The sequence below is a fragment of the Vibrio sp. Hal054 genome, from assembly GCF_037162405.1.
Lineage (GTDB): Bacteria > Pseudomonadota > Gammaproteobacteria > Enterobacterales > Vibrionaceae > Vibrio > Vibrio diazotrophicus.
The window spans coordinates 980,415-1,211,100 of record NZ_JARLUT010000002.1; the positions used below are offsets into that span (position 1 = coordinate 980,415).

At 44.2% G+C, this 230,686-nt stretch carries 187 protein-coding genes and 8 pseudogenes (2 of these 195 only partly in view); 93 read left to right on the top strand and 102 right to left on the bottom strand.

From position 1 onward, the window contains the following. Positions 1-1,139 carry the 5' portion of an MFS transporter gene (locus P4S58_RS20515; RefSeq protein WP_337165478.1) on the bottom strand. Its footprint begins 64 nt before the window's first position, so the window shows 1,139 of its 1,203 coding nt (coding positions 1-1,139); it begins with the start codon at positions 1,137-1,139; the stop codon falls past the left edge of the window. A gap of 116 nt (positions 1,140-1,255) precedes the next feature. Between P4S58_RS20515 and soxR the strand changes: the two genes are divergently transcribed. After that, the gene (soxR, locus tag P4S58_RS20520) at positions 1,256-1,720 is read left to right on the top strand and encodes a redox-sensitive transcriptional activator SoxR (protein ID WP_337165479.1); all 465 of its coding nucleotides are present in this window, start codon (positions 1,256-1,258) and stop codon (positions 1,718-1,720) included. A gap of 7 nt (positions 1,721-1,727) precedes the next feature. Here the strand turns inward: soxR and P4S58_RS20525 are convergent, their stop codons facing one another. The 4 genes from P4S58_RS20525 to cspE all read right to left on the bottom strand — a co-directional run bounded on the left by P4S58_RS20525 (position 1,728) and on the right by cspE (position 5,203). Continuing rightward, a complete protein-coding gene (locus P4S58_RS20525) occupies positions 1,728-2,633 on the bottom strand; it encodes a hypothetical protein (protein ID WP_337165480.1) in 906 nt (301 codons plus the stop codon). Positions 2,634-2,738: 105 nt separating this feature from the next. After that, positions 2,739-4,163 (bottom strand): MATE family efflux transporter, encoded by a 1,425-nt coding sequence (locus P4S58_RS20530; protein ID WP_337165481.1) that lies wholly within the window; start codon positions 4,161-4,163, stop codon positions 2,739-2,741. A gap of 278 nt (positions 4,164-4,441) precedes the next feature. After that, on the bottom strand, positions 4,442-4,591 hold the full coding sequence (locus P4S58_RS20535) for a hypothetical protein (protein WP_171136973.1): 150 nt from the start codon (positions 4,589-4,591) through the stop codon (positions 4,442-4,444). 399 nt (positions 4,592-4,990) lie between these two features. Further along, complete coding sequence (cspE, locus tag P4S58_RS20540; RefSeq protein ID WP_042479407.1) at positions 4,991-5,203, bottom strand: transcription antiterminator/RNA stability regulator CspE; 213 nt, start codon at positions 5,201-5,203, stop codon at positions 4,991-4,993. 426 nt (positions 5,204-5,629) lie between these two features. Between cspE and P4S58_RS20545 the strand changes: the two genes are divergently transcribed. Beyond that, positions 5,630-6,787 carry an iron-containing alcohol dehydrogenase gene (locus tag P4S58_RS20545; RefSeq protein ID WP_337165482.1) on the top strand — a complete coding sequence of 386 codons (1,158 nt, stop codon included), beginning with the start codon at positions 5,630-5,632 and terminating at the stop codon, positions 6,785-6,787. 121 nt (positions 6,788-6,908) lie between these two features. On the opposite strand, the gene murP is transcribed toward P4S58_RS20545, so the two are convergent. Next, positions 6,909-8,354, bottom strand: coding sequence for a PTS N-acetylmuramic acid transporter subunit IIBC (gene murP, locus P4S58_RS20550; RefSeq protein ID WP_337165483.1), 1,446 nt, complete (start codon positions 8,352-8,354; stop codon positions 6,909-6,911). Positions 8,355-8,381: 27 nt separating this feature from the next. Continuing rightward, entirely contained in the window at positions 8,382-9,284 is a 903-nt protein-coding gene (gene murQ, locus P4S58_RS20555) for an N-acetylmuramic acid 6-phosphate etherase (RefSeq protein ID WP_337165485.1), read from the bottom strand. A gap of 238 nt (positions 9,285-9,522) precedes the next feature. On the opposite strand from murQ, the gene P4S58_RS20560 reads away from it, so the two are divergent. Continuing rightward, positions 9,523-10,386 (top strand): MurR/RpiR family transcriptional regulator, encoded by an 864-nt coding sequence (locus P4S58_RS20560; protein WP_102962341.1) that lies wholly within the window; start codon positions 9,523-9,525, stop codon positions 10,384-10,386. 3 nt (positions 10,387-10,389) lie between these two features. Here the strand turns inward: P4S58_RS20560 and cyaB are convergent, their stop codons facing one another. Together cyaB and P4S58_RS20570 are read right to left on the bottom strand one after the other, a co-directional pair. Then, positions 10,390-10,953 (bottom strand): class IV adenylate cyclase, encoded by a 564-nt coding sequence (cyaB, locus tag P4S58_RS20565; protein ID WP_337165488.1) that lies wholly within the window; start codon positions 10,951-10,953, stop codon positions 10,390-10,392. Between the two features lie 72 nt (positions 10,954-11,025). Next, the gene (locus P4S58_RS20570) at positions 11,026-11,937 is read right to left on the bottom strand and encodes a LysR family transcriptional regulator (RefSeq protein ID WP_337165490.1); all 912 of its coding nucleotides are present in this window, start codon (positions 11,935-11,937) and stop codon (positions 11,026-11,028) included. Between the two features lie 98 nt (positions 11,938-12,035). Here P4S58_RS20570 and P4S58_RS20575 point away from each other — a divergent pair, with 98 nt between their 5' ends. Further along, positions 12,036-12,944 (top strand): DMT family transporter, encoded by a 909-nt coding sequence (locus P4S58_RS20575; protein ID WP_042479424.1) that lies wholly within the window; start codon positions 12,036-12,038, stop codon positions 12,942-12,944. 21 nt (positions 12,945-12,965) lie between these two features. On the opposite strand, the gene P4S58_RS20580 is transcribed toward P4S58_RS20575, so the two are convergent. The 11 genes from P4S58_RS20580 to P4S58_RS20630 form a co-directional block, all read right to left on the bottom strand. Then, a complete protein-coding gene (locus P4S58_RS20580; protein WP_337165495.1) occupies positions 12,966-13,472 on the bottom strand; it encodes a GNAT family N-acetyltransferase in 507 nt (168 codons plus the stop codon). 74 nt (positions 13,473-13,546) lie between these two features. Beyond that, positions 13,547-14,644 carry a molybdenum ABC transporter ATP-binding protein gene (modC, locus tag P4S58_RS20585; RefSeq protein WP_337165497.1) on the bottom strand — a complete coding sequence of 366 codons (1,098 nt, stop codon included), beginning with the start codon at positions 14,642-14,644 and terminating at the stop codon, positions 13,547-13,549. Further along, positions 14,645-15,322 (bottom strand): molybdate ABC transporter permease subunit, encoded by a 678-nt coding sequence (gene modB / locus P4S58_RS20590; RefSeq protein ID WP_337165498.1) that lies wholly within the window; start codon positions 15,320-15,322, stop codon positions 14,645-14,647. A gap of 36 nt (positions 15,323-15,358) precedes the next feature. Next, positions 15,359-16,123: a molybdate ABC transporter substrate-binding protein gene (modA, locus tag P4S58_RS20595; protein WP_337165499.1), complete on the bottom strand. Its 765-nt coding sequence runs from the start codon at positions 16,121-16,123 to the stop codon at positions 15,359-15,361. Between the two features lie 34 nt (positions 16,124-16,157). Next, on the bottom strand, positions 16,158-17,003 hold the full coding sequence (locus P4S58_RS20600; protein WP_337165500.1) for a peptidylprolyl isomerase: 846 nt from the start codon (positions 17,001-17,003) through the stop codon (positions 16,158-16,160). Between the two features lie 14 nt (positions 17,004-17,017). After that, positions 17,018-17,479, bottom strand: a complete 462-nt coding sequence (locus P4S58_RS20605; RefSeq protein WP_337165501.1) for a nitrogen fixation protein NifZ — start codon at positions 17,477-17,479, stop codon at positions 17,018-17,020. 11 nt (positions 17,480-17,490) lie between these two features. Further along, a complete protein-coding gene (locus P4S58_RS20610; RefSeq protein WP_337165502.1) occupies positions 17,491-17,784 on the bottom strand; it encodes a nitrogenase-stabilizing/protective protein NifW in 294 nt (97 codons plus the stop codon). 10 nt (positions 17,785-17,794) lie between these two features. Further along, positions 17,795-18,946 carry a homocitrate synthase gene (nifV, locus tag P4S58_RS20615; RefSeq protein ID WP_337165503.1) on the bottom strand — a complete coding sequence of 384 codons (1,152 nt, stop codon included), beginning with the start codon at positions 18,944-18,946 and terminating at the stop codon, positions 17,795-17,797. Between the two features lie 82 nt (positions 18,947-19,028). Then, positions 19,029-20,264: a cysteine desulfurase NifS gene (nifS, locus tag P4S58_RS20620; protein ID WP_337165504.1), complete on the bottom strand. Its 1,236-nt coding sequence runs from the start codon at positions 20,262-20,264 to the stop codon at positions 19,029-19,031. Next, entirely contained in the window at positions 20,257-21,192 is a 936-nt protein-coding gene (gene nifU, locus P4S58_RS20625) for a Fe-S cluster assembly protein NifU (protein ID WP_337165508.1), read from the bottom strand. The genes nifS and nifU overlap by 8 nt, the downstream gene beginning before the upstream one ends. Positions 21,193-21,625: 433 nt before the next feature. Beyond that, a complete protein-coding gene (locus P4S58_RS20630) occupies positions 21,626-22,534 on the bottom strand; it encodes an aldo/keto reductase (protein WP_337165510.1) in 909 nt (302 codons plus the stop codon). 94 nt (positions 22,535-22,628) lie between these two features. Here P4S58_RS20630 and P4S58_RS20635 point away from each other — a divergent pair, with 94 nt between their 5' ends. Continuing rightward, positions 22,629-23,042 carry a DNA-binding protein gene (locus tag P4S58_RS20635; RefSeq protein WP_102965107.1) on the top strand — a complete coding sequence of 138 codons (414 nt, stop codon included), beginning with the start codon at positions 22,629-22,631 and terminating at the stop codon, positions 23,040-23,042. Here P4S58_RS20635 and P4S58_RS20640 read toward each other — a convergent pair. Next, the gene (locus tag P4S58_RS20640) at positions 23,026-23,559 is read right to left on the bottom strand and encodes a hypothetical protein (RefSeq protein ID WP_337165513.1); all 534 of its coding nucleotides are present in this window, start codon (positions 23,557-23,559) and stop codon (positions 23,026-23,028) included. The genes P4S58_RS20635 and P4S58_RS20640 overlap by 17 nt on opposite strands. 204 nt (positions 23,560-23,763) lie before the next feature. Here P4S58_RS20640 and P4S58_RS20645 point away from each other — a divergent pair. Continuing rightward, positions 23,764-25,831, top strand: a pseudogene (locus P4S58_RS20645) (alpha-amylase). 70 nt (positions 25,832-25,901) lie between these two features. Here the strand turns inward: P4S58_RS20645 and P4S58_RS20650 are convergent. The 5 genes and pseudogenes from P4S58_RS20650 to P4S58_RS20670 all read right to left on the bottom strand — a co-directional run bounded on the left by P4S58_RS20650 (position 25,902) and on the right by P4S58_RS20670 (position 30,974). Continuing rightward, positions 25,902-27,326, bottom strand: coding sequence for an ABC transporter ATP-binding protein (locus P4S58_RS20650; RefSeq protein ID WP_337165515.1), 1,425 nt, complete (start codon positions 27,324-27,326; stop codon positions 25,902-25,904). Next, a complete protein-coding gene (locus P4S58_RS20655; protein ID WP_337165517.1) occupies positions 27,323-28,129 on the bottom strand; it encodes an ABC transporter permease in 807 nt (268 codons plus the stop codon). The genes P4S58_RS20650 and P4S58_RS20655 overlap by 4 nt, the downstream gene beginning before the upstream one ends. A 1-nt stretch (position 28,130) precedes the next feature. Further along, a pseudogene (locus P4S58_RS20660) lies at positions 28,131-28,987 on the bottom strand (ABC transporter permease). 83 nt (positions 28,988-29,070) lie between these two features. Beyond that, positions 29,071-30,594, bottom strand: coding sequence for an ABC transporter substrate-binding protein (locus tag P4S58_RS20665; RefSeq protein WP_337165520.1), 1,524 nt, complete (start codon positions 30,592-30,594; stop codon positions 29,071-29,073). A gap of 113 nt (positions 30,595-30,707) precedes the next feature. Beyond that, positions 30,708-30,974, bottom strand: a complete 267-nt coding sequence (locus tag P4S58_RS20670) for a hypothetical protein (RefSeq protein WP_337165853.1) — start codon at positions 30,972-30,974, stop codon at positions 30,708-30,710. Between the two features lie 275 nt (positions 30,975-31,249). On the opposite strand from P4S58_RS20670, the gene P4S58_RS20675 reads away from it, so the two are divergent. Beyond that, positions 31,250-31,672 carry an Hsp20/alpha crystallin family protein gene (locus tag P4S58_RS20675; protein ID WP_042479459.1) on the top strand — a complete coding sequence of 141 codons (423 nt, stop codon included), beginning with the start codon at positions 31,250-31,252 and terminating at the stop codon, positions 31,670-31,672. 77 nt (positions 31,673-31,749) lie between these two features. On the opposite strand, the gene P4S58_RS20680 is transcribed toward P4S58_RS20675, so the two are convergent. Continuing rightward, positions 31,750-32,646 (bottom strand): LysR family transcriptional regulator, encoded by an 897-nt coding sequence (locus tag P4S58_RS20680; protein ID WP_337165523.1) that lies wholly within the window; start codon positions 32,644-32,646, stop codon positions 31,750-31,752. Between the two features lie 198 nt (positions 32,647-32,844). Here P4S58_RS20680 and P4S58_RS20685 point away from each other — a divergent pair, with 198 nt between their 5' ends. Next, positions 32,845-34,482, top strand: a complete 1,638-nt coding sequence (locus tag P4S58_RS20685; RefSeq protein WP_337165525.1) for a glycoside hydrolase family 13 protein — start codon at positions 32,845-32,847, stop codon at positions 34,480-34,482. Between the two features lie 75 nt (positions 34,483-34,557). Here the strand turns inward: P4S58_RS20685 and P4S58_RS20690 are convergent, their stop codons facing one another. Together P4S58_RS20690 and P4S58_RS20695 are read right to left on the bottom strand one after the other, a co-directional pair. Further along, on the bottom strand, positions 34,558-35,400 hold the full coding sequence (locus P4S58_RS20690; RefSeq protein ID WP_269349239.1) for a MalM family protein: 843 nt from the start codon (positions 35,398-35,400) through the stop codon (positions 34,558-34,560). A 64-nt stretch (positions 35,401-35,464) separates the two neighbouring features. Beyond that, a complete protein-coding gene (locus tag P4S58_RS20695; protein ID WP_337165528.1) occupies positions 35,465-36,799 on the bottom strand; it encodes a carbohydrate porin in 1,335 nt (444 codons plus the stop codon). A gap of 443 nt (positions 36,800-37,242) precedes the next feature. Between P4S58_RS20695 and glgX the strand changes: the two genes are divergently transcribed. Further along, positions 37,243-39,219 (top strand): glycogen debranching protein GlgX, encoded by a 1,977-nt coding sequence (gene glgX / locus P4S58_RS20700; RefSeq protein WP_102953252.1) that lies wholly within the window; start codon positions 37,243-37,245, stop codon positions 39,217-39,219. Positions 39,220-39,337: 118 nt separating this feature from the next. Here glgX and P4S58_RS20705 read toward each other — a convergent pair whose 3' ends face one another. The 3 genes from P4S58_RS20705 to P4S58_RS20715 all read right to left on the bottom strand — a co-directional run bounded on the left by P4S58_RS20705 (position 39,338) and on the right by P4S58_RS20715 (position 41,477). Next, entirely contained in the window at positions 39,338-40,138 is an 801-nt protein-coding gene (locus tag P4S58_RS20705; protein ID WP_337165530.1) for a hypothetical protein, read from the bottom strand. Positions 40,139-40,403: 265 nt separating this feature from the next. Then, positions 40,404-40,862 (bottom strand): GNAT family N-acetyltransferase, encoded by a 459-nt coding sequence (locus tag P4S58_RS20710; protein ID WP_337165532.1) that lies wholly within the window; start codon positions 40,860-40,862, stop codon positions 40,404-40,406. Positions 40,863-40,895: 33 nt separating this feature from the next. Further along, on the bottom strand, positions 40,896-41,477 hold the full coding sequence (locus tag P4S58_RS20715) for a histidine phosphatase family protein (RefSeq protein WP_102939834.1): 582 nt from the start codon (positions 41,475-41,477) through the stop codon (positions 40,896-40,898). Between the two features lie 193 nt (positions 41,478-41,670). Between P4S58_RS20715 and P4S58_RS20720 the strand changes: the two genes are divergently transcribed. After that, complete coding sequence (locus P4S58_RS20720) at positions 41,671-42,789, top strand: HD-GYP domain-containing protein (protein ID WP_337165534.1); 1,119 nt, start codon at positions 41,671-41,673, stop codon at positions 42,787-42,789. A 22-nt stretch (positions 42,790-42,811) separates the two neighbouring features. On the opposite strand, the gene ctlX is transcribed toward P4S58_RS20720, so the two are convergent. Beyond that, entirely contained in the window at positions 42,812-43,789 is a 978-nt protein-coding gene (gene ctlX, locus P4S58_RS20725; protein ID WP_337165535.1) for a citrulline utilization hydrolase CtlX, read from the bottom strand. Positions 43,790-44,210: 421 nt separating this feature from the next. Between ctlX and P4S58_RS20730 the strand changes: the two genes are divergently transcribed. Together P4S58_RS20730 and P4S58_RS20735 are read left to right on the top strand one after the other, a co-directional pair. Further along, entirely contained in the window at positions 44,211-46,064 is a 1,854-nt protein-coding gene (locus tag P4S58_RS20730; protein ID WP_269349243.1) for an ABC transporter ATP-binding protein, read from the top strand. A gap of 165 nt (positions 46,065-46,229) precedes the next feature. Then, the gene (locus P4S58_RS20735; RefSeq protein WP_337165537.1) at positions 46,230-46,934 is read left to right on the top strand and encodes a DUF445 domain-containing protein; all 705 of its coding nucleotides are present in this window, start codon (positions 46,230-46,232) and stop codon (positions 46,932-46,934) included. A gap of 118 nt (positions 46,935-47,052) precedes the next feature. Here the strand turns inward: P4S58_RS20735 and P4S58_RS20740 are convergent, their stop codons facing one another. Further along, on the bottom strand, positions 47,053-48,927 hold the full coding sequence (locus P4S58_RS20740) for a PhoX family protein (RefSeq protein WP_337165539.1): 1,875 nt from the start codon (positions 48,925-48,927) through the stop codon (positions 47,053-47,055). Between the two features lie 535 nt (positions 48,928-49,462). Between P4S58_RS20740 and fdhF the strand changes: the two genes are divergently transcribed. Beyond that, positions 49,463-53,599: a formate dehydrogenase subunit alpha gene (gene fdhF, locus P4S58_RS20745; protein WP_337165541.1), complete on the top strand. Its 4,137-nt coding sequence runs from the start codon at positions 49,463-49,465 to the stop codon at positions 53,597-53,599. Between the two features lie 122 nt (positions 53,600-53,721). Here the strand turns inward: fdhF and P4S58_RS20750 are convergent, their stop codons facing one another. Then, positions 53,722-54,558, bottom strand: a complete 837-nt coding sequence (locus tag P4S58_RS20750) for an arginase (RefSeq protein WP_171137039.1) — start codon at positions 54,556-54,558, stop codon at positions 53,722-53,724. Positions 54,559-54,563: 5 nt separating this feature from the next. Next, positions 54,564-55,298 carry an IclR family transcriptional regulator gene (locus P4S58_RS20755; protein WP_042479490.1) on the bottom strand — a complete coding sequence of 245 codons (735 nt, stop codon included), beginning with the start codon at positions 55,296-55,298 and terminating at the stop codon, positions 54,564-54,566. 307 nt (positions 55,299-55,605) lie between these two features. Between P4S58_RS20755 and P4S58_RS20760 the strand changes: the two genes are divergently transcribed. Continuing rightward, positions 55,606-56,232, top strand: a complete 627-nt coding sequence (locus P4S58_RS20760) for a DUF2057 family protein (protein ID WP_337165543.1) — start codon at positions 55,606-55,608, stop codon at positions 56,230-56,232. Here the strand turns inward: P4S58_RS20760 and P4S58_RS20765 are convergent. The 6 genes from P4S58_RS20765 to nifE all read right to left on the bottom strand — a co-directional run bounded on the left by P4S58_RS20765 (position 56,219) and on the right by nifE (position 62,873). After that, positions 56,219-57,496: an HD-GYP domain-containing protein gene (locus P4S58_RS20765; RefSeq protein ID WP_102962602.1), complete on the bottom strand. Its 1,278-nt coding sequence runs from the start codon at positions 57,494-57,496 to the stop codon at positions 56,219-56,221. The genes P4S58_RS20760 and P4S58_RS20765 overlap by 14 nt on opposite strands. A 92-nt stretch (positions 57,497-57,588) precedes the next feature. Further along, on the bottom strand, positions 57,589-58,887 hold the full coding sequence (locus P4S58_RS20770; protein WP_102965088.1) for an HD-GYP domain-containing protein: 1,299 nt from the start codon (positions 58,885-58,887) through the stop codon (positions 57,589-57,591). Between the two features lie 277 nt (positions 58,888-59,164). Continuing rightward, positions 59,165-59,455, bottom strand: a complete 291-nt coding sequence (gene fdxB / locus P4S58_RS20775) for a ferredoxin III, nif-specific (RefSeq protein ID WP_102939844.1) — start codon at positions 59,453-59,455, stop codon at positions 59,165-59,167. Between the two features lie 94 nt (positions 59,456-59,549). Beyond that, a complete protein-coding gene (locus P4S58_RS20780; RefSeq protein WP_102962308.1) occupies positions 59,550-60,032 on the bottom strand; it encodes a NifB/NifX family molybdenum-iron cluster-binding protein in 483 nt (160 codons plus the stop codon). Next, positions 60,029-61,435: a nitrogenase iron-molybdenum cofactor biosynthesis protein NifN gene (gene nifN / locus P4S58_RS20785; RefSeq protein ID WP_337165546.1), complete on the bottom strand. Its 1,407-nt coding sequence runs from the start codon at positions 61,433-61,435 to the stop codon at positions 60,029-60,031. Before nifN ends, P4S58_RS20780 begins: the two co-directional genes overlap by 4 nt. A 10-nt stretch (positions 61,436-61,445) precedes the next feature. Next, positions 61,446-62,873, bottom strand: a complete 1,428-nt coding sequence (gene nifE / locus P4S58_RS20790) for a nitrogenase iron-molybdenum cofactor biosynthesis protein NifE (protein WP_337165547.1) — start codon at positions 62,871-62,873, stop codon at positions 61,446-61,448. Between the two features lie 246 nt (positions 62,874-63,119). On the opposite strand from nifE, the gene P4S58_RS20795 reads away from it, so the two are divergent. Next, entirely contained in the window at positions 63,120-63,359 is a 240-nt protein-coding gene (locus P4S58_RS20795) for a hypothetical protein (protein WP_042479501.1), read from the top strand. A gap of 130 nt (positions 63,360-63,489) precedes the next feature. On the opposite strand, the gene P4S58_RS20800 is transcribed toward P4S58_RS20795, so the two are convergent. The 13 genes from P4S58_RS20800 to P4S58_RS20860 form a co-directional block, all read right to left on the bottom strand. Next, positions 63,490-63,804, bottom strand: a complete 315-nt coding sequence (locus P4S58_RS20800; protein WP_337165549.1) for a hypothetical protein — start codon at positions 63,802-63,804, stop codon at positions 63,490-63,492. Then, positions 63,797-64,507 carry a NifB/NifX family molybdenum-iron cluster-binding protein gene (locus P4S58_RS20805; RefSeq protein ID WP_337165550.1) on the bottom strand — a complete coding sequence of 237 codons (711 nt, stop codon included), beginning with the start codon at positions 64,505-64,507 and terminating at the stop codon, positions 63,797-63,799. The genes P4S58_RS20800 and P4S58_RS20805 overlap by 8 nt, the downstream gene beginning before the upstream one ends. 14 nt (positions 64,508-64,521) lie before the next feature. Continuing rightward, complete coding sequence (nifT, locus tag P4S58_RS20810; protein ID WP_337165552.1) at positions 64,522-64,743, bottom strand: putative nitrogen fixation protein NifT; 222 nt, start codon at positions 64,741-64,743, stop codon at positions 64,522-64,524. A gap of 62 nt (positions 64,744-64,805) precedes the next feature. Then, the gene (gene nifK / locus P4S58_RS20815) at positions 64,806-66,377 is read right to left on the bottom strand and encodes a nitrogenase molybdenum-iron protein subunit beta (protein ID WP_337165553.1); all 1,572 of its coding nucleotides are present in this window, start codon (positions 66,375-66,377) and stop codon (positions 64,806-64,808) included. A 76-nt stretch (positions 66,378-66,453) separates the two neighbouring features. Continuing rightward, the gene (gene nifD / locus P4S58_RS20820; protein WP_337165555.1) at positions 66,454-67,920 is read right to left on the bottom strand and encodes a nitrogenase molybdenum-iron protein alpha chain; all 1,467 of its coding nucleotides are present in this window, start codon (positions 67,918-67,920) and stop codon (positions 66,454-66,456) included. Between the two features lie 49 nt (positions 67,921-67,969). Then, the gene (nifH, locus tag P4S58_RS20825; protein ID WP_102962302.1) at positions 67,970-68,848 is read right to left on the bottom strand and encodes a nitrogenase iron protein; all 879 of its coding nucleotides are present in this window, start codon (positions 68,846-68,848) and stop codon (positions 67,970-67,972) included. Positions 68,849-69,115: 267 nt separating this feature from the next. After that, positions 69,116-70,558, bottom strand: a complete 1,443-nt coding sequence (locus P4S58_RS20830) for a coniferyl aldehyde dehydrogenase (protein WP_337165557.1) — start codon at positions 70,556-70,558, stop codon at positions 69,116-69,118. A gap of 21 nt (positions 70,559-70,579) precedes the next feature. Next, positions 70,580-71,056 carry an Lrp/AsnC family transcriptional regulator gene (locus P4S58_RS20835; protein WP_042479512.1) on the bottom strand — a complete coding sequence of 159 codons (477 nt, stop codon included), beginning with the start codon at positions 71,054-71,056 and terminating at the stop codon, positions 70,580-70,582. 173 nt (positions 71,057-71,229) lie between these two features. Then, positions 71,230-71,463, bottom strand: a complete 234-nt coding sequence (locus tag P4S58_RS20840; protein ID WP_042479514.1) for a hypothetical protein — start codon at positions 71,461-71,463, stop codon at positions 71,230-71,232. A 207-nt stretch (positions 71,464-71,670) separates the two neighbouring features. Then, positions 71,671-73,161, bottom strand: coding sequence for a sodium/proline symporter PutP (gene putP / locus P4S58_RS20845; RefSeq protein ID WP_102953270.1), 1,491 nt, complete (start codon positions 73,159-73,161; stop codon positions 71,671-71,673). 104 nt (positions 73,162-73,265) lie between these two features. Continuing rightward, entirely contained in the window at positions 73,266-73,964 is a 699-nt protein-coding gene (locus P4S58_RS20850) for a 1-pyrroline-5-carboxylate dehydrogenase (protein WP_337165559.1), read from the bottom strand. Positions 73,965-73,988: 24 nt separating this feature from the next. Continuing rightward, entirely contained in the window at positions 73,989-77,108 is a 3,120-nt protein-coding gene (putA, locus tag P4S58_RS20855; RefSeq protein WP_337165560.1) for a bifunctional proline dehydrogenase/L-glutamate gamma-semialdehyde dehydrogenase PutA, read from the bottom strand. A 340-nt stretch (positions 77,109-77,448) separates the two neighbouring features. Next, on the bottom strand, positions 77,449-78,258 hold the full coding sequence (locus P4S58_RS20860; protein ID WP_167828586.1) for an AraC family transcriptional regulator: 810 nt from the start codon (positions 78,256-78,258) through the stop codon (positions 77,449-77,451). A gap of 451 nt (positions 78,259-78,709) precedes the next feature. On the opposite strand from P4S58_RS20860, the gene P4S58_RS20865 reads away from it, so the two are divergent. Next, complete coding sequence (locus P4S58_RS20865; RefSeq protein ID WP_102953272.1) at positions 78,710-79,816, top strand: PEGA domain-containing protein; 1,107 nt, start codon at positions 78,710-78,712, stop codon at positions 79,814-79,816. 166 nt (positions 79,817-79,982) lie between these two features. Next, entirely contained in the window at positions 79,983-81,806 is a 1,824-nt protein-coding gene (locus P4S58_RS20870; protein ID WP_042479519.1) for an SUMF1/EgtB/PvdO family nonheme iron enzyme, read from the top strand. A gap of 89 nt (positions 81,807-81,895) precedes the next feature. Here P4S58_RS20870 and pdxH read toward each other — a convergent pair. Beyond that, a pseudogene (gene pdxH / locus P4S58_RS20875) lies at positions 81,896-82,531 on the bottom strand (pyridoxamine 5'-phosphate oxidase). A gap of 286 nt (positions 82,532-82,817) precedes the next feature. Between pdxH and P4S58_RS20880 the strand changes: the two are divergent. The 4 genes from P4S58_RS20880 to P4S58_RS20895 are packed head-to-tail and all read left to right on the top strand — an operon-like array spanning position 82,818 to position 88,976. Beyond that, positions 82,818-84,209 carry an HlyD family type I secretion periplasmic adaptor subunit gene (locus tag P4S58_RS20880; protein ID WP_042479522.1) on the top strand — a complete coding sequence of 464 codons (1,392 nt, stop codon included), beginning with the start codon at positions 82,818-82,820 and terminating at the stop codon, positions 84,207-84,209. A gap of 56 nt (positions 84,210-84,265) precedes the next feature. Then, the gene (locus P4S58_RS20885) at positions 84,266-84,928 is read left to right on the top strand and encodes a transglutaminase-like cysteine peptidase (RefSeq protein WP_337165562.1); all 663 of its coding nucleotides are present in this window, start codon (positions 84,266-84,268) and stop codon (positions 84,926-84,928) included. Between the two features lie 5 nt (positions 84,929-84,933). Continuing rightward, on the top strand, positions 84,934-86,844 hold the full coding sequence (locus tag P4S58_RS20890; RefSeq protein ID WP_337165564.1) for a bifunctional diguanylate cyclase/phosphodiesterase: 1,911 nt from the start codon (positions 84,934-84,936) through the stop codon (positions 86,842-86,844). 17 nt (positions 86,845-86,861) lie between these two features. After that, positions 86,862-88,976, top strand: a complete 2,115-nt coding sequence (locus P4S58_RS20895) for a type I secretion system permease/ATPase (RefSeq protein WP_337165566.1) — start codon at positions 86,862-86,864, stop codon at positions 88,974-88,976. A 77-nt stretch (positions 88,977-89,053) separates the two neighbouring features. Here P4S58_RS20895 and P4S58_RS20900 read toward each other — a convergent pair whose 3' ends face one another. Then, positions 89,054-90,727 carry a DUF342 domain-containing protein gene (locus tag P4S58_RS20900; RefSeq protein ID WP_042479528.1) on the bottom strand — a complete coding sequence of 558 codons (1,674 nt, stop codon included), beginning with the start codon at positions 90,725-90,727 and terminating at the stop codon, positions 89,054-89,056. Positions 90,728-91,082: 355 nt separating this feature from the next. Between P4S58_RS20900 and P4S58_RS20905 the strand changes: the two genes are divergently transcribed. Further along, the gene (locus P4S58_RS20905) at positions 91,083-92,753 is read left to right on the top strand and encodes an EAL domain-containing protein (protein ID WP_337165567.1); all 1,671 of its coding nucleotides are present in this window, start codon (positions 91,083-91,085) and stop codon (positions 92,751-92,753) included. Between the two features lie 51 nt (positions 92,754-92,804). Here the strand turns inward: P4S58_RS20905 and P4S58_RS20910 are convergent, their stop codons facing one another. Next, positions 92,805-94,835: a tRNA(Met) cytidine acetyltransferase TmcA gene (locus P4S58_RS20910; protein WP_337165569.1), complete on the bottom strand. Its 2,031-nt coding sequence runs from the start codon at positions 94,833-94,835 to the stop codon at positions 92,805-92,807. Between the two features lie 220 nt (positions 94,836-95,055). On the opposite strand from P4S58_RS20910, the gene P4S58_RS20915 reads away from it, so the two are divergent. Further along, the gene (locus tag P4S58_RS20915; RefSeq protein ID WP_102962293.1) at positions 95,056-96,087 is read left to right on the top strand and encodes an ABC transporter substrate-binding protein; all 1,032 of its coding nucleotides are present in this window, start codon (positions 95,056-95,058) and stop codon (positions 96,085-96,087) included. A gap of 55 nt (positions 96,088-96,142) precedes the next feature. Here P4S58_RS20915 and P4S58_RS20920 read toward each other — a convergent pair whose 3' ends face one another. Together P4S58_RS20920 and P4S58_RS20925 are read right to left on the bottom strand one after the other, a co-directional pair. Next, the gene (locus P4S58_RS20920; RefSeq protein ID WP_042479536.1) at positions 96,143-97,114 is read right to left on the bottom strand and encodes a ParB/RepB/Spo0J family partition protein; all 972 of its coding nucleotides are present in this window, start codon (positions 97,112-97,114) and stop codon (positions 96,143-96,145) included. 7 nt (positions 97,115-97,121) lie between these two features. After that, a complete protein-coding gene (locus P4S58_RS20925) occupies positions 97,122-98,339 on the bottom strand; it encodes an AAA family ATPase (protein ID WP_042479538.1) in 1,218 nt (405 codons plus the stop codon). 1,255 nt (positions 98,340-99,594) lie between these two features. Between P4S58_RS20925 and P4S58_RS20930 the strand changes: the two genes are divergently transcribed. From P4S58_RS20930 to P4S58_RS20950, 5 genes are all read left to right on the top strand, one after another. Further along, positions 99,595-101,571 carry a replication initiator protein RctB domain-containing protein gene (locus P4S58_RS20930; protein ID WP_042479542.1) on the top strand — a complete coding sequence of 659 codons (1,977 nt, stop codon included), beginning with the start codon at positions 99,595-99,597 and terminating at the stop codon, positions 101,569-101,571. A gap of 623 nt (positions 101,572-102,194) precedes the next feature. Further along, complete coding sequence (locus P4S58_RS20935) at positions 102,195-102,392, top strand: PA3496 family putative envelope integrity protein (RefSeq protein ID WP_042479543.1); 198 nt, start codon at positions 102,195-102,197, stop codon at positions 102,390-102,392. Between the two features lie 204 nt (positions 102,393-102,596). Then, positions 102,597-102,806 carry a DUF3283 family protein gene (locus tag P4S58_RS20940; RefSeq protein ID WP_042479545.1) on the top strand — a complete coding sequence of 70 codons (210 nt, stop codon included), beginning with the start codon at positions 102,597-102,599 and terminating at the stop codon, positions 102,804-102,806. 72 nt (positions 102,807-102,878) lie between these two features. After that, positions 102,879-103,598 carry a YebC/PmpR family DNA-binding transcriptional regulator gene (locus tag P4S58_RS20945; protein WP_042479547.1) on the top strand — a complete coding sequence of 240 codons (720 nt, stop codon included), beginning with the start codon at positions 102,879-102,881 and terminating at the stop codon, positions 103,596-103,598. A gap of 167 nt (positions 103,599-103,765) precedes the next feature. Further along, positions 103,766-104,641, top strand: a complete 876-nt coding sequence (locus P4S58_RS20950; RefSeq protein WP_337165573.1) for an NAD(P)-dependent oxidoreductase — start codon at positions 103,766-103,768, stop codon at positions 104,639-104,641. Positions 104,642-104,764: 123 nt separating this feature from the next. Here the strand turns inward: P4S58_RS20950 and P4S58_RS20955 are convergent, their stop codons facing one another. Beyond that, positions 104,765-106,651 carry a methyl-accepting chemotaxis protein gene (locus P4S58_RS20955; RefSeq protein ID WP_042479552.1) on the bottom strand — a complete coding sequence of 629 codons (1,887 nt, stop codon included), beginning with the start codon at positions 106,649-106,651 and terminating at the stop codon, positions 104,765-104,767. Positions 106,652-106,799: 148 nt separating this feature from the next. Then, positions 106,800-108,461: a methyl-accepting chemotaxis protein gene (locus P4S58_RS20960; RefSeq protein WP_337165575.1), complete on the bottom strand. Its 1,662-nt coding sequence runs from the start codon at positions 108,459-108,461 to the stop codon at positions 106,800-106,802. 656 nt (positions 108,462-109,117) lie between these two features. On the opposite strand from P4S58_RS20960, the gene cyoA reads away from it, so the two are divergent. Genes cyoA through cyoE form a run of 5 tightly spaced genes read left to right on the top strand, consistent with a single transcriptional unit; the run spans position 109,118 to position 113,845 of the window. Next, the gene (gene cyoA / locus P4S58_RS20965; protein WP_042479557.1) at positions 109,118-110,032 is read left to right on the top strand and encodes a ubiquinol oxidase subunit II; all 915 of its coding nucleotides are present in this window, start codon (positions 109,118-109,120) and stop codon (positions 110,030-110,032) included. Positions 110,033-110,038: 6 nt separating this feature from the next. Next, positions 110,039-112,075 (top strand): cytochrome o ubiquinol oxidase subunit I, encoded by a 2,037-nt coding sequence (gene cyoB / locus P4S58_RS20970; RefSeq protein ID WP_337165577.1) that lies wholly within the window; start codon positions 110,039-110,041, stop codon positions 112,073-112,075. After that, on the top strand, positions 112,065-112,658 hold the full coding sequence (cyoC, locus tag P4S58_RS20975; protein WP_042479560.1) for a cytochrome o ubiquinol oxidase subunit III: 594 nt from the start codon (positions 112,065-112,067) through the stop codon (positions 112,656-112,658). The genes cyoB and cyoC overlap by 11 nt, the downstream gene beginning before the upstream one ends. Beyond that, the gene (gene cyoD, locus P4S58_RS20980) at positions 112,658-112,972 is read left to right on the top strand and encodes a cytochrome o ubiquinol oxidase subunit IV (RefSeq protein WP_042479562.1); all 315 of its coding nucleotides are present in this window, start codon (positions 112,658-112,660) and stop codon (positions 112,970-112,972) included. The genes cyoC and cyoD overlap by 1 nt, the downstream gene beginning before the upstream one ends. 6 nt (positions 112,973-112,978) lie before the next feature. Continuing rightward, positions 112,979-113,845 carry a heme o synthase gene (cyoE, locus tag P4S58_RS20985; RefSeq protein ID WP_237292274.1) on the top strand — a complete coding sequence of 289 codons (867 nt, stop codon included), beginning with the start codon at positions 112,979-112,981 and terminating at the stop codon, positions 113,843-113,845. 122 nt (positions 113,846-113,967) lie between these two features. Here cyoE and P4S58_RS20990 read toward each other — a convergent pair whose 3' ends face one another. Both P4S58_RS20990 and P4S58_RS20995 read right to left on the bottom strand, forming a co-directional pair. Further along, positions 113,968-114,426: a LysR substrate-binding domain-containing protein gene (locus tag P4S58_RS20990; RefSeq protein WP_337165579.1), complete on the bottom strand. Its 459-nt coding sequence runs from the start codon at positions 114,424-114,426 to the stop codon at positions 113,968-113,970. Next, a complete protein-coding gene (locus P4S58_RS20995; protein WP_337165581.1) occupies positions 114,420-114,917 on the bottom strand; it encodes a LysR family transcriptional regulator in 498 nt (165 codons plus the stop codon). Before P4S58_RS20995 ends, P4S58_RS20990 begins: the two co-directional genes overlap by 7 nt. Positions 114,918-115,069: 152 nt before the next feature. Between P4S58_RS20995 and P4S58_RS21000 the strand changes: the two are divergent. After that, positions 115,070-115,998, top strand: a pseudogene (locus P4S58_RS21000) (sodium-dependent bicarbonate transport family permease). Between the two features lie 232 nt (positions 115,999-116,230). Beyond that, positions 116,231-116,587 (top strand): YibL family ribosome-associated protein, encoded by a 357-nt coding sequence (locus P4S58_RS21005; RefSeq protein ID WP_042479576.1) that lies wholly within the window; start codon positions 116,231-116,233, stop codon positions 116,585-116,587. Positions 116,588-116,645: 58 nt separating this feature from the next. Here P4S58_RS21005 and malT read toward each other — a convergent pair whose 3' ends face one another. Further along, entirely contained in the window at positions 116,646-119,354 is a 2,709-nt protein-coding gene (gene malT, locus P4S58_RS21010) for an HTH-type transcriptional regulator MalT (RefSeq protein WP_337165584.1), read from the bottom strand. A 531-nt stretch (positions 119,355-119,885) separates the two neighbouring features. On the opposite strand from malT, the gene P4S58_RS21015 reads away from it, so the two are divergent. The 3 genes from P4S58_RS21015 (at position 119,886) to glgB (ending at position 127,030) form a co-directional block, all read left to right on the top strand. Beyond that, complete coding sequence (locus P4S58_RS21015; protein WP_337165585.1) at positions 119,886-122,339, top strand: glycogen/starch/alpha-glucan phosphorylase; 2,454 nt, start codon at positions 119,886-119,888, stop codon at positions 122,337-122,339. A 158-nt stretch (positions 122,340-122,497) separates the two neighbouring features. Beyond that, complete coding sequence (malQ, locus tag P4S58_RS21020; protein ID WP_102953299.1) at positions 122,498-124,678, top strand: 4-alpha-glucanotransferase; 2,181 nt, start codon at positions 122,498-122,500, stop codon at positions 124,676-124,678. Positions 124,679-124,843: 165 nt separating this feature from the next. Continuing rightward, positions 124,844-127,030 (top strand): 1,4-alpha-glucan branching protein GlgB, encoded by a 2,187-nt coding sequence (gene glgB, locus P4S58_RS21025; protein WP_337165586.1) that lies wholly within the window; start codon positions 124,844-124,846, stop codon positions 127,028-127,030. Positions 127,031-127,094: 64 nt separating this feature from the next. Here glgB and P4S58_RS21030 read toward each other — a convergent pair whose 3' ends face one another. The 5 genes from P4S58_RS21030 to zntR form a co-directional block, all read right to left on the bottom strand. After that, on the bottom strand, positions 127,095-127,736 hold the full coding sequence (locus tag P4S58_RS21030) for an START domain-containing protein (protein ID WP_443089027.1): 642 nt from the start codon (positions 127,734-127,736) through the stop codon (positions 127,095-127,097). Positions 127,737-127,743: 7 nt separating this feature from the next. After that, on the bottom strand, positions 127,744-128,769 hold the full coding sequence (locus tag P4S58_RS21035) for an acyltransferase (protein WP_337165587.1): 1,026 nt from the start codon (positions 128,767-128,769) through the stop codon (positions 127,744-127,746). Positions 128,770-128,898: 129 nt separating this feature from the next. After that, positions 128,899-129,831 (bottom strand): AEC family transporter, encoded by a 933-nt coding sequence (locus P4S58_RS21040; protein ID WP_237292292.1) that lies wholly within the window; start codon positions 129,829-129,831, stop codon positions 128,899-128,901. Between the two features lie 166 nt (positions 129,832-129,997). Further along, entirely contained in the window at positions 129,998-131,095 is a 1,098-nt protein-coding gene (locus P4S58_RS21045) for an SO_0444 family Cu/Zn efflux transporter (RefSeq protein ID WP_237292279.1), read from the bottom strand. A gap of 1 nt (position 131,096) precedes the next feature. Continuing rightward, complete coding sequence (zntR, locus tag P4S58_RS21050) at positions 131,097-131,516, bottom strand: Zn(2+)-responsive transcriptional regulator (RefSeq protein WP_102985661.1); 420 nt, start codon at positions 131,514-131,516, stop codon at positions 131,097-131,099. Between the two features lie 182 nt (positions 131,517-131,698). Between zntR and P4S58_RS21055 the strand changes: the two genes are divergently transcribed. The 20 genes and pseudogenes from P4S58_RS21055 (at position 131,699) to tssM (ending at position 155,673) form a co-directional block, all read left to right on the top strand. Beyond that, positions 131,699-132,289, top strand: coding sequence for a TetR/AcrR family transcriptional regulator (locus P4S58_RS21055; protein ID WP_042479591.1), 591 nt, complete (start codon positions 131,699-131,701; stop codon positions 132,287-132,289). 58 nt (positions 132,290-132,347) lie between these two features. Beyond that, complete coding sequence (locus P4S58_RS21060) at positions 132,348-133,205, top strand: alpha/beta fold hydrolase (protein WP_337165590.1); 858 nt, start codon at positions 132,348-132,350, stop codon at positions 133,203-133,205. A 215-nt stretch (positions 133,206-133,420) separates the two neighbouring features. Then, the gene (locus tag P4S58_RS21065; protein ID WP_102965056.1) at positions 133,421-134,806 is read left to right on the top strand and encodes an SLC13 family permease; all 1,386 of its coding nucleotides are present in this window, start codon (positions 133,421-133,423) and stop codon (positions 134,804-134,806) included. 302 nt (positions 134,807-135,108) lie between these two features. Next, positions 135,109-135,393 (top strand): type VI secretion system PAAR protein, encoded by a 285-nt coding sequence (locus P4S58_RS21070; protein WP_042479597.1) that lies wholly within the window; start codon positions 135,109-135,111, stop codon positions 135,391-135,393. Positions 135,394-135,412: 19 nt separating this feature from the next. Then, entirely contained in the window at positions 135,413-136,387 is a 975-nt protein-coding gene (locus tag P4S58_RS21075; protein WP_337165592.1) for a sel1 repeat family protein, read from the top strand. A 190-nt stretch (positions 136,388-136,577) separates the two neighbouring features. Further along, positions 136,578-137,084: a type VI secretion system contractile sheath small subunit gene (gene tssB, locus P4S58_RS21080; RefSeq protein ID WP_042479601.1), complete on the top strand. Its 507-nt coding sequence runs from the start codon at positions 136,578-136,580 to the stop codon at positions 137,082-137,084. Positions 137,085-137,132: 48 nt separating this feature from the next. Then, a complete protein-coding gene (gene tssC, locus P4S58_RS21085) occupies positions 137,133-138,608 on the top strand; it encodes a type VI secretion system contractile sheath large subunit (protein ID WP_042479602.1) in 1,476 nt (491 codons plus the stop codon). A gap of 2 nt (positions 138,609-138,610) precedes the next feature. Next, the gene (gene tssE / locus P4S58_RS21090; RefSeq protein WP_042479604.1) at positions 138,611-139,048 is read left to right on the top strand and encodes a type VI secretion system baseplate subunit TssE; all 438 of its coding nucleotides are present in this window, start codon (positions 138,611-138,613) and stop codon (positions 139,046-139,048) included. A gap of 5 nt (positions 139,049-139,053) precedes the next feature. Continuing rightward, the gene (gene tssF, locus P4S58_RS21095; RefSeq protein WP_337165598.1) at positions 139,054-140,826 is read left to right on the top strand and encodes a type VI secretion system baseplate subunit TssF; all 1,773 of its coding nucleotides are present in this window, start codon (positions 139,054-139,056) and stop codon (positions 140,824-140,826) included. Further along, positions 140,790-141,805, top strand: a pseudogene (gene tssG / locus P4S58_RS21100) (type VI secretion system baseplate subunit TssG). Before tssF ends, tssG begins: the two are co-directional and overlap by 37 nt. Continuing rightward, complete coding sequence (locus tag P4S58_RS21105) at positions 141,802-142,476, top strand: FHA domain-containing protein (protein WP_337165600.1); 675 nt, start codon at positions 141,802-141,804, stop codon at positions 142,474-142,476. The pseudogene tssG and the gene P4S58_RS21105 overlap by 4 nt, the downstream one beginning before the upstream one ends. Positions 142,477-142,571: 95 nt before the next feature. Beyond that, positions 142,572-143,258, top strand: a complete 687-nt coding sequence (tagH, locus tag P4S58_RS21110; protein WP_337165602.1) for a type VI secretion system-associated FHA domain protein TagH — start codon at positions 142,572-142,574, stop codon at positions 143,256-143,258. A gap of 5 nt (positions 143,259-143,263) precedes the next feature. Beyond that, the gene (gene tssJ, locus P4S58_RS21115; protein WP_042479905.1) at positions 143,264-143,737 is read left to right on the top strand and encodes a type VI secretion system lipoprotein TssJ; all 474 of its coding nucleotides are present in this window, start codon (positions 143,264-143,266) and stop codon (positions 143,735-143,737) included. A 6-nt stretch (positions 143,738-143,743) separates the two neighbouring features. Continuing rightward, positions 143,744-145,078 carry a type VI secretion system baseplate subunit TssK gene (tssK, locus tag P4S58_RS21120; protein WP_337165604.1) on the top strand — a complete coding sequence of 445 codons (1,335 nt, stop codon included), beginning with the start codon at positions 143,744-143,746 and terminating at the stop codon, positions 145,076-145,078. Positions 145,079-145,080: 2 nt separating this feature from the next. Beyond that, positions 145,081-145,854 carry a type IVB secretion system protein IcmH/DotU gene (gene icmH, locus P4S58_RS21125; protein WP_337165606.1) on the top strand — a complete coding sequence of 258 codons (774 nt, stop codon included), beginning with the start codon at positions 145,081-145,083 and terminating at the stop codon, positions 145,852-145,854. 25 nt (positions 145,855-145,879) lie between these two features. Further along, on the top strand, positions 145,880-148,489 hold the full coding sequence (tssH, locus tag P4S58_RS21130; RefSeq protein WP_337165607.1) for a type VI secretion system ATPase TssH: 2,610 nt from the start codon (positions 145,880-145,882) through the stop codon (positions 148,487-148,489). 2 nt (positions 148,490-148,491) lie between these two features. Beyond that, positions 148,492-150,066: a sigma-54 interaction domain-containing protein gene (locus P4S58_RS21135; protein ID WP_102965050.1), complete on the top strand. Its 1,575-nt coding sequence runs from the start codon at positions 148,492-148,494 to the stop codon at positions 150,064-150,066. Beyond that, entirely contained in the window at positions 150,063-150,722 is a 660-nt protein-coding gene (vasI, locus tag P4S58_RS21140; RefSeq protein WP_337165608.1) for a type VI secretion system-associated protein VasI, read from the top strand. The genes P4S58_RS21135 and vasI overlap by 4 nt, the downstream gene beginning before the upstream one ends. A gap of 4 nt (positions 150,723-150,726) precedes the next feature. Beyond that, positions 150,727-152,112, top strand: coding sequence for a type VI secretion system protein TssA (tssA, locus tag P4S58_RS21145; RefSeq protein WP_337165858.1), 1,386 nt, complete (start codon positions 150,727-150,729; stop codon positions 152,110-152,112). Positions 152,113-152,128: 16 nt separating this feature from the next. Continuing rightward, positions 152,129-155,673: pseudogene (gene tssM, locus P4S58_RS21150) on the top strand (type VI secretion system membrane subunit TssM). Between the two features lie 64 nt (positions 155,674-155,737). Here the strand turns inward: tssM and P4S58_RS21155 are convergent. The 6 genes and pseudogenes from P4S58_RS21155 to deoD form a co-directional block, all read right to left on the bottom strand. After that, positions 155,738-156,868: an HlyD family secretion protein gene (locus P4S58_RS21155; RefSeq protein ID WP_042479616.1), complete on the bottom strand. Its 1,131-nt coding sequence runs from the start codon at positions 156,866-156,868 to the stop codon at positions 155,738-155,740. Then, positions 156,868-157,248, bottom strand: coding sequence for a DUF3302 domain-containing protein (locus tag P4S58_RS21160; protein WP_042479618.1), 381 nt, complete (start codon positions 157,246-157,248; stop codon positions 156,868-156,870). Before P4S58_RS21160 ends, P4S58_RS21155 begins: the two co-directional genes overlap by 1 nt. A gap of 348 nt (positions 157,249-157,596) precedes the next feature. Further along, positions 157,597-159,174, bottom strand: a complete 1,578-nt coding sequence (locus tag P4S58_RS21165) for a GGDEF domain-containing protein (RefSeq protein WP_102965047.1) — start codon at positions 159,172-159,174, stop codon at positions 157,597-157,599. A gap of 3 nt (positions 159,175-159,177) precedes the next feature. Next, a complete protein-coding gene (locus P4S58_RS21170) occupies positions 159,178-160,641 on the bottom strand; it encodes a hypothetical protein (protein WP_337165859.1) in 1,464 nt (487 codons plus the stop codon). Positions 160,642-160,819: 178 nt separating this feature from the next. After that, positions 160,820-162,287 (bottom strand): annotated as a pseudogene (locus P4S58_RS21175) (transposase). Between the two features lie 68 nt (positions 162,288-162,355). Then, positions 162,356-163,066 (bottom strand): purine-nucleoside phosphorylase, encoded by a 711-nt coding sequence (gene deoD, locus P4S58_RS21180; RefSeq protein WP_042479622.1) that lies wholly within the window; start codon positions 163,064-163,066, stop codon positions 162,356-162,358. A gap of 329 nt (positions 163,067-163,395) precedes the next feature. Here deoD and P4S58_RS21185 point away from each other — a divergent pair, with 329 nt between their 5' ends. From P4S58_RS21185 to P4S58_RS21200, 4 genes are read left to right on the top strand one after another with little or no spacing between them, the layout of a single operon-like run. Continuing rightward, positions 163,396-164,349, top strand: coding sequence for a YbgA family protein (locus tag P4S58_RS21185; RefSeq protein WP_337165611.1), 954 nt, complete (start codon positions 163,396-163,398; stop codon positions 164,347-164,349). Beyond that, positions 164,339-165,142: a MerR family transcriptional regulator gene (locus tag P4S58_RS21190; protein WP_337165613.1), complete on the top strand. Its 804-nt coding sequence runs from the start codon at positions 164,339-164,341 to the stop codon at positions 165,140-165,142. The genes P4S58_RS21185 and P4S58_RS21190 overlap by 11 nt, the downstream gene beginning before the upstream one ends. After that, positions 165,142-166,569 (top strand): deoxyribodipyrimidine photo-lyase, encoded by a 1,428-nt coding sequence (gene phrB, locus P4S58_RS21195; RefSeq protein ID WP_337165614.1) that lies wholly within the window; start codon positions 165,142-165,144, stop codon positions 166,567-166,569. Before P4S58_RS21190 ends, phrB begins: the two co-directional genes overlap by 1 nt. Then, the gene (locus P4S58_RS21200) at positions 166,559-167,473 is read left to right on the top strand and encodes a L,D-transpeptidase family protein (RefSeq protein ID WP_102962258.1); all 915 of its coding nucleotides are present in this window, start codon (positions 166,559-166,561) and stop codon (positions 167,471-167,473) included. Before phrB ends, P4S58_RS21200 begins: the two co-directional genes overlap by 11 nt. Positions 167,474-167,553: 80 nt before the next feature. Here P4S58_RS21200 and pyrC read toward each other — a convergent pair whose 3' ends face one another. Continuing rightward, on the bottom strand, positions 167,554-168,582 hold the full coding sequence (gene pyrC, locus P4S58_RS21205; RefSeq protein WP_337165616.1) for a dihydroorotase: 1,029 nt from the start codon (positions 168,580-168,582) through the stop codon (positions 167,554-167,556). 279 nt (positions 168,583-168,861) lie between these two features. On the opposite strand from pyrC, the gene P4S58_RS21210 reads away from it, so the two are divergent. After that, a complete protein-coding gene (locus tag P4S58_RS21210; protein WP_337165618.1) occupies positions 168,862-170,682 on the top strand; it encodes a hybrid-cluster NAD(P)-dependent oxidoreductase in 1,821 nt (606 codons plus the stop codon). 66 nt (positions 170,683-170,748) lie between these two features. Here P4S58_RS21210 and P4S58_RS21215 read toward each other — a convergent pair whose 3' ends face one another. Then, entirely contained in the window at positions 170,749-171,357 is a 609-nt protein-coding gene (locus P4S58_RS21215; RefSeq protein ID WP_337165619.1) for an AraC family transcriptional regulator, read from the bottom strand. A 245-nt stretch (positions 171,358-171,602) separates the two neighbouring features. On the opposite strand from P4S58_RS21215, the gene P4S58_RS21220 reads away from it, so the two are divergent. Continuing rightward, positions 171,603-172,706 carry a 1-acyl-sn-glycerol-3-phosphate acyltransferase gene (locus tag P4S58_RS21220; RefSeq protein ID WP_337165620.1) on the top strand — a complete coding sequence of 368 codons (1,104 nt, stop codon included), beginning with the start codon at positions 171,603-171,605 and terminating at the stop codon, positions 172,704-172,706. An 83-nt stretch (positions 172,707-172,789) separates the two neighbouring features. Here P4S58_RS21220 and P4S58_RS21225 read toward each other — a convergent pair whose 3' ends face one another. Next, on the bottom strand, positions 172,790-173,404 hold the full coding sequence (locus P4S58_RS21225; RefSeq protein ID WP_102953316.1) for a hypothetical protein: 615 nt from the start codon (positions 173,402-173,404) through the stop codon (positions 172,790-172,792). Positions 173,405-173,530: 126 nt separating this feature from the next. Next, positions 173,531-173,833 carry a YfcZ/YiiS family protein gene (locus P4S58_RS21230; RefSeq protein ID WP_042479635.1) on the bottom strand — a complete coding sequence of 101 codons (303 nt, stop codon included), beginning with the start codon at positions 173,831-173,833 and terminating at the stop codon, positions 173,531-173,533. Between the two features lie 405 nt (positions 173,834-174,238). On the opposite strand from P4S58_RS21230, the gene P4S58_RS21235 reads away from it, so the two are divergent. Beyond that, positions 174,239-174,700, top strand: coding sequence for a TetR family transcriptional regulator (locus tag P4S58_RS21235; RefSeq protein WP_042479636.1), 462 nt, complete (start codon positions 174,239-174,241; stop codon positions 174,698-174,700). A gap of 302 nt (positions 174,701-175,002) precedes the next feature. Further along, a complete protein-coding gene (locus P4S58_RS21240; RefSeq protein WP_337165622.1) occupies positions 175,003-177,126 on the top strand; it encodes a methyl-accepting chemotaxis protein in 2,124 nt (707 codons plus the stop codon). Positions 177,127-177,165: 39 nt separating this feature from the next. On the opposite strand, the gene yjeH is transcribed toward P4S58_RS21240, so the two are convergent. Continuing rightward, positions 177,166-178,419: an L-methionine/branched-chain amino acid transporter gene (gene yjeH / locus P4S58_RS21245; protein WP_102962252.1), complete on the bottom strand. Its 1,254-nt coding sequence runs from the start codon at positions 178,417-178,419 to the stop codon at positions 177,166-177,168. Between the two features lie 285 nt (positions 178,420-178,704). Between yjeH and P4S58_RS21250 the strand changes: the two genes are divergently transcribed. The 3 genes from P4S58_RS21250 (at position 178,705) to P4S58_RS21260 (ending at position 180,768) form a co-directional block, all read left to right on the top strand. Beyond that, positions 178,705-179,148, top strand: coding sequence for an Lrp/AsnC family transcriptional regulator (locus P4S58_RS21250; RefSeq protein WP_042479640.1), 444 nt, complete (start codon positions 178,705-178,707; stop codon positions 179,146-179,148). A gap of 2 nt (positions 179,149-179,150) precedes the next feature. Then, on the top strand, positions 179,151-180,080 hold the full coding sequence (locus tag P4S58_RS21255; RefSeq protein ID WP_180980101.1) for a LysR family transcriptional regulator: 930 nt from the start codon (positions 179,151-179,153) through the stop codon (positions 180,078-180,080). A 73-nt stretch (positions 180,081-180,153) separates the two neighbouring features. Further along, positions 180,154-180,768, top strand: a complete 615-nt coding sequence (locus tag P4S58_RS21260; protein ID WP_042479644.1) for a LysE family translocator — start codon at positions 180,154-180,156, stop codon at positions 180,766-180,768. 65 nt (positions 180,769-180,833) lie between these two features. Here the strand turns inward: P4S58_RS21260 and P4S58_RS21265 are convergent, their stop codons facing one another. From P4S58_RS21265 to P4S58_RS21285, 5 genes are all read right to left on the bottom strand, one after another. After that, positions 180,834-181,058, bottom strand: a complete 225-nt coding sequence (locus P4S58_RS21265) for a hypothetical protein (RefSeq protein WP_042479645.1) — start codon at positions 181,056-181,058, stop codon at positions 180,834-180,836. Between the two features lie 154 nt (positions 181,059-181,212). After that, positions 181,213-184,323 (bottom strand): DUF748 domain-containing protein, encoded by a 3,111-nt coding sequence (locus tag P4S58_RS21270; RefSeq protein WP_337165628.1) that lies wholly within the window; start codon positions 184,321-184,323, stop codon positions 181,213-181,215. A 243-nt stretch (positions 184,324-184,566) separates the two neighbouring features. Then, on the bottom strand, positions 184,567-186,003 hold the full coding sequence (locus P4S58_RS21275) for a glyceraldehyde-3-phosphate dehydrogenase (protein WP_102939799.1): 1,437 nt from the start codon (positions 186,001-186,003) through the stop codon (positions 184,567-184,569). Positions 186,004-186,387: 384 nt separating this feature from the next. Continuing rightward, positions 186,388-188,211 carry a putative bifunctional diguanylate cyclase/phosphodiesterase gene (locus P4S58_RS21280; RefSeq protein WP_337165630.1) on the bottom strand — a complete coding sequence of 608 codons (1,824 nt, stop codon included), beginning with the start codon at positions 188,209-188,211 and terminating at the stop codon, positions 186,388-186,390. 201 nt (positions 188,212-188,412) lie between these two features. Next, positions 188,413-188,883, bottom strand: coding sequence for a dCMP deaminase family protein (locus P4S58_RS21285; RefSeq protein WP_042479650.1), 471 nt, complete (start codon positions 188,881-188,883; stop codon positions 188,413-188,415). A 945-nt stretch (positions 188,884-189,828) separates the two neighbouring features. On the opposite strand from P4S58_RS21285, the gene P4S58_RS21290 reads away from it, so the two are divergent. From P4S58_RS21290 to yddG, 5 genes are all read left to right on the top strand, one after another. Further along, positions 189,829-190,407: an exopolysaccharide biosynthesis protein gene (locus tag P4S58_RS21290; RefSeq protein WP_237292285.1), complete on the top strand. Its 579-nt coding sequence runs from the start codon at positions 189,829-189,831 to the stop codon at positions 190,405-190,407. A gap of 36 nt (positions 190,408-190,443) precedes the next feature. After that, positions 190,444-190,848 (top strand): OsmC family protein, encoded by a 405-nt coding sequence (locus tag P4S58_RS21295; RefSeq protein ID WP_042479654.1) that lies wholly within the window; start codon positions 190,444-190,446, stop codon positions 190,846-190,848. Between the two features lie 138 nt (positions 190,849-190,986). After that, the gene (locus P4S58_RS21300; protein WP_042479656.1) at positions 190,987-191,580 is read left to right on the top strand and encodes a DUF1294 domain-containing protein; all 594 of its coding nucleotides are present in this window, start codon (positions 190,987-190,989) and stop codon (positions 191,578-191,580) included. A 111-nt stretch (positions 191,581-191,691) separates the two neighbouring features. Beyond that, the gene (locus tag P4S58_RS21305; protein WP_102965031.1) at positions 191,692-192,246 is read left to right on the top strand and encodes a sugar O-acetyltransferase; all 555 of its coding nucleotides are present in this window, start codon (positions 191,692-191,694) and stop codon (positions 192,244-192,246) included. A 122-nt stretch (positions 192,247-192,368) separates the two neighbouring features. Further along, positions 192,369-193,310 (top strand): aromatic amino acid DMT transporter YddG, encoded by a 942-nt coding sequence (gene yddG / locus P4S58_RS21310; RefSeq protein WP_337165633.1) that lies wholly within the window; start codon positions 192,369-192,371, stop codon positions 193,308-193,310. A 71-nt stretch (positions 193,311-193,381) separates the two neighbouring features. On the opposite strand, the gene P4S58_RS21315 is transcribed toward yddG, so the two are convergent. Continuing rightward, positions 193,382-194,275, bottom strand: a complete 894-nt coding sequence (locus P4S58_RS21315; protein WP_102985678.1) for a cation diffusion facilitator family transporter — start codon at positions 194,273-194,275, stop codon at positions 193,382-193,384. A 183-nt stretch (positions 194,276-194,458) separates the two neighbouring features. Continuing rightward, positions 194,459-195,337: a LysR family transcriptional regulator gene (locus P4S58_RS21320; protein ID WP_042479662.1), complete on the bottom strand. Its 879-nt coding sequence runs from the start codon at positions 195,335-195,337 to the stop codon at positions 194,459-194,461. Positions 195,338-195,594: 257 nt separating this feature from the next. Here P4S58_RS21320 and P4S58_RS21325 point away from each other — a divergent pair, with 257 nt between their 5' ends. Both P4S58_RS21325 and P4S58_RS21330 read left to right on the top strand, forming a co-directional pair. Next, complete coding sequence (locus P4S58_RS21325) at positions 195,595-196,176, top strand: class I SAM-dependent DNA methyltransferase (protein ID WP_337165634.1); 582 nt, start codon at positions 195,595-195,597, stop codon at positions 196,174-196,176. Between the two features lie 320 nt (positions 196,177-196,496). Beyond that, positions 196,497-197,699, top strand: a complete 1,203-nt coding sequence (locus P4S58_RS21330; RefSeq protein WP_102962244.1) for a tetratricopeptide repeat protein — start codon at positions 196,497-196,499, stop codon at positions 197,697-197,699. A 96-nt stretch (positions 197,700-197,795) separates the two neighbouring features. Here P4S58_RS21330 and nagB read toward each other — a convergent pair whose 3' ends face one another. Further along, positions 197,796-198,596, bottom strand: coding sequence for a glucosamine-6-phosphate deaminase (gene nagB / locus P4S58_RS21335; protein WP_102953330.1), 801 nt, complete (start codon positions 198,594-198,596; stop codon positions 197,796-197,798). 387 nt (positions 198,597-198,983) lie between these two features. Here nagB and P4S58_RS21340 point away from each other — a divergent pair, with 387 nt between their 5' ends. Continuing rightward, positions 198,984-199,235, top strand: coding sequence for a DUF3081 domain-containing protein (locus P4S58_RS21340; protein WP_042479668.1), 252 nt, complete (start codon positions 198,984-198,986; stop codon positions 199,233-199,235). 194 nt (positions 199,236-199,429) lie between these two features. Here P4S58_RS21340 and maoP read toward each other — a convergent pair whose 3' ends face one another. Continuing rightward, the gene (maoP, locus tag P4S58_RS21345; RefSeq protein ID WP_042479670.1) at positions 199,430-199,798 is read right to left on the bottom strand and encodes a DUF413 domain-containing protein; all 369 of its coding nucleotides are present in this window, start codon (positions 199,796-199,798) and stop codon (positions 199,430-199,432) included. A gap of 150 nt (positions 199,799-199,948) precedes the next feature. Here maoP and P4S58_RS21350 point away from each other — a divergent pair, with 150 nt between their 5' ends. Then, on the top strand, positions 199,949-200,836 hold the full coding sequence (locus P4S58_RS21350) for a LysR family transcriptional regulator (RefSeq protein WP_042479672.1): 888 nt from the start codon (positions 199,949-199,951) through the stop codon (positions 200,834-200,836). Between the two features lie 92 nt (positions 200,837-200,928). On the opposite strand, the gene P4S58_RS21355 is transcribed toward P4S58_RS21350, so the two are convergent. After that, positions 200,929-201,369 (bottom strand): DoxX family protein, encoded by a 441-nt coding sequence (locus P4S58_RS21355; RefSeq protein ID WP_042479673.1) that lies wholly within the window; start codon positions 201,367-201,369, stop codon positions 200,929-200,931. Between the two features lie 252 nt (positions 201,370-201,621). On the opposite strand from P4S58_RS21355, the pseudogene P4S58_RS21360 reads away from it, so the two are divergent. Next, a pseudogene (locus tag P4S58_RS21360) lies at positions 201,622-202,988 on the top strand (DNA-3-methyladenine glycosylase 2 family protein). 1 nt (position 202,989) lies between these two features. Next, positions 202,990-203,463, top strand: coding sequence for a methylated-DNA--[protein]-cysteine S-methyltransferase (locus tag P4S58_RS21365; RefSeq protein WP_337165638.1), 474 nt, complete (start codon positions 202,990-202,992; stop codon positions 203,461-203,463). 40 nt (positions 203,464-203,503) lie between these two features. On the opposite strand, the gene nhaD is transcribed toward P4S58_RS21365, so the two are convergent. Together nhaD and P4S58_RS21375 are read right to left on the bottom strand one after the other, a co-directional pair. Continuing rightward, positions 203,504-204,955: a sodium:proton antiporter NhaD gene (gene nhaD, locus P4S58_RS21370; protein WP_443089032.1), complete on the bottom strand. Its 1,452-nt coding sequence runs from the start codon at positions 204,953-204,955 to the stop codon at positions 203,504-203,506. Positions 204,956-205,192: 237 nt separating this feature from the next. Then, entirely contained in the window at positions 205,193-206,599 is a 1,407-nt protein-coding gene (locus P4S58_RS21375; RefSeq protein WP_042479679.1) for an anion permease, read from the bottom strand. 257 nt (positions 206,600-206,856) lie between these two features. Between P4S58_RS21375 and P4S58_RS21380 the strand changes: the two genes are divergently transcribed. Both P4S58_RS21380 and P4S58_RS21385 read left to right on the top strand, forming a co-directional pair. Continuing rightward, positions 206,857-208,449: a sensor histidine kinase gene (locus tag P4S58_RS21380; protein WP_337165639.1), complete on the top strand. Its 1,593-nt coding sequence runs from the start codon at positions 206,857-206,859 to the stop codon at positions 208,447-208,449. Continuing rightward, the gene (locus P4S58_RS21385) at positions 208,443-209,120 is read left to right on the top strand and encodes a response regulator (RefSeq protein WP_042479680.1); all 678 of its coding nucleotides are present in this window, start codon (positions 208,443-208,445) and stop codon (positions 209,118-209,120) included. Before P4S58_RS21380 ends, P4S58_RS21385 begins: the two co-directional genes overlap by 7 nt. Positions 209,121-209,209: 89 nt before the next feature. Here the strand turns inward: P4S58_RS21385 and P4S58_RS21390 are convergent, their stop codons facing one another. The 5 genes from P4S58_RS21390 to slyA form a co-directional block, all read right to left on the bottom strand. Next, positions 209,210-210,505, bottom strand: coding sequence for a dicarboxylate/amino acid:cation symporter (locus P4S58_RS21390; protein ID WP_102962240.1), 1,296 nt, complete (start codon positions 210,503-210,505; stop codon positions 209,210-209,212). Positions 210,506-210,895: 390 nt separating this feature from the next. Next, positions 210,896-212,209, bottom strand: coding sequence for an alpha/beta fold hydrolase (locus P4S58_RS21395; RefSeq protein ID WP_269349327.1), 1,314 nt, complete (start codon positions 212,207-212,209; stop codon positions 210,896-210,898). Between the two features lie 196 nt (positions 212,210-212,405). Beyond that, the gene (locus tag P4S58_RS21400) at positions 212,406-213,449 is read right to left on the bottom strand and encodes a DUF2955 domain-containing protein (protein WP_112404142.1); all 1,044 of its coding nucleotides are present in this window, start codon (positions 213,447-213,449) and stop codon (positions 212,406-212,408) included. Between the two features lie 12 nt (positions 213,450-213,461). Beyond that, positions 213,462-214,520, bottom strand: coding sequence for an HlyD family secretion protein (locus P4S58_RS21405; protein ID WP_337165643.1), 1,059 nt, complete (start codon positions 214,518-214,520; stop codon positions 213,462-213,464). Between the two features lie 17 nt (positions 214,521-214,537). Continuing rightward, a complete protein-coding gene (slyA, locus tag P4S58_RS21410; protein WP_042479689.1) occupies positions 214,538-215,011 on the bottom strand; it encodes a transcriptional regulator SlyA in 474 nt (157 codons plus the stop codon). 238 nt (positions 215,012-215,249) lie between these two features. Here slyA and P4S58_RS21415 point away from each other — a divergent pair, with 238 nt between their 5' ends. Continuing rightward, positions 215,250-216,458 carry a cation:proton antiporter gene (locus P4S58_RS21415; protein WP_337165646.1) on the top strand — a complete coding sequence of 403 codons (1,209 nt, stop codon included), beginning with the start codon at positions 215,250-215,252 and terminating at the stop codon, positions 216,456-216,458. 92 nt (positions 216,459-216,550) lie between these two features. On the opposite strand, the gene P4S58_RS21420 is transcribed toward P4S58_RS21415, so the two are convergent. Together P4S58_RS21420 and hisC are read right to left on the bottom strand one after the other, a co-directional pair. Next, entirely contained in the window at positions 216,551-217,324 is a 774-nt protein-coding gene (locus P4S58_RS21420) for an ABC transporter substrate-binding protein (protein WP_269349333.1), read from the bottom strand. A 24-nt stretch (positions 217,325-217,348) separates the two neighbouring features. Next, entirely contained in the window at positions 217,349-218,422 is a 1,074-nt protein-coding gene (gene hisC / locus P4S58_RS21425) for a histidinol-phosphate transaminase (protein WP_269349335.1), read from the bottom strand. A 183-nt stretch (positions 218,423-218,605) separates the two neighbouring features. Between hisC and P4S58_RS21430 the strand changes: the two genes are divergently transcribed. Both P4S58_RS21430 and P4S58_RS21435 read left to right on the top strand, forming a co-directional pair. Continuing rightward, positions 218,606-219,517 (top strand): LysR substrate-binding domain-containing protein, encoded by a 912-nt coding sequence (locus P4S58_RS21430; RefSeq protein ID WP_102965648.1) that lies wholly within the window; start codon positions 218,606-218,608, stop codon positions 219,515-219,517. A 55-nt stretch (positions 219,518-219,572) separates the two neighbouring features. Beyond that, on the top strand, positions 219,573-219,854 hold the full coding sequence (locus P4S58_RS21435) for a DUF134 domain-containing protein (RefSeq protein ID WP_042479696.1): 282 nt from the start codon (positions 219,573-219,575) through the stop codon (positions 219,852-219,854). A 29-nt stretch (positions 219,855-219,883) separates the two neighbouring features. On the opposite strand, the gene P4S58_RS21440 is transcribed toward P4S58_RS21435, so the two are convergent. Beyond that, entirely contained in the window at positions 219,884-220,783 is a 900-nt protein-coding gene (locus P4S58_RS21440; protein ID WP_102965649.1) for a LysR family transcriptional regulator, read from the bottom strand. 189 nt (positions 220,784-220,972) lie between these two features. Here P4S58_RS21440 and P4S58_RS21445 point away from each other — a divergent pair, with 189 nt between their 5' ends. Further along, the gene (locus P4S58_RS21445) at positions 220,973-221,776 is read left to right on the top strand and encodes a DODA-type extradiol aromatic ring-opening family dioxygenase (protein WP_269349340.1); all 804 of its coding nucleotides are present in this window, start codon (positions 220,973-220,975) and stop codon (positions 221,774-221,776) included. 163 nt (positions 221,777-221,939) lie between these two features. Next, positions 221,940-223,565, top strand: coding sequence for a methyl-accepting chemotaxis protein (locus tag P4S58_RS21450; RefSeq protein ID WP_337165651.1), 1,626 nt, complete (start codon positions 221,940-221,942; stop codon positions 223,563-223,565). Between the two features lie 53 nt (positions 223,566-223,618). Here P4S58_RS21450 and P4S58_RS21455 read toward each other — a convergent pair whose 3' ends face one another. Then, on the bottom strand, positions 223,619-224,257 hold the full coding sequence (locus P4S58_RS21455; protein WP_102953346.1) for a lipase family alpha/beta hydrolase: 639 nt from the start codon (positions 224,255-224,257) through the stop codon (positions 223,619-223,621). Positions 224,258-224,487: 230 nt separating this feature from the next. Between P4S58_RS21455 and P4S58_RS21460 the strand changes: the two genes are divergently transcribed. The 6 genes from P4S58_RS21460 to P4S58_RS21485 form a co-directional block, all read left to right on the top strand. Further along, entirely contained in the window at positions 224,488-226,587 is a 2,100-nt protein-coding gene (locus P4S58_RS21460; protein WP_337165653.1) for a TonB-dependent siderophore receptor, read from the top strand. A gap of 56 nt (positions 226,588-226,643) precedes the next feature. Continuing rightward, complete coding sequence (locus tag P4S58_RS21465; protein ID WP_337165655.1) at positions 226,644-227,543, top strand: Fe(3+) dicitrate ABC transporter substrate-binding protein; 900 nt, start codon at positions 226,644-226,646, stop codon at positions 227,541-227,543. Positions 227,544-227,563: 20 nt separating this feature from the next. Next, entirely contained in the window at positions 227,564-228,535 is a 972-nt protein-coding gene (locus P4S58_RS21470) for an iron chelate uptake ABC transporter family permease subunit (RefSeq protein WP_337165657.1), read from the top strand. Beyond that, entirely contained in the window at positions 228,532-229,494 is a 963-nt protein-coding gene (gene fecD / locus P4S58_RS21475) for a Fe(3+) dicitrate ABC transporter permease subunit FecD (RefSeq protein ID WP_337165658.1), read from the top strand. The genes P4S58_RS21470 and fecD overlap by 4 nt, the downstream gene beginning before the upstream one ends. Before the next feature lie 3 nt (positions 229,495-229,497). Further along, a complete protein-coding gene (gene fecE / locus P4S58_RS21480) occupies positions 229,498-230,265 on the top strand; it encodes a Fe(3+) dicitrate ABC transporter ATP-binding protein FecE (protein ID WP_337165659.1) in 768 nt (255 codons plus the stop codon). A gap of 196 nt (positions 230,266-230,461) precedes the next feature. Then, positions 230,462-230,686, top strand: partial view of an AarF/UbiB family protein gene (locus P4S58_RS21485; protein WP_337165862.1) — the beginning only. It continues 861 nt past the right edge of the window; the window shows 225 of its 1,086 coding nt (coding positions 1-225); its start codon is at positions 230,462-230,464; the stop codon falls past the right edge of the window.

Here is a 230,686-nt window from a genome sequence, read left to right on the forward strand (position 1 = left end):
ATCATGACGGCAGCCGCGATAAAAAATCCTAGTTGAGTCACACCAAAGTGGCTCAAAAACGCAATCGCTACGTAGCTGATGCTTTGTGCTAGGGTCGCAAACATTTGCAAGCCACCATCCGCTCGGCCACGTTGGTGAATACTGATACTGTGGTGCATCCAGTTTGTCCGAGCAATACGATTTAACGCGTTAAACGTGCCAAAGAAAAAGGTGAATATCAGTAATACTAGCGGTGTCGGTGACATGCTCATTCCAACAAGCATGAGCGCAGCCAGCCCCATTGCACCAATCATGATTCCTTGATGAGAACCCAGCCCTAACAGTCTGCCAACCATCAAACCCGTGATTAACGATCCCATACCAAACGCGATGTTATACCCAGCAAACCAGTCGCCAGAGATACCCGTTTCAGCAAACCAGATCGGCACAAGCTTAGTCAGGAAGGTCAGAATGGGGTAACTCAACGCAGAGAGCATTAAAAAGGCGTAAAAATGGGGTCTTTGAGTAAAAATGTCTCGGCTCTCTTTCATTTGTCCAACAAACGACTCAGAACTAGACTGTCGCAATTGTCGGCGATAAGGCGTCAATATGTAGCTAATACTCGCGATAGCAGATGCTGTTGCCGCGAATGCTGAAAACTCCAGCATTCCCCACATTTCGAGTAACACAACGCCCAATGCACCAGAGCCTAACGTCGTACCCTGCATAATCACTTCCTGTTTGCCGGAAATGACCGCATATTCATGCTGATGGAAGTTCTCCTGAGTAAACGCATTATTGGTTGCCCACGCTAGATTACTGGACGCCCAAAACACCAATTGCGCAGCCGCCAGTAGCCAATGTGACTCATATCCAGCCCCATAAAACACCGCAACAAACGCAGCCGTCCCTGCTTGGACAAACTGTACGAATACCAGTAGCTGCTTTCTCGAATGTCGGTCAATCAAGGTGGAAAAAATCGGTGTTAGGAAAAACGAAATTGCCGTACATGCTAACGCCACTATCGCGACGAATGCCCCCATGTTGGGAGTTGACAGCATTGCCCAAGGTAACGCCATCATAAACAGCCCTGACGACACGCCATCAAAGAAGCGCCCTGTTAGATAAGCGTTGGCACGCGTTTTTTCTGTTGCTTCCATATTTCTATTCCATCTGCTATTAATTTGCAGTCAGGTTAATACCTCAAGTTAACTTTAGGTAAAGCGTTATTTGCCTATAATTTAGATAAATTGCGAGAGCAAATGGAGAGTTAGATATGGAGATGACTGTCGGTGAAGTGGCTAAACGATCTGGGGTGAGTGTCTCCACTCTGCACTTCTACGAACAAAAAGGGCTGATCTTCAGTTGGCGTAATCAGGGCAACCAACGCCGATATCATAGAAATGTTCTGCGAAGAATCGCCGTGATTAAAGCGGCGCAGATGGTCGGACTGACGTTAGAAGAGATCTCTGCCTCATTGGCAGATTTACCGAAGCATCAGGCACCCAGCCGTCAACAGTGGGAGCAAATGGCTTCGAGTTGGAGTGCGATGCTCGAACACCGTATTCAACAGTTACAAGCGTTGAAAAATGATCTTGGTGGTTGCATTGGTTGCGGTTGTTTATCGATGGACTCATGTGCCATTTACAACCCGCAGGACATTCGAGCAGAAACCTTTGAGGACAAAACTCGCCTGACCAATCCTGAAGAGTGGTCTGGTGAAGTAGAGACACCAAACTGATAGCGATTTATTCATCAAGGGGTGGATGATTGTTCATCCATTCTTCAATGGTTAAATAGGTCTTGCCGCCACTTTGGACAAATGGACTGGATTTATCGACATTGACCAACGCATCGTCGGCGACGTTTGCCATCGTGAACCATTTGGGTTCTGTTGTGAGATAGACAAATCGGCTGCTGCCCGCTCCAGGAAGATAATTTGCATCCGCAAAATCCCCTTTCGAAACAGAGCTGGTCGACGTTGGATAATAATCGACACCAATACTCATCAACAGTTCGGCATCCGCATCTGCACTATCAAGCCAAGCTTGCGTACGTACAAATACACCAAGCACATTATTTCCATCGAAAGCGACTTTACTGCTTCCACCATGCAAGATATCCGGATGCTGAAACTCGTAGTAGCCAGAACTGTCATTAGGTAACGCACTGCCCAGCCAAGTCACAATATCGGAGTCGTAATACGAAGCCCAACTGGTTGGTGTGACTGCTAATTTTTCCCCAAAAGCATGGTTTACATCGCTGCCTCTGAGCAGCCAAACTTCGAAATCGCTGTAATAGACCTTTACGTTGTTATCGATGTTGTTTACTGATTCAAATACAGTGAACCAGCCCGTGAGTGCATTCCATGAGTCGGATGTTTTCAGGCTGCCATCAAGTACGGAATCCGCCCACCATGCGGGTGCAGCATCTCCTCTAGGTAGCCCTTGAGTAATATGCCCCGTTTTCGACCAACTGGCATCAGGAGAAGCGTTTAACAAGGTAGCTTGGTTTGCTTTAGTCATGCTATCCACAACATCCGTTGCAAAGGCGGAAGTTGTCTCGGAAGTATTCGTATCTGGAGAGTCCGACTCTTCGCCACCACAGGCTGAAAGCAACAGCGATAAAGCCAGAGCTGGGATAATTTTTTGCATGAGAAAGCAGTAACTTATAGGTGAGAAAATACACCGCTAGATTACCACTAACAAAACAGTAAACTCTAATGTACGTAGGCTGATTAAGCCAATGCTGACAAACGATTAAGCTCTTCTTTCGCCTACTTCGATCAGAGCTTCTTCCGAAGTTGCCAACGTTTCAATATCGTCTTGTTCAATAATACGGGTTTTCTTCCAGCTTCCACGCGCATACCAAGCCACAGCGACCAGTGCGACAAGTATGTTGGTAACAGCAAAAGACCACCAAATGCCCTTTTCAGCTAAGTAGGTATGTTTAGAAAGAATATAGGCCAGAGGGAACTGGAACACCCACTGAGTGAGTAACGACAGGATCATACTGTTGGTCATATTTCCCGAAGCACGAAACGCCGACATGATCGAAAGCTGAACACCAATGAAGCCCCAAGATAAACACATTACTTTGAGGAACTCGGCACCTTGTTCAACCACTAGCGGATTGTCGGGGATGAAAAATCTCACCACGTTTGGTGCTAATAAATACGCAAACACACCGATAACCGTCAACATGACAAAACTCCAAACCGAGCCAATAACGGTAATTTTCGCAGCACGATCAACTCGGTTAGCACCCAAGTTTTGTCCAACAAGAGTAGATACAGCCATCGCTAACCCCATCGCAGGGATCGTGATCAACTGGAGGATATTCGAACCCACCCCATACGAGGCTATCGTTACAGTTCCGAAACTCGCTACTAAAAATGACATAGTAATCAGTCCCAGCGCACGTGCTGAAAGCTCAACCGAACCCGGAGCACCTAAAAAGAAAGCGCGTTTGATGTAGGTCCAGTCAGGCGATAAATCTCGCCATGTTAAATGAATGCCGTGTTTGCCTTTGGAAAGAATATAAAAACCAGTGAGAGCAGCAAGAGCTTGAGTGACAAGCGTTGCCAGCGCCGCGCCGGATACACCTAAACCATCGAAGCTGCCGATACCAAAAATAAACAATGGATCTAACACGAAGTTAAGCAGCACTGTACCAAGCACGATATAAAGCGGTACTTTGACTTGCCCAATGCCTCGCATCAACGCTTGAAACATGTTGTAGACAAAGACAAAAATCACGCTAACAAAAGAGATGCGCATAAAGCTGAGAGCATTGGTGTATACGGCTTCTTCAACACCCAATAACTTCAAGAAGTAAGGTGAAAGCAAATAGCCAAGAAAGCCCAAAACAACGGAGGTAATAAACACCATCAACATGGTTTGCCCCGCAACATGGTTTACCTTGTCGTACTGCCTTGCTCCCATGTATTGAGCGGTCAGAGTCGCGCCAGCCATTGCAAGCCCGGCACCTAAAGCAATCACAAGGAAAGTTACTGGCATACTCACTGAAACGGCAGCCACTTCGTTAGCGCCCAAACGGCCAACCCAGAAAGCATCCGTCAGTTGATAGGCTGACTGCAAAAGCTGTCCGAAAACAATCGGAATGGCGAGTGACAAAAGCGCTTTATTGATAGGACCTTCAATCAACTGTTGTGTTTTTGCCATGCTCACCTCTCTTTTTCGATTCATGTCACGTTTATCATAGCTCGACATTGAGGCAAGAAGGACAAATTAAGGAAAAGAATAAAGAGTTTTTAGTAATACTTGGAATTGAAAACTAAGGGGATTTGACACTAGATAGGGCAAAAATTGAAATCTGGAGAGTGAATATCAATTTTTTATACATGACGATGGCATCCGAACTAAAAACATATAAATGTTTTAGCAATAGAATTCCATCCTACTTACGCGGCAGTTTTAAGAAGCAGTAATAATGTGCAAATTTAAAGATTGAACAATTTTTCTTGTTCTCTTTCTAACAAAATATCTTCAATTTTTCTTCTTGTTTCATTTAACGATGGTTTTTTATCAACAATGGATTCTTCTTGAATTTTTTTCTTAGCTTTTGTCTTAGTTTGTTTGCTTTTATTCATGCTTCTTCTTGCTCATCAATAATTAGTGAACTAAAAAAGTTCCTAATTGGTGCCCTTGGCTAGAAAATATTTCACCTTCATTTGTTGTTTCACAAAATGAAAAGTGAAGATCATCTTCGAATGTTTGGAGCTTAATTAAAGTGTGTCTCTTTAACACATCGCTATTGAGCTGATGGATCTTGGCAGACCACTGTACATTTTCTTGGTGCAAGTGAAAATCTATTTTAAACAAACGGATATGCATCCTTAGCGGATTTTTTATCGCGCTTGCTATAGTACCAGTAAAGCTGGCGACTTGTTCTTCTAGTCATAAAATACTTCAGATAGTGGAATTAAATAAGGGGAAGGGATCTTTGGGAAAGAAATAGGAGGTGATGGCGACACCTCCTACTTTAAAACTTATAGTGGTGATACGTTAGCAGCTTGAGGGCCTTTGTTGCCTTTCTCAATTACGAAGCTAACTTTTTGACCTTCGTTTAACGTTTTAAAGCCTTCAGCAGCGATAGCGTTAAAGTGAACAAATACATCAGCGCCGCCGTTATCAGGAGTGATAAAGCCAAAGCCTTTAGTTTCGTTGAACCACTTTACAGAACCAGTTGTTTGGTTAGACATATATATACCTCGATAAAATTAATTAAAAGTCGTAAACAAAAACTACTTTATGGAATATGAAGAAAAGTTATCGCAGGAATATGACGAGAAAATCGCAAGAGAACTGAGAAGAGACTTGTACTTAATGTTTCATTAATAGCTCATGCTTAAGAGCTGCAGCTACTATACACCTTGTGTGCTAAATAGACAGCGTTATTTTCATATATTTCAAATATATTTATTTCATCAAACATATATTCTCCTTCATTATTACTCTTCAGCCCATGCTGCTACTCAGTTCTTTCCTATATCGACGCCATAAAAATTAAGCATAAATTACTGACAAAAACACCCAATAAACTGGCTCAATGAGTATAATCAGGTACTCAGAGATTTTGTCGAACAGGCAATTCGCTTCAATTTTCACGTTCAATGAGTTCAAACAAGATGAATAATTTTACTTACTTCAACCCCACTAAAGTCCACTTTGGTAAAGGTCAGATTGCGACTCTAAAGCAAGAAATCGCACCGAACAGCCGAATCCTCATGACCTACGGTGGCGGCAGCATTAAGAAAAACGGTGTCTACGACCAAGTCATCAATGCACTTAAAGATTGCACCGTATTTGAATTCAGCGGTATTGAGCCAAACCCACATTATGAAACGCTGACTAAAGCGATTGAACTGGCTAAACAAGAGAAGGTAGACCTTATCCTTGCTGTGGGTGGTGGTTCAGTGATTGACGGTAGCAAGCTTATTGCTGCGGGAGCCTGTTATGAAGGTGATTACTGGGACATCATTACAACCGGTGGTAACTGCGTGAAGAAAGCACTGCCATTAGGATGCGTATTGACGCTTCCGGCCACGGGCTCAGAGATGAACCGTAACAGTGTGGTAACGCGCGCAGCAACTCAGGACAAGCTCTCTTTCGGCTCTGATTTGGTTCGCCCTGCGTTCTCTATTCTCGACCCAGAAACTACCTATTCTCTCCCAGCTCGCCAGATAGCAAATGGTGCGGTAGACAGTTTTGTTCACATCATGGAACAGTACATGACCTACCCTGTAAACGCGAAAGTCTCTGACCGTTTTGCTGAAAGCTTGCTGCTGAATATTCTAGAAGATGGGCCGACTGCACTAGAAAAGCCAAACGACTATGAAGTGCGTGCGAACCTAATGTGGACGGCGACAATGGCTCTGAACGGCACGTTGAAAAATGGCGTTCCGTCAGACTGGGCTACTCACGCTATTGGCCATGAACTCACTGCACTATTCGGTTTAGATCACGCGCAAACACTGGCAATTGTAATGCCCTCACTGTGGCGTTACAAAAAGGAGCAAAAGAAAGGCAAACTGCTTCAGTACGCAAACCGAGTTCTAAATATCATTTCCGGTAATGAAGACGAGCAAATCGAACTTGCGATTCAAAAGACGGAAGAGTTCTTCGTGCTAATGGGCAACCCAACCACGCTTTCTGCTTACGGGTTGGATGAATCAGCCATTCCATCGGTGAAGCAAAAACTTATCGAACACGGCATGTTAGCGCTTGGTGAACACGGCGACATCACTCCCGATGACGTGGTAGAAATCCTCAAGCTCGCTCTGTAATACCTTCAACCTTCTTCGGGTTTAATAGAAAGAAGCGGCATAAGCCGCTTTTTTTCTGCATAAAAAAGCGCCTTTGATTTCTCAAAGGCGCCGCTATTTCATTCCTATAGGGGTGAATGAATCAGCTTAAATCGATGTCTTTGCTACCGAAGAAGTAAGTGCTCAGGAAGCCGACAATGTAAGAGATTACCAAACCAGTGACGAACACCATCATGCCGGTGAAAATGCCGTGGTGAGAGGTCATCAGAGGAATCGCGACAATGCCCGATGGTCCAAACACCGTATTCAAGCCCACTGGTAATCCTAGGTAAGAGACCAAACCAATAAAGAAGCCGCCAGCTGCACCACCAATACACGCTGTCACGAATGGTTTCACGCGAGGCAGTGTCACACCGTAAATCAACGGTTCGCCGATACCCAAGATACCCGGGATAATCGCACCTTTAATCTGAGTACGCAGTACCGCTTCTTTCTTCGCTTTCACATAAAGAGCCAGTGCTGCACCAACCTGACCGCCACCTGCCATTGCTAGAATCGGGAACAGAGAGTTAAAACCCTGAGCTTCCATAAGCGCGAAGTAGACAGGCACAAAGCCTTGGTGAATACCAAACACAACTGATATCAGAAACAGACCCGCCAAGATTGCAGCGCCAAGTGGGTTGTCATTCAGGTTCAAGAATAACCAAGACATGCCTTTAAATAGCTCACCACCAATTGGCATGATCACTACATAAGTCACTACACCCATGATAAGCAGAGTCACCACTGAAGTTAGGATCATATCCAAATCATCAGGCATATAACGACGAACTCTGCGTTCAACCTGAGCACCAACAATTGCAGCCAACAGAACACCGATGATGTTGCCGCGCGGGTCGATGGTGTAACCGAAGAACTCACTCATTCCCGAATAAATGCCAGAAGTCGCTTCTGGGTTGTAGCCCAACACAAACAATGAAGCGAGAATCGCTCCGTTGACGCCTGAACCACCAAAAGCTTGCTGAGCGTTGTAACCAATCAGAATACTTAGGAAAGCAAACAGACCTTTACCAAACACCTTCATGTAGGCAATCAAGTCGACCATAAACTGGCTAGGCTCTTGCCCAATAACAAAGATTTGCTCTAGCAAAGTCGCGAAGCCAAGCAGCAGACCAGCTGCGATAAAACCAGGGATCAGTGGAGTAAAAATAGTCGCAAATTTGCTTAGAAAACGTTGCACTGAACCGGTTTGTTTACTTTTAACTTGTTTCTTCTGCTCTGCGGCAATCGAAGATAAGTCTTGATGTGCTGGCGCTTCACCGCCAGCGGTTAAACTGTCAATCAGCTGATTCATCAAATCCGCCGCTTGTTGTGCTTTCCCAGGACCAAGGATGATTTGGAACTGCTCGTCACTTTCTACTACGCCAAGCACGCCCGGAATTTGTTTAATCGCAGCTTGCTCAGCAACCGCATTGTTTGCCAGAGTCAAACGAAGACGAGTCATACAGTTGCCGCATTTGCTGACATTACTGCTACCACCCACCGCAGAGAGAATCTGCGATATCATTGTTTCGGTAATCTTTGCCATAAAAGAGTCCTTAATTAGCAGAGAAGATTATTTATCGTTAAGTGCAGCGCGAATAAAACCCTTGTGCTGCTGAAGTTTGGCGGCTGCCTTTTCGGCATCCAGCCCTGCAAGAATCATTAGAATGGCGGTTTTACAGTGACGACCACATTCGTTGAGTGCTTGTTCCGCTTCTTCACTCGATGCGCCTGTCGCTTCCACCACAATGTTGGTTTGGCGTTGAATGAGTTTGGCGTTAGTTGCTTCAACATCCACCATCAGGTTGCCAAACACTTTGCCGCTGCGAATCATCGCGCCTGTTGTCAGCATGTTCAGCACTAGCTTTTGCGCTGTACCCGCTTTCATGCGTGACGAGCCTGTCACCACTTCCGCACCAACAATAGGAAGAATCGCAATTTGCGCCGCGTCTGCCATTACGCACACAGGATTACACGCCACAGATACCGTGGTTGCCCCAACTTGCGTCGCGTACTCTAAACCACCCAATACATAAGGCGTACGGCCACTTGCGGCGATTCCTACCACCACATCTTTGTTGGTTAAGTTCAGATTTTTTAAATCACTTTGTGCCAAATCTCGGTTGTCTTCTGCATTTTCTACTGCTTTTAGAATCGCTTGATGACCACCAGCAATCAGACCGACAACCATATCCGGAGATGTACCATAAGTCGGAGGACATTCGCTCGCATCCAAAATGCCTAAGCGCCCTGAAGTACCCGCGCCCATGTAGATCAGCCTGCCGCCTTGGGCAAATGCTGCTGTAATCGCATCTACAGCTTGAGCAATCTGCGGAAGTACCGCTTCTACTGCCAGCGCAACTTTTTGGTCTTCTTGGTTGATCACTTTCAGCATTTCTGTGGTTGAAAGGGTATCAATCTCAGCGCTTGCTGGATTACGGCTTTCAGTAGTCAATCGACTTAAATCAATTTTCATTCGGTATTACTCACTAGGTTTATCTGAGGGCGATTCTATGGAATAAAATATTCCTTTAAGGTGACAAAAATCACAGTTAAGGTTATTCTTTAACCTGTAAAATTGTGGAATAATTGCTGTCAAAACAATGGTCAACCGTTTTTGAAATAGAAAATATTTACATAAAAACATAAAGATATAATCAAGCGGCATTATTTCTGGTTTGGAATAATTTATTCGAAATAATTGAGTTTATGTTATGTCCGTAAGCAATAAAATCATCGCGAAACGCAGTCAACTTTCTCAAAGTGGTCGTCTGGTGGCTGACTGGATTGTTGAAAATGCCGCAAAAGCTGCATATATGACGAGCCAAGAAGTGGCTCATGAAGCACAGGTGAGCCAATCAACGATCGTTAAGTTCACTCAGCGCTTAGGTTTCAAAGGATACAGTGAGTTTAAACTTGCACTATCTGAAGACATTGGTCGTAAGCAGGCAATTGCTTCGACACCGCTTCACAGCGGGATATTTGCCGATGACCCTCTTGCGGTCATTGCACAAAAGCTGATCAAAGCCAAAACCGATGCCATGATTCAGACCACCAATGCACTCTCTTTTGATGCCTGTAATCAAGCGGCGCAATGGCTGAGTGATGCTCGTACCGTGCAAATTGTCGGTATCGGTGGCTCTGCACTGACGGCGAAAGATCTCGGCTATAAACTCTTGAAGTTGGGCATCACAGCCTTAACCGAACAAGACAGCCATGTGCAGATTGCAGTTGCTCGAACCCTGACTGAAAAAGATGTGCAGATAGCCATCTCCTTTTCTGGAGAGCGCAAAGAAATTCTGGTTGCAGCAGAAGCGGCCATGGAACAAGGCGCAAAAGTAATAGCGCTTAGTTCACCCAACATCGGCTCACCGAACAAAAGCCGCTTACGTCAGATAGCAGATATCACCTTTGATACCATTGCTGATGAAGTGGAAAACCGCAGCTCGGCTATTGCATCTAGAAGTGCGCAGAACGTGATTACCGATCTTCTATTCATCTATCTGGTTCAGCTTCGAGATGAAAGTGCCAGACAGATGATCAGTGATATCTCTTCTGATATTCGTCAGATTCTCTGATCACTATGTCGAAGGGTTTGCAGACTTAGCCACAAACATTTGTTTGTAAGACTTAAACTCTAGGTCACTTTCAGCAAGCCCAAACTGACTCGCTAAGTTCAGCAGCTCAACGCGGTAAGTTTCGAGCTTACTTTCATCATCCGTCATGATGGCAAATTCTGCGAAGTCACCAATACCGTCCAGTGAATCCACAGTAATATGAAAATTGCCCACAAAGTAAATGCTGCGCGTTTTCATCGCCTGCAAGCTGACGCGATATCCCAGATTTTGCAGCATGCTCTTCGCGTTGTCGGCATCGGTAATATTGGTCGCTTCACATCGGTCTGCTTCAGGGCCTTTGACTATCCATAACTTGATACCTGAAGGCTCCATAGTACGGATGCATAAGCTTTTGTTCTGCGCATGGAGCGCATTGTCAGGCGTATCGAAATACCAGTCTCGCTCAGCGTCGTCTTCTAGCATAGTTTCATGAGGAAGTCCCTTGAGAACATCGAGAAACAGTGCTTTCGACGAGATTCTGAACTTCAGTTCAACTTCGTATTTACCTTTAAAGTGTTCACTACTCATTAGAAATACATCTCCGAATAAAAAACCATACTAGCACTTGAGACTCAACGATAAAGCACAAAACTATCTTTTTTAACTACTTAGCCGACTCTGCAGAAAATCTACCAACACTTTTAACTGGTTTGGAATGAATCGGGACTGCGGGTATTGAGCCACAATTTGTCCCTGATAACGACTGAGTATTTCCCACTCAGGGAACAGTTCTACGACCGCCCCAGACTGAACTAGTTTAGCGATTGAGAACTCAGGAAATATCGAAATCCCCATTCCCCGAAGTACTGCATCTTTGCGAATATGGGTGTGGTTCACCGCCAGTCGCCCATCGACCGATACACTGCGAATCGTCTGATCTTTGCGGAACTCCCACTTTCGGTCAAATGTAGACTCTCCCAAACGAATGCATTGATGGTTTGCCAACTCTTCAGGCTCAGTTGGGTAACCATGCTCATTTAAATATTCATTACTTGTACATAAAACCAATCGGTTTGTACCTAGCACTTTAGCGACCAAGCCTTCTACAGGCTTTTCTGTAATGTGGATGATCATATCCACTTCATGCCCTACCGGATCAATAAAATGGTCTTCGACAACAAAGTGCACCGTTACCTTCGGGTATTGCTGGAGAAAATCCAGAATGATGGGTGACAGAACTTGGCTGGAAAAGGCTCTTGGAGCGGCAATTCGAATCTCTCCAGATACTTCATCCTGTGACGAATAAGCAGCATCCGTCGCCAAGCGCGCAGATTTGAGCATATCAACACACAAACTGTATATCTGCTCTCCTGAAATACTTAACCGCATATTGCGAGTCGTGCGCTCAAGCAGCTTTTTGTTGAGAGAATTCTCCAATTTGGCAATCGAACGACTCACCGAAGAAGGCGCAACCCCCAGCCTATCTGCCGCTTTTGAAAAACTGCCCTCTTCAATCACCACCACAAATATCGCCATTTCCGGCAACAAGGTAATGAGCTTATTCGTGTCCATAACGCAAAAATCCTTTGCATATCGTCATATTGTTCCGAATAACGTACTAGTGGATAGTGATTGAGTCAATTTCGAACTGTTTTAGAAGGAAGGAAACCATGTCTAGCTTAGCCATTAAAACGAGAAGATCGTTTGTTACCATGCCAGAGCTTTTGCTACTGATGGTTGCGATTGTTTGGGGCACCAGTTACGGATTAACCAAAACAGCCATTGCCTATACCAGCATCTCAATGTTTATTGCTATCCGATTCGGGCTGACGGGTTTTCTGCTGCTTCCATTAGCTTTAAAAGATTTTAAGCAAGGCAAAAACAGGGACTGGAAAGTGGCAATACCAACAGGTGCTATCTTGGCGCTGATTTTCTTTTTCGAAGTGTACGGCGTTTCGCAGACGTCCGCGTCGAATGCTGCCTTTCTTATCAGTTTAAATGTGATATTTACCGCCTTAGTCGATAGCCTGCTCAGCAAAAACAAACCGAGCCAAAGCCTGATGTTGCTGTCGGTGATCAGTACTGTTGGTGTGCTGCTTCTGACATACCATCAAGATTTGGGTATTTCACTCAATAGTGGCGATCTCTGCATTCTCACTGCCGCCGCTTTGAGAGCCTTAATGGTGACCATGACCAAGAAGCTCACTGACAAAAAGCAGATAACTAACACCACATTAACCTGCATACAAGCTTTCGCAGTGGCGGTAAGTGCTTATTTAGTTGGAAGCTTGATAGCGCAAGAGCCGTTATATCAATTCCCTACGGACAGAGAATTCTGGCTTGTGACTGCGTTTTTGGTTCTGTTTTGTACTTTGTTTGCGTTCTACGCACAAAACTATGCGGTGAGGAAGATTTCACCGACCAAAACCTCACTACTGATGGGCAGTGAACCACTGTTCGGCGCGCTGTTCTCGATGATGTGGCTAAACGAAACACTGTCAAACATTCAGTGGATAGGCGCAGCTATTTTGCTGTTCTCGGTATTGGCAGCATCCGTCAACAAACCCAATAAGGTTTAAAACGTAAAGCTGTTTATCTCGCTATATACGTTGGGACATTCTAATCAGATCCCAGTTTTTCCCTTTAAAAAAGCGCAAGCCACTGATCGTTTCATAAGGCTTAAAGCCAAGCTTCTCATAGCAAGAGATAGCAGACTGATTGTGAGCGAAAACCGCTAAAGAGAGTGATTGCGGCCCCTCTGCCATTTTGGCTTTGGCAATAGCCAACTCAAGCATTGTGGTCGCATAACCTTTCCCTCGGCATGTCGGGTGAATAAAAACTCGACATAGCCTTTGTTCGCAATCCGACACTTTAAATAACTCAATAAACCCCACCATCTCGTCATTCACTACAAATAAAAACGGTGATGGCGCTTGTTTTCCATAGTGCGTATCAAGTTGCTCAACCGTTAGCGGGTATTCGAACTGAGGTCCTCCCCAAAGGTAATTCAGCTCGTCTGAATCAATCCATTCCATCAGTAACGGATAGTGCTGGGACTCAAATTCAATCAGTTGGGCGTTTAGGTCGCATTGCTGTTCTGTTTCCATTTTGCATTCTTACTCAATGTTCCATATGAACCCTACACTATTGGAGTTCTAACAAAATGCAAGTTGAACTGACATCAAGACAGCGCGACCGATTTCACCAACGCCCATACTTTTAAGCCTTGGGTGAGGTTAAGTTCGTACAGCGATTTAAGGGTAATTTTGGACAGCAGACGCTGTTGATTTTCCAGCTCTAACACCACCAGCGCTTGCCCATCTTCAGCAAGAGTGGCCTGAACATCGATAATGGTTGCACGAAAGCGGTTTAGCACAGTGGAGAACTTAGGCTCTTCAAGAGAAAGCCCTACGTCGGATGCCAGAATGCGGCAGCGATAACTAACACCCTGCTCTGCAATGTATCCAACCGCCCATATGGTTAAGCCGTCACAACCCAGTTCAGTCATCCGATTTTCATGCATCGCAACCACTTTGGTATCAAACACACTGCCAATTTCGTCGCCAAACAAGGCATCGAATTTAGGGTCTGACATGATGCTGTAGGCACTGCCACTCGCCAGTATCGAACCCTTATCAAACAACACAATGTGATCAGCGAGTCGTGCCAGTTCTTGCATCGAATGAGTTACATAAAGAATGGGTAAATCCAACTCGCTGTGTAGACGTTCAAGATAAGGTAGAAACTCCTGCTTTCGCGCTTGATCCAGAGCGGATAGTGGTTCATCCATCAACAGTAACTTGGGGCTTGTCAAAAGAGCTCGCCCTATCGCAACGCGCTGCTTTTCCCCACCAGAAAGCTGAGCCGGATAGCGATTTAGCAGCGGAGTGATACCCAGAAGTTGTGTCACTTCATCAAAACTGACGTGCCGCTTATTGGCCGAAATACGTTTTGCACCAAACTGCAAGTTCGCTTCCACCGTTAGATGGGGAAACAGGCCCGGCTCTTGAAACACATAGCCTAAATCGCGCTTATAAGTAGGCACAAATTGTTGGCTATCACTGCACTGCCACACATCTCCCGCAACAGATACTTTGCCCTGCTCCAGTTTTTCTAACCCGGCAATGGCTCTGAGGCAGGTGGTCTTGCCGCATCCTGAATGACCAAAGAAAACGGTAATACCCTGCGCTGGTAGAGTCAGGTTGGCGTCTAGGCTGAAATCCGCATAACGAATATTTAACTCTGCAGTAATGTGCGACCTAGAGACGGGCATAGACATCTACCCTAGCCTTTGTTGATGTTTTTGGTTTAACCAATGAATCAGCAACAAAGCGACAAATGAAAATGCCACTAGCCCGCCAGACAAGATATGCGCATTAAGATATTCCAACGCTTCGACATTGTTATAGATTTCAACCGACATAACCCGAGTCTGCCCCGGAATATTCCCGCCTATCATTAACACCACGCCAAACTCGCCGAGGGTATGACAGAACCCCATGATGGCAGCGGAAAAAACTCCCGGCCACGCAAGGGGCAAGGTGACGTTGAAGAAGGTATCGAGAGGTGACGCGCGAAGTGTCGCGGCCACTTCCATAGGTCTGCGACCGATCGCCATAAACGAGTTTCTAAGCGGCTGAATAACAAAAGGAAACGAATGTAAGGTACAGGCGATAGCAATGCCTGTGAACGTAAAGGGCAATTGAGCCACACCAAGTTGATTTAATGTTCTTCCAACCCAACCAACAGGTCCCAGCAACAAAAGTAGATAAAAACCTAGAACCGTTGGTGGCAAAACTAATGGCAACATCAACACGGCTTCCACCACACCTTTCACGCGCGAAGTCGAATGGCAGAGCCACCAAGCGATCGGGACTCCAATCAGCAGCAGTGTCACCATAACCACAAAGGCTAGTTTGAGTGTGGTTGTTATCACCACCGTATCGACGACTAACATAGCGCTTTGCCTCTGCCTTCAGTGCCGCTCAATCCACTACTGCAAGTAACCAAAACTGGAGACAATTTTCTGCGCACGCTCACTTGAGTAGTATTCCAGAAAAGCATTGATTGCTGCTTTATCAACACCGGATTTAAGTGTCACCGCTGCCTGTTCAATGGGCTCGTAATCCGATACTGGAACCTCCCAGAATGAACCGCCAATGTGCTGACCGTTTTTAAACACTTGAGATTTAGCCACCATCCCTAATTGCGCGTTGCCTGTAGAAAGGAACTGAAAGGTAGGATTCAAGCCTTTGCCCATCACGATTTTCGGCGTCATGCTCTCCCATAAACCCATTTTGGTTAGCGCTTGTTGAGCCGCCAAGCCATAAGGTGCAAGCTTAGGGTCGGCGATCGCGAAGTGGTTATAATCACCCAACAACATATGCTCTTTCACGTCATAGTTAGCTTGTTTCGACCAGAGCACCAATACGCCTCTCGCATAAACAAACGGCTCGAAACCTAATCCTTGATTGACTAACTTTTCTGGGCGGACAGTGTCGGCTGCAAGAAACAGATCAAACGGCGCGCCATTGACGATTTGGGCATACAACTGTCCCGTAGAACCTGTACTGACACTCAGTTGAAAACCAGACACTTTGGCAAAGTCATCCACCAGCATTTGAATTGGAGCATAAAAATTATTGGCAACCGCTAAAGTGCCATCTTCTGCATCAACAGATAGCGAACCCAACATCAGGCTGACAAAACAGAGTGAACGCACAATAAAACCGACAGTAACGCGATGAAATCCTTTCATTTATTTATCCTTATCTAACATCAACAACGCAGGTTCAACGACACAATGACGCAGAGTGCAATAGCTGGCTAATCCACTGCTTTTGCAAAAATGCGCGCGCACGTTGCTCATGCTTTCTTTGCAAAAACGGATAAGCTTCTTCAAATGTTGCAGTGCGCGCACCCTTGTATTGATGTACTCGCACTAAGTGAAAACCCAGATCAGTTTCAATCACTTCGCTCACTTCACCGTGTTTGAGCTCAAACAGACAGGCTGCGATTTGCGGGTAGAGTTTGGTTTCTTCGCACCACCCTAAATAGCCGTTAGACATGGCACTGGGACATTCAGAATATTTCATAGCCAAAGTGCCGAACGCTGTGAAATCACACTGCTTTTTCACATCGTGAATACGACGCCAAGCTTCATCGCGATGGTTTTCTGAAAACTCGTCGTTAACCGTGATGAGAATTTGGCTCATTTCCCACACATTGCTACGGGAAAACTCATTCTGATGGGTGTTGAAGTATTCCAGCGCCGTGGCTTGATCAAGCTCTGGGATATCTTGTGAGACTAGATCCATCACTTTTTCGCATTTCAGTTCTTCACTTAAAACCTGCTTGAGCTGACCTTCCGTCAAATGCTGCCCCTGCATTGCGGCTTTGAATTCGTTGTAGGATTGATACCCTTCTGCCAACTTGTCAAAAGCGGTTTGGATATCTTGTGCCGATACAGTAACGAAATTTGCTTCACTGCTACCCAAGATGGCTTTTTGTACCCGAAACAGACGTTCAACCTGTTCATCCACTTTGACTCTTTGCATGCTTGAAAGCCATTCAGGGTTGAGTTTGTACATCTCGGTGGCGATTTTGGCGGTTAAATAATTGCGTTGATAAGCTTCCATGCTTTCCTCCCTAATTAAGCGACAGGCTCCAGTCGGGTTGAATCGAGTTTGACTAAGTGCGCACCAAATTTAACTTCGAAACTCACAGTGCCATCGTCTAAGTCTCGATAGACTCGGTGAACCTCAATCACATCGCCCTTATTGGCTAATGGTTCACCAAACATACGCAAGCTACAGGTCAGTTTGGCTTTGTCTAATGAGCGAAAAAGACATGGAACCCAAGCCAATTCAGCATCGATCACTTCGCTATCTCGTACTCCGATCACCCGATTTTGCGTTGGAATAAATAGCTGATAGATCACCTGAGTTTGCAAAAAATATCCGTAACTTCGAACAATGCCGACGCTTCCAGCTTCAACTAACAAGTCCCCTTTAGCAAAGTCCTGAAAGCTGCCGTCATTACGGATATTACGCACAATTCTAACTTCGCTTCCTGGCGCAAAACGCACGGTGTCGAAGCCGTAATCCATATCCATTTCGTTCACTCCTATTCACCAGATTCACTACAATCGGAGGCACAACTCGCGCAACCACTGGCCGAGATAATAGGCTCTTGCCCCAGGCTTATTTGCTTATATGCTAAGCGAAGCGACTTTTGATAAGTGGCGTAATCAGCGTTTGGTTTGCAAGCCAATAGCTTCTGAAACAAGCGCAGCAGTGGTATATGTTTTTTCTCCACCAGCTCAGGGTCGTAATCCACAACGAAGTAGTCGAGAAAATCTTCTGCGGTTTCCAACAACGCCAGTTGCTCGGTGAAATCACTCTCTAACTCTAAATACATACCTGTAGCCCTACGCGATTTGCTGGTGATGAATGGCAAACTCAAGCAGATCGTCAGTGGTCGGAACGCTTTTACGCCGCTCAGACCAAACACGAAGCTGCTGCTTTATCTGCTCGCACTGCGACTCAGTGAGCATTATCCCCATATCGCGATAAATACGCATAATGGCATTCACTCCGGAATGTTTGCCCAATACCAGTTGATGTTCGCGCCCAATCAACGAAGGCGAGAAACCTTGATAGTTATTGATGTCTTTCAGCAAGCCATCGACATGAATTCCCGACTCATGGGTGAACACCACATCGCCTGTGATCGCTTTTTGCGCTGTTTGAGGTCGCCCAGAAGCCAGATGTACGTAATTGCAAATGGTCGGTAGCTGGCGCAAATCAATGTTGCTCGGTGTCTGCTGCAACACGGTAAGCGCAACGGAGATCTCCTCCAATGCAGCGTTTCCCGCACGTTCGCCTAATCCATTTACCGTAGTATTCACTGACGCAGCACCAGCACGAATGGCGGCTAAGGAGTTCGCCGTCGCTAACCCGAGATCGTTGTGCGCATGCATTTCGATCTCAAGCTCCGTATGGGCATGTAACTGACTGATAACGTGGTAAGTCGAAAATGGGTCGAGGATGCCGTTAGTATCCGCAAAGCGGATTCTTCCTGCTCCGCATTTTTCCGCCACTTCTGCAACCCGATAAAGCATATCGACGTCTGCACGCGAAGCATCCTCCATTCCCACGCAAACCTTCAAACCTGTATTTAACGCTTGGCTAATCACTCTTTCACAGCGTTCAAACAACGCTTTAGGCGTCAGATTGAGTTTGCTGCGGATCTGCTGACTTGAGACTGGAATAGAGAGATCCACCCAATTTAATCCAAGACCGGAAGAACAATGAACATCGTGCTCTAGCATCCGACACCAGCCCATAGTTCGCGCAGTACTAAGGGAGTGACACACTGAACTGATGACGTATTGCTCTTCCGCTCCCATTGCGGGAATGCCCACTTCCAATTCAGGCACACCCGCCATTTCAAGCAGCATCGCAATATGCATTTTCTCTTCTATGGTGAACGCTACACCTGGTCCCTGCTCACCATCCCGAAGCGTGGTGTCATTAATAATGACTGACCTATGAATGGGTTCTGCTATCCCTGTAACCATACTCGCACCATCCTTTTACTTACTCATATTTGCTCACCAATAGCCTTTAGGGATTCCTTCCACAATCAGAGCAAACTTTTTGCTAGGCATACGTTGGAACGAACTCTTCAACATTTCCCGCATTGGCGGCGTTATCCCAATAAGGAGACATTTGGCGTAAGCGATGCACAATCGGTGGCAGTTGCTCAAGCACATAATCGATATCGTCATCTTTGGTAAAACGAGACAGCGAAAAGCGCAAAGTGCCATGTGCTGCAGTGAATGGAATCTTCATCGCTTTCATCACGTGTGAAGGTTCTAATGAACCGGATGTACAAGCAGAGCCAGACGACGCCGCGATACCCACTTGGTTCATCATTAACAAAAGGGCTTCACCTTCGATAAACTCGACCGCAATATTGGTGGTATTGGCGACACGTTGTTTAGGATTACCGGTGACAAACGTATTCGGAATGCGCGCAAGCAAACCCTGCTCTAAGCGATCACGCAGCAGTTTGATGCGATGGAGCTCGGTATCAATAGCTTGATAAGCCAGCTCTGCCGCTTTACCCATCGCTATTGCAGAGGCTGCATTTTCAGTTCCTGCTCTGCGACCACGCTCCTGATGACCGCCGCGCAGTAATGGACGAAAACGCGTGCCACGACGCAAGTACAAAGCGCCAATCCCTTTTGGAGCATGGAACTTGTGACCAGAAATCGACAGCATATCAATTTCGGTTTCATGCACGTTGATCATGCGTTTACCTGCCACCTGTACCGCGTCAACATGCATTTGTGAGCCGACACTTTTCGCCATCATTGCCATCGATTCCACAGGAAACAGAGTGCCTGTTTCATTGTTTGCCCACATCATCGAAACAATCGCGACGTTTTCACTTAATGCTTGGGCATACGCTTCCAAATCGATATTGCCTTTACCGTCTACGCCGATCCAATGCACCTTGTAGCCTTTGCGTTCAAGGTTTTGACAAAGTTGTAAAGTGGCGGGATGTTCAACCACAGATGTCACGATTTCTCTGCGTTCGGGGTTGGCTTCCAATGCAGACAAGATAGCCGTTGTGGTCGCTTCAGTAGCACAAGAGGTAAATATCACTTCGCTTGAGTACTGCGCACCAAGAAGTTGCTGAACCTGTTCTCTTGCAATTTCCAGAGCCTGCCCCACGCGAGCGCCTAAGCGATGAATAGACGAAGGGTTGCCATAAAATTCATCAAGATAAGGAATCATGACGTCCAAGACTCGTGGGTCAATGCGAGTGGTTGCATTGTTATCTAGGTAAATAAAGTTATCTAGATAGGTCATTGGTTGGATATTAGACATTGTAAGTACCCTCTTTCTTTGCGGTCATTTGTGGATCTTCTTGTACCGGAAAAACAGTATATGACTCGCCCAGCGCTCGGTTGATCTTGTGTTCAACATTAGCCAGAGTGAGACCTGACAAACCACATCCGGTACACGCACCGGTGAGTGAAACAAACACAACATAATCTTCCACATCGACTAAGCTGATATCCCCGCCATCGGCTTGTACTGCTGGGCGAACTTCTTCGATAATTTTCTCAATCAGCGCAATGATCTCAGGACTTACTGACACATCAACTCCAGAGTCTTTGCTTGCTTCAACCGGTTTTATGGCAGGTTTCACGCTAGAATTTTTAGATAAGGCGGGGGCTTTTGCTCTTTCTGCCAAACACTCTTCCAACACCCATTCGATCTTTTCGTGGCAAGAGGTACAAGCGCCGCCCGCTTTGGTGTAATTGACGACTTCCTCTAGAGTGGTGAGATTATTGGAGGCAACCACGCGTTTAATCATAAGGTCATCAATCGCGAAACACTTACAAATCAGCTCACCTTCTTCATGATCATCTTCCAATGTTTCTCCGCGATAGTTCGCGACTGCTGCACGCAATGCTTCCATCCCCATAACCGAACAGTGCATTTTTTCTGGCGGTAAACCATCAAGAAAGGAGGCGATGTCTTTGTTAGTGATAGCTAACGCTTCATCAATGGATTTACCAATGATCATCTCAGTTAATGCAGAAGAAGAGGCGATTGCGCTGCCGCAACCAAAAGTTTGAAAACCAGCATCCTGGATAATGTCTGTTTCTGGGTCGACTTTGAGAGTCAAACTTAGAGCGTCACCACAACTCAGCGAACCCACATCACCTCGTGCATTTGCCTCTGAAACCAATTTGGCATTTCTTGGGTTAAAGAAGTGCTCTTTAACTTTCTCTGAATAATCCCACATAACTGCTCCTTCGTTTTTTGCTGACACCCGCTTCCATTGCGTTGGTTGGTGCTTCACTGAAACCGTATTGTTACAGCATCAACTTTTTCATAACGTCTTCATTGGCTAATCCAGTGCAATTACTAATCCAGACCAACGTCCTCGCTAACAGGTTGATTTACTATATGAATTTGAAGAAGGTCACAAAACGACCAGAGATAAAACGACAATTTGTCGCTTCGTTTGTCGGCTTTCGAACAAACAACACCGACAAAAAGCGACAAATGACGAATCAGACAGATGAGTGAGCTAGCTGACTAATTTAAGAGGGATGAATCCAGCAAGAGTGAAGAGACAGGAGCAGTATGACCCAGAGGAGAGTTATAAAAAAAACTCCCTGCCACATTCATGACAGGGAGCTGTTTCGACTCGAAAATACTGATTTAAGTACTTTCTATGGCACACCGTGGCCTTTAGAAGCCACCCAAACTCGGTACCATTGCTCACGAGTCAGTTCTAAGTCCAGTGCAGCCACTGCCGACTGAACGCGTTCAATCTTACCTGAGCCAACAATTGCAAGTGGCTTAGAAGGAAGGCGACGAACCCAAGCGTAAATCACTTGGTCGATGCTCTCAGCACCAATCTCTTCACGCAGTTCTTCTAACACGTTATGTACACGAACAGCTTGCTCTGACTGACCTTTAAAGATTTCACCACCACCTAGACATGACCATGCCATAGGGCGGGTACGCAGCATTTGTAGCTGATCTAATGTACCGTCATCGGCAACATTAAAGTTAAGCGGGTTAATCTCTACCTGATTGGTAACCAGTGGTTTACCCAAACGAGATTGAAGTAGTGAAAACTGAGATGGTGTGAAGTTTGAAACGCCGAAGTGTTTCACCTTACCGACTTTATGAAGCTCAGCAAACGCTTCGGCCACTTCATCCGCGTCAAGCAAAACATCTAAACGGTGGATCAACAAAACATCAATCTCGTTGACACCTAAACGCTCAAGTGAGTTATTCACCGATTGGTAGATGTGTGCAGAACTGGTGTCATAGTGATTAATTTTGCGTTCTGGGTGCTTGTCGCTGCGCAGTTTGATATCACACTTAGTAATGATCTGCATTTGCTCACGAAGAGATGGTTCTAACGCCAAAGCTTCACCAAACAAGGCTTCACATTCGTAGTTACCATAAACATCTGCGTGATCAACAGTCGTGATACCTAACTCTAGGTGCTGTTTGATAAACGTCAGGCGCTCTTGAGGAGTCATTCCCCAATCTGCCATTCGCCAATACCCTTGAACCAGTTCTGAAAAGTCTGGTCCTTGCGGGGCGATTGTCACTTTTGCAACCATAATATTACTCCTTAATCCGACGGGCTCATCCTAAGCTTGTTTATTCCTCGCCTCAACAGATAAACTATAGAAGTTCGAACTGGAGTACGAAGTTGTGACTTTTTCTACACGTTTACAAGAATTGATTGGCGAAGAAAGCATCAGCGGGTTTGCGCGACGCGTTGATCTGTCTGAAGGCCTGATAAGAAAATATCTAAAAGGTAGTGAACCTAGCTTAGCAAAGGCAAATCAGATAGCGATTCGTGCCAACTGTTCGCTGGAATGGTTAGCAACCGGCTGTGGGTATCTGTATCGCAAAGCAGAAGTGGTGGATATGGAAGCTTACTGCCTCGCACATAAATTCGTTACTGGTGAAAGCTTGAGCCACGATAAGCAAAACCAACAGCGACAGATAATTGCGGGTTATCAGTATTTGCGGGCACATAAGAAAGCCGACGGGTATTTAGACGAAACCTCAATGGCGAACTTTCTTCAGCGCCAACCCTCAGCAATTACTCCGAACGAATAAACTGAACTTCAGCGCTTTTTCCGTCCGTGACAAGCTTTGCCATAATGTTGTCTTTCTGCCAGTGAAGGATTTTAGGAAAAGAGTGGGCATTGCGGTTAATGAACAAAACTAAGGCCTTATCAACTTCTCGGGTCGACTCAGTCTTCAATTGGTCACGGATTGAAAACTGTTGCTCTCCAAGTTGGATGCTTTGCAGTTGAAAACCATCTTTACGCAGGTTCAGTTGCAGCAGACTCCAATCGTTGGTCGAATAAGCACCATGCAGAGTCAGCGTTTTAATACCCCCATCTTGGTCGCCCGTGACTTCCGGCCACACTCTCAAGGTATAGTAGTTAAACTCATCGCCACACCAAGAGGTGATAAAGATATTTTCACTGCACTCTAACCATGTGTCCGTTTGGCGAAGTTCTCGCTGAGTGGGCCAAGGCTGCTCACCGCTGATAAATGGCTGCAAAAAGCTTGGGTGCGCAGCCAATGCTACCCCACTCCAAAACATGATGACGAACCATTTCCACATACGATTACCTCTCTTTCCTGCCCTTAGTGTTAGCCTTTTCATCGCTTTCTACAAGTGCCGATGAACTACGCCCCCAAATTCTCTTTTGTGAACCACTTCAAGATCTTAAGGCGTAGGCGGAGGAAGGATGTGCTTAGTCTTTAATCGATTTATCCTAAAGTCTGTTTACCTAGAGGGACTATAAGATCCCATATGGACGTGACGATGAAACTAAAAACTGTAACCCTTGCCTTATGTGCCATTATTCCATGTGCCTTCGCGGCACCAAACCTGACTATAGCCACGACAACCAACAGTCGTGACTACCCATTAGACAGCCAAAACCCGTTAGTAATTCCATTGACCAAAGATGACTACACACTAACAGTTACGGGTTTGGAGGGAAGCTGTCAGGCAGGTGAAATATCAAGCATCAAATTTAATACTCCTGTATCTCTGAATTGTGCAGGAGCGACCACACTGCCACTTAAAATCCGCTTCACCGGCGATTACGCGTTTAGCTATGACGACAAAGCACAAACGCTGACGTTTGTTCGTCAGGCGAAAAAAACAGCGAACAGTGATTTCAAACGACCGATTCCGGATGTTACCTGTGAGAAATACTCTGGCGGCGAAGTCACTGTCAAAGTCGGTGATACTTTCACAAACGGAACGCAATTAAGAGATGCTTTCAGTGGCAAGGTGGTGACAGTAAAACAAGGTGCCGTGTCATTAACCCCACAAGCGAACAGCGGCGGCTTAATCTTACTTGAGCCTGTTGAAGCCAAGCCTCAGCCATTCAACTACCGTAATGCCAACATCTATTTCGTCATGGTCGACCGTTTTAACAACGGCGATACCAGTAACGACAACAGTTATGGGCGAAGAAAAAGACGGTAAAGATGAAGTCGGCACCTTTCATGGCGGTGATCTCAAAGGCGTAATTGAAAAGCTAGACTACATCAAAAGCCTAGGTACAGATGCTATTTGGCTCTCTCCGATTGTGGAACAAATCCACGGATTTGTCGGTGGTGGAGAAAGTGGTTCATTCCCATTCTATGGCTACCACGGCTACTGGACTCGTGATTTCACTAAAATCGATGAAAACTTTGGTGTCGATGAAGATTTAAAAGCACTGGTTGAAGAAGCCCATAAACGGGGCATAAAAATTCTGCTAGATGCGGTTATTAACCACTCCGGTTACGCGACACTGGCTGATTTACAAGTCGATAAAATCAACGTTGTAAACGGTTCACAGCTGCCAGCAAAATGGGCGGATTGGGCACCATCAAGTTCTGCTGGAGAGAACTGGCACAGTTTCCACCAGTTCATTGATTACAACAGCAATAACTGGAAAGACTGGTGGGGAGGCGACTGGGTTCGCACCGGACTACCGGGTTATCCGAAACCGGGCTCTGGTGATATCACCATGACGTTGGCTGGCCTACCCGATTTCCGTACTGAATCGACTGAATTCGTTAAACCACCTAAGTGGCTGCTGGAAAACGCCGGAACAAGAGTGAAGGCACAAGATAACTTCACCGTATCTGATTATCTGATTGAATGGCAAAGCGACTGGGTAAAACGCTTTGGAATTGATGGCTACCGTGTAGATACGGTGAAACACGTTGAAGGTGAAGTGTGGAAACGTCTGAAACAAGCCGCCAGCGATAATTTGAATCAGTGGCGCAAAGAACATAATAAGCAAGGCGAACCCTTTTGGATGATGGGCGAAGTGTGGGGACATGGCGCTTATCGCAGCCCGTATTTTGATGACGGCTTCGATGCACTGATCAACTTTGATGTGCAAAAGAAAATGGACAAAGGTGCAACCTGCTTTAGCCAGATGGAAAGTGTTTATCAGGCAAACGCGAAAACGCTGCAACAAGAAGCGGATTTCAACGCTGTGAGTTATATGTCTTCACACGATACCGAGCTATTTTTCAGCCGTTTCAAGTCGTTTGAAATGCAACGTAACGCAGCCAACGCCCTGTTGCTAAACCCGGGAGCTGTTCAGGTTTATTACGGAGATGAAGTCGCAAGAGACTTAGGCCCTTATGCGGATGATTTCCATCAAGGAACCCGCTCAGATATGGTTTGGAAGTTGGATGCCGAGCGAGAAGCGTTGCTGGAACACTGGCAAACCGTCGGGCAATTTAGGCAGCGTCACCCAGCCATTGGTGCGGGCAAACACCAAGTCATAACACAAGCGTCGTCAAAACAAGATAGCCCTTACGTATTTTCTCGCACCCTAGGAGAAGACAAAGTTATCGTTGCGTTTGTCGGTAAGTAATTACTCACAATCAAGATAATAAAGGACAAGGGCACATCTGCTCTTGTCCTTTTTTTGGAAGAGATGAAAGCTAAGCAATACACTCCTGCAAACTTACCGCTTGAGGGGCATAATCGCTAATGTTGATGACTTTATCTGCAATCGCATTAATCAAATCAGGGTCATGGCTGACGATTAGCAAGCTGCAATTTTGCTCACGTGCTAGCTGTACCAATTGCATCGTCACTTCTTTGGCAATAATAGGATCTAAACGCGACGTCGGTTCGTCAGCAAACAAGAATACAGGCTCCATCAGCAAAGCACGTAAAATCGAGAAGCGCTGAAGCTCGCCACCGGATACCTGACTACTGTTACAAGTAAGCACCTGCTCACGCAAAGCGAGTTTTTTCATTAATGGTGCAACGCGACTGGCATCCAACTTGTGCAGTGCAATCAAGTCATCCAACATTTTTCCTAGAGTGAGATGCTGAGAAAGCGAAGTAAATGGATCTTGATATAACTTAAGCCACTTAGCTTTACCCTGAGTTTTTTGACGAACAATCTCACCCGAAGACACTTTAAGATGCCCTAAAATCGCATCACCCAAACTGCTTTTACCACAGCCACTGTCGCCAACAATGCCGACAATCTCACCTTGTTGAACGTCAAATGTCAGCGAATCAAACAACTTTTGTTTGCCGCGTTGTATTGCCACATTTTCTACACTCAAGATTCGCTCCTGAGCAATATCTTTACTTCGGCTTTGTGCCCAATTTTTCGGTGTCGAATGAATCAGCTTTTTAGTGTATTCCTGCTGCGGATGAGCAAGCACTTGCTGTGTTTGCCCTTGCTCGACTACCTTTCCATAATGAAGAACCAGTATTTGTCCGCCTAGACGCTGCGCAACTTCAACATCATGCGTTACCACAATCAGACCATCGTTTTTGGACTTATCACGCAGCATGTCGACAACATCATCACGTCGACTGACATCCAAACCTTTGGTTGGCTCGTCTACAAGAATGATGGAAGCGTTGGCGGCAGTTGACACACAAATCGCCATACGTTGAGCCATACCTCCTGAGAGTTGCCCTACACGCTTTTGATAAGCCTGCGCTAAACCATAACGCTCCAGCTCTTGCTGTGCCATGAGACGTGCTTGTGGCGCGGAATGCCCTAAGACAAATCTCGACACTTCTGCCACTTGCTCACCCGATTTCATCAAAGGATCAAGCGTCGACATTGGCTCTTGTGACAGCATTGCCATTTGTTTACCCCAGAGAGTACGGCGCTGCATCATATTCATCACCTCTCCGTGAACAGCAATCTCACCCGTGCACGATAATGCAGAATCAATACTCGCCATGATCCACTTAAGCAACAAGCTTTTACCTGACCCTGTTTGACCAAGGATCACCAGCGGTTCACCTTTATTCACCGCTAACGACACATTTTCCAACAGAATGCGCTCACCCATTGAGATATGCAGATTCGAAACTCTCAGCAATTCACTCATCGTGTCTCTCCTGCAATCAAATGGAATGCCAATACAATTAACGCCAGCATTGTTAGAGGTTGAAGAAGTAACCACGGCGCATCACCGTAATATGGAAAAAGCTCAACAATCATTTGTCCGAGTTCACTGGTTGGCGGCTGAATGCCCACATAAACAAAGCCAAGAGAAGCCATATAAAGCACGGCGTTAGCGGCACCGAATGCTGCCATAGTCAACACAGGTGAACGTAGTGTCGGCCATAAATGGTGGCGAAAAATATAAACACGACCAAAGCCCAACAAGAGAGCGTTTTGAATTTCAGGACTGTTGGCAAGAGACTGAGTCAGCGAGCGACTTACACGGAAATACTCTACCCACTGTACCAGCGCAATCGCGATATAAATGGCGGTAAAAGAGCCGGGTACCAACGCTACAAACAACAGCACGAAAACCAAACCCGGCATAGCAAGAAGTATGTTGACGATAATATTGAGCCCATTGTCGAGCCAACGGCCGTACCAACCTGCAATCACACCCAATATGCAGCCAATGGTACTCGCACTTAACACGCAGATGATTGCCAGACTCAAGGAAAGACGCAGAGCTTCACTTAAACGGGCAAACATATTGCGACCATAGTGATCGGAACCTAACCAGTATTCGGCACCCGGCGGCATCAAAACCGCAGACAAGTTTTGCTCTGCCGGATCGACGTTCATAGCCCAGCCAATCATCGACATCGAGATCAACACACACAGCAGCAACACACCGAAAAGGCGCGATCTGTTGCTATAGAGTTTTTTGTTATCGAAGGCTGCTAGCATGTTATTGCTCCTCCTTAATTCGCGGGTCTATCCAGAAGCACAGAAGGTCAACAACCGTATTCAACATTACAAACATCACACCTAAACAGAGCGCCGTGCCCTGAATAACAGGAATATCGCGGGCAAAAATCGCATGAGCCAAACCATGCCCGACTCCCGGCCATGAGAACAGAGATTCAATCATTACTATCCCTTCAATCACGGTAATAAACTGGATACCGATAAACGCAACAACAGGCAGCAAAATATTGCGAACTCCGTGACGCTGAAAGGTTCGTAAAGGTGATAGCCCTTTCATCATTGAAAACTGATAAAAAGGCGCACGTAAAACCTGACGAGTTGAGCTGGCGACAATCCGGTTTGAGGTTGCAGCCAACGCTATCGCTAGAGTAAGGGTAGGCAGAATCAAATGCTGAGGTGTGTCAAAACCAGCAACGGGTAACCATTGCCAATAAAGCGCAAACATCAGAATGAAAATTAAACCAATTACAAACACAGGAAGCGCACGAACTGCGATTGAAAAAACAACAGCGACAGGCTCAAACCATTTCTGCCATTTCACACTCGCGAGACCGAGCGGGAATGCAATCAAGACGGACAAAGCAAGCCCAGCTACGGCAAGCATTAAGGAATGCCCTAACTGATGACTGACAATATCACTGACTGGCTGACCACTGACCAAAGAGTTGCCCAAGTTAAACTGCGCAAGATCGATTAACCAAGAGAAAAAGACGAGATCCCCGATTGGTTCAAATTCAACTCTTGGCGAATATATTCGGCCGCTTCCGCGCTAACGTTATCCTGACCGTAGCGACTAGAGGCAATACGGAAAGCCATATCCCCCGGAAGTGAACGCATCAGAACAAACGTCAATGCGCCAACTCCAAATACCACAGCCAAAAGCTGCAAAATGCGGTTATAAATTAACTGCCACACGAGAATCAAAACTCCAAGTCGCTAAGATAAAAATTGCGGCCAAATGGATCAAAGTGGAAACCTTTGAGACGTTTGTTCACTGAGACTTCTTCTGTGTAAGCGGAAACAGGGATCACTGGCAGTTCAGTAGCAAGAATGGTTGCCGCTCTCTGCGCTTTTTCGCGATACTTGTCTGCATCTAGCGTGTAGTTAAGTTGTTTAATCAACTGATTAAACTCTGGGTTGGACCAATTCATTGCGCCCCAATCCCCACCTTCCGCTGAGAAGTCATTACTTAATACCACCAGAGGGTCTGCAATCACGCCATAGTTACGCGCAATCAATGCCACTTCTAAAGAACCATCCTGATGACCAGCTGGAATCGAACTTGAACTTGTAATACTTACATTCAGTTTTACACCCAGCTTTTTCCACTGTGCTTGAAGCGCTGTGGCTACATTCGTCAGCTCTGGACGGTCAGCGTAGGTAATCAATGACAACTCAAACACTTTACCGTCTCGCTCCAACAAACCTTGGCTGTTTTCAGTCCAACCGAGTTCTTTAAGCATCGCTTTAGCTTTCTGAATATCAGACTCTGGGTTTGCAAAAGACTCTAAATACCAGTCACTCATTGAGCGAGGCAACAGTTGCGCGGTTCCCGAATCTGGAGTGCCTAGCACAGCGCTAGCAATGCCTTTGCGATCAATAGCAAGGCTCAACGCCTGACGCGCTTTAACGGAGTTTAGGTACGGATGAGCATTGTTCAGTTTTAAAACAAGAGTACGCGGTAAAGAGTAAGACTGAACATCGGTTTGCGGATTCATTTTTAAACGCATAATGCTGGCTGGCGGAAGCTGAAGAGCAATGTCAGCCTGACCACTTATGGCTTGTAATACGCGACTTTCACCGCGATGACCAGTCAGATAAGTGGCGTATTCAATACTCGCTTTCTTGCCCCAATAACCATCAAATTTCTTAACAGTAATTTTGTGCGGCGGCGTAACCTCAAAAAGCGTGTATGGGCCTGAGCCAATCAAGTTCACCACTTTGCCATCTTCAGCATAAGAGGCTCGGCTTAAAATCACATTGGAATAGTTGGCAAGCACCGCAGGTAAACTTTTGTATGCTTCAGAAAGTTCGATAACAACCTTGTTTTCACCTTGCGCTACAATGTTTTTCACTGGCACTTTGCCTAGCGAACCATATTTGCTCAGCGCAATGTTTAAACTGTTCACCACTGTATCCGCGTTCATCAGTGAATCATCGTGGAAGCGAACACCGTCACGCAGTGTGATTGTCCATTCAGTTAGCTCATTGTTTGGCGTCGCTTCTAACGCCAGACCTGGGAGCAAATTCCCCGAATTGTCCACATCAAAAAGCGTCTCAATGACCTGCATCCTAGTAAAAATATACCCACTTGATGATGGGTCAACGTTAGCAAATTCAAACGCAGCACTGATGGTAACTGTGTTTGATTTAGAAGGAGGTGTGTCCGCATTTGCTTTAAAAACAAACATTAATGCCAACAGTGCTGTTGTAAAAATTCTCATAGTTATAACTCTACTGACTAAAAGTGTTTTGTTATAACATAACATTAATTTGAGTTTCAATTTTAATGAGAATAATTTTCAAAACCAAATAAGAGAACGAACTACAAAACTCGTTAATCCGCAATTTCTAGCTCTCTCTCCAACTTCTTAGATAGCTTGTTAAACAAGGTTTCCCTGCGTAGGTCGAGTATTTCCTGAATCAGTTTCTCTTTGGCTGATAAACCAAAATGCTTGGCGTAGTTTTTAATTTTCTGAATCTCTTCCGGCTCTAAACGGTAAACTTCATTCTTTAAGTAAGCTTCCGCTTCTTTCTTGATGAAGCCCTGCTGCTGCAGTAATTCAATAATCAACACATCAAAATCGTGAGTTACTCTTGCCATCATTTCCTGCTTAATTAACCACTTAGTTCTCTGGAATTTACCCATGAGCACTATTTTTAAGACCGGCATAACCTACGCAGCGAACATTAAAAATGGGTTACAGAAAAAAGGCTATTTGATGACAAAATTCCGATATGCCATCCCGGTTTGAATTCGCATTTCTTACGCTTGAATTGGGCTTGATTTTGATCAATCAAACTTCAATTTTCCCTTCACTTGACAGCACAAGAACTACAATTAGTGAGGTAGCAAAAGATAGAAAATGGGAGGTTATGATGAGCTTAATTCCTCGTGATTCATGGTCTGATTTCTATCGCGTATTTGATCATGCATTCCCATCAATTCGCACTCGATTTGATGCGGAGGCTTTTTCACCTCGCGTTGATGTGATTGAAAAAGAAACCGCATTTGAAATCATTGCCGATTTGCCGGGAGTTGCTAAAGATGATGTGATCATCACCTATAAAAATGGTGCGCTAACAATTGAAGCCTCCACCAGCAAAACCGAAGAAAATACAGATCAGAACAAAGTCATCCACAAAGAACGCTATGAAGGAAAAATGGTTCGCAGCTTTTCTTTAAGCGAAAACGTAAATCCAAAAGACATTTACGCAGAATTTGAGGATGGCGTGTTGGTTGTGGTTGTTCCTAAGCTAGAAACGCAACAAGTGGAAGACCACCGCATCACTATCAGTTAGTTGATTCATGCCAATTGATAGCTCATTCGATGTGTACAACCAAAATCCAAAAGGGGCGAGATGCCCCTTTTTCTGTCTCAGACTCTTTGCCGAATCCTTTCTATCATCGATAACACCTTTTCGTCGTCACAGCCTATTTTGTGGTAGATACCAACGTTACCAAGCTTGTTTTCATCAATGAAAAGGGTCTTAAACCCTTTCTGCATCATCCATGCTGACAACTCACTGCTGTAGGGCATAATGGCATCACTGCTGCGCAATATATCCAGGCTGGCTGAAAATGAATCCACGTTATAAGTGGAGCGTCCAACATCCGACGATATGCCCATCTGCGATTTCATATGATCCGCAAGTACTACGCTGTGCCGTGCATGATCCGGCGTGACACGAATCAGAGGATAGCTCGCATCTACCTCTGATATAGACCGCACATTACGCTTTAGCAGTGGATGATCACCACGTACATAAACGGCTTCGAGATCTTGCAGCAAAGGGACAAACTGCACCCGACACCTTTCATGCAAATGTCGAATTTCATGTCCGACAAACAGGTCGATTTCCCCTTGCACTAAGTGGTGCATGAGCGACAAGTTATTACCAAACTCAAGTTCAATAGAGGATTTTGGCACTTGCTCTAGGTGTTGGCTCACTGCATCTCGAACAAACAGTTCCCACCATGTATCACCCGTGCCCAGCTTCAACTTACCGGCTTCTCGCTGATGCATGTCATGCAGTCGATGCAATAACTGATTATGCTGTTCCTGCTGCTGCTGAACATGCTCTTTAAGCATTTTGCCGTATTCCGTCAGCTCCATACCTTTTGAACGGCGGTGAAACAAAGAAACACCAATATCACTTTCTAATTTTTGCATGGCAGATGTCAGTGAAGGCTGACTAATATGCAGTTGTTCCGCAGCCTGCTTGATACTGCCTAAATGAGCAACCATCAGGAAATAACGATAGTTTTTATGCATAGCCAACCACCAATAATTATTGATATCACACTTTGAAAAATGGATTTTTCACTGTTGAAGACCATTAAAACCGCAAACCAGTATCAACTCAACATGATATAGCTAAATTCTATATCATAGTAAATCTAATCAATTGTTCTTTTCCCCTCTGTCTCACTATATTGCTTAGAGTCTTGTTGGAATTTGGGAGAAAGTACTATGCAAAAACAGTGGTGGCATGATGCCGTTGTCTATCAAATTTATCCTCGCAGCTTTTGCGACTCTAACCACGATGGTATTGGCGACCTGCCGGGCATCATCAGCAAACTCGATTATCTTAAAAATCTGGGTGTGAACGTGCTCTGGCTGTCGCCCGTTTATCAGTCACCTATGGATGATAACGGCTATGACATTTCAGACTATCAGGCTATCGCTGCTGAGTTCGGTACCATGGAAGATATGAAATGCCTACTTGATGAAGCAAACAAACGAAATATAAAAGTGGTGATGGATTTAGTCGTCAATCACACCTCAGATGAACATCCTTGGTTTATTTCAGCGAAATCATCCAAAAGCAGCCCATATCGTGACTTCTATATATGGCGCGATGCCAATGCTGACGGTTCACCACCCAACGATTTGGGCTCCATTTTTGGTGGTGGCGCGTGGGAGTGGGATGCAACTACAGAGCAGTATTACTTCCACCTGTTCTCTAAACGCCAGCCAGACCTGAACTGGGAGAATCCGAACGTTCAGCAAGCGGTTCACGACATGATGAACTGGTGGATAGAACAAGGTATTGGTGGTTTCCGCCTTGATGTTATTGACCTTATCGGCAAAGAGATCGACAAAAAAATCACGGGCAATGGCCCACGTTTGCACTCCCTATTACAGCAAATGAATCGAGCCACTTTTGGCGATAAAGATCTTCTCACCGTAGGTGAAACTTGGGGTGCGACACCGGAAATTGCAAAACTCTACAGCGCCCCAGAACGCAATGAGTTGTCGATGGTGTTTCAGTTTGAACACATCACGCTCACTTGGAAAGATGGCGACAAATGGCAGCCGATTCCGTTAAAACTCAGCGAGTTCAAACAGGTTTTAACCAAGTGGCAAGTCGAGCTAGAAAACCAAGGCTGGAACTCATTGTTTTGGAATAACCATGATTTACCGCGCGCAGTGTCCAAATATGGCGACGACGGTGAATATCGTGTCGAGTCAGCCAAGATGCTGGCAACAACACTGCATTTCTTAAAAGGAACGCCTTACATTTATCAGGGTGAAGAGCTGGGTATGACCAATGTAGAGTTCCATTCACTGGATGAGTACCAAGATATTGAGACGCTGAACTTCTACAAAGTACGTACCGAAGCGGGTGTATCCCATGAAGAGATGACGGCGGCGCTGCATGAAAACAGCCGCGACAATGCCCGCACTCCGATGCAGTGGAATGATCAAGAATATGCAGGGTTCAGCACGGTTAAGCCTTGGCTCAAAGTGAATCCAAACTATGTGGACATCAACGTTGAACAAGCGCTCGCAGACCGTGATTCCATTTTCTATCACTACCAAACGTTAATTCAGCTGCGAAAAACCATGCCAGTGATTGTGTACGGTCACTTCACGCCTGTATGTGAATCTCATGAAGCCGTGTTTGCCTATTTACGTGAAGATGAAGACGATAGAATTCTGGTGGTAAATAACTTCAGTAAAGAGCCTCAAACCCTCTCACTATCTGAAGTTGCAGGGCTAGATAGCGTTGAACACCTGATTAGTAACTACCCGCCAAGAAATAACCTCGACGGTGAACTGACACTGCTTCCGTTTGAATCGTTTGCCGTAAAACTGCAGCGATAGAACAAAACTGTAGTGATAAAACAGACAAAGGAGCATTACTGCTCCTTTGTCTTCAAATCGAATCCATATATTGGATTATTTGGCGTTCACCGCTTTCACAAACACTTCTTGAGCATCTTCAATACCCAGAGCTTTGGCTTCATCAAGTAGGCTTAGAGCTTTATTAATGTCATTGTCTGCCACTGCCTTTTGAATTGCGTTTAGGTAGAACGTTTTTGTCTCTGGCTGAGCTTCAATCACAACAGCTTTCGCTTTTACTGGTTCTGCAACTGCCGTTTTCGGGTTCGCTTTAAAAGGACGAAGTTTCAGTGTTTCCACCTCTAGCCCGAGTGTTCCACCAAGTTGATAAGTGTAGGTTGGGTCTACAACCATTGGCATAGCTTCGCCGAATTCTTTAGCTCTAACCTTTGCTGGGTGATCAACGGTAATTCGTTGCCCTAAAGTCTCAGCAGACGTGTAAACAATCATGTATGGCGTTTTCGCCGCGTCCACTCTGAAGCGAGTAACGTATTGAGTACGACTAAAAGCATCCGCCGCTTTAGTCTGGAATTCTTCTAATGAATATTGAGCTACGGGTTGAAATGCTTCGTTCAGCAATATGACTTCTGGAGCAAATACGGAGTCATTCACAAACTGACTAGACAATGTCAGCAAGATGTCTTGTGAACGGTCGCTAAAGCGAAAAGCCGCAAAATGACTGTTTCCAGATGGAAAACTGCCCACAGGAGAAGCCAAATCGATATCAAATTTAATATTCTCGTTGTCACCAAGCTGTGCAAAAGGGAACTGCGCATAGCTTGAACAGCAAATTTCAGTGTTCGTCGGGGGATCGATGTGCAATTGAGTCTGGGACTGAGTCGCACAACCAGTAAGTAGAGCACCTAAGGAAACAGCAAGTAAGGTTTTTGTTCTTGTCATTATTTTATCTCTCTATTGATTGCGCAAAAAGGCAGCCTAGGCTGCCTTCGCTAATGGTATCGGGTTAGAACCAGATTTCAGTGTGAACACCGATAACAGTTTCACTCTTACCATCTTTGATACCGATTTGTGAAGCACTCGCTTCATCATCAGCAGAAATGTAGCTTACGTAAGGTTTAATTTGTGGACGACCAAAGTAGTCTGCATTCACTGTAAACGCAGCAGCAACTTCTAGGTTTAGAATATCGCTTTCTACTGCATCGCCAGAACGACCCCAGTAACCGTCAGCACCTTCTTCATGTGCGTAAGAACCTGTCATTTCTAGACGTAGGTTGTCGTTCACTTTGTAAGAAGGGCGAACAGCAACAATATAACGTTTTAGGTCTTTCGCAGTAAATAGTTCATCTAACGCAGCGAAGTACGTCATTTCAGAACCCATTTGCCAGTTTTCAGAGATGTTAAGCACACCGTAAGAAGTGAAGAAAATTGATTCTTGGTTTTCGTCACCGCCAGACCAGCCACCGAAGTTCACACCACGGTTTTGAGCAACACCTTTACCGTATGCGATAGCTGTTTGAGTCCAACCATCTAGGCCATAGTAGCTAGAGTTCAAGGTAATTGCAGCGCCGAAGCCATCTTCTGCGTTGCTGTCCTTGTTCGCTTGCTCCATGTATTTGAAATCAAAGTCTAAGCTACCGATACCAGCGTCTACACCGTAGTAGTAGAAGTCATAAGAAGTCAGCGTTGTACGCTCTGCATCATGAGTAGCATTGCCCGCGTCTGGGTCTGCTACAACGATTGCGAAACCTGCAGTGTTACCCGCTAGTTTAGATTGAACACCAGCACCAACACCTGAAGACTGTTTCCAGAACTCACCAGAAAGCAGGCCTGCAGCACGGTTTAGGAAGCGTTGACCGCCCCAGATAGAAGTATCTTGACCTAGGAAGTCAAAACCACCGATTTCAACGAACGTCTCTTTAACTTCAAATTGTGCTTCGTCATTTTGTTTTTGACTACCAGAAGAGCTGTAAGCATAAGAGTTGCCGTTGCCGTACTCAGTACGTACGTTGAAGTTAGACCAAACGCCATTTTGGTGTTCAGTGTGCTTCTTAATTGAGAATTCTACTTGGTTGGTACTTTTACCGTGAGTACCTGCAGTTTTGTAGTCTGGCTTACCAAACTCAGTATCTACCGTTTCACCATTAACCATACGGAAGTTCATAGAAGCGTAACCGTGAACTTCCCAACCATCTGTAATAACTTCTGTTGGTTTTTTAACCTCTACGTTCATTGCACCTTCACCAGAAGTTACATCTAGTGCTACTTCGTTTTCAGCTAAAGCTTGGCCAGCGAAAAGAGCTGTTGCCACTGCGGCAGCAATTACACTTACTTTTTTCATTTTTAACTCCAAATAGGATTTTATTTTTAGTTCCTTAGTTCTCTTTCTACTTGGAGCCGAAAAGGCAGAAATCCGGCCAAAATAAAAAGAGGTAAGACGGGACAAGTCCCCAGTTGTTTCAACGCTATTTAGGTTAATCAAGTCGTATAGGGATGACTTCCTCCACCCTAAATTAATTTGAGGGGGATGATTAGGGAGGAGTTTTTTTCATGTATGGTGTTTTTAAAACGTTGATCACGCAATTTAGGGGGAGTAGTGATCGAAACCTTTCAGGTTATTGGAATACAAAATGCATTAGATCACTATTTGGCGATAAATTATTCATAAAACTGTAATGAAATTACAGAATATATTTTATTAAAGGGCGCTTGACCTAAGAGTCCCAAAGCTTTTTACTTAATTCAGTGGGTAACTTAACTCTAACTATAAGAACGTAACTTACGATGACTACTACAGCTTCTCGTCCGTATCCTTTAGGTGCAACACTTGATCCAAATGGATGCAACTTTTCTATCTATGCGCCTGCCAACGATGATTTGGTGCTTGCCTTGTTCAATTCTGATGGCAGTTACGAAACACACCCTTTGGAAGGAGAGTATGCTGGAATAAAGCACACCTACATGGCAGGCATCAAAGCAGGCCAACGGTATGGTTTTATCTCTCATGAAGACGACAACAGTTTATTGTACGTGTCAGACCCTTATGCCAAAGCGTTAGATGCTCCGCTTACTTATACTCCTCCATTTTCTGAAGAAGACAGCTTTGAGCTCGCGAAATGTATCGTCATAAGCGATGACTTCGATTGGCAAGATTCACACAAGCCTGCTATTTCCCGTGATGAAATGGTGCTGTTTGAAACGCACGTCAAAGGGCTAACTCAACGTCACCCAAATGTGGATGATACCGTTCGCGGAACCTATTTAGGCTTGATCAGCGAGCCAATGTTGCAGTTTTATCGCGATCAACATATCAACACCTTGCAACTGCTTCCAATTGCAGCTTGTATGCATGAACCTCATTTGTTGGATATGGGTAAAGTGAACTATTGGGGGTACAACCCTTTTGTGTTCATGGCACCCGATCCACGCTACGCCGTTAAAGATGCAGTAACCGAGTTAAAAACCGTCATAAGAGAATTGCATAAGCAAGGCATCCAAGTGATTTTAGATGTGGTGTACAACCATACCGCAGAAGGTGGGCAAGACGGTCCAGTATTCAATCTCAAAGCGCTCGATCCAAACTATTACCTGAGACACGGTTCTCATTACGCCAATTTCACTGGATGCGGTAATACCGTTGACCTCTCTTATCAGCCCTCGTTAAACCTTGTGATGGATACCCTTCGTTACTGGGTAAACGAGTACAAAGTCGATGGCTTCCGTTTTGATTTAGCGGCAACGCTAGGTCGTCGAGGTGATGATTTCAGCAGCGATGCCGCTTTCTTCAAAGCTGTGGCTCAAGACCCAATACTGAGAGAAGTGAAGTTGATTGCTGAACCTTGGGATATTGGTCCTAACGGCTACCAAGTCGGTAATTTCCCTTTTGGCTGGAACGAAACCAACGACAAACTGCGCGACATTACCCGCAGCTTTTGGCGTGGAGATCAGGGCTATCTAAAAGAATTTGCAACTCGTCTTATGGGCTCACGAGATCTCTACAGCGCAGCTAACTGGCCATATAAGCTAACCGTCAACTACATTACTTACCACGATGGTTACACCCTTCAGGATCTGGTGTCATACAAGCACAAACACAATGAAGCCAACGGTGAACAAAACCGCGATGGCCACGGTGATAACCGTTCTGATAACTATGGTGAAGAAGGTGAAACAGATAACCTCGTGATTCAGGCAACCCGTGAGCGCCAAAAGCGTAACTTCATGGCAAGCCTGCTGTTTGCGTTTGGTATACCGCATATTCTCACCGCAGATGTGTTATCCCATACCCAGAAGGGTAACAACAATGCTTATTGTCAGGATAACGAAATCAGTTGGATAAACTGGGAGAACACCGAACGCAAAGGCATCTTCAAAGAGTGGCTCGCTCAAATGGTTGCCGCTCGTCAAACCTATATGGTTCCGTTTATTCGTGCCTTCAGTGGTGACGAACGCAACTTCAATCGTATCTTCTGGCGACGAGTAGACGGTGGGCTGATGGAGCATGATGACTGGAACAGAGTCAGTGCGGTAGCCCTACACATGGGCATCGGTGAAGATGAACAAGAGATGCTGTATTTGATCAATCAAACCAATGCTCCGGCAAGATTTAAACTGCCTCATGATCGCGGTCAGGACTGGAAAATTATCTGTGACACTAACCTGTGCCATATCCAGCCAGGTCACGCTGAAGGAGAAATACTGCAACTTCCATCTTCAATGGCGATTCTTCATTTCCAACCGAAGAAGAAATGCAAATCCTAGGTCGTTCAAACCAATCGATGTGAACGATCACAAAGTAATGATCAAATGCTCGTGAACAATAGATATCGCAGTAAACAAAACGGGAGAGCCAATAGCTCTCCCGTTTTTATCTTGCTTATCATTCAGCGGAATAACCACCGTTAATGGCTTTAGCAAAGGTTTTTTCAATGATTGCTTCATAAACGTCAACCAAGGTAGCGGAAATCTCCGAACTCAGATCAAACAACTTAGCCTGATACTCTTCTGTATGTTTATGCTCGGTCAAATATTGTTCCAGCTGTGTCATACACTCATTCAAGTCTGGATGGTAATCCGAATACACGTCACTCACTTTCACCAGTCTTGAATAGAGAACATTCGCTTGTTTAGCGAGTAGTGCCGGTTTTAAGTTCATGTTCATTGCCATGATGCTTAATCGATACTGAGTCAACGCTTCAATACCAGACATCACCGCTTGCCACTGATCATTGTATTCTCCTGCTAACTCCAGCTTGTCGGCTTTATCAAGAGAGATAAGGATCTGGCTATCGATCTGAAAAATCAGTTGGCGAATCACTTTACCGTGCACCACCAAATTGTTCGAAATCGAGCGATTCTTGTAGCTACTGGTTAATTGGGACAGCTTGTTTTTCAGTGCGATTCTTTCGATAGAATTACCAACGTAACGGTCACTCGCTAGCTTGGTATTTGCTTTCGTCATCTCCTCATCCAGAGCCGCAATTTTCTCTACAACCTCTTGTTGATGATTAAAAAGAAATTGGTGAGTGAGCGATCGATGCTGTCTGACCATATCAATCATATCCAGCAACTTGGTAACTGAAGCCTGATGCTTTAGCAAACTACGACGTGAACCTTTTGAAACTAATGTAGAAACTTCACCGACCAAACCAAGAATAAAGTTATTGCCAATCATTTCCATGTCACTGATCTCCTGCATACCTGTCTATAGCAAGGAATTGCATAAGCAGTGCCAACTGTTAACTTGTTGATATCAATAGATTTACACTTATGTGAACTTAACAGTCTTGCACAAAAATGTGACCAAACGCACTTTTTTGGTGATTTTGTGATCAGAGTGGAATTATTTTATTACGTAGAAATAGTCAACTTTGAGAATTAGCTTAGGCTGCTTTGAGCCTTGCCCAAAACAACTTCTGTGTCATCTTTCTGTCCTAATTTATTGGCTACCTTAGCTCAACAGTCATGAACTTACTGTTCGGATCCGGTTTGTAGTCCGCAAATGGTTCGCAATAATTAAAGCCAAACTTCTCATATAAGTTTCGTGCAGCAAGGAAGTACTCTTCCGAGCCAGTTTCTAAACTCACACGTTGATACCCACGTTCCGTTGATACGTTTAAAGCATGTTGCAGTAGCTGAGTCGCTACCCCTGATTTTCTGGCGTGGCGTGAGGTACGCATCGACTTCAACTCAGCGTGTGATTCGTCCAGCTGCTTTATCGCCACACACCCCATTAACTGCCCATCCCGCCAGCCGCTAAAGAAAGTGATCTCGGAAGATTTGAGCGCGTTAACATCGAGAGCATGCACACTCTCAGGTGGAGAAGTGGCGTACATATCTGCTAAATGCTCTTCCAAGAGTCCTATAACTGCTCCGCCTTCTAGGCTATCGATAATGATGTCCATATCTTAATTGTCCGTCTTATATGTGAATGAATACTATTCCTTGAAGTTTTTGGTTATATCGAATATTTCCACCAACTTAAAGGTTTTGTTTTCATACTCATATTTGATTACGCAGCAGTTCGGGATAGGTCCTTTCAGTACATCATCTAAGTCGTGCCATAGGGACAAAAAGTGTTTACATGCACCTGAATGCGACACCGCCAGAACCGTGTTATTACCTTCTTGCTCCATGATTTCAATGCAAGTTTTCAGCACGCGATCTTTTAATTGCTGGCGAGACTCACCACCAAACTGCAAATAGTGTGTTTCACGAGCTTCGTAACTTGGATGCAGATCTTCACTCTCACCTTCATAAGTGCCGAAGTTCATCTCTTTCAACCCTTTAAGACGAGTTAAAGGCATTCTGTTGCGGGTCACGATTTCAGCGGTATCGCTGGCGCGTTCAGTAGAAGAGCTGTAGAGGCGATCGAGTTCAATATTGTCAAAAAACTTGGCGGCAAGTTCTGCCTGACGAATCCCCTTTTCAGTTAGTGGTGAATCACACCAACCTTGGATTTTTCTTCTCACATTAAACAGCGTCTCACCGTGACGCATCATATAAAAGGTTTTAGTCATTGAGAGCCATTTGTTTCAATCTTAAAAAGCAATACGCCATTATAAACAGATATGAAACCAATGTAGATCTTTTAGAAACAGACAACAGTTTGTGCTCGGACTCACGAAACAAGGCCAATAATTGAGATTTAGGAACGCTTCAGATAATGCCACTTATAATTAGTTTATCTAATAAATAAGGTTGGGCGTTGAAATGGCTAGCATATTACACAACCCATTAAACAATATAGAAAACTCGCTGACGGACAGGCTTAAAGATCTACATGACCGGATACTAGAACGCTCACCAGGAGTGTGCCGTATTGCCTGCGCACTTTATGATCAGCAGACCGACCTTCTGAAAACCTTTATTAACAGTACTAATTCAGGGCACGCCATTAGTCGTTATGAATTTCCGCTGAGTAAAAGCTATCAATTGCAAAAACTGAGAGAGAGTGGTTCGTGCCGAGTTATCGACAAAATTGAAGAAGAGATTGGCACAGGAACCGCCCACTCTGATTGGCTTCTCGAACAGAAATATCGCTCCTCCTTTACCATACCAATGATGACAGACAACCATTTCATTGGTTTTATTTTTATCGACAGTGAAGTAGAAGGTTACTTTGACGAGCAGGTTCAAAGAGATCTGGTACTACTGACCAAACTGATTACCCTAACTATCGTCAGTGAGATATCAACGGTTCAGGCTTTGTTAGCCACAGCTCAGGCTGCGAGAGACTTCGCTCACCTGCGGGATTTCGAAACTGGCATGCATCTGAACCGAATGGCACTGCTGTCACGCATGATAGCGAAATCGATCGCCGATCAATTTCAGTTCACCGATGAGTTTATCGAGCATCTCTATTTGTTTAGTCCATTGCACGATATCGGAAAGATAGGAATTCCCGACAAAATACTGCTCAAACCCGGCAAGCTCACTGAAGAAGAGTTTGAAATTATGAAAGGCCATGTCGATAAAGGGATCAAAATCATCTCTAAAGTATTGGATGACTATCAGCTCTCCCACCTCAGCGATTCACAGTTAATGCTCAACATTGTGGCAGGCCACCATGAATACCTTAATGGCACAGGTTATCCGAAAGGTTTGGTGGGCGATGAAATTCCGATAGAAGCGCGAATTGTCACCGTGGCAGACATATTTGATGCACTTACCAGTAAACGCCCTTACAAGGAACCTATGTCAATTGAAGAGTCCATTAAAGAACTGCAAAAAATGGTAGAGATTGGCAAACTTGATCCTGTTTGTGTTAACGCACTGACTGAAAACATCGATCAAGCTGCCGATATCGTTACCCGATTTAGAGACGATTAGTTTCTTCTCTATAAACCTGGACTTAGAGAGTATGGCTGCGGGCTGGAAGAAATACTTCGCCCAACATACAACGAACACTACCTCCACCGATGCTTTCAATGGTTTCAACATTGAAAGGCAGTAGCTTACCGTGGCTGGAAAGCTGAGTTCGTTGCGCCGGAGAAAATGACTCATAAGCAGACCGAGACATCGCAATAATCTTGTCACCATTGACCGTTTCGAGTTGCAAAATGTTGCCGCAAAACCGGTTCATCTGCTCCAGTGAAATGGAAATCACCTGTTTGTCTTTCGCCAGCGACTTCAGCACAAAGCGGCGCTCGTATTCAGGGATCACTTCATCACATATTACGCAGAAGCTTTCGCCAATCGCCATCATCACATTGGTGTGATAAATCGGCTGTCCTGAAGGCAAAGCGGTTTGAAACGAAACCACACGCTCGTAGCCAATGCGTTGAGCATAATCTTCAAGAACTTCACGATCACAACGCTGGGAAAGTGCAGCATAAATGGTACGGTTGATATGATCGATCACCATAACACCAGTGCTTTCCAGATACGCATGTTGCTTTTGGTATTCCACCAGCGAATCTTGGCGAGCGATGGTGCGACCAGCAAAAGAAAGTTGCTGAATCAACTCATCTGAACGAACCTCATACTGGCGATTAGTACAAGCCATTGGAAAGGTATAGAAAGCACCGTCAGTGGTGGTACTGAACCAGTTATTTGGGAACACCGCATCCGGTGTCGCCACATCGCCCAACGGATAATCAAATACAACGACCTGAACACCTTCTTGGCGTAACTTGGTGACCATTTGATTGAATTCAGCCATTGCATGTTGAGTGATTTGTTCATCAGACAAGGCAGATTGATTCTGAAATTCGTTGTCTTGAGCCGTCTCCGCATTGAACTTAAACTCTTTTGGCGGGACCATAACAACACAGTTGGCATTCTGCACAACACCTGAGTGACGTTGGGATAAATTTTGCGCTTGTAGCATGGGTTGAAACACATCCGTTTGTTCAGCAATGTTTTGAATTGTAAACAGTTTGTTATAATAACTTTCACTGAATTTTGGCTAACAAATGCAAGCAAACCTTCTCATTTACTGCCGTTTCAATTTATATCAGTAAATATTACTGACTATTTTTTAGCTGAGCGGCATATATGCATTTTTTATGCAACAAGTGTAGATAGTATTCAATTTAATGAATGATTACCTAATGAGCAGCAGCGTTTTATACTGGCGGATATTTGTACTCTGAATAACCTCGGTTTAGAGATATACTGCTGAACATAAAGCATTCAATTGCATATTTTCGTTGTCGCACAGTAAGCAACGAGAAAATTATCCCGCTTTCGCATCACAACGACTTCTGCCTATCTGTGATGTGGTGAATGAATAACAATAAGGATCTTCAATGTATAAGAAATTTGAAAGCTTCACCGAAGCGTTTCCTCAAAAGGAGCCAGACAGGCCACCCAATACACTCTTAGCATTCTGCCTGCACTACACAAAAGGCTTTGAAAAACCGCTGATTTTATTGGCGTTAATGAGTACCACCATCGCCATAATTGAAGTCTCACTGTTTGGCTTTATGGGTCAGTTAGTCGATTGGTTATCAGGTAGCAACCCAGAAACATTTTTGGCGGACAACAAAGATACTCTGATGGGGTTATCCGTACTTATTTTGGTTGTGATGCCTATTTTGATCGGCTTCTATTCGTTGGTGATACATCAGACCATGCTGGGCAACTATCCGATGTCGATACGTTGGCTGGCACACCGTTACCTGCTGAAACAGAGCTTATCTTTTTATCAGGACGAGTTTTCTGGCCGTATAGCGACCAAAGTGATGCAAACCTCACTGGCGATCCGAGAAACCGTGATGAAAACGTTGGATGTGTTTGTTTACGTCACCGTTTATTTTACCGCGATGGTTGTCATGCTGGCTCAGGCAGACTGGCGTTTAATGCTGCCGATGCTGATTTGGCTGGCCGCGTATGTCGCTATTCAGCTCTATTTTGTGCCGCAACTTAAAACGGTCTCTTCTGAACAAGCCGATGCTCGCTCGCAAATGACTGGGCGCATTGTCGATAGCTACACCAACATCGCCACTGTGAAGCTGTTTTCGCATAGCAAACGCGAAACCGAATACGCAGAAGAAGGCATGGGCAGTTTTCTTGATACCGTGTATCGACAAATGCGTTTAGTCACTGGCTTTAACGTTTGTGTAGAGCTTGCCAACTACATTCTGGTGTTCGTGATTTCCGCTATGTCTATCTACCTATGGATGCAAAGTGCAATATCAGTGGGCTCAATTGCGATTGCGATTGCACTGGCTCTGCGTATTAACGGTATGTCGAAATGGATCATGTGGGAAGTTGGCGGCCTGTTTGAAAACATGGGTACTGTAGTTGATGGCATGCAGATGCTGTCTAAACCAATTGATATCCAAGATGACAAAGACGCCAAAGATCTGGTGGTTACTCAAGGTGCAATTGAATTTAACGATGTCAGCTTCCACTACGGCGAGAACAAAGGTGTGATTGATCACCTTAATCTGCATATCAAAGCAGGCGAAAAAGTCGGCTTGGTGGGACGTTCTGGCGCGGGTAAATCAACCTTAGTGAATCTGCTTCTGCGCTTCCATGATGTGGAGAGCGGCGAGATTAAAATTGATGGTCAGAATATTTCTAAAGTCACTCAAGATTCTCTGCGTAGCGCTATTGGTATGGTCACGCAAGATACCTCATTGCTGCACCGTTCAATTCGCGACAACATCTTGTACAGCAGACCAGATGCAACCGAAGAAGATCTGCTCAAAGCGACCAAACAAGCGCATGCTCATGAGTTTATTACTGACCTGACCGACCCACATGGCAACGTCGGCTACGATGCTCAAGTTGGCGAGCGCGGTGTGAAACTGTCGGGTGGTCAACGCCAGCGTATCGCTATTTCACGAGTATTACTTAAAGATGCGCCACTGCTGGTATTGGATGAAGCGACCTCTGCACTGGATTCAGAAGTGGAAGCCGCCATTCAGGAAAGTTTGCTTGAGCTGATGCACGGTAAAACGGTAATTGCGATTGCCCACCGTCTATCAACGATTGCCGCTATGGACAGGCTTATTGTTTTAGATGACGGAAAGATCATTGAGCAAGGTACGCACCATGAACTTATCGAGCAAGACGGCATCTACGCTCATCTTTGGGCTCATCAGACTGGCGGTTTTATCGGTTGTGATGAACTTGAAGAAGAGAACGTTGCTTGAAGCCGCAGCCTCACTAAGCAAAACAAAATAGCGAATAACAACTAAAGTTAAAGAGCCAACCACACAGGAGCCATCCTATAAAGGTTGGCTCTTCTCTTTTCACTGTGGTGAATTTCTCTTAAAATTCCGCCAACTTCTGTTTCAACATAATGAATTTCATCAATCATGAATAAAAGTCTTATCACCAACCTTATCTCTCTCGTGCTATTGGCTTTGGGTTACACCACTCAGAATCAATTTGCTCTGTACGCAGGTCTGTTCGCTTTTTCGGGCGCAATTACCAACTGGCTAGCCATCCATATGTTGTTTGAGAAAGTACCCGGTTTATATGGTTCAGGTGTTATTCCAGCGCGATTTGAAGCATTTAAAAATGCAATTAAGACCTTGATGATGGAGCAGTTTTTTACCGACACCAATATTGACCGCTTCCTGAATCAAGAGCTCAGTGGCAAACAACCACTCGACTTAACACCGATTATCGCCAAAGTCGACTTCAACCCAAGCTTTGACAAGTTAGTGGATGTGATCGCGAACTCTCAATTTGGCGGTATGCTGGCAATGTTTGGAGGCACTGAAGCACTTCAGCCAATGAAGCAACCATTTGTTGAGAAGATGCAAGAATCAATGGTGGAAATTAGTCAGAGTGAATCGGTAAAAAATGCCCTTAAAGAACAGCTAGAATCACCGGCAATGTTAGATGAAATCAAAACCAATATTGAAGGAATTATTGACCAACGCTTGAGCGAGTTAACGCCTCAGTTGGTTAAAGAGATGGTGCAGAAAATGATTAAAGAACACCTAGGCTGGCTGGTTGTTTGGGGCGGTATATTCGGTGGTGTGATTGGCCTTGTGTCTACCTTCATAGCGTAGTCTGACTAAATAACCGAAACCTATCAAAGAAAAATCCCAAGCAAGCTGAGCTTCTTGGGATTTTTTATTTCAATCATTCACTATTTTTTTAAAGGCAGTTGCTTTAAGCGCCAATCCTTTAAGCACCGATGACGCCGCCATCTTCACGCGTAATCATCATGATGGTTGAACGAGGCTTAGAAGAACCACCCGCAGGGAAGTTCGACGCTTGTAACTCTTCACCCGGATGCTGAACGCCAATAAACATGGTTTTCTGGTCTGGAGAGAAGGTTAACCCTGTAATTTCACAAGCTACTGGACCAGTTAAGAAGCGGTGGATTTCGCCAGTGATTGGGTCGCCACACAACATCTGGTTGTTACCCTGCCCTGCAAACTCGCCCTTGTTTGAATAGTTACCATCGGTTTGAATCCACAGACGACCTGCTTTATCAAAACCAATACCATCAGGGCTGTTGAACATATTGTTGGCATTGATGTTTTCACTGCCTGCGTACAAGTTACCTTGGTTTACTGTTGGGTTACCCGCAATCAGGTATAGATCCCATGCAAACATCTCTGCGGTGTGGTCGCCTTTTACTGGCATCCAACGAACAATCTGACCGTAGTTGTTTTTCTCACGCGGGTTAGGACCACCCACTGGCTGACCTTCTTTACCACGGTTCTTGTTGTTGGTCAGAGTACAGAATACGTATTCGTTATTTGGATGTACCGCTACCCATTCAGGGCGATCCATAGTCGTGGCGCCCACTTGTGTTGCGGCGCGACGAGCAAAAATCAGCACTTCCGCTTGGCTGTTAAACCCGTTTTCAGGCGTTAAGCCGTTTTTGCCGAAAGTCAGTTCTAGCCAACGACCTTGACCTTTCAGCGCTTTGTCTTCCATATCGAACTGAGCAACATACAAGGTGCCTTCTTCAAGCAAATTGCGGTTCGCTGCATCATCACCTTTCTGGTATTTGTTCTTCGATACAAATCGGTACAGATGCTCACCACGCTCGTCGTCACCTAAATACACCACAACGTGGTTGTCTTTGTTAATGGTTAACGCCGCATTTTCATGTTTGAAACGACCAAGAGCAGAACGCTTAAGAGGCGTTGAGTTCGGATCATTCGGGTCAATTTCCACTACCCAACCGTGGCGGTTTGGCTCGTTCGGGTTTTTCGTTACGTCAAAACGTTCGTCGAATTTATGCCACTGGTAATCACTTGGCTTAGCAGAAATGCCGTAACGTTTTTGGTCAGCATTAACACTGCCTTCAGTATTCGCACCGAAGAAGCTGTTGAAGTTCTCTTCACACGTTAGGTAAGTACCCCAAGGCGTTTGACCATTTGCACAGTTGTTAAACGTCCCTTTTGGCATAGTACCCGATGGATCGGCCGCCGTTTTTAACAGTTCATGACCTGCTGCCGGACCCGTCATCTTCATTTGTGTATTGGCGGTAATACGGCGGTTACGTTTGCCGTTACGGTCAATCATCCACTGACCATCTTTACGTACGATTTCGACAATGGTGTTACCTACTGCCGCCTGTGCTTTCAGCACATCGTCAGCAGCCATATTCTTGCCTTGGTGATCAAACAAATACTCGTAGTTGGTGTATTCGTTGTTGATTGCTAGAACTGCGCGATCATCGCTGATCGGGAACAAGCTCATACCATCAGTGTTGTCACCAAATTGAAGCGCCTGAGCGGCAGACTCTTGTTTTCCACTCGGATCAAAGTCAGGAGCATTTGGGAAAATTGGGTCACCCCACGAAATGAGCGGTGTTGCTTTGTAGCCTTTAGGAACAACAACCGTATCAGCGGTTGAGGCTGGCACTGGCTCAAAATTCAATAGTGACGATGTCGGTTTTGCTGCAACCGCTTTTGCCACTGGATTAAGCGCTAAAAAAGCACCCGCACTCACTGCTGCTGTTCCAGTTAGGAAACCACGGCGAGACAATCTCGCTTCGATCATTTCACTGAACTGAGAATCTTGCTCATCACGATTCCACATTGGAGACTCCTTGACTTTACTAGTTATAGTTATTGCATCATTGCAACTTAGATTTCTAAGATTCAGGAGCTTATCTTTCAAATGTGACTAAAAGGTGAATGTAATGTTTCTAACTAATGACAGCAGTATAAAAATTTGAGAGCCCTATCCGTTCACATTTCCTGTCTATTCCTTATACTCAACAGCAGTAACCACATTTTTATTACCGTTATTTTCTGTTACTGAAGCTGTTGCGGCATGAGCAACGTTTATTCGTTTCCATTACATAGTTGTTTATCTATGAATCATCTATGCGAATGGAGACTTATTTACTAACCACAAACCCGTAACGCCCAGTCATTAGAAAGCTTTCTACGATTGTTTATAGCAATGCTAATTAGAAAAAAATCAGTAGAAACTCTGCATCGTCATCCTAAACCCATGACTACAGAGCAAGCGGAAAAAGAAACGACACAACAATGAGAACAGAAACCAAGGGCCTGACCTTAATTCATTAACAGGCCAACTTCCTCCTATGGGAGTTAATGAGGGTATTATGAACGTGGTTATCAATGGAGTTTCCTATGCCTATGAGGCAGGGAAAACCGTATTTCAATTTATTCAATCTACTGGGATTGAAGTCCCTAGCCTATGCGCGGCCAGTCATCAGCAACAAAAACAACCTTGCGGACTCTGTGTGGTCGACATTGACGGAGTCGGTATCGTTCGTTCTTGTGAACAAGAACTGACACCGAACATGCGTATTCAAACCCACACAGAAACTTTGCAGCAACTTCGCCATCAGGCTCTGAAACGCATTTTGTCTGACCACAATGCCGACTGTGAAGCACCTTGCCAAATCGCGTGCCCTGCACATGTGGATATTCAAACTTATTTGCACCACATCGCCCAAGGCGAACCGCAAAAAGCTATCGAAGTAATTAAAAAGCACCTGCCACTTCCTGCCTCCATTGGTCGTGTGTGCCCTGCGTTTTGTGAAGCGGAATGTCGCCGGAGTGTCGTCGATGAACCTGTCGCGATACGCCATTTAAAACGTCATGCAGCAGACATTGATCTGGAAGCAACGCCGTATCAAGCAGACATTCAGCCAAGTAACGGTAAGAAAGTGGCAATTGTCGGCGCAGGTCCCGGTGGATTAGCGTGCGGCTACTATTTGAGCTTATTGGGTTTTGCGACCACTGTGTATGAAGAGATGCCGAAAGCAGGCGGCTGGTTACGTTACGGTATTCCTGAATATCGCTTACCAAAAGATGTGCTCGACAAAGAAATTGAACTGCTCACCCAAACGGGCATGCAAATTCACTGCAATCAAAAGATTGGTGAGAATTACACGCTGGCACAACTGGAACACGATTACGACGCAGTTTGCCTTGCGATTGGGGCAAGTCTGGCAGTGAGCAGTCCCTATCCCGGCAGTGAGTTAGCAGGCTGTTATCTGGGCGTCGATTACCTCAAAGATGCCGCAACAGAACGAAAACTGAAAACAGGTAAGCGAGTGGCGATTATCGGTGGTGGTAATACCGCCATCGACTGCGCCCGTACCGCATTGCGACTTGGCGCTAAAGTAACGCTGATTTATCGTCGCACCATGGCAGAAATGCCAGCAGAAGAGTATGAAATTGAAGAAGCCAAAAACGAAGGTGTGGCATTCCAGTTTCTAGCCAATCCAGTAGAAAACCTCGCCGATAAAAACGGACATGTGCGGGCGGTCAAACTCGAAAAGATGATGTTAGGTAAACCAGACTCATCCGGCCGCAGGCAACCGATTCCAACGGGTGACATTGTCGAGATGAAATTTGATACTGTCATCTCAGCCATTTCACAACGCTCAGATACGGTGATCATTGCAGGTGCTGACCTACCACTAACTCGTCGCGGTACAGCTGATGTCACCGAAGATACCATGCACCATGCGCGAAATGTGTTTTCAATTGGTGATTTCCGCCGAGGACCAGCCACAGCGATCGAAGCCATAGCCGACGGAAAACGCGCTGCGGAAGCCATTGCAGAAAAACTGCTGCTCGGTGGTATTGCGCCTAAACCTCATCAATTCAGAAGCAGAAAAGAACCATCACTCAGTCGAGTTAAGCAACTCGAATATCGTTTAGAGGCGGTGAAACGCAGAATCCAGTTCCCGCATTTACCAGAGTCAGAATCGACCACCAGCTTTAACGAAGTAGAACTCGATGCGGGTATTGAAGCGTCAATGCAAGAAGCTCAACGCTGTCTGGAATGTGGCTGCCAAGCAAGCACCCAGTGCGATCTGCGAGATTACGCCAGTGAGTATCAAGTCAAAACGGAAGAAGTCGATTGTGCATCGGGTAAACATCGTTTCCCAGTGGACAAAAGCAGTGAGTTCATTGTGTTTGATGCGAACCGTTGTATCAGTTGTGGCTTGTGCGTACAAACTTGCCAAGAAGACACACAGCATGGCGTCCTCCAATTTACACAAGGTTCACTGCGTCCTCATTTCGCAAACGGCGAATCAATGGGCGGTTCAAGCTGCGTGCAGTGTGGCGCTTGTGTTCAGGTTTGCCCAACGGGTGCACTTGCAGACAAACGCGACAAGTCTTACTCCCGAGTGGAAATACTCAAACCCGTAAAAACCGTCTGCACCTACTGTGGCGTAGGTTGTAACGTCGTGCTGTATGTGGATGAAAAAGACAACAAAGTTCGTTATGTCGAAGGCGATAAAAACTCGCCAGTCAACCAAGGTATGCTGTGTGTGAAAGGCCGTTTTGGCTTCGACTTCATTCATAGCCCAGAACGCCTAACTCAGCCTTTAATTCGTCAAAATGGTAAGTTAGTACCCACTTCTTGGGAGAGTGCGATTGAAACTATCGCTAAACGCTTTACTGAGATTAAACAGAAATACGACAGTAATGCGCTTGGTGGCTTCTCATCCGCGAAAACCACCAACCAAGATAACTATCTGTTCCAGAAGCTGATTCGTCGCGAGTTTGGCACCAATAACGTTGATCACTGTGCAAGGCTTTGTCATGCCTCTACGGTTACTGGTCTGGAAGCATCAATTGGTAGCGGTGCGATGACCAATGATATTGCCAGCATTCAGCACTCGGATGTGATTTTTGTGATCGGTTCAGATACGACATCGGCGCACCCAATCATTGCCTCACACCTCAAACACGCAGTAAGTCGCGGTGCAAAACTGATTGTGGCAGACCCGAAACGTATCGGCATGGCAGATATCGCAACCCTGCATGTTCAACAACGTCCGGGTACAGACGTAATGCTACTCAACGGTATCATGCAGCAAATCATCCAGAATGCTTGGTATGACAAAGATTACATTCGCGAGCGTGTTGACGGCTTTGAAGACTTGATGATGGAAGTGATGTCCGATGCTTACTTACCGGAAAAAGTTGAACTCGTCACAGGTGTCAAAGCACAAGACATTAAGCGAATGGCAGAGATGATCGGTACAGCCAAAGTGACCGCCGTCTATTACGCTATGGGTATTACCCAGCACACCACAGGGCACGATAACGTTCGCTCCATCGCCAACTTACAAATGCTGTGTGGCAACATTGGTGTTGAAGGTGGCGGTATCAATCCATTACGCGGTCAATCCAATGTTCAAGGCGCTTGCGACATGGGAGCCTTGCCAACGGATTACCCAGGTTATCAGAAAGTGTTGAGCCCGCTGGTACAAACCAAATTTGCTAAAGCATGGCAAGCTGAACACCTATCCACTGAAAATGGTTTAACCCTAACAGAGATGATTGATGCCGCGCATCGTAAAGAGCTTCGCGGTTTGTACGTTATGGGTGAAAACCCTGTACTCAGTGATCCGAACCAAGCCCATGTGATTGAAGCGCTTAAAGCGCTCGATTTTCTGGTGGTGCAAGATATCTTCTTATCGGAAACAGCCGAGCTTGCCGATGTGGTGCTGCCTTCGGCGTCTTTTGCAGAAAAACGCGGGCACTTTACCAATACTGAGCGACGTGTTCAGGCACTTTCACCTGCGATTAAATCACCGGGCGCAGCGAAACAGGACTGGTGGATCATCACTCAGATTGCCAATGCAATGGGTGGCAACTGGCACTATCAAAACATTGAACAAATCAATGCTGAGATATGCGAAGTGACACCGCAATACGCAGGCATCACATGGGAGAAAGTGGGCAGCCAAGGTGTGCAATGGCCGTGTAATGACCAATCACCAAACGGTACACGCATCATGCACCAAAGCACATTCAAACGTGGTCGTGGTGAGATGGTAGCAGTGCCTTTCATCTATGCTGCTGAAATGCCAGACGAGAATTACCCGTTAATTTTGACCACAGGGCGCTTGCTGGAGCAGTTCCATACTGGAACCATGACTCGTAAAACCCAAGGGCTGGACAAACTCGCAGGACCAAGAATCATGATCAGCGTTCAGGATGCAGAAAAACTGGGTATCAAAAACAGTGAAATGGTACGCCTATGCTCTCGCCGAGGCATTATCGAAGCGCCAGCTTTTGTCACCAAACGAATGCAAGAAGGTGTGGTCTTTGTTCCGTTCCATTTTGCGGAAGCTCCCGCTAACAGACTGACATCTGAAGCAAGAGACCCTTATGCCAAAATACCGGAGTTCAAGGTTTCAGCGGTAAGGTTAGAAAAATTAGGTTTAACTAATAAAAAGATATCGAAAGTAGCTTTGAAAGAATAATCTGTGTCTATACTTAGTGTGGAAACAACCTCCATCAACTGGCTCTAAAAAGCAAAAACCACTCTTTCACTAGAGTGGTTTTTTTCATCTGCCGTTTCAGTTGCTAATGTTGCAGTCGCTAATTAAGCAGCATGAATAATATCCGGAGAGAGCGAACAAAGCTCATCAACAATCTCTTTGGTTTGTTTTGAGTAGATCAACTTATCTTTCGAACCGACCAACTGAACCATCTTCACTTTTTTGGACAAAATCGCATGTCTTAAAATACGCAGAACCATCTGATTATCGAGAACTTCATCATCGGACAAACCAGTACTTGGCACCAATGACGCCAAATCGATATTGACCACCAGTTGATCGCAGTGATCCATAAAGTGGTTAAGCTGGTTTTTCAACTGTGTGCGATGACGAAAGCTGCATTCGTCGGAGCTTAGCCAATCACAACCGAGATCCTCGGCATACTCTAATACTTGAGAAGCAGTACGCTTGAGGTCTGCGCCAATAAAGAAAGCTCGGGTATTTTGAAAACGCGACAACATGAAGTGAAACGCAGAACCCAATGTTGGCTCAAGCGATTGCTTAAGTTCAAATCCGTGACCAATATGAATCACGCCAATCTCTTCGTTATCCAACGCCAGTACTGGCATCGCTTTAAGGATCAGCTCATGGCAGTTTGCCAAAGCCACAGGCACAGAGCACAACGCAAAGTGTCGGCTGAGCAACTCTTGATAAGCGACATCCTGATGGTCTTGAACCACGAAATGGCCAGCATCACTGTAGTTAAGATTAGATTGCTGTTTGTAAAGCCACTCTGAAGACAATTCCAAACTCTGTTGAGCAAATTCAAACTCTACCTGTGTCATAGGCTTAACACGTTCACAAACGGTTAGAAAAGTGAACGGAGAGAATGTATGCACCGAACTGCGGTTCATACGGTAACGTTTGAATAAACTCAACATGATGATTACCTCTCTGGTGGCAACGCGCGAGCGGCCTGTAACACATGCAAAATGATTCGCTGTTTATTAGCGTCAACGCGATGGGCTGGAGCCATAACTGTAATCGCGCCAATCAATTTGCTTCCTTTCATCACCGGAGCACTGATCCCAGAAACGCCCGGATCAATCTCAGAAGTACTCACGGCATATCCTCGTTGCCGAATTTTCTCCAACTCAACTTGCCACTTGTCCAATTGCTCTTCTTGCCCGAAGTGTCGCAATATCTTTTCACAACGCTGAGTTGGCATAAAAGCCAGCATAGCTTTGGATGAGGCGCCACGAAGCAGGGGTTGACTTTGACCCTGGACGTAGCTGCATCGGAGCGCCTGCATACTTTCTTTCTGGATGACACACAGTGCTCTGTAACCTACCGGCACCATGAATGCAGCCATTTCACCTGTCTGTTTTTGCAAGCGTGTTAACACCGCATCAACTTCGTCTAAATTGTGTTGGCTGGTCTCGTAACTATGCATTAACAGCAAAGCAGCCGGACCGATGATCAAGGTTTTGTCGTATGGACTTTCCTCAATCAAACTCCACTCTTTCAGCAACTTTAAGTGTCGGTAAAGACTACTCAAAGGGACTTGCAATTGTTCACTCAGCGTTTTCGCTGAAACAGGTTCACTATTCACCGCCACTTGCATTAATAGCTGGAGTGACTTTTCGTTGACCTGATTCGTAGACAGTTTTAATTCATTCATGGGATTGTTTTAGCCTTTATCAGTAAACGCCTCAAACTCAAATTCTTATATATCGAGAATCCCACCCAAATTAAAGCATTATATTCTCACTGAGTGAGAATGTTGTAAAATAAATGCAGATTTATAATCAATCGCAATTCTTATGTTACTCACAGATGATGACTTGCATTTCCCGCCATCTATCGGCACCCTCTATATCCTTCCTATTTGAATGTACAGCGATGCCAGCGGCGTTCCTCGTTATTGGTTCTGCTGTTACTGCAAGTAGTTTGCGTATTTCCGCAAGTTGGCTTCAAGGACAAACAAAATGAAATTAATCAAACCACTCTCGTATATTCTCGCCCTCGCTTTTAGCGCGTCAGCGGCCGCTAAAGTCACCATCGAAGTTCCTAGCTCTGTTGATTTACTTGTTGTGAATGGTGCAAAACCAGAAACGTCTGGAAGTTTGTTCTCTTCAACCAAAAGCGTTGAACTGGAAGATGGACAAAATCAGATCGTATTCCGTTTTGAACCCTATTTTACAGAAGGTGATGACCGTGTAGGCGTGGCGAGCGATGTTGTGATCGCTAAATTTACTGCACAAGATAAAGAATTGGTTTTCTCATTGCCTGAGTATCGCGATGCCAAAATGGCGCAAGAAAAGATTAAATCTTTTGACTGGTCTTTGGTGGATAAAAGTGGCTCAGCAATCAGCATTGACCAAGATCGTTTAATCAAAGAAGGTATGCAGCTCGGCCGCAATTTCTATCAAGAAACCAAAGAATACAACCAAACAGGTGCCGTGGCTTCTATTGCTGATAAAAGTGCTGCTTCAATGGCTATCAGCCAGCCAATAGCCGCAGATTCGACAGCGGAAGAAATGCTGCACTTCTGGTACAACAAAGCTGACGCAGAAACTAAAGCACGCTTTAAAGAATACGTTAAGGGGCACTAACCCAACCAGGCGAGCTCTCTTGAATAGAGAGCTCGTAATACTCTTTCTCGTTCTTCACCAATACATCCAACACTTTGCTGTCCAATCGCCCGCAGCTCACTTCGTGAGACATAATTTGCATCACTTCTTCAAGGGTCATCCTTCCTCGGTAAGGCCGCGCTTGAGTTAAAGCCTGAAACACATCTGCTACCGCAATGATACGTGAGGGCAAATCAATTTCTGCGCCTTGCAAACCTCTCGGGTATCCCGAACCATCTAAACGCTCATGGTGATTCGCCGCCCATTCACAAACAGCAGACTGTCCAAACATCATTTGCAATGTATAGCGTGAATCCGTTGAATGACGCTGAATACAGAGGTATTCACTCTCATTGAGTTTACCCGGTTTATGTAGGATATCCTCCGGCGTGTGTAGCTTGCCAATATCGTGTACTAGCCCTGTTAAATACAGCGCTTTTTGCATCTCAGAACTAAGCCCCAACTGCCGAGCCAAACTGTGACAAATCTCGGCGACTTTCTGAGAGTGATAAAAAGTGAACTGGCTCTTCGCATCGACGATATTTGCCATCAGCATTGCAATCGCCACTACATCGCCTACTTCTAACTTTTGCTCGAAAAATGGCGTTGAAGGTAGACTTTGGCTCAATGCTTCGATGTGATGATACTCCATCGAGAACCAGATGAATTCTTTGCTCAACAGGCTTTGCATTTGACGCACCAAATCCCTCTCAAACAAGGTGCCACTGAGCCGCCCAATTTCAAGACACACTTCATTACGAGCTTCCTGAGTGACATTGCTGAACTCATCTCTTGGGTAGAGCTCTTTAAGATAATCGACCCGGTCGGCGAGAAATATCAGCGCAGCAAAACGCTTATCTCTGTCTGGGATATCAATGTGCTTTAACTCTTCCCAAGGGGTATGGTGGTACAAGATAGTATCGGCAAAAAGAGCCAATGGTGGGCATTGAGAAAGGAGTTCGTATCCTCGCACACAGTGCTGACGAACATTGTCGGGCTGCATATTCTCAAGCAAATTATAGAAATCACGTTTTTGCGCGACACCGCAGTCATGAATTAAGCCAAGTGAGAATACCAACTGGCACTCTTCTTCACTCCATTCCATCGCTTTAGCACAAGCGTAGGCCATGTAGCCTACACGATGACCGTGATTGATATCATCAATACCAATTGAATCTAGCGCTCTCGCGATACAAAAGAATGTTTGCCTTAAGTTAACATGCCACTCTATTTTGACAGGACTCATCATATGCAGCTCGTTTCTACTGTTTCAGTTGAATACTACAACCCTAATGAAAATATAGTAGAACAATGGCTAGTGGTTAAACTTAGGTTCGATCACTTTTCACCAACTGTTAAGGCTGGCACATAATCGATAATTTCGTCCTGTTCGCCAATAGATAGCTGATAACACTCGTGAGAGTGGCGTTCCAGACACTCAAAAATTTCTCTATCTAACTGATTATTATCAACGAGTGAACGAACTATCCCCAAAGCTTCTTCCAACGGCATTCCCGCTCGGTAAGGTCGTGATTGAGTGAGAGCTTGAAACACGTCCGAAACAGCAATAATCCGGCTTGGCCTATCGAGTTGATCTGCCATTTTACCTAACGGATAGCCCGAACCATCCAAACGTTCATGGTGGTTGGATGCCCATTCGAGAATACGCTGAGAGCGGAAAATAGCTTGCAGGATAAAGCGTGTGTCCGTGGCATGGCTCTTAATGCAGGTATACTCTTCGGAAGTCAGCTTACCTGCTTTGTGCAATACTGGATCCGGCGTATAAAGTTTTCCGATATCGTGCACTAATCCTGTCAGATACAACATCTTCTGCACTTTAGGAGAATACCCAAGCTGCTTAGAGATGAACTGAGCCAGCTGAGCCACTTTCAACGAATGCTGGAAAGTGAAAGAGCTTTTTGCATCAACAATTTTTGCAAAAAATTCAGCGATCTCTATGGTGCCATCCAAATCGACGCGGCCAGAAAAAAACGGCACAGGCTGCATTCGAAAGTACATTTCCTCAATGTACCTTGGCTTCATTGCAAACCAGAAATCGTCTTTATCCACCAGCTCCGTCATGTGCTGGACCATATTCGGTTCAAACACAGTATCTGCATGATGGATCAGCTCATCACAAATCGCTTTTTTCTCGACAGCGGAAAGATTACCAAATTTGTCTTTCTTATGAAGACGGTAGAGATGATCTAAACGGTTGGCTAAAAAGATCAGAGAAGCCAGTTGTTTATCGGTATCGGATAACGGCAGATTTCTCAACTCTTGCCAAGGAGTATGGTGGTATAAAATTGGCGTGGCAAAACAAGACAACGGCTGACACTCTTTCAGCAACATATAGCCTTTTTCACAATGACGGGAAAAACTGCCTGTTAAACAGTGTGGGAACAGAGGTAAAAGATTAGTCGATTGTGTGCCACCACAGTCATGCATTAGCCCTATTGAAAAAGCTAACTGAGCCTGTTCTTCATCCCACCCCATAAACACCGCACATCGATAGGCAATATATGCCACGTTGTAGCCATGGTAAGGGACTTCATGCTCAATTGCGTCTAACGCTTGAGCAATACCTAACAAAGCCTGACGCAAATTGACTCTTGCATCGTCACCTGACATATCCATACGAAAACTAGCAATCTCACCTAAACTATAAGGCTAGAAAATATAAATGAATGTCATACTTTTGTCCTTGATATAATCAGGGATATCGACGGATCACTTAAAAAATGTGACCCATAATTTTCGCAGAATGACATCTTGTTAGATTTGAAAACGGGATGGATTTTAATTCGTGATCGAAATCCAACTTGGTGCATATTGTAAATGTCTGCTGTTGACTAAGTTTTAAGTAGCTAAGGAGGGTAAGGAACTGGCATTCTTTACCCTTGAAAGCCTGCCATTAAGCATTGGCAGCAGCGAAACTCTGACAGTTCTTTGGACACACTTTTGAACAAGCTTCGCAGCCAATGCAATCTGCTGCATTTTTCAGCGTCATGACCATCATCACTTCATCGTCGTCAAAATAATCGTCGTCTTCATCAATATCTTCGTTTTCCACCAGATCAAACACATCTCTTGAACAAACCTTGTAGCAGCGTCCACAGCCGATACAGTTTTGTTTGTCGATGGCCTGAATGAATTGCGGTACCCATTCATCACCGCCTTGGGTATAACCTACTCTATTGCTCACCATTCTCTTCCTTGTTGATATTTAAACATTCCTGTTCATGGCTTATAACGTCAGCCATTGTTACGTCAGCTATTGTTTTCAAATTTCAGTGCCGTTACCACTCTTCATCCATCAGTTGAGATAAACGTTGCTGACTGTTTTCCGCCGTCTGCACACCTTCACGTTGCTTCATTGCCCTAGCCAACCAGCCAGAAGGACCTTGCTGCAACTCTTGTTGCATTTCCGACAAGAGCTGATGAATGTCGTACCCTTCGCGCACTTTGATTGGCTGAATGTTTTGCTCAATCAACTGCCTTATTGCGGCTGCTCCACACGCGTTACAGAACACCGCAGAACACTCCGCAAGGTCATTGATTCGGCTTGGTAGTTTGTCGTGAACACGATCCGATACTGAATATTCAATCGCTTCAATCAAATGCCAGTCTTGTTCGCAGATTCCATAGATCAACATTCCCAACGAACTGCCAAAGTGCTGATCAACGGTCTGTCTATCATGGGTTGCAAAGGCAACTTTCACTTTGAAGCTGCTGGCATCTGGGCTCGGTTCGACGTGCAATCTGCGTTTGTTTATGCTCATCGCGCCTCCTTAGAATCAAATCCAGCCATCTCGTTTTGCATGACTTCATGAGCTTCAAAGCGGTAAGCGCTGATATGAACAGGGACTTCATCTTTGTGATTACGTAATAGCAAATTGGCTAATGCAAACAGGCGCTCACGAATCCCCTCATAGCCAAACTGACGTATGTCCATATTTCCATACTGATCGTGGCAAGGATAACCAGCACGCAAAACCGGAACACGAGGCTCACACATCTGCGCAGCATGAGTGTTACTGATCACCGCTTTCAGATGTGAGTTGTTCAGATCAATCGCAGAGAGGTCGCCTATCACAATGTCATCCGCTTCGATATCCGATAGATGAGGCGCATCAATCGAGGTGATCAGTTGAGAAATTCGGCCACCAACGGAGAGAAGCAATTCGGCGTAACCTTTGGCAAGGTCGGGTTCTAGCGCAATCACATACTCTTCTCGACTGAGCAGAAAATGAGTATCTAACATTGCATCTTGCACCCGTTGTCTGGCTCTAGTCATCCAACTCGGTACATCGTGTCCACTGATGCGGGATAACGTCATCACGAGGTCATCCACCACATCCATATTCATACCCATGCCAAACGACTGATAAGGAATGTCAAAACGCTGCTTGAGCCATTGGGCAAGATCAAGCAAACCATCGCCCAGCACCAAAGTCATGATGCTGTCAGACATCAATTCCACTTCCATCACTGACGTACCACCAGTGCTGGTTGCGTTGTATTCCGCTTCGTCCAAATGTCCATCAAGTGACTGTGATAAATCAGGTACGACAACCGCATCAAGCCCAAACGCTTCGACATATTGCTTGATGGTTTCAATGTCAGCTGCCGTCATCCCCAATGAACAAAGCACATTGACCTGTTGACGCTGACGAGGACGCAAGGTGGGAGGCTGAACAAGCTGCTTCACTACGCTCCGAACTGCTTCGCAAAAACCGGTTTGCATTGAGCCAACAAAATCCGGCGTTGCCATTGAGACAATGCGGGTATTAGAGAACTGAGGATGGTTATGCTTGAAATCCGCAATCACTCGAAACACATCACAGCCTTGCATCTCTGTCAGACCTGTCGTCATGACCGCAATAAGCTCTGGGCTTTGCTTTTCACACAGCAGTTGCAAAGCTTCGCTGAGGTTATCATCGCCACCCATCACCGCTGAGACTTGGTCAATAGCGGTATTTTGCAGAGGGATGGGCTCGCGCAAATGCTGAATCAAATAGACTTTGGCAAAAGCACTGCATCCTTGAGCGCCGTGCATTAACGGAATAGAACGATGAAAACCGAGTGATGCCAGAGTTGCCCCCGTTGCAGGGCTGGTTTTCAAAGGCTGAGAAACCAAAGGAGAATTCACTTTTCTTACTTTCGCATTTCTTTCAGTCACCATTTGAGTATCCTTACTTGGCATTCACAACAGCATTGTTTGAGGACAAGCTAGACGATGATGTTTGCAACGACCAAGGCGCATCACTGCGAACTTTTGACCAAATCGGCGCTTCTAAAGTGCGACAAAGTTCCTGAGCAAGGGTGATCATGCCTTTATACCCAGCATAGGCATGTTCACGCTCTTGGTTGATGTCCAAAAATGGCAGGCGCGCTTTTAACGCGGTGTACATGTTGCGGCCACCTGCAATCATGATGTCAGCGTTGTAACGATGATAGGTATCGAGAAGCAGTGAAGCTCCGCCTTCATCAAGCATTAGCGCCTCTTCTCCCATGATATCCATAATGCGTTTCTTATCTGACTGAGTGGATTTACGCGTGCCTGTTGCAACACATTCCACACCAAGCTCTTTTAGCGCACTAACGACCGACCAGGATTTTACCCCACCGGTATAAAGCAGCGCTTTTTTACCGTTGAGGCGCTCAACATAAGGCTTTAATGCTTCTCGAGTTTGGTCTTCTTCTCGGGCAATTAAAGCCTCCGTCTCTTCGATTAAACGCTCATCTTTGATTAAACGAGCAAATGAACGCAGCGCTGCCGATGTATCTTCAATGCCGTAAAAGCTGCCTTCAAACCAAGGTATATGCCATTTTTCTTCTAGTTTACGGGCAACGTTGACTTGTGCTCGGGCGCAAACCACCATTGCGGCATCGGCGCGATGCATGGTTTGAATTTGATGAAATTGAGTGTCACCAGCTAGGCAACACAACACTCTCAAACCCAGCTGTTCAAACAACGGAGATACATGCCAAAACTCGCCAGCGATGTTGTATTCACCAATCAATACGATGTCGTGCACATGACGTGTCGCGTCATGCTTCATCAACGGTTTCGCTGGTGGCTCTGCACTGCCGATGACGCGCTCAAATATCACATTGCCCGCAATACGGTTGCCAAGATTTTTATTGCCATAGAAACCAGCGGCATCAACAGGAATGACAGGTATGTTCCAGCGATCTTTCGCCAACTGACATATCGCTTCAATGTCGTTGCCCTCTAGAGCAGGAACACAGGTCATGTAGACAAACACGGCGGGCGGAGCGTGTTTTTCTATCAACTGTTTGATCGCATGAAGCAGTCGCTTCTCCGCGCGCCCCATAATCACGTCCTGCTCGTTCAGATCCGTGGTGAAACCATAACGAAAGAGATTTGTACCTGTTGCCCGTGTTCCTCGATTGTTCCAACTGTTTCCGGCACAGCCAATCGGACCGTGGACAATATGTCCAACATCGGCAATCGGCAACAAACTGATTTGCGCACCGTCGAAAGTACAACCACCAGCCGTGGCACCCGGTTTGGAGCGGCTGCAACCACTCTTGCTGCCTGAGTTATGCTCACAGGCAGGTTCATCTTGTAATAGCTTGATTTCGGACTGCTTCATGGTGCCTCCAACTGGCTACATCTGACGATGTGGTTACATTCAATCCCTGAATGTCGTATTAATCAGTGGAATTGCAATTAGAGAGCCAAAAATAACTTATTGATAAATTGAGTTTATTTAGGAGATGGAATGAACAATTGTCGTAAAACGGACAAAGCCAAACAGAAGGTGCGACAAAAAAGAAATAAACATGCACCTTTGGCTATGCTACCGTAAATTCGATTTTTAACTTGATGGAGATAGAGGATGAGCGGCAGTTGGGCTAACGTCTTTCCGTACTTTGCTGGAGCGTTGAAGATAATTGTATTAGGCATTGGCGGTTACTTAGCGATTAAGTGGCACTTTGATGAAGAAGCAAGAGTGAGAGAAGAAGAAGGCGTTGTATTTGATAGATCAGGCTACATGAAAAAGATGGCGATGATACTAGCCTTTCTCGTCACTCTAGTGATCGTAGTGATTTATGCGACTGACTGGCTGCTCTACTGACGGGCTCTATTGCTAACATCTATGCTTGGCAATTTCCAATCGTTCAATCAAAACGTCACCTCCTCGAACACACGCATGAAGAACACAAGGTGAAACGGACAAGGAGGTTGTGATGAAACGATCCCACGCTTCACTCATCGCGAAGCGCAATCACAAGACCACTGCATGCGGCTAAATCAAAGGTCAATGAACTACAACCTGATAAGCTGTGCGAGACTAAATGAAGATCAAAGTGGTTCGCTTCAAGATACGCTTCACGAGTTCCCATCTCCTGCTCAAAACAAAGAGTAAAACGCAGTTCAGGATAGCTTAATTTCAAGCTATCCAACGTTTGCTGATTGATGTCGGACTGTGCCTCAAGCTTGGCAATAATGTCCGACAATACTACGGGAGAAAGATGCGCAAGCTGCATTGGTGCAGATGCATCTATAACTACATCATTCATAGCTCTCCTCCAGCTCCCATTCTCCACACTCAACGACATCCTTTTTGAAACCAAGGATTCGTTTCACCCAAGGTGGTGGATTGGTTGCGATCACTTGCGAGAGATCCTTTAGCACTACAGAAGCCTCTGCAGGCGCAGTTTTTTTGATGGGATGGATATTGGCGCGAGTAACGCGCGCAGCGGCAGGCCCGCCAATCGAAAGCGTAAACAGCATATGGCAATCGCGGATTCTATCCAGCATTGCAATGGCTCGCTCCTCGCCTGTTTTCTCGGTCGGCATTTCACGCACGTCAACCAGTTGATGCTGGGTTGCATTGACTTCATAAATCAGAACACGCAAACACGAACCGTAATGCCCATTGACCATCTCGCCTTGGTTGGATGTCAACGCCACGCGCAGTTTTGGCCCGGAGAGAGGCATTTGCGAAGCGACTTCTGGCGCAGAAACATCACTGATTTCTGGATTACAAAGCACATGCAAAGCGTTGGAAACGTCTTTGCGTGTTGGTCCTGAACCTAATGAACCAACCATTAAACGAAAAGCCTTCGGAGACAAACCGACTAACTTCGTTTCAGTCAGAGGCTCACCAAGGTGCTGAATCAACAGCCCCAATAGTGAGCGCAGTTCGATATTGGGCAACGACTTAGACGCTAAAGCAATGCGTATCGCCGCTTGGTCGGAAATGGTATTGTCCATCATCATATCGTCCTCCTAAATCACGCGGCTTGTAGTCGTCTGGCTTTTACTGTGATAGGCAACTTAGGTTTTGTTGCCATTGGGTCAATGTGATAGATCGCCCCGTTGGCTAAACGCACTTCGCCACCCCATTTGCTGTCGCTATCAAACTCAAAGTAAGTGATCGCTTCTTCTAAGTCTTTCTTCGGTAAGTAAAGTGAAAGTGCACCATTTTCGTTGTACTGAATCATTACATTCGCCATAACCTTTCCCTCTGTTAGGCTGATAAAGAAAGGCCGACAGAACACTCCGTCGGCCATTGTCACTAGCGAACCAAGTCAAAACCAAGGTCAGTTTTGCCTAAGTCGCTTGTTTCACGATCCAGCTTCGCCAGAACCTCGTTCACCAAAGTGGTTAAGATGGTCATTGCACCTTCATAGCCGAGAGTAGACTGGCGATGAAGATGATGGCGGTCGAAAATTGGGAAACCGATACGAACTAGAGGTACTTCAAACTCAGGACCTTTCGCTTTGGTATCACGTTCGATGAACTTACCGTATGAGTTACCAATCAATAGATCCGGTTTGTCAGTAAACATCAGGGAACGTAAGTGCCATAAGTCTTTACCCATGAACACTTCTGCGTTTTGACCATATGGCGTTTCAGCAAGCTGAGCTTCCATTTGTTTGCGCCAACGCTTCGCACCGTTGTTACAAAGCACATGCTTAATTTCGCAACCAAGCTCGGTTAGGAACTTACACATACCCAATAGGTAGTCAGGATCACCGTACAGTGAAACTGTCACGCCGTGCAGCCAAGTGTGGGAGTCAGTCATCATATCCACAAGACGACCACGCTCTTTGGTGATTGACTCAGGAATAGGCTTACCTGTCACTTCTGATACTTTCATGATGAAATTATCTGTCCACTCCAATCCCATAGGGATATTCAGTGCTGGCACGTCTTGTTTCCAAGTACCTTCAATGAATTTCTTGGTTTTCACAAGTTGATCAGGTTGAAGTAAGAAAGTGGCTTTGGAATTCGGTGCATCTTTAACTTCTTCGATTGGCGTACCGCCTGAATACATACGGTATTCACCGTCTGCTGGGGTATCCAATACTTCTGATGGATCGCAAAGGAAAGAGTATTCCACCTTCATTTCGTCCAACATACGACGAATGACGCGGTAGTTACCAAGATAGGTTTCGAACCCCGGAACAATGTTAATTTTGCCATTGCTTCCAGCCACTTTGCCTTCCATTCCATTAATGGTGAAATAGCGCAGAATGCCCTCGAACATGTTATCCCAGCCAGTCACATGGCTACCCACAAACGAAGGTGTGTGCGCAAATGGAACCGGTAAATCCGCTGGAATATGTTCATTGTGTTTGGCGTTATTGATGAAAGCATTTAAGTCGTCACCGATAACTTCCGCCATACAAGTGGTAGAAACGGCTATCATTTCAGGTTTGTACAAGGCGTAGGCGTTTTTAAGTCCGTCAAACATGTTCTCCTGCCCACCGAATACCGCTGCGTCTTCTGTCATTGAGTCAGAAACACACGCAATTGGTTCTTTAAAGTGGCGGTTGAAATAAGAACGGAAGTAAGCCACACAACCTTGTGAACCGTGCACGTAAGGGAGTGTTTTTTCGAAACCGAGAGAACACAAAACGCTACCGAGTGGCTGACACGCTTTCGCTGGGTCAATCGTAATGTGTTTACGAGCAAAGTTAATCTCTTGGTATTCTTTCGTTGTTGTCCATTCAAAGGTTTCGCGAACCTTCTTAGCATCAACGGCATTTTCAAAAGTTGCGCGCTTGTTGGCCATCAACTCTTGATACTCTGGTTGCTGAAATAGCGCATAACCAGTTTTAATGTCTTCAACTTTTTGAGTCATGAGTATTCTCCTACCGTGCCACTAATCTGTGAACGCCGGCTCGGGTTACATTAATTGGAAATCCTTCCAACTCACTTTAAGCAGATTTAGCTAACGCTTCGTCTGATGCTTCTTCCAACCAAGGTGCTTTCATGCTCTTCCAGCATGGGTTGTTCAGCGTTAAATCCATGTCGCGTGCGAAGATAGCGAAACCATCAACACCGTGATAAGGACCGGAATAATCCCAGCTGTGCATTTGGCGGAATGGATAGCCCATTTTCTGGAAGACATATTTCTCTTTCACACCAGAACCGATTAAATCTGGGTTCAAGCGTTTAACGAACTCTTCCAACTCGTAGGCACTGGCATCATCGAATAGCAAGGTTGAATCTTTGACATCTGGCGTGGTTTTCACGTAGTCATCGTTATGAGCAAACTCATAACCCGCACCGACGATTTCCATACCCAAATCTTCGTACGCACCAATGATGTGACGAGGACGCAAACCACCGACATAAAGCATCACAGTCTTGCCTTCTAGGCGTGGGCGATATTTATCAATCACCGCTTGCCATTGCTGACGGTATTTCGCGATCACTTCTTCAGTCTGCTGCTTAATTTTGTCGTCAAAGAATGCGGCAATTTTACGCATAGACTCTTCGATCTTGGTTGGACCGAATAGGTTGTACTCCACCCAAGGAATGCCGTTTTTCTCTTCCATGTAACGCACGATGTAATTCATTGAGCGATAACAGTGAACAAGGTTTAACGCCACTTTAGGTGTATTTTTCATCTCAGGTAATGTGCCGTCGCCTGACCATTGAGCCACAACGCGCAGCCCCATATCTTCGAGGATGATGCGAGAAGACCAAGCATCGCCACCGATGTTGTAGTCACCGATGATGGCCACATCGTAAGGTGTGGATTCGACAGTGCTCTCTTGTGCGGCATCCAACACATAGTCGCGAATAGTATCGTTCGCGATATGGTGACCCAATGATTGGGAGACGCCGCGGAAACCTTCACAACGAACAGGAACAATGGTTTTGCCCGTTTCAGCACTCTTTGTTTTCGCTACCGCTTCAATATCGTCACCAATCAAACCAACCGGACACTCTGATTGAATCGAGATACCTTTAGATAGCGGGAACAATGACTCAATCTCATCAATAGCGGCAGAGAGTTTTTTGTCGCCACCGAATACGATGTCACGCTCTTGGAAGTCAGTGGTAAAGTTCAACGTACCAAAAGAGTCAACACCCGTTGTACCTGAGTAGTAGTTACGACGACCCGCACGAGAGTACTGACCACAGCCGATAGGGCCATGAGAAATGTGAATCATATCTTTCACAGGTCCCCACACTACCCCTTTTGAACCTGCATACGCACAACCACGAACCGTCATAACACCTGGCAGTGTTTTACGGTTTGAAGTGATACAAGTGCCTTCAGCAGAGATATCACTGATCGCAATATGCTTCTTGCGATCTTCACGCGCTTTCTCAGGATAGACATCCAAAACTTCATCTATCAGCGCCTGTTTTTGTTCTTTGTTCATAGACATAAGTGAATCCTCATTGTCTTTAAGCAAATAAGAAGAATCAGTGCTTAACTTACGCTGTTAGCTCTGCCGCTGTTTTACCTATGATGGTTTCGTCTTCTTCTTCAAGAATGCCGAATTCCATCAATAGCTCTTCCAGCTCATCCATGGTGACTGGCGTTGGAATCACAAACATTTGGTTGTTGATGATCTTGCTTGCAAGAGCACGATACTCGTCCGCTTGTTTACATGTTGGGTCATATTCGATAACCGTCATACGGCGGATTTCAGCACGTTGTACGATGTTGTCACGAGGTACAAAGTGAATCATCTGCGTACCGATTTTGTCAGCCAGCGCCATGATGAGTTCATCTTCACGGTCTGTGTTACGTGAGTTACAAATCAGCCCTGCTAGACGCACACTACCTGTCGCTGCATATTTGCAGATACCTTTAGAGATGTTGTTTGCAGCGTACATTGCCATCATCTCACCAGAACATACGATGTAGATTTCTTGCGCTTTGTTTTCGCGAATTGGCATCGCGAAACCACCACACACAACGTCACCCAATACGTCGTAGAAAACGAAATCTAAATCTTCTTCATACGCACCTTCTTCTTCGAGGAAGTTGATTGCTGTGATAACACCGCGACCAGCACAACCTACGCCTGGCTCAGGGCCGCCTGATTCCACACAGCGAACATCGCCATAACCGACTTTCAATACATCTTCTAGTTCGATGTCTTCAACCGTACCGGCTTCCGCTGCCATTTCCATGATGGTGTTTTGTGCTTTTGAGTGCAGGATGAGACGAGTTGAGTCCGCTTTCGGGTCACAACCGATAATCATTACTTTCTTACCCGCTTCAGCCAACGCTGCCACTAAGTTCTGAGTGGTAGTGGACTTGCCGATGCCGCCTTTTCCGTAAATTGCACATTGACGAATTGCCATGGTCTATCTCCTTGTTAAATTAGACTCACGGTCGTTATTGCGAGATCTGTACCATCAGAAATTCAGCTATTTTTCATGCAGTTAGCTCTTGGTGTGAGAAGCAACAATCAAACATTGTCTGCTTTGCAACAAGCCTTTGTCGGCTGATTGTAGGAGGGATTAACGGTGAGAATGATTGGTTAGCGAAGTGGCTATCGAGAGTCGATTAAAATGAAAAAGGCGCATAAGCGCCTTTATAAATGAGGTAGTTAGAACTAGAGCGTAGAACTAGCGAATTAAGAAACGATTGAGCAGATACAGAATCGATTTACGATGGCTCAATATCCATGAACTGCGTGGTAACTTACTCCACGAACGCACCACCGTTTTAGCATGGGTAAAGGTCTTGAAGCCTTCAATCCCATGATAATGTCCCATACCTGAATCTCCGATACCACCAAATGGCGCAGAATCAGCAGCTACATGCATCAAAGTATCATTAATACACACTCCGCCACTGTGCGTGTGCTTGAGAACATATTCAGCAATATCGTTATCATCAGTCATGAGATAGAGCGCTAACGGACGAGCGTGGGAGTTCACTCTCTCAATTGCCTCTTCAATGGTTTTATAACTAATCACAGGCAAAATTGGACCGAAGATTTCGTTTTGCATTAGCCACATATCGTCAGTGACATTAGTGACTAGACTTGGCGCCATCTGCGTTGCTTTCAGTTCAACCGACTGCTTTACAGTGTAAATCTGCGCGCCTTTCTGTTTGGCATCTTCAAGATAGCTTTGCAGACGTTCTAACTGCGCTTGATTGATGATACCCGCACAATCCAATACACCGTGTTTGTTGATAAAACGTTTAGCAAAACGCTTCAAATACAACTCAACAAACTGCTCAACCTTGTCGGCGGGCAACATCACGTAATCTGGTGCAATACATATCTGCCCTGAGTTAATCGCTTTGCCTTGCATGATGTTGTCGATGCTACGAACCAAGTCTGCATCCGGTGCGATAATTGTCGGCGATTTTCCACCCAGTTCCAGAGTGACAGGCGTTAAATTTTTTGCCGCCGATTGTGCGACGATTTTGCCCACCGGAGTTGAGCCAGTGAAAAGCAGATGATCGAAAGGCAAAGAGCTGAATGCTGCTGCTATGGTTAAGTCCCCTTCCACACACACCGCAATATCACCCAAAGAACTGATGATTCTCGTCAGCACCTTGTTGGTTGCAGGCGTGTATTCACTGAACTTAATCATCGCTTGGTTACCTGCCGCGATAGCAGTAACAAGCGGAGACAAGCTCAGCATTGCAGGAAAGTTCCAAGGAACCACGATTCCGACTACACCTAAGGGTTGATAGTGCACTTGCACTTTCGATGGCAAAACCAATAACCCCGCATGACGGCGCGATGGTTTCATCCACTTTTTAAGATTCTTTAGGGTGTACTTAATCTGGTTGATAACAGGCAGTACATCACAGAAGGTGCTGTCAAAATGCGGACGGAAACCGAAGTCTTCACTGAGCGCTTCCACGAGCGCTTTTTTCTCTTTTAACAGTGCAGCTTTCAACGCTGAAAGGCGTTGCAGTCTCTGATCGAAACTGGGTGACGGGTCATTGGCGTATTGAAGGCGAAGACGGCTGTATTGCGCATGCAGTACTTCTAGCTCAGTCACTTGTAATTTTTGCCACTGAGCTTCTACAGCGGATACTCGATTCATATTATCTCCTACCAGACAACGTTATAACGTGGAAAGAAGTTCTGGGTTAATGCCAAAGCTTGTCTTGTGTTCTTCAATCACAAACTCACTTCTTGTCTGAATCACGCCCGGCAGTGTACCTAATCGTCCGGACATAAACGCTTGGTACGCTTTCATGTCTTTGACGCGAACTTTAATCATGGTATCGAAGTCCCCCGACAAAGAATAGCAAGATTCAATTTCAGGGATATCTTCCACTGCGCGAGCAAAGCGTTCAAAAATAGAGAAGCAGGTTTGGTCTAAACGAATATGAATAAATACCTGTACATCCAAGCCTAACTTTTCTGGATTTAACTCAGCGTGGTAGCCTTTGATGTAGCCTTCTTTTTCTAGTCGCTTAACTCGGTCAGAACAAGGCGATGTAGTAAGGTTCACTAACTTCGCCAGTTCAACCACTGGCAGTCTGCCTTTAGTATGTAATATGCGCAGGATTTGTTGATCCACACGGTCTAGATTCATAGCTCAATACTTTTTCAAGAGTCATTGCGCCATACAATACTGACTAATAAGGGCAGGATGAACCTCATCATTATGTGTTGTGAGCATAGTCACAATCAAAAACAAAGGGCATCAGATGATGCCCTTTATTGAGAAGAAAATTCTTAGTTTCATTTGTAGTCTGCGATAGAAGGCTACACCTTAACGGTATTAGAACCTGAGTATTTGTTACTTGTCACTACCAGCTTATGATTGCATTCACGACAGAACATTTGTTGTTCCATCGGGTAGTAATGTTCGCCGTTAAAAAGCTTTGAAAGAAAAGCATGTACAGCTTGCCAACCAGATTCCGATTCCGTAGAACAACGTCTCATAACAACTTTATGCTGTGTGGTTTTACGGCAACAGTTACAAAACGCTTCTGGCATAACGGGATCCTCTCTAATTGGCTAAAATGAAAACTCGACGTTTATTTAATCACTTTCGAGCAAACACTCAAACATTTCATTTAAATGTGTGATAAAGATCTAAAACATCCTACATACACTCTAAGTAAATTCTGCTAGCAAACGGTTTTAACATAGACAAAAAAACCCCACAGCGTGGGGTTTTCAGAGAAACAGTGAACTTTTAACCTAGTCTAGGTCAATCAATTGCTTCTTGTATGTTTGATGCTGAGATTTCACCGCTTGTTCAGGTTCACCTGTCAGTAGGCTCACAGCCACAATTGCGATTGTAGATAGAATGATTCCCGGTACGATTTCGTACACGTCATACCAACCGCCAGACAGTTGTTTCCACACTACGATAGTGACACCACCAACGATGATACCAGCCAGAGCACCATTACGGTTCATGCGAGACCAGTACAGACTCAGTACTAGTGCAGGACCAAATGCCGCGCCGAAACCAGCCCAAGCGTAAGAAACTAGACCTAATACTGAGCTATCTGGAGTCATTGCCAAGATAAGTGCAATAACAGATAGGATGATTACCGCTAGGCGACCTACTCGTACAATCTCTTCTGAGCTTGCGTCAGTCTTGAAGACCTGTTTGTAGAAGTCTTCAGCCAGAGCAGAAGAAGAAACCAGTAACTGAGAGTCCGCTGTACTCATGATTGCCGCCAGAATCGCTGCCAGAAGAATACCAGCAATAACCGGATGGAACAGAGCATTCACAAGTAGCATGAAGATTTTCTCGCCATCTTCAAGTTGCAGAGTGCCGTGGTTAGTTACATATACCAAACCAACGAAGCCTACTAACAACGCGCCAAACATTGACAAACCCGTCCACAAAACAGCGATACGGCGTGCAGTGGTTAGATCTTTGTTTGAACGTGAAGCTTTGAAACGAGCCAAAATATGTGGCTGACCAAAGTAACCCAGACCCCATGCAACCAGAGAAATGATCGCGATAGCAGACAGTGGTTTGCCGTCAATACCATTCCAAAGAGTAAGAAGTTCAGGGTTAATTGCCGTTAGCTCTGCATCCAGCTTACCAAAACCACCGTCAAGCGCAGCGAAAGGCACAATAAGAAGCGCCGCTGCCATTAGAAGACCTTGCACTAAGTCAGTCCAAGATACCGCTAAGAAGCCACCAAACAATGTGTAAGAAACCACACAGATTGTTCCGATAACAACCGCGATGGTGTAATCAATACCAAATACAGTTTCAAACAATTTACCACCAGCCACTAGGCCTGAACTGGTATAGAAAAGGAAGAATAGAAGGATAAAGAAGGCTGAAATTGTTTGAATTAGCTTAGATTTGTCATTAAAGCGACGCGATAAGAATTCAGGCAGTGTAAGTGCATCTGTCGTTACGCTGTATGTACGTAGACGTTTTGCCACGAGCAACCAGTTAGCCCAAGTACCGACTAACAAGCCACCAGCTAACCAGAAAGCTTCAAAACCCGCTGCGTATGCATAGCCAGGTAGGCCAAGTAACAACCATCCGCTCATATCAGATGCACCCGCCGAAAGCGCTGCAGGCCATGGACCTAAAGATCGGCCACCGAGGAAATAATCCGATGAACTTTTCGTTCGCTGATATGCGTAAACACCAATCGCCAACATCAGAATGAGGTAGACGATAAAGGTGGTCGTAATAGCAAAGCTATTTTCCATTGTGTAAGTCCTCTAAATATAAAATATCTTCCATGCCCCCTCCCTCAAAGAGAGGGGGAGAGATAAAAGATCTAAGGTCTGAAGATCTTTTAAGGCCATCAGACCTAGTGAGATTCGCTTCCAAGCTCTAGCAAGGTCGCGTTACCACCCACTGCCGTAATATTAATTGTACGAGTACGTTCGGTAATAAAGCGCAGTGATAAGTGTGGATCGTGTGCCACAGGAAGGGCATCCAAATCCGTTTCTGATACTAAGCTAACGATAGCACCTGTGCGTTTTGCCAGTTCGCGGTTAAGACGACGCTCAACCGACGTTTTACCAACATAGCCCACAGCGCGAACATCCGATTCCATCAACTGGTGATGCGCGTCAAACGTCGCAAATTGCAATACGTTAGCTGGTAGAGTTGACTGCTCGAAAGCAGACTTTAGTGCTGAAAACAATTCAGCATCATCACTGCAATAAACTGCGCTGTTACCCGCAACTAATGCAGCTGTTAACTGAGCAATAACGGTTTTCTTTGCAGCAGCACTATCATCATCTTGAATGATCAGTGCAACACCACGACCCGCCGTATACAGCTCGTTAGTTTCTCCGGTAGGGCCAACCAGTTGGTGCGTATGCGCCAACAATGTTGCTGCCTGTTGAAGATGGTAAGAAATCACTTTCGCAAGTTGCGGAGAAGTGCTCTCTAAATTTGATTTCAATGAAAGTAAACACTCACACTTAGAATCAAAACTTGTTAAATTCCAGTTTTCCCAAGCCGAAAAAGCGTCAGAAAAACGAGTTACTTGATGAACCATGTTTGGTCTCCTTCGCTTAGTCGATTAACGGTATTGAACCTGAGAAAAACGGTATAAATAGTGTGGACCACCAGCTTTCGGGCCAGTACCCGATAGCCCTTGACCACCAAACGGCTGAACACCAACCACAGCACCAACTTGGTCGCGGTTGATGTAGCAGTTACCAACACGTGCATGTTTTTCAATCCAGCGATAGGTCGTTTCGTTGCGGCTATGAATACCCATAGTCAGACCAAAACCTGTCTGGTTAATTTGATTCACCACATCCGCCAGTTCACTCGCTTTGAAGCGAACAATGTGCAGTACCGGACCAAATTTTTCTTCCGTCAAACATGAAATGTCTGCAATCTCAAACGCTGTCGGTGCTACAAAATCACCGTGTTGGCAATCTTCACCCAGACTAAGCTCAGCCACTTTCTTCTGCGTCTTTGTCATGTGGTCAATATGCTCAAGAAGTGTTTGTTTTGCTTTCGCATCAATCACAGGGCCGACATCAGTAGTATGCAAATAAGGAAGACCAATCGACAGCTCTTGCATTGCACCTTGGATAAGCGTGGTAATGCGGTCGGCAATATCTTGCTGAACGAAAAGAACACGTAGCGCTGAACAGCGTTGACCCGCAGAAGCAAACGCTGAACGAAGAACGTCACGAACCACTTGCTCAGGTAGCGCTGTACTATCTACGATCATTGCGTTCTGACCACCGGTTTCCGCGATAAACGGAACAGGATCGGCATCGCGCTCAGCCAGTGTTTGGTTAATACGTTGCGCTGTTGCGGTAGAGCCCGTAAACGCCACGCCCGCGATACTTGGGTGAGAAGTAAGCGCACTACCTATTTCTGAACCTTTACCCGGAAGTAGTTGAATTACTCCAGCAGGGAACCCCGCTTCAAGCATCAATTCAACCGCACGAACAGCGATTAAACTGGTTTGCTCAGCTGGTTTCGCAACCACAGTGTTACCAGCAACTAGTGCAGCAGAGATCTGACCGAGGAAAATTGCCAGAGGGAAGTTCCAAGGGCTGATACAAACGAATACACCACGACCTTCACGTTGTACCGTGCGCTTCTCTCCATCAAAGCCATCCACTGTGAATTCACCTAAGCAATCCACTTGTTTGGCGTAGTAACGACAGAAATCAACCGCTTCACGAACTTCATCAATGCTGTCGTGAATGGTTTTACCCGCTTCGTGATGACAGATTGCGACTAACTCAGCCAGATTCGCTTCTAACAGATCAGCAAGCTTCTCTAATTTTTCGCTACGAACAGATGCTGGTTCTTGGTTCCAGCTAGCAAATGCAGCTTGCGCAGATTCGATCGCTTCGGAAACATGATCATGGGAAGCAAAGTACGCTTGCCCCACTTCGATACGACGATCATATGGCGCTGTGACCACTACAGGTTTTACATCTTCCTTGATCATGCTTTCGATCAAAGAGTGTCCGTTGATGATTGGCGCAGCCTTCCACTGGTGGCCAGCAAATGACTCAACCTGCTTTTCAAATGGTTTAGCTTCGCTTTCGATATCTATGTTCACACCATAAGAATTACGGCGCTCCGAGAAGATAGCTGGCGGCAATGGAATTTGAGTATTGTTGAAGGTATCAAACTCAAGCAGCATATCGACCGGATGCTGAATCAAAGATGAAATCGGGCAGCGTGCATCAACCAGACGATGAACAAACGAGCTGTTTGCGCCATTCTCTAGAAGACGACGAACAAGGTAAGGCAACAGATCTTTATGGCTGCCTACCGGAGCATAAATACGCACCGATTGCTTGTACGCTTTCATTACATGGTTATACAGTGCGTCACCCATACCATGCAGACGTTGGAACTCGAAATCTTTATGTGTTGCCATCACAGCAATAGAAGTGACAGTTTGCGCATTGTGGCTAGCAAATTGTGGGAACAGATTGCCACGAACGGATTCACTGAGTAGGAAACGCGCACACGCCAAATAAGAAACATCGGTAGATTCTTTACGAGTATATACTGGGTAGCCAGTGTAACCCGCTTGTTGAGACCACTTAATCTCACTATCCCAGTACGCACCTTTTACAAGACGAACAGGAATTAGGTCGCCCTGATCTTTTGCCAGCGCTGTTAACCAAGCCAGAACTGGCAGAGCACGTTTTGAGTAAGCTTGGATTACTAGACCAAACTTGCCCCAACCTTTTACAAGTTCACTGCGGTAAACTTTTTCAAACAGTTCAAGAGAAAGTTCTAAACGGTCTGCTTCTTCCGCATCAATCGTGATAGCAACATCAAGCTCAATTGCTTTCTCAAGCAATTGCATTAACGTTTGGTACAACTCACTCATTACTCGATCGCGGTTTGCCACTTCGTAACGAGGGTGTAGTGCAGAAAGTTTGATAGAAATAGACGGTGCTGGGCTGGTATCTAAACCATATTTGTCGCGCCCTACAGCTTCAATGGCTGTTAAGTAGTCTTGGCAGTACTTTTTCGCATCAGCAGTGGTTAGCGCCGCTTCACCTAACATATCAAATGAGTAGGTAAAACCTTTGTCGCGCATCTTACGGCCATTTTTTTGCGCTTCAGCAATGTTACGACCAAGAACAAACTGGTGGCCCATGATCTTCATCGCTTGATGCATTGCTTTACGAATCACAGGCTCAGTCAACTTGTTGACTAAACGGTTAACCGCTTGGATAGGGCTGGTGCTCTCTGCGTCAGAAAGACCAATCACTTTACCTGTAAACATTAAGCCCCAAGTTGAAGCGTTAACAAATACAGAATCTGAATTCTTAAGGTGCGATTTCCAGTCTGCAACACCGAGACGATCTTTAATGAAGGCGTCTGCAGTTTCCGTATCGGGAATACGCATTAGAGCTTCAGCGAGACACATCAACAAGATACCTTCTTGAGTATCTAAGCTGTATTCAAGCAGAAGCGCATCAATCATTTGAATCGACTGCTTGTCTTTACGTATAGTCTCAATCAGTTCGGTTGTTTTAACCGCTATCGCTGACTTTTCATCTTCAGTCGTCGTTGCTAGGGGTAAAAGTTCTTTTAGCCATTGGGATTCGTCCACCATATAAAGTGGAGAGATCTGCGACCACAATTTGTTTAGCGGTTGCTCTACAAATTCGGCTTTCAACACATCAGTTGCTGTAAACACGCGTTTTCCTCAATCTCATACCCGTTTATCCAATACGGGCTTCCTACAATGGCAGCAGTGTATTTTGAGCGCACGAAGATTACTTGTCAAAAACTCCGAGCTTTTTGCTAAAAACTTGGTTTATTAACAAAGCGAAAACAGAATCACATCATTTACAACAAAAGAATATGCTAATTTTTTACCAGATAACGCAAATAGGTAACCTTTAATTGGCTAAATCACGCTTTAAAGAAGAATAATTATCATTAATTAAGGCGAGTAATAGTGAAGATCGCTATGGGCAAATGTTAGCGAACGTAGAAAAAAACAAAATTGCGGTGTGATTTCTTAATTTGGAAGCTTAGTTGCGACAGCTTTTCTTGAATTGCGAAGGTGAAATACCCTGCAAACGAGAGAAAGTATGGGTAAAGGTACTTTGGTTTGAAAAACCTGTCAGTTCTGCAATTTGACCTAGATTTAGACGACCTTGTTCAATGAGGGACTTCGCCATATCAACACGCTTACCCAACACATATTGGTGTGGAGTGATACCAAGCTGTTCTTTAAACAAGCAATGAAATTGGCTTTCTCCAAGAAATACGCTGCCCGCTAACTGCGCGACAGAAATTCGACGACTTAAATGCTGTTCGATATAGCGATCGACCGCTTCTAAGTCGAAGCGCGAGTCTTTTCTATGAGTAGAAAAGCTGGATATGTGTCTCTGCAATAGAGCTGTCACAGTATCGCTACAAGCGCGACTCAAAAGTAAGTCATCGGGAGAAGATTGCATTTCCAACACTAATAGTTGAATCAGTTTTTGAATTTGGCCATCGAGTTGAAAATACACATCACTGCGAGAGAGATCATTTATCTTTTGCAAGGCTAAAGGGTCATCGTCAGAAGGAAGAGGCAAGTTCAAAACCAAGATATCTGACTGACCGACAATGCCGCCAAAAGCATGATCGGTTCCGGAGGTAACAACACAACCCTGCCCCGGTCCGACAACATTGCCACTGCCGCACACTTCAAACTCCGCTTGCCCCTTTAGGCCAATTACAATTTGCGTGTAGTTGTGATCATGGCAATCCATATATGCAGGCAAAGTAATTAACTGCGCCGGGCGAGGCGACAAAACTTTGGCTCTTTGCTCTGTATAGGCAGAAGTTGTCATACTTTGCTCACTCAAGACCATGTCATTCTTTGAAATTGGCTCTAATTTTATACCAAATTTCCCCTCAGTGATAATGCTGTACACTTTTTAATCACCAATAATCAACAATGAGCATATGCGATAATTTATGGTGATGAAATAAGGGTTATTCATCTAGTCGGAACAATGATCAAGTGCACATAAATTACGGTCAATGTGTATTCAATCGAAAAACAGCGCTGTGAATCGGAAATCGGTGCTTGCATATTTTATGAATCTGCTCAAAATGGGAAATGCACATTTATAAGATTTACAAAATCAGAGACCTAGTAGCAGGTTTCAGTAAGTTTTAGTGCTTTGAAGCTAAAAAAGCTACAGAGTTTGCATTATGAGTCGGCTTATTTAAAAGCTGTCAAAAGATTGTCTTTCCCACTATATTCGGTGGTTAAATGTTAAATTGTTGCAGGGACCTATGATCAAATATCGCATCCCAGCGCTATTGCTTGCGCTAAGCCCTCTTTGGGTAACTGCATCGGTGAACGCAGAACAAGTAACACAGGCTGATCCTGTGGCGAGCATCGATGAGAAGATAAGTATCAAACAAAATGAAATTGACACGATTTCTTCAGACTATGAAGCGGAAGGTGCCAAACTTCAACAATTGAAAAATGAAGAAGAACGCCTCCAACGTGAAGCAGATGAATTAGATGCGAAGCGTAATAGAGCGAAATCAGCTCTAGATAAACAATACTCACGTCTATTGGATGATCCTGAAACTGACCTGATTACCTTCCAAAAGAAATACCAAGAAACTTGGGCTGCGGTAAAACAGAATCAGTCTGAAAAGTTAGCCAACGAACAGGCTGTGACAGAAAGCGAAATGCGTTTGTCTCAGATTAAGCAGAAACAAGCTCGCTTAAAAACTGAATTTGCCAACTTGGAAGAAAGCCGTATTGAAGCGCGCGTTAAGCGCCTTGAAGCTGAACTTCGTGAAAGCAGTGTTTTGGAAACAAGCTACAAAACCGCCTGTTCTACAACGATGACGCTTGGCGAATGTGCTAACCAAGGCAAATACCTAACTAAGCAAAAAGCTGTTAAAACGTTTCGTGCTAAGTTGCTGGACGGTGTGACTGAATCTACGCTTGTTAAGCAAAACACCAACGGTGTTGAACTCAACATTCACGTTCAAGAAAGCCAAATCATCAAGAGCGGTTTTGAAGGCAACAACGATTACACCACTCAAATGCAAGCTCAGTTACAAGCGAAACCTGAAGCAGTCGCAGCGTGTAAGTTGCTGAATGTTTCTACTCGCTACTGCCTACAAGGCGCAGCTGACGAGAGCGCAAACAAAAAGAACGATAAACAGTGGGCAAATGTGACTGTTCGTTCAGACCAATATAACGATTCTGTGACCATCAATGGTATTAACTATGGTAGTACTCCTGTAGAAATCGTTCTACCAGCGGGTCGTCATCAAGTCACTGTGTCTAAAGACGGTTTTGAAACATACAACCGTGTTATCACTGTGAATGGCAACGATTCTATCTGGGTAAAACTAAGACCAAACAAAAACGGCTAGGCGACGGAATACAGTGATTTTTCTGTGATGATTCACAAAGCTGATAAATAAGGCTATGTTAAAACGCCATTTTGTTACCAAGTTATTGAAAGATAACTTCTGACAAAATGGCGTTTTCGTTTAGAATAGCCAAAACATTTTTAAAACTTAACTGAAGTAGACAACAATGCGACAAGGTTTATCCGCTCTTCTAATAGCACTCTCACCTTGCTTAATGGCGACATCGACGTTGGCAGAAGGAACGCCTTCCTCTGTAATGGCCATTGATGACGCGCTGTTCAGTAAACATTCAGAGTTGCAGGATGCAAAAAAGGCAACCCAGTCCGATCAGACTGCTGTCGACAATCAACAACAAGAATTGGATCGTCTTAATCAACTGACAGTCAAACTCGATGCGAAGCTAAAAACAGCGAAAGCAAATTTGGAGCGCGACTATCTCAAAATGATAGATGAACCGGATCTTGACATAATGCCTTCGCAACAGGCGTATCAAGATGCGTGGTCTGAAGTGAAGCAGAACCAAAAGTCTCGCTTAGAAGCTGAACAAAAGCTGCAAGAACTGCAAACAGCCCTGGCTCAGAAAAAATCTGCGCAAGGCGTTATTGAGCAGAACATAGCAGGTTTAGAGCAAGACAAACTTCGCGCTCGTGTGGAACGTTTGCGTGAAGAACTAAAACGCACAGGCGAACAAAAAGTCAGCTTTACCAACACCTGTAACGCGGACATGACATTAGCTCAATGTAGCAGCCAGACAAATGAACTCGGGCTACAAAAAGCGGTTAAACAGTTCCAGAACTGGCTTGTGGACGAGACCAGCGAATCAGCTATCGTCAAACAATACCTATCTGATGTTTCTCTCAATATTCATGTTCTAAAGCACTCTGTTGTTGAATCTGGCTTCTCAGATGGCAGCAAATTCCGCACCGTGATTTCAGCCCAGCTTGATGCTCGTCCTGCTGAAAATGCACCTTGTAAGCTTCTTAACTTAGATTCCCAATACTGTTTTGCACCGGGTGAAGGTAATCAGACTGGTGAGAAGCAAAAAGAAGTAGCTTGGGTAAGCCTTTCAGTACGTTCAAATCAATATGCAGACAGAGTCATCGTTGATGGCGTTCAATATGGCAGTACGCCTGTAGAAGTGCTGATGCCCGTTGGTAAACATCACATCATCATTGAGAAAGAAGGCTATCGCTCTTTCAACAGTGAAATTGAAGTTACAGCAGACCAGACGCTACGTGCAGTCCTGAACGAATATGAAAACGTTTTGAAACCGGGTCATAAGTTTGCAGATTCATTGAAGGGCAATGCAAAAGCCCCTGAGATGATCACCATGATAAAAGGTGAATATCTGCTGGGTGATCAAGCTTCAAGACAAATTCGCCTTGATCATGCTTTCGCATTGAGTGCGACACCAATTACTGTCGGTCAGTTTGAGACATTCGTGAATCAAACCAGCTACCAAACAGATGCAGAGCTTAAAAACATCTGTATTACGGTCGACAATTCTGAAGTGACTCCTATAGCCGAAAGTTATTGGCGTAATCCAGGCTTCAAACAATCGGCTCAATCACCTGCCGTCTGTATCAGCAAAAATGATGCGGTCGCCTACACACGTTGGCTTTCTCAACAAACGGGTTTCAAATACCGTTTACCAAGTGAAGATGAGTGGGAAATTGCCGCTCGTTCAGGTAGCCAAAACGGCTACTGGTGGGGCGATAACTTTGGGTCAGGTAAAGCGAATACTGGTTGGGGTGGTACTCAGTGGTCCAATAAGAGTACGTCTCCAGTGAGAGCATTTGAACCTAACCGTCTAGGCTTCTACGACATGGTGGGTAACGTGTGGGAATGGACCAACGATGAAAGAGGCATGGCTAAAGGTGGTGCTTGGATCTTCTCACCTGAGATGGCAAAAGCAGACAAACAGCTATTTATAGGACCTTCCACTGCAGCCAACTATGTGGGTTTCCGTATCCTACGTGAGCTGGAATAAGCAATATACGAGCAACAAATGTGACAAAGGGGGAATATATTCCCCCTTTTTCTTTTGCTCAAATTCTTTTAGCGAAAGTAACAAACTAATTATGGTGCTAAACGGTCAACCGTCCACGTGTCGTTTGTTTTGCTGAATAAGAAACGGTCATGTAAACGATGTTCCCCACCCTGCCAAAATTCAATGCTCTCAGGTCTAATACGATATCCCCCCAGAAACTCGGCACTGGAATCTCACCATTAGCGAACTTCTGTTTCAGTTCTAAATATTTACCTTCGAGAATGCCGCGAGCCGAAATGCGACTACTTTGATGGCTAGCGATAGCCGCAATTTGGCTGTCTTTTGGACGAGAAGTGAAATACTTCATATTTTCTAGTGCACTCAGTTTTTCTGCCGTACCTGTAATATGAACTTGTCTTTCTAAAGGATGCCAAGGGAAATGGATACTGACTTTGTTGTTATGTTCAATATGCTGCGCTTTTTCTGCTTCCCAAGTTGGTATAGAAAACGAAACCATTTTTATCTAAGTTCTTCAGCAGAACAATACGTTGAAAAGGCTGACCATTTTGATCAACGGTCGCAACCGTCATCGCTGTCGGGTCAGTTAATTTTGCATCAATCGCTTGTTGTAACCATAAGTTAAACTGGTCAATGGGATCGGCAAGCAAATCCTTACGTCTCAAACCACCTCGGATGTACTCACGGCGAATATCTGAAAGATCCATTTCTACTCCTCGTAATTTTTTGCCGATTGTCCTCTGAACTGTTACAGAACTCAAGCGATTCACCCGCAGATAGTAATAACAACAGCGAGAAATTATGAACTTAACTAAAGTTAAGAAAAACAGCTCACAGACCAAATAAGCACATTAACAATTCAACAAATCTATCGAAAAAACGAATGAATTCAAAAATTAAATGGAAATAGCTATACGCATTCCATAATTAACATTTATTCTTATAGGTAAATCAATAAGCGATTAGTTACGAACCGCAATATCAAGGAACACCATGAGCAAGAGTAGTTACAATAAGCTCTCCGCGACAGAACTCGAGTATGTCGACGACCAAACAGCCGCACTGCTTCTAAACACTCCAAGTAGTGCGAGGGTAATGCTTTGGGTGATGATCGCTTTTTTTATCGCTGCTTCAGCATGGGCATCTTGGGCCGAAATAGATCAAGTCACTCGAGGCCAAGGAAAAGTCGTTCCTTCTTCTCAAGTCCAAGTCATCCAAAACTTGGAAGGCGGTTTGGTAAAGCAGATTTTGGTTCGCGAAGGCGAACAAGTTCAAAAAGGCCAACAACTGATCTTAATTGATGACACTCGCTTCCGTTCAGATTTCCGCGAGCGTGAACAACAGGTAGCCAACTTAACAGCAAACGTGCTGCAGCTCTCCGCGACACTTTCCAGTGTCACTATCGACGAAGACTTTTCTGAGAACAATTGGGAGAACAGTGTTCGTATTGATTACAACAAGCTTGCCTTCCCTCCCCTGCTCAAGGATACACAGCCTGAGCTGGTGGCTCGTCAACGTGCAGAATATCAACAAGATTTGGATAATTTAAGAAACCAAATTTCTGTAATGACACAGCAAGTTAAGCAGAAGCAGCAAGAGCTGATAGAGATTCAAGCGCGAATCAAGAACCTTCGACAAAGCTATGATTTTGCTAATAAAGAATTGGAAATCACAAAACCTTTAGCCGATGAAGGCGTGGTGCCACGTATTGAGCTGCTGAAACTGCAACGTCAGGTGAACGACACCCGTCGTGAACTCACTTCCAGCGAACTAAAAGTGCCGGTATTGAGGTCAAACATTCGCGAAGCGATGTTAAGCCGAATTGATACCGCACAGAAATTCCGTTCTCAGCAGCAACAAGAGCTTAACCAAATTCAAGATAAGCTCTCTTCGATGACAGAGTCTGCGGTGGGATTGGAAGACCGTGTAAACCGAACTGTGGTTGTTTCACCGGTTACAGGTACTGTGAAAACACTGAATGTAAATACCGTGGGCGGTGTTATCCAGCCGGGTATGGATATCGTCGAGATAGTACCGACAGAAGACACACTGCTTGTGGAAGCACAGATAGCTCCTCAGGATATCGCTTTCCTACGCCCTGATTTACATGCCATTGTGAAATTCAGCGCTTACGATTTTACTAAATACGGTGGTTTAGAAGGCACGCTAGAACATATCAGCGCCGATACCACACAAGATGAAGAAGGCAACAGTTTCTATTTGGTTCGAGTGCGTACCACTGAGACGTCGTTTGGTCACGATGAAAACCTACCCATAATTCCGGGTATGACAGCTTCGATAGACATTATTACCGGCAAACGAACAGTGATGGAGTATCTACTTGAACCAATTCTTAGAGCAAAGACAAACGCCTTGCGGGAATGATACTGAATGCTCAAGCACGAACTGACCCATTTCAACAATAGTGATTGGGATACGCTATGAAGCGCTGGCTAGCTGCAACGCTTATCCTAATGACATCATCCATATCACTGGCTCTCAGCAAACAGGAGCAACAGTGGATTGATGCTGTCTCTGCGACTTATGGTCAAAGAGCGGGTATGCGCGTGGCGACTTGGCGTTCAGAAATGACCCGTTATAAAGGCTTATCAGAAAAAGAACAGTTAACTCAGGTGAACCGTTTTTTTAACCAGCTGTATTTCGTTAACGATATCCAGCTATGGGGTAAAAACGATTACTGGGCAACACCGTTGGAATTTCTCGGCAGTAATGCAGGCGACTGTGAAGACTTCACGATTGCGAAGTATTTTTCCCTGCTCGAACTTGGCGTATCGGATATCAAACTGCGCCTCGTGTACGTTAAAGCCATCGAACTTAACCAGTTCCACATGGTTCTTGCTTACTACTCAACACCGAATGCTGAACCGTTGATTTTGGACAACATCAACGGCGAAATTAAACCCGCTTCAACTCGTAGAGACTTGTTACCTATATACAGTTTCAACGGTAAAAACTTGTGGCTAATGAAATCTAAGAACGGTCAGCTTGCTGGCGACTCTTCACGTCTTAGCCTTTGGAATGATTTACGCGCTCGAGAGCGCTCTCTTAAACTGAATAAACCACTAATCAGTTACGATGAGTAGGTACTATGACACTATATAAACAACTGGTCGCAGGGATGATAACTGTATTTGTTCTGCTGTTAGCTTCGGTATTCGTTATCGAATTTAACACGACTCGTGACAACTTAGAGCAGCAACAACGCTCTGAAGTGAGTAATACGATCAATACCGTTGGTTTAGCTCTCGCACCTTACCTTGAGAAAAAAGATACCGTCGCGGTTGAGTCTGTTATCAATGCTCTGTTTGATGGAAGTACCTACTCGCTAGTTAGGTTGAAATTTCTCGACGACGACCAACAGATTGAACGTGCCTACCCTATCAAGCCTAGTTCGGTTCCTGTTTGGTTTACGAACCTAAATTTATTTCAACCGATTACTGACCAACGCGTCGTCACCAGTGGCTGGATGCAACTTGCAGAAGTCGAAATCATCAGCCACCCTGGTGAAGCTTATTCACAGTTATGGAATGCGCTTATTCGTCTAAGTATTGCTTTCGGCGCAATCTTCTTTGCGGGTTTAGTGGCGATTTCCATCATCGTCAGACGCGCACTTCGTCCATTGCAAATGATCGTCAATAAGATGGAACAAGTGGCTCGCAACTATTTTGGCGATCCGCTTCCACTACCAAAAACCAAAGATCTTATTTCTGTGGTGGAAGGTATAAATAGTATGTCTGCGCAAGTTGAAAAGTCTTTCAAAGCGCAAGCACAAGAGGCTCAACAACTTCGTGAGCGTGCTTATATTGACCCTGTTTCTCATCTAGGCAACCGAGCTTACTACATGAACCAGCTCAATAGCTGGTTGGCAGAAAGTGCAATTGGTGGCGTCGCTATTCTTCAAGCTCAATTTATTAAAGAACTGTATGAAGAAAAGGGCTATGAAGCGGGAGATGGCATGATTGGCAACTTAGCTGAGCATTTAAAAGTCACGCTTTCCGCACCAAACACTACCATTGCCCGTATCTCTACCGATGAGTTTGGTTTCATTCTGCCGAACATGGACGAAGGCGAACTAAAAATGGTCGCTGAGAGTATCTTCGGCTGCGTTCAAGATATCAGTGCAGACCCTACAGGCATGACTCAAGAGAAAGTCTATCTGGGCATTGTACATAACCAGAGCAAGAAAAATTCAACACAGATACTTTCGTTGCTAGATAACGCTGTTGCGGCTTCTAAGGCCAATGCGGATGCAAAATATGGCTTTATCCAAGCCGAATCAGACCAAGTCATTATGGGTAAACAACAGTGGAAAGCACTGGTTGAAGAAGCCATGCACAACGACTGGTTCCAATACCGCTTTCAGGCGGCGAATGATGGCTGGGGTGAGACCTTCCACCGTGAAGTGTTCTCTGCGATTGATAACGGTGAACAACGCTATACCGCCAACCAATATCTGTTTGCTCTTGAACAGTTAAATGCAAGCCACCAGTTCGATGAATACGTCATTGATAAAATGATTGAGAAGCTAGAAGCAAACGAGTTTAACGCGCCACTGGCGATTAACATCGCTCAAAGCAGTATTGAACAACCAAGCTTTATCCGCTGGATCACACAAAAGCTTTCCAAACACAAAGAGATTTGTGCCTTACTCCACTTTGAGATACCAGAAAGCTGTTTTATCAATGCGCCACACCATACGGCACTGTTCTGCAACGCGATTCGCTCTGCGGGGGCTGAGTTTGGTGTCGATAACTATGGACGTAATTTCCAGTCTTTGGATTACATCAACGAATTTAGACCTAAATACGTGAAACTGGATTATCTGTTTACTCACCACTTAGACGATGAGAAGCAGAAGTTCACTTTAACCTCTATTTCAAGAACTGCGCATAACCTAGGAATTAAGACCATCGCTTCTCGCGTTGAAACTCAGGCTCAGTTGGATTTCCTATCGGAACACTTTATTGAAGTATTCCAAGGTTTCATCGTTGATAAATAAGGATAAAGGTCAGTTTAATGCAAGATACGCTACTTAATTCACTGGTCTATGTGAGTCGTTATTATGGATTGGCGAATTCACCTGATGCGTTAATCAATGGATTACCGCTGACAGATGGCAAGCTGACACCGTTTCTTTTCCCCCGCGCTGCAGAGCGTGCGGGGCTTATCGCCAAAGAAAACCGTTCGACTCTGAAAGAGATCCCTCGCTTAGTTTTTCCTGTGATTCTCCTGCTGCGGGGAAATGAAGCCTGTGTTCTCAACAGCATTAACGAAGAGAAACAAGAGGCCGAGATTGTTACTGCTGAGTCCGGAATGGTGCCGATTGCTTACCCGCTTGAAGAATTAAATGCCCGCTTTATTGGGCGTTACTTCATGGTGAAGAAGCAGTTTCGCTACGATGAACGTTCACCAGAAATTCTCAAGACCCGTGAAGGACACTGGTTCTGGGGCACAATTTGGCAATCAAAGCGCATTTATCGTGATGTGATGTTCGCATCGCTGCTGATAAACCTGTTTGCTATCGCTGCACCGATGTTTACTCGGTTAGTGTATGACAAAGTGCTTCCTAACCTTGCTTTTGAAACCTTGTGGGTTTTGGCTAGTGGTGTGTTTGTCATATTTCTGTTCGACTTCACATTGAAGATGCTTCGCAACTATTTTATTGATATCGCAGGTAAGAAGTCGGACATCCTCATCTCTTCAAAACTGTTTAGTAAAGTGATGGGAATTAGAATGGAGTCACGCCCGCCATCGGTGGGCGCATTTGCTCGTCATCTGCAAGAGTTTGAGTCCATAAGAGAGTTCTTCACTTCAGCGACCGTTTCATCTCTAATTGATCTGCCGTTTTCGATTCTATTTCTGATCATTATTTGGTTAATGGCTGGCGATCTGGTTTACGTACCGATTATCGGTGTGTGTGTTCTGATCATATACTCTCTGCTGATTCAGGCTCCTCTACGTCGTGCGATTGAAGAAGGCTCTCGCCTTGCATCTCAGAAATATGCGAACCTGATTGAAAGCTTAGCTGGTCTCGAAACGGTGAAACTTTTTGGCGCACAAGGCCAGTTCCAACACCGTTGGGAAGAAGCCATTTCCCATATGGCAAACTGGAATATCAAAAGCCGCCGAATTACTGATGGCATTCAAAGCACGGCTGGTCTGGTTCAGCAGGCATCGAGCGTTGGGATGATTATTTTGGGTGTATACCTAATAGCCCAAGGAAACCTGACGATGGGTGGTCTTATTGCGGCAACGATGCTGAGCGGTCGTGCTATTGGCCCTATGGTTCAATTATCTCTATTATCGACCCGCTATAACCAAGCGAAAGCTTCTTTGAAAATCATCGAACAAGTAATGGCACTGCCAAATGAACAAGAAGAAGGTAAGCGTTATATTCACCGCCCAATGATTCAAGGGAAAATTGAACTGGATAAGGTGACGTTCCACTACCCTGACTCTCCGATTGCCTCGATTCGTGATTTGAGTCTGACCATCAATCCGGGTGAGAAAGTGGCAATTATCGGTCGTATTGGCTCAGGTAAAACTACGCTAGAACGCTTAATCATGGGCTTGTATCAACCAACTGAAGGCCATGTACGCATTGACGATACCGATATTAAGCAGCTCCATCACATCGATATTCGTCGTAATATTGGCTGTGTGCCTCAAGAGAGCGTTCTGTTTTACGGCACTATCAGAGATAACATAACCCTCGGTCGCCCGCTGGTGGACGACCGAGAAGTCATGGATGCGGCAAACCGAGCAGGTGTGACAGTGTTTACACAGCAAGATCCTGCCGGCTTAGAACGCCAAGTTGGTGAAGGAGGTTTGTTATTATCTGGAGGTCAACGCCAGGCGGTTTCTATCGCACGAGCCCTGTTGGGGCGTCCTCCGGTATTACTAATGGATGAACCAACCAGCGCGATGGATAATCGTTCTGAAATGCACATTAAGAATCAAATGAAACAACTCACACCAACTGAAACATTGATTCTGATAACTCATAAAACATCAATGCTGGATGTGGTTGACCGTGTAATTGTCATGGAAAAAGGAACCATCATTGCCGATGGGCCGAAATCTATGGTTCTTAACGATCTTAAACACGGCAAGATACGCGCAGTGAATTAATAGTAGATACATGAACAAAGGGGAGCGAATGCTCCCCTTGTTTATTCTTCAGCCTTGTTTCATTTTCAGCTCTAGATTTAAACCCCAACGTCTTCATCTTCCAGTTTTGAAGACACTTGAATTTCATATTGATTGAATGAAAATATGGATGGGCCACGAACTCGTTTAGTCACGACTTTCTCCTCACCAAACTGAACCGTAACATGAGTAAACACTTTGCTTTTCGCTTCTACTGTATTGGCTGCCATAGCAAGTTCGAACTCTTCATTCAGCAAATCAAGTGAGTTCTTAACCTTCTCTAAGCGTTCATTGGCTTTTTCTTTTCTCTCGTTAATTTCGAGTTCTTCTTCTTCCGTACGTTCTGCTTTAGGACGTTTCTTGAACTCCAGTTCTTTACGAATGGCATCCATCGTACCTTCTTGAGCCTGCTTGTATTGGTCTTTGTGACTGGCAATACGTTCTTTAAAGCGGTTAAAATTGGCAAAGGCTTCAAGGTGAGTAACGGTATCCCCTTCAACGCCTAAATTAAGACACACGACTTTCCCACCCACTTTGGCTGTGCCTCCACTTAATGTCCCCTGAGTCTCTTTCTCATCAAGAACAATTAAGTCTTTAGCGCAGCGAATCACGTTCCCCATGCTGTGAACGGCAAGATGAATATCTTCGCCAGCTTGCAGTTCTGCATATTGTGCATAGTTTGCTTTTATTGTGCTTCCAGATTTAACAGTACAGCTCTTTTCTTCACCTTCGGTCGCAGTGTGACCAATGATGCCTTTACCTACTTCAATATTACCCTGCGCCTGAACATCGGCTGATTCAATAAAACCACCGACAGTCACTGAACCTGTAGCACGTACAATCATCCCCGGCTCGATATCACCAGTGATAACCACATTGCCCTTAAACTTCACATGCCCTGTTGCGACACTCACGTTATTCAGACAAATCGCATTTTCTACATCGATGGTTTTATTTCTAAATACAGGCATGCCGTTAATCGACGCCAGCAATAGATTAGGATTGGTAGGGCTAAGATGAGTGCCGTTACCCGCAACCAGAGCAGCATCGACACCGGGTTTAGGAAGTAGAATTTTGCCTTGAACGGTAAATCCAGGTTCACCTTTAGTCGCGGGTTGGCGACGCATTACTGGATCGTTTTCGCTGACCGTAATGGTTTCACCCAAATCACGCATATCTATTTTGTCTTGACCTTTAACCGACTGAGGCGCAAGAATTCGCTTATTTACATCTTCAACGAGTGGTAAGAACTTCGCGTCTTTACCATTAATCGCTTCTTTACCTTGTGCGACAGGCTGAGTAAACGTCTCGCCGCCAGCCAATTTGTTACTAACAACAAAGACTTTTTTTAGTGCGGCTTTATTTATACCTTTAATTACGTTTGCGTCCGCCAAAGCTTGAATAATTTCACTACTTTGAAGCCCTCGTCCACCATACGCGCCAGTCACGACCATGCTCGCAATCATGTCATGTTCGCTAAGCACCACGAGTAAGCTTGCGTTACGTTTTTCCGCGATGACAATACCTTCGTACGCTTCACCTTTACCTTCACTGGCACAATTAATGAAACGCGTTACTTCATCTTCCATTAGATAGAATTTGGAAGCATCAAGATGTTGTAGCGCACTCACCAAGCTTTCTTGAGTGGCCCCATTCTTGTCGAATTTACCATCCGTTAATTTAGCGACTACACGAGTTTTATCTCCCGTGAGTGTAATGACATCCTTCCACATACAACTAAACCTTTACGGTACACATAACGTTGATTTCCAGTGTATCGAAACTGAGACGTATACCAAACATCCATATATTCAAATTAAGGCGTGTATCACCCTAAAAGTTATACCCGCCAACTACGCGCCTTTACAGTGTAAATTGTAGCTGCTGTAATCATTTGCACTAGCAATACAAGAACCACCTTATCTATAAGTTTTAAAACTGGCAACTACTGGGTTTACCGGACGAGATGAGGCAACACACCATGTTAATGATATTAATGTAATTGATATAAATCATGTAACACATGTATTATGATGCTTACCGTACTGTAAACGTAAGCATTCAGCGAGAGAAAGGATATTCCTTGATATGGATGAATTGATCCAAAGACGTTTTAACAACATGTTTAATTCAGCCGTAGAAGGTTTATGGATGATGATGCCTGATGGACAGGTCTCCTTCTACAATCAACGTTTTTATGAACAATTCGACATTGACTGCCAAACCACTCTTGATAACTGGATTCAGCTAATACACCCAGAAGATAGAAAACCCTTCAGCAGTAATGTGACAACTCACGTTAAAGCAGTGGGTGATGACAGCCGCGTCATTACCCAATACCGAGTAAAAAAGAAGGATGGCAATTACATCTGGATCGAAGGTACCGGAATCAACCAAGTGGATGATTCCGGTGAATATATGGTCGGTAACCATAAAGATGTCACTGAACAAAAGAAGCTGGAAGAATCAATTTGGCAATTGGCCTATTTTGATAAACTAACAGGCCTGCCAAACAAGGATAAGCTCACGTTAGATTTATCGAAGCGTACCTCCAGCGTTACCATGATAACCATTCATGTCTCGGGCATTAAATCCTACGTCAGTCAATACAGCGAATTCATCCTGACCGATTTCATAGCAAGTTTGTTAGAGTGTTTCCACCTATTTAGCCGTTATGAGAGCCAGTGCTACAGAAGCAGTTTGGATACCTTTTCCGTACTCATCGCGAAAGACCTACCCGACGAAGAGCTAGGGAAATTAGCCGACGAATTTATCCAGCAGTTCAAAACAATTGCGCGCAATAACGTTTCTTACTTTGGTGATGCTTATATAGGTATTTACGTTTGTCGAGAATGCGAGCTTTCTTCAGAAGAAATTATTAATTCTACTTATCAGACATGTGAATATGCAGTCGAAAAATCCAAGAAAAATTGGGTAATTTATAACGACCAAGTAAAACCAGAAGTCGACAAATACTTTTATGTGGAAAACCATATAAAGCAAGCGATCGAAAATGATGAAATAACGATACATCTACAGCCTATCGTTGATGCCAAAAGTGGCCAACTAAAATCCTTTGAAGCGTTAGCTCGCTGGGAAACAGAACAATTTGGCTTTATACGTCCCGATGAATTCATTCCGGTCGCAGAGACTCTCGGCCTTATTTCCTTACTCGGTAATAAGATATTTTCCAAGTCAGCTGATTTCATCGTGCAATACAATCAGGCTTGGAACTGTAGCCTAAAAGTGCACGTCAATATTTCAGCACTCCAATTACTGAAAGAGGCATTTCCAGAAAAACTGTTGAAATTAACTCATGATAAAAAAGCCAAGCCTGAAAACTTAGTTTTGGAACTTACAGAATCAGTTCTTATTGATAATAACCAGCAAGTTTTGGAAGGACTCTATGAGTTAAATGCCATGGGGTTCCCTTTGGCTATGGACGATTTTGGTTCTGGATATAGCTCAATTACTTCTATCTTCAAGCTACCGTTCAAAATGTTAAAAGTGGATCGAGAACTTGCCAATCAGTCTCTCATTGAAAACGAAGCTTTGGGCTACCTTCAATTTCTATCGACTTTATGTGAGAACAAGCAAATGGAAATGACCATCGAAGGTATCGAAAATCGAGAGATGGTTGAAACGTTCGCGCAACTCAATGTAAGTTCATATCAAGGTTATTTGATAGCAAGGCCAATGCCTGTAGAACAGGCAATGCTGATTGATGGTTTAAATCCTTCGGTTAATTTAAACCTATAAAAATCAAATAGATAATATGAATTTACAGTGTAAAACATACAATATCTAACATTACCATCCCGGTTTACACTGTAAATCGTCGATTAGAATAAGTAGCTCTTTTCTGATATTCGTTTCAACTTGCTTTCTTCCTGTTAATTGATGTCGTTCGGCACATTCCTTCCACGACAATCGCTGAACAACTTTCGATACGAACAAATCCGAAAGAGTGTTTACTTGTTCCTCTCCTATCGATAAAGCGAATGACCGTAACCAAACAGCAGCACTTTCATAGTTTGAGCCACCAAGCGCATAATTGTGAACAAGAGCGATTGGCGGTCGAGTATCAGAACACAGGTTTTCGCTCAGCAAGGTTTTAACTAAATTCGGCTCCATCGCCTGTAGCGAATCAGATAATTCAAAATCAAAATGCTGTGCGTGCCTCTGCTTAGCCAGCGTTAGCCAATCGACGTTTTCTCCTTTCACCATGAGAACAGAATAACAACCACTCGCCTGATCTCGCTGTGAGCCAACCTTTATGGTTTGAAAACCGCATTTTCGCCAGAAATTTACCAATGCACTGGAGGCGCCAAAACTCGTCGAAAGGTAATCACAGGCATTCTGCAAAGCAAAGTGTTTTACCAACTCATAACCAATGTTTTTATTTTGCACATCAGGGTGAACCGCTATACGCATGATTCGTTGACTTTTTGCTACAGCAGCTTCTGCGATTCCAAGTTGGTTAGCAATGGTGATGGGAGACAAGTGACCTTTAGGTCTTCTTTTCCCAAGTTGGATATCTTCAATTAAAGCTTTGTCCAGTGCGCCCTCTTCCACGGATAGAATGCACCCCACCAAAACATCATGATGTGTTGCTATGTATACAGACATTTTTTCATCACCTAACAAATGAAATAAATCACTCGGTGATGTTTGATAATGAGCATTGACCAGTAAACTGAAAATGCTATGAAGCAATGCTGGATCATCCAATAAGTTCGTTTTAGTCACCCAACTGAATTGCAAAGCGTCAACCGAAACCTCAACACTGATTGGTTGAAAATCAAAATCAAGTAAAAAACTCTCTCGATGCCATGCTTCCAGCGGATCGCCTTGGCTCCAACGAATTGGCTGAGTCATGTTTTGTAGCTTCATTTCCGGACGAACGTCCTTTAGCCACGACTGAAACTTCAAAGAGAAACCTCGACCGCAACCTTCATAACCATGAATGGTTGAAGAAAACACGGCACGGTGATAACAGCTCACCATCTCTTTCAACATAGGAAGAGGCAAAGCAGCCGCTTCGTCAACCAAGAGTAAATCACAATCAAGTCGACTTCTTAATAACTCATCTGGCGCAATAAAACGCAGAATAGAGTGCTCGTATTCAACCAATCCTTTCTGACCAGATGAACCAACCAACAATTTCTGCGCAAAATGAAAGACCGGGCTGACAGAGGCCAGGCTTGGAGCAGTAACTACAATCCGAATATTGCGTTCTGACATCAGCTTTGCAGCGGCCATTCCTAACGCACTACTTTTACCTCTACCTCTGTCTGCGGTTAAAATCAGAGGTCGCTTTCGATGTCCAGTAACCACTTTGACGATGTTATCTACCGCTAGCTGCTGCTGAGAATAATCAATCTTATGTGCTTCAGAAGACACTGAGGGTAGGGAAGGTAGAATGTCAGGAGACATGACAATCAAATTGTCTAAAGCTCTTTTTAACCACACTTCAGCAGGGTTTGCAGAAAGAGAGTTTGCACCTAACACAAGCAAAATCCCGCCCCCGATAAGCGTACCCAGTGCAGCGCTAAAACTGTTTGCATCCCATCCGGTAGATAAATCGCAAATCAGAAGATCGCACTCTTGCCCTAACAATTGTTGGCCTTTATTAAACGGAACATATCGCACGCCATCAAAAGCATCACCACCAACTTGGAAAGCGGTATTGCTGTTTGAATCCTTCAGCCAATGCTGAATCAACGAGTAATTCCATTCTTGCGCTCCTTGCAAAAACACACCAAAACGAAATTGGTGCTTGAGTGCAAGCTGACGTAGCGAGAATAGATAAGATATAAATTGAGTGGTTTCAGAAGACATAAATTTACGCAATCAGTGAAAGTAATCGTATGGTAACACACCCCAATAATAGACAATAAGCCCAGTTAGAACCCGTATATAACACCCTGTTGGCTCTTACTATTTAAGGTCAAAAAAATTTTCCCTGACGACAAATTATATTTGCTTTATTGAGCAAACAATTTGCCTAATTATTCAATTGAACCCCAGTATGGTACTGGCTGTCAGGACATGATTATTAATGAAAACTTTCATCAAAGGATTGGTATTAGCTGCAACAATTGGATCTGCTCAAGTAAGTGCAGAAATGCAGACGCTAAACGTTTATGCGTGGGGCGGCTATCTGCCAGAGGCTTCGCTAAAACAATTTGAAGAGCAAGAAGGCGTAACGGTTAACTACTCAACATTTGAGAACAATGAGTCAATGTATACCAAACTCAAGCTTCTTAAAGGCACTGGGTATGACGTTGTTTTCGCATCCGCTTATTTTATTGAGAAGATGGGCCGTGAAGGCTTGCTTGCAGAACTAGATCATAACCAAATTCCAAATATGAAAGATGCTCTGCCAGCGCTACTAGGTCAAGCTCATGACCCTGAGAACAAATACTCTCTACCATACATCTTCGGTGTAACAGGTTTGAGCTACAACTCTGCTGCTCTTCCTGAAGGCGTAACTCGCTGGGCTGATCTATGGGATAAAAAATACGCTCAACAAGTTATGTTGATTGATGACATCCGTGACGTATTCGGTATGGCGCTAAAACTGAATGGCTATAGCATCAATACTAAGAATGAAAAAGAGATCGAAAAAGCGTATCAATCTCTAGTTGAACTTAAAGATAACGTTCTACTGTACAACTCAGACGCTCCACACGTTCCTTACGTGTCTGGTGAAGCCTCTGTAGGTATGCAATGGAACGGAAACGCATATCAAGGCCAAGTGGATATGCCAGAACTTAAATTCGTGTTCCCTAAAGAGGGTTCTGTATTGTGGATGGATAACTTTACTATCCCGTCAGGAAGTGAACACAAAGCACTGGCGCACAAGTTTATTAACTTCATGTATCAAGCAGATAACCAGGCTGAAATCGTTAACAGCTTGGGTTACGCATCGGCAACAACGACTGGTCGTGCGCTACTACCGGATGAGCTACGAAACAACACAACTATCTTCCCAACAGACGAAGATATCGCGAACGGCGAATTCATTAACGACGTAGGTCCAGAAGCTCTAGCGATTTACGAGAAATACTGGCAACGCCTAAGAAACTAATCCTGTTTTAAACATGCATAGATAAAAAAATCCCGCGAAATTCGCGGGATTTTTATTAATCGATTTTGCTTTCTAAAAACTCGAGAATATCCGTCATCAAAGCATCATCAATTTTCTTCAGATTCAAGGTTAGGTTATTGCCTTTACGAGCATAACTCACACGCCCCTTGATCAAATCGACATTGTTGCTGACAGCTCGTTTAGGCGGAACCAAATCGTGAATCCATTCTTCTAAAGTTTCCGTCACTTCTTTTGTGATTCGAGCAACACCTTGAGACTGACAACGCTGCCAAACAAAACCTTCTTCTTCGTGGCACTTGTTTAACAGTGCAGAACGTTGCTTGTCGTTTAGCTCATTAAATTGCTTATGCAGTTTAACAATAGTAGGGCGTCCCAGTTCAACCACGTTAGGGTAGGCTTGCAATAGCTCTAGAGGTAACGCCGCAGCTTTCAGAGCGCCACTAACAAGAGCTTCACTGCATTGGAACATCTTTGCCAGTGCTTTTTGATCTTCCGCTTCACCACTATCCAGCTTAGCTTGCATCTCTTTACCCTTCTCATACAGAGAAAGCGGCTTATGAGCATTCGCTACATCAGACAAAAACTTCGCATGTTCCGCATTAATGTCATCCGCAACGTAAACAAGGAACTCTTTTTCAGCCAGAATACACGACATACGACGACGACTACCATCAAGAACTTCGATGGTTCCATCAGCCATACGGCGACCAACAGCGGGATATTGCTGCCCACGCTCACGTAACGTGCTTAGAATGTCAGAAAGTGCGTGCTCATTTAAAAAGCTTTGCTCACGAGCATTTGCTGCGAATACTTGCGTTTTCGCTTCGACCTCTGCAGCCGGAATCCGTGTCAGTTCAAACGTTACCATTTGTTCACCAGCAACGGCTAACTCAATAATTTGCGCCTGATCTTTTGCTGCTGACTGAGCTTCCTTGGGCGTAGTTGCACGGCGCTTATCAACTTTACCAAACAATTTTGCATTCAGATCAGATGTCTTAATTGCCATAACTTACTTACCCCTGATTTAATGAAGTCCAGTGACTGTGAAGAACACGCTCAAGCTCTAACGCGCTTTTCTGAACAGAATCTTGCGCGGTTGCTAAGGTTTTCTTACCGCCTTCAAAATCGCTCACAGTCAAATCAAATACAGTACTATAGGTATCTGCACACGTTTCAAATGCACGGCTACGTGGAATCGTCGCCATCATTACTTGGTCACCCAACAGATAGTTCATTTCCGTTAACACCGAAACCTGCTTCTTGTTGTCATCTTCAAACATGGTCGGCATTAAACGAACGAATTCCAAGCCCTTCCAGTCATCAGGGAACATCTCATAGACCGTTGGCAAGTGTTGGAAGAAGTTAACCGTTGAAGCCCAGTCTAAACGCTTAGCTGCACATGGAATAAGAAGGGCGTTTGAGGCATACATAGCGTTCCATACAAGGGGGTCAACGTGTGGACCGGTATCAATCATGATGACATCGAAATCATCGCCAATTTTATCAATCAGTTTATCTTTCAGTAGACGAACGATATCAAGCGACTGATTTTGAGATAGATATTGCCAAGCTTCCGCGTTGAACATCGCATCTTCTGGGAACGCTGAAATGGTCTTCAAGTTCGGATATTGGGTTGGAAGCAGTACATTCTTATGCAAGAACTCTTTATCCACTTCAACTTCTTCTGGAACGTTGTCCAGCATGACATCCACTGCAGAGTAGATATTGCTGTGCTCAGTCACACTAATCTGTGGATTCAAGAACAAACGAAGTGAACCTTGTGGATCCAAGTCAATCAGACAGATACGGTAACGTTTATCCAAATTCAAAGCCAAACAAGCCGCTAAATGAACGGCTGTCATTGATTTACCCGTACCACCTTTTTGGTTTTGTACGTTGATAATCCAAGGTTTGTTTTCTGAGTTCTTCTTACGTTCATGGAATTTCGGCACGCCCGCCGCATCCATTAGCATATGTGCCTCAGATAAAGAAATGGAGTAGTGGTTAGCGTTATTCTTCGTGAATTGGTGGCCAGCTTCTTCCATTTTCGCTATCGCTTCGTCCAACTTACGACGAGTTAAACCTGAGCGCGTCTCCATCAAAGCTTTTGACATCGGAGGAAAATGCTCATCACGACGTTCTTCTAAAACAATCTCAATACGGTCAGACTGCACCTGTTGTGTTTGTTCGGCGAGTTTGTAGAGATTATCGATTGTTTGTTCTCTTTTCATAGCCAATTTCCGTTATTAGTTTCTTGCAAAAGATTGTACAGCATTGAGCTTAATTTACAATAAAAAGGTGAACAATCACTTTTAGATAAAAATCACATTAAATTGACAAAATAGTATCATTTAAATGAATTAACGCTGAAATGGTAAAAAATGAGCCTGATAATAACGTTTATTAACCTGAATAAAGTTAGGTAAAGCTACAAAGATTTTAAATATTACAGTGTCACTTATTTACAATGTAAACCGGAGATTGACGAACAAACCGATTCTTACTATCTCGGAACGATTAAACAGTCCGAATAAATTACGGTAGGTGTAAATTCAACTGAAAGATAATCAAGCAGAAACAAATTGACAGAAAAGCCGGGCAACTCATTGAGTCCCACAATTACAAACACATTTATCAAAATAATTAAGGAAGCATGATCAAGGTAGCTATGATGATCATCGTTCCGAATATTTCTGTGACAATAGGAACGATGATCAAGGATTCTGGTTCTCACTTTTCATCTACAAATATGTTTGATCTGAAGATCCATTTTCGGATCAATGATCAAGAGATATACATCGTTCGGAAGCATGAAAAAAATCGACCAAACTACGGTGCATGTCAGTCGTAATAGGGGATTTAGTGAAATCTGCCCGTAAACACACTCCTTTCAATACGAATTAGAACGACAATAGGGAAATACTCATTATTCCATGATCATGCTTTCATGAAGTACCCCGTAAATACGGCTTGCGCACTAAGTGTTCATTGAAGATACATTTCTATCTGATACGATTAAAATTCGTTCAATAAGTCGCTTTTATTTGAAATCCTTGATCATGCGTCCGAAGTGATTTTCCCTAAAAACCAAGGAGTGAAATGATTGGACAAGCAAATATAAATTAGAATTGTGGATAACTTGTGTACCCACCATGATCATGCTTTGAGGTTTGCTTTGATCATTCATTCGAAATCATCATGATCATAGTTCTAAATAATATTGATCATGCTTTCAAAGAATTAATGATCATGGTTTCGGGAACTCTATGATCATGCTTCTGAAAGTGAAAAAAATATCTATTGTAAATACAGTTAGTTACAAGTAAATTCTCATTCAGATCATATGATCACTCTAATCACTATTAATCATTATAATCAAAAAGATCAGTTATTTAAGAGCAACAACTTTTTCTTTATTTATGATCTTTTTTCTTTATTCTTTTGGAACTATAGCGATATTACGGTTAGTGTGGGATAGATCTAATAATGGCATCAGAAGAAAAAATACTGATCAAAGCACCAAGAAGCCACAAAGATGGACATCTTTTTGCCGTTTCTGAATCTGCGATCGATTGGATAGAGCAGTATCAACATTTTAAAGGTGTGACGAAGAGTATTATCGAACTGCTTAATCTTATCTCACTTCGTGGCTTTAGCAGTAAAGATGGATTGGTTTCAACAACAGAATTGATAGATGCAACAGACGGTCAACTGACACGAGCAGCTATCCAGCAAAGATTGCGTGCAGCAGTCAGTATTGGTCTGTTTCAACAAATCCCAGTACGATTTGAAGAAGGCCTAGCTGGTAAAACCATGCTTCACCGTTTTATCAATCCAAACCAGCTTATTTCTGTATTAGGCTCCACAAGTTTAGTGACTGAATCTGTTAAGCAATCAGAAAAACAAAAACGCTCTAAAGCGCTTGCTCAAACACAAGTCAATAAACGACTGCTTAATGAACACGGACTCAATACGCCACCAGCGATGAAAGATGAAACCGAGCAGTTCGTTGTTTCGCCAACAAACTGGGCAGGGATTATTGATCAAGCGTTGGCGCCACCAAGAACAAGAAAAAGCTACCAAAAATCAATGGTTTCTATTTCTGGTACCCGAGCGGTAATCGAAACGCGTTCATCAAAGAACATCATGACAGTTGATGATCTTATGACGTTGTTCGCTCTGTTTACGCTTACAGTGCAATACCATGATCATCACCATGAAGATTATCAGCTCAATGCCAGTCACGTGCCGAACAAGACACCGCTCTACATCACAGACATTCTTTCACTGAGAGGGAAGAAAGACAGTGGCCCTGCGCGTGATTCCATTCGTGACAGTATTGATCGTATCGAATTTACGGATTTCCAGCTGCATGAGTTAACAGGACGCTGGTTGAGCGAGAACATGCCTGAAGGCTTTAAGAGTGATCGATTCCGTTTCCTAGCAAGAACGATCACCGCTTCAGAGGAAGCCCCAACGGAAGGAAGTGATGGTGAAATCAGGATCAAACCGAATCTGTACATTCTGGTTTGGGAGCCTTCATTTTTCGAAGAGTTGATGACTCGTGATTACTTCTTCCTGTTTCCACCTGAAATCCTGAAGCAGCACACGCTGGTCTTCCAGTTGTATTCGTACTTCAGAAGCCGCATGTCACGCCGACATACAGACGTGATGATGTTAAGCGAACTTAACCAGAAGCTTGCGCGTAATATCGAGTGGCGTAGATTCTCAATGGATCTGATCAGAGAGCTGAAACGCCTCTCTGATGGCAAAGGGAATGACGATCTGTTTGTTGTTAACCTATGGGGGTACCATCTGACGATCACGACCTCGATCGATAAAGGGAAGGTTGTAGATTACCAAGTAGATATCAAATGCGATGTTGAAGAAGTTTTACGATATTCACGAGCGAAAATGACGAATGCCGGTAAACGTAATATGGCTCCAACCTTACCTAACCCGCTTCGCCATGAAATGGTATCGAAACAGAAGTTAGCTGAGCTTTCTGAGATCATCGATGGTGAGTTTGAACCTATCCAACGTAAATCACCCTCTCCAAGAGGCAAATTAGGGCGTCGGGTAAAACAGCGTAAGCACTTAGTTGAAATCAATGCTGATGAGATCACCATTACGTTATCTAAGTACACCTCGTCAGAAGCTCTAGAACGCAGTATAAGCGCGTTAGCGGCAATGACCGGGCATGCACCTTCATCAATCAGAGAAGAGTGCTTAGAGTTGATTGACAAGCTTGATTGGCTACGAGTGGATGATCAAGTCATACCTTATGAGACTTTGAGTAAGATGATCGAGCTGTATAACACCCAGAATGAGAACAAGCATCTTTCGATCGAACGTCTGATCTCTGGCCTAGCGGTAAGAAGAAAAGTTTGTAAGCAGGTTTTTGACGGACATCTGGATGAATCTGTGTTCAGAGCACTTGATGAAGTGGCTATTGGGATTTAACTCAACAAATGAACAGACTTTGAACATAACGCTGACATATGTCTGACATTATGTCTGCGCTTGTTGGCTAAAGTTACAACCGAATAGACAACCTTTTGCCCTATCTGATGAATTTAAAGATTGGCTCATATTGTTACATTCATTCTGAATACTTTTTATCGAGTTCTCCCCAAGGACTCGATTTTTTTTGCCTCAAATTTGGGGTGTTCGAATAATCCTCCATGATCATGCTTTCGTATTTCTCCTCATTCCCTTGATCATTTTTCCGAGCTGTTGAACTCAAGTAAAAATATGGACAGCTATTCCGAGTTGGAAACTGCTTGAAACGCTAGAGTAAATGATAAGCAATAATTGAACATTTTTTGATAGGGGATAAATGGCGTATGTCGAGAAATGACGGGGCTTTGGAGAGAGAAAACTTGCGCTGGATCAGGTTGGGTTTTTCGCAGTGAATTCTCTAAATGTACTGCCAGTTTTCAGCTTGTACAAAATATAATTGAGATATTTATAAATTAGATTTCTGAACTATCGTCTGAATCACATTCTTGCTCAAATGTACTTAACACCGATTTGGTCCTTTGCTACAGATTACATGTCCTTGCATGGTTTGTTCGGAGGTTACAATGTCCATTAATTCTATTAACCATGATGAAATCACTGGCATCACAGAAAAGTGGGACTTCAAAGAAGAAGTTGATACTCAGATTCCAGTAAGCAAACAAAAATCAGCGGAAGCTCGCCGTCGCATTGAAGCATTAAGAGAGATCCGTGAAAGTGGTTTGTCTATTGAAGAAGCAAAGGAACTCGGACTCCTTCATTAAGATACTCACTTGCTAGGTTTACAAGGGTGGCTGTGGCCACCCTTTCTATTTTGTGGTTATTCAGCCTAATATCAAATTTTCACCTAACTCGCTTTTTTGTACGCTTAGTAACGAAAGTCATAGAATCCGACATTTTTGACTCTTAATTTTTGCCATTCCTATGCTATATTTCGCCCCATGTTTTTATCGACTGTGGGTTTACTAATGTCTTTCAACCTTGCTCTGCTTGATGCGAATGAGAAAAACAAAATAGAACTGGATAAACAGGCTTCTTTTTTGATTTGGAAAATGAAGCAGGCAAAAGGCGGACCGGAAGAGATTACTAAGCATCTAACCACTCTGACTTCTGAACAAGATAAAGAATGGTTTCAACAGTCGGTGGACAAATACAAAAGGGTTATGGGCGTCATGTAATGCCCACCTAAGCAGGAACTTCGCTTTCTGCATGAATCCGTCGCATTAAATTGAACTAGAGAGAACATCCCGATGGGAAGAAGTTTCGAAGTGCGCAAAGCCTCTATGGCGAAAACTCAAGGCGCAAAAATTAAGGTTTACTCAAAATACGGTAAAGAGATTTACGTTTGTGCAAAGAATGGTGGTATCGACCCAGACATGAACTTGTCTCTACGCCATCTGATCAGCAAAGCGAAAAGAGACCAAGTACCAGCACACGTTATTGAAAAAGCGTTAGATAAAGCAAGTGGTGGTGGCGGTGAAGATTACCAACCAGCTCGTTACGAAGGTTTTGGCCCTGGCGGTGTAAGCGTGATTGTTGACTGTCTAACAGACAACGGCAACCGTACCTTCCAAGACGTACGCCAATGCTTCGTTAAGACTGGCGCTAAAATCGGTACTCCTGGTGTTGTTGCACACATGTTCGATCACCAAGCAGTATTCCAGTTCAAAGGCGATGATGAAGAAGCGGTATTAGAAGCATTGATGATGGAAGATGCTGACGTAACGGATATCGAACTTGAAGACGGCGTAATCACTGTATTTGCTCCAAACACAGAGTTCTTCAAAGTGAAAACGGCATTGAATGCAGCATTCCCTGACTTAACTCTTGATGTTGAAGAGATCACTTTCGTTCCTCAGAACCAAAGCCCAATCTCTGGTGAAGACGCAGATAAGTTCCAGAAGTTCCTAGATCTACTAGACGACTGTGACGATGTTCAGCAGGTTTACCACAACGCTGAAATCCAATAATGAAAAACCGAGCTTAGGCTCGGTTTTTTGCTCTTGAACTTTAATCGTGTACGTTAGTCAGTTTACAAGAATCAACTTAGTCCGTGCATAAGAATAAGGCGAATCCCTATCGATGGAATGGCTACACTCCACTGGCTAAGAAAAGCTCAATTCTCAAGGATATTTAAATGAAAGTCAGTTTTATTGGTTTAGGTGTTATGGGTTATCCCATGGCTGGTCACTTGGTCAAAGCGGGATTTGACGTTACCGTTTTTAACCGTACAGAAGCGAAAGCGCAAGCTTGGGCGGAGCAACATGGTGGTGCTTATCGCTCAACAGTCGCTGAGTGCGTGAAAGATGCGGATGTCGTTTTGCTTTGTGTTGGTAATGATGACGACGTTCGTAGTATGACCACCAGCAAAACAGGCGCATTGGCATTTATGAAATCTGGAGCTGTTTTGGTTGACCATACGACAACATCTGCACTCCTTGCTGAAGAGCTCTCAGAAGCCGCTCAGGCAGTTGGAGTACGCTTTATGGATGCACCAGTGTCAGGTGGTCAAGCTGGCGCTGAGAATGGCGTTCTGACGATTATGTGCGGTGGTGAGCCAGAACTTTTCGATTATCTTCAGCCTATATTTGACGCGTATGGCCGCTCTTCTGTTCTAATGGGCAAAGTAGGGCAGGGACAACGCGCTAAAATGGTTAACCAGATCTGCATTGCTGGCGCGCTGACAGGTATTTCTGAAGGTTTGATTCTGGCTGAAAAAGCTGGCCTTGATATTGAAACTCTCGTCGCGTGTTTGAAAAATGGAGCGGCAGGATCTTGGCAAATGGAAAACCGTGCTGTAACCATGTCGCAGAATAAGTTCGACTTCGGTTTTGCTATTGATTGGATGATCAAAGATCTTGGCTTCTGTCTTGATGAAGCTGAGCGTCAAGGTATTACGTTGCCAATGACGCAAAAAACGATTGAGTCCTATCGGTCTCTATCTGAACAAGGCGAAGGTCGCATGGATACCTCCATTTTGATCAAAGCGATTAAGAAAGAAGCTGAGCTCTAATTTCTTACTCCATAGAGTGTTGATAGACACCGTTTCGTAGAAGACAGACAGTGTTAAAGAACAAATGAAAAGCCGCGCCTCAGAAATGGGCGCGGCTTTTGTCTCTCACAACCCTAACAATGTTTAACTGAGTTTAAATGTTGCTACTTTCGCTCTGAGTTCATCGGCTTGGTGTCTCAGTTCATTGGATTGGCTTAAGCTCTCTTCTGATCCGACAACAAGCTGATCTGTCACATCTTTGATTGACGTTACATTTTGCGTGATTTCACTGGTCACATGGGTCTGCTCTTCCGCTGCTGTTGCGATTTGAGTAGCCATATCACTAATAAGCGCGACGGCTGTTTTGATATCTTCCAGTGCCACCGTTGCCTTATCTGCATCTTCTACTGAATCTCTAGCGAGCTCAGAGCTGCTTTCCATTAAGTTTACTGCTTGTTTGGTGGTATCTTGCAAAGTCTCGATCGTTGCTTTGATTTCTTCCGTTGATGTGTGAGTTCGTTGTGATAAAACACGAACTTCGTCAGCTACCACAGCAAATCCGCGACCTTGTTCACCAGCGCGAGCCGCTTCAATTGCAGCGTTCAGAGCTAATAAGTTGGTTTGCTCAGCAATACCTTGAATCGTTGCGAGAACAGTTGATATCTCAAGCGCATGCTTATTGAGCGCTGAAATTACCGTGCTTGCTTCACTCACCGAATTTGCCAGACTATTAATTGAACCTTTCGTTTGAATCACTAAATCATGACCATTATTTGTGCTAATGGCTGAATCTTGTGCAGCTTGAGCGGTTTGCTCGGCATGGGAAGCTATTTCCTGTGTCGCCGACGCCATCTCTGTGACTGCTGTTGCCACCATTACCACTTCTTGATGCTGATGATTAAGTTCAGATGCAGATTGATTGGCTCGATGTGCGCCATGCTCTGACTGTTCGGACAGGTGCTGCGCCTGTAGGCGAATATGTTCGATTAACTGTCTTAAGCTTTCGACGAATGTATTGAAGTTATTTGCTAGCGTTCCGACCTCATCGTTATTTTCAACTTCGATACGCTGAGTTAAATCACCGCTACCATTGGCGATTTGTGCCAGCGCGTTTGACACGTTATTTAATGGACGGAACAGAACGTTACACAATAGGTTGAACAAGACTGTACAGAGAATTACCACAATAGCTGTTACAAGCAACTGACCCAAAATAGCGTCATATAACGGTGCCACCAGCGATTCATAATTAATCACAGTTACCGTTGTCAAACGTGTGTTGTCTATGTTTCTCGCGTAAAGCACGTACGCTTCGCCTGCCACTGAAATGGTGAGATCAGTTTGGCTGGAAACGGCCTTTTTGATGTCAGCGTAGTCAATACCTAATTCAGAGACGTTTTTGTTTAGCAATTTGGTATTGGTATGAGTGAATATGTTGCCTTGTTCGTTGGCTATAAACATATAGCCTTCGCCAGGTAAAATGACCTGCGTAATGTTGTTGACGATATCCGTGATTTCTACGTCCGCTCCCAATACAACTTGCTGGCCATGTAGGTTCAATGCTTTACCCAGAGAAACAACATTTGCCCCTGTTGCTGCAGCAGTTGTCGGGTTATCCATAAACACTTTTGCTGGATTCGCTTTTGCGTTGATATACCAGCCCCATTTTCGAGGGTCGTCATTACCTGGAGGCAATTTTACATCGTTGGCATTTCGCTGAGAGCCATCTGGATATGCCAAGAATACATTGTCAAAACCTGCAGAATCACGAACTTGTTTTAGGTGAGTAACAATGTCTTCTTGTTTTGATTCGCTTGATAGCGCTGTCAAGGCTCGCTCTTTTGAGATAAGCCAGTCGTTAACATACTGGTTGTAAGAAGTGGTTGTGCTTTGTAGGCGCTGTTCAACTTCGATGTCGAGTCGTTTAAGAGCGGCATTGTATGATAACGCTTCTACTAGTACACCACCGAGGATGATGGCAATACTGGCAGAGATTGCCAGTTTGTTTTTTAAAGACAGATTTTTAAACATAGACAGGCCTTTATGATGTTTGTGCATTCATTAGAAAATTGTGTGTTTGTCGGAGTACAGGCGAGAAATGAACGTCGAGTATTAAAACCGTCGCTCATTTCCCTTTCTTTTTATGTTATTCAAAGTCGTTGTTTACAGTGTAAATTACTCACACCTTAAATCTTGCAACTAGATCGTACAGTTCATGCGCTCGTTCATTTAGGCTTTGGCTACCGCGTCGGTTTTCATTTGCCAAAGTCGCTGACTCACTACTTTGATCGGAAATGACAACAATACGTTGTGAGATTTCTTGACCAACGATGCTTTGCTCTTCTGTTGCGGTTGCTATCAAGGAATTCATATCCATAATCATGCCGATGGATTGCTGAATTTTCTCCAGAGCTTTTGCCGCCGCATTGGCTTCATTCACCGCCGCTTCACTTCTGCTTTGACTTGAGTCCATGGCATGTACCGCAGCATCTGAAGCGGTTTTTAGCTGATTGATAACCGCATGGATTTCACCCGTACTTTGTTGAGTCCTGCTGGCTAGCTTACGCACTTCATCAGCAACAACTGCAAAGCCTCGACCTTGATCACCTGCTCTTGCCGCTTCTATTGCAGCATTGAGCGCCAGCAAATTAGTTTGTTCCGCAATGTCCTGAATAACTTCCAGAGACATTGAAATATTTTTCACATCCCCTTCTAGTTTAGAAATAACATTGCTCGCTTGCGAGACTTCCTCCGCTAAAGCCTGTACCGATTGCGCTGCTGAATCTACGATTTCGTGCGCAGATATTGCATTGTCATCAGCATCTTTAGCTGACTGTGCGGCTTGGATGGCATTGTTTGAAATTTCATTGGCGGTTGTTGTCATTTCTGTCATTGCGGTGGCAACTTGTTCTGTTTCTCCGCGTTGATTGGTGGCTAAGTCATCGACCTGAGCTGCGCGCTGTGTCATCAGGTTCGTTTCATCGACCACTTGTCTTCCTACCAGATTTACTCGTTTAATGATTTCTTGCAGGCTACCAACAAAAGCGTTGAAGTTGGTACTAAGAGAGGCGAATTCTGGTACGGTAAACTTCTCCATTCGTGCGGTGAGATCGGCATCGCCACTGGCAAATGAGCGAATCGAAGCATCAAATAATTCGATCGGGCGCATTATGGTGCGATTGAAGAACAGAGTAAATACACCGACAACAAGTATGATGACTGCCGTTACAGTCGCTAAGCTCCATAAGCTTTGCATTAGATCATCATTTGCCCGCTTATCCATAATCGCAATTTCAGCATCGATATCATCGGTGTAGAAGCCGGTGCCTATCATTAGGTCCCATTGCGGGATGTAAACGGAATAGCTCAACTTAGGTAAAGGCGTCGATTCTCCCGGTTTTGGGAAGTAGTAAGTGGTGAAATCACCCGTTTTAGAGTTGCGAATGAGATCCTGAACCAGATAGTTCCCTTGAGCATCCTGTAGTGTCCAGAAGTTCTCACCGATGCCAGCGCTGCTTTTCCCAAGCAGCAATCGAGTCCCTTTTGAATCATAACCAAACAGATACCCATTTTGACCGAATTGAACTTCTTTAAGGATTTCTAACGCCTGTTCCAAAGAAGCGTTGCTTTTCTTCAAAGGAATTAAAGCTGAGTCGGCGATTTGTAAGTAGGACTTCAGCTCCGTTTGTTTCATCGCCATCATAGAGTTACTTGTCGATTCCATTTGGTGTTTATTCAAACTGGTCGACTGAGTGAAACTCACAAACATCATACTGGCAGCAATCAGTAACAGTGGAACAATAGACAGAATATAAAGTCTAGTTCGAATGGTTAAATTCATGGTCACATCCTTTTTAGTCAAAGACCATAACAACTGGCTTTTTTAGTTGTTAATGTTGTTATCAATAAGATTAGTTCAGAAGTTGTAGAAACTCTGTACTGGAAGATGAAAGCTTGGGTGTATTCATCGGCATTCTTGCTTGAGGTCTTGAAGTTTTTGCAACTTCAACGAGGGGTTACATTCCTAGCGCTACTCGTATAACGGTCCTCAGCAAAAAAACAACGGTGTCAATACATAGATAAAAATTAAAAAAAATAGCGGGTAATTTATCTGTTCAATAGGTCGGTTTATTGATTTAGATCAACAAATGCTTTGTCTCAGTATTACAACAAGTTAAGGTTATTAACCTTTGTTTGTAAGTGGTTAATTTTGAAGGCGAATTTCATTTTTGGAAGGTTAGATTTCATTTTGCTGCACTTTGAATGCCGTTTCTATGTAAGCATAATGCGCCGGATGTAACCAAATGTTTCCTTTTGTAACTTTTACGTTGATGAGTTTTTGATAGGTGTGAATGGCTTTTCAAAGATTTGTCTGGGTTAAAGATACAGCAGTGCTTTTGTTACACGCTCAACACAATAAAACTCATATAAATTCATACGGATTCTTAAAGTGCCAACTTTTGCTAAGGAATTCCGTAAACATAATCGAGAAAGTCAATGGAAGCCTCAAGATATAAAAGCATCTTGTCGCGAGTGGGATTGTTTTGTGCAATTTTGCTCCTGTCTGGATGTCAGTCTGCTTTGCTGGATCCCAAGGGCCTAGTAGGAGTGCGCGAGAAAGAGTTGATCATTACCTCTCTTCTCTTGATGTTGATTGTTGTTATCCCTGTGATTTTAATGACAATTTACTTTGCCTATAAGTACCGTGCTAGCAATACCGAAGTTGAATATGCTCCTGAGTGGTCTCACTCAACTAAGATCGAATTGGTTGTTTGGACGATTCCAATCATCATCATTGCGATTTTGGCTGTGATTACTTGGCGTTCAACTCACGAGCTAGAACCGTCTGTGCCGCTGAAAAGTGATATCAAACCCGTCACGATTGAAGTGGTTTCACTGGATTGGAAATGGTTGTTCATCTACCCAGAACAAAAAATCGCTACGGTTAACTACGTTGCCTTCCCTAAAGATGTTCCTGTGACGTTCAAAATTACGTCTGACAACATCATGAACTCTTTCTTCATTCCTCGTTTAGGCAGTCAAATTTACGCTATGCCCGGCATGGTGACACGTCTACATCTGATTGCGAACCATGAGGGAGAGTACAAAGGTATATCGTCAAGTTATAGCGGTGAAGGCTTTTCACACATGAAATTTGTCGCCAATGCGCTACCTGACGAGCAAAGCTTTGAAGAGTGGGTTAGTGAAGTGAAAAAGCAGCCATCCATGCTACACGCTTTCAGTGATTACCAAGCGCTTGCAGAGCCAAGTGAAAACGTTCCGGTGACTTACTACTCTCACATCCCACAAGACTTATTCGAGTCGGTTGTTATGCAACACATGGGTTCACTCAATATGAGTGAAGGAGAGACACAACACAGTCACATGGACATGGCAGAACATAAAGGGTAACAGACGATGTTTGGAAGACTTACTTTAGACTCCATTCCATACCATGAGCCAATTATCATGATCACGCTTGCTGTGATTGCGATCGTTGGCCTTGCTGTTGTTACGGCTATTACTCGCATGGGTAAATGGCAGTATCTTTGGAATGAGTGGTTTACATCGGTAGACCATAAAAAGCTTGGCTTTATGTATATTGCGGCAGCGATGATCATGTTACTTCGTGGTTTTGCAGATGCAGTAATGATGCGTAGCCAACAGCTACTTTCATCAGCGGGTGAAGCAGGTTATCTGCCTCAACACCACTATGATCAAATCTTTACTGCGCATGGCGTGATCATGATTTTCTTTGTGGCAATGCCGCTCGTCATTGGTTTGATGAACATTATTGTCCCACTGCAAATCGGTGCTCGCGATGTTGCGTATCCGTTTTTGAACAACCTCAGTTTTTGGTTGTTTGTTGTGGGTATTATCCTGACCAATATGTCTCTGGCTGTGGGTGAGTTTGGCCGTACTGGTTGGCTTGCGTATCCACCGCTTTCTGGCATTGATGCCAGTCCGGGAGTAGGGGTCGATTACTGGATTTGGGCGCTGCAAATCTCGGGTGTGGGTACGACGTTATCCGGCGTGAACTTCTTCGCGACCATTCTACGTATGCGTACACCAAGCATGCCATTGATGAAGATGCCAGTGTTCACTTGGGCTTCGCTGTGTTCAAACATCCTGATCATTATTTCTTTCCCAATTTTAACGGTGACCATCGCGCTGCTAACGCTTGACCGTTACTTGGGGATGCACTTCTTCACCAATGACATGGGTGGCAACATGATGATGTATGTCAACCTGATTTGGGCATGGGGTCACCCAGAGGTTTACATCCTTGTACTACCTGTATTCGGTGTGTTCTCAGAAGTGACGGCAACCTTCTCTCGTAAGAAACTGTTTGGCTACACATCACTGGTTTGGGCAACGATCGTTATTACCATACTTGCTTTCGTTGTATGGCTACATCACTTCTTCACTATGGGTGGTGGTGCGAACGTTAACGCTTTCTTTGGTATCGCAACCATGATCATCTCAATTCCAACAGGGGTTAAGATTTTCAACTGGTTGTTCACTATGTACAAAGGCCGTATTACGTTTACCACTCCTATGATGTGGACGGTTGGCTTCCTAATCTCATTCTCGATTGGTGGCATGACAGGCGTACTGATGGCAGTTCCGGGTGCAGACTTCGTATTGCATAACTCCGTATTCCTAATTGCGCACTTCCATAACGTCATCATCGGTGGTGTGGTATTTGGTTGTTTCGCGGCAATTACATACTGGTTCCCGAAAGCAACAGGATTCATGCTTGATGAAACTTGGGGTAAACGCGCTTACTGGTGTTGGATTACAGGCTTCATCCTAGCGTTCCTGCCACTTTACGCGCTGGGCTTCATGGGTATGACTCGTCGTATCAGCCAAAATCTCGATCCAGAATTCTTCCCTCTGCTTGCAGTGGCAGCATTCGGTACTGCGATTATCGCGCTAGGCGTACTGTGTCAGTTCATTCAGATCTACGTCAGTGTTCGTGATCGTCACCTGAACCCTGATGTTACTGGTGACCCTTGGGATGGTCGTACTTTGGAGTGGGCGACTTCTTCTCCACCTCCGTTCTACAACTTTGCTGTGATTCCAAAAGGCAACGAGTTAGATGCTTTCTGGTACCAAAAAGAGCGTGGCGAACACGACATCACTAAAGAAGTGGAATATCAGCCAATCCATATGCCAAAGAATACGGCGACAGGTATGTATATCTCTGCCTTTGCACTGATTTTCGGTTTCGCAATGATTTGGTACATCTGGTGGCTGGCCGCTGTTGGTTTTATCGGTGTTGTCGTAACGGCTATCAAGCACAGCTTCAATGAAGACATCGATTACTACGTACAAGTTGATGAAATCAAAGCGATTGAAGAAGCGCACCGTAAACGTGTTCTAGAAGCGAGAGGTCAAGTATCGGCTCAGAACGAAGACGACAGCGATATGGAGGTGACATATGCACGCTAATACTCATGATGCACATGATCACCACGATACTGGTGGTCTGAAACTGTTTGGTTTCTGGATTTACCTGATGAGCGACTGCGTGTTGTTTGCGAGCTTGTTTGCAACGTACGCAGTCCTTGCCAACGCGACCGCTGGTGGCCCAGATGCGAAAGAGCTGTTTGAACTGCCATTCGTATTTGTAGAAACCATGATGCTGCTGTTCAGTAGTATCACTTTCGGTTTCGGCATGATTGCAATGAAGCGCAAAGACATTGCGGCTCTTAAACGTTGGTTAGCGATTACTTTCGTTCTCGGTGCTGGCTTTATTGCGATGGAGCTGTACGAGTTCCACCACTTGATCGCTGAGGGCGCAAGCCCTCAACGCAGCGCGTTCCTATCTGCGTTCTTCACGCTAGTTGGTACACACGGTCTACACGTGAGCTTTGGTTTGATCTGGTTGGCAGTATGTTACTGGCAGCTATCTACTAAAGGCTTGAACGACATGATGGAAACTCGCTTTAACTGCTTGAGCTTGTTCTGGCACTTCCTCGACATCGTTTGGATCTGTGTATTTACCATCGTTTACCTAGTGGGGGTTATGTAATGAGCAACCAACATTTAGATAGCGCGAAGAGCGATTATGTAAAAGGCTTTATTGCGTCACTGATACTGACCATTATTCCGTTTTACTTTGTTGCGACTCAAAGTCTGCCAAAAGACATCACATACGCAATCCTGTTTGGGTGTGCGGTGATTCAGGTGATTGTTCATTTCATCTACTTCCTACACATGGAAATTAAGACTGATGAAGGTAAGTGGAACTTTGTTTCACTGATGTTCACCGTATTGGTTGTTTTGATACTGATTGTCGGGTCTATCTGGATCATGTGGAACCTTAACGTCAACATGTCGATGTAGGTTGAAATGATCAGAGGTTACCTATCAATCACTAAGCCGGGAATTATCATCGGCAATTTGATCTCTGTTGCTGCGGGGTATTTCCTCGCAGCTAAATCAGAAGCTGCGGATGGATTATTACTGTTGTGCACCTTAGCGGGTGTGGCAATGGTGATCGCATCAGGCTGCGTGGTGAACAATATTTTCGATCGCGATATTGATTTGAAAATGGACAGAACACGTGGACGTTTACTGGCTCAGGGTGACATCAACATTGATCATGCGTTCGTGTTTGCCATTGTACTGCTGCTAGCGGGAACCGCCTTGCTCTATAGCATGGCAAATCCTCTATCAGCTGTGGTGGTGCTATTGGGTTATGTGTTTTACGTATTCTTTTACACCATGTGGTACAAACGCAACTCAGTGTATGGAACTCTGGTCGGCAGCGTATCTGGGGCCGTCCCTCCACTGGTCGGCTACCTTGCGGTGACAAACTACATCAGCCTAGAAGCGGTTCTGCTGTTTGCATTGTTCTGTTTATGGCAGATGCCGCATTCCTACGCGATTGCCATGTTTCGCATGCAAGACTACAAAAATGCAGGCATCCCTGTGTTGCCTGTGGTGTCTGGTATCGAAAAGGCTCGTAAACACATGATCGCGTATGTGGTTGCGTTCAACCTTGTAGCGTTAGCTCTGTTTCTGCTTGGAAATGGTGGTTATGAATACTTGGTTGTCGCTGCAGGCGTATGTTTCATGTGGACACAAGTCACCTTCAAAAAGGTTACTGAAGAAAACTATGTTGAATGGTCAAAAGCGGTATTCAAAGTGTCGCTACTTGTTGTCATGGGCATCAGTACCGTACTGGGTATAGAGCTTATCCCACTCTCAATTTAAGTTTTTCTATCTAGAAAACCCGTCACAAGCTCAAAGGCACCTTTTAAGGTGCCTTTTCTTTTGTAATAAAACAACAATGAAAGCCATTTGGAATGAAGGAGGCGGATGAAGATTAAGAGCAGTCAAACTAACTTGCTGAGTAGCTCTTTTAAGCCGTTTCTCGCCCACTTTTTACCTAAGTAGGTTTCAAGGTGTTGTTCTGCAAAGCGCAAGAAACCAAGTGCTGCCGGAGCAAGATGCCGATCGTTACGGGCAATAAAGTACCAGTGGCTTTCAATTGGAAAATCCTCAACATCTAAAGCGACGATGCTTTGGTCATGTGCAGGAAGCACATGGCTGGACAATACCGCTAATCCCATACCAGAGCTGACGCCCACTCGAATCGCTTCATTACTGGCCATTTGCAAGCTACTGGACAACGTCATTCCGTGTGTTTGCAACCAGCTTTCAAACAACATACGTGTTGCCGAACCTTGCTCACGTAGCAGAAATCGTTGTTGCTTCAGATCGGAAAAGGAAATTTTACGTTGTTGCGCCAAGGGGTGGTCTGCGGGAGCTACCAGAGTTAATGGGTTTAACAAAAAGCGTCCAGCACATGCATGTTCAAGTGAAGGGGGTGACTAAACACGTACAAATCATCCTGCCCCTGTTCAAAGCGTCGTAAAACTTGCTCTCGGTTTCCTATTTCTACTTTGATATCGACGGCGGGAAATCGCTGACTAAATGGTCCGAGAAGGCGAGGCAATATGTATTGCGCGGTACTCACCATGGCAATACTAAAATGACCACTTTGCCCAGCTTGAACGGAATCTAGGTATTGGTTGAAGTCATTGAAATTACTTAAGGTTTGTTGACATATGCGATACAACTCCTGTCCGGTATCGGTCGCGACAACTTTGTTGTTTTCTAAAGTGTATAAGGGATCATCTATCGCTTCTCGAAGTCGCTTGAGTTGTAGGGAAACAGTGGGTTGAGTGAGATGCAGACGTTTAGCACTCTCACTGATAGAGCCAGTTTGAATGACATCCACGTATACCTGCAATAAACGAAAAGTAAGGTGACGAATGTTCATGGTTTACTTTTAACTATTTATAATTATCTATGGATGGTTATCAATATTTTTATTTCTGTCAATGATGAATCTCCCCTATTATCCCGCCCAGAATGAAAACTGTAATAAAACAACACCGAACAAAAGGAAGATAAATGCCAGATATCGTTGTAATGTTTTTTGTGTTGGGCTTATTTGCCGGTTTAGTCCGTTCAGATCTGACCATCCCTAAAGCTATGTATGAGATGTTAAGTTTATTGCTGATGCTGACCATCGGCCTCAAGGGGGGATGGCTCTCCATGGCAATGTGAGCTGGGGACTCGTACCTGAAATGGCTGCGGTATTGATGATCGGTGCTCTGATTCCATTAAGCTTTTTTCCAATTTTACGAAAAATTATTGGCTTAAATTTAGCAGACAGCGCCAGTATCGCAGCGCACTATGGCTCTGTGAGTGCTGGTACTTTTGCCGTAGCTTTGGCGTACACACAAGCGCAACAGCTCGTCGTTGGAGCCGAAGTCACTCTGTATTTGGTCTTAATGGAGCTTCCTGCCATCATCGTTGGTTTGTTGTTATACCGTCGTCATAGCTCTGCATTACCGAATGCGAAGCCGGTTTCTATTGGTGCGCTTTGGCATGAAGCATTAACCAACAAAGGCGTTATATTGTTGGTGGGTGGCGTGATTATCGGTCTAATGTACGGCAGTAAAGAAGGCGCTCCGGTAACTGATTTGTTGATGGGCGGTTTTAAAGCGGTACTGGCTCTATTCCTATTGGAAATGGGTATCACTGCTGCGCATACACTCAGACCTTTACCTGTCCAGCAATGGCGATTGATGGTCTTTGCACTCTGTGCTCCTATGTGTTTAGGTTCAATCGGCGTGGTGATTGGTGGTCTACTTGGTTTAAGCGAAGGGTCAATAGTGATACTTGCCAGCTTAACAGCCAGCGCGTCCTATATTGCGGCTCCTGCTGCGATTAAAGCGGCAATACCTGAAGCAAACATAGGTCTTGCGATGTTGAGCTCTCTGGGTTTGACATTCCCATTCAACGTATTGCTAGGAATCGGCTTGTATCATCAACTCGTGCCGATATTAACTTAGAGGCTTTGGCTTAATTACGCGGTTTCACCTCAGTGCTGATGTTTGATCTTCACTGAGGTGAATTGAGTTTCTGCACCCATTGGCTCGACGTTTACATTTTGGCACTATCATCCCTGTGCTTTGCTTATAGAAGCGACTAAATACTAACGAATTCATTCTATATAAATTCCACATGTCCTACTGAAGCAGCTATGCTATACTCCGCCTCCAAATTTTATGTAAGGACTAAACCATGAGTCTGAAGAACGACATTCAACAACTGAACAATCGCATCGATACTTGCCATCACAAGTTGGATGCAGCCAAGACTCGCGGCGATAGTGCGATGATCACTAAATTTACCGATGACATCGATAGACTGACTAAGCAGCTAAAAAGCTTGAAGCACAAAGCTGAATACGATCTCAATAAAGAGCGTAAAGAGTTATCGGATATGGCTTTCTCTCGTGAAATCACCAAAGAAGAGCAAGCGGATTTAGGTAAGCTTAAGAAGAAAGTAAAAGGTTTAGTGGTTGTTCACCCAATGACGAAAATTGGTAAAGCCATGCGCATTGAAGTGATGACAGGTTTCGCGCCAAAACCTTTCTAACCTTAAGAAAGAATATAAAAAGAGCCAGCATTTGCTGGCTCTTTGCGTTCTACTTGAATCAATATCCCATCAACTGCAGCAGATTCTCAGCGGTGTGAACCGCTTCTTTGCGGTTGGCAATATTGAGTTTCTGATACAGATTGCGAATGTGAGTTTTGATGGTTGTTCCTGCCACATCAAGTTCCTGTGCAATTTGTTCATTGCTGAAACCGGAATAGATCAAACCTAACACTTGCCATTCACGTTGGGTTAGCGGGCTAGTACGTACTAACTCCGGAATGTTCGGGTGATTGATCAGTTTCTCTACGAACTCTTCATCAAAATGCACTGAACGGCTGCGTTGGGTGGTTGAAATCTCTTTCATTAACTGTTGTGCACGGTGGCGTTCTAAATCGCCCAGTTCACCGCGTTGAATCAGTTTCTCCAACACATGACCCACTTTGGCACCGTCGATCAGGAAGTTGCCAATCATACCGGTTTGGTTAGTGAGTGCTAACGCTTGCTTAAGCTTATCGCGTGCTTCCTCTTCTTTACCAAGAGTCGTTGCCAGAATCGACTCAACAATCAGGTTACGGTTGATATCGGTAATTAACTGATACTTCCTCGCTTCTTCTTGCATGAATTCCAACGTTTGCTGGGCTTCTTCCATCATGTCTAAGTTAATTTGAGCACGGGCAATATTGCGCCATTGCAGTTGCGAAAAGTGGTTACACGCTCTTTCTGGGCGAGTAGAAGTATTTAGCCAATTCTGAATCGAATCCATATCACCGCGAGCTTGCCAGTAAAGCAGCAATGAAAGCGACGCGTTCGCCGTCCAGTCAACATGGTAACTAGATTGTTTCATCAGATGCAGAATCTGCTCAATAAAGCGGCTCGCTTTGTCCAGTTCGCCACGGCCAACCGAGATACGCGCCAGCATAGAATAACTGTGCAGATGTTTACTTGGTGAGTGATTGCCGAGAACGTCCAAACCTTTGTAGGCGCACTCTTCGGCTTCATCCAAACGGTTCCAACACCAGAGAATTTGTGCACGCACGCGTAACAAGAATTCATGCAATGGCAGCTGGTGAAGTTGATGTTCTTCAATCAGTTTGAACGCATTGTCCTGAACTTCATAAGCGGCTTGAACATAACCCTGAGCAATCAGAATTTCGCTTTGCTGCAATAATGCCCAAAGCGCCTGATGATAAACCTGATACTGGCGAGCCAGTTTCTCGGTCTGCTGCATCATTGGCAGAGCACGGCTGAGTTGACCTAATACGTGGTTGACTTCACCCACAACGGACGTTGCCACAATTCGGCTGCGATAGATTGTGTTATCGAGCTGGCTTAACGCCAATTCAGCGAGCTCTAAAGCTTTTTCTGGTTCGTTTTGGTTAATCGCAACCTGAGCTCGTAATGCGTTGAATTCACCTTGCTCTTTGCTCGACAGTTCCACATTAAGCTTTGCCATCTCTTCATCTGCTTTGGAAAGCAGGGCACCGACATCGTTGTATCTGTGCTGACTTTGAGCAAGCCAAGCTTGAAGCATGCAGAGCTTAGGTTCGCTATAAAGCTGATTAGAAGAAAGCAGGTTAATTGAAGACTCCAACATCTCCAATTCGCCTTGGTTGAACATGCTCCAGCCGTGTTTGCTTAAAATGGTGGCGAGTAAATCGGTATCCTGAGCGATTTTGGCATGACGCAAAGCTTGGTGCGGGTTAGACATTTCTAACCATGCCAGTGACGCTTCGCGGTGTAAGTCGTGTTCTTGCTGTGGAATGCGAGCCAGACGCTGGTGGGCAAGGAACTCACCAAACAAATTGTGGAAGCGATACCAGTTATGTTCGCCTTCCAACGGGTAAATAAACAAGCCAAAACGGTTTAGCGATTCAATCATGCTTAACGCGTCGTCACGCTTGGTCAGTGCGGTGACCAGTGAATCGTTGAAATGTTCCAACACTGAACACTGCATCAGGAACTGACGGGTTTCGTTGTCGAGAAGGTCAAATACCTCTTCAACCAAGTAATCCCACAAATGTGCATGATTGAAGTGAGAAACAGATTCCGCACTTTGCTCCAGAGTACGCTTTTGATATTGCGCTTGCAGAGCGATAAGTTGCAACGCTGAAGGCCAGCCTTCCACGTAATCACGTAAGCTGTTTGCTGTAGAGTCGTCTACGCCATCGGTAACTCGTTGATTAAAGAAACGGGTGGTCTCTTCGGTGTCGAATGCCAGCAGTTCGTTACCAATCTCGATCATCAAATCACGCACACGCAAGTTTGCTGTGCCCAGTGGTGGCGCTGCGCGACTGGTCACCACTAAGGTCATGTTGTCCGGCATGTGTTTGATGAAAAAGCGCATTGCTTCATGAATTTCGTCATCAGACAGCAGATGATAGTCATCCAACACCACATAACATTCTTGGTGGTAGTGAGCCATTTCGGTGAACACTTCACTAAACAGTGAATGAATCGAAGAGAACTGACGCTTTTCCGCCAGTTTTTGCGCATTCGGGCAACTTTGATCCGTTGCTTTATTGATCGCTTGTAGAAAATAGTTCAAGAAACGGAAAGGATCGTTGTCACTATCGTCAATGCTGTACCAACCAACGTGAGGTTTATCTGCAAGCCACTGAGCCGCCATGGTGGTTTTTCCATAGCCTGCAGGGGAGCGAAATAGCACTAACTTATAGCATGTGGCGTTATGCAAAATGTCCAGCACTCTTGGACGAACAATTGCGTTGTGCAGGCGGCCGGGGCGCGTCAGTTTAGAAGGAATCCACATTCTTGATCTCCCTTCGATCAAATAATAAGAGGAGAAAACAGAGATCTCTGTCACTTTTGTGGCAACGATGTTACTTGATGTTTTTCACTACGTTTATTGATCCCTTTCTCGAATCTCGCACTATTCACATTCTTTAGCAGACTACGCCCCTAATTTGTGAACTTGATCAATAAAATTGCCTAGCGATCCGTTTGGTTGGCAGGTGGTTTGTACGAAATTTTATGTAATTTGAGTAAAAACGATAATTTTAGTGTGACGAAGTATACATTATGAGCAAAAGGAGCACCGCTTGAATCTCCGAGCTGTTTAAACCCCGTCTAAGGTTATTGAGGCAGTCGTTGTGATCTCAATCACTCAGAATCTCGCGGATTGGATTATCAATGAGAGATTGATCACTCCGACTTAAGTGCTACACCCTCTACGCCCTCACTCCTCCTCCTAAATTCATGACAACTTGGGAGGATGTTTACCTTTTGTTGTACGGGCAGGATATGGCACAGATGAATTAGAACTGATAAGAGAGATTTCTCGATGAAACCTACGCAACAGAAAACGTTTGATAAAGCAGCGTTCCAAGCGAACGTAAAGCGTAATCTTACCGCGACATACGCGACCACTGTGGAACATGCTTCTAGCCGTTCTTGGTATTTGGCTATGGGTCATGCTCTAGCAGAATTAACAACGTTCGACATGCTTGAAACAGAGCAAGACGAGCGCATCGTTAATGCTAAAAGCCTGAACTACCTATCTCTTGAGTTCCTGATTGGCCGTTTAACAGGTAACAACCTGATTAGCATGGGCCTTTATGAACAGGTTTCTGAAGCGATGGCGGAATTGGGCCAAAACTTAACAGATTTGTTGGAAGAAGAGCGCGACCCTTCATTGGGTAACGGTGGTCTTGGTCGTCTTGCTGCGTGTTTCATGGACTCATGTGCTGCTCAAGAATACCCAACAGTGGGTTACGGTCTTCACTACGAATACGGTTTATTCAAACAGTCTTTCGAGCAAGGTCATCAGAAAGAAGCGCCTGATGCTTGGTGTGGTATCGAAGGTTACCCTTGGGAAATCGCACGCCCTGAGCTGAAACAAGAAATCGGTTTCTACGGCCACGTTGAAGTGACCCATGAGAATGGCAAAGAAGTTCGCAAATGGGTTCCTGGCATGTTAGTGCAAGCGATGCCTTGGGATTTACCAATCGTGGGCTACCAAAGCGATACTGTTTACCCACTACGCCTTTGGGAATGTCGTGCCATTGCACCATTCTCACTAGAGAGCTTTAACAACGGTAACTACTTCGAAGCTCAGCACTCTCTGATTGATGCGGGCAACATTACTAAAGTGCTTTACCCGAACGACAACCATGAGAAAGGTAAAACACTGCGCTTGATGCAACAGTACTTCCACAGTGCGGCATCGGTACGTGACATTCTTCGTCGTCATGAAGGTGCTGGTTTTGCACTGGAAGATCTACCGAAGAAAGAGACAATCCAGCTTAACGATACTCACCCAACCATCGCGATCCCTGAATTAATGCGTATTTTGGTCGATGAGCGTGGCCTATCTTGGGAAGCGGCTTGGGACATCTGTTCTAAGACATTCGCTTACACCAACCACACCTTGTTGCCAGAAGCATTGGAAACATGGAGCGAGTCTTTGATTCAGCGTCTGCTTCCTCGTCATATGGAAATCATTTACGAGATCAACCATCGCTTTATGCAGGAAGTTCGCGCGAAATGGCCGGGTGATGTTTCTAAACAACAGAAGCTGTCCATTATTGAAGAAGGCTTCCATCGCATGGTGCGCATGGCAAACCTTTGTGTAGTGGGTTCTTACGCTGTAAACGGTGTTGCTGCTCTGCACTCTGAGTTAGTAAAACGTGACCTGTTCCCTGAGTTCAACGAGCTGTATCCAAGTCGTCTACAGAACGTAACCAACGGTATTACACCTCGTCGTTGGCTGAAATTCTGTAACCCAGCTTTGTCTGCATTGATTACTGAGAAAATTGGTGACCAGTGGCCAGCACATCTCGACCAACTAGAATCGATTTCTCAGTTCGCTGGTGATGCGAAGTTCCAGAAGCAGTTCATGGCAGTGAAGAAAGAGAACAAAGCGCGTTTGGCTAACTGGGTGAAAGAGAACATGGGTATCGAACTTGATACCAATGCGATCTTTGACGTTCAAATCAAACGTCTACACGAATACAAACGTCAGCACCTAAACATGCTGCACATTCTTTCTCTGTACCACCGCATCATCAACGATCCATCTTTTGATGTGCATCCTCGTGTGGTGTTCTTTGCAGCGAAAGCAGCACCGGGTTACCACCTAGCGAAAGAGATTATCTACGCAATCAACAAGATTGCAGAGAAAGTGAATAACGATCCACGTATCGGTAACAAACTGAAAGTGGTCTTCATTCCTGACTACCGTGTAAGCATGGCGGAGATCATCATCCCTGCAGCTGACGTGTCTGAGCAAATCTCTACCGCAGGTAAAGAAGCATCAGGTACCGGCAACATGAAGATGGCGCTAAACGGTGCGTTAACCATCGGTACGATGGACGGTGCAAACGTTGAGATTCGTGAAGAAGTGGGTGATAACAACATTTACATCTTCGGTCTGGATGTGGATGGCGTAGAGTCACTAAAAGCAAAAGGTTACAACCCTTACGACTACTACAACGCGGATCCATTACTCAAAGCATCAATGGAACTATTGATGTCAGACGAGTTCACTCCGGGTGAGCCAGCGAAGCTTCGCGCAACTTACGACAGCTTGCTTGATGGTGGCGACCCATACCTTGTTCTTGCTGATTTCGCATCGTATGTGAAAGCGCATGAAGACATGGATAAGCAGTACCGTGATCAGGCGGGTTGGGCGAAGAAGGCAATATTGAACACCGCTCTGGTGGGCAAGTTCAGCTCTGACCGCAGTATTCGCGATTACGTGAATAATATTTGGCAGCTTGAAGCCGTCAAACGCTAAAAAATAGAACCAAACAGCCAAGGTGTAAGCCTTGGCTGAATGGCTTATAACGCTCAACGAACATATGTTCCAGAATGAATAAAAGCCAAATCGACATAGATTAAATAATTACACACCCTACACATTTGAAGGATTATGCAGTCCCTTCGGAGAGAGCGATGAAAGAACAAAATGCATTAAAACAAGTCGCAGCGATGGCAAAAATTGCCGACAGCTATGTGAGTGCTTGGGGCGATGAAGCAAAAGTAGAAGACGAGACCATTCGTCGTCTTTTGGCTTCTTTAGGTTATGACACAACCAATGATCAAACCTTATTAAAATCGGCTGAGAAAAAACACAAAGCCGATGTGTTGGAAGCGGTATTAGTGATTCGCCAAGGAGAGCCATTAGAGGTGTCTCTTAACCTAGGTTCTAGCGCTCGTGAAAGTGAGTTTGACTGGCGACTAGAAACCGAACAGGGCGAAGTATTCGAAGGTTATCTGCAATCTCAAATCGTTCGTGATGAGCGTGCAGAAGGTGGCCCGCTAGTATTCTCTTTGCCGAGCGATCTAGCACTGGGTTACCACAAGCTGTTTGTTTCTCGCAAGCGTCGTAAAGCGCCGTATGAGATGACGGTTATTGTGACGCCAACTGCCTGTTTCAAACAACCTGCTCTGGAAAAAGGCAAGAAGCTTTGGGGACCAAGTGTTCAGCTTTACACTTTGCGTACTCAGCACAACTGGGGTATCGGTGATTTCGGTGACTTGAAACAGTTGGTTGCGGATATCGCTTCTCGTGGTGGTGATTTTGTCGGTTTGAACCCAATCCATTCTCTGTTCCCAGCGAACCCAGAAGGGGCAAGCCCATACAGCCCGTCTTCTCGCCGTTGGTTGAACATTCTTTATATTGATGTGAGCTCAGTACCAGAGTTCGCACTAAGTGGTGAAGCACAGCAAAAAGTGGGCAGTGCGGAGTTCCAACAACGTCTGCAAAAAGCACGTGAATCGCATTGGGTGAACTACACCGAAGTCGCGCAAATGAAAATGAGCGTACTGCCATTGTTGTTCACTGAATTTAAAGCCCGTCATTTGGATAAAAACACTGACCGAGCTCGTGCGTTCTTAGACTTTGTGGAAGAGGGTGGTGATAGCCTGTTGCACCAAGCAACCTTTGATGCGCTGCACGCACAGTTGCATGCAGAAGACAGCAATGTTTGGGGCTGGCCTGTTTTCCCTGAAAAATACCGTCGTTTTGAAAATCCAGCGGTACAAACTTTTATTGAAGACAACCAAGACGACGTACATCTATACATGTACCTACAATGGGTTGCTGACACGCAAATCAACGAAGCTCAGGCGCTGGCTGAAGAAAAAGGTATGGCGGTTGGCTTATACCGTGACTTAGCAGTAGGTGTCGCGGATTCTGGCTCTGAAACATGGGCGGATGAAGGTAACCTGATTCTGGATGCGAGCATTGGCGCGCCACCGGATGTTCTTGGTCCACTAGGTCAGAACTGGGGCTTACCACCACTCAACCCACAAGTGCTGCAAGCGACTGGCTATGATGCTTACATCAAGCTGTTGCGCGCTAACATGAAGCATTGTGGTTCTCTGCGTATCGACCACGTACTTGGTTTATTGCGTCTGTGGTGGATTCCAAAAGGCGAAAACGCAACCAAAGGCGCATACATCTACTACCCAGTGAAAGACATGCTTGCCATTCTTGCGCTGGAATCTCACCGTCACCAATGCAGTGTGATCGGTGAAGACTTAGGTACTGTACCGGACGAAATCGTGGATCTACTTCGTGATGCGGGCGTTCACTCATACAAAGTATTCTTCTTCGAAACATCGAAAGAAGACGGCGGCTTTATTTCTCCTGCTCACTATGCGCCTCAATCCATGGCGGCTCTGTGTACGCACGATATGCCGACTCTGCGTGGTTTCTGGCACTGTGCTGACCTGAAAATGGGTAGCGAAATTGGCTTGTATCCAGACAAAGAACAACTGGCAGAGCTGTTTGAGGATCGCTTGAAGTGCAAACAAGGCATTTTGGACTCTGTGGCTTGGCATGGTTACTTGCCTGAAGGCGTAGGTCGTGATGCAAGTCTGGTTCCTATGGATTCATACCTGAGTGAAGCATTGCAACTGCATGTTGCGGCAGGTTCGTCAGGTCTACTCAGTATTCAGCTTGAAGACTGGTTAGAAATGGATAATCCTGTCAACATTCCGGGAACCGTTGATGAGTATCCAAACTGGCGTCGTAAGTTGTCGATGAATTTGGATGAAATCTTCGCCCGCGAAGATGTGAACCGAATTTCAGCACGTTTAACGGAAACGCGTGCGAAAGCCAGTCAGTAATCGAGCAAGCACTCAGAGGGAAATTAGTGAATTCTTATATTTACACCAAGAAGTTTAAGTTAGGTCACTCTATACCCCTTTTGAGTTCGGTAAGATGAACTTACGCTAGTATGCCCGCCAATGTAGCGGGCATTTTTATTTCTCTGTTGCGCTGGGAGAAGAGTATTGAAAAAAGCTAAAAAGCCTTCGAAAACACAAGTTGCCTATAACCAGCTTTCTCACGCTGGTTTTGCTGATCCATTTGCATTTTTAGGTCCGTTTATTTCTTCTTTTCAAGGAGCACTACGAGTATGGATGCCGGGTGCTGATAAAGTAGAGTTGCTGGTGGAAGGAGAGCCGAGAGTGGCTCTTGAAAGAGAAACCGATGCCGGTTTTGTTCTTAAATCAGACAGAGACCTTCGCTTCACCCATTATTCTCTTGCGGTTGACTGGGCGGGTACCGAACAAATTGTCGATGACCCTTACCAGTACCACGAAATTTATGCCGAATATGATGACCTGCATACTCCGAAAGAGATGTATCGTCATATGGGCTCGCAGTTCGTCACGTTAGAACGCGATGGTAAGCAGATCTCAGGTATTCGTTTCCTTGTTTATGCGCCTCACGCTTCGGCGTGTAGTCTGGTTGGCTCATTTAACCAGTGGGACGGCCGTCGCCATCCGATGCAACGTTTAGATTATGGCATCTGGGGGCTGTTTATTCCGGGTCTGGAAGAGGGCGTTCAATACAAATTTGAACTGAAAGGACCACATGGTGAAGGTTTACCTCATAAGGCTGACCCTTGGGGATTCTACGCTGAGCAACACCCTTCTTTTGCCTCTGTGACTTATGATCATAGCCGTTACCAATGGCAAGACAGTGAATGGCAACATCGCCCTGTAACGCAAAAGCGAAAAGAAGCGCTCTCTTTTTATGAACTGCATGCAGGCTCATGGAAGCGTAGTGAGAATGGAGATTTCCTCAATTATCGCGAGTTAGCACAGCATTTGACTCCGTATCTGGTTGATATGGGATACACCCATGTAGAGCTTATGCCGGTTTCTGAACATCCATTTTATGGCTCTTGGGGTTATCAACCTGTAGGTTTGTTTGCACCAACCAGTCGTTATGGCTCACCGGATGATTTCAAATACTTCGTTGATATGTGTCATCAGGCTGGTATTGGTGTGGTTCTTGATTGGGTTCCAGCACACTTCCCGTCGGATGATCATGGTTTGGCGAACTTCGATGGTACGCCACTGTTCCATGACCCTGATCCGCGTCGTGGCTGGCATCAGGACTGGAATTCATACATCTACGATGTTGGACGCGAACATGTGCGTCGTTTCCTAGTTTCCAATGCGCTGTATTGGTTCGATATGTTCCATATTGACGGTATTCGTGTGGATGCAGTGGCGTCGATGCTTTATCTCGACTATTCACGCAGTCACGATCAGTGGATTCCAAACGTTGATGGTGGCCGTGAAAACTATGATGCCATCGCAACCTTTAAGTGGATGAACGAAGAGGTTTATAAATACTTCCCGAATGCGATGACCATTGCTGAAGAATCCACAGCCTTTCCGGGTGTGTCAGCGCCAACCTTTATGGGCGGCTTAGGCTTTGGTTTCAAGTGGAACATGGGTTGGATGCACGACAGTCTTTCGTACATCAAAGAAGATCCAGTACATCGTAAATATCACCACAACACGTTAACTTTCCCGCTGATTTACGCATTCAGTGAGAACTATGTGTTGTCTTTGTCTCACGATGAGGTGGTTTACGGTAAACAGTCGTTGATCTACAAGATGCCGGGCGATGAGTGGCAGCAGACGGCGAATATGCGTGCCTATTTTGGTTATATGTACGCGCAGCCGGGTAAGAAACTCAACTTCATGGGATCTGAATTTGGACAGACGGCAGAGTGGAATCATGATGATCAACTACAGTGGTTCTTAACCGCTTTCGATCGCCACCGTGGTATCCAAAGTTTAGTTCGCGACCTGAATCATCTGTATAAGAACGAGCCTGCGTTGCATGAGCGTGATTGTGAACCATCCGGCTTTGAATGGCGTTTGCAAGATGCAGCGGACATTAGTGTGATTGCTCATGAGCGTATCAGTGATAAGGGCGAGAGAATCTTAGCCATTACCAACTTTACGCCAGTGCCGCATGAACACTTCCGTTTAGGGGTGCCAAACGAGGGACGCTATGAGTTGCTGCTTAATACGGATAGCGGTCATTATTCTGGCAGCGATTTTGAAACGGTCACAGTTGCCGAAACTGAACAAGTAAAAAGCGAAGGCTTAGATCAGTCTCTATTGGTGCGTTTACCGCCACTTTCGACCCTGTTCTACAAGCTAAAATCGTAATAAATATTGAGAAAAGCAAGCCCCGATTTACACTATAAATCGGGGCTTTTTATCGCTTCTACAATCACTCACTGATGTTAGCATGCTGCCGATTTTGATATTGAGGCAGCTGAGCTTTCAGTGCTTCAAAAGTGTTGAAAGCGCTCGAAACAGAAAGCTGATTTGCCAGCCAGTCAGGCAGAAAACCTCCCGGGTCTGCGTACGCAGTGTAATCGATATGAGTTAAGCCATTGGTGAGCTTTTCTAAAGTCCAATCCGCCTGAACCGATTTTATCCGAACGTAGCCTTTTTGTTCTGGGTATTGATCTGCCGCGTCTTTGATTTCCAGTTTAAACGCACCATTATCAACTTGGTATTTTGAGTATGTCACCATATCCCTGTCTCGGGCAGGCCATGGGGCAGAGAACTGGGTATAGACGATGTTTTCGTTGGGTGATATCTGCTTCAATACTTTGCTGCTGCTGACTTTATCCAGCCAATTGGGCAGATTTTCACTGTCTTCCAGCAGCACTAAGAACGCTTGATAAGTAGTGGGAGCAAACATCTGTGCGCGGATTTCGACCAAGCCACCTTGATGTTCACGAATGTGAATTCGAATGCCATCTTCGCTTTTTGCGAGTTTCCATGGCATGTCGGTGTTGTCACTGTTCGCCCAAACCAGACTTTGAGCGAAAAGTAGCGATAAAGTGATTGCGCGCGTAAACATAAAGCTCCTATCTAAACAGTATCCTCCTGAGAGGAGTACGCTCGATTCCTTTCACTAAGAGTAGAGTGATAATCGTCGTTCCTGCAAACAGCGTGATGTCTCTGTCCCAACTGCTTTGTTGTAACAGCCCAGAAATGTTCATCACAATGATCGCAACCAGTAAGTGGCTAACATAGATGCCTAATACGCTGCTAGCGTAAGACTGTATCCACGTTGCACTTCCCCAGTTGGGTTTTGCTAACAGAACAAATAAAGTTCCAACGCCCCATAATGCGGTGCCGAATAGGTAATCGTTGTAGCTAAACACTTGTCCATATTGGTGTAATCCATAAGCTTCAGCAAAATGCAAAGCCATTCCTGATAGTGCCAATAACGATGCCATTTTTATGTTACAGGTGATACTGCGTTCGCGTATCACATAACCAATAGTCACCATCAAAGTACTAAAGAACGGGCCATTACGGGTAAAAAATGGTGCTTCCAATTCCGTCACTACATTGTAGCTTCCCGCCAATACACCGTAGATGTAAAGCATGGCCGCGACTGGAATGATCCACTTTGACATATTCCAGCGAACTAAAGCAGCAATAATTGCTATCGCCATAATCAATGAAGGTATAAACCATAGGTGCACTAAGCCGCCTTCGAGCAGAGAGTTCACAGGATTCATCAGCAGATAGTCCCAGTAACTCATACGTTCTGCGAGGTAACCTTTTTCTGCAACATCAGCAAAGTTGAATGGCATCAGCAGGCTGAAAAGGCTCCAAACCAGCCAAATACGAACCAGCGGAAGAGAATATCGTTTCACTGTCTCGAAAGGCGTCGCATTTAGCTTAGGTTGTATTAGATAGCCTGATATCAAGAAGAAAAGCGGAACTGCAAAGCGAGTGGCTTGATTAAACAGATACGCAAGCCAGGGTTCATCATTGTAAAAGGTATGAGTGGTAAATAACTGGCAGTGAAGGCCAATAATAGCGAGCATAGCCACGGTTCTTCCGAACTCTAGGCTCTTGATTTTATTTATCGAAGACATAAGTACTTACACAGAAAAAAGGAAAGCGAGAACAATACTGTATATGCAACTCATCTCTTTCGACTCACATCAATAAATTAGAGCTTGGTACGAACGATGACTCTGATATGTGAACTGGATACGGCTCCGTTACATCAGATCAAATGCGGACAGCAGGAAAATACCCAAGGTGCATGAGAACAGGGAAAAAACAGTGGTGAGTGCAATGATATTAGCTGCCAAGGTGGCATTTCCGCCCATCGCTCTCGCCATCACGTAACTTGCCGCTGCGGTTGGCGCAGAGCTCATCAAGAAAACCAGTCCGAGTTCCATGCCTCTGAATCCAAACATCAGTGCGCCAAGGGTGGTCAGAAGCGGAGCGAGTATCAGCTTAAACCCTGTGGCATACCAAGCGGGTGCATTATCTTCTTTCAATGCTTTTAGGTCTAACGAGCCACCAGTGCAAAGAAGTGCCAAAGGCAGTGTCATGTTACCCAAATAGCGCCCAGCATCCGTGACCATTTTAGGTATTGGTATGGAGAATCCGTAGCAAAAGAGGCCGAACAATATTGCGATGATCAGCGGGTTCTTGGTTAACGTTCGAAAGATGATTTTCGATGGAGGAGTGCCTTTGGTATCGCTTTTCGCGCTTAAAGCGATCACTGCCTGTACGTTGTATAGCAATGTCATGCTCGCCACATAAATAGCCGCAAGTGCTACCCCATCATTACCATAAGCGTTAGCAACATAAGCGATGGCGATAATGGCAGTATTGGCGCGAAATGCGCCTTGGATGATCACTCCTTGATCTTGTGGGCGATTAAACGCCTTTTTGGTGACAAAAGTGGTGAACAGAAAGAACAGAAAATTCGCCACAAGGCCGTAAATAATCAGAGAAGCGCTGGAAGAGAAATCGTGCTTTGAACTTATGATGCTCAAAAACAACATGGTTGGCAGCGTCACTTCAAACACTATCTTGGAGGCGACTTCGATAAAGTTATCGTTAATCAGATTGATACGTTTAAGAAATACCCCGAGTACAAGCATCAAGCAAATAGGGCCGGTGATTGAGGCCGAAAACATCAATAACTGAAAGAGACTGTCCACGCCCATTCCTTGAACTTCAGGTGAAGATAGAGATTAGAAGCAATAAACACCGTCGCTCTAACAAACGACAGTGCTTATTGTAAGATTTTTATACTCTACAGCGTGTTGTAGTTGATTGGAATATGCTTTCTAACGGTTAACGTTATGAACAACAACTTGCTTTTTCTTGTTTCGGGTTGAATCTCTTCCACAGATCTACCGCAATAATGACCGCTAACGCAATGCCGCTTGCCCAAGCGATCACGGGTGGCAACAGTTCATTGCTGGCCGCTAGCTGGGCGTCGATATTGATAGCAAAAGTATCGACTAAAAAGTTGGTGGCATAACCGAATAGAATCGCCACACCCACCACACCGACTAGGTAGCTAACCAGTGCTTTTGTTCCTAATTCTTTTCTCACAATACCTAGGGTTGCCATGTTGGTGGCAGGGCCTGCCAGTAAGAAAACCAATACTGCGCCGGGTGATACACCTGCCAGCATTAGGCCTGCGGCAATTGGAGTTGAAGCAGACGCGCAGATATACATAGGTACACCAATCAGTGCCATCAGTACCATTGCCCAAGGGCTACGGCTGATTTCTACTAGTGCTTCAGAAGGCACAAACGTCACCACCAAAGCTGAAATGATAAGACCCACAATGAGCCACAGTGACAGGTCTTCAATCAAATCGGTAAATGCGTATTTTTGCCCTTGCCATAACTTGTTTAACCATGATTCTGCTTTTGGTTGAGATGAGTGTGTAGATGAGCCAGAGCTACTACAACTGTGAGAACCTGAACAACAAGAAGTTTTGACGGCTTCGGTTGCTGGCGGTGGGGTTTGTGTGTCTTTGTCTGTGATCAACACCAAAAACGCTGCCGCAATGGCTGAAGTTGTCGCCGCTATAGGTCGTATGACCGCCATAAATGGCCCTAACAGCGCATAGGAAATAGCAATGGAGTCAACGCCAGTCTCTGGGGTTGAGATTAAAAAGGCGGTGGTTGCGCTTTTTGAAGCGCCACCTCGACGAAGCCCAACCGCAGCAGGGATAACACCGCAAGAACAAAGCGGCAGTGGCATACCCAAAATCGCGGCTTTGACACTCGGCCACATTCCATCTCCGGTAAGGTGTTTACTCAGTTTATCGTTGCTCAGCGTCACTTTAAGAATACCGGCAACGAACAAACCTATGATCAGCCAGAAAGAAGCATCAAGCCACAAATCAAGTAAGGTATCTAAAAAGGTCGTGATAGCTTGCATATTAAGCTTCCTCTGGTTGAGTTTGAGTAAGGGCCGTCAGGATGGTGCAGTGTTCGGCCGAATGAGCGCCCCCACAGCATCGTTCATTAATCACTTTCAAGGCGTTGTGCATATGCTGTAGCTGGGCAATACGCAGTTCAATTTCATGAAGCTTTGCCAGTGTGATGTCTTTGACTTCTTGGCAGGTGTGCTGATCCGGCTCTATCTGAATCGAAAGCAATTCCTGAATATCACTCAGAGATAGACCTACTTCTTTAGCGTGAAGGATGAATTTCAACCTATCAATGCAGTTTTGATCATACTGACGATAACCATTGTTGGCGCGCAGTGGTTCGATTAAGCCTTGTTGCTCATAAAATCGAATAGCCTCAGTGGTTATGTTGAGTTGTTTAGCCAGTTGACCTCGGGTTAATGACGCCATTTACAAACCTCGATTCAGTATTCATTTTTTAACAGTATAAACTTTGTAGTTAAGTACAAGGTCAATACTTTATTTGTTTCAATGCAAATTTATTTTGTGTGTCTCTGCCTACAAAAAGACGGTTTGTAAAAAAAGAACGATCGTACTAAACTTCTTGGCGTGTTAACTGAATCTGATGAGTTATGAGCAAAGGAAAAATTACCCGCGAGAACATTTTGGCCAAAGCATTTGATCTTGCCAGTGAGAATGGTCTGGAAAGCTTAACGATAGGAGAGCTTGCCAAGCACTGTGGTATGTCAAAAAGCGGCTTATTTGCTCATTTCAATTCAAAAGAGAACCTGCAATTAGCGGTAGTTGATTTCGCTAACCAAGTTTTTATTTCTCGAGTTATCGCTCCTGCACGTGAGTTGGGTGACAAAAATATCGAAAGTAAACTGCGTTCTATCCTAGATAGTTGGATGGGCTGGAACCATTCATTCCAAGGTAGTTGTATGTTTTTGGATGCTTGGAAAGAATCGGCAAAAAGTGAATGTGCCATTCAGCAAGAGCTCAAGAAAATTATTTCTAATTGGATTCAGTATTTACAAATTCAGATAGATAAAGGCGTTGAGAACCGCCAGTTTCGGGCGGATTTGGACGCCAAGCAAGCGAGTTACGAGCTTTATGGCTTGTATCTTAGTGCGCATTTGTTCTATTCCATCTATGGACAAGAGCAAAGCCACCAAAGATTTTGGCAAGGAGTCAGCGATTTGTTTGATCGCTGGAAACGTTAACCAGCAAAAAATTTACCAATAAAAAGCACGACCGTACGTTTTTGGTTTAAGGATAGTTATGAGCGAGAAAATTTACTTCAATACAGCACAACGTTTTAACTGGCGTCGTAGCTTAGTCAATGTCACCACACGTTTGCACCATTCGTTGGCTCCGAGGCACGCAAAGAAAACGGCTAGAAAGCTTCTTCTTACTCCAAGTCGTATGAAAGCGAAAAATCAGGCACCTGAGGGTTTAATCAAATCTTACGTTTCTTCACCAGAAGGCCAGTTAACCACTTACCGTTTGGGTAAAGGACCTATTTGGGTATTAACCCACGGTTGGTCTGGTTCTTCGAATCAGTTTTATCCTTTGATGGAACACGTTGCCTCTTTAGGTTTTACCGCTCTTGCTTACGATCATCCTGGGCATGGTGAAAGTGAAGGGGCCTTAGGGCACATTCCTGCCTTTGTGCGTGGGCTAGAAGCGATCTTAGACAGTGAAGAAGACGTGGTTGGTTTGATTGGACACAGCATGGGTAATGCGACCGCGCTAGAGTGCCGACACGCCAAAATAGCAAACTGCCCTATGTTGCTGATAGCACCCGTATTGGACTACTTAGATAACTTGTTCAGCACCGTGGCTCGTTCCGGTTATTCCATGCGTCTGTTTGAAGAAGTCGTCAACGAAGTTCAAGACGAATACCGTTACCCAATTCAGTCAATTGACCCGTACAAAAAGCTTAAGCAGCGTGAGTCTCAGACTATAATTGTTCATGACGAAGGCGATAAATTTGCCAAATATTCGGTATCGCAAAAGGCGTCTCAAGAGATGGAAAACGTGACGCTTATTACCACTCAAAACCAAGGTCATGGCAGAGTGATGACAAGTCCTGAGGTGATGAATGCATTTGACCAAATCGCTAAGCAGCTTTCTTAAGATTACGGATTTTACTTGGAATTCTGTTTAAAACTGATGTTTTATTAATCATCAGTCAAACGAAAAGGGATATTTATATTTCTATTTATTTCAAAATGTTAAGTTGTTGGTTTTAATGTTGATTAGTTTAACAACTTGACAAAAATTTATTATCTCCTTGTTTGGTTACGTGTGATCATTGTGTTGCCGTAAGGCCTTTATAAGGAAAAATAATAATGAATAGAAATGATAGTGTCCCTTTACCCAGTAACACCCGAGAATGGTTTTTTCACCGAAACAGTATGATTGTCATTGCCGATCTCGCTCTGTTTTTCATCTTACTGTTTACCCTCCCGTTTGAGTCCAACGTTGTTTTAGGCTTAAGTATGCTGACGTTTATCGCCATCCTCTGGCTGACGGAAGCATTACATGTAACCGTCACCGCGATACTTGTCCCTGTGATGGCGGTATTGTCAGGTGTGTTTGACACGCAAGCTGCCCTGAACAACTTTGCGAATTCTATTATCTTCCTATTTTTGGGCGGTTTTGCCCTAGCGGCGGCTATGCATCGCCAAGGTTTAGATAAAGTCATCGCAGATAAAGTTCTCGTACTTGCTCAAGGTCGAATGAGTGTCGCTGTCTTCATGCTGTTTGGTGTTTCTGCAGCTCTATCTATGTGGATCAGTAACACTGCGACAACCGCGATGATGTTGCCTCTAGTGCTTGGTATTTTAAGTAAAGTGGATGATAAGCGAGGTCATTCTACCTATGTGTTTGTGCTTCTAGGCATTGCTTACAGCGCCAGTATTGGTGGAATTGCAACTGTGGTGGGCAGCCCACCAAACGCAATTGCAGCCGCAGAAGTGGGTTTAACATTTGTCGGTTGGATGAAATTTGGTCTTCCAACTACTTTAGTTATGCTGCCAATCTGTTTGGCCATTCTTTACTTCATGCTAAAGCCCGATCTCAGTGGTCAGTTTGATACTCATGAAGAACCTGTGGATTGGGATAAAGGCAAAATCGTCACATTAGCGATCTTCTCGCTGGTGGTATTCCTGTGGATTTTCAGTAAGCCAGTGAATGCCATGCTCGGTGGTTTTAAGAGTTTTGACTCACTGATTGCACTTTCTGCCATCATCATGGTGAGTTTTGCCCGAGTCGTGCACTGGAAAGACATTGAAAAAACAGCCGACTGGGGCGTGTTGCTTCTGTTTGGTGGCGGTATTTGTTTAAGCAATGTTCTGAAGCAAACCGGTACCAGCGTGTTCCTTGCCAATGAACTCAGTCAGTTGATTTCAGACTTCGGCCTATTCTTCATCGTGTTCGTTATTGCAGTATTCGTTGTGTTCTTAACTGAATTTGCCAGTAACACGGCAAGCGCAGCATTGCTTGTTCCGGTATTCGCAAGCGTTGCCGAAGTTTTCGGCGTCTCACCAGTTCTGTTATCAGTACTGATTGCAGTTTCAGCATCTTGTGCATTCATGTTGCCAGTTGCCACCCCACCAAACGCTATCGTGTTTGCTACAGGACATATAGACCAAAGAGAAATGATGAAAGTCGGTTTCATCCTGAACATCGCCTGTATTGCCATCCTGTCTACAATCGCAATGACATTCTGGTAAGCCTAGCTTTAAGCGCTGTTTTGTTCTAAACAGCGCTTCTATCTTATTGAAAAATATTAATAACCACGTTATTAATATGACCTCCATTCCAATGCGCAGTGCTTTTATTAATTTATTAATTAGTTGTAAATTGCATAACAAATATCTTTTTATAGGCAGTAATTTGTATTTTTAGGTTATATGTTGCCTAGACTAGGTAATATATTGCTTATTTCTTCTTCATTCATTGATATATAAAGACATAAATATTGGAATGATAATTGCTTTCTATTCATTAATATTAATTTAATAGTGGAAACATTGTGGCAAAAGGAATCATTGTAGGACATATAGGAAGTGACCATGATGGTTTCCCTCCTACCCCTGTAATATCAGGATCTAGTACCGTTAAAATTGATGGTAGTTCTGCGGCACGATTGGGGGATGCGCTTGCACCTCATGATAAACCCAAACATCCTCTTCATCCTCGCAGTATTTCTAGCGGTTCTGCAACTGTAATGTTTGATGGGATGCCTGCAGCAAGAGCTGGAGATTCAATTGACTGTGGTGGAGTATTACAAGGGTATAGCAGTGTTAATATCGATTAAGCGACATTGGTATGTGCACTTGTTTATCTTTTTCTCCTATTTAGCTTATGGAAACGGTGTTTCTTATGAACCTAGTCAATTAAGTAGTGATCAAGCGTTTGTGATTGGCAAACTTATGCGATCTCAGTTCAAGAATAGAGAAGCTCAACGTTACCTGAAATATTCAGCGGATAATGGACATTCATATGCGGCTTATTTATATGCCATGGAGTTATTGATTAATCACAAAGATGATAGATCGATGTATGAAAGTCGTGAATATTTGCTCAAAGCGGCAAATGGAGACAACCGGGATGCGATGAAACATCTTTATCAAGAAGCGAACTGGTTGACTGATAATGAAAGAAGTATCTGGGAAAAAAGGTATTACGATACTTTAATAATGTTTGGTAAATGGAATCCGGGGAAGGTGTTCTATGAACTGTCTGAATTCCATGCGGATGATGATGAAGAACTTTCTCGCTACTATTTAGTGAAATCTGTTGCTCTTAGTTATCCCCGCGCACTAATGAAGCAAGCAGATAGCTATATGAAAGGCTATGGTTCATTTTATTTGCCAGGCGAAAGAGAGACAGTAATAAGAAAACTGTATTTTTCAGCTGCAAAGCTGGATTACATTCCAGCAATTAAAAAATATATACAGCTATTAGAGAAAAATGGGCAGTTTAATTTGGCCTTTGAGTGGAGACAAAGAGCTTTAAATCTAGGGGATATTACTTCTCTAGCTTCATTAGCCTTTATTTATTCAGGAAACTTTAATCAAAATTATTCCTTTGTAGAGGTAAACAATGCCAAGGCAAAAGCCTACCTACAACTATATATTGATAATGTAGGCAATGAAAAATTTATTGCTTTAACGGAAAAGGTGGAAGGTCTATATGCCCATATATTGGATAGGTTACCACAAGAGCAATTAACTTATTCATCATTAATTGAAAGCGAACTTGAGAAGAATATTGAATTTTATAATTACGATTTATATTGGGATATTTAATTTAAATTAATCTCAAAGTATGAATATATCTATAATTTTTAGGCTTACTTCATATTTTAGTGAATGAAGTAATCTATTGCTTTAAAAATGGTGCAATCTTTACATCAATTAACCCTTACTCACAGTATTAAATTAAAAGATTTAAAACTAATCATATAAATCCACTTGTATAATTTTTTGGAGATGCTTTATGGCTAAAGAAGGAAGTGTCGCTCCACAGGAGCGGATTAACATCAAATATATTCCAGCGACAGGTGACGCTCAAGCTGAAGTAGAGCTCCCTCTTAAGACATTAGTCGTCGGTGATTTTAAAGGGCATGAAGAAGAAATCCCCCTTGAGGAAAGAAAGCCAGTTTCTGTTGATAAAAACAATTTTGAATCAGTGATGCGTGAAAGTGACTTGAAACTAACGACAGCAGTCAAAAATAAACTTGTTGATGATGATTCAACAGAGATGCTTGTGGAACTCAAGTTTCAATCATTAACCGATTTTGCTCCTGATTCAGTAGCTACACAGATTCCTGAGCTAAAGAAACTGATTGAGTTGCGAGAAGCATTAGTCGCATTGAAGGGGCCGCTAGGAAACATTCCTGCATTTCGAGAGCGTTTGCAGAGTTTAATCAATTCTGAGGAGTCTCGAGATCAACTTCTTTCTGAGCTGAGTATTGTTAATACATCTGAAAAATCTGTCTCTTAAGTTGACCTATTACTCTTGTCATTTATTTAACGTTAGGATTACTACTTAATGTCTGCAATTGAATTAACACGCGAGAATACTCAAACTCTTGAACGCAGCCTACTTGATGAAGTAATGGCCCAAACCCGGATGTCTCCTACTGAAGATGGATATGAAGTTGCTAAGAAAGGTATCGCTGTCTTCATTGAAAATTTAATTGGTTCAAATAAAGAGCAGGAACCGATTAATAAAGCTTTAGTCGACAAGATGCTTGTTGAGCTCGACAGAAAAATTAGTGCTCAAATGGATGAGGTATTACATGATAAGTCATTTCAGCAGATGGAGTCAGCTTGGAGAGGGTTAAAACTGTTTATTGATAGAACTGATTTTCGTGAAAACAACAAAGTTGAGTTATTACATGCAACGAAGGATGAGTTGCTGGAAGATTTTGAGTTTGCGCCAGAGACAACACAATCAGGTTTGTACAAACACGTATATTCGGCGGGGTATGGGCAGTTTGGTGGGGAACCTACAGGAGCGATTATTGGCAACTTTGCATTTACTCCCTCTACAAGTGACATAAAGTTGATGCAATATTTGGGGGCGTTAGGGGCAATGTCTCATGCGCCTGTGATATCCAGTGTTGGCCCTGAGTTTTTCGGCATCGAATCCTTTGAAGAACTACCAAATATAAAAGATATCAAAGCTATATTTGAAAGCCCTCAATACACCAAATGGCGCGCATTACGAGAATCAGAAGATGCCCGCTATCTAGGGTTAACTGCACCTAGGTTTTTGCTACGAGTTCCTTACGATGCAATTGACAACCCTATAAAGTCTTTTAATTACTCTGAGAATGTTAGTGAATCACATGAGCATTATCTTTGGGGGAACACAGCTTTTGCGTTTGCAACACGCTTGACAGATAGCTTCGCCAAGTATCGTTGGTGCCCTAATATTATCGGCCCGCAAAGTGGTGGAACAGTAGAAGATTTACCTGTTCATGTATTCGAATCAATGGGAGCTTTGCAGAGCAAAATACCTACCGAAGTATTGATAACCGATCGCAAGGAATTTGAACTGGCAGAAGAAGGATTCATAGCTCTTACGATGCGAAAGGGTAGCGACAATGCTGCATTTTTCTCTGCAAATTCAATCCAAAAGGCGAAAGTATTTCCTAATACTAAGGAAGGCCGAGAAGCCGAAACTAACTATAAACTGGGTACTCAGCTTCCTTATATGATGATTATTAACCGTCTTGCCCATTACGTTAAAGTTTTACAAAGAGAGCAAATTGGTGCGTGGAAAGAGAGACAGGATCTAGAGCGAGAGCTTAACTCATGGATCAAGCAGTATGTTGCCGATCAAGAAAATCCACCAGCAGATGTTCGTAGTCGCCGACCTTTAAGGGCCGCAAAAATTGAAGTTATGGACGTTGAAGGCAACCCTGGCTGGTACCAGGTAACACTATCTGTCCGTCCTCACTTCAAGTATATGGGGGCGAATTTTGAGCTGTCACTCGTTGGTCGTTTAGATCAAGCATAACAATGGTCTATTTATCAGCTGAAGAAAGCGTGTTTGGTGTTGGCTTCTTGGAGCGTTTAGAAGCCAATACTAAACCAGTATCTTTTATTCAAGGCCCAGACGTAAATGATGTGGTTGAGTCTATCAAGCGTAATGTTGCGAACATTTTGAATTCGAGAGTAGGTGGATCTGAAAGTGCTCCATTACTTGGTCTAATCGATTTTAATGATGCGACTCTGGAATCAATGGATTTATCTGTACGTATTAAGTTGGCCATCCAACATTGTCTTGAGCGGTATGAGCCAAGATTAAAAAATATCTTAGTTATCGCAGATAAAGATATGTATAGCTCTATGACCCTTAGCTTTTCCATCACTGCCTCAATTAATAGCGCTGCTCTTCATGAAAAGATCCGTTTCAGTCTTTTATTAGACAGCAACAGAAAGTATCGAGTGTATTAATTCGTATGAGTCAAGATAAATACTTTAGAGAAGAGCTTGCTTTTTTAAAAGATCAGGGAAAGGAATTTAGTGAGGTTTATCCTCAGTTATCTCGTTTCTTGCAAGGGCGAACTTTTGATCCAGATGTTGAGCGTCTATTGGAGGGCTTTGCATTTCTTACTGCTCGACTTAGGGAGAAGGTAGAAGACGAGTTTCCCGAATTTACTCATTCTGTAATCAATATGCTCTGGCCTAACTATCTACGACCACTTCCTAGTATGAGCATTGTAGCTTTTAATCCTGATAAAAGTCTCAGCAAGCAGCAGACAATATCAAAGGGTACTCAGTTAGATAGTAAAGCTATATCTGGATCTCAATGTCACTTTAGAACATGTCGAGATGTTGAGATATATCCTTTGAACTGTGCCGGAGTCAGTGTTGTACATTCTCGCGAAGAATCCACATTGAGAATAACGCTAAGAACAGACAATGACCTGTCGTTAAATGACTTTAACTTAGAACGCTTAAGGTTCTTTTTAGGTGGGAATCGATATAGTTCTCAAATGTTGTATTTGTGGTTCAACCACCATTTAAAACAAATTGATGTTGAAGTGAATGGTTCAACTGTAGCTTTGTCTAGCAAAGCTATTTCTTGTGTTGGTTTTGGCCTTGATGATTCTCTACTTCCTTATCCGACAAATGTCTATGAAGGATACCGAATTCTTCAAGAGTATCTGTCATTCCCAGAAGCATTTCATTTCTTTGATGTTTTAGAACTCAGTCATATTTCTAAGTTTAGTGATGTAATAAGAGAGTTCACACTGGTCTTTAACTTTTCAAAGACGCTTCCAAATGATGTTCAAATAAATAGTGAAAGCTTTAGACTTTACTGTGCTCCAATAATTAATTTGTTTTCACACGATGCAGACCCTATCTATCTTCATGGAAGACAACCTGAATATCGTGTTATTCCTTCTACTCGCTTTCCTAAACATTATGAAGTGTTCAGCATTGATAGTGTTATCGGATGGCAAGACGGTGAAGGAGAGTTACAAGGGGCTTGTACAGAGAAACGTATATATTCGTCGTTCGAGAGCTTTCAGCATGAAATAGAGCGAATAGCCGAACGTAAAGCGTTGTATTACCGCTCGAGGGTTCGTAATAGTATTAGAGGGGATGGTTTTGATTCATACATTTCTTTTATTAGAGGGGATGAAGTCCAATCTATTAATCTTGATGAAACGATCTCGGTAGCACTGACCTGCACAAACAGACTACTACCTATAGAACTAGGGATTGGGGATATCTGTGAAGCGACAGCGTCATCACCACCCTATGCGAGATTTCAAAATATTACTGTCCCAACTCATCCTTTAAGACCCAATCTCGACGGCGGTTTATTGTGGACATTAATATCTAACTTATCACTAAACTATCTATCTTTATTATCAAAAGATGCACTTTGTTCTGTTTTGCGAGCCTATGATTTTCGTGCGTTAGTAGACCGGCAAGCTGAGCGAATCGCTCAGCAAAGGCTTAATGGCATTCAAAAGATAGACACCGTACCTATAGACAAGTTTTTTAAAGGGTTACCTGTTAGAGGCTTACGCTCGACACTCTACATGGATCAAACTGGTTTTGGTTCAGAAGGAGACCTGTACCTATTTGGTACTGTGTTAAGTCATTTCTTTGCGCTTTATGCAAGTATCAATTCGTTTCATGAATTGGAAATTATCAACATATCTAATCAAGAGAAATATACGTGGAACAGTCAAATCGGAATGCAGCCCCTGATTTAGAAATCAGAGAACAGCAGGTTCGAAACGACAACCTGCCAACAAACGTACATATGTACAACTTTTATCAGCTAGTTGAACTGCTGAGAAAGATGATTAGTCGCGATATGGCATCGGATCATTGGGAACGTTATTGTCAGCTGATTTTTAGCGCCAATCCCAGTTTAGGTTTTGCGCCCGCAGACGTCGTGTCTTTGCAATCTATAAATAATGATCGATTGGTAATGAAGACAAATTTTTTCGGTTTGTCTGGTGCGCAGTCTCCATTACCTGGATTTATAACAGAACAGCTAGTCAACGAAGAAGTCTTTGGATTGAAGCAGTCATTTTTTGATTTCTTTAATAACAGACTGATTAATTTGGTTTACCAAATTTGGCGGAAATATCGTTATTACGTCCGTTTCCGGCCGAACGCAGAAGATAATTTTTCTGCGCAATTACTCGCACTTGCTGGGTTGGGTGATGCTGGTTTACGCGGTGAAACACCTTTGAATTGGTGCAAAATGCTGGCTTACGTTGGCCCACTATCTGGCCGAAATCGTTCACCTCAAGTAGTAGCAGGCGTTATTGCTCACTATTTTGATTTGCCGAAAGTTGAAGTTTGTCAGTGGATAAAGCGAAAAGTTTATATAGATAGCCGCCAACAGTTATCTCTTGGAAAACAAAGTGCTCATCTTGGTGTTGACACAGTCATCGGTGAATTTGCTATGGATTGCAAAAGCAAATTTATGCTCCGAATAAGCCAGTTGCCTCTTGAGCGATTTAGCCACTTTTTACCATCAGGAAAAGACTTCCCATCTATATGTAAGTTGGTTGACCTTCTACTACGAGAGCAGCTTTCTTATGACTTAGAACTTGTTCTGGATGAGCGCTCCACCACCAATTTTTCTCTAATGGCAACCGACAATACTGCTATAGGGTGGACATCATTCTTGGGGGCTCCCAACCAAGAAAAAAAGTGCTTATTCAGGTGAGGCAATGAAAATGACTCGTTTGAATAAGCCTTCATTAACGTTGTTAGTTACCAACACACAGCAACTTGAAGCGGGAAAGTCCGCACAGTTTTCTTGGTCAAATCATGGCGGGACAATCGGCTCTAGTACTTTAGACACTTGGTATTTACAAGATGGAGATGGGCAGGTTTTTGAGCAGCACTGTGAAGTGTTATTTGTTGACAATGATTTTTGCATTAAAGACTTAAGTGGTGAAACTTACATTAATGGCTCACTAATGCCTGTTGGCAGAGGAAAATTAGTTCGTCTAAAACAGAAGGATGAAATTCAACTAGGAAATCTTTGTTTAAGGACATTGGTTGAGAAAAGTAAAAATGACGATGAGAGTGACCTTAGATTAGAAACTTTACTTCTTCTAGATAAAGAGCGACTTGTTTCGACTGAAACGCCTGTTTGGGGGCGAGAAGAACAACAGACTGTAAATATTCTTGACCCAATTATTATATTGGAAGAGCAGGCAGCTAACCTAGTCAGTCAAGATATTACGGACCATGGAGTCTCAAACATTCAGAAATCGAGTTCTGTAGAGTGTCTCATCCCAAAAACTAACCATTTAAACCACAAGAAAACCTATTCCTTTCAGGCAAATAATGAGTTTGAAATTACGTCATCAATTATCTTAAAAAAAACTCCCAAATAGATTTTAAAAACGCATGGTATGCAGATTTTGAAGCTGAAAACCACACCACTCACGCAATCAGAGAAACAGAAGATCATTTATCTAAGGGCATAACAATGGACGAGAAAGAATTAGATTTACTTGAGGAGGAAGTTGCAAAAAGCGTTTCACCAACACCCAGCAATCGATATGACGATGATCTGAGTGTGAGCCATTTAGTCGCTGGTCCAGTGCTACTCGGTTTAGGTGTGAATGTTTCCCAGTCAACGGATATGCATAGTATGCAGCTTCTATCAAAGGAATTTGGTGAGTCAATTCAAGCGTGCATTCATGGCCTAATTGAATTGCATCAGCAAATGAAAGTTGGACGTTATGGTTCTATGAACCGACGGTTACAGCCTATTGAAGATAACCCATTACGTTTGGGACTAGGTTATGAAGAGACAATTCAAACTTTGTATGACGCAGATAGAAGCATGGTTCATCTTTCTGCACCAGCTGCTATTGCAGAAAGCTTGAAAAATATTGGCGATCACAATGCGGTTGTTCAATCCGCTACTTCTGAAGCGTTGCATCAACTATTGGAAGCATTTTCGCCGCAAGTTTTATTGCGACGTTTCCAGCAGTACAGACGTAATACTGAGCAAAGTTCTGCTTCTCATGACACTTGGGCTTGGGATATGTACTGCAGTTACCATCAAGAACTGACTTCTCAACGCCAAAACGGGTTTGAAAACTTGTTCTGGGAAATCTTTGAACAGTCTTATGACAGAAAAATCAGAGAGAAGCAGCGGGAGCTATAACGGTGATGAAACAGTGGTTTTTATCAGCAACGTTGGTGTTATTAACGGCGTGTAGTTCTTCGGAAAATGTACCGCCTCCGAAAATGCCAACCACCGTGACTTTTAGCCTAGTCTCAGATCGACATGTCAATCCTAATGTATGGGGAGAAGCTTCTCCTGTAGAAATTCAAGTTTTTGAATTGACCGATGAATCTATGTTTATGTCAGCGGGATATGACCAGATAAGAGACGATTACGAGAAAGCCTTAAAGAGTAATTTCGTTAAAAACTACGACTATGTATTAACTCCAGGTCATTTCAAGTTTGTGAATGCTATCGAATTAGATAAAGAAACTCGCTACATAGGTGTAATGGCTCATTTTGCAGACCCTGAGCTAAGTGAGTGGAAGAAAGCGGTGAAAGTTCTCAACTTAGGGCGTGAATATCATCTGTTAATGCAGTTTAAAGATTATGAAGTCAGATTGGACAGGGTGGAGTAAATCAAGATGTTTGCGAGAAATCGTGTGATTTGGAATGAAGGACTTTTTATTAAGCCTCAGCACTTTCAACAGCAGCAACGCTATCTGGAATACCATATAGATGAGCGTATTCGATCTGTAAGCCACTATCTTTATGGGGTATCTGAACTTTCACTTAACCCTGAATATTTATCATTTGGACGGATAGCGATAGAGCGTGCTGTAGGTGTCATGCCTGATGGTTTAGCATTTCGTATTCCCCAAGAAGATATATTGCCGGAAGCGCTCGAAATTGATGATGCTTCGCTAGTTAATCAAATCATTTACCTAGCTGTACCGCTTCGAAGCCCTTCTCTGCTAGAGATTAATTGGCCACAGGAGCGAGGTACAGGTCGATATATCAGCCAACGCTTGGAGGTTATAGATACACATACTGTGAACGGTGACACCACGGTAATTGATGTTTCACCAGCTAAGATTCAACTGATGCTCCAGAAGCAGGATAGGAGTGCGTTTGCTTCAATAGCCATTGCCAGAATTTTAGAAAAACGACCAGATGGCAGTGTCATCTTAGACCCGGATTTCATTCCGTGCCATTACAATGTAACTGACAACAACGCATTACATCGCTTTATCAATGAGGTATCCGGGTTAATGCGTGAACGAGCTAAAAATCTTGCGCAGCGTATTAATACACCTTCACAAGGAGGAGTGGCTGATGTTTCAGATTTTATGTTATTGCAGGCTCTTAATAGACTCCAACCGCAGTTGAAACATCTTTCTGACCTACGCAACTTACACCCAGAGAGGCTGTTTGAATGCCTGTCTCAGCTATGTGGCGAACTTTCGACCTTTACGGATGAAAGTAGACTACCACCTTCAGCACCAAGTTATAACCATGATATGCCAACGGAATCATTCCAATCCGTAATCAGGCATCTTCGGCAAAGCTTAAGCGTCGTGATGGAACCTAGAGCCGTTTCTATCCAATTAGATAAGAGGAAATATGGATTAACTGTAGCTCCCATTCATGATTCTAGTCTTATGGAAGATGCTGAATTTATTATTTCAGTTAAAGCTCGTATGCCTTTGGAAGATCTTCAGCGTTTATTTATCCAACAAATGAAGGTGTCATCAGTTGAGAAGATAAAAGAACTCATTTCTTTGCAGTTGCCGGGAATCTCGTTGATATCTTTGCCTGTAGCCCCTCGACAATTGCCTTATCACGCAGGATATATCTATTACCAATTGGATAAAACATGCCCAGCTTGGGACGCGATTACGCATTCAAGTGGTTTCGCATTCCATATAGCCGCTGTATTTGAAGACTTGGATATTCAATTTTGGGCGATTAGGAACTAGCTATGAATGTAAATAAAAAAGAAACGCCTCTAAGCCGCTTATTATTTGATGATGCAGAGAAGATCAATTTTGATCAAGACTACTGGTTTCAGTTACGTGGTGCATCGGCAAATTGTTTTATTGATGCGGCTACACCCTTATTGGGTTTATCGTTACGAGTGCGCTCATTAGCGCAATGTCCCACGATTGAAGCTATTTACGACCAAACAATAGAAGAAATCAAATCTATCGAGATTGAGTTGATTGAACAAGGAATCGATCATCCCACACTTATGGCTTATCGATATGTACTTTGTGCCTATTTGGATGAAGCTGTGATGGGAACAGAATGGGGATCTTCTAGCTCTTGGGCTGAATACTCGATGCTCTCGCGTTTTCACAATGAAACTTGGGGTGGAGAAAAAGTGTTTTCCATACTTACTCGCCTGTTAATAGAGCCGGATCGCTATAAAGCCCTTTTGCAATTTGTTTATCACTGTCTGATTTTAGGATTCGAGGGTAAATACAAAGTGATGGATGGGGGACAAGCTGAACGAGAGAAGGTCATCTCTAGGTTACATCTCATTTTAAGCGGTGCCAATGAAGAAGATATTGGAGGCTTAATTTCTCCATCAAACAACGTAGTGAAGTCTAAATACAAAATCAGCCAGCAGCTCCCAGTTTGGTCGATATTTGCAGGTTTTTTTCTGTTTTTAACAGGGGTTTTTCTTGGCTACAGCTATTTGTTACATAAAAAATCTACTGATGTATTAACTCAGTTAAATCAAATTCTTTAAGAAACATTAAGGCTAGGTTAACGCTGTGATCCGAATTGAATTGCCCACACTAATTTCTAAATTAAATGAACAGAGTAAACTTGCCTTAGAGCAAGCCGCTTCCTTATGCATTGAGCAACGGCATTCAGAAATTACAATTCTCCATTATTTAGATGCATTGCTTGAGAATCCTCTTTCAGACATTAGAACTGTTCTTAAGTCCTTCGAGATTGCTCACGAAGATTTGAAGCAAGTTCTAGTTACTTATTATTCCAGCGATGAAACGCTGGATTCCTATCCGGCATTTTCTCCCATGTTAGTAGAGCTTCTGCAGGATGCTTGGCTATTATCCTCGACAGAACTGGCGCAAGATGAGTTACGTTCAGGTGCTATTTTATTAGCTGCTTTACTGTCTCCTTCACGATATTTAGATCAATCTCTAGTAAGTATTTTGTCGCCCATTAATAAAGAAACGTTAAAAGGCCAGTTTGTTCATTTACTTATGGATTCTGCGGAAAGTAAATTCTCGTCAGGAATATCAGAAGTATGTGAGTCGAAGGTATCAAATAAAGCGGCTTCGATACTCGAAAAGTACTGTACTAATGTCACTCAGCTAGCAAGAAACAATGAACTTGATCCAGTTTTATGTCGTGATGATGAACTGGATTTAATGATTGATATCTTATGCCGCAGGCGGAAAAACAACCCTATTGTTGTTGGCGATGCAGGAGTTGGTAAAAGCGCAATGTTTGAGGGTTTGGCGCTTCGAGTAGTAAAAGGCGAAGTCCCAGTACAATTAATAAATGTAGAGTTACTATCCCTCGATCTAGGGTTGCTCCAAGCTGGTGCCTCCGTCAAAGGTGAATTTGAAAAACGTTTAAAAGGCGTCATTAATGAAATTAAGCATTCCTCTAAACCCATCATACTGTTTATTGATGAGGCACATACCTTGGTTGGTACAGGAAACCAAGAAGGAGGAAGTGATGCCGCGAACATACTTAAGCCAGCATTAGCAAGGGGAGAACTAAGCACAGTTGCTGCTACCACTTGGAAAGAGTACAAAAAATACTTTGAGAAAGATCCAGCATTGGCTCGTCGCTTTCAATTGGTAAAACTAGGTGAACCAAGTATTTCTCAATCAGTTGATATTCTGCGAGGGCTTTGTCAGGCTTATGAAGATGCTCATCAAGTTATGATCTCCGATGAAGCGCTGAAATCTGCTGTCGAACTTTCTGCTCGTTACATTTCAGGGAAACAACTCCCAGACAAAGCTATTGATGTACTTGATACCGCATGTGCGCGGATAGCAATCAATATAACTACTCCTCCTAAACGGTTATCTCAGTTAAATACACTCTGTATGCAAAGAGATACCGAAATCCGTATGCTTGAGAGGTCTCAGTATTTAGGAGAAGAAGTCGATGAACAAAGACTCTCGGATCTTGGACTGCAAAAGTTGGCTGATGAAGAAGAAAAAGAGCGACTAACCGCTCGTTGGCAAAACCAAAAAGACATCGTTGAAAACATCATCCATTTGCGTAGCAAATTACTTAACTGTGATCTTTCTGAGTTAGATTCAAATAGTTTAGAGAACATTCGTACTGACCTTCACCTTAACAGTAAGAGGTTTGAAGATATCCCTCACAACGAGCGACTCATTCACCCTCAAGTGGATGCAATGCAAGTCGCTGAAGTTATTGCTGACTGGACAGGTGTTCCAATCGATCAGATGAACAGTGATGAGCTATACAAAATAACGAATTTAACGTCGATATTGGACGCCGAAATAAAAGGGCAAACGACGGCTATTGAGAAAATTCACCGCTGCATTTTGACTGCTCGTGCAGACTTACGCCGTTCTGGAAGACCCAAAGGTGCTTTTTTGTTGGTTGGCCCTAGCGGAGTGGGTAAAACAGAAACAGTTGTCCAACTAGCTCAGCAGTTATATGGCGGAAAGCAGTTTCTAACCACTATTAACATGTCTGAATACCAAGAAAAGCACACAGTCTCTCGCCTTATTGGTTCGCCTCCGGGTTATGTTGGATACGGAGAAGGTGGCATTTTGACCGAAGCTATCAGAAAAATGCCGTATTCTGTTGTGTTGCTTGATGAAGTTGAAAAAGCACATCCCGAAGTTCTGAATGTTTTTTACCAAGCATTTGATAAAGGTGAGTTGGCGGATGGTGAAGGCAGACTTATTGATTGCCAAAATATTGTCTTTTTCCTCACATCCAATTTGGGTTATCAAACCATTGTCAATCACAGCCACGAGCCTGAATTGATTTGCGATAGCTTATATCCAGAATTGGCTGAATTTTTCAAACCAGCCCTGTTAGCTCGCATGGAAGTTGTCCCATATTTACCTCTAAGTCGGGAAATATTGGAGCAGATTGTTCATGGAAAACTAGAACGATTAGAACAGCTTTTTACCGAGAGATATCAATGTGAAGTGGTTATCGAAAAGCGACTGGTTGAGGAGATTCTTAAGCGTGCCACCAGATCTGAAAGCGGCGCGCGAATGTTAGAAGCCATCATTGAAGGGCAGTTGCTGCCTACAATATCTCTATCAATATTGAATCATCTTGCAGAAAGAAAGCCTATTGAAAAAGTCTATCTTGATGTTGTAGAAGGTGAATTCGTTGGAGAGGTGGTTTAACTATGATTAACTGGCTCTCATTCACAAGCGATTTATTAGGATTAAGAAAAACTTCGGATTTAGCAACTCAGTTTATCAATATCGTTGGACGTGAACTTGCATTAGACCAAGCAATGTTACTGGTACCTAACTCTGATGGCCGTATGCTCATACCTCATGATAACGGTCTGAATTATTCTTGGTTAGTAACGGATTTTGATAGTCCTTTTGCACATGTGCTTCAATCCCAACAAGAGATGTATCTAGATGCAGAGGCGTTGCTATTTTGGCAATCGAACAGAACGTTTAAGCAACTGGTGTCGAGCGTTGGTATGTTCGATACGGTTTGGATTCAACCACTTAATATCGAACATTGTCATATTAATCACATACTGCTGCTTATTGGTGATAGCAAACAACTACGTTTGGTCTCTAAGCAAGAATCGTTTCTAAAGTTTGTTGATGCGTTTACTCAACAATGGACGTTGTTGTACGAGATAGAACGAGAAAAACAGAGCGGACAGCTACTCAAAGAATCGCTGGTAGACATTCAGCGTAACTCTCGTCAGCAGTCTCACGCGACAGACTTATCTTTTACGTTGATTGGTAAAAGTGAAGCGATGAAACGGTTACGAGAACATATCATTAGTGCCGCTGAATCCCAGTTGTCGGTGATCATCCAAGGAGAAACGGGCACTGGTAAAGAATTGGTTGCGCAGGCGATACACGATTTTTCGCCTCGCAAGCATGAGCCTTTTGTTGCCATTAACTGTGCAGCCATTCCTGAGAATCTGTTAGAAAGTGAACTATTTGGTTACTGCAAAGGGGCATTCTCTGGCGCGGATTGTGACAAGCAAGGTTTAATAGCTCAAGCGAACAAAGGAACGTTGTTTCTAGATGAAATTGGTGACATGCCTCTTGCTCTCCAAGCTAAATTGCTAAGGGTGTTGGAATCGCGCTCCTATCGACCTGTCGGAGGGAAACATGAGCAGACATCAGATTTTCGATTGGTTTCCGCTACCCATGTGAACCTACTTGAGCAAGTCAATTTAAAGTCGTTTCGCCAAGATTTGTATTATCGACTTTTTCAGTATCCTTTAAGTTTGCCCCGTTTGGCGTCTCGAATAGAAGATGTCGAACAGTTAAGTCATCACTTTGTTGAGCTGTTTAACACAAAACATAAAAGGAACATCCGGGGTTTACACTATAAAGCTTTGGACTGGCTAAAAAGCCACTCTTATCCAGGGAATGTAAGAGAACTAAAACACTTAGTAGAGTACGGATGTGCTCAGACGAATGATGGCTCACAACTAGAAGAGTACTGCTTTGCGAACAGGTTCGCCCCTGTTGTAGCTCAATCTATTGATACTCAAATTAAAAGCACTGAAAGCTATTCAGCATCTTGCTCACCTACCGTTTCACATGAAAATTTGTCGTCAATCGATGACCTTCGATGTGCGTTGAGCCAATTTGAAGAGCAGATAATTCGGCAAAGACTAGATCACTACGGTGGGGATAGAGAAAAAGCCGCAAAGAGTTTGAAAGTACCTAAACGGACATTGGCTTACAAATGTCAAAAGCTGGAGATAAAAAGATGATAAATCGCTTATTTTATCTCTGCTGCTTCTTGATGTGTGCCAAAGCATTTGATGTCGCCATTATAACTTCAGTCAGTGCCGACTACAGTTCTGATATACAACAGTGTATTAATACCCGCTCTCGTATTGAACGACTAAGCTGCTTTGACCGAGTGTTTAATGTAGGTCTTCAGCAAGAAGGTCTCACTGAGCCTGAAAAATATCCTCACTCTTGGCTTAAGGCAATGAAAGGTATTGAAACGGAAGGTGGAAACTTAGTCTTGCTAACCGAAGGTGAAGGACGAGGTAGTAAAGCCTGGATTATATTGCCTGCTTTAAATCAAGAGACTCAATTCTCTAACAATGCCAAACCTATTTTGATGTTTAGTTGTATCGATAATTTGAGCCGTATCGAAATCGCTTTACCTTCAAGTGTTCAAGATGCCCGAGTAAAAGTGTCTTTGTCTAATCATGTTAGTCAGGTTTGGCGAAGTGACGATAGCGGCTTATTAATGTCCTCAGCCCGTGGTCTTCCTGCCATTAACATGATGAAAGAGATCATGCATGAGCGCAGGCTATTGATTCGTTCAAACGCTCCATTCATAGATGGTTTGCAGTTTAATACTGAAGAGCTAAGCGGTTCGATTAATGCTCTGCGCCAAAGATGTGGGTGGTAACGAAATGGACTTAGCTTATATTCGTAAGTGTGTTGTCTTACCAGTTTCAAAACAGAATCCAACCGGGGAGCGCTTAGTTGATGACCCCAATTTGGAGTTCATTGAAGAGCAGTTAATCAAAGTCGGTTCTTTATCTCACGCCACGGTCAAGTGGGACGAAGTGGAACATAGTGTGTTGAATTTGCTAAGAAATAAAAGCAAAGATATCAAACTGCTCGTCTATCTTCTTCAATGTTTACTCAATCAAGTAACTCCTGAACGTTTTATTATTTCTTTTCAAGCGATGACGGACTTTATTGATTGTTATTGGGAATCGAGTTTTCCGGTTTCTGGAGAGAAAGGTACTGCTTCGCGCAAGAAATATTTGGATCTAATGCTGCAACGTATTTCTCTCGTTATTGAGAAATTGGATTTCGCTCAGTTTGACCAACAGCAACGTAGCTCACTGAATGATGGTGTGAATCGATTGTTTGAAGCTATTGAAGAAAAGCAGCCAGCGAACACTATAGTAAGCGCAGTAGTTGACTCAGTAGTCCGAGGATTGAAACGAGCGGAGCAACCTCAAATTCAAAAAACACAAGTTCAACCGCCTCAAGAAATGGACTCCTCTATCAAACAGGTTTCGCAGGATACTGCTGACGAAAATTCAACCAAAAAAACGGTATTAAAGCTCGCTAGTACTCTTTCAGAGCAGGAGTTTGGTGCTGAGTTATCGATTCGGCTGAGGCGTTACGCTATATGGGGAATGATATTTACACATCCAGATCACCGGCCAGACGGAGAAACACTTCTACGAGCAATGCCCGCTGAACGTATTAAGGAGTATCAGGACCAACTTCGTTTTCCCTCAATGAGTTTGTGGAACAAAATTGAACACAGCCTGACGCTAGCGCCTTTTTGGTTTTCTGGACAATTTATGAGTTTTTCTGTTGCGCAGAGTATAGGTAAGCCTGATTGGGCGATTGCGATTGCAGATGAAACCCACCGTTTTCTACAACGAATGCCATTTTTACATGAGTTGAAGTTTAAAGGTGGTGAACCTTTTGTCACCGATGAAGTCCGAGCGTGGCTGGACAAGTACTCCCTTTCAAATGAGTCCCAAATCCAAGGTGACTGGTCTGAAAGGCGCAGAGAAGCTTACTTACTGGCTAACGATAAAGGTATTGCCGTTGCTTTAGATATGGTGAATGGGGGAATTAATTCAGCACAAAGTTATAAGGATCAATTTTATTGGCGATTGTTATCCGCGGATCTACTAAGAGATAACCACCTCGGTGGAATAGCCAAATCTCAATATCAGTCTTTATATCAACAGCTTAAAAATATGGACATTTCAAACTGGGAAGCTGGTTTGTTAGAGCAACTAGAAAAACACTCAACGTCAGAGTAAACAAAGGACACAATTCATGTGGAAATTTATTGTTGGAATAGTAGGGAAGTTAAAGCCTAGGTTTTTGGCATCGGTTCCTATTTTGCTGTTCACGGCTTTTATATTATTGAATGTCTTTATTTGGTGGAGTGGACCAAGCTTAACTGTTCTCGATTACCAACCGTTAGATACAGTGGTTGCTCGCATATTGGCAAGTAGCATGTTCACCCTGCTGATGTTTACATTATGGGGGCTATTGCAATGGAGGAAATTAGTTACCTATCAGCGTCAACAAAAGCATGAAGAAAACTTGCGGAAAGATCCGATAAAGGTACTTGAAGAGCACCAAGAAACGGAGCTCAATCAAGTCATTGAAAATTTGAAAAAGAATTTAGATAAACGCAACTATCTTTACGAGTTACCTTGGTACTTGGTTCTTGGACTTGAGAATGCTGGAAAAACGAGCTTAATTAACCGTTCGAGTCAGAACTTTGTTTTCTCTTCTGTAATGAGAGCAACGGGGAAATCAAGTAGCAATCCATATTCCTTCGATTGGTGGATAGGTGACAATGCGATTGTTATTGATCCAGATGGAGAGCTGCTAACGCAAGGTCATTACAGCGATGAAAACGATGGTGAGATGGAGCGACGTTTGTGGCTGCATTTTGTTGACTGGCTGGAAAGAACGAGAAGTCGCCGTCCTCTTAATGGAATTGTACTCGCTCTTGATATCTCTCACCTAGCGGTCGCTTCCGTTTCTGAACGCAAAGCCTATGCAAGCCTCTTACGAGCACGCTTAAGAGAATTAATCGAGGCTCTTTCTACACGTTTACCCGTGTATATCACGTTAACTAAGCTGGATCTTATCTATGGTTTTGAGGCTTTTTTCAAACATTACACAAAGAATCAGCGTGAAGATGTATTAGGTTTTACATTCTCTCTGGATTCGATAACCAACTTAGATCAGTGGTTGGAGGAATTTAGTCAACAGTACGCTCAATTCACTGATCGGATCAACGATAGGCTACCGAGTATGGTTTGCGAACCAATGTCTTCTGAAGACCGTCATGCTATATACAGTTTTTCTCATCAACTATCGGGAATGAAGAGCATATTGATCGAGTTCTTTAAAGACGCTTTGAGTAGCGATCAGTTTTCTACCGCAGCTCTTGTTCGTGGTGCTTACTTTACTTCTGTTTATCAACAAGGTGTACCGACCAACGCTTTTGATGATGCTGCTTCCCGTCGATATGGGTTGTCGCATGCGGTCAATGTCGCTCAGAACGCCAAAAACTCTACCGTGTATTTTACGCAAAAATTGTTTAGCCACATTATTTATCCTGAGGCGGGGTTAGCATCTGATAACAATCGCGTAATGAAACAAAAAGGAAGCTAATGGGGCTTTCGCTCTTGGTATGTGGGCTTACCAGTGTGATGTTGATAGGTACTTGGCATAATCATTATCTATCGAATATCCAACATTCAGACGCGGTTCTTACCAAAGTAAATCACTATAAAAATCAATTTGAGTCAGCAAAAGAATCGGCTTCTCAACGTGAAATGCTTGAGTCTCTGAACAAGATACGCGAAGCGACTTTAGAGTTTGGTTTCTTCAGAGACAAGTCCAAATATATTTCTGATTTTGGACTTTATCAGGGGCACACGATTGGACCAAAAGTAGAGGAAACCTATTTAAATCTATTGAAATTTAGATTCTTACCTAAGCTGATGGCGGATGCAATTGTCGATCTAGAGAGGGCTCAAACGGAAGATGAAAAACTTTCTGTGTTAAGAGTATTTCGCATGATGATTGATAACTCCGGAAGACATCAAGACTACGTGTTAGATCATTTTTCTAAGCGTTGGCAACGTGAGTTCACGGGGCAACGGGGTATTCAGGATGATTTACTTAAGCATTTAGATTATGCCTTGCACCATACTGACCTAGCAAAGGATAGGCAAAGGGGAAGCAAAGCAGCTGATAGAGTCATGAAACCATACGATACCGCTATTGCCAAAGTGCAAGCAGAGCTTTCGACGTTGCCGACAGATCAGCGTGTTTATCGAAACCTCAAGTTGCAAGCGCAATTGGTTTTAGGCCCCTCTATAAATCTACGTAGCTTGATTGGCCCCGCGTTTGATACCGTGTTTTCTGAACGCGTCTTAAATAGTGCGGGCTTCCAAATTCCTCAGTTGTTAACTAAACAAGGTTTTGAAGATTATTTTATTCGTCAGTCTGAAGAGATTTCTGAATTAGCTTTGATTGACAGTTGGGTACTAGGGCAAGCTCAAAACACAAATTTTAGTGAGGCCGATAAAAGGGACTTGAAAGCCAAAATTCGTCAACTTTACTCAGATGATTACATAAATACATGGCAAAGTGCTTTGAATGAGTTAGATGTTAAATATTTTAACGATATTCATGATGCAGTTGCCGTGCTAGAGAGCATTACGGGTAACGCAGAGCCTTTTGAGCGTTTTCTGTTGACTGTAAGTGAAAACACACAACTGCTAAATGCGTTTAACCACACAGAAGAGAGCAAGAAACAGCTAGTTAAAACGCCAAAATATGAGTTGGCTTCATCAATAGAGGTTCGTTTTTCTGAGTTGAGTAGTATGGTGACATCGAGTGATGGTAAGCCTTCCTACTTGGACGAAGTGATTGCAAGCGTTGAGGAAGTTAAGGCCTCTTTGCAGGAGATAAAGGAATCGCCTGACTCTGGAATGGCTGCTTTGAATGTTACTAAAGATCGCGTTAAGTTGTCTGACCGTGACCCGATTTATACTCTTAAACGAGTGGCATCTGGTCTACCCAGCCCACTTGACGCGATGTTTGCTAAAATTGCGGATGAAAGTTGGTATGTGATCAAACACGCCGCCATTAAACATCTGGAAGTGAGATGGCACGATGATGTTTATCAGACTTATCAGCAAAAGTTAGCTGGCAGGTATCCTTTTAATACAGCGTCGAGTAAAGATGTTTCCCTCAAGGATTTTGAAGCTTTTTTTGCTCCTAACGGTAAGCTTAATCGTTTTTATGTTGACCATTTAAAGGTTTTTATTGATGAGAATATTAATATTAACGTCAATTCTGAGTCCGATTCATTAGTTCGTGCAGACGTTTTGCAACAGTTTGAACAGGCAGAAAAAATACGATCTGCTTTCTTTAATCGAAAAGGCATATTGGACGTCAACTTTTCTGTAGAGCCACTGCGTTTGAGCAATAACAAGCGACGTAGTGTTTTGAATGTTGATGGGCAATATTTGTCCTATAGTCATGGACCAAGAGAAAGTGTGGAATTGATTTGGCCAAATACGTTACGAGACAATGCCGTTTCCAAAGTAACTTTGGTTCCAACCAAAGCGAACATTTCTCCACGCAGCTTAGATATCCAAGGGCCTTGGGCATTTTTCCGCCTGCTTGATAAAAGTGATGTTGTGGCTGCAAGTACCACTTCCGTCGACTATAAGTTTTCTGTAGATGAGGGAGAAATGATTTATAGAATTCACTCTGAATCAGATGCCAATCCTTTTACTGAGCGTTTGTTTAAGTCTTTTAAACTGTCAAATACGTTGTACTAGTTGATAAAAAAGGAGCAAATCATTGCTCCTTTTTACTGTCCGTTTTATCCCTTTGAAAACAGGATTAATGGTCTAGGTATAGGTAGTTTTGCCAGCTCTTCATACGAATAAGCACTTTACGCATGATAGATACGTGTTCAAAGCTATCTGAATACACCGCGATTTCGGCGCTTGAACCTAGTGGTAGATTGTACTCGCTCATATCATCAGTGAGTCTCAGTTTAACCATCACTCGGCCTTGCGTATTAATTGCCTGAGTACCCAACAGTGAACCTCTCGCCTGAACTTGGCCTTCAGCAATCGCAGGGATGACATCAACAACTTCACCTTTGAATACTTTACCCGGAAGCGATCTAAATACGAATTCTGCTTCAAAACCCGACTGTAAACGTTGCATAGAGTTTTGGCGGAAAGCGCCGTAGAAGTAGACATCTTCGGTGTGAACGAAAGTCATTACCGGAGCTAACGGTAGCGGTACAGCCATCATACCTGGACGTAGCGCCAGTTGAGTAACAAAGCCATCAGTAGGTGCGGTTACAACGGTTTGTTCTAGGTTGAACTGTGCTTGAGTTAGTTCTGCTTGAACGCGAGCTACGGTTGTGTTTTCACCGTTAATCTCAGACTCGTACGCTAGTCGAGCAGATTCCTGACTCGCTTGCGCAGCTTCTAGAGAAGCTTGAGCCCCTTTGTATGCCTGATTGGTTGTATCGACTTGTTGAGCAGTAAATGCGCCACGTTTGAAGCCTTTTTCATAACGTTCAAACTCTCTTTTCGCTTTATCGCGAGCTGCCTCAGCTTTAGTGGTATTCGACACCGCTTCTTTGTAAACCGATTCTAACTGTAGAACTTGTTGCTGTGCTTCTGCAACCGCAGCTTCTTTACGCACAACTTCAGCTTGGAATGGTGTTGGATCGATTTTGAACAACACATCGCCTCTCTTCAGAGGCTGGTTTGGAACCACATTCACTTCAATAACCTTGCCGCGAACACCGGATACAATAGGCGTTGTGCTATAGGCTTGACCACCGATTGAGGTAAATGGGTGGTTGTAGTTCATAAGAAGAATCAGCGTACCAATCAGCACCACGCCACCTAATACAGCTGTAGGCACTGACCACTTGTTTAGAGGAATCTTGAAAATTTTAAAAATGGCAATACAAATCGCGGTGTAAGTCAGAATAAGTAACAAATCCATTATTTTTGCTCCTCTTCTTGAGCGGTCTCAGAAGCTTCAGGAGCTTGGTTTTGACTTAGTTTTGCGATTTCAGTTTTTAGCATGGCTACTTGTTGGGTCAATTCATCGACACGTACATGGATATCGTGTGTTTCTTCCTGAAGTTTATGGAAACCCCAGCCTCGGTCTTCGCGCCATAGTGTTGCCCAAATCCATAAGAACGGCCATAAAACGTGAAGAGTAAACAGGCTTACCCAGCCTGCCACGTGAATGGCATCTTGATGAGGGTGATTGCGCTCTTTAGCAATGTCGTACGGTATGTCATGGATGACGATGATGCCGTAGAAAATCACCAAACACACAAATACCAACATACCTAGGGCAAAATAATCTAAAAACATAGAGTGGTCCTATATAAATTGAATACTTATAGTCGTGAATAACAAAGTGCTTACCACGTAAAATCATAGCCAATTATTAATGCACAGTTGGTAACTAATTAAAGTTAAGTCACATAGCTATGAGAAAACCGCAGATGAGTACCGTTTCGCCTATTAAAGCGTAGTACGTTTTTCTTTTACACCGTAGCGTATTCTACTTGCGAATTAACACAGTTGCATACGCCTATTTGTAACTAAGTCACTCCTAACTACCTGTTCAGTGTGAAATTATTCGATCTTGGGCAAAGTATCGATTTTCAACATAGTGACACTAAGACAGGAATCAAAACTCTGCGAAATATCGAAGAACTATTCTGAACAGACTTGGTTTCGCCCATTTGCTTTTGCACGATACAAGGCTTTATCTGCACGATAGAAGGTTCTTTGCGTATTTTCGCCTTCTTTGTTTAACGTAATCCCGATACTGACGGTTAATCCTCGTTCACCAAGGATATCCTGCCAGTGATATTTGAAGATTCGTTCACGGAATGCTTCTGCAGCGGCTTGCGCTTGTTCTAACGTCATGTTTTCAAGAATGACCAAGAACTCTTCACCGCCATAGCGAACACAAGAGGCTTGCGGGAAGTTGAAGTGTTCCGCCAATTCACTTGAAACATTGACTATAGCTTTGTCACCGACAAGATGACTAAGTTCATCATTAATGGATTTAAAGTGGTCAATATCCACGACTAAGAAAGCAAAAGGGGTTTCGTTGTGGAGCAGCTCTTTGAGCTTACCGTCCAACCAACGGCGGTTGTGCAATTTGGTGAGAGGATCGGTTAAGACGTCTTGTTGCAGACGCGCAACCGCATTTTTGTGGTGTTCCGTGGTCTCTTTCAGCTCTTGGTTTTCAAGTTCTGAAACGATCAATTTTAGTTGCAGTTCAAATCGCGATAAACGGCGCAACTGTGTTGCCCCAAGCTCAGCAATGGGAATTTTTTGTATTAACTCTGATTCAATATCAAACGCTTCACGCTCATAACGTAAGGCTTCTTTATAGAGACCTTGACGTTCAAAAATACGGCTGAAAGTTTTGTATAAACCTTTTTCCAACACAGGAGAAGGAAAGCGTTTCAAGCGCTTTTCAGTGCCAAACAACAGCATATTGGACAATTCTGGTTTGCCCAACTCTAGAAAACATTTTGCCCGTTCAACCCGAACCATATTGGCAAGCCAGTACGAATGAATGTTGCCCGGAGAAAACTGAATCATCGACAAGGTTCGAAGCGCTTGTTCTATCTCACCTTGGTGACGATATATCTTGGCTTCGTACAAAATGGTTTGTCCGGCAAGAATTTTGTCACTGACAAGAATACTGAGCTCTTCACACTCTTGCACCAGTTCATCAGCTTCATCAAATCGGCCGAGGCTTACATAGCAGGCAAGCATATAGAGCTTGTATCGCAATCTTAAAGAACGGCTGCTGATGGCGTGGTCAAGGCTGTCAATCTTGAGGTAATAGCTCATTGCCCTGCGATGATCACCATAGGCATCACACAAGTTACCCATGCCTAGTATTGCTAGGACATAGTCATCGATGTAACGATACTCAACAGCTAAGCCTGAAGAAGAGATGTGTTCTTGCAGTGCCTCTACGTAATCGCCATTTTCAATCAGGAGTTCCGCAAGACTGTTTTTAACCGACAGGATGAGTTCTGCGTTGTTTGAATCTAACAAATTGAGTGCAGATCTTAGCTCACTGATACTGTTCTGGATTTGTCGCATTTCAGCGTGGAACTCTGCACTGACAATAAAACAGAGTGCTTTCTCTTCTTTGGTGGAAGCTATTGTTCTGCGAACTTTGCCCCAAAAGGCAACTGCCTCTTCACCGCTTACTGATGTCGCGTCTAACCCTGCTTCTTGAACTTTATTGAGTAGTGCTTCCATCGATTATTCCTCCCAGCCCATGTCTTCAAGCTGTTCAAGGGTAAAAGGGAAGCTGACGATAGTATGAAGAGTCGTATCAGGAAGAGCACCGTGCAATTTTTTGCGCTCCCAAGGATAAATTTCAATCATTTTTTCAAGTACATCAAACATATGTTTTGCTGCTTCACCATGTTCGTTGACCAGAAGACCCAGATAATTAGCGCTTAAACGTGACAGAAGATCTTTAGAGCCACAGAGAGAATGAACGAGTTCCGTACAGGCATCCAAAAACAGTGGATTTGAATGATGAATAGAAATCACAGAAAAGGTTGAATTCATGAGGTCAACTTTATGCAGCACCATTTGTTCCCACCAGTAATTCTCAGGCACAACATTCGATAAATGCTTTTCTGTATGGAAATCATGCTGATTTCGAATTCGGTTGAGCAGCTTTATTGCGCGCTGATCAAGCTGGCGTTTGGATGTGCGGGCTTTATCAGAGCCGAGTCTCATCGTCTGCTCATGCAGCATTTGTAGCGAGTACTTTCGGTATTTCTTGAACGCTTCAAAAGCCGTTTTGTCATCGCCACTCTCTTCAGCGACGAGAGACTGCTGATAGCAAATTTGTGAAAGCAACTCACCATTGTCGAAGCTACGTGCGGTTTCTTCCGCTGAGATAAGTAGCTGGGCGGCTTGGGCTAGGTTTTTCCGCAATAACTCAATTCTCGCCCGACTGATGTAAGAGTGGGCTTTCATCCAAGACAAGTTATGAGCAACAGCTAATTTGTGCGCCTTCTGCGTGGCTTGTTGCGCATCTTCGATGCGTTCAAGTCCTAAAAGAGCTAAACCTCGGAAATCCCAAACTTCTGCCTGCCAAGTTTTATCATGGTGTCCGATAAGTGCTTCATCAGCGCCATCGAGCACGGTGAGCATATCGACATATTGCTCAAGCAAGTACAAATCCCATGCCCATAAAATACGGGCTTTGCCTTCTAGCCACGAGATATCCATATTGTGGGCGACTTTGGCAGCAAGCTGGTGGGTTGAACACGCTTGGTCATATTGCTTAGTGATGCGCCAAATATTGCCTAATCCAATCAAGCTTTCTATCAGCACTTCAATTTCGTCGACCAACGCCGATTGCTCTAAAGCGTTAATCCAAAATTGTTGAGCGGTATAGTATTTGGCTTGACCCCAGAATTGGAGCGCATGAACATGGAGAATTTCAGGAAGGAACTCGTCAGTATCGAGACTATTTTGATACTGATACGCTTCTTTGATGTACTTTAAGCCTCGGCGGTAATCCATTTCACACCAAGCACAGCGAGACATAATGATCAGCGCTTGAATAATGCCATCGTGAAACTGGGATTGTTTGGCTTGGACAAGGGCATTTTCTGCCACAGCCAATACTTCCGCAGGCTCAGACTCGATACGGAGTATAAGCTGTTTAAGTTCTGATAATAAAAGGTACTGGCTTTGATCCAAATCCATTACTTCCTGGCTGTACGACTCACATGACATCTTTCAATGTGTTGCCACTTGTCCGCAATGCGCGTCGTTTAAATATCAGTGCCATTTAGCACCAATTAGGCGGCAGATCGGAAATGTTTATGATTTTGCTCGTGTATAAATTTGTGCTTCCTCACACTCCACGTCTAAACATTCAGGACAAGAGCTCTTTTAACGTCAAAGGCTTCTGAGTTAATCCTAGGTTTTGTGCAGCAGTGTTTCCATGTTTATCTTGGTAGCATAGATTGTGCCAAGCGCGGTAAATATCGAGTAAAGGCTGCAGCCCTCCGGGACGTAACTTGCGTCTAGGCTCGTTGATAAAAGACTCAAACAGCAGCTGAAAACGTTGCTGATAAAACTCAGTCTGTTTTATTGAAGCCTTTTGCAACCAAGCTTCTGGCTCTGGATTCGCCCCCGCAAGATAGCAGATTCCTTTGGAACCTTTATCTTGATGAGCGATTGCCCATCTGTCTCTCCACCAGCCCATTAGGACAATATCAACTTTGTCAAAAGATTGGGCTTCTTGCCAGTTGTCGTCTTCCTCTACGTACATCAAGTCAACGTTTTGACGTCGGATTCTTGATAGGCAAACACTCAAAGCTGCTGAGCGCAGAATCGGATCCTGAGGCATGAATATCGATACGTGTTTATCCATATCGCACATGTCCAAGACATGCAGGTAATGCGCATACGAGGTATAGGGTGGACGAATCAAAGCGCCTTTTGACGGGTAGTTAAAGGTGGAAAGATTACCCATTGGGTCTTCAACATTGCCGCGAGCCAGTATCGTTTGATATTGCTGATCTATACGCTCTCTCAATACAGGTGAAGGCTCAGGTTGTGGAACGTTCGCTTCCGAAGAGTGGTCTCTTGAAACGAATCGAGCTGGAAATTCATAAGGGTTGTGATCCACTGAGCCAATAGGTTCTTCTTTTGCTGAATAGTTGACGTGCTGGCAAAGAATATACCCTGTGTTTGCTTCTCCCGTTGCTATCCAAAGCACGCCATTGTTGCTTTTAGGTTGCAGAGCCATGTAATGAGAGGAGAACTGAAAACTGCTGGCGTGGTTAACCCAACGCGCGTCGATCATGGCGAGTTTTCTTCGGCAGCGACTGGCGATATGTTCAATATGATCGTAGAAGGTTTTCGGGTTGATGCTCAGTTTACGGCAGATTTCTCGTACCGAATAACCCATGAAAAGTAACCCGAATAAGGTTTCTTGGAACAAGAGTTTTTTGTTCGCACCAGACCACTTATCGACAAAAGTAGAGTGACATGATTTGCAGCGATAGCGTTGACGATCGCCACTGTAGCCGAAGGCATGATAAAGATGTTTGTGTGTATGAACAGAAAGCCCAGCGTTTTCACATTCTAGATTGCGACAGGCGGGTAAGCCGTCACTGTGAAGCTGACGTAAACGAACCAGTTCGTTGAGGACTTCTTTGTTATTAAGTAAGGGGGAAAGCACCGCACTCACGACAAACCATCGTTGGACGCTTAGGATTTGCGCGTTGCAAAACATACCGTTCTGCATCACTCAAACCAAAGTTGTCACACGCCAATGTTTTACAAAAGTTGAGCTGCAAGCCATCAGCGTCCGCAGGTAATTGGTCGGTCGACACGATCTCCCCCTCGGTAATTTGGAAGGGTGCCAAGCGCGCTACTCGGCAACCCTAAAGTAAATTTTGAATTACATGGTGATAGCTGTTTCAAGTGCTACTTGCATCATTTCATGGAAAGATTTCTGACGCTCTTCTGCACTGAGTTTTTCACCACGTAGAATATGGTCTGATACGGTCAGGATGGTCAGAGCGCGAGCGCCCAAATCCGCAGCCACACCGTAAATACCTGCAGCTTCCATATCAACACCTAGGATGCCTAGTTTTTTCATCTTCTCGAAAATTTCTGGCTCTGGAGTGTAGAAAAGGTCTGCAGAGAAAATATTACCTACTTTAACCGATACATTTTGAGCACGAGCTTGAGCAACAGCCGCTTCTAGTAGATCGAAATCAGCGATTGCAGCAAAGTCATGGTTGCTAAAACGGATACGGTTAACTTTAGAGTCAGTAGATGCACCCATACCGATAACCACGTCCATCAGTTTAACGTCGTCACGTACAGCACCACAGCTACCTACACGAATTACGTTTTTCACACCGTATTCAGCAATCAGTTCGTGAACGTAGATACAGCATGACGGAATACCCATACCGTGACCCATTACAGAAACTTTTTTGCCTTTATATGTGCCGGTGTAGCCGAACATATTACGTACGTCACACACTTGCTTCACGTCTTCAAGGTAAGTATCCGCGATGAATTTTGCACGAAGCGGGTCACCTGGCATCAGGACTGTTTCAGCGAAATCACCAGGTTGTGCGTTAATGTGTGGGGTTGCCATAATTGTTCTCCAAAAATGTTCAGCCAGTTAAACAGTATTGTATGTCAAATTACTAATTCTGTTGACTGAGGATTTGTCTGTTGGCGCAATATTAGTGAGTAATAACTGGGTTTCTTGCGATTCTGGTCACAAAAAAAGCGAGTGCGATGCATCATCCAACGCTTGATAACGAAAAATGTTGAAATTGATAGAGCAATCGATACAGGAAAACGTTGGCTTTATTTGTACGAATTTTAAAATTGTATAACTAGTTTTAAATGTGCTATAACTTGTACAAAGTTTTCTTTTGTATAATTGTTGTTATTCACTTGAGAGAAGAGGGCGCTGATATGGCTGATTCACCTATTTTGTTGGGCATTAGTGCTTGTGTTCTTGGTCAGAACGTTCGTTTTGATTCCGGTCATAAAGCCAGTCAATTTGTTAATAAAGAACTCGCGCCCTATTTCGAGTTTGTTCCCGTTTGCCCAGAAGTAGGGATGGGGTTACCGGTGCCTCGCCCACCAATACGCTTAATCTCTAATGATGAACGTATTTCTCTGGTTGAAACTAAAGATCCAACCAAAGACCACACCGCGGGTCTACTGCAATATTCTGAGCAGAAAATAAACCAACTGATGGATATGCATTTGTGCGGCTACATCGTGTGTGCGAAATCGCCTTCTTGCGGTATGGAAAAAGTCAAAGTGTATAAATCCCATGAAGCTGAAAAGAGTGGTGTTGGGCTTTACACGCAAATGTTGATGGAAAAAATGCCTTGGCTTCCGGTGGAAGAAGACGGAAGGCTCAATGACGCAGTGTTAAAGGAAAACTTTATTACACGTGTTTATTGCCTGCATGATTTCTATCAAACGTTGGGTAAAGAACCAACCGCCGGTAAAGTCGTGGCATTCCACTCTCGCTATAAGCTGACGTTAATGGCTCATCACCCAACCTCTTATCGTGAGCTGGGACGGTTAGTGGCAAATGTGGCAAACTACGCGCCCGACGAGTTTATTGAGTTGTACCGTTTAGGTTTGATGCAAGCTTTGAAAATAAGAGCCAGCAGAAAGAATCACACTAACGTGTTGATGCATCTTCAGGGCTACTTTAAACGTTCGCTTGATAAGTCTCAGAAAAAAGAACTCTCAGAAGTTATTCATGATTACAGAAAGGGCATTTTGCCGCTGCTCGCGCCAATTACCCTGATCAAGCACTATTTGACGTTATATCCAGATTCTTACCTGATGCAGCAGCGCTATCTGGACCCATATCCACAGGAGTTAAAGTTACGCTATGGCTTATGAACAAAAGCTATACGCTATTCGTGAAGTAGCAGAATTAACCGGTGTTAAGCCTGTAACACTAAGAGCTTGGCAACGCCGATACAATTTGGTTCAGCCGCAAAGAACGGAAAAAGGCCATCGATTATTTAACCAAGAAAATATCGATAGCATTAAAGAGATTCAGGGATGGCTGGCAAAAGGCGTATCCATAGGCAAAGTCAGCGAGTTGCTGAAAGGCGGCGCTCCTACTGATGAGTTACAGCAAGAAACGCGAGTTCAACTGGAAGAGTGTGAGCAATTACTTACGGCGCTCTCTCTGCTGAATCGTGGCAAGTCAGAGAACATTATTGCCACGGTAATGAAAGAGTATCCTTTGGATATTGTTGAGAGCCAGTTTGCGTTTCCGGTGATTGATGCGTTAGAGCGAGTGAAAGGTCCTTTGCGCTCTCTGCAAAAAGGTCTGTTTCAATCTCTGATGATCAATAAGCTTTCATCGATTCTGGAAGCAGAAAACAAAGCGGCGCACAAAGGTAAATGCTTATGTGTCAGTTATGATCCGGTGGGTAGCTTGCTGGCCTGGCTTTGGGCGGTTACATGGTCTGAGAAGGGCTACAATGTCACGTTTCTTGATGGTGTCGATGACGTCTCAGGGCTGGTAGGTAGCGAAGCCGTTGAATCATACAGTGCATTGGCATTGTTCTCTCATAAATCATTGGCAGACGCTCAGATGACTGCGATAGCTAAGCTGCGTAAGCAATTTAACGATCAATGCTATCTGTCTGACGTGCTGCAAACACTCAATGGACTGGATTAGTGAAACTTATTTGGTTACGCCGAGATTTAAGAGCCGTTGATAATACGGCTCTCAACTGCGCAATTGCGAGCGGAGAACCTGTCACCGCTGTCTTTATCGCCACGCCTGAGCAATGGCATCAACACCATATGGCCCCCCGTCAGGCTGATCTTATCTATCGTCGCCTGAGTGCTCTGAAAAAAGAGCTTAAAGCGCTTAATATTCCGCTGCTTTATAAGGAAGTGAGTGATTATGAGCAATCGGCAAACAGCATTGTTGAGATAGCGAAGCTGTGTGAAGCGAACGAAGTCTTGGTCAATCAAGATTACGAAGTGAATGAGCAGGCGCGAGATAAACAAGCTCAATCCGCATTAGCACAACAAGGTATCGGATGGCAGTCGTATCACGACAAATGCATCATCCCCGCAGGCAGTCTTCTCAATAAACAAGGCCAATATTTCAAGGTATTTACGCCTTTTAAAAAGGCTTGGCTTGCTGTGGCTGGCGTACCCATCATTTCTGCTACCCAAAGTGCAGCCAAAGCAGCATTAGAGAAAGCAGTGCAACCTCTGGTTTGGAACCAACAGCAGTTATTCAGTTATCCAAGAGAAGACAGCTCTGGCTGGGAAGTCGATTTTGAGTCGATTCGATCGCAACTGAGATCATTCTGCCAAGAGCGTATGGACAGTTACCACGAGCAACGAGATTTCCCTGCCATAGATGGCACCAGCAGTTTATCGCCATACTTAGCGATAGGCGCGTTGTCGGCAAGGCAATGTATGGCAAGGCTTTACGCCGAATCCAAAATGGGCTTTTTGTCTCAAGGCGCTCAAACATGGCTGAGTGAACTGATTTGGCGCGAGTTTTATCAGCACCTACTTACTTTTGAGCCTAAGTTGTGCAAAGGAAAAGATTTCCTCTACTGGGGGCTCTATGTGAAATGGTGGCAGGAGCATGACCATTTTGAACGCTGGTGTCAGGGAGAAACGGGCTACCCAATTGTGGATGCGGCCATGAGACAACTGAATCAAACGGGGTGGATGCATAACCGCTTACGAATGATCGTTGCCAGCTTTCTGACCAAAGATCTGCATATCGACTGGCGTTGGGGCGAACGCTATTTTATGAGCAAGCTTATTGATGGTGACTACGCGGCAAACAACGGCGGCTGGCAGTGGTGTGCATCAACGGGGTGTGATGGTCAGCCGTATTTTCGAATCTTTAACCCTATCACTCAAGGTGAGAAATTTGATGGCAGCGGAGCGTTCATTCGCCACTGGATTCCGGAGTTGAGTTCGGTACCCGACAAATATATTCACGCACCTTGGTTATGGTCGGGTGTTAACTCGGTGTTATATCCTTCTCCAATAGTTGATCATAAAGCGGAAAGAGAAGTAACCTTAGACATGTATAAGCAGGCAAGGGATAAAGATATACATGTTGCGTAAGTTATTGGTCATTGGTTGCATAGTGGCGTCCAGTTTTATGACAAAGGTGTTTGCAGCCACTTATGACTTTCCGATGGAAGGAAGCAGCATGGTGGGAAATGCCCAATACCATGTGATTGAAAAAGGCGAAACATTAGCGCAAATCGCCAAGCAGTATGACATCGGTTTTTTAGGCTTGATGGCTGCGAATAAAGGCGTTGACCCTTTCCTTCCACAAGAAGGTTATGTACTGACCATTCCGTCGCAAATCATTTTGCCCATGGTGCCTTATGAAGGCATCGTGGTGAATCTTGCTGAACTGCGTCTTTACTACTTCAAGCCTGAAGAGAGAAAGGTACATATTTTTCCTGTAGGTATCGGTCGAATCGGACGTGATACGCCTGAAATGGAAACCAAGATCAGCCAGAAACGACCAAATCCAACTTGGACTCCACCGGACTCTATTCGAAAAGAATATCTGCAAAAAGGCATTGAACTGCCAAAAGTTGTCCCTTCAGGTCCTGAGAACCCATTAGGTGATTATGCGCTTCGCCTTGCCTTTGGTAATGGTGACTATCTGATCCATGGTACCAATAAAGATTTTGGTATTGGTTTGCGTGTAAGCTCTGGCTGTATCCGTATGGAGCCGAAAGATATCGAGTGGTTGTTCAATCAGGTTGAGCGAGGCGAAAAGGTTCGCATCATTGACGAACCAGTCAAAGTGGCATTGGAACCTGACAGAAGTGTTTTCGTTGAAGCGCACGAACCACTGACTCGCAGCGATGGCAGCAAGAAAGATCTCGTGTTACCAGTAGAGTTAAAATGGTGGCTTGATGAGTTTGATAAGTCGGAAGTGAAAGCAAAAGCGGTGATACTGGCGCAAAACGGAGTGCCGGTCGAAGTGGTTGCTCCAGAATTTGATTAAGCTCAGTTCGCTAAAATAGCGAAAGTTGCATACGAAAAAGCCGCCTAACAAGGCGGCTTTTTCATTCAAGCAGAACAGTGTTAAGCGACTTGCCACTGAATTGCTTCTTCAGCGCGAATTGGAACAACAGTTTCGCCGCCAAAAGGCATGCTTGCAGGAACTTCCCAAGACGCTTTGGTTAGAGTCACAGTGTCTGTGTTGCGTGGAACACCGTAGAAGTCCGGACCATTGTGGCTAGCGAATGCTTCCAGATTCTCAAGTTTACCTTCTTGCTCGAATACTTCGGCGTACAGTTCCAGTGCCGCGTGAGCAGTGTATGAACCCGCACAACCACAAGCCGCTTCTTTCTTGCCTTTAGCGTGAGGTGCAGAGTCTGTTCCTAGGAAAAACTTCTTGTTGCCAGACGTTGCTGCCGCGACAAGCGCGTGTTGGTGAGTTGCACGTTTCAAAATTGGCAGACAGAACAGGTGAGGGCGAATACCGCCAACCAACATGTGGTTGCGGTTAAACAGCAAGTGGTGAGCGGTAATGGTTGCTGCCACGTTGTCTGAAGCGTTCTTTACAAAGTTAACCGCTTCTGCAGTTGTAATGTGTTCTAGAACGATTTTAAGGTTCGGGAAATCATTCACGATTGGCGCAAGAACCGTTTCCAAGAAGGTCTTTTCACGGTCAAAAATGTCGACTTCCTTAGTGGTCACTTCGCCGTGAACCAGCAGCAGCATACCTTCTTCTTGCATTGCTTGCAGAACTGGGTAAATGTTTTTCGCATTGGTAACACCCGAGTCAGAATTGGTAGTTGCACCCGCTGGGTAGAGTTTTGCTGCAACTACAGCACCAGACGCTTTCGCTTGGCGAATATCGTCAGCTGAGGTGTTATCGGTTAAATACAAAGACATCAAAGGTTGGAACGTAGCACTTGGATTTTGCGCCAAGATGCGATCACGGTAAGCAAGCGCCATCTCGGTATTGGTCACAGGTGGGACGGTGTTTGGCATAATAAGCGCGCGTCCGTTGTAACGGCTGATATCACGCACAGTATCAGCAAGAACTTCGCCATCGCGAAGGTGAACGTGCCAGTCGTCAGGACGAGTGATCGTAAGTGTTGTCATGAATTGCTCCCACCATGAAGTCATTGGAATGATTGGAGCCTAAAAAGAAATTTTGCGTTACGCAAACGCTTCCGTTTAGGCGACAGGATGATAGAGTAATTGGCTTCTCATTTCATCTTTTAATTTGTCAGTTCTGTTTGTTTACAGCAGTTTCTCGCGTCTAATAGATTGAAACGATAGCGTATTTGTGTCATTCATAGCCCTGTTCTGTGATCACTGGAAGCGAGACGCCTAGGTGGCTCGAATTTATTTTATTAACCATACGTAAGGATGTGTGTCATGTCGTCAGCGGTACTTTCTCAAATCAATGTGTATCCAGTGAAATCGGTGGGTGGACTCTCTTTATCTACCGCATGGGTTGAGAAACAAGGGTTGATGTTTGACCGACGATTTATGCTGGCACTCGCTGATGGCAGTATGGTGACAGCCCGTAAATACCCGCAAATGGTCAAGATTCGATCTACTCTGACGCCAGATGGCCTGATTTTTAGCGCACAGGGTAAATCGCCACTGACGATTCGTTACGCCGACTTTAAAATGCAGGAGTCACCGGCAACGGTTTGGGATGACAGCTTTATTGCGTACACCACAACAGATGAAGCAGACGACTGGTTCAGCGAGATTATGGAGCAGCGTGTTGAGCTGTTGTTCACTGGTCAACAGTCCAATCGTGTTCGTGAGAAGTTCGGCCATAACGTCAGCTTTGCGGATGGTTACCCGCTATTGATTATTAGCCAAGGCTCGCTGGATGAGTTGAACCGTCGTAGTCCTGAACATCACAGCATGGATCAGTTCCGTACCAATCTTGTTGTATCAGATACGGAACCTTTCGCGGAAGATGGTTGGAAGCGCATCCGTATTGGTGATGTGGAATTCGAAGCTCTAAAGCCTTGTGAACGCTGCATTATGACGACGGTGGATCTCGAAAAAGGCCAATATCGCCCAACCAAAGAACCACTGCGTACCCTTTCCCAGTTTCGTGCTAACGAGCGCGGCGGCGTATTCTTCGGTCAGAATCTTGTTGCCAGAAATGAAGGTATGATTCATGCGGGAGACAAGATAGAAGTTCTAGAATACAAAGAGAAAGAGTACTACCCAGATTTAGGGCAGCGTCACTACTTAATGACTTGTGTTGAGCGTGAAGAAATTGCTCGCGATTTTGTGACTTTCTGGCTGGAGCCGCAACACGGTGTGTTGCCGAATTATCAGCCTGGTCAACATTTGCCAATTGAGATTGTTGTCGATGGTGAAAACATTGGTCGCTTTTATACTTTGTCTTCAAGCCCTTCTCGTCCGGGACGGCTGGCAATTTCTATTAAGCGTATTGATGGCGGCCGTGTCTCGAACTGGTTGCTTGATAACCTGGAGGTTGGTGACACATTAACAACCCAGACGCCTGACGGCAGCTTTCATTTAACCTCTGAACATCACAATCAGCCCCTGTTGCTACTTTCAGCGGGAAGCGGCGTGACGCCTATGCTGTCTATGCTGCGTTATCTGGCGGATAACCAGCAGATGCGAGATGTGGTGTTCTATCATCAATGTCGTTCTGTTGAAGACATTCCATGTCGCGAAGAACTAGATCAACTAGAATTTGCTCATCCCGAGCTGAAGGTGTTTATTTCTCTCTCCCAACCACCAGTTGACTGGTTTGGTTTGAAAGGACGTTTATCTTTGTCACACCTCAAACAGGTGAAAGATATTGCTTCTCGCCAAGTGTTTGTGTGTGGTCCAGATGGTTTTATGCAAAAAGCCAAGAACTTGCTGCTTAAGCTAGGTGTGGCTGAAAACGCTTATCACCAAGAAGCCTTTGGCGTAGCGCAGCAAACCGTCAGAGAATTTAAAACCTTGCAGTTAAGTGTTAACGGCAACCTGTTTGAAGGAAATAACCAAAGCACCCTGTTAGAGCAAGCTGAAGCCGCAGGCGTCCCTATTGCAAACAGTTGTCGCGCCGGATTCTGCGGTGCCTGTAAAGTGAAGGTTGAATCGGGCAAAGTTCATCAGCCAGATGTTCCGGCATTGCAAGAGCACGAACGTAATATGGGAATGGCTTTAGCGTGTTGCTGTGTACCAGAAACGGATATTGAAGTGGTCAACTAGGCGCTTTTCTTCGCCTTATAAAAAAACAGCCAACTATTATTAGCTGGCTGTTTTTTTTATCTTCTTTTAAAGAGATTTACCAAGCACTAACTGGCACATTTGTTCGAACTGCACGGCATTGCCTGAGAACAGTTCATCAATCACCATCTGGGTTTTTATGCCGGAAAGTTTGCGCTTCATGGCTTCTCTTACGAGTAAAGCAACATGATGTTCTTTGTTGATGGCTCCCTGCTGATTAGGCTGCCAGCGAGCAAACTGTTGGCTTAAGCTATTTTCTACAAGCTTTGGCTCAAGTTTTTTGACTTCATCTTTGAGTACTTGCAACAAATGCGGGTACACTTCGTCACCTGCATTGGTCGACTGTATGCGACTAAGCAGCGCCGAACTTAATTCTGTCAGTGTGATGAATCCAGATTGATGAGGAAACTCATCTCGCAGACGAACTGAAAAATCGACTCGAGTGATGTGAGTATTTGGCAAAAAGGTGAGGGAGCATAAACATTCGATAGGGATCCAAATCGCTTGTCCTGCTTCAATGGCGTACTCTTGTTTGCCCAATTTGAATAGAGCAAGGCCATTGTTAACCTTGACTAAACTATGCTTTGTTGCGCGCTTACGCGGTGTGACTTCCAGATATGGAAATAAGCAGGTTTCAGATTGAATAGCGTAGTTCATACAAGGCCTCATAAAATTAAGGGCGCTAAGATTAACGTTTATCCACTCAAAAGCCAAATATCGAGTTGTGGATCTCTTAGCTGCGGCCTAACCGCAATGCCTATCAGTTAGGAGATAGAAGGAAAACAGACAGAAACTTATTTTTGATTTTCTGGTCTGACCTTGTAATTTATGTGCTTATGATAGCTGCGAGCTAATGCGAGTGCGCGTAGAATAAGCCAGTTTTTTATTTGATGTACGAGAATATGACTTCAACCACCGACCCGTATCAAGAGATTCGTCCCTATAACGACGAAGAAATTCCTGCAGCCATCGAACGTCTAATTAATGATGAAGAATTTATCACAGCGATTCTCGATCATCGTTTTGAGCGTCAACCTTCATGGCTAAAAATGATGATGGGCCCATTCGTAAAAGCTTACCTTAAGTTTAAGTGGGCAAAGCTGACTTCGGTTGATGCCATTCAGCTAGAAGTGAAAAAGTATTTAGAAAAAACGTTGGAACACACCACCAAAGGTGTGACTTACAGTGGCTTGAACAAACTGGATAAGAATACTGCTTATCTGTTTGTGTCTAATCACCGTGATATCGCGATGGATCCTGCGTTGGTTAACTACGGTTTGTATGAGTCAGGGCACCGTACAGTTCGTATTGCGATTGGCGATAACTTGCTGAAGAAGCCTTGTGCAACAGAACTGATGCGATTGAACAAAAGCTTTATCGTTAAGCGCTCAGCCAAAGCTCCACGTGAAATGATGAAAGCTCTAGGCACTCTGTCTGGCTATATCAAGCACTCTTTGGATTCAGGGCATTCAATCTGGATTGCTCAAAAAGAAGGGCGCGCTAAAGACGGTAACGATTTTACCGATCCTGCGATCTTAAAAATGTTTAACGTCGAAGGACGCAAACAGAAAGTTGAGTTTTCTGAGTACATTAAATCGCTAAGAATTGTGCCTGTTTCAATTTCTTATGAGAACGACCCTTGTGATATTGCCAAGGCTCGCGAGCTTTACGAAAAAGCAACTCATGGTAAATACGAAAAAGGCGAATTTGAAGATATCGAAAGTATCATTCAGGGCATCATCGGCGACAAAGGTCGAGTTCATGTCGCATTTGGCAATGTGATCACTGAGACTTACGAAACGCCGGAAGAACTTGCACAAGAGATTGACCGTCAAATCCACGCTAACTACAAGCTATACCCAATTAACTTGTTAGCGGCTGGTCGTGAAGATGCAGACATTACACCCGCGGTAAAAGCGAAATTGGAACAAAAGCTGTCTCAGATTCCACTGAACGCTCATCAGTACTTGCTTGATAGCTACGCAAATCCAGTGCGTAATCAATAGCGAGCAAAGTTTAACGGCATAAAAAAGAGAAGCTTAAGCTTCTCTTTTTACTTCTAATTCATTGGTTGTATTTCATTTTCAACTCAACGTGCAACCACACCACCCAAGGTTAAATTGGTTGGCCATTTTGTAATGATGTTGCCACCAAGAAAGATATTACCTTTCACCGTCATCGTATCTGGGAATGTAACGATTTTTGATCCGCCAATATAAAGGCTGCCTTCAATCACAATTCCGTCGGGGAGTTCAGTTAATGGTGTCCTGGCAACGCTCAAATCTCCTTTAACTGTCATCGCTGCTGGCAGTTGTTCTAGCGGTGTATCGGTAAAATTAAGGAACCCGCCTACTTGAATTCGCGCAGGCCAGATTTTGATTTGTGAACCGAGAAAATTCGCATAACCACGGATCTTTGTGCCACGTTGAATGCGTTCAAGTTGGCTATTTGACGCATCTAAACTTCCCATTACGGTTAAGCCTTTTGGCAGTGATGTGATCGACGTTTTTGCGATGTTGAGATTGCCTTTAACCTCTAATCCGTCAGGTAAGCTAGTGTAAGGTTTGTTCCGCAAATCAAGGTTACCGTAATTATCCAGATGATTAAGTATGCGGTACTGGTCGAGAGGTGCAGCATTCAGAGGTAATGAGCATAAAGCCATGCATAGCGTCCAAGCAGATAAACGCCAAGTTGAAAAAGACATGTTCTTCCTAAATCTCGTAACAGTATTAACGATAGTATCGGCATGAGTGGCATTGTCTTCAATGAAGAACAAAATCACAGGGGGAAGATCACAAAAGCGAGCTGGGTGCTCGCTTTTGAAGGGAGATTATCGCATCAGCGAACGCGATTTAAGTTCGAAGATGAGCTTCTCTGCGCTCACTTCAAATTTGAAACGTGCATTCAACTCAGTTGTGCTCTCATCGATAGGTGTTGATTCGAATTCCACCGCTGCACACACTTCTTTTGCCAGAGCAATATACTTGTCTAATTCGCTTTTTAGTTGGTCTTGATTAGGTGCGAAAATAGTCACTTCTGCAACTTCATCACCCTCCTTGATAAAAAAGCCCATTTCAGCAGAACAACCACAAGCTTCACAAACTTGGTTTACTTCACAGCTTTCGTTACTCATCTCAAAATCCTCTTACAAAATTTAAGGACATTCTAACCCTGTATTAGTGGGTGTTCCAGATAAATGATAATGCAAAAATGTATGAACACGGGTTGATATTGTTGACGCAGGTAACAGAAATAGGAGTGTGATAATAGTCGAAAATTAGGCGTTACGGTGACGTTTTTTTGTCATTACACCGTTTGATGCATTGTCATACCTTACTGTTTGTAAGATTATTCTTACATGGAGATAAGGGCGTGAATGGACTTTTCCCATATTGAAATGAATTTTTAAAGGATATTTTATTCATTCAATTTGAATGAAAAGATATTTTCTTACAAAGATGAGTTGGCTGTTGAACTATTTCAGCGGCATTTGATTCATTTTATTTTTTGATGAGTTTGTATACAAAGAGCTATTAATATGCCGAAGCGTAGTAAAGAAGATACAGAAGTGACCATTCAAACAATCATGAATGCTGTTGTCGACCAACTGTTAAGATTAGGCTATGACAAAATGTCATACACCACATTAAGTCAACAAACGGGTGTATCCAGAACAGGCATCAGCCACCATTTCCCGAAAAAAACAGACTTTGTTCTTGCGCTTGATGGCCAAATTTTTAATTTGTTTGTAGCACATTTGGATTTAGACCATGGCGTTGAGTCTTTCTCAAGCTCATGGATTAAGGCGCTAGATAATTCAGAGTTTTTAGCTATTTTGCGTTTGTTTTTCCACCATATTGTGGCTGCAGATAAAGCCGAAGAGTTTTCCTACAGAGGTGTAGGGCGTTTATACAAACTGGCTCGCGAAAAGTTAGGCGAAGGCAGTGATAAACAGGTTGAGTGGCTGATTGGTAAATCACTTATTGAAATGAGTAAGTAATTACTTAGAGACCAGTAAGAGTTACAGATTTTTAAGGGTTTGCATTCGCAAGCCCTTTTTCATGCGCCTAAGGTTCAGATGGGCTAACCAATATGGTGCATTGTGGACGCATCTATCCCTGAATTAGTGCGTGCTAAAGTATGAGGTCGGAAAGTTGAAAGTGATATTAACTACTTGATTTTTATTCGTATAGTTAACCTGTTTGAGTTCTTGCTAAAATACAGAACAACGTACTTTTTTCTTGTTTTTGGAACGCCTATTGCACATTAGTGCACATAACAATACAAAAATAAGGAAATTTTATGCATTTAACGCCTGAGGAAAAAAGGTGGCTGCCGTGGTTTGGCAAGACAGGTAAACTTGCCATGCGCAAGGCCTGTTGGTTTAACCGTAAACGTAAAGCTTCTCTAGAACAAACTTTTGAAAACATTGCGAACACCCGAGTCAAAATTCTCACGACTTGGGCTGAAAACCAATGGTCATTCCTGCATGATGCGTCGTTATATTTATCGACCAAGTCTCCCCATGAATATCGGGAAACCTTAAACCGATTATTAAACCGTAGCGCTGACTTATCTGAGCTATTTATTGTCTCTGCTCAAGGAGAGATCCTTGAATCCACTTTTCCATCACAGAAAAACAAGAAGGTCGTCTCAACCCAAGCTTTGAATGAGGGTTTAGCTCAGCCATTTTTGCATGGTCCTTACCGCGATTCGGTGACGCTCGCTATTGGTCCATCAAGCTCTCACTTTCATGATGAAGTGACCTTAATGTTTTATCAACCGATCGAATTAGATGGCGATACCAAAGGGTGTTTGTGTGGGCGAATCCCTAATGATGTTATCGGCGACCTGATTCAACGCGAAGCTGGGCATATTTATAGTGAGTCGGGCGACAACTACCTGTTTATGGTCAAATCTCATTTTGACCCCTCTATTCAACAAGGCGTTGCGCTTTCACGCTCTCGCTTTGAGGATAACCATTTTTCCCATGGTGAAAATTTGAAAGATGGCGTGAATACAAAATGGGGCGTGGTTAAAGTCAGTCGTCATACCGAATTTGAAATTGTGTTTAATGATCCTGCAACCAACAAGCTTCATCCGGGGGTAAGAGAAACCATTAACAATGGTCACAACTTATACATAGACTATCCGGGGTATTCTGATTATCGCCATATTCCAGTGATTGGTAAGGGCGTGACGTTTACTATGCCTGGGTCGAAAGACCGTTGGGGGATGATGTGCGAATCGGATTTAGAAGAAGTCTATCGTCATCGTTCGGTAGCACAAAAACTCAACCAACAATTCGCGCTTAGTGTGTTTGGTCCGTTAGTGATTCCTTTTGTTCTTCACCTGTTTTACCCACTAGAAAACGTTCAGTTGATGTCTATTTCGATACTGCTTGGATTAATAGCTATTGGTTTGTTCCACATTTTCAGTGCCAAGCCTATGGCAAATAATCTAGAGACAATGACACAGGTGATGCAGGTACTGGCAGAAGGGGATGGCAACTTAACCCGCCGCTTAGACGCGAGCAAATTTAAGTCTGATGAAACGGGTGATCTGGGGCGCTGGACTAACAGTTTCATTGATAGCCTTGAAGGGATTATTCAAGAGCTGGTATTCGCCAGTAAAGAGGTTAAAAATGTGTCGGAATCTATGTTCCGCCGCAGTCAGTTGCTGCTTACCAGCAGTGATATGACCGCCACATCAATTACGGATATGCTTTCTCTCGCTGGGGTACAGAGTCAGGAAATTAACAGTGCCAATGATACCGCGACTGAAATGCACGAGCTTATGCAGCAAACGATGCATGCGGCGCAGCTTGAGTATCAAAAAGCGGCGGAAGGCGCTCAAGAAATTAAAAATATCGTTCAAGCTTCGGCACATACCGTCAATGAAGTGAATGAAGAAATGCAGAAGATTGGCAGTATCGTCTCTGTTATTACGGAAATCACGGCTCAAACCAATTTGCTAGCTCTAAATGCTGCTATAGAGGCCGCAAGAGCAGGTGAGCATGGAAGAGGCTTCTCTGTGGTTGCTGATGAAGTACGAGTGTTGGCAAACAAAACCTCTCAGGCCGCGAACAGTATTGGAGAGCTGATGACTGCGTTGCATACCCAATCAGAGCGAGCAGTGAGTTACATGCAAGAGGGCATTACCAACGTTGAGAACAGCACTCAGGTGGTGGACGAATCTTCTCGTAGTGAACGTTTACAAACGTCTGTCACTGGATTGTTTACTTTGATTCAAGGCATCGCTCGTAATAGTGAAGAGCACAGACAAACTGCCGATGAAGCGCAATCGACAGTGGTGAAACTGCAGGAAGCCTCTTCACAGTTATCTCGCAGAACAACCTTAATGCAGAACTCGCTTCAGCGATTGGAACAATTGGTTGGGCGGTTTGAAGTTCGTAAAGCGTCATAGAGCTATACAAAACAAAGGCGGGGTATCCCGCCTTTGTTATTAAATTGGATGTTGTGTTTTCAGCTCTTTTTGCCATGGCACCGCCAAGGCAGCAAAAATAACCAGAGCATACAGCATTGACCAGCCAAGACAGATAAACACGCCAGTGCAGAGAATCAAAGCAACAACAGCCAGTGCCTTTTGATACCCTTTCAGTAGTTTGTACGCTGCCAACATGGCTAACAGGTAGACTAAGACAAAGACACCATTGGCCAGTTTCAGGAAGAATTCCAAATCCAAATTCGACAGTTGACCGACTACACACGATAGCAGCAATATGCCGCCAATCAGCCATGTTGCATTTGCTGGAACGCCACGCTGAGAGAGTTGAGCCAGTGCGCTGTTAGGACGATATTCTCTGGCTTGCGCCCACACCATCCGCGATAAACTCTGCGTGTATAGGTTGATACTGGCAAAACATGCAAAGAAGCCAATGATACTGATTATGATTGCCATACGAGAGCCAAAGAGCTTATCACTGAGCCAAGGAATAGAGGCACTATCAAATTCAGGTGTACCAAAAGCACCAAACTTTAAGACAATGACTGAGCAAGCCCAATAGGTTGCACCAGCCACAAAGCATCCAACCAGAATGGCAATCGGGAAATCACGTTGTGGGTTTTTGAATTCTTCCCCCATATGCGCGAAGGCTTCTATTCCAACAAAACACCAGAACATCACTCCTAGCGCAGCACCAATTGACCAAATAGAATCGATACTCAGTGCTGGCATAGTTAAGTCGGCGCTTCCTACATCTCCAATCCAGAGAAAGGATGCCACCAATGCAAAGATGCTCAATGCGATGGCCGTTTGTAGTCGGCCAGAAGATTTTGTTCCTGCTAGGTTTACTCCAATAAGAAGTGCCACAGTGAGCACTTGAGCCAAAATGGCATTATTGAACTGAGCAGGTAACAATTGCTGTAAAAAGCCCGCAGCTAAGGCGACAGCCGCGGGTACGCCTACAGGAATGACGCTTACAAATAGCCAGGCAACCGCTCGTTCTAGTCGTGCGTTGTACGCTTTACGCACAAAGAACGCGGTGCCGCCAGCACTCGGGTATTTTTTCCCAAGCGCTGCGAAAGTTAAAGCAACAGGGCAAACAGCAACAAACAAGATGAGCCAAGCCCAAAGTGAAAAATGGCCCGCAATTCCGGCGGCAATGGCTGGGATCATAAACAATCCGGTACCCATTAATGTGGTCGATAGCTGACCGATACCAGAAAGCAAAGTGATCTCTTGTTTGAGTTGGTTCATGTTCTCATTCCCTGATTCTTATTATGCCGAAAGCTTACTCAAAACTAAGATGTGATGCATCTGGCAAAACGTTCTGCTTTAGCGTCAAAGTGACACTTTTTTATCGAATTTCCGCCATTTTGACGGTGAAACTCCTTTCATAAAGAGACTTCCCGTTAATTGTCAGTAGTCTAGCCATGCAATTTGTGTCAAATTAGCCATGAATCAACGGGATAAGTTGGTTACTTTTCAACGTTTTTTATTTGAGAAAAAACGTGTGAGAAGCGAAAAGAATGGGAATGTACGATGGATAAATTTGACAGACAAATCATAGAGATATTGCAAGGGGATGCGAGAGCATCTGTGAGTGACATTGCCCGCGAAGTCAACCTTTCACGCTCTGCCGTTACGGCACGTATTAAGAAACTCGAACAAGACAAAGTGATTTTGGGCTATCACGCTCAAATCGCAGAGCCAGATCACACCAATAATGTCAGTGCCTATTTTGCGCTAAAATTTGATACCTCTGCGAGCCTCCACTCTTGTGAGCTGTATGCTCACAAGATCTATCTGATCCCCGGTGTGAAGTGGTGCCATGCGATTAGTGGCGAAACCGATATGATGCTGTACGTTGAAGTGGAAAGCATGGCGAAGTTAAATGCGATTCGAGATGAACTGCAAAGCTACTCCCAACTACGTCAATTAATAACACATACGGTTTTAAAAGAACTGTTTAACACGGCTAAGTAGTTTTGATGTCACAAATAAATCTCAACTTACTGCGGTCACTGAAGGTGTTGCTTGAAGAGTGTCATGTCAGTCAGGCTGCGACGAAGTTAAATATTACCCAGTCAGCTTTGAGTCGCCAGCTAAGTCAGCTGAGAGAGATGTTTGCTGACCCTTTGTTAGTCAGAGATGGCAACCAGTTAGTGCCCACGCCGAAAGCTGTCAGCTTGCGAAACAAACTTGAGCATTGGTTTGTTGAACTTGATGAACTGATGATTGAAGCAGAATTTGAACCAAGCGCTTGGAAAGGTGAATTTGTTTTCGCCTCCAGTGACTATGTCGCGCAATATCTGCTACCTGAAATGGTTGAAGCCATAACGGTTAAAGCGCCTAAAGTCTCAATTAAATACTGCCTTTGGCAGCCAAGTTTACTTGGAGAAATGGCAAACTCTGAAATTCAGCTCGCTTCAACTATGTCGCCTGAACCGCCTAAGGGCGTTTCTTCGTGGCAAATTGGCGAGGATTATCCGGTTTGCGTGATGAAGCAATCTCATCCGTTGTCAGAAAAAAACATGCTGAGTGTTGAGGACATATTAAGTTTTTCACACATCAAAGTGACCGGAGGCGGTGATAAAGACACCTATATCGATCAGGCGCTGGCTGAACTTAATCAGGTCAGGCATATCGGATTAAAAGTCCCGTTTTTTTCTGCAGCATTTCGCTCGTTATCTATGAGTGACTATTTAATGGTTGTTCCTGAGCATATCGCTCGCAACATGAAAAATCATTTTGATGTGGTATTTAAACCGCTACCAGTTAAGACTCCAAAACATAAATATTGGCTTCTTTGGCACGCCAAATTTGATAACGAACCTTCCCACGTCTGGGCTAGACAGCTTGTCTACGACATCATGAATCACTCTGAGTATTCGATAGGTTATGATTCAGAATCATAGCTAGGATGAAAAAAGATGATTTCAAATAATGATAAAAGACGAGTACGGTTAGGGACTAACTAGGAGAGTTCGAATGACAATAACAGTTTGGCTATCACTTTTTACTATTTGTTTGTTGGGGGCTATGTCTCCCGGACCTAGCTTGGCTATGGTTGCGAAACACAGCCTTGCTGGCGGGCGTCGCAACGGTTTAGCAACGGCGTGGGCTCATGCTTTCGGCATAGGTATTTATGCGTTTATTACATTGATTGGCTTGGCAGTGGTTCTTCACCAGTCGCCACTTCTGTTTAAAACTATCAGTTATGCTGGTGCAGGGTATCTGGCTTATTTGGGGTTCAACGCCATTCGTTCTAAAGGTGGTGTGGCTGCGAAGTTGGAATCTGGCGAAACGGTAAGTGCATGGCAATCTGCGCGAGAAGGTTTTTTGATTTCATTATTAAGCCCAAAGATTGCGCTGTTCTTTATCGCATTGTTCAGTCAGTTTGTTGCCGTTGGGCATGAGTTGAGTAGTAAAGCGATCATTGTTGTGACACCGTTTGTCATTGACGGCTTGTGGTATACCTTTATTACCTTCTTGCTATCAAGCCCACTCATTCTCGACAAGCTGCGTTCCAGAGCGGTATTGATTGATCGTTTGTCAGGGATTGTTTTGTTGCTGCTTGCTGCGCGAGTTCTGCTTACGGTGTAAGTTCAGCTCCAGTTATTTTCTAGCCATAAATACAAAAGAACCCCTCAATTGCGAGGGGTTCTTTGTTAATACTTCGAATGGGTGTTCACTTCTTCAAACTCACCATCGATGGTATTGCCGTAGGTCTGATTGTTCTGAGCCTGATAAAACGGACGACGATGCAGTTGATTTTGCAGTTTTTTGCCAGTGATGAGTGCTGCAATAGTCAATGGAATGACGAGCAACAAACTTAATGTCAGTGCGAAAAATCCAGTAATGAGCGTCAGTACGGTAATAAGAAATCTATTCATTGTCTGCTCCTGTTTTGATTGCCTCCATCTTAGCCCTGCACAGATGAATTAAACATGAACAAGCCATTCAGATAGATGATAACAGCCCAATCCCTTAGAGAACATAGGATTGGGCTAGAGTTGAGGAAGTGAGGAAGTGAGGAAGTGAGGAAGGTTATTCAGCGCCTACGGTTAACTCAGCACCACTTTTTTCTGTTTTCAAATCGGTCTTACTGTCGAGCAAGAACACTCGATCTGGACTGATTTGTTGTTCTTCCACCAAATACGCTTTGATCGCTTTTGCACGCTCTGCTGCGAGATTACTCAAACTGTTTTTATCGACGTTGGTCGCTTTGACCAACTGATTGTAGAGCCCCATATGAACAACGGTCTCGATTTGTTCTTTGGTCACTTCTGCGCCTTGGGCTTTTTCAGTCAGTTGCTGTTCGACCTTATCTCTTTCTTGGCGGATATCTAACTGCAATTGTTTCTCTGCAAGTTCTTCAAGAGCATCGACTAACGGCGCAGATTCGGTAATGCGGCTGGCACTGAATGGTTCAGGAAGTGTTTCCAGTCCACTATTGGCAAGCAGAGTTTTCTGCACATTCTGTTCAGCCAATGCATAGCTGTCGTCTGGAGCAGAGACAGAGCCTTCGACACTGACTTTAAGAATCGGTCTTTCCTGCAACGCTTGTGCAAGTTTACCTATGCGCTGTTTCTCTTCGTCATCTAAGGTTGCAATACCGGCTTGGAAAGTGACCTGATTCAACTCTTCATCCGTACCGACAAGATCAGCCAACAGCGAGAACGGAGCAGTCACGGCTTTAGTAATGATGTTGGCGAACGCTTTCAAAATCACACTACCAAAACTGAAGTCAGGATCATCCACTTCACCTGACACGTTAACACCCAAATCAATCACGCCGTGACGATCTTGCAATATCGCAATCGCCAGAGTGATCGGCAGGCTGGTGGCAAGGCTGGAATCACTGGGTTTACCCAGTTGCAGCTGGTCGATAACAAGATGGTTTGTACCTTGAAGCTGGTTGTCATCTAATCGGTAGTTCAGGTCGAGTGAAAGTTGGCCTTTATCGATGTAATAACCCGCGTAGGTTCCAGAATACGGATTGACGGAAGTCAGCTCAACGCTTCTAAACACTAAGGCAAGATCGAGATAAGGCTTTTCAATCAGTGGGTTAATTTCACCTTTCAATGTCACTGGCGCGTATTTGTCAATTTTGCCGGCAATATCCACACTAGCTTTCGTTCCCGGAGTCGAGGACAGGTTCTTGATTGAACCTTCGAGTAGCTCAATACCGGAGGCAAAGTTAGGGGTTAGCGAGTTGTCAGCGAAAAACGCGGAGCCATTGGCAAACTTAATTTGTTGAATCATGACCGACATAGGCTTGCTGCTAGTGCCTTTCGTGGTCACTGTCGCTTTGGTTGTGGCTGTGTTGTCAGTTGCGGCCTTAGAAGTATCACTCTGCTTAGTAACCACAATATCGCCAATGTTGGTGCGCTTATCTTCGGCAATCATTACTTTAGCGTAAGGCGCATCGAGCAACACCGTTTTGATGATCAACTGGTTTTGCTTTGAACTAAAACGCAGTGAGTCCACAGACATTTTCTGCCATTTCACCAAAGGTTCTCGCTTGATGGTGTCACGCATCAAAAGATTGTTAACACTGAGCGAGCCGTCGAAATTAATGTCGTCTGCCCCGCTGACGTTGTAATTTCCTTTGGTATTGAGTGCGCCTTTGGTTAAGCGAATATTCAGATAAGGGGTGAGATAGGGCTGTAGCTGTGTCAGATCCAGTGAATCAATGGACAGATTGCCGTCCACTTTAAGTGCTTTAACATCAACACTGCCTTGAGTTGCAAAAGACCCTCTAGTGTTTTCTGGCTGCTGCTTGCTACTTGAGCTCACATCAAGAGCGACGTCATATTCGATAGGGTCGATTAAGTCGCTTTGAATCGTTTTTGTTGTCACCGTCATAGGGTGGCCGCGCCAGTGCACACCTTGGGACTGAACTTTTTCCAACACATTGAAGTCCGAATCTGCCATTGAGAATTTCTCAAGGCGAACCTTCCACTGCGGTGTCGCTGATTCTTGGTTTGTTGCCTTATTGGCTGAAGTATCCTGATTAGGCGCAACACCGTTTGTTTGGGTTCTTGGCGTGAACAGTGCGGCTAAATCAAGCCCATTTTTGTCCAACAATGCGTCAAACCATAAGCCTTGCATTGAAATATCAGCGATGTTGATCATTTGTTCATCGCCGGACAGTTGGATATCACTGACAACCAATGAAGGCAGTTTTACTTTTTCAGATTGTTGATCACTAAAAACGAGATTGGAGAGCGAGAACTGCCCGTTCTGAGTTTGGTATGAAAGTGAGTCATTAACTTGTTTTGCATGGTAATTGGTCGAGAAGCTAACTGAACCATCGCTCAATCGTGCTGCAATCAGTTCCTTTGCGAATGGCCAGTATGGCGTTAGCGTCAGATCGTTGAGTGCCACATCACCTTTAATTTCAAATGGAGAAAGCTGAAATTGACCATTGAGAGTGAGCGGGCTTTGATCAGCACTCACTAACGAAAATTGGTATTGGTTAGCGTTTTCGGTCAGATTCAGTTTTCCATCTTGGTTAGCAGGCAGGCTCAGAGCGTAAGCCTGACTATCAATGTTGTTGAGCTTTAGGGAAATCTGTTGGTAATTTAAGTCAGCACCAGTAACGGAGTCTGCAAATCTGACATCACCATCAGTGATAGCAACAGCGTTAACCTTGAATGCAGGAATCGTGTTGGTGGCGGCCTCTTCAGACACGTTCTCTTCAGTTTGTGGTGGATTGTTGCTGGCTAATGTTTCGAGAATATCACTGAAGTTAAACGCATTATGTTCGTCTAAGTGTTGTACTTGAATTCCAGGTTGGACAAGAAACAGATGGTCTACAGTTGGCGTTAAGCTTAGTAAGCTTTGCCAAAAGTTCACTTCCACTTCCAGCATTGCAAACTTGGTGAATGCTTGTTGTTGGTCTTGCTCAAGAATGGCGAAATTTTCAATCCGAGCTCTAAGCAGGAAAGGGTTAATTGAGACTTTTTCAAGTTGGACGTTGCGACCTAACAGTTGGCTAAGTTGCTTGGGCGCTTGCGACTGCATAACCGCAGGGGCAATAAGGCCGATTATGACGGCATAAGCCACATAGGTAATCGTTAGATATGTTGAGGCTTTTAACCACTTCGGCGCCGATTTAAAACGAGCATAAAACACAGATACCGCTTGTTTCATAGATAGTATTAGCCTCTTTCTTGCTGCAGAAAATTCTCACAAAAATATAGTTCGTTAGTTTAACTATATTTTTCCAAAAGAGTTAAGTTTGCTGGTGCAAATTTGCCTGTAAAAAAGATGAAAAAAAGCCGCTCATATCAGGGATAGAGCGGCAAAACGGGGGATGTCATCAGAAGCAGTGGCTAAATGGGTCAGAAACCACTTCGTCAGTATCGGTTATTATTATGTTGTGGAGTATAATTCTTACTTTTGTGGGTATGTTTTGTAGCGCACACCCATCATCTGTTCCATACAATGAACAACTTGGCAGCTATAACCAAACTCATTGTCATACCAAACGTACAGAACGCATCGGTTATCTTGAGCGATGGTCGCAGCACCATCGACTACGCCAGCGTAGCGTGAACCTACAAGGTCAGACGATACGATCTCTGTTGATTCTGTGTAATCAATTTGTGCTGACAGGGCAGAGTTCAGTGCCATCTCTCTGAGATAAGTATTGAGCGCTTCTTTGTCTGTGCTCTTTTCTAAGTTCAGGTTAGCGATCGCCATGGAAACATTTGGTGTAGGAACGCGAATTGAGTTACCAGTCAGCTTACCAGCCAATTCAGGCAGCGCTTTTGCAACGGCTTTTGCAGCACCAGTTTCAGTCAGAACCATATTCAATGACGCTGAACGACCACGACGTTCGCCGCTGTGGAAGTTGTCGATGAGGTTCTGATCGTTGGTGAAAGAGTGCACGGTTTCAATGTGGCCAGATACTACACCAAACTTATCATTCATCGCTTTCAGAATCGGTGTGATAGCGTTTGTGGTACAGCTTGCTGCTGAAATAATGGTGTCTTCAGGTTGGATAACGGATTCGTTAACACCGAATACTACGTTTTTAATATCACCTTTGCCCGGAGCCGTTAGCAATACTTTGCTTGCGCCTTTTGAGCTTAAGTGTTTGCTCAACCCTTCGCTGTCACGCCATACACCTGTGTTATCAACAACGAGTGCGTTGTGGATGTCATAACTGGTGTAATCAATCTCTTCAGGGGAGTTGGCATAGATAACTTTGATGAAGTTACCGTTAACAATGAGTGCTTTATGTTCGTTGTCGACAATGATGCTGCCGTTGAACTGGCCGTGCACCGAGTCTCTTCTTAGCAAGCTTGCGCGTTTCTCCAAATCACCCTGTTTACCACCGCGAACAACAATAGCACGCAGTCTCAGTGGGTAACCTGGGCCACTTTTTTCAATCAGCAAACGAGCCAGTAATCGGCCGATACGGCCAAAACCATAGAGAACCACATCTTTTGGTGTCGTAATCGTAGTGCCGTTTAAGCTACTGAGTAGGGCAGTTTGAAGAAAATCATCTAAGTTGTTTTCATCAGTGTGGTGCTGCCAATACTGGTGACCAAGTTGACCAATATCGATGCGACATGGCGATAAGTCTAAACCAGCTAAGCGCTGCAAAATCGGCATGGTTTGTTCTAGAGAGAGTGCGGTTCCAGTGTATCGGCGGGCAATGCGGTGGGTTTTAATGATGTCGATGGTAGCGGCGTTGATCAGTGTCTTACCATACAAAATAACTTCAACACCTTTTAAACGATAGAGCTGGCCGATTAATGGTGACATCGATTCTGCGATAGTTTGGCTGGTCTGCCAATCGAGTAGATGTTTTTCTGGACTCATTGCTGTAAACCTTTCACGTTATGGTTGAGCTGATACCCACAGTTTTTACTGCGTTTGGTATTGGGGATAAGTATTGTTATTTTTATGTGGCAGGATTGTAATGTCTGATAGGTTATTCTGCTAGAAAAAATAATGCCCATATTTTTAACTGTTAACTCGATCGTTGTTAGAGCTTTAATGTGAGTTTTTAAGTGTTTTTACGTATTGACAGAATGTGATTGAGGTAACTTATTTCGCGTCTATCTGTATTTATGTCCGATCTCTATTGTGGCAATGCAGATTGGTATTACATAAAAATTGGCTGTATATCATTTTATCTACGCAAAGAGTAAACATTAAAGGGGCGAAAAGCCCCTTATGTTGATGAGTTGATGGGATATGAATTTATCCGTGAGCGGCCACTTGAGGGCGAGGGATTGCAACGTCTTTTCTGCTCGATAAAAGAGCCATAAATTCGTAAGGAGGAACTGGGCGAGAGTACAAATAGCCTTGGTACTCGTCACAGCCTTCGGTTGCCAACAAATAGAGCTGTTCATCATTGACCACGCCTTCTGCCGTGACCACTTTCCCCATATTGTGACCAAGTTGAATGATGGTTCGCACCAGCATGTGGTCATTGTGATTGGAGCAGCACTCATCAATAAATGATTTATCGATCTTCAACACATCGATGGGGAGTTGTTTTAAGTAATTCAATGAAGAATAAGCAACACCAAAATCATCAATGGCGACGCGGATACCTAGGGTACGTAAGTCGTGGCATGCATCGACCACTCGCTGTGGCTGCTGCATCAATGTGGTTTCAGTGATTTCCAACTGTAATAACTGAGGATTGAGCTGGGAGTCTCTCAGTGCTTTGGTCACAACATGGAAGATGTCATCGTAAAGAAACTGCACGGTTGACACGTTTACCGCGACGCAAATCGGATGGCCGAGTTGATCCCACGCTTTGGCTTGCTGACAGGCGGTTTCAATCACCCAGCGGCCGATAGGAATGATTTGTTGGCTGCGTTCGGCAACGCCCACAAACTCGTCAGGAGGAATGATTCCCAAATCAGGATGTTTCCAACGGATTAAGGCTTCAGCCCCATGCACTAAATTGGTTTTGATATCGACTTTAGGTTGGTAATACAACGCCAACTGGCCTTTCTCTATGGCGTCACTCAACTCCCGCTCTATTTGGTAACTGCGGACTGTTTCTCCAATCAAGTTCTCATCAAACCATTGAATGCTGTTCTTACCTGCTTGTTTTGCTCTTTTAAGTGCAATATCGACGTTTCGGCACCAGATATCTGTGTCGTATAACGCATCGTCCAATGAAGCGATACCAATACTGATGGTCATGGTGTAACTGCGTTTGTCGAGATGATAGGCCGATTGACTGGCTTCTAAGATGTAGGTGGCAACTTGCTGAGAGTAGAAGTTTACATCGTACTTATCTTGCAATAGCACCGCAAATTCATCGCCACTTAATCGGTATATGTTGATACGGTTGAAATCCAATTTGCTTAAGCGCTTTGCGAACTGAATTAATAATAAGTCGCCTTGTTGGTGACCCAGTGAATCGTTGATCTGCTTAAAGTCATCAAGGTCGAGTAACAGCAATGCAAATTTGGTTTTACTTGTTTCCCCCGCAATTTTGGCTATCGATTCTAAATCTTGTTTGAACGCTTTGCGGTTGGATACTTGTGTCAGGAAGTCGGTAAGGCTGTCTTTACGATAGCGTTCAACTTGTTTGCTCAGTTTCTGTTTGTAGAAAGTGCCGCCAGTGGCAAAAATGGCGATAGCGGAGAATTCAATTGATGCTTCGACAAACTCAGATACTTGTGCACCCGTAATATGTGGGATGTAAATCCCGAGAATGCTTAATGCGACCGCTATTGGCCACAGTGAACCGGGGAAAATCGCGATATAACAGAGTGGCACCAATATAAAGGATTGGGAAAGGACACTGATATTCAGCGGCTCGAGATAACTTCCTGCCATCAGCAAGGCAAAAGTGACTACGGATAGCACGCGTTTAAACCAAATATTACTCATAAAGTACGCAGCAAGCATACACAGTGGATAAATGAAGTAGTAGCGCGCGAAGGTTTGATGTTCGGTCAGTAAGGTGTAACTCACGGCACTGACTGCGATTAGAAATAAAATCGTAACCAGAAAGTGTTTTTGATCAGGATTGTTGCTCGCAGTTATAGTGGACTTCATGAATTATCCTTTTACTTTTAATAACCACTGGATAAACGTATATCGGGACACCTGAACTTCAGTGTAGTCACTGTTAAAGTCGAACATTGAGTTGCATGCAGGAAAATTGTTAATGACAGTTCAAAGTTGCATAGTGGTTTCACTTTTGAGACAAAATTGAGCGCCAAATAAAACAATAGCCCTCCAGATGGAGGGCTATTTTTAAGATTCGTTATGAATTTCACTTATTGGTTTTAACTCGTTGAGTGGTAACCAGTTAACCTTTACACCCGCTTGCAAAAACATATCTTGGCTCACCTTAATTTTATCTCCCCAGCGAGAGAGGAAATCTTCGGTTTGCTCGGGGCAGTGAACCGCTGATATACCTGTTTGGATAATCTTGGCTGCGCAGTTTGGACAAGGAAAATGTGTCACGTAAACTTCGCATCCGTCCAAGTCACGTTTAGCAAATAGAATGGCATTTTCTTCAGCGTGTAGAGTTTTGAGATATTTCATATCTCTGTCGTCTGTGTTTGCGCTGTCTGAAATACCATGTGGGTAACCATTAAAGCCCACAGAAACAATTCGATTTTGTTTTGTAATAACGGCCCCTACTTGTGTAGAAGGGTCTTTACTCCAAGAGCCAACAAGTTCTGCCATTTGGTAAAAACGTTGTGACCATTTCGAAATCATAGTGAGGCTTCCTCTGCTAAATCATTAATTGCGCTAGTTATCTGTTACTTGAAGCTATGCTAGATGTTGAACAGTGCGTTATCCGCTTGTTCTAGTCATCATGGCGACAAGTAGTTTGGTTGTAATAATACCCTGATTTTGCGTCTTTTAGTCTATAAAAAGATAAGAAACTAAAAGCTTCCGACCCAAGTCGAGTCGGCCTATTTAATCAGATGTAGATATCGCTCGTGTGTCTTGTGAGATATCTCTTACAAGACGTGTAGGATATTTGATTTAAATGCTTGAGATTAATGGTTGGTTTCTTCTCTAAGTATTTGTAAATGTAGAAATTTACCGTATTCTCAAAAAACTCTTCAATATATTTATTGCGTAGCGTACTTGCTACTAAGTGGCGTTGTCGTAATCTTAAGGTGTTGGCAGGACGCTAGCACGGAAATTGAAAAGCTCACGGATAGAGTATCTTCAGGACGAAGATTCGGTTGTTCAGGATGAATGGTCGGCAAGGAAAGCAAAGGATATTAACGTTAAGTTCGAAATAGCTAGGATGGTTGTTTTAGAACGGTTAATAGACAACTTAAGGGATTAAGCGTCTGTCAGGATGACAGATTCAGGACACCGCTAGGATGGCGATGAAATGGAATGCGCTGAAGGAACCAGCAGATTATCAAGGAATAGATGCAGGGAGCACCTAGTAGTAGTAGCCGGATTGCTGCGAAGAGAATAGAACCCCGCTAAGTGAAAACTTAGTGGGGTTTTCTTTTTCCTCACATTTCCAAAATATCCCCTAGCAAATGTGTCTAACGTAAATTCTTTGTTCATTTTTATCTTCTACCGCTAAGTCTATTGCGTCTTTTGATGACAAATTTGATAATGTTTGTTCACATCGCATAGCGCTAGGTATGAAGTACCTTGCTTTGTCGCTATCTATACATTTTGGGTGTCACTTTGGAAAAAACCTCGCTGTTTCTTATCAACACGCTCAAGTCTCATCCTGAGCAGTATCTGACTATTGGTGAACTTTTAGAGTTACTTAGACGCCGTTCATACGGTGCACTGCTGATCATGCTGAGTCTGGCAGGACTTATTCCCGGTATTTCCTTCTTTGCGGCTGTCGCTGATTTTTTGCTTGGGTTACAGATTGCGCTGGGTTTCCATGCTCCTCGGCTTCCTAATATCATTCAAAAACAGCGTATTCATCGTGAAAAAACGCTGAAGTTCACTCAAGAGGTAATGCCTTGGCTGGAGCGTATTGAAGAATATGTAAAACCGCGTTGGGAACCTCTATCCAGTGCGAATGCCCGCCGAGTGATTGGCGCGATGATTTGTGTACTCGCTGCCATTGCTATTCTGCCTCTGCCGTTTATTAACTTTCTGCCAAATTTCGCGATTATTTGTCTAGCATTGGGTATTATTGAGCGCGATGGCTTGTGCCTGCTGATTGGTAGCGCGATTGCTTTGATGGCGATGTGGATCAGCCAAATTATGGTGAGAATGGCGTGGAATTCACTGATGTTAGCGTTGTAATATCAGATTCTGAAACAATTAAGAATGAGTATTAAAATGGAAGCAAAAGTAAAGTGGGTCGAAGATTTTAAGTTTTTAGGCCAATCTAACTCAGGCCATTCTATTGTGATGGATGGTAATGGCGGTTCTACTGCACCTAGTCCAATGGAAATGGTTTTGCTCGGGGCGGGTGGTTGTAGTTCAGTTGACGTTGTCGATGGTCTAAAAAAAGCGGAACAGAAAGTGACCGGTTGCGTGGCAAAACTTTCTGCTGAGCGTCGTGATACGGCACCACGCATCTTTACTAAGGTAAATATTCACTTTGTTGTTACGGGTGAAAACCTAGATGCCAAGATTGTTGAGCAAGTGACGGCGGATTCGCTGGAAAAATACTGCTCTGTCTGTCTTATGTTAGGTGAAGCCGTTGATATGACCCACAGCTGGGAAATCGTGGCTGCTTAATTTAAGCGTTATTGTTCAAGAGGCTGAGTCGTGTGCTCGGCCTTTTTTGTGCCTGCTAGAAAAACGCAGTGACAGTTTCCAAGCGGTTGTGTGTTGCTTGGCTATGATTAAAGAATCAATCATTGTTGAAAGATAAGCATGGCGTTAAAAGGGACAATCTCAGAGTGGTATATAGACAGAGGCTATGGCTATATCATTCCTGATTCAGGGGCGCTGAGGATCAAATTTCTTCTCTCAGACGTAAAGAACTCAGTCAATATAGGCGAGTTAAAACAGCCTGTTCGCTTCGTCATTGCTCAAGATGAAAATGGCAACCGTAGAGCTACTCATGTAGAAGGTGTTCGTTCTTTTCCATGGGCTACGCTGATTGTTGTCTGGTTTGCCGCGACATTAGGCGGTTGCGTTTATTTTTGGCAGTACCCGCTGCTCATTGTTTATTACTATCTCGGCGCGACCGCAATTGTGCTCGCCATTTATCTACTGGATAAGCGCAATGAGAAACGAAACAAGGCTGTGACGGGGGAATCTGCCTTGTTATTTCTCTCGTTCTTGGGTGGCTGGCCGGGTGCAGTTATCGGGCAGTATTCGTTTAATTTGCAGCCAAAATCCTTTACGTTTCAGCTACTGTTTTTCTTCGTCATGGCACTGCATATCACCTTCTTAGTGTGGAGTCTCACTCCCGAGGGCAGTGTTCAACTTCGTGAGTGGGTTCGTTTAATCTCGCCGCGTTAAACGAGTTAATGAGGAAATTTATCTTTTACACTTTTCTGTTTTTCGCTGAATAAAAAGGGGTAATATTTCGATTCTAGTCATCAAAGATGTATCAAGCATTAGGACGTAGTAATGACAGAATTAGAAAAGATGATGAATGGCCTCGATTTTGACAGCTTCGATCCAGAAATAGTGGAACTCCGTAAAACCACAGCGCAACTTAAACTGGATATTAATCAGTGTATTGACCAAGAAGAGCGTCTGGTATTGCAGTCAAAGCTGTTTGGTAAAATTGGCAGAAGCCTAGTTCAGCCACCTTTTCACTGTGAATTTGGCAAAACCATCTCTATTGGTGAAGAGACCTTCATTAATATGAACGTCGTAATGTTGGACAATGCCCCGATCACCATTGGCAATAATGTTTTAATTGGTCCTAATGCTCAGTTTTATACCCCGACTCATCCTCTGGATTACAAAGCGAGAAGACGCTGGGAAACCACGTGTAAACCGATTGTTGTTGAAGATGATGTGTGGGTGGGAGGCAATGTGGTCATTAACCAAGGTGTCACTGTCGGCGCGCGTTCTGTGATTGCTGCTAACTCTGTCGTCAATAGCGATGTTCCACCCGATACACTGGTGGGTGGTACGCCTGCACGTGTTATCCGCAAACTGGATGTTGAATCATAGATTTCTCCTTCGCAGTGATGACTGGAAGATCACTGCGTTTGGGGTGAGTTAGACATACAAATCTTCTCTATCCTCACCATATGAATTACAGTGCGAGCTTCAATTGTATTTGGAGAAAGCCTTTGTCTCGTCATAAACACACTCTATTTGGTATTGCGGCCATTTTATTATGGGCATGCTTGATGGGGTTAACCCGCACAGTCGCTGAACAATTTGGCCCGATTGGTGGCGCAGCACTTATTTACACCACGGCTTCACTGTTTTTGATGGCTGTCATGGGCGTGCCTAAACTCAGCTCTTTCTCTCCAAAGTACCTCATTATTGGTGGCGCCTTGTTCGTCAGTTATGAGATTTGTTTAGCGCTTGCACTTGGTATGGCAAATGACCGACATCAAGCGTTGCAAATGGCTGTCGTCAACTATCTGTGGCCTGCGTTAACGGTATTGTTAGCGGTGTTGATAAGCAGAAAGCCGGTTAACATTCTGGTTTATCCAAGCATTGCTTTAGCTTTTATCGGTGTTGCTTGGACAATTACAGGTGATCAAGGTCTTTCCGTTTCGGCTATCGCAGCTAACGTTGCGACTAACCCAGTCACGTATTCAATGGCTTTTATCGGTGCAATAATTTGGGCAGTTTACTGTAACGTGACCAAGAGTTTAGCGAACGGCCAAAATGCTATCACAGTGTTTTTTATCATGACGGCAATATCGCTTTGGGTGAAGTACGCGATTAGCGATGAAAGTGCATTGCAGTTTACCCTATCGTCAACAATGAACTTAGTGCTCACTGGCATTGTTATGGGGAGCGGCTACGCGCTGTGGAACGTGGCGATTCTGCGTGGAAACATGATGCTTCTGGCTACGCTGTCTTACTTCACACCCGTGTTTTCGACATTACTTTCGTCTGCCATATTAGGTGTCGCTTTAGGCGTATCTTTTTGGCAAGGAGTAATGATGGTCACTATCGGTTCATTGGTCTGCTGGTGGGTGACCCGCAGCAAAAAGAACACGGAATCGAATGAACCCTTGCTTAGTCAAAAGATTAGCCATGAGAATGAAGCTTAATACAGATTAGATGATTATCTATGAATAAAAAGAACCCCCGCTGATAGCGAGGGTTCTTTTTTATGTTCAAGTTAGCTTGCGATGTTCACGCTGAGCTGAAGATTAAATGGTAGCTTTGACAGCTTTTTATGCAGTGTACGTCGCGTATGTTCAATATCTTCCACAGCAATCACGTTGTCTTCAGATTTGATGTCTACATCAACCCACAACTCACGGCCAATTTTAGTTACTGCCGAAAGTTCTACCAGTTGATCTGATTCTTCACCAGCAGCAAGAACGCCTTGGTCGACTTTGTTACAAATATCTTCACTTGGAGCCATCATGAAAATTTCACGTAGTGAAGACTTCAACATTTCGAACGGTACCTTTAAGAAGTAGAACGACATTGCCAACATCATCATTGGGTCGGTATAGACCGCGTATTCAGCCAGTGGTGATAAAGTCACCAACCAAGCTAAGATGAAACCAATGGTTACCGCTACACTGAGCAAAGTATCCATTTTCCATTGTTTTACTTCAGCATCAATTAAGTCAGAGGCAGTGCGTCTGTGCAGCTTCGTCATGTAAAACCATGCGATACCACAGCCAATCACGTTAACAATACCGAATAGAGTCGCAATCGAAACGTCAACTTCTCGGCCGCCAGTAAACATAGCTATAACAGCACTATATAACGAAGCACACACGACGATTAAAATAACCGCGCCTTTGACTGCGATTACCGCTGGCTCAAGAGCGGCACGACCAAACTGGAATTCGTCATCAGATGGCTTTTGAATATATCGAGAAGCAATTAGCGACAAAATAGTTAACAGTAAGCTGACTAGTGAGTACATACCGTCAAACAAGATAACGAGTGAACTAACCAATAAGCCAACAACTAAACCGCCCATAGCAAAGCCCGAAGAAATAAGGGCTGAAAGCGTCAGGATACGTTTCTCGTTGATGTTTGTTTTAGCACACATAGGGGGAATACCAGTTGAAAATCTGCTGATATTTTGGCTTTTAAATGGGCTTTGACAATGTCTATTTGGTTTTTTGGTTGAGCTAAAAGTGAGCTATTTTGTTTTTGTTTATATTTTACAACATGTTACGAGTTGTTTTTGGTGCCATTAATTTTGACGCTGACTGGTTTAGTTGCATGAAGGTTAGAAATCAAACAGATAATCACTGATCTTGTCTGCTAACCAGACCATCGCGGGGTTTTCTGCGGTTCCAGATGTGCTGAACATACAATAGTCTTCTTGGGTCAGCCCGTAGGTATGTTTAATCACGGAAAGGCGTTGTTCACGAAGATAGTGGCGGATCAACGGCTCTGGTAATACCCCCCAAGCGTTTTCAGTCAAGATAGTATTCAGAATGTATTCAAAGCTGGAAAAGCCGATATAACGACGGGAGAAGGGTTCAAGGCTCGGGTTATCTTTTTCATTCAGATATACCATCACCGCCTGCATTGACTTACGAAGTTCTTCATCCGCCACTCGTTTAAGTTTGGCAAGTGGATGTGTCGCTTTGCACACAGACATCATGCGGATCTTACCCAGTGGCTGGTATGTAATTCTTGGATCATCCAGTCGCTCGTAATCAACACCGAAGGCAAAATCTACTTGTTGTGTCGCTACCATATTGGCTAGGTCGCCACTGGAAGCCAAAAACAAGTTGAATGAAGTGTTGGGAAACAAATTATTAAGCTTGTGCGCTAGATCTTGCCATAGTGAGTCTGGAAGAGAGTCATCACGGGCAATCCACATTTCAGCTGCAAATTCACTGGAAACCTGAGAGCAGGTACGACGAATTCGCGTCGCTGTGATCAGGACACTTTCGCAGTCTTTATAGATTGCTTTTCCGGCTTCAGAAAGCGTGACGTTGTTCCCTGAGCGTTGAAACAATTCAACCCCGAGTTCCTTTTCCAGCGCTTTAATCGACATACTTAACTTGGTTCGGTTGCACTCCAACTGCCGCGCAGCTTCTGAGACAGAGCCGGTATCAGCGATGGTACAAAAAGCTTCAAGTTGCGACAGGTTCATAATGTGCTCAAGCGAATGAAAGTTAAGGAATCATATACAAAAAATGTCACTCTGCCTATCTACGGCTATTTGGATTTGGTTGTCTGAAGTAATTGTTACTTTCTACATTATTGAGGCAAAAATAGTCAGCTAAATTAAGATTTGCGGAAGAATGTCAATTTCTTCAATAAGATTGCACGCTAACGCTAGGAACTGAACCTCATTTTGGTTTAATCTTGACGTAAATGCCGAAGACACGAAGTAACACGGAGGCCATGATGGCACACGATTGGGACGAATACGCACCTGACTGGGAAAAAGACGAATCGACAACCGTTTTTGCGCAAAACGTATACCAACAACTTCAAAAATTGATAAACGTAGAAGGGAAGCACGTGCTGGATTTCGGTTGTGGGACAGGTTTGCTGACTCAACTGATTTCTCCATTGGCAAAAGATATCGTCGCATTAGATGGCTCTGAAGCCATGATTGAAGAACTTGATAAAAAAGAATTAAGAAATGTGGAGCCTGTTGTTGACCATTTAACTCGTGGTTTGGTTGCTCAACACCCAGCGTTTCGCAAACAATTTGATTTAGTCGTTGCTTCTTCTGTGTGTGGTTTTGTTTCTGATTTCCAAGAAGTTGCGGTGATTATTCACTCTCTACTCGACAAAGATGGGCTTTTTGTTCACTGGGATTGGCTGGTTGATGATTCAGATCCTGAATATGGTTTAAGCCAATCAGATATTGAAAGTGCTCTGTCGAATGCGGGGTTCTCTGAAGTAACAACGAGTATTGCTTTTGAGTTGAATACGCCTCAGGGACTGAAACTCGTCGTCATGGGCGTAGGGCGTAAATAGACGCAGTTAATCGTATTCATTCATCGTTAGGAACCGTAGTGCAGTCACTGCGGTTTTTTTATCCTCTCCTGTCAGGCTACTCGGCGGGATATGAGTGTGATGTTAGTTCAGGAACGATTCGCTGATGTTTTCGGTTATCCCTCTTTTCTCGTCTGGTTGGATATTTTATTCACTGCAAATGTAATAATTCATCCAATGGTATTCTCGCTGCTGTCAAATTAACGATTGATGTGCGAATGTGATTAAAATGCTTCAATTAGTTGTGATTCTGCCGAAATAGGGTGTATAGAATCCAATAGGATAAATAAAACAGAGAACATATGAATATTATTGGTATGGCCATCGGCGCATTAGGCCTGTCTTTCATCCTGATTTTTGTTTGGATGATTTCTCTTTCAGTACGAAGGAAAAGACTGGAAGAAGAAAAGAGAGAGCGAGAGGAATCCTATCGTAGGGCGCTTGAGCGTACGAGAGAAGAAGAGCGCAAAGAACGTTTGTTTCAAGCGGAATCTGGTCATATTCCAACAATATTGTATTTAGCAAAAGAAGCCGAAAGAAAGAACTTGAGAGAGGCGCTGTTTTGGTACGAAAAAGCCGCTCAGTTCGACAATATTAATGGTATGCATGGTGTCGTTCGTATCTGCAATAGAATGCGTGACGACATGATTTTACGAGAAAAAAGCCGCTTTTGGCAGCTCTATATCGATGCATTAGATGGCGACTTACAAGCGAAATATGAGACTGGTCGGGCGTTTATCTCTGGGCATGGAATAGAAGTTAACGTCGTTAAAGGTCTGGGAATGGTTCAGGAAGCGGCGGAAAGAAAGCATATTGAAGCCATTATCTTTATGGGTGACTGGTGTGTGTCCAAAGACAACATTACGCCATCACCGGGCGATTCAACTTACTGGTACTCGAAAGCAGCAAAAAGAAACAGCCTTGAAGGGATGATGAAACTGGGGCTCAATTACCTGAAAGGTGTGGGTGTTCCAGCCAACCATGAAAAGGCTTGTTACTGGTTGGAGCGAGCTTCGGAAAAAGGTCATGCAGAATCAATGTACCATGCAGCAGAAGCGTGGATAGATCGAGGCGCAAACGGCAACTCTATCGCTTACATTTGGTTGTATTTGTCTGCTCACTTTGGTTTTGAACCTGCAAGAACGTTACGCGATAAAGTGGGCAGCAACATGGGTGTCAACTCGGTTGTCGGGTTACAAGCTTTAGCAAGACCATTGCAAAAGAAAATCGCAACAGGGAAAGTCAATAAGCACTCGATTATTCGCGCTCTGAATAAGCTGTATAAACGTAAAATTCCGGTACCCATGAAAGGTGAAGTATTAGATGACAGCGAGATTGCAGAGAATGCGAGTGAAACGTTGCTTGAAGAGCTAGAGGCGATAGATGAGTTCGATGAGTTGGAACTCGCGTTGCCACAAGGTATAGAACAAAGCGAAGAGCCTAAGGCGCAAGAGCAGCCTAAAAAGCCGGACTTCACCAATACCACAATGGATAAGCATTCCTAACTAGTTCAACGCCACATTTCCAATAAACTCAAAGGCCCAGAGATTCGCTCTCTGGGCCTTTTCTGTCCTTATTTCTCAATCAATACTGAGAGAAACTTAGAAGCCTTTGATGTTTTCTGCTTCTAGCTCGTTAAAGTAACGAACAGTTTTCACTTTCAACTCTTGTGTCGCTTGATCATCACATACGATGATTGCTTTTGGATGAAGTTGCAGAGCACTTACTGTCCATAGGTGGTTTACACAACCTTCAACCGCAGCTTCAACTGCTAATGCTTTGTTGTGGCCCATCGCTAGGATAAGCAGTTCTTCTGCGTCCAGTAGAGTACCCACACCGATAGTCAGTGCGTATTTTGGCACTTGGCTTACATCACCACCGAAGAAACGAGAGTTCGCGATACGTGTATCTTCAGTCAGTGTTTTGATACGTGTACGTGAAGATAGTGAAGATGCTGGCTCGTTGAATGCGATATGACCATCATTACCTACGCCACCCATGAATAGGTTAATTTTGCCGTAAGATTTGATTTTCTCTTCGTAACGCTTACATACCGCGTCGTGATCATCAGAAGTACCGTCAAGCAAGTTAATGTTTTGCTCTTGGATATCAACGTGGTTGAAGAAATTGGTGTACATGAATGTACGGTAAGATTCAGGGTGATCCGCTGGTAGACCGACATACTCGTCCATATTGAAAGTTACAACATGCTTGAAGCTTACTTCACCTGCATTATAAAGCTCGATTAGGGCTTTGTAAGTTTCAAGAGGAGTACTACCAGTTGGTAGACCTAGAACAAACGGACGTTCTGCAGTTGGTTTAAATGCATTGATACGCTTAACAATGTGCGCCGCTGCCCATTTGCCGACTTGTGCTTTGTTGTTCAGTGGGATAAGTCTCATGTTTCGCCCTTAATATTGGTAAATGTCTTCACCCCTCAATGCCTAAACTGACTTTTGGTTGCCTGCGAACGTTGCCATTCAATCACAACACAGCTTTAAACACCTTGGGTTGTCTTATTAATTTGCATTATAAAATAAGTTTTCTGCATCTGCCATTGTTTTATGTCAAACTTTCATTCTATGACCTGATTTCTGGCCTTTTAAAGTCAATAATTGTCGATTTAGAAGCGACTTTCTCAGTGTTACGTGGCGATTACTAAGAAGTTTACATAACAAAATTTACTTTTAAAATTAAGTGAAATTTTGATTAATAACTCATAGCAAATTGGCGAAGAGAAAGTTAGTTACCCATAATTAATGTGCAAGGTAAGATTAAGGAGTAAATCAATGAAGAACGAACTTGATCCAACCAAAATACTACATGCGTATGAGACAATTATAGAACACGGTACGCCGACCGAGCATGGCAAAATCTATGAGGGTGTAGAGGCTTTTTCTGACTACGATGGATACAGTATTTACTTACGTGGTAATGGGGTAGAGCTCAAAGTTGGATTCCATAACACCTACCATCTTGAATATGACCAAGAACATTTGAAAGAAACCTTTTTGAAGAAGGTTGCTATGTTAGCCAAATAGGTTTGGGAAAAGGAAAAAGAGTAGATAGGGAAAGCTGATGATATAAGGGGGATGACTTCCTGAGCTTCAAACAAGATCAAAGCCGAAAGCACAACATTGAGAATTTTGAATCTAGCGCAATGACCTGCTGATAAAACTGTTGAAATTGCGTTCATATCGATAGCTTCAGCACGAGACTGTGCTGAAGCTTTCTATTAACCTTCCTCGGTTAAGCTAGGCTCGTCATCAGTATCTGTGTAATCATCTGATGAAGCGTCAAGTTTGTTGCGACCATTCAATGTATGGAAGCGTTTACGACCGCGAGCCAAACGCACGTATTTCAACCATGCTTTTTCGATTTTGCTTGCTGCTAATTCTGGATTATCCAACACTTTTAAAAATTGTTGTTCTTCCGCGTTTTCAGGTTGCAGAGTACCAGCTTCCAAGCCAGATAGAGTTTCACCGTAAAGTGTTAGAATATCCTCTTCTGCAAGAGTGAAATCACCGGATTTCGCGAATCCGCGTGGGAACTTTTTCGTGTCGTAAAAACGTTTTTTTCCTAAACGAAATGCAGTCTCAAACATATCAACCTCGTGTAAATATGAGCTGCTACTATGTAGCTTTGGTTCACCGCGAAAGTTAGGCGCAAATTATATAAAAGAAAAACAAAAATTTTTTATCGTCATAATTGTACTTCCTTGTTAATCTTCGACTGTAAATTCAGAGGATTCTATATGGACGTAAAAGTCTTTCGTACTTTTCTTGAGTTGGCTCAAGTACGCCATTTTGGTCGTGCTGCTGAAAACCTATATTTAACTCAAGCGGCTGTAAGTGCACGTATTAAACAATTAGAAAGCTATTTTGACACGCAACTTTTCACTCGTGACCGCAACAACATTAAGTTGACGTCTGCGGGGGAGCGTTTGGTCAGTTATGCCGAGGTCATGGTGACGACCTTGCAGCAGGCTAAATTTGAACTTTCTTTAGAAAATGGTCAAGCGTTGCAATTGACGATCGGTGGTACGCCGAACATATGGGATGCGTATTTACAGAACTGTCTGAGTGTCGTAACCGATGCATTTAGTGGATATGCGTTTATGGCTGAAGTGATGGGTCGCGAACAGTTAAGTCGACAGTTGTTAGAACGCACATTAGACATGGCCTTTGCTTTTGATCAGATTAAAGCGGAAGAGCTGAACTGCAAGAAAGTCGCTGATCTCGTATTAGTACTGGTTTCGACACAAAATGACACATTAGAGTCGGTATTTCAGAATCGCTATGTTTACGTCGACTGGGGTTCGCGCTTTGCGGCAGAGCATGCAGACAGACACCCTAAGGCACCAGCGCCATTTTTACGCACTTCGACAGCGCGTATAGCATTGGACTTCATTTTGGAGAAAGGAGGTAGCGCTTACCTTCCGACATCGATTGTTGAGCCTTTTATTGCCTCTGGTGAGCTCAATTTGATTCCTGGAGTTGAAGAGTGGCATCGACCTGTTTATTTAAGCTATCGTAAAAACAGCTCTACTATCGAAGCTATCGGTCATGTAGAAGAGTTGGTGAAGAAGATCGACCCTCTCACCGCTTATAGTATTCAGAGAGCTGGAGAAGCGAGTTTGTAACTCAGTTTTGGCCTAGTGGATCATTAAACCAAGCGAGTAAATAAAACAAAGGCGAGCATCTGCTCGCCTTTTTATGTTTTGAAGTTCGTCAATTACTGAGATGACTTACTTAGCAGACTGTCTACACTCAATTTGCCAGCTCCGGAGATAGCTAGAGAAACGGATGCCGCCAGTAGTGCTAAACCAAACTCATAGCCGCCGTTAGAGAGAAACAAGCCATTGCTAAAGTGTGTACTGAAGATAGCCACAATCATAGTGAAAGCAAGAACGGCTGCTGCTGGGCGAGTCAGTAAACCGATCAGAATGAATAAACCACCAAAGAATTCACCGCTACCCGCAAGGAATGCCATTAACACGCCTGGTTCTAAGCCAATTGATGCCATCCATTGACCTGTGCCTTGAAGACCGTAGCCACCAAACCAACCGAAAAGTTTCTGTGAGCCGTGCGCCATGAAAATGATGCTAATAGGAAGACGCAAAGCAAGTGGAGCAAATCCTGCATTTGATGCTAGGAGTTTTTTAAGAGCTGACATATTTATATTCCTCAAAGTTCAAAACTTTCGAATAAGTTTTGATGTTGTCTGTAACTGTTGAAATGAAGTTTAGTAGACGATTGTGTATTTGATAATCGCTATTGATTGACTTTGTTGTTTGAAAAATTCGAATGAACTTTTAGTCTAGTTACGCATCAATGAACAGTTTGTGGAGCATTCAGTTCCGAATATGGCTAGTGTTATGTTGAGAGCATCGTAAACTAATGTTGATTTCAAGATTAAGGATAGTTCATGTCGATAGTAGCGGAAGCCGTTCTAACTCAAGAGCAGTGCCAAAAGGCGCGACTAAGTCGAGACGCTCGTTTTGACGGTCAGTTTTATGTTGCGGTGAAAACCACGGGTATTTTCTGCCGCCCTATCTGTCCGGCTAACTTACCGAAAGAAGAAAATGTCGAGTATTTTGTAAACCAAGCACAGGCGCTTCAGGCGGGATATCGGCCTTGTTTGCGTTGTCGCCCCGACAGTGCGCCAAGCTCTTGGGCTTGGAAGGGGTGGAAACCACCTTCATTCGCGCCCTATCTATGATTGACAGTGGTGAGCTGCAAAGTCATAAGCTTAGTGAGCTGTCAGACCGTTTAGGAATATCCGATCGTTACTTGCGTCAGCTCTTTCAAACACATCTCGGAATGTCGCCTAAACAGTATGCGCAGTATCATCAACTGATGTTTGCCAAACAACTGCTACACAACAGCAAAATGTCGATAACCGATATCGGCTTTGCTTGTGGCTTTAACAGCACACGGCGGTTTAATGATGCTTTCAGTAAAGTATTGCAACTGACACCTTCTCAGGTACGTAAAGAGCGCGCCTGCGTCACTGCTAAAAATCAGCTCTCACTGGCTTTTAGAGGGCCTTTTGATTGGGCACATATGTTGGCATTTTATCGTTTGAGAGCGATTCAGGGGCTAGAAACGGTTGATGACAACAGCTACGCTCGGCACGTTAGATTGGGCCAAGGAAAGGGCTGGTTTAAAGCTACGAAAAACTCAGAGACACACCTAGATGTTGAGTTTGAACTGGAATCTATGACGGATCTGCGGCAGTTGGTGGTGAAGCTCAGACGTTTGTTTGACTTAGATGTCGATATCGTCGCGGTTGAAACTCAAATAGAGCAGGCTGCTCCGGGGCTAATTAAAACTTCTGGTATTCGAATTCCGGGAGTATGGAATGTATGGGAAGCGGGTGTCAGAGCGATATTAGGTCAGCAGGTTTCGATTAAAGCCGCTATTGGGCAGCTTAACTTGCTGGTTGCTCATCTGACACAAGCGAATGAGAGTGCCGTTTTTCCATCTCCTGAGCAGGTAGCCAATGCCGATCTTTCATTTTTACGCATGCCTCAAAGCCGCAAAGATACCTTGAGTCGCTTTGCTCAATACATGCAAGACCATTTTGATGAAGACGTTGAGCATTGGCTCAAATTAAAAGGCATCGGCCCATGGACAGTCAATTATGCACGTTTAAGAGGGTTATCAGACAGTAATTGTTTTCTGGATACTGATCTTGTGGTCAAGAAAGCGCTCGCGGGATACCCGCAACTGAACAAACAGCAAGTAGCGCCTTGGGGAAGCTACGCAACTTTTCACTGTTGGAACCAATAACATGAACTACTACACCTACTACCAAAGCCCATATGGACAGATGACAATACAAGCCAATGATACAGGCTTGCTTGGCGCTTGGTTTGAAATACAGACCACACAACCGCAGGATCTGGGCGCATACAGCGATGATCATGCTATTTTGAATCAAGCTAAGCTCCAGCTAGAGGAATATTTTTCAGGCCGTCGCACTCAGTTTGACTTACCACTGGGAGCAAAAGGTACCGATTTTCAGCAGTCGGTTTGGCAAGCGCTATGCAAAATTCCTTACGGAGAGACTTGGAGCTACCAGCAACTTGCAGATGAAATCGGTAATCCTAAAGCGGTGAGGGCAGTCGGTTTAGCCAATGGGAAAAACCCTATTTCAGTCATCGTTCCGTGCCATCGAGTAATTGGTAAGAACGGTAAACTAACTGGCTATGCAGGTGGCGTTGAAACCAAAGAAAAACTGTTGCAGCTAGAACGATCCAAATAAAAAAGTGTTCTAACTGCAACAGCGAAGTTCTTGCATTCGCTTATAAGAAAATATTAAACAGCGAATGGTTAAGCATGAGATGCAAAGTAATACTCGCGGCATAACCTAAGATGATGACAGGTGCCCATTTCAAATGACCAAAGAAGGTATACTGACCATGGGCCGCCCCCATCAGAGCCACGCCAGCAGCTGAACCAATCGATAGCAGGCTACCACCGACACCGGCCGCCAGGGTCACTAACAACCAGTTTCCAAGTGACATATAAGGCTCCATCGAAAGCACCGCGAACATCACAGGGATGTTATCAATGATTGAAGAGAGAACGCCCACAGTAATATTGGCCCACATAGGGTCCCACTGGGTGTAAATCACTTCTGAAATCATAGTTAGATAGCCTAATAGACTCAGGCCGCCGACACACATGACGACCCCGTAGAAAAACAATAGAGTGTCCCATTCTGCTTGTGAAATTCGTCTAAACACATCGAAAGGCACTACCGAACCAATTCGTTTGAGTGCTGCTTCGTCGTTGTTGGCGATTGCCTTAGCGGTTTTCTTCGCTAGCGACCCTGCCAGAGTTTTACGCAAGAAATAGCCGAAAAATTGCAGATAAGCCAAGCCCATCATCATCCCCATCACTGGTGGGAAATGGAATAAGCTATGGAAACTGACTGCTGTGGCAATGGTTAGAACGAACAACAGTATGATGCGTCTCGCCCCTCGTTTTAGCTCAACATGTTCATTGACGGTATCGGGTGTCTCTTTAGGGACGAAGAAAGACATGATTAACGCTGGAACCATGTAGTTGATGATTGAAGGCAGAAACAGATTTAAGAATTGAGAGAAACTCACGTGTCCTGCTTGCCACACCATTAATGTGGTGATATCGCCAAAAGGGCTGAATGCGCCGCCAGCGTTTGCAGCGACAACAATGTTAATACAGGCGATATTGACAAATTGGCGATGATTTCCTCCGACTTTCAAAACCACGGCGCACATCAGAAGCGCAGTGGTCAAGTTGTCGGCAATAGGGGAGATAAAAAAGGCCAGCAAGCCTGTTATCCAGAATAGTGTTCGATAGTTGAACCCTTTGCTAACCATCCACGCCTTTAACGCATCGAAAAGCCGACGTTCTTCCATTGCACTGATGTAAGTCATTGCGACCAAGAGGAACAACAACAGCTCTGCGTATTCCAAAAGATTGTATTCGAGTGCTTCACGAGCGATCTCCGTCGCCCCTTGTTGCTGATAGACATAGCCAATCATCGCCCAAATGACACCCGCGGCGAGCAATACAGGTTTAGATTTTCTGAGCTTCAAATACTCCTCAAGCGTGACGAGAACATAAGCAAATACGAAGATAGTTACAGCCGCATAACCAAAATAGGAGTGGGTCAAATTCAAACCATGGTTAGCCCCACCAGACGCCATGCTTGAGGCAGAGAATAAGAGGGTGAAAAGGACAAATAGCCAATGGGGCAAGCAACGCATTCTTTTCATTATGGATCCTCGCACTTTTTTACAGCGTTGTTGAAATGTTATGCCTCAGTGTAGAAAGGATTGTATGGCTAGAATGTGAACTCAGTAGATTCTGCTTATAGATATGCTTAATTAATAACCGGAGTGTGAGCTTGGACAAATATTGAAAGAATTCAGTGACGTGATAATGAAACAGCCCATCGGTGGATGGGCTGATAAGCGTTGTCAGTTTAGCTCGTTAATCTGGGTTTACCACATGCCCAAAATTTTCCACCATGCGCCGCCCACAAAGAAGAAGATCGGGATAACGATGAGTGAGAACACGAAACCAATCTTCCACCAGTTTTGCAGTGAATGGTAACCAGCACCAAACAGAATAGGAGCAGGACCAGAAGAGTAGTGGGTTGTTGACATATAAAGGTTACTGAAAATACCCAGAACAATAGCCGCCAGCATTGGTGGAGCGCCTGCCGAAATGGCAATCGCAAGGAATGCAGAGTACATAGCGCTGATGTGTGCCATTGCACTCGCCATCAAATAGTGGCTGTAGTAGTAAACCAGCAGCAAAATCGCGATGGTGGCAACCCAACCAAAACCTGATAGTGAGCTGCTTACGTAATCGCCAAACCATTTGATAAAGCCAAGACTGTTAAGTTGCGCTGCCATCATTACCAACACTGCAAACCAAGTAATGGTATGCCACGCTTCTTTTTCACCAAGAACTGCATCCCAGGTGATGGTACGAGTGATCAGCAGGAATACTAGACCTAACAGTGCGGTTACGGTTGCGTGTAAACCTAAAGTCGGACCAAGAACCCAAAGAGTAACCATGCCTAGGAAAGTAATGCCGACCATCCATTCCGCACGACTCATTGCGCCCATGTCAGCAAGGTGCTGTTTTGCCAACGCACGCATTTCTGGTGTTTTCTTAAGCTCTGGTGGGAACACGTAGTACATCACCAGCGGAATCAAGAACAGACATAATGCACTAGGAACGATAGCCGCTAACGCCCATCCACCCCATGTAATTTCAACGCCTTGTTCCTTAGCAAAGTTTGCAGCGAGTGGGTTACCTGCCATAGACGTCAAGAACATTGCACAGGTAATCGCATTACATTGGAAGATACATTGAACAAGGAAAGCACCAATTTTGTTTTCCGTTCCTTTTTCAGGATCAGAGTCATAGGCAGATGCGACAGAGCGGAAAAGTGGAGAAATAATACCGCCACAACGTGCAGTGGTACTTGGTGTCGCTGGAGCGAAAAGAAGGTCCGTTAGGACTAAACCGTAAGCGAGGCCCAGCGAGTTATGGCCCAGCTTCGAGATAAACCAGTAACCGACACGGCGCCCAAAGCCTGTACTGATGAAGCCACGTGAAATAAAGAACGCCGCCGCAATCATCCAAATAGTCGGGTTGGCGAAACCGCTAAGCGCTGTTTTAATCGGCAGCACACCTAAAACGGTACAAGCGACCAGTCCGATTAAAGCCATTGCACCTAAGGGCAGTGGTGCAAGTATTAGGCTAAGAACGGTTATGACGAAAATAACCATCATTTGCCATGCGTTGTCTGTTAAGCCATCTGGTACAGGAACGAACCATAAAATGACGCCGAGTAATGCTAGTAAAAGCAACCTTGAGTTAGCCGAAGAAATCATAATTACCTCCTAAGTTTTCGCTATGTTTATCGCTTCAACCGAGGCATTTACTGTGTAAAATCAATTTCTAGTCATTCGTTTTTTGGTTAACTTCCAGCCTGGGTGTTGGTTCTGGTTTGCTTTGTAAAATGTTTGAAATTAGATGTTTTAAATTCATAAAAATCATTAACTTCATTGCAGTGATATCGCTCGCGTTTCTTATTTCAGGCCAATGCGCACGTTAGGCATTTGTTTCAGCGTCTAAGTGGAAAAATACAATGACAGTACGCTTTATCTCGGACACATTTACCAAGCATCTATTTTGGTTGCTAAGTGCAGCATTGTTGCTCGTTGCAACTGGTTGGTGGATTTACAGCGCCTATCAATTGCAAGACGTGCTTACACGCCAAATTTCGTTGCGTGCGCAAGTTCAATCGCAGCAGTTGGCCAAAATGCCGAGTTTAATTACAGCCGTTGAGCAAAACGATTATCAACAGGTCAGTTCGCTTATTGAGACGTTTGATTCGGTAAGTGATGCTGATTTCATTACGGTGAGCAATCATCAGGGGATTCGATTGGCTCACCCTGTATCTGAGCGTGTTGGCTTACCAGTTACGGGGGGCGATATCGATGACGCGCTTTTGCTCGGCAAATCTTATCTTTCCTATGCTTCTGGTTCATTAGGGCCTTCTGTCCGCTATATTTCTCCCATTTTTAATGCTGACCAACAGATCATCGGCATGATCAAGGTCGGCTATTTACTCAATACATTAGAGATGTGGAACAGCAAACGTCTGGCGGGATTATTGATGTTCGGTCTGTTTATTCTTGTGGTTTCTATTGGCTTAGCAAGCCGTTTCTCAACCTACGTAAAGCAGAATATGCAGCATATGGAGCCGTGGGAGCTAAAACAGACACTGGTGACGCAACAAGGGGTATTACAAGCGACTCACGAAGGTTTGCTTGCCGTGAATAGTAATGGGCGAGTCTATGTCGCCAATGATTCTGCCAAGAAGCTGCTCGGTATTCATCGGAAAATGTTGACGACTAACATTGAGGACTGGGTGGATGACAGCGCTTTGTTTGCTTTATCTGGTGAAGACTTTCTCGATAAATTGGTGCGGATCAATGGTCAAAACTGTGTTATGACCCGTGTAACCATCCCGATGTCTCGTAGTGGCGAACAAGGCGCGGTATTTAGTTTACGTGCGTCAGAAGAGTTGCAAGCACTATCCGAGACCCTTAGTCAGGTTGGACAATATATCGAGAGTTTAAGAGTGACTCGCCATGAGTATCAGAACAAGCTTTCTATTCTAGCCGGACTATTACAACTTGGTCAGTATGAGCAAGCGCTGAATGTGGTGCTAAACCAGTCGAGAGCGGATCAACAAGGGCTTGATCAACTCAAATCGTTTGCTCTATTCCCTCAGCTTTCCGCCTTGTTGCTGGCAAAATTAATCAAAGCGAAAGAGCGCAAGATAGAGTTATTGTTGCCAAATGACGAACATTGGCAGCAGATGCCAGACAAACTGACTCAGGATCAGCTTTGTTCCGTGGTGGGTAACTTGTTAGATAACAGCATGGATGCCTTGCAGGGACAAAACAACGGCAGAATCGAGTTGGAAATGTGGCAGTCGTCGTTTGAGTATGGTTTGTCTGTCACAAACAACGGCACTGAGATTACACAACCTCTGGATGATCTAACCACATTAGGTTACACCACTAAATCGGATTCAAAAGAACACGGAATCGGGCTTTATTTGACACAATCCATCATCGAAGCCGCCAATGGACACATTGAGTTGGACAGTGACGCGCAAGCCACATCATTTACTTTGTATTTTCCCAAGAATAAGGAGGCCGAATGCTGAAAGTCATGATCGTTGAAGATGACAGTGAGATCGCAGCATTACATGCGCATTTTATTGCTAAAGAGCCTTCACTGAAACTCGTTGGGATTGCCGTTTCATTTGGTATGGCAAGGGAGATGATGGAAATAGCCAAGCCAGATTTGGTCATCGTTGACAACTATCTGCCTGATGGACGAGGTGTCGATTTGGTTTATGAGTGGCTCAAGCTGGATCACAAACCAGAGTGTATTTTGATTACCGCAGCCAATGATGCTCAAACGGTCAACTTAGCGCATCGCTATGGAGCGTTCGACTACTTAGTCAAACCAGTCGATTACCAGCGTCTATCTCTGAGCCTGAACAAATTTATTCAAGTGCGCCAGCATTTATCTCAAGCTAATAAGTTGCACCAGAGTGAGTTGGATAGCTTGTTTTATCAAGCGCCAGCTACTCCTGAAGTAAACAACAGCACGGACGAGTTTACTCTGAAGCAGGTTGTTGCTCAGTTTGCTCATGCTCATGTGGAACAAACCGCCAGCAGTGTTGCGGAGATGATGAACATCAGTAAAAGTACTGCCCGACGCTATCTTGATAAAGCGGTTGATCGTGGTGAACTGACGGCATTTTTAGAGCATGGCAAAGTGGGCAGACCGACACGGGTCTATTGCCGACCTATTGGAATCAAGAAGTAATCAGATTCTAAAAGTAATCAACATAACAATAACCAACAAAAAAGCCCCAAGTGCGAGAGCAACTTGGGGCTTTTTAGATTCACATCAGTTTATCTATGAAGATGAACTTCTTCTTCTTTTTCGCCTGCGTGTGGGTCGTTAAATCTTTCTACATCGAGCGCGTTTTCAGATTTCGCCACGATACAGCTAACACAACAGTCGCCAGTGATGTTTACCGCAGTACGGATCATATCCAGTAGACGGTCAACACCCATGATCAGAGCAATACCTTCCAGTGGTAGACCAACTTGGTTCAGAACCATTGCCAGCATAACCAGACCAACACCCGGAACACCCGCTGTACCGATAGAAGCCAGCGTTGCCGTCAGGATAACGGTTAGGTAATCACCCATAGTCAGGTCGATGTTGAACGCTTGAGCGATAAACGCTGTCGCGACACCTTGCATGATTGCCGTACCGTCCATGTTGACAGTTGCACCGAGCGGAATCGTGAAAGATGCCACCTTGTTATCCACACCGAGTCGGTATTTTGCTGTTTCCATCGTCACTGGAATGGTTGCGTTAGATGATGCCGTTGAGAAGGCAAACATCACTGCGTCTTCCATTTTCTTCAGGAAAGTAATTGGGCTTAAACCTGAGAAGCTTTTTAGCATCACACTGTAGGTGACTAGCCCGTGGATCAGTAACGCTGCTGACAGTACGAGGAAGTACTCAGCAAGGTTCAAAATGGCACCTAACCCAAGACCAGTAAACAGTTTAGCCATCAGGAAGAACACACCGTAAGGGGCAATGTTCATCAGTAAAGCGACCAGTTTCATGATCACTTCGTTCAGATCATTGAACATCGCTGCCACACGTTCACCAGCTTCGCCGGCGGCGCTGATTGCAATACCAAATAACACTGCAAATACGATGATTTGGAGGGTTTTGCCTTCAGCCATCGAGCTAATTGGGTTGGTCGGGAACATATCAATGATCACTTTACCCAATGATGGCGCTTCAGTTGCTGCAAAGGTGCTTGCAGCAGTTAGGTCAGCACCTGCACCTGGCTGGAATACCGTGCCCATGAACAGAGCAAGGGTAATCGCAACTGCGGTGGTAATGATGTAAAACGCGAGTGTTTTACCACCCATGCGGCCTAGTGTAGTGATGTCTTTTAAAGAGCTTGTGCCACAGACCAGTGATACGAACACTAGTGGAACTACAAGCATTTTTAAGCTGGCGATAAAGATTTTTCCACCAACTTCGAACAGTCCGTTGACGATGTAGGCGTCGACGAATGTATTGCCTTCAAACAAGGCTCGAATAATGAATCCAGTTAAAATACCAGCAACCATACCGATGATAACTCGGCTGGTTAAGGATAACGGCTTCTTGGTATCCATTGAGAACACTCCTTATAGTTATGCACTTCGACATTCATTTCGAAGAGGGCGGCAGGGTATCAGCCGAAACGTGAAATCAAAAATCAAAAAGGGGTGTGAAATTTGCGAGTGTGATTACGATCACTGTGTGAGTGGTTGAAATTACCAAAAATTAACATTTATTTAGAGTTTTGAAACAACATTGATTGATTTTTAAGCATAAAATGCAGATTTTGTGAAATATATGCAATATGTTGTGTTGTATCTGGTTATTAAATTGATGCTTAGCTAGCGTTGTTAGCGGCTTAACGGAGTACAAGATCCAAGGTAACTGCTTGAGTAAAATTCAATTTTTAGGATCTGAGCAGGTAAAGAGTCAAGCGAACCGAAGCCCGCTTGACGTCATAGAGACTAAAGAAGCGGTAGGTTAAGATTGGCAGCAGTTTGTTCACCCATTTTTATTAGCGTATCCAATATGTGTTCACCATCCGCACGCAGACCATTGTGTTCATATTGATTGGTGATCCACGCTTTGCTGTTTGGAATGTGCTTGAGTGTTTCGCGGCTAATATCCATCTCAACAAACATATCGTCGGCATACACAGCGCAGCTCATTGGCACTGAGTTGTTTGCAAGAACTTCCGCATCATAAAGGTTCACCCAGTCTTCTTTTTCTGCCAATAGTTGAGCGGCTTCTTTTAGTGGCTTCAAGTTGGTGTAGCTGTCAAACATCCAAGGGAAAACCATTTCGCCAGTAAAGAGGAAAGGTTGTCCAGTTTGATAATTGAACTGAGGGAACTCTTGTCTGACTCGATGCGCAGACCAAAGAGAGGCAAATCCCTGACAGTAAATAGACTCATGCAAAATCGCATAAATAGGGTTGGTCTGGAAATTCTGCTCTATCATCATTGCTTGCAGAAATTCGTAACGTAGCGTCTCTTCGCCTTCAACCGTGATAAAGGCATTTTCCAATGTAAAGTAGGTAGGAATGAAGCTATCACTAACACCAAAGTTAATGCCGATTTGCTGGAACTGCTCAACGGTAAAACGCTGACCTGTGGGTAGCATAACTTCATGGGTTAACAAGTGATCGGCAATACGTTGGCATAGCTCTTGTGCTCTAGGAAATTGAGCAAAGAATGCTGCGTTTTTGTCCTGAGTACGCTGATAAGTTGCGCGATAAACATCGTCCGCATGGCGAGAAATCGAAGGCACACCACCAGTGATGTATGAGCGCAGTAAACTTTCTGGAAAAAGCGACAGATAAGTTAACGAACAGAAACCACCAAAGCTTTGACCTAATATCGCCCACTTATCCTCGTTCCACTGCTTACGAATAAATTCTGCATCGCGGACAATATTATCTGCTCTGAAATGGCTGAGATATTGTGCTTGCTGTTCAGCCGTCATACCTGCCAGTGTCTGATGGTTAATGACACTGCTGTTTCCTGTGCCGCGTTGATCCAGAAGAAGAATGCGAAATTGCTGTAACGCACGTTTCATCCAACCGCTGGTGGCTGTTGCTCTCGGAGAGGGAAAGCCTGGGCCACCCTGAAAATAAACAAGCCACGGCTTGTGTTGATCATCACCGCGAGCGGATGTCACTGAGCGAGCAAACACTTCAATGGTTTGTTGGTCAGGATGCTGGTAATCAAGCGGAACAGAGAATGTATGCGGAGTGTAGAGAACTCCGTTATCGATAAAGCTATGAGCGTGTAGAGACATGGCTGATGATTTATCCTTTGGATTTGTTTTTGCGCACCTTAGCACAACTCCATCATCGGCATAACCGCTCTCAGATACAATTCGTATCTATTAATGAATATGTTCAGTCAGCATCAGCCTAAAAAATAGCGCCAACAGACGGATGCCTATATTAGCAGCGCTATTGTGAAAGATTGAACAGTTGCTGTGAATGGAACTACGCCATCTCATGGCTGAATCGGGTCGACTCAAAACGGTTGAGCAGGCGATGAACAAAGTAGGTCACCAGCAGTGTCACGACAATCGCAAACAGAATGCTGCTAACACGGTAGAGAGCGCTGTAAACCAAGTCACCACCCGGAGTCAGATATTGGCCGAACAAGATTCCAAGTGTTGTTAAGCCGCCAAATCCGGCTCCCGAACCGCTGGACTCTTTGACGTGCATATAGCTGAAGATCATTGCTCCGATCCAGAGAATCGGCACTACAAACAGTAGTAAATCTGACCAGTCATACAATAGAATTTGCCCAAGCAAACCAAATGTCACACCCATTAATGTTCCCATCGCACGTTTACGGGCGTAGCCCATTGCGCCATTCCAGTTCATAGGGAAAAGCAGCAGTACCGTCGTGGCTTGAGCAGATAAGGAGTCACTTAGGTTAAATACCTGAAACACAATAAATGACAGCGTTGCTATGCTTGCGCCCATGATGGCTTCATGGCGCATACGGTGACTTTTCTTGGCTTCCAATGGTCTTGGTGGTGGCTCTCTCGGCTCAACATCTGGAATAAAGAATGTCATTAAGTAGGCGATAGCCACGGAAATAACACTCGCCAGTAAGTTCGTAAATACGAGGTTGTTGATGTCTGTTGTTGGGTAACTGGCAAAGTGCAGCATGATACTCAAACTGATGACGCTATTTGCGCCAAACAAAAACAAGCTGCCTTTTGACATACAGGCAAATTTCATCAGAAATAAGCCAAATACAATCAATGTCATCATGCCCGGATGACCACCAAACAACCCTCCAAGGATGCCGATTTCTAATCCACATACAACGGCGGCTGCAATCAACTGGCGGGCTGCGTGAGCATTCATTACTGGCACCATACCAAGCAAAAGCATTGGCGTAACCGTGAAGAACACTCCATTGTCCCAACCGAACAGTTTACTGATGGTGAAGCCAAGGGTTGCACCAGTGGCAATACGCAGACACTGTCTGAGATCATTCGCAGACAATGGGTGATCCCATAATCTCATGCTACCCCCTAATTAATAGATGTAGTGAAGAGCACTAAGGAAGCGAATTTGCGCTTTAGCCAGCCACGAGAATAGTGAGTTTTCAGGAATGAGCTGAACCGTTGCACGAGCGCCGGACGGCAGATGATCAACCAACTGGCTATCAATCGCTAGGTGAACACGCATGCGCTGTGCATCACGAACCCATCGGTTCGATGTGGTCGGTGTTGCCAGACTACCATCAGCAGCGAATTGTCCCGCACTCACACCGGCATCCAGCGTACTGAGCTGAGCTTCGAATACTTGTCCCGGCTTGCTGTCAAAGGCAACTAAAGCTCGGCTGTTAGACGAAAAATGACGTAAGCTTTTCTCACGAAAATCGGCAATCACATCCACTTCATCTGCAACCAACGCTACAAGGGGGCTGCCTGCGTTTGCGTAAGTGCCATTTTCTAATTGCAAGTTGGTAACAACACCATCGTGCTCTGCCACAACGCGAGTATAAGAAAGGTTCAGTTTTGCTTTATCCAGCTGGTTTTGTGCAACGCGAACACTGACATTGTTATTACCGGTTTCTCCGCGATTAACTTGCAACTGTTTTAGTCGAGCTTGCGCGGCTGCAACGTTAGCTTGAGCGGCTATCGCGGCACTTTGCGCATCATCTTTTAACTGTTGTGAAGTACCGTTGCGAAGGAAAAGAGTATTAAGGCGGTTTGCTTCACGGCGCTTTTGCTCAGCAACGATAACGCTGGCTTTCACGTCTGCTTGTGCAGCGGCGATGGAAGCATCGAGTTGTTCGTTATTTTGCATGACTTGTTTTAGGTTCAGTTCTGCCTGCTCAACCGCTAATTGGTAAGAGGTTGGATCGATATCAAACAAAACATCGCCTTTATTTACAGCTTGGTTGTTTTCCACATAAACATTGGCAATTTTACCGCTGACTTGAGGGGCAATTTTTGTGACGACGCGGGTCGCCATGGCTTGAGGTGTCAAAGGCATCGCTAAATCCGCAATAAGGAAATAGGCGAATACAAAGACAAACCCGAAGCAGGAATATTTTATCCAGCGAGCGAATTTTTGATCTGGTGTCATGATGTAAAACTTCTCTTTTATTCTAAGGTTTCTGACTTTTTACTAAGTGCGTCAAGCGCGCTATGTGAGACTCTGTCGAGTATCGATGAAAGCATTTTTATCTCTTCATCACTGATGTTGTTCAGCAGTTGGCTACGAACTTCGACGATTTTTTCTTCCATCTGTTTGAGCAGTGATATTCCATCTTCGGTCAGTCGTACGATTCGAGCGCGTTTATCACTTTTACAGCTGTAGCGAGTGATGAGAGATTGCTCTTCTAGTTGATTTAAGGTGCGCATTAACGATGGCAATTCAATTTCAAGCGCTTCAGCAAGACATTTCTGACTTACGTTGTCGCCCAGACGTCTCAGTTTCCATAGCGCCGTCCAACGCGGGTGCGTAAGACCAAGTGGCGCTAATTCGCGATCAGCCACCATTTTCCACAGGCGTGAAACGCGAGCTAACTGTTCAGCGAGAGACAATTCTTTGAGGCTTGCAATGTCGTGTACCATGATTAACTCTTATTTACTTAGCGTGCTAAGCAATATAATTTAGTTAGCACGCTAAGTAAATAGTTGTGAGTTAAATCACATAAACTTTTATTAGGGTCGTGAACAAGATTGGTGAGAAAAATCGATAGAAATTGGTCAGGGAGAAATGAAATTATCGTCTATTGTTAAAGGGTTACGGTATTCTTGAATTCAATCAGCACTAATCCAAGCGGATTCAACTCCCAAAAGGCGCAGGCTTGTGGAAGAACACATCATTATCCTTGTAATCGCTCTAGTGATTCTCAGCTACGGTTACATTTCTAATTTTCTGGCTCGCTATGATATTTCCGGACCAATGGTATTTACCGGGCTCGGTCTATTGTTTTCTCCGCTCGGACTGAACTTTGCGCAGCTCAATATCGATGCCAATATGGTCACGGTACTGGTCGAAATCGCTTTAGTCTTGGTGCTGTTTAGTGATGCGGCATTATTGGATCTCGGCCTTTTAAAGCAATCATGGAAAATCCCTGCGAGACTGCTTTTTATCGGTCTGCCCATCACGGTAGTTGCAGGAACCATCGCAGGAAAAATCCTTTTCCCGCAAATGCCATTTTTGGATTTACTGTTGCTGGCTTTGATTCTTACGCCTACCGATGCCGCATTGGGAAAAGCGGTTGTTTCCGATCCTATCGTTCCCAAAACCGTGCGCTCTACTATCAATGTTGAAAGTGGTTTAAATGACGGCATTATTTTCCCTGTCTTGATTACGGTAGGCGCAGCGATAAGCGCTGGCATTCACCATGAACCTCAAGGTAACTGGATGATTTACGTCGCTGAGCAGATTGTGTTTGGTGGTCTGGCTGGCGCAGCGATTGGCTACTTAGGTGCAAAAGCGCAGATGAAGTGTTTGCAGAAAGGGTGGATGGTGGAAACCTATCGCAACTTGGTACCGATCGCTTTAGCCATTCTCTCTTATTACAGTGCCGAGGTGGTTTCTGGCAATGGCTTTATCGCTGCGTTTTTTGCTGGCTTATATGCTGGAAATACCAATCAAGGTGTTCGTGAGCACATTGAAGATTTTGCCGAGAGTGAAGGTGAGCTTTTGGTGTTGATCAGCTTCTTTGTGTTTGGCTTTGCCTTTGTGCCTGTCACTTGGGACTACATTTCAGCACCCGTGATTGTTTACGCTTTACTAAGTTTGACTGTATTGCGAATGCTGCCTGTGATTCTTTGTTTGCTCGGAAGTAAACTTGATTTTTCAACCATGAGCTTTATTGCTTGGTTTGGTCCAAGAGGTATTGCTTCTATATTGTATGCGCTGTTGGTCGCTCATGAATTCGGTTCTATTCAAGGTTATGAGCAGTTGTTCGCCGTTGTGACTTTAACGGTATTGATGAGCATTTTTGCCCACGGTTTTTCTGCTCAGCCGTTGGCGAATTTGTATAGCAAACACATTCAAAAGCCATAGTCGCATGTCAAACAAAGTTGCATGCAAAACAAAGCCGGCTTGATTGCCGGCTTTCATCTCAATAAATCGTGTCTAAAGATGATGAGATTGATTTATAGGTTTTCACCATAGATATCGAAGCTGAAGTATTTCGCTGCGATCTTATCGTAAGTACCGTTTTGGCGAATTTCGACGATAGCTTGGTTAAACTTCTCTGCCAGATCTTGGTCCTGTTTACGTAGCGCAAGTGCAGTTCCTTCACCGATGTAGGCTTTATCCGTTACCGCTTGGCCTTTGAATTCAAAGCTCTTGCCTTCTGCTTTATCTAAGAAAGCGAGAGACAGTTGGTCTGCGTTGCCGAATGTTGCATCCAAGCGACCGTTTTGCATGTCGATGTATACTTCGTCCTGACCTGTATAGCGTTTAATCTCAGCAACTGCGCCAAACTTGTCTGTTACGTAGCGGTCATGAATCGTACCTTGCTGAACACCAATCACTTTGTCTTTCATACCAGCTTGATCAATGGTGAAGTCAGCATTTTTCGCTGCCACGAAACGAGCGGGTGTTTGGTAGTACTTGTTGGTGAACAGAACCTTTTTCTTACGGTCGTCTGTGATACGCATTGACGCCATGATCACGTCTGATTTACGAGCAAGCAGGCTAGGGATTAGTGCATCCCAGCTTTGTGAAACCCAAGTACACTCTAGTTTTGCTTGAGCACATAATGCGTCTGCAATTTCAATATCGAAGCCAACAGGCGTGCCGTCTGCATTCTTGTAGTTGAACGGTGGGTAAGTGAAGTCAGAAGCAAGACGTACTTCTTTTGCAAAAGCTGCTGAACCGAACAGTGCTGCACAACAAGCTAAACCTAAAGCTAATTTTTTCATTGGTTAATTCCTTTTATCAATTATCTACGATTGCGTTGGGTAACTGCGGAGCACACTAATCACTTCTTCCATGCTCGATTGGCTACCGATAGTGATTCGTACGCAGTTTCTAAGTGCAGGGTCGTGACTTTGATTGCGAGTCACAATACCTTGCTTTAGAAGATACGCAAACAAGTCTTCACCTGAATGTGTACGTACTAACACGAAATTGGTTGATGACGGGTAGACGTGAGCAATGCATGGCAAGTTGTCTAACTCACTGATGAACCATTCACGGGTACGAATGAGAGTTTGAGTGTTCTCTTCTACCTGTTTTAGACCCGTTTCAGACAGCGCCGCTAATACCACCGTTGCACTTGAATCCGGCATTGGATAAGGAGGGATAAGCTTAGAGATGAAATCCATCACACTCTTATCGGCGATAATAAAACCGCAACGTACTGCCGCTAAGCCAAAGGCTTTCGATAAAGTGCGAATGACCACTAAGTTCGGATATTGAGCAATTAAACTAGCGGCATTGTGTTCCATTTCAAATTCGATATAGGCTTCATCAACCACTACGATGGCGTCGTCTTGTGTTCCTTCAAGCACTTTGACGATCTCTGCTTGAGAGATAAGATTGCCTGTAGGGTTATTCGGTGAACATAGAAACACCAAATTTGCCTCTTTTGCTGCCTGAATAACACCTTGGCAGTCCAATTCGAAAGCATCACCAACGAGTGGTACTTTGATGGTTTCCATCGCAAGTGCATCGGCACAGAACTCATACATAGCGTAAGTTGGCGGACAAACCACGATCTTATCTTTGCCCGGTTGGCAGAAGGTACGAATCAATAGGTCAATAGCTTCATCTGCACCACGTACCGCAAGCACTGGAGCGTCAACCCCTGCGTATTTTTGATAAGCCGATGCGACATCATGGGGCAGAAAATCAGGGTAGCGGTTGTAGCTTTGCTCCTGATTATCGAAATGGATTGGGAACTCAAGTTCGTTGGCGTTTAACCATACTCGACCTGAACCACCGATACGTCTTGCTGACTGATAAGGTATTAATTTTTTTATGACCTCTGGTACCAATGAGGCGGCTAGTGAAGACATGGTTGACCTCTCGCTAGTGCTAGTTAGTCGCACTGAGTGATTTTTTATTCGTTAAATTGCATTTAATTTGTTTTTATTTGCAATTCGCTTTTTGTTTTGATTATTCAATCAAAAAGGATTTGTAAAAAGAATCGAAATAAACACATACTAGCCATGATAAAAAATCATAGCTTGAGGTGTGGGATGCATCTTCCATCGACAAAAACATTGCAGGCATTTCTCGCCACAGCAGAACACTTGAACTTTACTAAGGCTGCGCATGCTTTGAACCTGACTCAGGGCGCGATCAGTCGGCAAATTCTTTCATTGGAAGAATTGTTGGGTGTGAAATTGTTTTTCCGTCATGCAAGGGGATTGTCGCTCACGCAACAAGGGTTGAAGTTTGTTTCGCATGCGGAAGATGTACTCAACCGTCTACGCTCGGCGATTGAAGAGGTGTCGTCGACACCTTCGACTATAAAACTCAACGCGCCTAGCTGCGTGACATCTTGGTTGTTGCCGAGATTAATGGCTTTTCAGGACGCACACCCTGATATTGATGTGGAGCTGACTTCAACCATTAAGCATCACCTTGAACCGAACTTTAATCTGTTTGATGCAGTGATTATGTACAGCAAAGCGCCCAAGCTTCCTTCCGTGGTTAGCCATCAATTGTTTGAAGAGTGCTTAACGCCTATCTGTCGCCCAGAACTGCTGGATGATTTAGGGCAACTGTTGTCGTTTGATGATTTACCGCGACTGACGTGGTTACATGCGAATACAGAACAAAGTGACTGGAAGTTATGGCTAAACCATATGGATAGAAGAGAGCTGTTTAGCAAAAGCAATCAGCACTTTTCAACCCTTGACCAAACCATGAATGCGGCTCAGCAAGGGTTTGGTATTGCTGTCGGAGATATTACGCTTGCCGAGCAAGATCTTGCTATGCATCGATTAATTAAGCCATTTGAACAAACAGTACTTTCTGGTCACAGCTATTACTTTTTGTACCCAAAACAGAGTGATAATCCTATGCTAGATACGCTTCAAGATTGGCTTGTTTCTGGCTTTCAACAATCAGTAGTAATCGAAAAGCAGGCGATGGCTGCAAACTAATTTGTTCTGCATCCAATATCGACAGATTCAGAATAGAAACAAAGAAGGAGTCGTTATGGCGCGTCCGAAAATTCCTCGTCAGATTTGTGGTTCTCCAGCTCAAAGCTGTTTTAAACCTAATGGCGTACCAATGGGAAGTTTAGAAAAGGTTTTTCTTGAAGCTGATGAATTTGAAGCGATTCGGCTGGTGGACTATCAAGGAATGCAACAGCAACAGGCAGCCGTTGAGATGGGAGTCTCGCGACAAACGTTGGCAAACTTGGTGAAATCTGCCCGTAAAAAAGTGGCGGATAGCTTGCTCAACGGTAAAGCGTTGATGATGAGCCCAGCTGAGTAATTTGGGCTCTGTTTAGAGTGTTGCTCTCGCTAGTAGTTATCCCAATAGGGCTTGTCACCGTAGAAGCCAGATAGAAAGTCGATGAAGTGTCGAACTTTGGAAGCAAGGAATTCTCTGTGACTGTACAGCGCATAGAGCCCGAGAGGTTCGATAGGGAAACTATCCAGAATTTCCAGCTCTCCGTTAGCTATAGCAGAGCCGGTTAGAAAAGTAGGCTGAATGGCATAACCACGCCCCAATACCGCTGTTTTGACAATGACATCACCGTTATTGCTGGCGAAATCGCTGCGGAAATCATGCACCGATAGGTGTTTCGGCCAGTGAGTAAAAAGACTTCGCGGATCAGAGTACGAAAAACGCAGGTAGTTGAGCTGACATAATTCATCAAAGCTAGTTGGTCTGCCATGTTTATCCCAATAGCTCGGTGCGGCGCAAACAAAGAGGTTTATCGGCGTGATTTTTTTCGCCACAAGCGCTGAGTCTTTGAGATGACCGATACGCAGGGCGATATCTACCCCTTCTTCAAGAATGTCGACTTTCCTGTCCGTTAAAAACAGTTCAACTTTGATCTCTGGGAACTGAGTCTGGAACTGTTCTATAGGGCCGGACAAATGGTAAACCCCAAACGACATCGGCGCGCTGATTCGTAGTGTGCCGGAGACTTGGGTATGCAAATTAGAAATCGCATTTTCCATATCATCAATATCCATCAATACTTGATGGCAGCGATCGAAATAGGCCTGACCGGCTTCGGTTAGATTCACGCGGCGCGTGGTTCGGTTGAGCAGCCGTATCTTTAAATCGTCTTCCAGTTGCGCGACATATTTACTGATCAATTGTGGCGACAGTTCCAGCTTGTCTGCGGCTTTAACGAAGCTTCCTTCAGACACCACGGTCGTGAAAGCTCTCATAGCAACAATCTTGTCCATATTAACTTCTGCCTGTATTAGAAATGCCACGTTTATAATTAAGCAACACGGCGCTATTTTATCACGTCTGAGTTGATAGGTATATTAGTCGACATAGTCAAGGCGAGCTTAGATTCAAGCTAAACATAGTGTTAAGACAGACTTCGTATTAAGACTTAAAACGAAAGCCGCCGAATCAGGAGAAATAAAATGAAATCAACTCAACGTATGCCTGCATTGTTCTTATCACATGGTTCTCCAATGATGGCGCTAGAACATTCGCAAACCACAGAATTTTTTAAACAGCTCAGCGATAAATTTCCAGAGCCTAAAGCGATAGTGATATTTTCAGCACATTACGATCGCCGTGGTCCAGTGACAATTACCAGCGGACATAACTTAGGAACAATCCATGACTTCTATGGATTCCCTAAACCGCTTTATGGAATCGACTACTCAGCGAAAGGTGCGCCTGAACTGGCGCAAAAAGCAGCGAAATTACTGCAAGATGCTGGTATAAGTGCTCAACTGGATTCGAACCAAGGGTTGGATCACGGTGCTTGGATACCAATGCTTTATATGTATCCACAGAAAAATGTGCCAATCATTCAGGTGTCGATCAATAGCTATATGGATGCGGTTTCTCACTATGAAATTGGTCGTTGGTTGCGTCCACTTCGTGAAGAAGGTGTGTTGTTTGTCGGTTCAGGCGGTATCAGCCATAACTTGCGCGAAATTTTTGCACCAGTTCAAGACCCACATAGAGTAGAGAAAGTGAATCAGTTCACGGGATGGGTGAGTGATCAACTGGCGTCAGGCAATATTAGTGCCTTGTTGGATTACTTAAACCAAGCACCACACGCAAGGTTTAATCACCCGACGCCGGATCATTATCTGCCTCTGCCTTGTATTTTGGGCACTAGTTATGATGATGAAATTGGTCAGGTTCTTCACCGCGCTATCGATCTGGAAATTCTGGCTCTTGATGCTTACGGTTTTGGTATCGCAGCTTAAAACACTTCCTTCATTAAACCATCACTTAATTGTAAAGCCTGGGAGAGCGATCTCTTGGGCTTTTTTATAGTTTTTTTCTATCGAACTAATAGGATTAATCGAGCATCCATTAGTTTTTGTATCTGTTAAATTTTGTCCGTTGTTAGGTCGTTAGGGCATGATTATGCGTTCTTTTTCAATTACAAACTTAGTTCGGGGAAATGCGTTCATAGCGGTTGCTGCTATTGTCGCGTTGTCCCTATATCTGTTACTTACTCTGACTCGCGTGCAGTCTCAATTTGGTAACGTCGTTGACCGGAATGTCAGTTTGATGACGACAGTTTCTGATCTTCGTTATTACACCGTGACATATCGTCGTTTCGCATTAGATTACGGTTTGACATCCGATGAACAGCAGCATAGGGAGATTGTTCAAACCATCTCGCTCAATGACAACAAGGTCAATGATTCCTTTAAACGCATGAAAGCTCTCGCTGATACCAGCGATATTCAGGCCGCAGTGTACGATTTCGAGCGCCGCATTGATGAATACAGAGCAATGCAACAGAATTACATTCGCTTGATAGACCAAGGCCATATAGATAAAGCAAGACAAGAAATGTTGGGTCCAATGCTTGCTCCGTTTAATGCCATCGTAGATCGCTTAACTCAGCTACAAAACGATTTGGAACAAGAAGCGAACTTGATTAAGCAGAACAAACAAGCAGACATCGAACATGCACTTCAGTGGTCGGTGATAGCAGCGAGTGTTGTGGTTATCTTACTGGTGGCATTTAGCTACTACACAGCGAAACGAGTTTTGAACCCACTCAATCGTCTAAAAGCGCACATGTCTGTTGTGGGTCAAGGCCAACTGCATGCGTCGTTGGCAAAGAACGAATTTCATAATGATGAGTTTGGCCAAGCTGCAACTGCATTTAATAGCATGCAACAGAACCTGCTTAATCTCATCATTGCCGTGAAAGAAAGTGTTCACTCGCTGGATCTAGTGTCTGAAGAGTTAGCGGCGAAAGTGGCTCATACTCAGCAAAGTGTCGATGCTCAGAAAATCGAGATTGATCAGATCGTCGCTGCATCTCAAGAGCTCACTGAGAACACACAATTTATCGATCAAGTCACACAGCAAGCATCAGAAAAGAGTGGAATGGCGAAACAGCAGGCGCAAATTGGTGAAAAGAGCATCGTGAATTCCATCTCGCGCACTGAGAATATGTCGCTCTTGATTGGTCAAACCGGTGAAGTCATTGAAGGGCTTTATCGTGGCAGCTTTGATATCAGTGTGATTTCCGATGTGATTAGCAATATCACCAAGCAAACCAACCTACTTGCTTTGAACGCAGCGATTGAAGCGGCTCGAGCGGGTGAGAGTGGTCGAGGTTTTGCGGTGGTGGCTGATCAGGTTCGAGAACTCGCACAGCAAACGCAAAGTTCTATTGATGAAATTGGCGGCATTATTGGCAATTTGCAGTCTCAAGCCACCAGTGCACAACAGTTAATGAGTCAATGCCAAGAACAAATCGGCGTGAGTTTACAGCAAGTGACGGAAGCGGGTGAGTCCTACCATGCCATCGTCAGTGCTGCAGAGGAGATAGCTAATATGGACAGCCAGATCGCAAGGCTTTCACAAGATCAGAAGTTGCTATCGGTGAATGTGAACAACAGTGTTCAGGCGATCAGTCAGTCTTCGTTAGATATAGAGAATATTGCAAGCGACACCACTAAGACTTACCACGCGGTACAAGCTCAAACAGAACATTTAAAACAGTACATAGGAGCTTTTAGCGTCTAAATCAGTTTCGTTCCAAACCTGCACTTTTCCCGAATAAAAGTAAACTTGCCTAATCATTCCGCTTTTATTCGGGCTTTTTTTCGTGCGAACGTATCGTGACGAATGAAGTGATCAATTTGTTCTGCAACTTTCGAGCTATAAATCATACTGGTATGAGTATTCCGCATCAGATGGTGCGCCGTCATTCCGGCAATTTTGGTTTCATCTACCGTAACTGTGCCATCCGAATGTGTGTCTTTTCCCATCAAAATAGAGCGTACTCCCAGCGGAACAGTACCCGCTAAGCTGCCCAGTTTTTGTGGAAATTCCCACTTATCTTCGTGCTTTTGCAGGCCGAATTTCGCGGAATTCCCCAGCAACACCCCCAAGCCCATTTGCTGAATTTTACCAACAATCGAAGCGCCGTTAATCGGCGAACCCAACGCAACAACATGCGAAATGGTATCTACATCCGGTTTACGTGAAGCGAGATAGCGTTTAATCACCACGCCACCCAAACTGTGTCCAACCAGAACATTGACTTGTTTGTGATCGAGCGCTTTATCAATCGCTGGAAACACCTTGCGTTCATCAATGGCAACCGAGTTGTAACTCACCACTTCGGTATCGTAGCCCAGTTTTTCAAGACGTTGGCTGAGCGGCAACATCGCAATTCCGTGCATGTACAGCCCGTGAAGAATGATCACTTTCATACGGTATCTCTGGGTTCTTTAGGTGAACAGGTAATAATGCAATGGAGTTAATATAACGATGCTTGAACTCCTGTCAAAGCCTTGATTTGCCTTATCGGGAAATACACCTGTTATATTGCTGCTAAATATAATTAATGAAGATTAGTGCTTAATATAATAATTGTAATGAGAATTAAACTCAGTTAGATTCGCAAGCTTTCCATAATAAAAACAACTTTGAACACAACTCTATGAAGGCTCAATTTAACTATTCTTCTCTTTTTTTAGCGATTCTGGCAGGTGTTTCTTCACCAGCATTTTCCGCCAATGAAGGTTCACAAAATATCGTTCCCGAGGATGCTGAAACGGTCACCGTTTATGGTCGAGCTCTTTCTTTATACCGTTCTCAAGAAACGAGTTTAGCCACCAAAACACCGACAGCGATTGACGACACACCTCAGTCGATCCAAGTACTTCCCCAGCAATTAATCGAGGACCAAGGCGCGCGCCAAATTACCGATCTGTACCGCTCAATTAGCGGTGTAAGCCAATACTCTTATTCAGGAGTGACGTTCCGAGGCTTTCGTCAAGATCAAATTCTTTATGATGGTGTACGAGGTGACCCGTTCAACGGATTCTCGATCCCGCAGCTTTTTAATATTGAGCAAGTGGAAGTGTTGAAAGGCCCTTCATCGGCCGTGATGGGAAGTGGAGAGCCTGGTGGCGTGATTAACTATGTCACCCAGAAGCCAACCTATGAGCCTCATCGTCGTATTTCTATGACAGCGGGAAACCAAGACTTTTTCAGTGGCAGTGTAGAGCTTTCAGGTCCTGCGAATGAAGATGAGACTCAACGCTATCGTGTCGCGATTTATCAGGATCACGAGAATCCATCTCGCAACAACACCGATGTTCGTAATCGAATCATCGACCTTGGTTATGCGTGGGATTTAGGTGATACCACAACTGTGACTACTCAGTTTACTGACATCATTCAGCATTATGGTGGTGCTCGTTTACGCGGTATTCCAACCGATGATGAAGGCAATTTTCTTGCAGATATTAACTGGAACGCTAACGAGGCTTCTGACTACCAAGATCTCGAAGCTCAGGTTTACCAGATTAAAGTGGAACATGACTTTAATGCGTGGTTAAGAGGCGATGTTACTGCACGTTATTACGAGAACAAAGAAACGCAGAAATACCACGAACCAATGGGTTTGAAAGATACCAATGGTGATGGTGTTTATGATTGGAGTAAGCGCCAATACCGTGACCAAGTCCGCGAGAATAAAGCCGGCTCACTCTCTGCAAACTTAGTCGCTGAGTTAGGGGAGCATACTCTACTATTTGGTAGCGACTACTACCGACTCAATGAAGACTATGTCTATAACGTAGACAAAAGTGTGGCAGGTCTAAGCCTGGTTGATCCGGAATACGGCGCAGATTCTTCTGCTTACACCTTAACGTTATCTAAACAGACCGACTCTAGTTCCGAGCGCTATGGTTCATATATTCAGGATCAATGGAACATTACCGAGCGTTGGAATGTGCTTTCTGGAGTTCGTGTCGACGGGTTCAAAGACAAAGTTAATGACTTTGTAAAAAATACTATCAGTGAATATCAGGGTTCTGGGTTGTCATATCGTCTTGGCTCGACTTATCAAATCAATTCGAACTTGCACCCTTATGCTGTGGTCGCGACAGGTTTTGTTCCGCAGGATGCCTCTGATCAAGCTGAGTCAAATGGCGGTCCGTTCGATCCTGAAGAGAGCTTGATGTACGAAACCGGTGTACGCAGTTACTGGTTTGACAATGCTCTCAACGTGAATCTGGCTCTTTATCACATGGTTAAAGAGAACATTCTTCAAACAGATCCCGATGACGACACTCGTCTGGTTTCCTACGGCAAAGTGCGCAGTCAGGGTGTTGAAGTGGATATGTTGGCAGATTTAACCGAAAACTGGACGGCAAACCTGAGCTATGCCTACAACGATACACGAGTGAAACAAGCTTACGATGGCATTACCAACAGTGTTGGCACTCGCTTTGCGAATGCCCCGCATCACCAGTTGGGGTTATGGACTCGCTATGATATCGCTGCACTGAATTCATCTGTGGGGTTTGGCGCTGATCATGTGAGCGAGCAGTACAACCAGAGCGGTCAGATTGTAAAAGCCTACACAGTGTTTGATGCGTCATGGCAAACACGCTGGCAGCAGTGGCAGTTCCAACTGAATGTAAAAAACCTGTTTGATAAAGAGTACGCGGTGAGTGGCTTTATCGATCGAACCGGACATTTCCCAGGCGAGCAGCGCCGTATTTATCTGACGGCTAATTACGAGTTTTAATCTTTGAGAGTCTTGCAGTGCGAGGCTCTTTGTTGTTTTCTGAAAAGGTATTAGTGATGAAATGGTCTTCTTGGCTTAAATATAGTGCTGTAGTGGTTAGTTATTGTTTGAGCTTCTTTGCTTCTGCTGTCACCGTTACGGACAGCCACGGTGAATTCTCAATTCATTCGACGCCACAAAGAATCGTGGCGCTTGAGTTCTCGTTCGTTGATGCGCTGGTGGCTGTTGATGTAAGCCCAGTGGGTATTGCTGATGATAACGATCCAAGCCGATTACTTCCTGCCGTAAGCGAGAAGCTGGGTGAATGGAAATCGGTTGGCACGCGTTCTCAGCCTAGTTTGGAAGTGATTGCATCCCTCAAACCCGATCTGATTATTGCTGATGTTGATCGCCACTCAGCGGTGTATAACGACCTAATGAAAATTGCGCCGACACTTCTGCTTCCTTCGCGCCGCGAGACCTATCAAGACAACCTAAAATCCGCGGCGATTATCGGTAAAGTGATAGGTAAAGAAGCTGAGATGACACAACGTTTGCAGCAGCATACACAATTGATGCAGGGCTATGCAAAGCAGTTACACGGACTTGAGCATCAAACGGTACAGTTTGGTGTTGCACGCGAAAATGATTTCTTTGCACACTCATCGGAGTCTTACGCTGGTGGTGTGATTCAAGCGCTAGGGTTGAGTTCTCCAAAAGGGTTAAAGAATGAAAATGCTTCTCGCCAAATCAGCCTTGAACAGTTGCTGGCACTTAACCCAAATTATCTGATTGTTGGTGATTACACTCAAAACAGCATCGTAAAACAGTGGCAGAAGCAGCCTTTGTGGAATGTGCTTAATGCTGTAAAAGCCAAACAAGTCTTCCATGTTGATGGAAATATGTGGGCGCGTTGCCGAGGCATTCTCGCTGCGGAATACATGGCAGCAGACTTGTTAAAGCTGGCTAAGTCTTAATGTATTTGGACATCAAAACGGTGAACGTAGTTACAGCTCTTATTGTTAGCCTGTTACTGGTCACTTGGTTAGGTCTGTTTAGTTACTCTGCCGTGCCTGTGTCAGCATTGGATGCGATTGTTGGTATTTGGTCTCCAAGTTCTGATGTGATTGCTCATGTCATCGTGCAGGACATTCGGCTCCCTCGTGTACTTGAAGCTGCTCTAGTTGGAGCGAGTCTTTCCTGTGCTGGTGCGTTAATGCAAGGTTTAACCCGTAATCCGTTAGCATCGCCAAGCGTATTTGGTGTCAATGCTGGTGCCGCGTTAGGAATCGCATTAGCGACGACGGTCTTCTCTTCTAACATTATTTCAAGCCCGATCGCCGCGATGATTGGCGGCTTTGCCGCTTGGGTTCTTGTTATGGTTTTGGGAGGCGCTTGGAAAATGGGTGCGGAGCGAGGGCAACTTGTTCTCGCTGGTATCGCGATCTCTGCGTTATGTGGTGCTTTAACCAAAGCCAGTGTGATTCTAGTTGAGGAACAAGCAGCTAGTGTGATGGTGTGGCTTGCAGGATCATTCGCACATGTTAGTTGGGATACTTGGGCATGGAGCTGGCCGAGCTTATTCGCCGCACTGATATTGAGTTTGCTGCTAGCTCCGAAAGTGAATTTGCTGGCAATGGGTGATGATCGGGTAAAAAGCCTCGGCGTAAACCTGAACTTGCTCAGAGCTGCGATTGCGTTGGCGGTTTTGGTACTAGTGGGCGTAAGCGTGAGCAGTGTCGGAGCCATAGCTTTTGTTGGTCTTATTGTGCCGCACATTGGCCGTCTGTTAGTGGGATATGATTACCGTATATTGCTACCTGTATCCATGTTACTTGGTGCCGTGTTAACCATTGGCGCAGACATTCTTAGCCGCGCTGTGGTATTTCCAACCGAAACGCCAGCTGGAGCCGTATTAGCAATCATCGGTGCGCCGTGTTTCTTGTATTTAGTTAGGCAAAAACGATGACTTCAGTTTTACGTACACAAATCATTCTGCTCGTGTTTGTTGTCATCGCCATTGTGTCGAACTTAAGTTTTGGGGCGGTAAATTTAACTTCCCAACAGGTATGGCAAGGTTTGTTTTCTGGCAGTGAACACTACTTCACCATTCATGAGTATCGTTTTCCGCGAGTTTTAATTGCTGTATTGGTCGGCGCAATGTTGGCAAGTTCAGGGGTGCTCATTCAAGGGGTGATTCGTAACCCACTTGCTTCACCGGACATCTTGGGGGTAAGCCATGGGGCAGGATTGGGCGCAGTGGTAGTTATGACACTGTTTCCAGCTATTTCTGTTTACTGGCTTCCTTTAGCTGCGCTAATTGGCGGAATAACTTCGGCACTCTTACTTGCGTTAGTGTGCGGCGGAAATGCGGCTCCGGTTCGTTTAGCCATTACTGGCGTAGCACTGGCGGCTTTATACAGCAGTGGTATCGATTTCCTTATCCTCACTCAGCCATTAGAAATCAACAATGCGCTGCTCTGGCTGACAGGCAGTTTATGGGGAAGAAGCTGGACTCAGTTAGCCATGCTATTACCGTGGTTAGTTTTGATACCTGCGGTTTTTTGGCTTAGTCAGGCGTTAAACTTGCTTACATTGGGCGATGAAAGGGCCTGTAACTTGGGTATCTCGGTGCCTTGGGTGAGGGGGCTCGCTTTGTTTGTGGCTGTCATTTGGACTTCAGCTTCAGTCGCTGTTTGTGGGCCAATTAGTTTCCTCGGTTTAGTGGCTCCTCATTTAGCACGTCAGTTAGTGGGTGGGCGTCATCAGGCTTTATTACCCACATCAATGCTGGTTGGGGCTTTTCTACTGCTGGTTGCTGACTTGGTTGCTCGTGTCATTGACCCGCCAATTGAACTTCCAGCGGGTATTATGACTGCGATTATTGGCGCACCCTATTTCTTGTATCTATTGTTCAAAATGAGATAGCTCATGGGTTTAACTACTGAAAATTTAATTGTCGGTTATGGCGACACACCCATTGTTAAAGGTGTCAATGTCACCGTACCTGAAGGAAAAATTACCGCTCTTTTAGGGCCAAATGGTTGCGGAAAATCGACCTTATTGAAGGCGCTATCTCGAATTTTGAAAGTACAAAGCGGCGCAGTTTTGTGGCAGGGAGAAAGGATTGAGCAGATACCTTCACGTCAGCTTGCACAGCAATTGGCTCTGTTGCCTCAATCGCAAGAACCACCCGAAGGTGTCACTGTCCGAGACGCGGTTTCTTATGGTCGCAGCCCTTATACTGGTTTCTGGGGGCAGCTATCTGCTCAGGATAAATTGATTGTTGAGCAGTCTATGGAGGCGACGGGCATAGCATGTTTTGCGGACAGACCCGTTACGGATCTTTCCGGAGGGCAAAGGCAGAGAGTTTGGTTGGCAATGACTTTAGCGCAGGATACAGACTATATCTTGCTCGATGAGCCAACCACCTATCTTGATATGAACCATCAGATCGAGTTAATGAAGTTGCTTCGTACACTTAATCAACAAGGGAAAACTATTGTGACGGTGTTGCACGATATTAATCAGGCTTGCCGTTATTGCGATCACTTGATTGTTATGCAGGATGGAAAAGTGATGAGTGAAGGTGCACCCGAGATTGTGCTGACATCTGAACTGCTTGCAAAAGTATTTGAACTGGATGCGCAAATTCATCCATGTCCGATTACTCAAACTCCAATGTGTATCGTCCGTTAACTCTTTGTTTTAGAACCTCATTATTCGCTTTCCCTGCAAGCAAAGCGAAGCTTCTCAGCCTCTTCGTTTTCACTTCCTTCTTTGGTTATCCTCCCCTTGTTATTTGCCAAAGTATGATGATTTTTTCATCAGTTACGTGTGTTATGAGCACATAACAACAAAACGATAACAGAGCCAATAACGGAAAGAGAAGATGATGAACCTGAGACAACAACTGCAAAAAGCGTTTGATGAGAGTGGAGAAAACTTGGTGGTTGGTAGTGAACAGCTCTGCCCTATAGAGCCTTCCGTCCTAGCTGAGTTCACTGAAGACTCACCTCTGGTTGTCAGCATTATTCGCTCAGGGCTGACCGCAGAAGTTTTCCACCTAAGAATCAATGGTAAAGACTACAACCTGAAAAAGCGCCGCACAGTGGCAAAA

What these genes read in the sequence shown, in the direction of transcription:
- P4S58_RS20865 (WP_102953272.1), top strand. Translation starts at nt 78,710, where the DNA reads ATGATCAAATATCGCATCCCAGCGCTATTGCTTGCGCTAAGCCCTCTT.
- P4S58_RS21235 (WP_042479636.1), top strand. Translation starts at nt 174,239, where the DNA reads ATGCCGAAGCGTAGTAAAGAAGATACAGAAGTGACCATTCAAACAATC.
- P4S58_RS21300 (WP_042479656.1), top strand. Translation starts at nt 190,987, where the DNA reads ATGGCGTTAAAAGGGACAATCTCAGAGTGGTATATAGACAGAGGCTAT.
- P4S58_RS20730 (WP_269349243.1), top strand. Translation starts at nt 44,211, where the DNA reads ATGTATAAGAAATTTGAAAGCTTCACCGAAGCGTTTCCTCAAAAGGAG.
- P4S58_RS20880 (WP_042479522.1), top strand. Translation starts at nt 82,818, where the DNA reads ATGAGCAAGAGTAGTTACAATAAGCTCTCCGCGACAGAACTCGAGTAT.
- tssC (WP_042479602.1), top strand. Translation starts at nt 137,133, where the DNA reads ATGTCTGCAATTGAATTAACACGCGAGAATACTCAAACTCTTGAACGC.
- P4S58_RS21420 (WP_269349333.1), bottom strand. Translation starts at nt 217,324, where the DNA reads ATGAAAAAATTAGCTTTAGGTTTAGCTTGTTGTGCAGCACTGTTCGGT.
- P4S58_RS20950 (WP_337165573.1), top strand. Translation starts at nt 103,766, where the DNA reads ATGAAAGTCAGTTTTATTGGTTTAGGTGTTATGGGTTATCCCATGGCT.
- P4S58_RS21005 (WP_042479576.1), top strand. Translation starts at nt 116,231, where the DNA reads ATGAGTCTGAAGAACGACATTCAACAACTGAACAATCGCATCGATACT.
- P4S58_RS20580 (WP_337165495.1), bottom strand. Translation starts at nt 13,472, where the DNA reads ATGGAAACAGAACAGCAATGCGACCTAAACGCCCAACTGATTGAATTT.
- nifH (WP_102962302.1), bottom strand. Translation starts at nt 68,848, where the DNA reads ATGGCAATTCGTCAATGTGCAATTTACGGAAAAGGCGGCATCGGCAAG.
- nifN (WP_337165546.1), bottom strand. Translation starts at nt 61,435, where the DNA reads ATGGTGACTGAAAGAAATGCGAAAGTAAGAAAAGTGAATTCTCCTTTG.
- P4S58_RS20995 (WP_337165581.1), bottom strand. Translation starts at nt 114,917, where the DNA reads ATGAACATTCGTCACCTTACTTTTCGTTTATTGCAGGTATACGTGGAT.
- P4S58_RS20630 (WP_337165510.1), bottom strand. Translation starts at nt 22,534, where the DNA reads ATGGTTGCAAAAGTGACAATCGCCCCGCAAGGACCAGACTTTTCAGAA.
- P4S58_RS20575 (WP_042479424.1), top strand. Translation starts at nt 12,036, where the DNA reads ATGTCTAGCTTAGCCATTAAAACGAGAAGATCGTTTGTTACCATGCCA.
- ctlX (WP_337165535.1), bottom strand. Translation starts at nt 43,789, where the DNA reads ATGCTACAAGCGCAAAATTTATCCCAACGTCACTCAGGTGTTGTGCAG.
- P4S58_RS21380 (WP_337165639.1), top strand. Translation starts at nt 206,857, where the DNA reads ATGACAGTACGCTTTATCTCGGACACATTTACCAAGCATCTATTTTGG.
- glgX (WP_102953252.1), top strand. Translation starts at nt 37,243, where the DNA reads ATGACTACTACAGCTTCTCGTCCGTATCCTTTAGGTGCAACACTTGAT.
- P4S58_RS21220 (WP_337165620.1), top strand. Translation starts at nt 171,603, where the DNA reads ATGACTTCAACCACCGACCCGTATCAAGAGATTCGTCCCTATAACGAC.
- pyrC (WP_337165616.1), bottom strand. Translation starts at nt 168,582, where the DNA reads ATGACAACACTTACGATCACTCGTCCTGACGACTGGCACGTTCACCTT.
- P4S58_RS20665 (WP_337165520.1), bottom strand. Translation starts at nt 30,594, where the DNA reads ATGAGAATTTTTACAACAGCACTGTTGGCATTAATGTTTGTTTTTAAA.
- P4S58_RS21385 (WP_042479680.1), top strand. Translation starts at nt 208,443, where the DNA reads ATGCTGAAAGTCATGATCGTTGAAGATGACAGTGAGATCGCAGCATTA.
- P4S58_RS21240 (WP_337165622.1), top strand. Translation starts at nt 175,003, where the DNA reads ATGCATTTAACGCCTGAGGAAAAAAGGTGGCTGCCGTGGTTTGGCAAG.
- P4S58_RS20955 (WP_042479552.1), bottom strand. Translation starts at nt 106,651, where the DNA reads ATGTTTAAAAATCTGTCTTTAAAAAACAAACTGGCAATCTCTGCCAGT.
- P4S58_RS21260 (WP_042479644.1), top strand. Translation starts at nt 180,154, where the DNA reads ATGACAATAACAGTTTGGCTATCACTTTTTACTATTTGTTTGTTGGGG.
- cyoB (WP_337165577.1), top strand. Translation starts at nt 110,039, where the DNA reads ATGTTTGGAAGACTTACTTTAGACTCCATTCCATACCATGAGCCAATT.
- P4S58_RS20925 (WP_042479538.1), bottom strand. Translation starts at nt 98,339, where the DNA reads ATGAAAAGAGAACAAACAATCGATAATCTCTACAAACTCGCCGAACAA.
- P4S58_RS20610 (WP_337165502.1), bottom strand. Translation starts at nt 17,784, where the DNA reads ATGTATTTAGAGTTAGAGAGTGATTTCACCGAGCAACTGGCGTTGTTG.
- P4S58_RS20945 (WP_042479547.1), top strand. Translation starts at nt 102,879, where the DNA reads ATGGGAAGAAGTTTCGAAGTGCGCAAAGCCTCTATGGCGAAAACTCAA.
- cyaB (WP_337165488.1), bottom strand. Translation starts at nt 10,953, where the DNA reads ATGAGTAGTGAACACTTTAAAGGTAAATACGAAGTTGAACTGAAGTTC.
- P4S58_RS21400 (WP_112404142.1), bottom strand. Translation starts at nt 213,449, where the DNA reads ATGAGATTATGGGATCACCCATTGTCTGCGAATGATCTCAGACAGTGT.
- P4S58_RS20675 (WP_042479459.1), top strand. Translation starts at nt 31,250, where the DNA reads ATGAGCTTAATTCCTCGTGATTCATGGTCTGATTTCTATCGCGTATTT.
- P4S58_RS20525 (WP_337165480.1), bottom strand. Translation starts at nt 2,633, where the DNA reads ATGCAAAAAATTATCCCAGCTCTGGCTTTATCGCTGTTGCTTTCAGCC.
- P4S58_RS21040 (WP_237292292.1), bottom strand. Translation starts at nt 129,831, where the DNA reads ATGTTTTCGGCCTCAATCACCGGCCCTATTTGCTTGATGCTTGTACTC.
- tssB (WP_042479601.1), top strand. Translation starts at nt 136,578, where the DNA reads ATGGCTAAAGAAGGAAGTGTCGCTCCACAGGAGCGGATTAACATCAAA.
- P4S58_RS21405 (WP_337165643.1), bottom strand. Translation starts at nt 214,520, where the DNA reads ATGACACCAGATCAAAAATTCGCTCGCTGGATAAAATATTCCTGCTTC.
- nifU (WP_337165508.1), bottom strand. Translation starts at nt 21,192, where the DNA reads ATGTGGGATTATTCAGAGAAAGTTAAAGAGCACTTCTTTAACCCAAGA.
- P4S58_RS21395 (WP_269349327.1), bottom strand. Translation starts at nt 212,209, where the DNA reads ATGTCTCTACACGCTCATAGCTTTATCGATAACGGAGTTCTCTACACT.
- P4S58_RS21445 (WP_269349340.1), top strand. Translation starts at nt 220,973, where the DNA reads ATGAAATCAACTCAACGTATGCCTGCATTGTTCTTATCACATGGTTCT.
- P4S58_RS20600 (WP_337165500.1), bottom strand. Translation starts at nt 17,003, where the DNA reads ATGGAAGCTTATCAACGCAATTATTTAACCGCCAAAATCGCCACCGAG.
- P4S58_RS21280 (WP_337165630.1), bottom strand. Translation starts at nt 188,211, where the DNA reads ATGAAGTCCACTATAACTGCGAGCAACAATCCTGATCAAAAACACTTT.
- P4S58_RS20715 (WP_102939834.1), bottom strand. Translation starts at nt 41,477, where the DNA reads ATGACTAAAACCTTTTATATGATGCGTCACGGTGAGACGCTGTTTAAT.
- P4S58_RS21155 (WP_042479616.1), bottom strand. Translation starts at nt 156,868, where the DNA reads ATGGATTTGTTACTTATTCTGACTTACACCGCGATTTGTATTGCCATT.
- P4S58_RS21225 (WP_102953316.1), bottom strand. Translation starts at nt 173,404, where the DNA reads ATGTCTTTTTCAACTTGGCGTTTATCTGCTTGGACGCTATGCATGGCT.
- fecD (WP_337165658.1), top strand. Translation starts at nt 228,532, where the DNA reads ATGACTTCAGTTTTACGTACACAAATCATTCTGCTCGTGTTTGTTGTC.
- maoP (WP_042479670.1), bottom strand. Translation starts at nt 199,798, where the DNA reads ATGTTTGAGACTGCATTTCGTTTAGGAAAAAAACGTTTTTACGACACG.
- P4S58_RS21340 (WP_042479668.1), top strand. Translation starts at nt 198,984, where the DNA reads ATGAAGAACGAACTTGATCCAACCAAAATACTACATGCGTATGAGACA.
- P4S58_RS20755 (WP_042479490.1), bottom strand. Translation starts at nt 55,298, where the DNA reads ATGAATGAATTAAAACTGTCTACGAATCAGGTCAACGAAAAGTCACTC.
- P4S58_RS21060 (WP_337165590.1), top strand. Translation starts at nt 132,348, where the DNA reads ATGAGCGAGAAAATTTACTTCAATACAGCACAACGTTTTAACTGGCGT.
- P4S58_RS21455 (WP_102953346.1), bottom strand. Translation starts at nt 224,257, where the DNA reads ATGAAAGTGATCATTCTTCACGGGCTGTACATGCACGGAATTGCGATG.
- nagB (WP_102953330.1), bottom strand. Translation starts at nt 198,596, where the DNA reads ATGAGACTTATCCCACTGAACAACAAAGCACAAGTCGGCAAATGGGCA.
- P4S58_RS20695 (WP_337165528.1), bottom strand. Translation starts at nt 36,799, where the DNA reads ATGAAAAAAGTAAGTGTAATTGCTGCCGCAGTGGCAACAGCTCTTTTC.
- P4S58_RS20900 (WP_042479528.1), bottom strand. Translation starts at nt 90,727, where the DNA reads ATGTGGAAGGATGTCATTACACTCACGGGAGATAAAACTCGTGTAGTC.
- P4S58_RS21440 (WP_102965649.1), bottom strand. Translation starts at nt 220,783, where the DNA reads ATGGACAAGATTGTTGCTATGAGAGCTTTCACGACCGTGGTGTCTGAA.
- P4S58_RS20890 (WP_337165564.1), top strand. Translation starts at nt 84,934, where the DNA reads ATGACACTATATAAACAACTGGTCGCAGGGATGATAACTGTATTTGTT.
- P4S58_RS21065 (WP_102965056.1), top strand. Translation starts at nt 133,421, where the DNA reads ATGAATAGAAATGATAGTGTCCCTTTACCCAGTAACACCCGAGAATGG.
- P4S58_RS20560 (WP_102962341.1), top strand. Translation starts at nt 9,523, where the DNA reads ATGTCCGTAAGCAATAAAATCATCGCGAAACGCAGTCAACTTTCTCAA.
- P4S58_RS20720 (WP_337165534.1), top strand. Translation starts at nt 41,671, where the DNA reads ATGGCTAGCATATTACACAACCCATTAAACAATATAGAAAACTCGCTG.
- P4S58_RS20680 (WP_337165523.1), bottom strand. Translation starts at nt 32,646, where the DNA reads ATGCATAAAAACTATCGTTATTTCCTGATGGTTGCTCATTTAGGCAGT.
- P4S58_RS20805 (WP_337165550.1), bottom strand. Translation starts at nt 64,507, where the DNA reads ATGATGATGGACAATACCATTTCCGACCAAGCGGCGATACGCATTGCT.
- P4S58_RS21315 (WP_102985678.1), bottom strand. Translation starts at nt 194,275, where the DNA reads ATGTGTGCTAAAACAAACATCAACGAGAAACGTATCCTGACGCTTTCA.
- P4S58_RS21035 (WP_337165587.1), bottom strand. Translation starts at nt 128,769, where the DNA reads ATGTCTTCGATAAATAAAATCAAGAGCCTAGAGTTCGGAAGAACCGTG.
- soxR (WP_337165479.1), top strand. Translation starts at nt 1,256, where the DNA reads ATGGAGATGACTGTCGGTGAAGTGGCTAAACGATCTGGGGTGAGTGTC.
- P4S58_RS21350 (WP_042479672.1), top strand. Translation starts at nt 199,949, where the DNA reads ATGGACGTAAAAGTCTTTCGTACTTTTCTTGAGTTGGCTCAAGTACGC.
- tssA (WP_337165858.1), top strand. Translation starts at nt 150,727, where the DNA reads ATGGACTTAGCTTATATTCGTAAGTGTGTTGTCTTACCAGTTTCAAAA.
- P4S58_RS21285 (WP_042479650.1), bottom strand. Translation starts at nt 188,883, where the DNA reads ATGATTTCGAAATGGTCACAACGTTTTTACCAAATGGCAGAACTTGTT.
- cspE (WP_042479407.1), bottom strand. Translation starts at nt 5,203, where the DNA reads ATGTCTAACCAAACAACTGGTTCTGTAAAGTGGTTCAACGAAACTAAA.
- P4S58_RS20870 (WP_042479519.1), top strand. Translation starts at nt 79,983, where the DNA reads ATGCGACAAGGTTTATCCGCTCTTCTAATAGCACTCTCACCTTGCTTA.
- P4S58_RS21330 (WP_102962244.1), top strand. Translation starts at nt 196,497, where the DNA reads ATGAATATTATTGGTATGGCCATCGGCGCATTAGGCCTGTCTTTCATC.
- fdhF (WP_337165541.1), top strand. Translation starts at nt 49,463, where the DNA reads ATGAACGTGGTTATCAATGGAGTTTCCTATGCCTATGAGGCAGGGAAA.
- P4S58_RS20685 (WP_337165525.1), top strand. Translation starts at nt 32,845, where the DNA reads ATGCAAAAACAGTGGTGGCATGATGCCGTTGTCTATCAAATTTATCCT.
- P4S58_RS21015 (WP_337165585.1), top strand. Translation starts at nt 119,886, where the DNA reads ATGAAACCTACGCAACAGAAAACGTTTGATAAAGCAGCGTTCCAAGCG.
- P4S58_RS20895 (WP_337165566.1), top strand. Translation starts at nt 86,862, where the DNA reads ATGCAAGATACGCTACTTAATTCACTGGTCTATGTGAGTCGTTATTAT.
- P4S58_RS20770 (WP_102965088.1), bottom strand. Translation starts at nt 58,887, where the DNA reads ATGGATATGTCAGGTGACGATGCAAGAGTCAATTTGCGTCAGGCTTTG.
- P4S58_RS20740 (WP_337165539.1), bottom strand. Translation starts at nt 48,927, where the DNA reads ATGTGGAATCGTGATGAGCAAGATTCTCAGTTCAGTGAAATGATCGAA.
- P4S58_RS20860 (WP_167828586.1), bottom strand. Translation starts at nt 78,258, where the DNA reads ATGACAACTTCTGCCTATACAGAGCAAAGAGCCAAAGTTTTGTCGCCT.
- P4S58_RS21460 (WP_337165653.1), top strand. Translation starts at nt 224,488, where the DNA reads ATGAAGGCTCAATTTAACTATTCTTCTCTTTTTTTAGCGATTCTGGCA.
- slyA (WP_042479689.1), bottom strand. Translation starts at nt 215,011, where the DNA reads ATGGTACACGACATTGCAAGCCTCAAAGAATTGTCTCTCGCTGAACAG.
- P4S58_RS20835 (WP_042479512.1), bottom strand. Translation starts at nt 71,056, where the DNA reads ATGAATCTAGACCGTGTGGATCAACAAATCCTGCGCATATTACATACT.
- P4S58_RS20710 (WP_337165532.1), bottom strand. Translation starts at nt 40,862, where the DNA reads ATGGACATCATTATCGATAGCCTAGAAGGCGGAGCAGTTATAGGACTC.
- nifK (WP_337165553.1), bottom strand. Translation starts at nt 66,377, where the DNA reads ATGACTCAAAAAGTTGAAGACATTAAAACTGGTTATGCGCTATTTCAG.
- P4S58_RS20830 (WP_337165557.1), bottom strand. Translation starts at nt 70,558, where the DNA reads ATGAATCGAGTATCCGCTGTAGAAGCTCAGTGGCAAAAATTACAAGTG.
- P4S58_RS20885 (WP_337165562.1), top strand. Translation starts at nt 84,266, where the DNA reads ATGAAGCGCTGGCTAGCTGCAACGCTTATCCTAATGACATCATCCATA.
- P4S58_RS20570 (WP_337165490.1), bottom strand. Translation starts at nt 11,937, where the DNA reads ATGGACACGAATAAGCTCATTACCTTGTTGCCGGAAATGGCGATATTT.
- P4S58_RS20910 (WP_337165569.1), bottom strand. Translation starts at nt 94,835, where the DNA reads ATGTCTTCTGAAACCACTCAATTTATATCTTATCTATTCTCGCTACGT.
- P4S58_RS21365 (WP_337165638.1), top strand. Translation starts at nt 202,990, where the DNA reads ATGAACTACTACACCTACTACCAAAGCCCATATGGACAGATGACAATA.
- P4S58_RS20640 (WP_337165513.1), bottom strand. Translation starts at nt 23,559, where the DNA reads ATGTGGAAATGGTTCGTCATCATGTTTTGGAGTGGGGTAGCATTGGCT.
- P4S58_RS21430 (WP_102965648.1), top strand. Translation starts at nt 218,606, where the DNA reads ATGCATCTTCCATCGACAAAAACATTGCAGGCATTTCTCGCCACAGCA.
- P4S58_RS20750 (WP_171137039.1), bottom strand. Translation starts at nt 54,558, where the DNA reads ATGTTGAGTTTATTCAAACGTTACCGTATGAACCGCAGTTCGGTGCAT.
- P4S58_RS20800 (WP_337165549.1), bottom strand. Translation starts at nt 63,804, where the DNA reads ATGAATGATGTAGTTATAGATGCATCTGCACCAATGCAGCTTGCGCAT.
- nifT (WP_337165552.1), bottom strand. Translation starts at nt 64,743, where the DNA reads ATGGCGAATGTAATGATTCAGTACAACGAAAATGGTGCACTTTCACTT.
- vasI (WP_337165608.1), top strand. Translation starts at nt 150,063, where the DNA reads ATGATAAATCGCTTATTTTATCTCTGCTGCTTCTTGATGTGTGCCAAA.
- cyoE (WP_237292274.1), top strand. Translation starts at nt 112,979, where the DNA reads ATGATCAGAGGTTACCTATCAATCACTAAGCCGGGAATTATCATCGGC.
- P4S58_RS20545 (WP_337165482.1), top strand. Translation starts at nt 5,630, where the DNA reads ATGAATAATTTTACTTACTTCAACCCCACTAAAGTCCACTTTGGTAAA.
- P4S58_RS20920 (WP_042479536.1), bottom strand. Translation starts at nt 97,114, where the DNA reads ATGGCAATTAAGACATCTGATCTGAATGCAAAATTGTTTGGTAAAGTT.
- nifV (WP_337165503.1), bottom strand. Translation starts at nt 18,946, where the DNA reads ATGGTTACAGGGATAGCAGAACCCATTCATAGGTCAGTCATTATTAAT.
- P4S58_RS21325 (WP_337165634.1), top strand. Translation starts at nt 195,595, where the DNA reads ATGGCACACGATTGGGACGAATACGCACCTGACTGGGAAAAAGACGAA.
- P4S58_RS21465 (WP_337165655.1), top strand. Translation starts at nt 226,644, where the DNA reads ATGAAATGGTCTTCTTGGCTTAAATATAGTGCTGTAGTGGTTAGTTAT.
- P4S58_RS20915 (WP_102962293.1), top strand. Translation starts at nt 95,056, where the DNA reads ATGAAAACTTTCATCAAAGGATTGGTATTAGCTGCAACAATTGGATCT.
- P4S58_RS21295 (WP_042479654.1), top strand. Translation starts at nt 190,444, where the DNA reads ATGGAAGCAAAAGTAAAGTGGGTCGAAGATTTTAAGTTTTTAGGCCAA.
- P4S58_RS21375 (WP_042479679.1), bottom strand. Translation starts at nt 206,599, where the DNA reads ATGATTTCTTCGGCTAACTCAAGGTTGCTTTTACTAGCATTACTCGGC.
- tssF (WP_337165598.1), top strand. Translation starts at nt 139,054, where the DNA reads ATGAGTCAAGATAAATACTTTAGAGAAGAGCTTGCTTTTTTAAAAGAT.
- cyoC (WP_042479560.1), top strand. Translation starts at nt 112,065, where the DNA reads ATGCACGCTAATACTCATGATGCACATGATCACCACGATACTGGTGGT.
- nhaD (WP_443089032.1), bottom strand. Translation starts at nt 204,955, where the DNA reads ATGCGTTGCTTGCCCCATTGGCTATTTGTCCTTTTCACCCTCTTATTC.
- modA (WP_337165499.1), bottom strand. Translation starts at nt 16,123, where the DNA reads ATGAAAGGATTTCATCGCGTTACTGTCGGTTTTATTGTGCGTTCACTC.
- P4S58_RS21435 (WP_042479696.1), top strand. Translation starts at nt 219,573, where the DNA reads ATGGCGCGTCCGAAAATTCCTCGTCAGATTTGTGGTTCTCCAGCTCAA.
- modC (WP_337165497.1), bottom strand. Translation starts at nt 14,644, where the DNA reads ATGTCTATGCCCGTCTCTAGGTCGCACATTACTGCAGAGTTAAATATT.
- P4S58_RS21215 (WP_337165619.1), bottom strand. Translation starts at nt 171,357, where the DNA reads ATGAACTACGCTATTCAATCTGAAACCTGCTTATTTCCATATCTGGAA.
- P4S58_RS21230 (WP_042479635.1), bottom strand. Translation starts at nt 173,833, where the DNA reads ATGAGTAACGAAAGCTGTGAAGTAAACCAAGTTTGTGAAGCTTGTGGT.
- P4S58_RS21045 (WP_237292279.1), bottom strand. Translation starts at nt 131,095, where the DNA reads ATGCAAGCTATCACGACCTTTTTAGATACCTTACTTGATTTGTGGCTT.
- P4S58_RS21270 (WP_337165628.1), bottom strand. Translation starts at nt 184,323, where the DNA reads ATGAAACAAGCGGTATCTGTGTTTTATGCTCGTTTTAAATCGGCGCCG.
- P4S58_RS20935 (WP_042479543.1), top strand. Translation starts at nt 102,195, where the DNA reads ATGTCCATTAATTCTATTAACCATGATGAAATCACTGGCATCACAGAA.
- murP (WP_337165483.1), bottom strand. Translation starts at nt 8,354, where the DNA reads ATGGCAAAGATTACCGAAACAATGATATCGCAGATTCTCTCTGCGGTG.
- P4S58_RS20760 (WP_337165543.1), top strand. Translation starts at nt 55,606, where the DNA reads ATGAAATTAATCAAACCACTCTCGTATATTCTCGCCCTCGCTTTTAGC.
- nifE (WP_337165547.1), bottom strand. Translation starts at nt 62,873, where the DNA reads ATGAAGCAGTCCGAAATCAAGCTATTACAAGATGAACCTGCCTGTGAG.
- P4S58_RS21200 (WP_102962258.1), top strand. Translation starts at nt 166,559, where the DNA reads ATGTTGCGTAAGTTATTGGTCATTGGTTGCATAGTGGCGTCCAGTTTT.
- tssJ (WP_042479905.1), top strand. Translation starts at nt 143,264, where the DNA reads ATGAAACAGTGGTTTTTATCAGCAACGTTGGTGTTATTAACGGCGTGT.
- P4S58_RS21190 (WP_337165613.1), top strand. Translation starts at nt 164,339, where the DNA reads ATGGCTTATGAACAAAAGCTATACGCTATTCGTGAAGTAGCAGAATTA.
- P4S58_RS20850 (WP_337165559.1), bottom strand. Translation starts at nt 73,964, where the DNA reads ATGGTTCATCAAGTAACTCGTTTTTCTGACGCTTTTTCGGCTTGGGAA.
- P4S58_RS20905 (WP_337165567.1), top strand. Translation starts at nt 91,083, where the DNA reads ATGGATGAATTGATCCAAAGACGTTTTAACAACATGTTTAATTCAGCC.
- P4S58_RS20735 (WP_337165537.1), top strand. Translation starts at nt 46,230, where the DNA reads ATGAATAAAAGTCTTATCACCAACCTTATCTCTCTCGTGCTATTGGCT.
- P4S58_RS21390 (WP_102962240.1), bottom strand. Translation starts at nt 210,505, where the DNA reads ATGGATACCAAGAAGCCGTTATCCTTAACCAGCCGAGTTATCATCGGT.
- P4S58_RS20650 (WP_337165515.1), bottom strand. Translation starts at nt 27,326, where the DNA reads ATGAGTGAATTGCTGAGAGTTTCGAATCTGCATATCTCAATGGGTGAG.
- putP (WP_102953270.1), bottom strand. Translation starts at nt 73,161, where the DNA reads ATGGAAAATAGCTTTGCTATTACGACCACCTTTATCGTCTACCTCATT.
- P4S58_RS20795 (WP_042479501.1), top strand. Translation starts at nt 63,120, where the DNA reads ATGAGCGGCAGTTGGGCTAACGTCTTTCCGTACTTTGCTGGAGCGTTG.
- P4S58_RS21250 (WP_042479640.1), top strand. Translation starts at nt 178,705, where the DNA reads ATGGATAAATTTGACAGACAAATCATAGAGATATTGCAAGGGGATGCG.
- P4S58_RS20535 (WP_171136973.1), bottom strand. Translation starts at nt 4,591, where the DNA reads ATGAATAAAAGCAAACAAACTAAGACAAAAGCTAAGAAAAAAATTCAA.
- hisC (WP_269349335.1), bottom strand. Translation starts at nt 218,422, where the DNA reads ATGTCTTCACTAGCCGCCTCATTGGTACCAGAGGTCATAAAAAAATTA.
- P4S58_RS20930 (WP_042479542.1), top strand. Translation starts at nt 99,595, where the DNA reads ATGGCATCAGAAGAAAAAATACTGATCAAAGCACCAAGAAGCCACAAA.
- P4S58_RS20765 (WP_102962602.1), bottom strand. Translation starts at nt 57,496, where the DNA reads ATGAGTCCTGTCAAAATAGAGTGGCATGTTAACTTAAGGCAAACATTC.
- P4S58_RS21210 (WP_337165618.1), top strand. Translation starts at nt 168,862, where the DNA reads ATGTCGTCAGCGGTACTTTCTCAAATCAATGTGTATCCAGTGAAATCG.
- P4S58_RS21030 (WP_443089027.1), bottom strand. Translation starts at nt 127,736, where the DNA reads ATGTTTACGCGCGCAATCACTTTATCGCTACTTTTCGCTCAAAGTCTG.
- P4S58_RS20960 (WP_337165575.1), bottom strand. Translation starts at nt 108,461, where the DNA reads ATGAATTTAACCATTCGAACTAGACTTTATATTCTGTCTATTGTTCCA.
- malQ (WP_102953299.1), top strand. Translation starts at nt 122,498, where the DNA reads ATGAAAGAACAAAATGCATTAAAACAAGTCGCAGCGATGGCAAAAATT.
- cyoA (WP_042479557.1), top strand. Translation starts at nt 109,118, where the DNA reads ATGGAAGCCTCAAGATATAAAAGCATCTTGTCGCGAGTGGGATTGTTT.
- P4S58_RS21320 (WP_042479662.1), bottom strand. Translation starts at nt 195,337, where the DNA reads ATGAACCTGTCGCAACTTGAAGCTTTTTGTACCATCGCTGATACCGGC.
- P4S58_RS20530 (WP_337165481.1), bottom strand. Translation starts at nt 4,163, where the DNA reads ATGGCAAAAACACAACAGTTGATTGAAGGTCCTATCAATAAAGCGCTT.
- zntR (WP_102985661.1), bottom strand. Translation starts at nt 131,516, where the DNA reads ATGGCGTCATTAACCCGAGGTCAACTGGCTAAACAACTCAACATAACC.
- P4S58_RS20605 (WP_337165501.1), bottom strand. Translation starts at nt 17,479, where the DNA reads ATGGATATGGATTACGGCTTCGACACCGTGCGTTTTGCGCCAGGAAGC.
- tssE (WP_042479604.1), top strand. Translation starts at nt 138,611, where the DNA reads ATGGTCTATTTATCAGCTGAAGAAAGCGTGTTTGGTGTTGGCTTCTTG.
- P4S58_RS21275 (WP_102939799.1), bottom strand. Translation starts at nt 186,003, where the DNA reads ATGAGTCCAGAAAAACATCTACTCGATTGGCAGACCAGCCAAACTATC.
- yjeH (WP_102962252.1), bottom strand. Translation starts at nt 178,419, where the DNA reads ATGAACCAACTCAAACAAGAGATCACTTTGCTTTCTGGTATCGGTCAG.
- P4S58_RS20670 (WP_337165853.1), bottom strand. Translation starts at nt 30,974, where the DNA reads ATGGCAAGAGTAACTCACGATTTTGATGTGTTGATTATTGAATTACTG.
- cyoD (WP_042479562.1), top strand. Translation starts at nt 112,658, where the DNA reads ATGAGCAACCAACATTTAGATAGCGCGAAGAGCGATTATGTAAAAGGC.
- P4S58_RS21105 (WP_337165600.1), top strand. Translation starts at nt 141,802, where the DNA reads ATGAAAATGACTCGTTTGAATAAGCCTTCATTAACGTTGTTAGTTACC.
- P4S58_RS21355 (WP_042479673.1), bottom strand. Translation starts at nt 201,369, where the DNA reads ATGTCAGCTCTTAAAAAACTCCTAGCATCAAATGCAGGATTTGCTCCA.
- P4S58_RS21265 (WP_042479645.1), bottom strand. Translation starts at nt 181,058, where the DNA reads ATGAATAGATTTCTTATTACCGTACTGACGCTCATTACTGGATTTTTC.
- murQ (WP_337165485.1), bottom strand. Translation starts at nt 9,284, where the DNA reads ATGAAAATTGATTTAAGTCGATTGACTACTGAAAGCCGTAATCCAGCA.
- nifS (WP_337165504.1), bottom strand. Translation starts at nt 20,264, where the DNA reads ATGTCTAATATCCAACCAATGACCTATCTAGATAACTTTATTTACCTA.
- modB (WP_337165498.1), bottom strand. Translation starts at nt 15,322, where the DNA reads ATGTTAGTCGTCGATACGGTGGTGATAACAACCACACTCAAACTAGCC.
- P4S58_RS20690 (WP_269349239.1), bottom strand. Translation starts at nt 35,400, where the DNA reads ATGACAAGAACAAAAACCTTACTTGCTGTTTCCTTAGGTGCTCTACTT.
- fecE (WP_337165659.1), top strand. Translation starts at nt 229,498, where the DNA reads ATGGGTTTAACTACTGAAAATTTAATTGTCGGTTATGGCGACACACCC.
- tagH (WP_337165602.1), top strand. Translation starts at nt 142,572, where the DNA reads ATGGACGAGAAAGAATTAGATTTACTTGAGGAGGAAGTTGCAAAAAGC.
- P4S58_RS21305 (WP_102965031.1), top strand. Translation starts at nt 191,692, where the DNA reads ATGACAGAATTAGAAAAGATGATGAATGGCCTCGATTTTGACAGCTTC.
- P4S58_RS20655 (WP_337165517.1), bottom strand. Translation starts at nt 28,129, where the DNA reads ATGCTAGCAGCCTTCGATAACAAAAAACTCTATAGCAACAGATCGCGC.
- P4S58_RS20840 (WP_042479514.1), bottom strand. Translation starts at nt 71,463, where the DNA reads ATGCCAGAAGCGTTTTGTAACTGTTGCCGTAAAACCACACAGCATAAA.
- tssK (WP_337165604.1), top strand. Translation starts at nt 143,744, where the DNA reads ATGTTTGCGAGAAATCGTGTGATTTGGAATGAAGGACTTTTTATTAAG.
- P4S58_RS21160 (WP_042479618.1), bottom strand. Translation starts at nt 157,248, where the DNA reads ATGTTTTTAGATTATTTTGCCCTAGGTATGTTGGTATTTGTGTGTTTG.
- P4S58_RS21055 (WP_042479591.1), top strand. Translation starts at nt 131,699, where the DNA reads ATGAGCAAAGGAAAAATTACCCGCGAGAACATTTTGGCCAAAGCATTT.
- deoD (WP_042479622.1), bottom strand. Translation starts at nt 163,066, where the DNA reads ATGGCAACCCCACACATTAACGCACAACCTGGTGATTTCGCTGAAACA.
- P4S58_RS20780 (WP_102962308.1), bottom strand. Translation starts at nt 60,032, where the DNA reads ATGAGCATAAACAAACGCAGATTGCACGTCGAACCGAGCCCAGATGCC.
- nifD (WP_337165555.1), bottom strand. Translation starts at nt 67,920, where the DNA reads ATGTCTATGAACAAAGAACAAAAACAGGCGCTGATAGATGAAGTTTTG.
- P4S58_RS20940 (WP_042479545.1), top strand. Translation starts at nt 102,597, where the DNA reads ATGTCTTTCAACCTTGCTCTGCTTGATGCGAATGAGAAAAACAAAATA.
- P4S58_RS21450 (WP_337165651.1), top strand. Translation starts at nt 221,940, where the DNA reads ATGCGTTCTTTTTCAATTACAAACTTAGTTCGGGGAAATGCGTTCATA.
- P4S58_RS20705 (WP_337165530.1), bottom strand. Translation starts at nt 40,138, where the DNA reads ATGGAAATGATTGGCAATAACTTTATTCTTGGTTTGGTCGGTGAAGTT.
- icmH (WP_337165606.1), top strand. Translation starts at nt 145,081, where the DNA reads ATGAATGTAAATAAAAAAGAAACGCCTCTAAGCCGCTTATTATTTGAT.
- P4S58_RS21165 (WP_102965047.1), bottom strand. Translation starts at nt 159,174, where the DNA reads ATGGAAGCACTACTCAATAAAGTTCAAGAAGCAGGGTTAGACGCGACA.
- P4S58_RS21185 (WP_337165611.1), top strand. Translation starts at nt 163,396, where the DNA reads ATGGCTGATTCACCTATTTTGTTGGGCATTAGTGCTTGTGTTCTTGGT.
- malT (WP_337165584.1), bottom strand. Translation starts at nt 119,354, where the DNA reads ATGTGGATTCCTTCTAAACTGACGCGCCCCGGCCGCCTGCACAACGCA.
- P4S58_RS21135 (WP_102965050.1), top strand. Translation starts at nt 148,492, where the DNA reads ATGATTAACTGGCTCTCATTCACAAGCGATTTATTAGGATTAAGAAAA.